The sequence below is a fragment of the Thermomonas fusca genome (assembly GCF_005862345.1).
GTDB classification, from domain to species: Bacteria; Pseudomonadota; Gammaproteobacteria; order Xanthomonadales; family Xanthomonadaceae; genus Thermomonas; species Thermomonas fusca.
In genome coordinates, this window is sequence record NZ_SROY01000001.1 from 509,142 (window position 1) to 730,921 (window position 221,780).

The 221,780-nt window shown below is 68.9% G+C and carries 214 protein-coding genes, 1 tRNA gene, 1 other RNA gene and 1 pseudogene (2 of these 217 cut by a window edge); 128 read left to right on the forward strand and 89 right to left on the reverse strand.

The annotated features are described in order from the left end of the window. On the reverse strand, positions 1-61 hold the 5' portion of the coding sequence (locus tag E5S66_RS02290) for a hypothetical protein (RefSeq protein ID WP_138347143.1). The gene continues 233 nt to the left of window position 1, outside the view; only the first 61 of its 294 coding nucleotides appear in the window; it begins with the start codon at positions 59-61; its stop codon lies off the left edge, out of view. A gap of 99 nt (positions 62-160) precedes the next feature. Further along, entirely contained in the window at positions 161-1,051 is an 891-nt protein-coding gene (locus tag E5S66_RS02295; protein ID WP_138347145.1) for an endonuclease/exonuclease/phosphatase family protein, read from the reverse strand. 208 nt (positions 1,052-1,259) lie between these two features. On the opposite strand from E5S66_RS02295, the gene E5S66_RS02300 reads away from it, so the two are divergent. Together E5S66_RS02300 and E5S66_RS02305 are read left to right on the forward strand one after the other, a co-directional pair. After that, positions 1,260-1,802 (forward strand): lipocalin family protein, encoded by a 543-nt coding sequence (locus E5S66_RS02300; RefSeq protein ID WP_138347147.1) that lies wholly within the window; start codon positions 1,260-1,262, stop codon positions 1,800-1,802. A 4-nt stretch (positions 1,803-1,806) separates the two neighbouring features. Then, positions 1,807-2,001 carry a CPXCG motif-containing cysteine-rich protein gene (locus tag E5S66_RS02305; RefSeq protein ID WP_138347148.1) on the forward strand — a complete coding sequence of 65 codons (195 nt, stop codon included), beginning with the start codon at positions 1,807-1,809 and terminating at the stop codon, positions 1,999-2,001. A gap of 92 nt (positions 2,002-2,093) precedes the next feature. Here E5S66_RS02305 and E5S66_RS02310 read toward each other — a convergent pair whose 3' ends face one another. Beyond that, the gene (locus tag E5S66_RS02310) at positions 2,094-2,651 is read right to left on the reverse strand and encodes a fasciclin domain-containing protein (protein ID WP_138347149.1); all 558 of its coding nucleotides are present in this window, start codon (positions 2,649-2,651) and stop codon (positions 2,094-2,096) included. A gap of 290 nt (positions 2,652-2,941) precedes the next feature. Here E5S66_RS02310 and E5S66_RS13615 point away from each other — a divergent pair, with 290 nt between their 5' ends. After that, positions 2,942-3,460, forward strand: a complete 519-nt coding sequence (locus tag E5S66_RS13615) for an EF-hand domain-containing protein (protein ID WP_212745308.1) — start codon at positions 2,942-2,944, stop codon at positions 3,458-3,460. A gap of 207 nt (positions 3,461-3,667) precedes the next feature. Here the strand turns inward: E5S66_RS13615 and E5S66_RS02320 are convergent, their stop codons facing one another. Then, complete coding sequence (locus tag E5S66_RS02320) at positions 3,668-4,240, reverse strand: NADPH-dependent FMN reductase (RefSeq protein WP_138347150.1); 573 nt, start codon at positions 4,238-4,240, stop codon at positions 3,668-3,670. A gap of 96 nt (positions 4,241-4,336) precedes the next feature. Beyond that, the gene (gene ltaE / locus E5S66_RS02325; RefSeq protein WP_138347151.1) at positions 4,337-5,356 is read right to left on the reverse strand and encodes a low-specificity L-threonine aldolase; all 1,020 of its coding nucleotides are present in this window, start codon (positions 5,354-5,356) and stop codon (positions 4,337-4,339) included. 237 nt (positions 5,357-5,593) lie between these two features. On the opposite strand from ltaE, the gene E5S66_RS02330 reads away from it, so the two are divergent. The 3 genes from E5S66_RS02330 to E5S66_RS02340 all read left to right on the forward strand — a co-directional run bounded on the left by E5S66_RS02330 (position 5,594) and on the right by E5S66_RS02340 (position 7,251). Then, positions 5,594-5,935 carry an EF-hand domain-containing protein gene (locus tag E5S66_RS02330; protein ID WP_138347153.1) on the forward strand — a complete coding sequence of 114 codons (342 nt, stop codon included), beginning with the start codon at positions 5,594-5,596 and terminating at the stop codon, positions 5,933-5,935. Positions 5,936-6,387: 452 nt separating this feature from the next. Continuing rightward, positions 6,388-6,726: a zinc ribbon domain-containing protein YjdM gene (locus tag E5S66_RS02335; RefSeq protein ID WP_028839082.1), complete on the forward strand. Its 339-nt coding sequence runs from the start codon at positions 6,388-6,390 to the stop codon at positions 6,724-6,726. A gap of 114 nt (positions 6,727-6,840) precedes the next feature. Continuing rightward, entirely contained in the window at positions 6,841-7,251 is a 411-nt protein-coding gene (locus tag E5S66_RS02340; RefSeq protein ID WP_138347155.1) for a hemerythrin domain-containing protein, read from the forward strand. Between the two features lie 9 nt (positions 7,252-7,260). On the opposite strand, the gene E5S66_RS02345 is transcribed toward E5S66_RS02340, so the two are convergent. Continuing rightward, positions 7,261-8,319, reverse strand: coding sequence for a GGDEF domain-containing protein (locus E5S66_RS02345; RefSeq protein WP_138347157.1), 1,059 nt, complete (start codon positions 8,317-8,319; stop codon positions 7,261-7,263). A 94-nt stretch (positions 8,320-8,413) separates the two neighbouring features. Next, positions 8,414-8,929, reverse strand: a complete 516-nt coding sequence (locus E5S66_RS02350) for an adenine phosphoribosyltransferase (RefSeq protein ID WP_138347159.1) — start codon at positions 8,927-8,929, stop codon at positions 8,414-8,416. A gap of 65 nt (positions 8,930-8,994) precedes the next feature. On the opposite strand from E5S66_RS02350, the gene E5S66_RS02355 reads away from it, so the two are divergent. The 3 genes from E5S66_RS02355 (at position 8,995) to E5S66_RS02365 (ending at position 11,344) form a co-directional block, all read left to right on the forward strand. Beyond that, positions 8,995-9,726 (forward strand): HAD family hydrolase, encoded by a 732-nt coding sequence (locus E5S66_RS02355; protein ID WP_138347160.1) that lies wholly within the window; start codon positions 8,995-8,997, stop codon positions 9,724-9,726. A gap of 22 nt (positions 9,727-9,748) precedes the next feature. Next, positions 9,749-10,624 carry an SDR family NAD(P)-dependent oxidoreductase gene (locus E5S66_RS02360; protein WP_138347162.1) on the forward strand — a complete coding sequence of 292 codons (876 nt, stop codon included), beginning with the start codon at positions 9,749-9,751 and terminating at the stop codon, positions 10,622-10,624. Positions 10,625-10,723: 99 nt separating this feature from the next. Beyond that, positions 10,724-11,344 carry a hypothetical protein gene (locus E5S66_RS02365; protein ID WP_138347164.1) on the forward strand — a complete coding sequence of 207 codons (621 nt, stop codon included), beginning with the start codon at positions 10,724-10,726 and terminating at the stop codon, positions 11,342-11,344. A gap of 155 nt (positions 11,345-11,499) precedes the next feature. On the opposite strand, the gene prpF is transcribed toward E5S66_RS02365, so the two are convergent. From prpF to acnD, 3 genes are all read right to left on the reverse strand, one after another. Further along, entirely contained in the window at positions 11,500-12,681 is a 1,182-nt protein-coding gene (gene prpF / locus E5S66_RS02370; RefSeq protein ID WP_138347166.1) for a 2-methylaconitate cis-trans isomerase PrpF, read from the reverse strand. A 60-nt stretch (positions 12,682-12,741) separates the two neighbouring features. Continuing rightward, positions 12,742-14,178, reverse strand: coding sequence for a bifunctional 2-methylcitrate dehydratase/aconitate hydratase (locus E5S66_RS02375; RefSeq protein WP_138347168.1), 1,437 nt, complete (start codon positions 14,176-14,178; stop codon positions 12,742-12,744). A 113-nt stretch (positions 14,179-14,291) separates the two neighbouring features. Further along, on the reverse strand, positions 14,292-16,907 hold the full coding sequence (acnD, locus tag E5S66_RS02380) for a Fe/S-dependent 2-methylisocitrate dehydratase AcnD (RefSeq protein WP_138347169.1): 2,616 nt from the start codon (positions 16,905-16,907) through the stop codon (positions 14,292-14,294). A 139-nt stretch (positions 16,908-17,046) separates the two neighbouring features. Between acnD and dusA the strand changes: the two genes are divergently transcribed. The 5 genes from dusA (at position 17,047) to E5S66_RS02405 (ending at position 21,544) form a co-directional block, all read left to right on the forward strand. After that, a complete protein-coding gene (gene dusA, locus E5S66_RS02385) occupies positions 17,047-17,994 on the forward strand; it encodes a tRNA dihydrouridine(20/20a) synthase DusA (protein ID WP_246037138.1) in 948 nt (315 codons plus the stop codon). Continuing rightward, on the forward strand, positions 17,991-18,902 hold the full coding sequence (locus E5S66_RS02390) for an arginine deiminase-related protein (RefSeq protein WP_138347173.1): 912 nt from the start codon (positions 17,991-17,993) through the stop codon (positions 18,900-18,902). Before dusA ends, E5S66_RS02390 begins: the two co-directional genes overlap by 4 nt. Positions 18,903-19,017: 115 nt before the next feature. Further along, complete coding sequence (locus tag E5S66_RS02395) at positions 19,018-19,359, forward strand: PepSY domain-containing protein (protein ID WP_138347175.1); 342 nt, start codon at positions 19,018-19,020, stop codon at positions 19,357-19,359. A 33-nt stretch (positions 19,360-19,392) separates the two neighbouring features. Further along, entirely contained in the window at positions 19,393-20,076 is a 684-nt protein-coding gene (locus E5S66_RS02400) for a response regulator transcription factor (protein ID WP_028839094.1), read from the forward strand. Positions 20,077-20,098: 22 nt separating this feature from the next. Next, a complete protein-coding gene (locus E5S66_RS02405) occupies positions 20,099-21,544 on the forward strand; it encodes an ATP-binding protein (protein WP_138347177.1) in 1,446 nt (481 codons plus the stop codon). Positions 21,545-21,562: 18 nt separating this feature from the next. Here the strand turns inward: E5S66_RS02405 and E5S66_RS02410 are convergent, their stop codons facing one another. Further along, positions 21,563-22,459: a phosphoribosylaminoimidazolesuccinocarboxamide synthase gene (locus tag E5S66_RS02410; protein ID WP_138347179.1), complete on the reverse strand. Its 897-nt coding sequence runs from the start codon at positions 22,457-22,459 to the stop codon at positions 21,563-21,565. 70 nt (positions 22,460-22,529) lie between these two features. Here E5S66_RS02410 and E5S66_RS02415 point away from each other — a divergent pair, with 70 nt between their 5' ends. The 8 genes from E5S66_RS02415 to E5S66_RS02450 all read left to right on the forward strand — a co-directional run bounded on the left by E5S66_RS02415 (position 22,530) and on the right by E5S66_RS02450 (position 29,631). After that, positions 22,530-22,919, forward strand: a complete 390-nt coding sequence (locus tag E5S66_RS02415; RefSeq protein WP_138347181.1) for a J domain-containing protein — start codon at positions 22,530-22,532, stop codon at positions 22,917-22,919. Further along, on the forward strand, positions 22,916-23,611 hold the full coding sequence (rpe, locus tag E5S66_RS02420; RefSeq protein WP_138347183.1) for a ribulose-phosphate 3-epimerase: 696 nt from the start codon (positions 22,916-22,918) through the stop codon (positions 23,609-23,611). The genes E5S66_RS02415 and rpe overlap by 4 nt, the downstream gene beginning before the upstream one ends. Positions 23,612-23,724: 113 nt before the next feature. Beyond that, entirely contained in the window at positions 23,725-24,570 is an 846-nt protein-coding gene (locus E5S66_RS02425) for a COG4705 family protein (protein ID WP_246037106.1), read from the forward strand. Between the two features lie 406 nt (positions 24,571-24,976). Next, positions 24,977-26,452 (forward strand): anthranilate synthase component I, encoded by a 1,476-nt coding sequence (gene trpE / locus E5S66_RS02430; RefSeq protein WP_138347185.1) that lies wholly within the window; start codon positions 24,977-24,979, stop codon positions 26,450-26,452. 1 nt (position 26,453) lies between these two features. Continuing rightward, positions 26,454-27,032: an anthranilate synthase component II gene (locus E5S66_RS02435; protein ID WP_138347187.1), complete on the forward strand. Its 579-nt coding sequence runs from the start codon at positions 26,454-26,456 to the stop codon at positions 27,030-27,032. A gap of 2 nt (positions 27,033-27,034) precedes the next feature. After that, positions 27,035-28,072, forward strand: a complete 1,038-nt coding sequence (trpD, locus tag E5S66_RS02440; RefSeq protein WP_138347189.1) for an anthranilate phosphoribosyltransferase — start codon at positions 27,035-27,037, stop codon at positions 28,070-28,072. Positions 28,073-28,108: 36 nt separating this feature from the next. After that, positions 28,109-28,912 (forward strand): indole-3-glycerol phosphate synthase TrpC, encoded by an 804-nt coding sequence (gene trpC, locus E5S66_RS02445; protein ID WP_138347190.1) that lies wholly within the window; start codon positions 28,109-28,111, stop codon positions 28,910-28,912. Beyond that, positions 28,909-29,631 carry a haloacid dehalogenase-like hydrolase gene (locus E5S66_RS02450; RefSeq protein ID WP_138347192.1) on the forward strand — a complete coding sequence of 241 codons (723 nt, stop codon included), beginning with the start codon at positions 28,909-28,911 and terminating at the stop codon, positions 29,629-29,631. The genes trpC and E5S66_RS02450 overlap by 4 nt, the downstream gene beginning before the upstream one ends. Before the next feature lie 15 nt (positions 29,632-29,646). Here the strand turns inward: E5S66_RS02450 and E5S66_RS02455 are convergent, their stop codons facing one another. Together E5S66_RS02455 and crp are read right to left on the reverse strand one after the other, a co-directional pair. After that, positions 29,647-30,117, reverse strand: coding sequence for a GNAT family N-acetyltransferase (locus tag E5S66_RS02455; RefSeq protein ID WP_051246845.1), 471 nt, complete (start codon positions 30,115-30,117; stop codon positions 29,647-29,649). A 31-nt stretch (positions 30,118-30,148) separates the two neighbouring features. Beyond that, positions 30,149-30,829, reverse strand: a complete 681-nt coding sequence (crp, locus tag E5S66_RS02460) for a cAMP-activated global transcriptional regulator CRP (protein WP_246037107.1) — start codon at positions 30,827-30,829, stop codon at positions 30,149-30,151. Positions 30,830-31,012: 183 nt separating this feature from the next. Between crp and speD the strand changes: the two genes are divergently transcribed. Then, positions 31,013-31,804 (forward strand): adenosylmethionine decarboxylase, encoded by a 792-nt coding sequence (gene speD / locus E5S66_RS02465; protein ID WP_138347809.1) that lies wholly within the window; start codon positions 31,013-31,015, stop codon positions 31,802-31,804. 54 nt (positions 31,805-31,858) lie between these two features. On the opposite strand, the gene E5S66_RS02470 is transcribed toward speD, so the two are convergent. Continuing rightward, complete coding sequence (locus tag E5S66_RS02470) at positions 31,859-32,425, reverse strand: DUF6630 family protein (RefSeq protein ID WP_246037108.1); 567 nt, start codon at positions 32,423-32,425, stop codon at positions 31,859-31,861. Positions 32,426-32,505: 80 nt separating this feature from the next. On the opposite strand from E5S66_RS02470, the gene E5S66_RS02475 reads away from it, so the two are divergent. Further along, positions 32,506-33,066, forward strand: coding sequence for a YaeQ family protein (locus tag E5S66_RS02475; RefSeq protein ID WP_138347194.1), 561 nt, complete (start codon positions 32,506-32,508; stop codon positions 33,064-33,066). A 32-nt stretch (positions 33,067-33,098) separates the two neighbouring features. Here the strand turns inward: E5S66_RS02475 and coq7 are convergent, their stop codons facing one another. Further along, positions 33,099-33,743: a 2-polyprenyl-3-methyl-6-methoxy-1,4-benzoquinone monooxygenase gene (gene coq7 / locus E5S66_RS02480; RefSeq protein ID WP_138347196.1), complete on the reverse strand. Its 645-nt coding sequence runs from the start codon at positions 33,741-33,743 to the stop codon at positions 33,099-33,101. 178 nt (positions 33,744-33,921) lie between these two features. Here coq7 and rplM point away from each other — a divergent pair, with 178 nt between their 5' ends. The 6 genes from rplM (at position 33,922) to maiA (ending at position 37,696) form a co-directional block, all read left to right on the forward strand. Continuing rightward, positions 33,922-34,350, forward strand: a complete 429-nt coding sequence (rplM, locus tag E5S66_RS02485; protein WP_028839110.1) for a 50S ribosomal protein L13 — start codon at positions 33,922-33,924, stop codon at positions 34,348-34,350. A gap of 12 nt (positions 34,351-34,362) precedes the next feature. Beyond that, the gene (gene rpsI / locus E5S66_RS02490; RefSeq protein WP_028839111.1) at positions 34,363-34,755 is read left to right on the forward strand and encodes a 30S ribosomal protein S9; all 393 of its coding nucleotides are present in this window, start codon (positions 34,363-34,365) and stop codon (positions 34,753-34,755) included. Positions 34,756-34,833: 78 nt separating this feature from the next. Continuing rightward, positions 34,834-34,908 (forward strand) — tRNA-Gln (locus E5S66_RS02495). A 102-nt stretch (positions 34,909-35,010) separates the two neighbouring features. Next, the gene (locus tag E5S66_RS02500) at positions 35,011-35,760 is read left to right on the forward strand and encodes a 2OG-Fe dioxygenase family protein (protein ID WP_138347198.1); all 750 of its coding nucleotides are present in this window, start codon (positions 35,011-35,013) and stop codon (positions 35,758-35,760) included. Positions 35,761-35,965: 205 nt separating this feature from the next. Further along, positions 35,966-36,955 carry a fumarylacetoacetate hydrolase family protein gene (locus tag E5S66_RS02505; protein WP_138347200.1) on the forward strand — a complete coding sequence of 330 codons (990 nt, stop codon included), beginning with the start codon at positions 35,966-35,968 and terminating at the stop codon, positions 36,953-36,955. Between the two features lie 75 nt (positions 36,956-37,030). Then, the gene (gene maiA / locus E5S66_RS02510) at positions 37,031-37,696 is read left to right on the forward strand and encodes a maleylacetoacetate isomerase (protein ID WP_138347202.1); all 666 of its coding nucleotides are present in this window, start codon (positions 37,031-37,033) and stop codon (positions 37,694-37,696) included. Between the two features lie 28 nt (positions 37,697-37,724). Here the strand turns inward: maiA and E5S66_RS02515 are convergent, their stop codons facing one another. Then, on the reverse strand, positions 37,725-38,831 hold the full coding sequence (locus tag E5S66_RS02515) for a PilT/PilU family type 4a pilus ATPase (protein WP_138347204.1): 1,107 nt from the start codon (positions 38,829-38,831) through the stop codon (positions 37,725-37,727). Between the two features lie 90 nt (positions 38,832-38,921). Between E5S66_RS02515 and E5S66_RS02520 the strand changes: the two genes are divergently transcribed. The 25 genes from E5S66_RS02520 (at position 38,922) to E5S66_RS02640 (ending at position 64,292) form a co-directional block, all read left to right on the forward strand. Next, positions 38,922-40,184: an OmpA family protein gene (locus tag E5S66_RS02520; RefSeq protein WP_171033446.1), complete on the forward strand. Its 1,263-nt coding sequence runs from the start codon at positions 38,922-38,924 to the stop codon at positions 40,182-40,184. A 442-nt stretch (positions 40,185-40,626) separates the two neighbouring features. Continuing rightward, positions 40,627-40,842, forward strand: coding sequence for an HP1242/YdcH family protein (locus E5S66_RS02525; protein ID WP_028839116.1), 216 nt, complete (start codon positions 40,627-40,629; stop codon positions 40,840-40,842). A gap of 194 nt (positions 40,843-41,036) precedes the next feature. After that, positions 41,037-41,624, forward strand: a complete 588-nt coding sequence (locus tag E5S66_RS02530; protein ID WP_246037109.1) for a CBS domain-containing protein — start codon at positions 41,037-41,039, stop codon at positions 41,622-41,624. A 47-nt stretch (positions 41,625-41,671) separates the two neighbouring features. After that, positions 41,672-43,393: a GspE/PulE family protein gene (locus E5S66_RS02535; RefSeq protein ID WP_212745309.1), complete on the forward strand. Its 1,722-nt coding sequence runs from the start codon at positions 41,672-41,674 to the stop codon at positions 43,391-43,393. Next, on the forward strand, positions 43,386-44,594 hold the full coding sequence (locus tag E5S66_RS02540) for a type II secretion system F family protein (RefSeq protein WP_038053158.1): 1,209 nt from the start codon (positions 43,386-43,388) through the stop codon (positions 44,592-44,594). Before E5S66_RS02535 ends, E5S66_RS02540 begins: the two co-directional genes overlap by 8 nt. Before the next feature lie 22 nt (positions 44,595-44,616). Continuing rightward, complete coding sequence (gene gspG / locus E5S66_RS02545) at positions 44,617-45,057, forward strand: type II secretion system major pseudopilin GspG (protein WP_038053160.1); 441 nt, start codon at positions 44,617-44,619, stop codon at positions 45,055-45,057. Further along, entirely contained in the window at positions 45,020-45,442 is a 423-nt protein-coding gene (locus E5S66_RS02550) for a type II secretion system protein (protein WP_281278260.1), read from the forward strand. The genes gspG and E5S66_RS02550 overlap by 38 nt, the downstream gene beginning before the upstream one ends. Beyond that, positions 45,432-45,851, forward strand: a complete 420-nt coding sequence (locus E5S66_RS02555) for a prepilin-type N-terminal cleavage/methylation domain-containing protein (protein WP_038053162.1) — start codon at positions 45,432-45,434, stop codon at positions 45,849-45,851. Before E5S66_RS02550 ends, E5S66_RS02555 begins: the two co-directional genes overlap by 11 nt. Continuing rightward, a complete protein-coding gene (locus tag E5S66_RS02560) occupies positions 45,848-46,498 on the forward strand; it encodes a PulJ/GspJ family protein (protein ID WP_028839121.1) in 651 nt (216 codons plus the stop codon). The genes E5S66_RS02555 and E5S66_RS02560 overlap by 4 nt, the downstream gene beginning before the upstream one ends. Continuing rightward, a complete protein-coding gene (locus E5S66_RS02565; RefSeq protein WP_138347215.1) occupies positions 46,485-47,528 on the forward strand; it encodes a type II secretion system protein GspK in 1,044 nt (347 codons plus the stop codon). Before E5S66_RS02560 ends, E5S66_RS02565 begins: the two co-directional genes overlap by 14 nt. After that, positions 47,479-48,534 (forward strand): hypothetical protein, encoded by a 1,056-nt coding sequence (locus E5S66_RS02570; RefSeq protein WP_138347217.1) that lies wholly within the window; start codon positions 47,479-47,481, stop codon positions 48,532-48,534. Before E5S66_RS02565 ends, E5S66_RS02570 begins: the two co-directional genes overlap by 50 nt. Further along, positions 48,531-49,139 carry a hypothetical protein gene (locus E5S66_RS02575; protein ID WP_138347219.1) on the forward strand — a complete coding sequence of 203 codons (609 nt, stop codon included), beginning with the start codon at positions 48,531-48,533 and terminating at the stop codon, positions 49,137-49,139. Before E5S66_RS02570 ends, E5S66_RS02575 begins: the two co-directional genes overlap by 4 nt. 11 nt (positions 49,140-49,150) lie before the next feature. Continuing rightward, on the forward strand, positions 49,151-49,666 hold the full coding sequence (locus E5S66_RS02580) for a hypothetical protein (RefSeq protein ID WP_171033448.1): 516 nt from the start codon (positions 49,151-49,153) through the stop codon (positions 49,664-49,666). Next, positions 49,666-52,029 (forward strand): secretin N-terminal domain-containing protein, encoded by a 2,364-nt coding sequence (locus tag E5S66_RS02585; RefSeq protein ID WP_138347222.1) that lies wholly within the window; start codon positions 49,666-49,668, stop codon positions 52,027-52,029. Before E5S66_RS02580 ends, E5S66_RS02585 begins: the two co-directional genes overlap by 1 nt. 452 nt (positions 52,030-52,481) lie before the next feature. Then, positions 52,482-53,951: a hypothetical protein gene (locus tag E5S66_RS02590; protein ID WP_138347223.1), complete on the forward strand. Its 1,470-nt coding sequence runs from the start codon at positions 52,482-52,484 to the stop codon at positions 53,949-53,951. Between the two features lie 209 nt (positions 53,952-54,160). After that, entirely contained in the window at positions 54,161-55,237 is a 1,077-nt protein-coding gene (locus E5S66_RS02595) for an acyltransferase family protein (RefSeq protein ID WP_138347224.1), read from the forward strand. Positions 55,238-55,345: 108 nt separating this feature from the next. Continuing rightward, positions 55,346-56,170, forward strand: coding sequence for an ABC transporter permease (locus tag E5S66_RS02600; protein ID WP_138347225.1), 825 nt, complete (start codon positions 55,346-55,348; stop codon positions 56,168-56,170). Continuing rightward, positions 56,160-57,512: an ABC transporter ATP-binding protein gene (locus tag E5S66_RS02605; protein WP_138347226.1), complete on the forward strand. Its 1,353-nt coding sequence runs from the start codon at positions 56,160-56,162 to the stop codon at positions 57,510-57,512. The genes E5S66_RS02600 and E5S66_RS02605 overlap by 11 nt, the downstream gene beginning before the upstream one ends. Continuing rightward, positions 57,509-58,861, forward strand: coding sequence for a sulfotransferase (locus E5S66_RS02610; RefSeq protein WP_171033449.1), 1,353 nt, complete (start codon positions 57,509-57,511; stop codon positions 58,859-58,861). The genes E5S66_RS02605 and E5S66_RS02610 overlap by 4 nt, the downstream gene beginning before the upstream one ends. Beyond that, positions 58,858-60,009: a glycosyltransferase family protein gene (locus E5S66_RS02615; protein ID WP_138347229.1), complete on the forward strand. Its 1,152-nt coding sequence runs from the start codon at positions 58,858-58,860 to the stop codon at positions 60,007-60,009. Before E5S66_RS02610 ends, E5S66_RS02615 begins: the two co-directional genes overlap by 4 nt. Before the next feature lies 1 nt (position 60,010). Continuing rightward, a complete protein-coding gene (locus tag E5S66_RS02620; RefSeq protein WP_171033450.1) occupies positions 60,011-60,883 on the forward strand; it encodes a glycosyltransferase family A protein in 873 nt (290 codons plus the stop codon). Between the two features lie 11 nt (positions 60,884-60,894). After that, on the forward strand, positions 60,895-61,452 hold the full coding sequence (locus E5S66_RS02625; protein ID WP_138347233.1) for a hypothetical protein: 558 nt from the start codon (positions 60,895-60,897) through the stop codon (positions 61,450-61,452). Between the two features lie 14 nt (positions 61,453-61,466). Then, positions 61,467-62,891 (forward strand): hypothetical protein, encoded by a 1,425-nt coding sequence (locus E5S66_RS02630; protein ID WP_138347235.1) that lies wholly within the window; start codon positions 61,467-61,469, stop codon positions 62,889-62,891. 18 nt (positions 62,892-62,909) lie between these two features. Then, positions 62,910-63,884: a glycosyltransferase family 2 protein gene (locus E5S66_RS02635; protein ID WP_138347237.1), complete on the forward strand. Its 975-nt coding sequence runs from the start codon at positions 62,910-62,912 to the stop codon at positions 63,882-63,884. Positions 63,885-63,887: 3 nt separating this feature from the next. After that, complete coding sequence (locus E5S66_RS02640) at positions 63,888-64,292, forward strand: GtrA family protein (RefSeq protein WP_246037110.1); 405 nt, start codon at positions 63,888-63,890, stop codon at positions 64,290-64,292. 55 nt (positions 64,293-64,347) lie between these two features. Here the strand turns inward: E5S66_RS02640 and E5S66_RS02645 are convergent, their stop codons facing one another. Both E5S66_RS02645 and E5S66_RS02650 read right to left on the reverse strand, forming a co-directional pair. Beyond that, positions 64,348-65,289 carry an electron transfer flavoprotein subunit alpha/FixB family protein gene (locus E5S66_RS02645; protein ID WP_138347239.1) on the reverse strand — a complete coding sequence of 314 codons (942 nt, stop codon included), beginning with the start codon at positions 65,287-65,289 and terminating at the stop codon, positions 64,348-64,350. Next, positions 65,289-66,035: an electron transfer flavoprotein subunit beta/FixA family protein gene (locus E5S66_RS02650; protein ID WP_138347241.1), complete on the reverse strand. Its 747-nt coding sequence runs from the start codon at positions 66,033-66,035 to the stop codon at positions 65,289-65,291. The genes E5S66_RS02645 and E5S66_RS02650 overlap by 1 nt, the downstream gene beginning before the upstream one ends. A gap of 168 nt (positions 66,036-66,203) precedes the next feature. On the opposite strand from E5S66_RS02650, the gene E5S66_RS02655 reads away from it, so the two are divergent. Both E5S66_RS02655 and E5S66_RS02660 read left to right on the forward strand, forming a co-directional pair. Next, on the forward strand, positions 66,204-66,923 hold the full coding sequence (locus E5S66_RS02655; protein WP_171033451.1) for a CoA transferase subunit A: 720 nt from the start codon (positions 66,204-66,206) through the stop codon (positions 66,921-66,923). Position 66,924: 1 nt separating this feature from the next. Further along, complete coding sequence (locus E5S66_RS02660) at positions 66,925-67,551, forward strand: CoA transferase subunit B (RefSeq protein ID WP_138347245.1); 627 nt, start codon at positions 66,925-66,927, stop codon at positions 67,549-67,551. Positions 67,552-67,741: 190 nt separating this feature from the next. Here E5S66_RS02660 and E5S66_RS02665 read toward each other — a convergent pair whose 3' ends face one another. The 5 genes from E5S66_RS02665 to E5S66_RS02685 all read right to left on the reverse strand — a co-directional run bounded on the left by E5S66_RS02665 (position 67,742) and on the right by E5S66_RS02685 (position 73,047). After that, complete coding sequence (locus E5S66_RS02665) at positions 67,742-69,418, reverse strand: electron transfer flavoprotein-ubiquinone oxidoreductase (RefSeq protein WP_138347247.1); 1,677 nt, start codon at positions 69,416-69,418, stop codon at positions 67,742-67,744. A gap of 84 nt (positions 69,419-69,502) precedes the next feature. After that, entirely contained in the window at positions 69,503-70,159 is a 657-nt protein-coding gene (locus E5S66_RS02670; RefSeq protein ID WP_138347249.1) for an ABC-type transport auxiliary lipoprotein family protein, read from the reverse strand. Beyond that, positions 70,156-71,082 carry an MlaD family protein gene (locus tag E5S66_RS02675; RefSeq protein ID WP_138347251.1) on the reverse strand — a complete coding sequence of 309 codons (927 nt, stop codon included), beginning with the start codon at positions 71,080-71,082 and terminating at the stop codon, positions 70,156-70,158. Before E5S66_RS02675 ends, E5S66_RS02670 begins: the two co-directional genes overlap by 4 nt. 13 nt (positions 71,083-71,095) lie before the next feature. Continuing rightward, positions 71,096-71,908: an ABC transporter ATP-binding protein gene (locus E5S66_RS02680; protein WP_138347817.1), complete on the reverse strand. Its 813-nt coding sequence runs from the start codon at positions 71,906-71,908 to the stop codon at positions 71,096-71,098. 14 nt (positions 71,909-71,922) lie between these two features. After that, a complete protein-coding gene (locus E5S66_RS02685) occupies positions 71,923-73,047 on the reverse strand; it encodes an MlaE family ABC transporter permease (RefSeq protein ID WP_138347253.1) in 1,125 nt (374 codons plus the stop codon). 56 nt (positions 73,048-73,103) lie between these two features. Here E5S66_RS02685 and E5S66_RS02690 point away from each other — a divergent pair, with 56 nt between their 5' ends. Continuing rightward, a complete protein-coding gene (locus E5S66_RS02690; RefSeq protein WP_138347255.1) occupies positions 73,104-74,366 on the forward strand; it encodes a threonine/serine exporter family protein in 1,263 nt (420 codons plus the stop codon). A gap of 77 nt (positions 74,367-74,443) precedes the next feature. On the opposite strand, the gene E5S66_RS02695 is transcribed toward E5S66_RS02690, so the two are convergent. From E5S66_RS02695 to E5S66_RS02710, 4 genes are all read right to left on the reverse strand, one after another. Then, positions 74,444-74,815, reverse strand: a complete 372-nt coding sequence (locus E5S66_RS02695) for an H-NS histone family protein (RefSeq protein WP_138347257.1) — start codon at positions 74,813-74,815, stop codon at positions 74,444-74,446. Between the two features lie 130 nt (positions 74,816-74,945). After that, positions 74,946-76,673 carry a proline--tRNA ligase gene (locus E5S66_RS02700; RefSeq protein WP_138347259.1) on the reverse strand — a complete coding sequence of 576 codons (1,728 nt, stop codon included), beginning with the start codon at positions 76,671-76,673 and terminating at the stop codon, positions 74,946-74,948. Positions 76,674-76,739: 66 nt separating this feature from the next. After that, the gene (locus E5S66_RS13535; protein WP_156880327.1) at positions 76,740-77,006 is read right to left on the reverse strand and encodes a DUF4124 domain-containing protein; all 267 of its coding nucleotides are present in this window, start codon (positions 77,004-77,006) and stop codon (positions 76,740-76,742) included. After that, positions 77,003-77,386, reverse strand: coding sequence for a DUF4124 domain-containing protein (locus E5S66_RS02710; protein ID WP_051246873.1), 384 nt, complete (start codon positions 77,384-77,386; stop codon positions 77,003-77,005). Before E5S66_RS02710 ends, E5S66_RS13535 begins: the two co-directional genes overlap by 4 nt. 74 nt (positions 77,387-77,460) lie before the next feature. Here E5S66_RS02710 and pssA point away from each other — a divergent pair, with 74 nt between their 5' ends. The 6 genes from pssA (at position 77,461) to bfr (ending at position 80,269) form a co-directional block, all read left to right on the forward strand. Beyond that, positions 77,461-78,234 (forward strand): CDP-diacylglycerol--serine O-phosphatidyltransferase, encoded by a 774-nt coding sequence (gene pssA / locus E5S66_RS02715; protein WP_028839149.1) that lies wholly within the window; start codon positions 77,461-77,463, stop codon positions 78,232-78,234. Positions 78,235-78,236: 2 nt separating this feature from the next. Continuing rightward, a complete protein-coding gene (locus E5S66_RS02720; protein ID WP_138347265.1) occupies positions 78,237-78,512 on the forward strand; it encodes a hypothetical protein in 276 nt (91 codons plus the stop codon). After that, the gene (rimI, locus tag E5S66_RS02725) at positions 78,509-78,991 is read left to right on the forward strand and encodes a ribosomal protein S18-alanine N-acetyltransferase (protein ID WP_138347267.1); all 483 of its coding nucleotides are present in this window, start codon (positions 78,509-78,511) and stop codon (positions 78,989-78,991) included. Before E5S66_RS02720 ends, rimI begins: the two co-directional genes overlap by 4 nt. Before the next feature lie 54 nt (positions 78,992-79,045). Then, positions 79,046-79,399, forward strand: a complete 354-nt coding sequence (gene queD, locus E5S66_RS02730; RefSeq protein ID WP_138347269.1) for a 6-carboxytetrahydropterin synthase QueD — start codon at positions 79,046-79,048, stop codon at positions 79,397-79,399. An 87-nt stretch (positions 79,400-79,486) separates the two neighbouring features. After that, entirely contained in the window at positions 79,487-79,690 is a 204-nt protein-coding gene (locus E5S66_RS02735) for a (2Fe-2S)-binding protein (RefSeq protein WP_138347819.1), read from the forward strand. Positions 79,691-79,795: 105 nt separating this feature from the next. Beyond that, positions 79,796-80,269 (forward strand): bacterioferritin, encoded by a 474-nt coding sequence (bfr, locus tag E5S66_RS02740; RefSeq protein ID WP_028839153.1) that lies wholly within the window; start codon positions 79,796-79,798, stop codon positions 80,267-80,269. A 47-nt stretch (positions 80,270-80,316) separates the two neighbouring features. On the opposite strand, the gene E5S66_RS02745 is transcribed toward bfr, so the two are convergent. From E5S66_RS02745 to E5S66_RS02755, 3 genes are all read right to left on the reverse strand, one after another. Then, positions 80,317-82,533, reverse strand: a complete 2,217-nt coding sequence (locus E5S66_RS02745; protein WP_171033472.1) for an ATP-binding protein — start codon at positions 82,531-82,533, stop codon at positions 80,317-80,319. Positions 82,534-82,577: 44 nt separating this feature from the next. Beyond that, a complete protein-coding gene (locus tag E5S66_RS02750; RefSeq protein WP_138347271.1) occupies positions 82,578-84,272 on the reverse strand; it encodes an EAL domain-containing protein in 1,695 nt (564 codons plus the stop codon). Between the two features lie 158 nt (positions 84,273-84,430). After that, a complete protein-coding gene (locus tag E5S66_RS02755) occupies positions 84,431-85,039 on the reverse strand; it encodes a DUF4126 domain-containing protein (protein WP_138347273.1) in 609 nt (202 codons plus the stop codon). 92 nt (positions 85,040-85,131) lie between these two features. Here E5S66_RS02755 and E5S66_RS02760 point away from each other — a divergent pair, with 92 nt between their 5' ends. The 6 genes from E5S66_RS02760 to E5S66_RS02785 are packed head-to-tail and all read left to right on the forward strand — an operon-like array spanning position 85,132 to position 89,860. Then, on the forward strand, positions 85,132-85,830 hold the full coding sequence (locus E5S66_RS02760; RefSeq protein ID WP_138347275.1) for a DUF6776 family protein: 699 nt from the start codon (positions 85,132-85,134) through the stop codon (positions 85,828-85,830). Positions 85,831-85,861: 31 nt separating this feature from the next. After that, the gene (erpA, locus tag E5S66_RS02765) at positions 85,862-86,230 is read left to right on the forward strand and encodes an iron-sulfur cluster insertion protein ErpA (protein ID WP_028839158.1); all 369 of its coding nucleotides are present in this window, start codon (positions 85,862-85,864) and stop codon (positions 86,228-86,230) included. Positions 86,231-86,241: 11 nt separating this feature from the next. Next, the gene (gene nudC / locus E5S66_RS02770; RefSeq protein WP_138347277.1) at positions 86,242-87,165 is read left to right on the forward strand and encodes an NAD(+) diphosphatase; all 924 of its coding nucleotides are present in this window, start codon (positions 86,242-86,244) and stop codon (positions 87,163-87,165) included. Between the two features lie 45 nt (positions 87,166-87,210). Further along, positions 87,211-88,113: a hypothetical protein gene (locus tag E5S66_RS02775; protein WP_138347278.1), complete on the forward strand. Its 903-nt coding sequence runs from the start codon at positions 87,211-87,213 to the stop codon at positions 88,111-88,113. Positions 88,114-88,115: 2 nt separating this feature from the next. Further along, on the forward strand, positions 88,116-89,393 hold the full coding sequence (locus E5S66_RS02780; protein WP_171033453.1) for a DoxX-like family protein: 1,278 nt from the start codon (positions 88,116-88,118) through the stop codon (positions 89,391-89,393). Further along, positions 89,390-89,860, forward strand: coding sequence for a DUF2269 family protein (locus tag E5S66_RS02785; RefSeq protein ID WP_138347282.1), 471 nt, complete (start codon positions 89,390-89,392; stop codon positions 89,858-89,860). The genes E5S66_RS02780 and E5S66_RS02785 overlap by 4 nt, the downstream gene beginning before the upstream one ends. 6 nt (positions 89,861-89,866) lie before the next feature. Here E5S66_RS02785 and E5S66_RS02790 read toward each other — a convergent pair whose 3' ends face one another. Together E5S66_RS02790 and E5S66_RS02795 are read right to left on the reverse strand one after the other, a co-directional pair. Further along, positions 89,867-91,768: an MFS transporter gene (locus E5S66_RS02790; RefSeq protein WP_138347284.1), complete on the reverse strand. Its 1,902-nt coding sequence runs from the start codon at positions 91,766-91,768 to the stop codon at positions 89,867-89,869. Between the two features lie 43 nt (positions 91,769-91,811). Further along, positions 91,812-93,194, reverse strand: coding sequence for a M28 family peptidase (locus E5S66_RS02795; RefSeq protein ID WP_138347286.1), 1,383 nt, complete (start codon positions 93,192-93,194; stop codon positions 91,812-91,814). 140 nt (positions 93,195-93,334) lie between these two features. On the opposite strand from E5S66_RS02795, the gene E5S66_RS02800 reads away from it, so the two are divergent. The 4 genes from E5S66_RS02800 (at position 93,335) to E5S66_RS02815 (ending at position 99,131) form a co-directional block, all read left to right on the forward strand. Next, positions 93,335-96,202: a class I SAM-dependent DNA methyltransferase gene (locus tag E5S66_RS02800; protein ID WP_138347288.1), complete on the forward strand. Its 2,868-nt coding sequence runs from the start codon at positions 93,335-93,337 to the stop codon at positions 96,200-96,202. Further along, positions 96,199-96,876, forward strand: coding sequence for a hypothetical protein (locus tag E5S66_RS02805; RefSeq protein ID WP_138347290.1), 678 nt, complete (start codon positions 96,199-96,201; stop codon positions 96,874-96,876). Before E5S66_RS02800 ends, E5S66_RS02805 begins: the two co-directional genes overlap by 4 nt. Before the next feature lie 142 nt (positions 96,877-97,018). Beyond that, the gene (locus E5S66_RS02810) at positions 97,019-98,212 is read left to right on the forward strand and encodes an ATP-binding protein (RefSeq protein WP_138347292.1); all 1,194 of its coding nucleotides are present in this window, start codon (positions 97,019-97,021) and stop codon (positions 98,210-98,212) included. A 58-nt stretch (positions 98,213-98,270) separates the two neighbouring features. Continuing rightward, positions 98,271-99,131, forward strand: coding sequence for an NYN domain-containing protein (locus E5S66_RS02815; protein ID WP_138347294.1), 861 nt, complete (start codon positions 98,271-98,273; stop codon positions 99,129-99,131). Between the two features lie 125 nt (positions 99,132-99,256). Here E5S66_RS02815 and E5S66_RS02820 read toward each other — a convergent pair whose 3' ends face one another. Next, complete coding sequence (locus E5S66_RS02820; protein ID WP_138347296.1) at positions 99,257-100,027, reverse strand: hypothetical protein; 771 nt, start codon at positions 100,025-100,027, stop codon at positions 99,257-99,259. A gap of 186 nt (positions 100,028-100,213) precedes the next feature. Here E5S66_RS02820 and E5S66_RS02825 point away from each other — a divergent pair, with 186 nt between their 5' ends. Further along, positions 100,214-101,332 carry an NADH:flavin oxidoreductase/NADH oxidase gene (locus E5S66_RS02825; protein WP_138347298.1) on the forward strand — a complete coding sequence of 373 codons (1,119 nt, stop codon included), beginning with the start codon at positions 100,214-100,216 and terminating at the stop codon, positions 101,330-101,332. Between the two features lie 24 nt (positions 101,333-101,356). After that, on the forward strand, positions 101,357-102,223 hold the full coding sequence (gene ygiD, locus E5S66_RS02830) for a 4,5-DOPA-extradiol-dioxygenase (protein WP_246037111.1): 867 nt from the start codon (positions 101,357-101,359) through the stop codon (positions 102,221-102,223). Here the strand turns inward: ygiD and E5S66_RS02835 are convergent. The 4 genes from E5S66_RS02835 to E5S66_RS02850 all read right to left on the reverse strand — a co-directional run bounded on the left by E5S66_RS02835 (position 102,220) and on the right by E5S66_RS02850 (position 106,191). Next, positions 102,220-102,645 carry a type II toxin-antitoxin system death-on-curing family toxin gene (locus E5S66_RS02835; protein ID WP_138347300.1) on the reverse strand — a complete coding sequence of 142 codons (426 nt, stop codon included), beginning with the start codon at positions 102,643-102,645 and terminating at the stop codon, positions 102,220-102,222. The genes ygiD and E5S66_RS02835 overlap by 4 nt on opposite strands. Before the next feature lie 11 nt (positions 102,646-102,656). Continuing rightward, positions 102,657-102,878, reverse strand: a complete 222-nt coding sequence (locus tag E5S66_RS02840) for an AbrB/MazE/SpoVT family DNA-binding domain-containing protein (RefSeq protein ID WP_138347302.1) — start codon at positions 102,876-102,878, stop codon at positions 102,657-102,659. 77 nt (positions 102,879-102,955) lie between these two features. After that, a complete protein-coding gene (locus E5S66_RS02845) occupies positions 102,956-105,442 on the reverse strand; it encodes an ABC transporter permease (RefSeq protein WP_138347304.1) in 2,487 nt (828 codons plus the stop codon). Next, positions 105,439-106,191, reverse strand: coding sequence for an ABC transporter ATP-binding protein (locus E5S66_RS02850; protein WP_138347306.1), 753 nt, complete (start codon positions 106,189-106,191; stop codon positions 105,439-105,441). Before E5S66_RS02850 ends, E5S66_RS02845 begins: the two co-directional genes overlap by 4 nt. 55 nt (positions 106,192-106,246) lie before the next feature. Between E5S66_RS02850 and E5S66_RS02855 the strand changes: the two genes are divergently transcribed. Then, positions 106,247-106,765, forward strand: a complete 519-nt coding sequence (locus tag E5S66_RS02855) for an arylesterase (RefSeq protein WP_212745310.1) — start codon at positions 106,247-106,249, stop codon at positions 106,763-106,765. 3 nt (positions 106,766-106,768) lie between these two features. On the opposite strand, the gene purD is transcribed toward E5S66_RS02855, so the two are convergent. From purD to cutA, 12 genes are all read right to left on the reverse strand, one after another. Further along, positions 106,769-108,055, reverse strand: coding sequence for a phosphoribosylamine--glycine ligase (gene purD / locus E5S66_RS02860; RefSeq protein ID WP_138347310.1), 1,287 nt, complete (start codon positions 108,053-108,055; stop codon positions 106,769-106,771). 84 nt (positions 108,056-108,139) lie between these two features. Then, entirely contained in the window at positions 108,140-109,729 is a 1,590-nt protein-coding gene (gene purH, locus E5S66_RS02865) for a bifunctional phosphoribosylaminoimidazolecarboxamide formyltransferase/IMP cyclohydrolase (protein WP_138347312.1), read from the reverse strand. Positions 109,730-109,800: 71 nt separating this feature from the next. Further along, on the reverse strand, positions 109,801-110,064 hold the full coding sequence (gene fis / locus E5S66_RS02870; protein WP_028839173.1) for a DNA-binding transcriptional regulator Fis: 264 nt from the start codon (positions 110,062-110,064) through the stop codon (positions 109,801-109,803). A gap of 136 nt (positions 110,065-110,200) precedes the next feature. Beyond that, positions 110,201-110,713: a DUF3426 domain-containing protein gene (locus tag E5S66_RS02875; RefSeq protein ID WP_138347314.1), complete on the reverse strand. Its 513-nt coding sequence runs from the start codon at positions 110,711-110,713 to the stop codon at positions 110,201-110,203. After that, positions 110,710-111,639, reverse strand: coding sequence for a 50S ribosomal protein L11 methyltransferase (prmA, locus tag E5S66_RS02880; RefSeq protein ID WP_138347316.1), 930 nt, complete (start codon positions 111,637-111,639; stop codon positions 110,710-110,712). The genes E5S66_RS02875 and prmA overlap by 4 nt, the downstream gene beginning before the upstream one ends. 63 nt (positions 111,640-111,702) lie before the next feature. Continuing rightward, entirely contained in the window at positions 111,703-113,013 is a 1,311-nt protein-coding gene (locus E5S66_RS02885) for a hypothetical protein (RefSeq protein WP_138347317.1), read from the reverse strand. 94 nt (positions 113,014-113,107) lie between these two features. Further along, on the reverse strand, positions 113,108-114,475 hold the full coding sequence (gene accC, locus E5S66_RS02890; RefSeq protein ID WP_138347319.1) for an acetyl-CoA carboxylase biotin carboxylase subunit: 1,368 nt from the start codon (positions 114,473-114,475) through the stop codon (positions 113,108-113,110). Between the two features lie 6 nt (positions 114,476-114,481). Then, positions 114,482-114,964 (reverse strand): acetyl-CoA carboxylase biotin carboxyl carrier protein, encoded by a 483-nt coding sequence (accB, locus tag E5S66_RS02895; RefSeq protein ID WP_138347321.1) that lies wholly within the window; start codon positions 114,962-114,964, stop codon positions 114,482-114,484. Between the two features lie 77 nt (positions 114,965-115,041). Continuing rightward, entirely contained in the window at positions 115,042-115,482 is a 441-nt protein-coding gene (gene aroQ, locus E5S66_RS02900) for a type II 3-dehydroquinate dehydratase (RefSeq protein ID WP_138347323.1), read from the reverse strand. 211 nt (positions 115,483-115,693) lie between these two features. Beyond that, entirely contained in the window at positions 115,694-116,347 is a 654-nt protein-coding gene (locus tag E5S66_RS02905; RefSeq protein ID WP_246037112.1) for a TlpA family protein disulfide reductase, read from the reverse strand. After that, on the reverse strand, positions 116,347-118,695 hold the full coding sequence (locus E5S66_RS02910; RefSeq protein ID WP_138347325.1) for a protein-disulfide reductase DsbD family protein: 2,349 nt from the start codon (positions 118,693-118,695) through the stop codon (positions 116,347-116,349). Before E5S66_RS02910 ends, E5S66_RS02905 begins: the two co-directional genes overlap by 1 nt. 4 nt (positions 118,696-118,699) lie before the next feature. Further along, entirely contained in the window at positions 118,700-119,023 is a 324-nt protein-coding gene (gene cutA / locus E5S66_RS02915; RefSeq protein ID WP_138347327.1) for a divalent-cation tolerance protein CutA, read from the reverse strand. Between the two features lie 177 nt (positions 119,024-119,200). Here cutA and groES point away from each other — a divergent pair, with 177 nt between their 5' ends. From groES to E5S66_RS02935, 4 genes are all read left to right on the forward strand, one after another. Then, positions 119,201-119,491 (forward strand): co-chaperone GroES, encoded by a 291-nt coding sequence (groES, locus tag E5S66_RS02920; protein WP_028839180.1) that lies wholly within the window; start codon positions 119,201-119,203, stop codon positions 119,489-119,491. 55 nt (positions 119,492-119,546) lie between these two features. Then, on the forward strand, positions 119,547-121,184 hold the full coding sequence (groL, locus tag E5S66_RS02925; protein ID WP_138347329.1) for a chaperonin GroEL: 1,638 nt from the start codon (positions 119,547-119,549) through the stop codon (positions 121,182-121,184). A 262-nt stretch (positions 121,185-121,446) separates the two neighbouring features. Beyond that, the gene (locus E5S66_RS02930) at positions 121,447-122,010 is read left to right on the forward strand and encodes a hypothetical protein (protein WP_138347331.1); all 564 of its coding nucleotides are present in this window, start codon (positions 121,447-121,449) and stop codon (positions 122,008-122,010) included. A 3-nt stretch (positions 122,011-122,013) separates the two neighbouring features. Further along, complete coding sequence (locus E5S66_RS02935; RefSeq protein ID WP_138347333.1) at positions 122,014-123,423, forward strand: XVIPCD domain-containing protein; 1,410 nt, start codon at positions 122,014-122,016, stop codon at positions 123,421-123,423. Positions 123,424-123,550: 127 nt separating this feature from the next. Here the strand turns inward: E5S66_RS02935 and E5S66_RS02940 are convergent, their stop codons facing one another. The 4 genes from E5S66_RS02940 to E5S66_RS02955 all read right to left on the reverse strand — a co-directional run bounded on the left by E5S66_RS02940 (position 123,551) and on the right by E5S66_RS02955 (position 127,023). Next, positions 123,551-124,126 carry a hypothetical protein gene (locus E5S66_RS02940; RefSeq protein WP_138347334.1) on the reverse strand — a complete coding sequence of 192 codons (576 nt, stop codon included), beginning with the start codon at positions 124,124-124,126 and terminating at the stop codon, positions 123,551-123,553. After that, entirely contained in the window at positions 124,123-125,583 is a 1,461-nt protein-coding gene (locus E5S66_RS02945; RefSeq protein WP_138347336.1) for a phospholipase effector Tle1 domain-containing protein, read from the reverse strand. The genes E5S66_RS02940 and E5S66_RS02945 overlap by 4 nt, the downstream gene beginning before the upstream one ends. A gap of 9 nt (positions 125,584-125,592) precedes the next feature. Next, positions 125,593-126,144, reverse strand: a complete 552-nt coding sequence (locus E5S66_RS02950) for a hypothetical protein (protein ID WP_138347338.1) — start codon at positions 126,142-126,144, stop codon at positions 125,593-125,595. A gap of 327 nt (positions 126,145-126,471) precedes the next feature. Further along, entirely contained in the window at positions 126,472-127,023 is a 552-nt protein-coding gene (locus tag E5S66_RS02955; RefSeq protein WP_138347340.1) for a hypothetical protein, read from the reverse strand. A 251-nt stretch (positions 127,024-127,274) separates the two neighbouring features. Here E5S66_RS02955 and E5S66_RS02960 point away from each other — a divergent pair, with 251 nt between their 5' ends. Then, the gene (locus E5S66_RS02960; protein WP_138347342.1) at positions 127,275-127,880 is read left to right on the forward strand and encodes a hypothetical protein; all 606 of its coding nucleotides are present in this window, start codon (positions 127,275-127,277) and stop codon (positions 127,878-127,880) included. Between the two features lie 202 nt (positions 127,881-128,082). Here E5S66_RS02960 and E5S66_RS02965 read toward each other — a convergent pair whose 3' ends face one another. The 3 genes from E5S66_RS02965 to trmY form a co-directional block, all read right to left on the reverse strand. After that, positions 128,083-128,841 (reverse strand): hypothetical protein, encoded by a 759-nt coding sequence (locus E5S66_RS02965; protein WP_138347344.1) that lies wholly within the window; start codon positions 128,839-128,841, stop codon positions 128,083-128,085. Between the two features lie 168 nt (positions 128,842-129,009). Then, entirely contained in the window at positions 129,010-130,545 is a 1,536-nt protein-coding gene (locus E5S66_RS02970) for an SDR family NAD(P)-dependent oxidoreductase (RefSeq protein ID WP_138347827.1), read from the reverse strand. 249 nt (positions 130,546-130,794) lie between these two features. Then, positions 130,795-131,388, reverse strand: a complete 594-nt coding sequence (gene trmY / locus E5S66_RS02975) for a tRNA (pseudouridine(54)-N(1))-methyltransferase TrmY (RefSeq protein ID WP_138347345.1) — start codon at positions 131,386-131,388, stop codon at positions 130,795-130,797. A 253-nt stretch (positions 131,389-131,641) separates the two neighbouring features. Between trmY and E5S66_RS02980 the strand changes: the two genes are divergently transcribed. Next, entirely contained in the window at positions 131,642-132,049 is a 408-nt protein-coding gene (locus tag E5S66_RS02980; protein WP_138347347.1) for a hypothetical protein, read from the forward strand. 132 nt (positions 132,050-132,181) lie between these two features. Here the strand turns inward: E5S66_RS02980 and E5S66_RS02985 are convergent, their stop codons facing one another. The 4 genes from E5S66_RS02985 to E5S66_RS03000 all read right to left on the reverse strand — a co-directional run bounded on the left by E5S66_RS02985 (position 132,182) and on the right by E5S66_RS03000 (position 139,346). Continuing rightward, positions 132,182-134,698, reverse strand: a complete 2,517-nt coding sequence (locus E5S66_RS02985; protein ID WP_138347349.1) for a hypothetical protein — start codon at positions 134,696-134,698, stop codon at positions 132,182-132,184. A gap of 14 nt (positions 134,699-134,712) precedes the next feature. Continuing rightward, positions 134,713-135,864: a hypothetical protein gene (locus tag E5S66_RS02990; RefSeq protein WP_138347350.1), complete on the reverse strand. Its 1,152-nt coding sequence runs from the start codon at positions 135,862-135,864 to the stop codon at positions 134,713-134,715. Positions 135,865-136,027: 163 nt separating this feature from the next. Further along, positions 136,028-138,790: a protein kinase domain-containing protein gene (locus E5S66_RS02995; RefSeq protein WP_138347352.1), complete on the reverse strand. Its 2,763-nt coding sequence runs from the start codon at positions 138,788-138,790 to the stop codon at positions 136,028-136,030. Continuing rightward, on the reverse strand, positions 138,780-139,346 hold the full coding sequence (locus E5S66_RS03000) for an ECF-type sigma factor (RefSeq protein WP_138347354.1): 567 nt from the start codon (positions 139,344-139,346) through the stop codon (positions 138,780-138,782). Before E5S66_RS03000 ends, E5S66_RS02995 begins: the two co-directional genes overlap by 11 nt. Before the next feature lie 106 nt (positions 139,347-139,452). On the opposite strand from E5S66_RS03000, the gene E5S66_RS03005 reads away from it, so the two are divergent. Continuing rightward, the gene (locus E5S66_RS03005; RefSeq protein ID WP_138347356.1) at positions 139,453-141,081 is read left to right on the forward strand and encodes a phytoene desaturase family protein; all 1,629 of its coding nucleotides are present in this window, start codon (positions 139,453-139,455) and stop codon (positions 141,079-141,081) included. A gap of 186 nt (positions 141,082-141,267) precedes the next feature. On the opposite strand, the gene E5S66_RS03010 is transcribed toward E5S66_RS03005, so the two are convergent. Next, entirely contained in the window at positions 141,268-142,755 is a 1,488-nt protein-coding gene (locus E5S66_RS03010; protein ID WP_138347358.1) for an AAA family ATPase, read from the reverse strand. A gap of 44 nt (positions 142,756-142,799) precedes the next feature. On the opposite strand from E5S66_RS03010, the gene glnE reads away from it, so the two are divergent. Further along, positions 142,800-145,583, forward strand: a complete 2,784-nt coding sequence (gene glnE, locus E5S66_RS03015; protein ID WP_138347360.1) for a bifunctional [glutamate--ammonia ligase]-adenylyl-L-tyrosine phosphorylase/[glutamate--ammonia-ligase] adenylyltransferase — start codon at positions 142,800-142,802, stop codon at positions 145,581-145,583. Between the two features lie 30 nt (positions 145,584-145,613). Here glnE and E5S66_RS03020 read toward each other — a convergent pair whose 3' ends face one another. Beyond that, on the reverse strand, positions 145,614-146,597 hold the full coding sequence (locus E5S66_RS03020) for a mitochondrial fission ELM1 family protein (RefSeq protein ID WP_138347362.1): 984 nt from the start codon (positions 146,595-146,597) through the stop codon (positions 145,614-145,616). An 83-nt stretch (positions 146,598-146,680) separates the two neighbouring features. On the opposite strand from E5S66_RS03020, the gene E5S66_RS03025 reads away from it, so the two are divergent. The 6 genes from E5S66_RS03025 (at position 146,681) to E5S66_RS03050 (ending at position 151,465) form a co-directional block, all read left to right on the forward strand. Beyond that, entirely contained in the window at positions 146,681-147,271 is a 591-nt protein-coding gene (locus E5S66_RS03025) for a malonic semialdehyde reductase (RefSeq protein WP_138347364.1), read from the forward strand. Between the two features lie 43 nt (positions 147,272-147,314). Further along, entirely contained in the window at positions 147,315-148,022 is a 708-nt protein-coding gene (locus E5S66_RS03030; protein ID WP_138347366.1) for a YceI family protein, read from the forward strand. A 4-nt stretch (positions 148,023-148,026) separates the two neighbouring features. Then, the gene (locus tag E5S66_RS03035; protein WP_138347368.1) at positions 148,027-148,734 is read left to right on the forward strand and encodes a pirin family protein; all 708 of its coding nucleotides are present in this window, start codon (positions 148,027-148,029) and stop codon (positions 148,732-148,734) included. An 82-nt stretch (positions 148,735-148,816) separates the two neighbouring features. After that, positions 148,817-149,020 carry a zinc-finger domain-containing protein gene (locus tag E5S66_RS03040; protein WP_138347370.1) on the forward strand — a complete coding sequence of 68 codons (204 nt, stop codon included), beginning with the start codon at positions 148,817-148,819 and terminating at the stop codon, positions 149,018-149,020. 16 nt (positions 149,021-149,036) lie between these two features. Then, positions 149,037-150,146 carry a glycosyltransferase gene (locus E5S66_RS03045; RefSeq protein WP_138347372.1) on the forward strand — a complete coding sequence of 370 codons (1,110 nt, stop codon included), beginning with the start codon at positions 149,037-149,039 and terminating at the stop codon, positions 150,144-150,146. After that, entirely contained in the window at positions 150,143-151,465 is a 1,323-nt protein-coding gene (locus E5S66_RS03050) for an O-antigen ligase family protein (protein WP_138347374.1), read from the forward strand. Before E5S66_RS03045 ends, E5S66_RS03050 begins: the two co-directional genes overlap by 4 nt. Here E5S66_RS03050 and lpxL read toward each other — a convergent pair. Continuing rightward, complete coding sequence (gene lpxL / locus E5S66_RS03055) at positions 151,456-152,364, reverse strand: LpxL/LpxP family Kdo(2)-lipid IV(A) lauroyl/palmitoleoyl acyltransferase (RefSeq protein WP_138347376.1); 909 nt, start codon at positions 152,362-152,364, stop codon at positions 151,456-151,458. The genes E5S66_RS03050 and lpxL overlap by 10 nt on opposite strands. A 178-nt stretch (positions 152,365-152,542) precedes the next feature. Here lpxL and waaA point away from each other — a divergent pair, with 178 nt between their 5' ends. Then, the gene (gene waaA / locus E5S66_RS03060) at positions 152,543-153,835 is read left to right on the forward strand and encodes a lipid IV(A) 3-deoxy-D-manno-octulosonic acid transferase (RefSeq protein WP_138347378.1); all 1,293 of its coding nucleotides are present in this window, start codon (positions 152,543-152,545) and stop codon (positions 153,833-153,835) included. 81 nt (positions 153,836-153,916) lie between these two features. Here waaA and E5S66_RS03065 read toward each other — a convergent pair whose 3' ends face one another. From E5S66_RS03065 to E5S66_RS03075, 3 genes are all read right to left on the reverse strand, one after another. Next, complete coding sequence (locus E5S66_RS03065; RefSeq protein ID WP_138347380.1) at positions 153,917-155,272, reverse strand: TolC family outer membrane protein; 1,356 nt, start codon at positions 155,270-155,272, stop codon at positions 153,917-153,919. A gap of 21 nt (positions 155,273-155,293) precedes the next feature. Beyond that, the gene (locus tag E5S66_RS03070; protein WP_138347382.1) at positions 155,294-155,947 is read right to left on the reverse strand and encodes a protein-L-isoaspartate O-methyltransferase family protein; all 654 of its coding nucleotides are present in this window, start codon (positions 155,945-155,947) and stop codon (positions 155,294-155,296) included. 147 nt (positions 155,948-156,094) lie between these two features. After that, positions 156,095-156,739: a TetR/AcrR family transcriptional regulator gene (locus E5S66_RS03075; RefSeq protein WP_138347384.1), complete on the reverse strand. Its 645-nt coding sequence runs from the start codon at positions 156,737-156,739 to the stop codon at positions 156,095-156,097. An 81-nt stretch (positions 156,740-156,820) separates the two neighbouring features. Between E5S66_RS03075 and E5S66_RS03080 the strand changes: the two genes are divergently transcribed. From E5S66_RS03080 to E5S66_RS03090, 3 genes are all read left to right on the forward strand, one after another. Beyond that, complete coding sequence (locus E5S66_RS03080; RefSeq protein ID WP_138347386.1) at positions 156,821-157,906, forward strand: efflux RND transporter periplasmic adaptor subunit; 1,086 nt, start codon at positions 156,821-156,823, stop codon at positions 157,904-157,906. 3 nt (positions 157,907-157,909) lie between these two features. Continuing rightward, a complete protein-coding gene (locus tag E5S66_RS03085) occupies positions 157,910-161,038 on the forward strand; it encodes an efflux RND transporter permease subunit (protein WP_138347387.1) in 3,129 nt (1,042 codons plus the stop codon). An 82-nt stretch (positions 161,039-161,120) separates the two neighbouring features. After that, positions 161,121-164,060 (forward strand): ligand-binding sensor domain-containing diguanylate cyclase, encoded by a 2,940-nt coding sequence (locus E5S66_RS03090; protein ID WP_246037114.1) that lies wholly within the window; start codon positions 161,121-161,123, stop codon positions 164,058-164,060. Here E5S66_RS03090 and E5S66_RS03095 read toward each other — a convergent pair. Further along, positions 164,057-164,941, reverse strand: coding sequence for a LysR family transcriptional regulator (locus tag E5S66_RS03095; RefSeq protein ID WP_138347389.1), 885 nt, complete (start codon positions 164,939-164,941; stop codon positions 164,057-164,059). The two genes, E5S66_RS03090 and E5S66_RS03095, sit on opposite strands and share 4 nt — an antisense overlap. 97 nt (positions 164,942-165,038) lie before the next feature. On the opposite strand from E5S66_RS03095, the gene leuC reads away from it, so the two are divergent. After that, on the forward strand, positions 165,039-166,460 hold the full coding sequence (gene leuC / locus E5S66_RS03100) for a 3-isopropylmalate dehydratase large subunit (RefSeq protein ID WP_138347391.1): 1,422 nt from the start codon (positions 165,039-165,041) through the stop codon (positions 166,458-166,460). Next, positions 166,457-167,101, forward strand: a complete 645-nt coding sequence (leuD, locus tag E5S66_RS03105; RefSeq protein ID WP_138347393.1) for a 3-isopropylmalate dehydratase small subunit — start codon at positions 166,457-166,459, stop codon at positions 167,099-167,101. The genes leuC and leuD overlap by 4 nt, the downstream gene beginning before the upstream one ends. A gap of 108 nt (positions 167,102-167,209) precedes the next feature. Here leuD and leuB read toward each other — a convergent pair whose 3' ends face one another. From leuB to ilvC, 6 genes are all read right to left on the reverse strand, one after another. Next, positions 167,210-168,301: a 3-isopropylmalate dehydrogenase gene (leuB, locus tag E5S66_RS03110; RefSeq protein ID WP_138347395.1), complete on the reverse strand. Its 1,092-nt coding sequence runs from the start codon at positions 168,299-168,301 to the stop codon at positions 167,210-167,212. A 27-nt stretch (positions 168,302-168,328) separates the two neighbouring features. Continuing rightward, complete coding sequence (locus E5S66_RS03115) at positions 168,329-169,897, reverse strand: 2-isopropylmalate synthase (protein ID WP_138347397.1); 1,569 nt, start codon at positions 169,895-169,897, stop codon at positions 168,329-168,331. After that, positions 169,894-170,994 (reverse strand): threonine dehydratase, encoded by a 1,101-nt coding sequence (locus E5S66_RS03120; protein ID WP_138347399.1) that lies wholly within the window; start codon positions 170,992-170,994, stop codon positions 169,894-169,896. Before E5S66_RS03120 ends, E5S66_RS03115 begins: the two co-directional genes overlap by 4 nt. A gap of 82 nt (positions 170,995-171,076) precedes the next feature. Continuing rightward, positions 171,077-171,313, reverse strand: coding sequence for an ACT domain-containing protein (locus E5S66_RS03125; protein ID WP_138347401.1), 237 nt, complete (start codon positions 171,311-171,313; stop codon positions 171,077-171,079). Then, positions 171,297-173,039: an acetolactate synthase 2 catalytic subunit gene (ilvG, locus tag E5S66_RS03130; protein ID WP_138347403.1), complete on the reverse strand. Its 1,743-nt coding sequence runs from the start codon at positions 173,037-173,039 to the stop codon at positions 171,297-171,299. The genes E5S66_RS03125 and ilvG overlap by 17 nt, the downstream gene beginning before the upstream one ends. Continuing rightward, positions 173,039-174,031: a ketol-acid reductoisomerase gene (ilvC, locus tag E5S66_RS03135; protein WP_138347405.1), complete on the reverse strand. Its 993-nt coding sequence runs from the start codon at positions 174,029-174,031 to the stop codon at positions 173,039-173,041. Before ilvC ends, ilvG begins: the two co-directional genes overlap by 1 nt. 363 nt (positions 174,032-174,394) lie before the next feature. Between ilvC and ilvD the strand changes: the two genes are divergently transcribed. Next, entirely contained in the window at positions 174,395-176,236 is a 1,842-nt protein-coding gene (gene ilvD, locus E5S66_RS03140; protein ID WP_138347407.1) for a dihydroxy-acid dehydratase, read from the forward strand. A gap of 9 nt (positions 176,237-176,245) precedes the next feature. Here ilvD and rpiA read toward each other — a convergent pair whose 3' ends face one another. The 7 genes from rpiA to E5S66_RS03175 form a co-directional block, all read right to left on the reverse strand. Further along, positions 176,246-176,893 (reverse strand): ribose-5-phosphate isomerase RpiA, encoded by a 648-nt coding sequence (rpiA, locus tag E5S66_RS03145; RefSeq protein WP_138347409.1) that lies wholly within the window; start codon positions 176,891-176,893, stop codon positions 176,246-176,248. Positions 176,894-176,941: 48 nt separating this feature from the next. Further along, complete coding sequence (locus tag E5S66_RS03150; RefSeq protein ID WP_138347411.1) at positions 176,942-177,412, reverse strand: EVE domain-containing protein; 471 nt, start codon at positions 177,410-177,412, stop codon at positions 176,942-176,944. Then, positions 177,409-178,014 (reverse strand): 5-formyltetrahydrofolate cyclo-ligase, encoded by a 606-nt coding sequence (locus tag E5S66_RS03155; protein WP_138347413.1) that lies wholly within the window; start codon positions 178,012-178,014, stop codon positions 177,409-177,411. Before E5S66_RS03155 ends, E5S66_RS03150 begins: the two co-directional genes overlap by 4 nt. Before the next feature lie 37 nt (positions 178,015-178,051). Continuing rightward, positions 178,052-178,235: non-coding RNA, 6S RNA (gene ssrS, locus E5S66_RS03160), on the reverse strand. A gap of 61 nt (positions 178,236-178,296) precedes the next feature. After that, the gene (locus tag E5S66_RS03165; RefSeq protein ID WP_138347415.1) at positions 178,297-178,593 is read right to left on the reverse strand and encodes a cell division protein ZapA; all 297 of its coding nucleotides are present in this window, start codon (positions 178,591-178,593) and stop codon (positions 178,297-178,299) included. Further along, positions 178,590-178,811 (reverse strand): TIGR02449 family protein, encoded by a 222-nt coding sequence (locus E5S66_RS03170; protein WP_028839798.1) that lies wholly within the window; start codon positions 178,809-178,811, stop codon positions 178,590-178,592. The genes E5S66_RS03165 and E5S66_RS03170 overlap by 4 nt, the downstream gene beginning before the upstream one ends. 9 nt (positions 178,812-178,820) lie before the next feature. Then, on the reverse strand, positions 178,821-181,124 hold the full coding sequence (locus E5S66_RS03175) for a putative bifunctional diguanylate cyclase/phosphodiesterase (RefSeq protein WP_138347417.1): 2,304 nt from the start codon (positions 181,122-181,124) through the stop codon (positions 178,821-178,823). Between the two features lie 87 nt (positions 181,125-181,211). Between E5S66_RS03175 and E5S66_RS03180 the strand changes: the two genes are divergently transcribed. Continuing rightward, a complete protein-coding gene (locus E5S66_RS03180) occupies positions 181,212-181,754 on the forward strand; it encodes a UPF0149 family protein (protein ID WP_051247127.1) in 543 nt (180 codons plus the stop codon). 6 nt (positions 181,755-181,760) lie between these two features. After that, positions 181,761-183,083, forward strand: a complete 1,323-nt coding sequence (locus E5S66_RS03185) for an aminopeptidase P N-terminal domain-containing protein (RefSeq protein ID WP_138347419.1) — start codon at positions 181,761-181,763, stop codon at positions 183,081-183,083. A 35-nt stretch (positions 183,084-183,118) separates the two neighbouring features. Here E5S66_RS03185 and pepQ read toward each other — a convergent pair whose 3' ends face one another. From pepQ to rph, 6 genes are all read right to left on the reverse strand, one after another. After that, positions 183,119-184,438 (reverse strand): Xaa-Pro dipeptidase, encoded by a 1,320-nt coding sequence (gene pepQ / locus E5S66_RS03190; RefSeq protein WP_138347421.1) that lies wholly within the window; start codon positions 184,436-184,438, stop codon positions 183,119-183,121. A 62-nt stretch (positions 184,439-184,500) separates the two neighbouring features. Continuing rightward, on the reverse strand, positions 184,501-184,845 hold the full coding sequence (locus tag E5S66_RS03195) for a PilZ domain-containing protein (protein WP_138347423.1): 345 nt from the start codon (positions 184,843-184,845) through the stop codon (positions 184,501-184,503). Then, complete coding sequence (locus E5S66_RS03200; RefSeq protein ID WP_171033456.1) at positions 184,835-187,078, reverse strand: DUF1631 family protein; 2,244 nt, start codon at positions 187,076-187,078, stop codon at positions 184,835-184,837. Before E5S66_RS03200 ends, E5S66_RS03195 begins: the two co-directional genes overlap by 11 nt. A gap of 118 nt (positions 187,079-187,196) precedes the next feature. Further along, a complete protein-coding gene (hemW, locus tag E5S66_RS03205; protein WP_138347427.1) occupies positions 187,197-188,348 on the reverse strand; it encodes a radical SAM family heme chaperone HemW in 1,152 nt (383 codons plus the stop codon). Then, positions 188,348-188,935 carry an RdgB/HAM1 family non-canonical purine NTP pyrophosphatase gene (gene rdgB / locus E5S66_RS03210; protein WP_138347429.1) on the reverse strand — a complete coding sequence of 196 codons (588 nt, stop codon included), beginning with the start codon at positions 188,933-188,935 and terminating at the stop codon, positions 188,348-188,350. The genes hemW and rdgB overlap by 1 nt, the downstream gene beginning before the upstream one ends. A gap of 13 nt (positions 188,936-188,948) precedes the next feature. Then, complete coding sequence (gene rph, locus E5S66_RS03215; protein ID WP_138347431.1) at positions 188,949-189,692, reverse strand: ribonuclease PH; 744 nt, start codon at positions 189,690-189,692, stop codon at positions 188,949-188,951. Between the two features lie 66 nt (positions 189,693-189,758). On the opposite strand from rph, the gene E5S66_RS03220 reads away from it, so the two are divergent. The 6 genes from E5S66_RS03220 to recG all read left to right on the forward strand — a co-directional run bounded on the left by E5S66_RS03220 (position 189,759) and on the right by recG (position 196,530). Continuing rightward, on the forward strand, positions 189,759-190,622 hold the full coding sequence (locus tag E5S66_RS03220) for a YicC/YloC family endoribonuclease (RefSeq protein WP_138347433.1): 864 nt from the start codon (positions 189,759-189,761) through the stop codon (positions 190,620-190,622). Between the two features lie 6 nt (positions 190,623-190,628). Continuing rightward, on the forward strand, positions 190,629-191,246 hold the full coding sequence (gene gmk, locus E5S66_RS03225; protein ID WP_028839807.1) for a guanylate kinase: 618 nt from the start codon (positions 190,629-190,631) through the stop codon (positions 191,244-191,246). Positions 191,247-191,398: 152 nt separating this feature from the next. Beyond that, positions 191,399-191,698: a DNA-directed RNA polymerase subunit omega gene (rpoZ, locus tag E5S66_RS03230; RefSeq protein ID WP_028839808.1), complete on the forward strand. Its 300-nt coding sequence runs from the start codon at positions 191,399-191,401 to the stop codon at positions 191,696-191,698. Between the two features lie 99 nt (positions 191,699-191,797). Then, positions 191,798-193,966 (forward strand): RelA/SpoT family protein, encoded by a 2,169-nt coding sequence (locus tag E5S66_RS03235; protein WP_138347435.1) that lies wholly within the window; start codon positions 191,798-191,800, stop codon positions 193,964-193,966. Between the two features lie 73 nt (positions 193,967-194,039). After that, positions 194,040-194,420, forward strand: a complete 381-nt coding sequence (locus E5S66_RS03240) for a RidA family protein (RefSeq protein ID WP_138347437.1) — start codon at positions 194,040-194,042, stop codon at positions 194,418-194,420. Between the two features lie 25 nt (positions 194,421-194,445). Further along, a complete protein-coding gene (gene recG / locus E5S66_RS03245) occupies positions 194,446-196,530 on the forward strand; it encodes an ATP-dependent DNA helicase RecG (RefSeq protein WP_138347439.1) in 2,085 nt (694 codons plus the stop codon). 3 nt (positions 196,531-196,533) lie between these two features. On the opposite strand, the gene E5S66_RS03250 is transcribed toward recG, so the two are convergent. Beyond that, positions 196,534-196,833 carry an ArsR/SmtB family transcription factor gene (locus tag E5S66_RS03250; protein ID WP_138347441.1) on the reverse strand — a complete coding sequence of 100 codons (300 nt, stop codon included), beginning with the start codon at positions 196,831-196,833 and terminating at the stop codon, positions 196,534-196,536. A gap of 163 nt (positions 196,834-196,996) precedes the next feature. Between E5S66_RS03250 and E5S66_RS03255 the strand changes: the two genes are divergently transcribed. The 12 genes from E5S66_RS03255 (at position 196,997) to E5S66_RS03310 (ending at position 208,641) form a co-directional block, all read left to right on the forward strand. Further along, entirely contained in the window at positions 196,997-198,286 is a 1,290-nt protein-coding gene (locus tag E5S66_RS03255; protein WP_138347443.1) for an NAD(P)/FAD-dependent oxidoreductase, read from the forward strand. A 28-nt stretch (positions 198,287-198,314) separates the two neighbouring features. Continuing rightward, positions 198,315-198,530 (forward strand): YgaP family membrane protein, encoded by a 216-nt coding sequence (locus E5S66_RS03260; protein ID WP_138347445.1) that lies wholly within the window; start codon positions 198,315-198,317, stop codon positions 198,528-198,530. A 25-nt stretch (positions 198,531-198,555) separates the two neighbouring features. Next, positions 198,556-199,647, forward strand: a complete 1,092-nt coding sequence (locus tag E5S66_RS03265; protein WP_171033457.1) for an efflux RND transporter periplasmic adaptor subunit — start codon at positions 198,556-198,558, stop codon at positions 199,645-199,647. Then, positions 199,640-202,891: an efflux RND transporter permease subunit gene (locus tag E5S66_RS03270; RefSeq protein WP_138347449.1), complete on the forward strand. Its 3,252-nt coding sequence runs from the start codon at positions 199,640-199,642 to the stop codon at positions 202,889-202,891. The genes E5S66_RS03265 and E5S66_RS03270 overlap by 8 nt, the downstream gene beginning before the upstream one ends. 20 nt (positions 202,892-202,911) lie before the next feature. Next, a complete protein-coding gene (locus E5S66_RS03275; RefSeq protein WP_138347451.1) occupies positions 202,912-203,388 on the forward strand; it encodes an OsmC family protein in 477 nt (158 codons plus the stop codon). Beyond that, positions 203,385-203,822, forward strand: a complete 438-nt coding sequence (trxC, locus tag E5S66_RS03280) for a thioredoxin TrxC (RefSeq protein ID WP_138347453.1) — start codon at positions 203,385-203,387, stop codon at positions 203,820-203,822. Before E5S66_RS03275 ends, trxC begins: the two co-directional genes overlap by 4 nt. Positions 203,823-203,838: 16 nt before the next feature. Then, the gene (locus E5S66_RS03285) at positions 203,839-204,198 is read left to right on the forward strand and encodes a carboxymuconolactone decarboxylase family protein (protein WP_138347455.1); all 360 of its coding nucleotides are present in this window, start codon (positions 203,839-203,841) and stop codon (positions 204,196-204,198) included. Beyond that, positions 204,195-204,713, forward strand: a complete 519-nt coding sequence (locus E5S66_RS03290) for a protein tyrosine phosphatase family protein (protein WP_138347457.1) — start codon at positions 204,195-204,197, stop codon at positions 204,711-204,713. Before E5S66_RS03285 ends, E5S66_RS03290 begins: the two co-directional genes overlap by 4 nt. 5 nt (positions 204,714-204,718) lie before the next feature. Then, the gene (locus E5S66_RS03295) at positions 204,719-205,849 is read left to right on the forward strand and encodes an NAD(P)/FAD-dependent oxidoreductase (protein WP_138347459.1); all 1,131 of its coding nucleotides are present in this window, start codon (positions 204,719-204,721) and stop codon (positions 205,847-205,849) included. 30 nt (positions 205,850-205,879) lie between these two features. Further along, entirely contained in the window at positions 205,880-206,818 is a 939-nt protein-coding gene (locus E5S66_RS03300) for a nucleoside hydrolase (protein ID WP_138347461.1), read from the forward strand. Between the two features lie 100 nt (positions 206,819-206,918). Continuing rightward, on the forward strand, positions 206,919-207,161 hold the full coding sequence (locus E5S66_RS03305) for a type B 50S ribosomal protein L31 (RefSeq protein ID WP_028838661.1): 243 nt from the start codon (positions 206,919-206,921) through the stop codon (positions 207,159-207,161). A gap of 190 nt (positions 207,162-207,351) precedes the next feature. Further along, a complete protein-coding gene (locus E5S66_RS03310; protein WP_028838662.1) occupies positions 207,352-208,641 on the forward strand; it encodes a citrate synthase in 1,290 nt (429 codons plus the stop codon). 108 nt (positions 208,642-208,749) lie between these two features. On the opposite strand, the gene E5S66_RS03315 is transcribed toward E5S66_RS03310, so the two are convergent. Continuing rightward, the gene (locus E5S66_RS03315; protein WP_038052721.1) at positions 208,750-209,412 is read right to left on the reverse strand and encodes a hypothetical protein; all 663 of its coding nucleotides are present in this window, start codon (positions 209,410-209,412) and stop codon (positions 208,750-208,752) included. Between the two features lie 74 nt (positions 209,413-209,486). Beyond that, positions 209,487-211,988, reverse strand: coding sequence for a penicillin-binding protein 1A (locus tag E5S66_RS03320; protein WP_138347463.1), 2,502 nt, complete (start codon positions 211,986-211,988; stop codon positions 209,487-209,489). A 240-nt stretch (positions 211,989-212,228) separates the two neighbouring features. On the opposite strand from E5S66_RS03320, the gene E5S66_RS03325 reads away from it, so the two are divergent. From E5S66_RS03325 to E5S66_RS03370, 10 genes and pseudogenes are all read left to right on the forward strand, one after another. Continuing rightward, the gene (locus E5S66_RS03325) at positions 212,229-213,287 is read left to right on the forward strand and encodes a pilus assembly protein PilM (RefSeq protein ID WP_138347465.1); all 1,059 of its coding nucleotides are present in this window, start codon (positions 212,229-212,231) and stop codon (positions 213,285-213,287) included. Further along, positions 213,287-213,910, forward strand: a pseudogene (locus E5S66_RS03330) (PilN domain-containing protein); the annotation flags it as partial. The gene E5S66_RS03325 and the pseudogene E5S66_RS03330, both read left to right, overlap by 1 nt. Continuing rightward, a complete protein-coding gene (locus E5S66_RS03335) occupies positions 213,910-214,587 on the forward strand; it encodes a type IV pilus inner membrane component PilO (protein ID WP_028838666.1) in 678 nt (225 codons plus the stop codon). The pseudogene E5S66_RS03330 and the gene E5S66_RS03335, both read left to right, overlap by 1 nt. A 2-nt stretch (positions 214,588-214,589) precedes the next feature. Further along, entirely contained in the window at positions 214,590-215,114 is a 525-nt protein-coding gene (locus E5S66_RS03340; protein WP_138347466.1) for a pilus assembly protein PilP, read from the forward strand. A 16-nt stretch (positions 215,115-215,130) separates the two neighbouring features. After that, entirely contained in the window at positions 215,131-217,095 is a 1,965-nt protein-coding gene (locus E5S66_RS03345) for a type IV pilus secretin PilQ (RefSeq protein ID WP_138347468.1), read from the forward strand. Between the two features lie 165 nt (positions 217,096-217,260). Then, positions 217,261-218,253, forward strand: a complete 993-nt coding sequence (locus tag E5S66_RS03350) for an AAA family ATPase (RefSeq protein WP_138347470.1) — start codon at positions 217,261-217,263, stop codon at positions 218,251-218,253. A 23-nt stretch (positions 218,254-218,276) separates the two neighbouring features. Continuing rightward, complete coding sequence (locus E5S66_RS03355; protein WP_138347472.1) at positions 218,277-219,221, forward strand: DUF58 domain-containing protein; 945 nt, start codon at positions 218,277-218,279, stop codon at positions 219,219-219,221. Positions 219,222-219,223: 2 nt separating this feature from the next. Continuing rightward, complete coding sequence (locus E5S66_RS03360) at positions 219,224-219,682, forward strand: DUF4381 domain-containing protein (protein WP_138347831.1); 459 nt, start codon at positions 219,224-219,226, stop codon at positions 219,680-219,682. After that, positions 219,679-220,698, forward strand: coding sequence for a VWA domain-containing protein (locus tag E5S66_RS03365; protein WP_138347474.1), 1,020 nt, complete (start codon positions 219,679-219,681; stop codon positions 220,696-220,698). The genes E5S66_RS03360 and E5S66_RS03365 overlap by 4 nt, the downstream gene beginning before the upstream one ends. Then, a protein-coding gene (locus tag E5S66_RS03370; RefSeq protein WP_138347476.1) for a VWA domain-containing protein crosses the window boundary here: on the forward strand, positions 220,695-221,780 show its 5' portion. It continues 744 nt past the right edge of the window; 1,086 of the gene's 1,830 nt are visible here — the first part of the coding sequence; it begins with the start codon at positions 220,695-220,697; its stop codon lies beyond the right edge, outside the window. Before E5S66_RS03365 ends, E5S66_RS03370 begins: the two co-directional genes overlap by 4 nt.

Here is a 221,780-nt window from a genome sequence, read left to right on the forward strand (position 1 = left end):
CCAGTGCGGCCAGGCCGGCTTCCAGGCTGGTGTCTTCGAGGCAGTTGGCGCTGCTGTCCATGCGCGGGCTCCCGGTGCGGCAATGGCTCACGTTCATGCAGCCGGCGTGCAGCCGGCGTGAGCATGGGGCGCTGCAGACAGCTGCGGTTGGGGTTGCGCCTCAGCGCCGCTGCAGCTGCGCGCTGATAGCGCAGTGGTCGCTGAGCGCGGCTCCGGCGTAGGTCTTTTCTTCGAACTGCAGCAGGTCGCCGCTGGCGCGGCGGTCCAGCACGATGTAGTCGATGAAGTCGCGATAGCGCGGGTTGCAGCGCGCGCCCTGGTCGCCGGAGGCGCGGGCCAGGTCGGCGTTGGCGGGGCTGGCGTCGTCCCAGTCGGCCCATACCGCGTCGCCGGGCTGGGCCAGGCGACGGTTGAAGTCGCCGAGTACCGCAAAGCGCAGGGATTCGCCGGCGCGCTGGTCGATCCAGCGTTCCAGCACCGGTACCTGCTGGAACAGCACCGGGCAGGCTTCGCGCTGATCGCCGTTGTTGCAGCCGGCTTTCAGGTGCACCGACAGCAGCCGGATCGGCGCGGCCTTGGCCGGCCGCACGATCAGGTCCACGCCGGAGCGCAGGTCGGCACTGCCCAGCTGCAGGTCGGTGACATCCGGCTGGCGCTCGAACGCCACGCCCTTGCGGATGGCGAAGCCGGTGCGCTGCGGGTTGATGGTCAGGCCGGGCTGGCCGCCGCACTCGCCCTTGCGGCCGCTGCCCACGCGCTGTTCGATTTCGATGGTGTAGCGCGCCGGGTCGAACACGCGTTCGGCGGCGGCGCGCGATTCCACTTCCTGGAACGCGATCACGTCGGCATCCAGCGCCTCGGCATAGGCGCGCATGGCGGCGTAGTCGGCATCGCTGCGCGGGCGGCAGCCGCTGTCGTTGCGTTCGGCCAGGTGTTCCATGTTCCAGCTCGCCAGCGTGAGCGTGGAGGCAGGAGTGGCGGGGCGCTCGCGCGGGGCGGTGCAGGCGCCGGCGAGCAGGCAGAGGGCGACGATCAAGGCTGGGCGTGTCATCCGCGTAGTAGACCATGCGCGCCGGATTCCCTCCATCGCAATGCACTTTGGCGCATCGCGTGTCGGGTGCATCCGTTCGCGCCGGATCGCGCGAAGCCCGCGTACGTCGGCCACGCACGAAGCCGCGGCTGCGGGCACGCCCTGGTGTTCATCCGGACTTGCCCCCGTGCCGCCGACAATCCCCTTCTCCCTGCCGCGAGATGTCGCCATGCCGCGTTCCCTGTTGTTGCCCCTGCTGCTGGCCACCGGCCTTGCCTGCGCGCAGGAGGCGCCGCTGCCGAATGCGGCGGTGCCGGCGCTGGACCTGCAGCGATACGCCGGCCAGTGGCACGAGATCGCGCATCTGCCGATGTTCTTCCAGCGCAACTGCACGGCTGCGATCACCGCGACCTATACGCCGCAGCCGGACGGCGGGATGGCGGTGCGCAATGCCTGCGAGCGGCGCGACGGCAGGCGGTTGGTGTCGGAGGCCATCGCGCGGCCGGTGGCCGGGCAGCCGGGGCAGCTGCAGGTGCGCTTCGCGCCCGCGTGGCTGGGCTGGCTGCCGATGGTCTGGGCCGACTACTGGGTGGTCGAGCTGGATCCCGCCTACCGCTGGGCGGTGGTGGGCGGGCCGTCGCGCAAGTACCTGTGGATCCTGTCGCGCACGCCGGTGATGCCGCGTGCGCAGTTCGACGCGATCCGCGAGCGTGCGGCGCAGCGTGGTTATCCGGTCGAGCGACTGATTCAGGCGGGACGTACGGTGGAGTGAGGTGATGGCCCTGCTGGAGTTCCAGGACATCGAATGCCCCTACTGCGGCGAGCCGATCACCCTGGCGCTGGATGCCAGCGCCGGCAGCCAGCGCTACATCGAGGACTGCGCGGTCTGCTGCCGGCCGATCACGGTGGTGCTGGAGGTGGATGACAACGGTGCCACCGCTGTCGTGGGATATGCGCAGGACGACGCTTGAGCGCCACTGGCGTCGTCACCTGGATGGTGCTGCGGAACAAGCGAAAAAAAGGGCGGCCGAAGCCGCCCGGGGATTGCCGAAGGAAGCCCGGATCACTGCGGCATCAGCACGCCGTCGATCACGTGCACGACGCCGTTGCGCTGGTGCAGGTCGGCCACGACCACGCGCGCGCTGCCGCCCTTGGCATCGGTCAGCACGATGCCGCCCTTGCCGTCGGCGCTGGCGGTGAGGGTGCCGCCCTGCACGGTGGTGAGGGTGGCGCTGCCACCGTTGACCTGGATCTGCTTCGCCAGTGCGGCGGCATCCACGCTGCCGGCCACCACGTGGTAGGTCAGCACGCCGGCCAGTGCGGACTTGGCCTCCGGCTGCAGCAGGCCCTCCACCGCACCGGCGGGCAATTTGCCGAAAGCGTCGTTGGTGGGTGCGAACACGGTGAACGGACCGGCGCCCTGCAGCGTGCCGACCAGGTCGGCGGCCTTCACCGCGGCCACTAGGGTGCTCAGGCTGGGGGTGGCAACGGCGGCGGCCACGATATCCGTGCTGGCCTTCGCATCATCGCTGGCGACGACGGGCGAGGCGGCACGGCCGGGGGTGCTGCAGAGGGCCAGCGCCAGCGCGCCGGCAACGGCAAAAGGCAGGGTCGACTTCATCGGGGTTCTCCAGGGAGTGGGGGATGCAGGCCGCAGGCCGCAGGCGCGGATGCGTTGCAGGGCCTGATACGCGCAGTGCCCACGGATGGATGCAGCAGGCGTGCAACGGCCGCAAACCAGTGTGATGGCGCGCTTAGCGCGCTTTCGGCCGGTTTGGGTTAAGCCGCTGTCGACGTTCATCTTGCATCGCCGGAGGGATTCAGCGTGCCTGTGTAGGGTTGGCATGTCCGTCGCGCCAGGCGCTTCGGCATTGATCCGTTTTGATCCCCCGCAAAACAGAGGACTGCATCATGACCAAGCACAACAAGACCAATCTGCTGTTCCCGCTCGCCGCCGCGTTCGCGCTGGCCTCGCCCGCCGTGTTCGCGCAGAGCCACGGCGCCGGTGCGCACGTCAACGCCAACGCGTCGGCACGCGTGCCCACGCAGATGCCGGCGCAGGCTTCGGCCGGCATGGAGATGCGCGCCGAGCCGCAGCAGAAGGCGACGCCGGCAGTGCCGGCCACGCCTGCTACCCCGGCGGTGCCGGCGTCGAAATCCGAGGATGGCAAGGCCACGCCTGCCGAACCGGCTACCCCGGCCACCCCCGCCGAGCCAGCGGCCAATACCGACGGCAAGCAGACCAAGAAGGATTGGAGCGCGCTGGACACCGACGGCAACGGCAGCCTCAGCGTCGCCGAAGCCGCGTCGCTGGAGAGCCTGGCCAAGGTCTTCGCGCAGGCCGACACCGACGCCAACGGCGAGCTGACCGGTGAGGAATACAAGATTTGGTGGTCGGCCAACGGCGGCGGCAAGGCCGACAAGCACTGAGTCAGGCGGCGGCCTGTCCTGTGCTGCATGGCGCAGGGAAGCGCCGGACGGCTGCCGGTAAAGCAGCGGAGTGGATCGGGATGGCCCGGTCCGCTCCGTTTTTTTTGTTCCGTGTGGACGTTCCGAGTGGGCTATCGCCCGGCGCATAACAGACGCCCCGGCCAGCACGTGACCGGGGCGCCCGCCCCCGTTCCACGCCGGGTTGTTTCAGTCCTCGCGCGGCAGCACGGTGAGCACGCGCTGCACGAAGACCGCGTATTCCTGCATGTACTTGCGCAGGAAGTCGGCGGTGCCCTGGTTGCTGATGTTGCCGTCGTCGTCGATCAAGTCGGGGGTGAACTGGATATAGGCTTCCATGGTGTTCATCAGCGGCGAGTTGCAGAAGCACAGCACGCCACGCAGGTGCTGCTGCGCCACCGCGGTGCCGATCGAGCCGGGCGAGGTGCCCACCACGCCGGAGGGCTTGCGGCTGAAGGAATTCTGGCCCCACGGGCGGCTGGCCCAGTCGATGGCGTTCTTCAGCGCGCCGGGGATCGAACGGTTGTATTCCGGAGTCACGAACAAGACCGCTTCCACCTCGGCAATCGCCTGCTTGAAGCGGCGCGCCACCTCGGGGTAATCGGCGTCGTAGTCGTAGCTGTACAACGGCAGCTCGCCGATGGCGATCTCCTGCAGCGCCAGTTCCGGCGGCGCCAGCTTGACCAGCGCCTTCGACAGCTTGCGGTTGATCGAGCCCTTGGCCAGGCTGCCGACCATGTAACCGACCTTGTACGTTTTCATCGCACGACTCCAACGGGACGGAATGCCCACGTTGGCATGCGATTGGTTACGTTCCGGTCAGGAACCGGCGTCGATGCGGCGCTGCCCCGATCGCGCTCAGTGCGCGCCGAAGAACCCCGCGAACGCCGCCACGGCGCGGTCGATGTCGTCGTCGTCCACGTCCAGGTGGGTGACCAGCCGCAGGGTCGGCAGGTAGCCGATGCTGATGCGGATGCCGGCCTCGCGCAGGTGGGCGTCGAGCGCCCGCAGGCGTTCGGCCGGCACGTCGATGAAGACCATGTTGGTGTGCTGGCCGAGCAGGCGGATGCCGTCGATGGCGCGCAGCGCTGCGGCCAGCCGCGCCGCGCGGGCATGGTCGTCGGCCAGCCGCGCGATGTTGTGGTCCAGCGCGTGCAGGCAGGCTGCCGCCAGCATGCCGGCCTGGCGCCAGCCGCCGCCGCAGACCTTGCGCCAGCGCCGCGCCCTGTCGATCAGCGCCTGCGAGCCGACCAGCACCGAGCCGACCGGCGCGCCCAGCCCTTTCGACAGGCACACCGACACGCTGTCGAAATGCCGCGCGATCTCCCGCGCCGGTACATCGCAGGCGACCGCGGCATTGAACAGGCGCGCGCCGTCGAGGTGATAACCCAGGCCATTCGCGCGCGCCAGCTCGCCGGCTTCGCGCAGGTAGTCCAGCGGCAGGGTGCGGCCGTGCCAGGTGTTTTCCAGCGCCAGCAGGCGGGTGCGGGCGAAGTGCGGATCCACCGGCTTGATCGCCGCCGCCACCTGCGCCAGCGGCAGGCTGCCGTCCTCGTCCTGCACGATGGGCTGCGGCTGGATCGAACCCAGCACCGCCGCGCCGCCGCCTTCGAACTTGTAGGTGTGCGCGTCCATGCCGACGATGTATTCGTCGCCGCGCTCGCAGTGCGCCAGCAGCGCCAGCAGGTTCGACTGGGTGCCGCTGGGCACGAACAGCCCGGCCTCGAACCCCAGCTCGTCGGCCAGCCGCCGCTGCAGGGTGTTGACCGTCGGATCTTCGCCGTACACGTCGTCGCCCACCGGCGCCGCGTACATCGCATCGCGCATCGCTTCGCCGGGTTGGGTCACCGTGTCGCTGCGCAGGTCGATCACCTTCATGTGCATTCCTTTACCGCGGTGGGTGGCGATCGCGGGATCGCATAGGTCCCCCATCGTAGAAGCAAAACCGGGGGTGTCGGCTAGACCGCTTCCGCGATGGCGTGGTTAAGCCGGCGTGGAGATTCAGGTTCCGCGCCGGAATGCGTTCAGACGGCGCTCGTAAGGTGGCGTGGCGGCTGCAGGAATGCCGCGGCAACCCGTCCGTTTTGATCCCCCGCAGAACGAGGAACACGAATGATGCACACGTCCAGGATCTCCCTGCTGTTGTCCACCGCGCTGGTCGCGGCCTTTGCCGCACCGGCGGCATTCGCCCAGGACGCCAAGGCGCAGCAGGCGCCGCCGCAGGAGCCTACCCAGGCACCGGCGCAGTCCGCGCAGGACGCCGAGCCGGCGAAGAAGGGCTGGAGCGAGCTGGATGCCGATGGCAACGGCAGCCTCAACGTCGGCGAGGCCGCTACGCTTCAGAGCCTGGCCAAGGCGTTCGCGGAGGCCGATGCCGACGGCAATGGCGAGCTGACCCAGGAGGAGTACCAGGCCTGGCTGTCCAGCAATGGCAACAAGGATGTGCCCAAGCAGTAACCCTGCTTGGCGACAGGCAACGGCGCGTCCTGATCGTCCGCCGGCACGCTTCCCCCACGGCGCTGCACGGCACACCAGGAACAACAAGAACGCACGCACGGATGCGTCGGGCAGGACGCGGTTGTGGCACGAAGGGCGGCGCAAGCCGCCCTTCGTTTTGTTGCGCTGGTGATTTGCAGCGATCGCGATGCGCGACACGCGATGGGCGTTCTTCGAAGGCCAGCCAAGCAGCGGCGACCTCGCAAGTCGCTCCCCGATACTTGCTTTGTTGCGAGGCCGCCGCTGCCCGGCTGGCCGCGTGTTGGTTTCGCTTCGGTGGGCACGAGATTCGCGGCTTGATTGCAAGCGTGATGCATCAGACATCACCGGCGCGCGGAACCATTCGCATCCGCTCGATGCGGCCTGCGCGCGGCGTAAAATCACGCGCTCTGTCCGCTATCGAACGACGCCCCATGACCACGCTGCCGCCCTGCCCGAAGTGCAACTCCGAATACAGCTACCAGGACGGTGCGCAGCTGGTGTGCCCGGAATGCGGGCATGAGTGGGTGCCGGGCGAGGCCGATGCCGGCGACGAGGCCAAGGTGATCAAGGATGCGGTGGGCAATGTGCTGGCCGATGGCGATACCGTCACCGTCATCAAGGACCTGAAGGTGAAGGGTTCGTCGTTGGTGGTGAAGGTGGGTACCAAGGTGCGCAACATCCGTCTGGTCGATGGCGACCACGACATCGACTGCAAGATCGACGGCATCGGCCAGATGGGCCTGAAGTCGGAGTTCGTGAAGAAGGCCTGAGCCGGCGCCGCCGGTTTGATCTGGGTCAGCCGCGGCGGGATTCGCCGTCCGCGTGGGTTCGCCGCGCCGGATAATCGGTACCGGAAAGGTACTGATTCAGCCGAGGCAACGCAGATGGACATCCAGCGCTACTACCACGACCACACGCAGATCTTCCGCCAGATCGACACCCTGCGCGAGCTGTCGCGCGCAGGCGTGCGCGAGAACGCGGTGCGGATCAGCGAGATCATCACCGGCACCGCAAGCCACATCAAATTCCACCTGGCGGCGGAAGACCGCGTGCTGTACCCCGCGCTGGCGCGTTCGGGCGACGCCCAGGTGGCGGCGATGAGCGCGCGCTACCGCGGCGAGATGCAGGGAATCGCCAGCGCCTTCGCGGCGTTCGTCGCGCAGTGGCGGGTACCGTCGCGGCTGGTGGCGGACCCGGACGGCTTCCGCCGCGATGCCAACACCGTGCTGCGCGCGCTGTTCGACCGCCTGCAGCGCGAAAGCGTCGAGCTGTATCCGGCCGCCGAAGCGGTCTGAGTGCGGGTTTCAGCGCGCGGCGACGCGGTTGCGCCCGGCGTGCTTGGCCGCGTACAGGGCGAGATCGGCGCGTTGCAGCAGGCTGGCCTTGTCATCGCCCGGCTGGCGCTGGGCCACGCCGATGCTGACGGTGACCGGCAGCGCCGCCGGCGCCCCGGCCACCGCGGCCCGCAGGGCGTCGCAGAGCGGCAGCGCTGCATCGAGGTCCAGGCCCGGCAGCAGCCAGGCGAACTCCTCGCCGCCGTGGCGTGCGAGCAGGCCGCGACCGCCGGCGGCCGCGCGCAGGCTTTCCGCCACCCGCGCCAGCACCTCGTCGCCGACGCCGTGGCCGTGGGTGTCGTTGATCGCCTTGAAGTGGTCGATGTCGGCCAATGCCATGCAGAACGGCGCATCGCCGGCCAGGCGCTCATCGAGCGCGGCGATCAGCGCGCGCCGGTTGGCCAGCCCGGTCAGCGCATCCAGGTGCAGCTGCTGCGCCAACTCCTCGTTGTGTGCTTCCAGCGCGTCGGCGAACGCTTGCAACTTTTTCTCGTACCAGGCGCGATCCTGCAGCTGCAGCGCAAGCTCTTCGCTGGAGCGACGCAGCTCCAGCAACTGCGAGACCTGTCGCGACAGCGCCGCCAGCGCCTCCTGCCGTCGTGGCGCGAGCTCGCGCGGATGATGGTCCATCACGCAGAGGGCGCCCAGCGGCAGGCCGGCCGGATCGAGTAGCGGCGCGCTTGCATAGAAGCGAATACCGGGCGGGGTCGTCACTACCGGATTGTCCTGGAAGCGCACATCCAGCCGCGCATCTGGCACCACCGTCAGGGACTGCGGGGCCAGGATCGCGTGCGCGCAGAACGCGGTGTCGCGGGAGGTTTCCGGCGCGTCGTCCATGCCAAGCTTGGACTTGAACCACTGGCGCTCGGCGTCGATCAGGGTGATCGCCCCCATCGGCACGTCGCAGATCGCCGCAGCGATCGCGAGCAGGTCATCGAATGCCGCTTCGCGCGGGGTATCGAGGATCCGGTAGCGCCGCAGCGCTTCCAGGCGGGCGGCTTCGTTGTCGGGTTTGGCAGGGCGGAGCATCGGGCCTCCGGAGCGTTGACGCATCGCTTGCGGGTGCCGGCGAACGGGCCGGTCAATGCTTCCAATCGTAAATTGGCTGGTCAAGCCGCGGCCTTCACACCACCAGCGCAGCCCGCAGCGGCGTGCCGTCCCAGCGTGCGCGCGCGCCCAGCGCGGCGATCTCCATCAGCACGCTGGCGCCGGTGATTTCGGCCTGCAGCTGCAGCGCCAGTTCGCGCGCCGCCAGCAGCGTGCCGCCGGTGGCCAGCACGTCGTCGACCAGCAGCACGCGCGCGCCTGGCGCCACCGCGCCGGCCTGCACCTGCAGCGTGTCCTGCCCGTATTCCAGCGCATAGCTGGCCTCCAGCACCGGGCCGGGCAATTTGCCCGGCTTGCGCAGCGGCACCAGCCCGGTGCCAAGGGCGCGCGCGAGCGGCGCGCCGAACAGGAAGCCGCGTGATTCGATCGCCATCACCACGTCGATGGGCACGTCGCGCCACGGTGCGGCCAGCGCGTCGATGACCGTGGCGAAGGCATCGGCATCGGCCAGCATCGGCATGATGTCCTTGAACAGCACGCCGGGGCGGGGGAAGTCGTGGATGTCGCGGATCAGGCGGGGCCAGTCGGTCATGGGGTGGTTGCGGAAACGGGAGGTTCGTCATTCTGCATGCCGGGGCGGGCCCGTAGAATGCGGCGATGGAAAATGCATCCCGCGGCGGCATCGCCCTGGTCGGTTTCGATGCCGACGACACCCTCTGGCGCAGCCAGGATTATTTCGACGAAGCGCAGGTGCAGTTCGAGCGGATCATCTCCCGCCACGTCGACCTGGCCGACCTCGGCCGGCGCCTGTACGAATACGAGGCGCGCAACATCGCCTTCTTCGGCTATGGCGTGAAGGGCATGGCGCTGTCGATGGTGGAGGCCGCGGTGGACATCACCGGCGGGCGCATCCCGGGCGCCGACATCAAGCGCATCGTGCTGCTGGCCAAGGAGCTGCTGCGGCATCCGGTGGAGCTGCTGGACGGCGTGCGCGAGGCGGTGGAAGCGGTGGCGGCGCGGCATCCGGTGGTACTGATCACCAAGGGCGATCTGTTCCACCAGGAAGCCAAGGTCCGGCAGTCGGGCCTGGCCGACCTGTTCCGGCGCATCGAGATCGTCAGCGAGAAGGATCCGGCCACCTATGCGCGGCTGCTGGAGGAATTCGAGGTGCCTGCGCGCCGCTTCCTGATGGTGGGCAACTCGCTGCGTTCGGACATCGCGCCGGTACTGGAGCTGGGCGGATGGGGCGTGCACGTGCCCTATCATCTGACCTGGATGCACGAAGCCGGTGCTCAGCCCCAGCAGGGGCGCGTGCGCATGCGTGAGGTCGCAGCCATCGACCAGCTGCTGCCGGCGGTGGAAGAGCTGCACGCACTGGCCTCGGCGTGAACGGAACCAACGGAGTGGATGCATGATCGATTTGAACGGCCGCACCGCCATCGTGACCGGGGCGGGGGGCGGCCTGGGCCGCGCGCACGCGCTGCTGCTGGCGCAGCGCGGGGCGAAGGTGGTGGTGAATGATCTCGGCGATGCTGCGGACGCGGTGGTGGAGGAAATCCGCGCCGCCGGCGGCCAGGCGCGCGCGGCGAAGTGTTCGGTGGTCGATGCCGAGGCGGTGCAGGCGATGGCCGATGCGGTGCTGGCCGACTGGGGCAGCATCGACATCCTGGTCAACAACGCCGGCATCCTGCGCGACAAGAGCTTCGCCAAGATGGAGTTGGCCGATTTCCGGCTGGTGCTGGAAGTGCACCTGATGGGCGCGGCCAATTGCACCAAGGCGGTGTGGAACGCGATGCGCGAACGCAACTACGGCCGCATCGTGATGACCACTTCGTGCAGCGGGTTGTACGGCAATTTCGGCCAGGCCAACTACGCCGCGGCCAAGATGGGGTTGGTGGGGATGATGCAGACGCTCGGCATCGAGGGCGCCAAGCACGACATCCGGGTCAACTGCCTGGCGCCCACCGGCGCCACCCGGATGATGGAAGGCATCCTGCCGCCGGACCAGCTGGCCCGGTTCAAGCCGGAGCTGGTCAGTCCGGCGGTGCTGGCGCTGGTGGCGGAAAACGCGCCCAACCGCGCCATCCTCAGCGCCGGTGCCGGAGGTTTCGAGTTGGCCTACGTGGCCCTGACCCAGGGCATCCATCTGGGCGAAGCGGCCAGCGCGGAGGCGATCCTGGAGCACTGGGTGGAGCTGAGCAGCCGCGATGGCGATTTCGTGCCGGCGCAGGGCTTCGACCAGGCCAGGCATGAACTGCACAAGGCCGGTTTCGGCAGCGATTCCTGAACGGCGCCGGCCTGCACAGGCGCGTTTTCATAACGCGTTCACCGCCACGGTAGACACTGGAACCACGCCGGCACGACCGGCATCGCAAAGGAGCTTCCCATGCGCCGCATTCGCCTGATGTCCTCGCTCACCCTGGCCGCCGCGCTTGCAGCAGGTGCGGGCAGCGTGAGCGCACAGACCCTCAGCCTTAACTGGAATCCGCGCAGCGGCGATGTCTGGGTGGATACCCAGCTGGCGGACATCAACCGCTACGGTTACAGCTATCGCGATCCCTTCATCGACGAGATGGTGCGCTACCACGGCGCGCCGCGTGATCTCGTGACCGATCTGCTGGTCAACCGCCGCTGGGCGCCGGGCGATGTCTACTACGCCTGCACCATCGCCCAGATCATCAACCGGCCGTGCCGCTACGTCGCCGACGAGTGGCAGGCCAATCGCGGCCAGGGTTGGGGCGTGGTGGCCAAGCGGTTGGGCATCAAACCGGGTTCGGCGGAGTTCCACCGGCTGAAGCGCGGCTTCGTGCCGACCTATGACCGCTGGTCGCGCCCGATCTCCCTGGACGACGATCTGCGCCGCGCCTATCCGAACCGTGGCAAGGGTCATGGCAACAAGCCGGGCAAGATGCACAACGGCGCGAGCAACCATGACCGCGGCAATGGTCACGGAAATGGCAAGGGCAATAGCGGCAAGGGCAACGGCAAGGGCCGCGACCACCACTAAAGCCCCCCGGCGAGCGCCGTTGCGTTAAGTCGCGTGCGCCGGCCGGTTGCCCCCGCAGCGAATGTCCCCCGGCAGCGGACTGACGCCCGCTGCCTCCTCCTTGATTTCGCTGCAGGGGCAACCGGCCGGCGCTCCGTGATGGTGTGGCGCGTCGGTCAGGCCGGCGGCACCCGCACCCAGCCTTCCATCAGCACCCGCGCGCTGCGGCTCATCACGGCGCGTGTCACCGTCCACTGGCCATCGATCCGCGCGACGGATGCGCCGACCGCCAACGTGCCGGAGGGATGGCCGAAGTTCACCGCATCGTGCGTGCCGCCGCCGGCAGCCAGGTTCACCAGCGTTCCCGGCACCGCCGCCGCGGTGGCGATGGCGACCGAGGCGGTGCCCATCATTGCGTGGTGGAGCTTGCCCATCGACATCGCACGCACGTTGAGGTCGATGCTGCCGGCGTCGATGCGCTTGCCGCTGGATGAGGTGTAGTCCTGCGCCGGCGCGACCAACGCCACCTTCGGCGTGTGCTGGCGGGTGGCCGCTTCTTCAGCCGTCCGAATCAACCCCATGCGCAGCGCGCCGGCCACGCGGATCGCTTCCAGCTTGGCCAGCGCCGCCTTGTCTTCGTTGATTGCCGGCTGCAGCTCGGTGCCGGCAAAACCGATGTCGGTGGCGTTGACGAATACGGTGGGAATGCCGGCGGTGATCATGGTTGCCTTGAGCGTGCCGACGCCCGGCACGTCCAGATCATCGACCAGATTGCCGGTGGGAAACATCGAACCGCCATCGCCCTCGTCGTCGGACGGGTCGATGAACTCCAGCACGATCTCGGCGGCGGGGAAGGTCACGCCGTCCAGCTCGAAATCGCCGGTTTCCTGCACCTGCCCGCCGCGCACCGGCACGTGCACCAGGATGGTCTTGCCGATGTTGGCCTGCCACACCCGCACGGTGACGGTGCCGTCCTGCGGGATCCGTTCGGCAGGGATGAAGCCGTTGGCGATCGCGAACGGGCCGACCGCGGTGGTGAGGTTGCCGCAGTTGCCCGACCAGTCCACGAAGGCGGTATCGATGCTGACCTGGCCGTACAGATAGTCGACGTCGTGATCGGGCACGCTGGCGGCGGCGATGATCACCGTCTTGGACGTGGACGAGGTCGCCCCGCCCATGCCGTCGGTGTGCTTGCCGTAGGGATCGGGCGAACCGATCACCCGCAGCAGCAGCGCATCGCGCGCCGCCCCCGCCACCCGCGCGGCCTCCGGCAGGTCGTCGCGCCGGAAGAACACGCCTTTGGAGGTGCCGCCGCGCATGTAGGTGGCGGGGATGCGCAGTTGCGGAAGCGATGACATGTTGGTGCCTGCAGTGGGTGCGGGCGCCCATTTTCGCGCCTTGCCGGCGCCGGTGCGAATTCAGCCCGCCAGCAGGTCCATGAACTCGCGCACCGGCATGGCTTCCAGCCGCGCCTGGTCCAGCGCCACGTCGAGGATGCGCTGCTGGCGCGCGGCATCGAAGCGCCGCGCCAGGTTGCGGCGGAACTTCTGCTCCAGCAGCGGCAGGCCTTCATCGCGGCGGCGCGGATGGCCGATGGGGTATTCCACCAGCACCTCGTCCAGCGCGCTGCCGTCCCTGAAATGCACGGTCAGGCCGTTGGCAATGCTGCGCTTGTCCGGATCGTGGTAGTCGGCGGTGAACTGCGGTTCCTCGACGCAGCGGATGCGCGCGCGCAGCGCGTCGATGCGCGGGTCGGCGGCGATGGCGTCGTCGTAGTCTTCGGCGGTCAGGCGGCCGAACAGCAGCGGCACCGCCACCATGTACTGGATGCAGTGGTCGCGGTCGGCGGGGTTATCCAGCGGGCCGTCCTTGTCGATGATGCGCATGCACGCGGCCTGGGTGCGGATGACGATTTTCTCGATGTCGTCGATGCTGCGGCCGAGTTCGCGCAGCCGCTGATGCAGCGTCATCGCCGCCTCCACCGCGCTCTGTGCATGGAACTCGGCCGGGTAGCTGATCTTGAACAGCACGTTCTCGATCACGTGGTTGCCGTACTCGCGCTCGAAGCGGAACTCGCGCCCCTGGAAGCTCACGTCGTAGAAGCCCCACGCCGGTGCGGTCAGCGCGGCGGGATAGCCCATCTCGCCGGTCTGCGCGATCAGCGCCAGCCGCACCGCGCGCGAACAGGCGTCGCCGGCGGCCCAGCTCTTGCGCGAGCCGGTGTTGGGCGCGTGCCGGTAAGTGCGCAGGCTCTGGCCGTCCACGAACACCTGCGACAGCGCCGCCAGCGCCTGTTCGCGGCTGAGCCCGAGCAGCGCCGACACCACCGCGGTGGAGGCCAGCTTCACCAGCGCGACGTGGTCCAGCCCGACCTGGTTGAACGAATTCTTCAGCGCCATCACGCCCTGGATCTCGTGCGCCTTGATCGCGCAGGCCAGCACTTCGCGCATGCTCAGCGCCGCGCCGGCGCGGCTGCGCCAGTCGGCCACCGCGAGGATGGCACCGAGGTTGTCGGACGGGTGGCCCCATTCGGCGGCCAGCCAGGTGTCGTTGAAGTCCAGCCAGCGGATCGTCGCGCCGATGTCGAACGCGGCCTTGACGGGGTCCAGTTGCAAGCCGGTGCCGGGCACGCGCGCGCCGTTTTCCAGCGTGGCGCCGGGCACCACCGGTCCGAGCAGCTTGGTGCAGGCGGAGTGCTCCAGCGCTTCCAGCGCGCAGCCCAGCGAATCGATCAGCACCAGCCGCGCACTCCGCCACGCCAGCGCGGAGGTGGGTTGGAAATCGCGGACGTAGTCGACGATGTCGACCAGCACGTCGTCCCAATCGGCCCTGGCAGACAGCACAGGCGAGGACATGGATGCACTCCCGTATCAATCAGTACCGTAATGGTACTCTTTCACGGGCAGTCGCGGCGACACATGCCCATTGCAAGGGCATGTGGCTTGGTCAGGCGCGCGCGGCCGGGGGTTCAGCCGGCGCTGTTGGCGGCGATGAAATCCTGCGCGAATCGCTGCAGCACGCCGCCGGCGGCGTAGATGTGCACGTCCTCGTCGGAATCCAGCCGGCAGGTGACCGGCACTTCGACGGTTTTGCCATCGCGGCGATGGATGCGCAGCGTCAGGATGGCGCCGGGCGCGGGCGTGCCGAAAACGTCGAAGGTCTCGCTGCCGTCGATGGCCAGCATCAGGCGGGTGGTGCCGGGCTGGAACTGCAGCGGCAGCACGCCCATGCCGACCAGGTTGGTGCGATGGATGCGCTCGAAGCCCTCGGCCACGATCGCCTCCACGCCGGCCAGGCGCACGCCCTTGGCCGCCCAGTCGCGCGAGCTGCCCTGGCCGTAATCCGCGCCGGCGATGATGATCAGCGGCTGGCGGCGCTGCATGTAGGTTTCGATCGCCTCCCACATCCGCACCACCTTGCCGTCCGGCTCGATCCGCGCCAGCGAACCCTGGCGCACGCTGCCGTCCTGGTTGCGCACCATCTCGTTGAGCAGCTTGGGATTGGCGAAGGTCGCGCGCTGCGCGGTCAGGTGGTCGCCGCGATGGGTGGCGTAGGAATTGAAGTCCTCTTCCGGCAGGCCCATCTTCGCCAGGTATTCGCCGGCGGCGCTGGAGCCCAGGATCGCGTTGGACGGCGACAGGTGGTCGGTGGTGATGTTGTCGCCCAGCACCGCCAGCGCGCGCATGCCGTGCATGGTGCGCTCGCCCGCCAGCGCGCCTTCCCAATACGGAGGGCAGCGGATGTAGGTGCTCTGCGGGCGCCAGTCGTACAGCGGCTTGGCTTGCTGGCCGCGCGCGCGCGGCGCGAACATCGGCTCGTACACCCTGCGGAACTGCTCCGGCTTGACGCTGGCTTTCACCACCGCGTCGATCTCGGCGTCGGACGGCCAGATGTCCTTGAGCCGCACTTCATTGCCGTCGCGATCGATCCCAAGCACGTCCTTCTCGATGTCGAAGCGCACCGTGCCGGCAATCGCGTAGGCGATCACCAGCGGCGGCGAGGCGAGGAACGCCTGCTTCGCATACGGATGGATGCGGCCGTCGAAATTGCGGTTGCCGGACAGCACCGCGGTCACGTACAGGTCGCGCTCGATCACTTCCTTCTGGATGGCCGGGTCCAGCGCGCCGCTCATGCCGTTGCAGGTAGTGCAGGCGAAGCCGACGATGCCGAAGCCCAGCTGTTCCAGCTCCGGCAGCAGCTTGGCGTCTTCCAGATACAGCTGTACCGCCTTCGAGCCGGGCGCCAGCGAGCTCTTCACCCACGGCTTGCGGGCCAGCCCGCGCGCGTTGGCGTTGCGCGCCAGCAGCGCGGCGGCGATCACGTTGCGCGGGTTGGAGGTGTTGGTGCAGCTGGTGATGGCGGCGATGATCACCGCGCCGTCGGGAATCAGGCCTTGCGCTTCCTCGTCGCGAGCGGCGTCGAGCTTGGTTTCATCGGCGATGCCACGCTCTGCCAGCGCCGTCACCGGCAGCCGGCGGTGGGGGTTGCTCGGCCCCGCCAACGTGCGGGTCACGCTGGACAGGTCGAAATGCAGGGTGCGCTCGTAGCGCGCGTGCAGCAGGTCGTCGGCCCAGAAGCCGGCGGTCTTCGCATAGGTTTCCACCAGCGCCACCTGCGCATCGTCGCGACCGGTCAGGCGCAGGTAGTCCAGGGTGTTGTCGTCGATGAAGAACATCGCCGCGGTGGCGCCATACTCCGGCGCCATGTTGGAAATCGTGGCACGGTCGCCGATGGTCAGCGCGGATGCGCCTTCGCCGCGGAACTCCAGATACGCACCGACCACCTTCTGCTGGCGCAGGAATTCGGTCAGCGCCAGCACCACGTCGGTGGCGGTGATGCCGGGGCCGGGCCGGCCGGCGAGTTCCACCGCCACGATGTCGGGCAGGCGCATCATCGACGCGCGGCCCAGCATCACGCTCTCCGCTTCCAAGCCGCCGACGCCGACGGCAATCACGCCCAGCGCGTCCACGTGCGGGGTATGCGAATCGGTGCCGACGCAGGTATCGGGGAAGGCCACGCCGTCGCGGGTGTAGATCACCGGCGACATCTTCTCCAGATTGATCTGATGCATGATCCCGTTGCCCGCCGGGATCACGTCGACGTTGTCGAAGGCCAAGCGGCACCACTCGATGAAGTCGAAACGGTCGGCGTTGCGGCGATCCTCGATGGCGCGGTTTTTCGCGAACGCCTGCGGGTCGAAGCCCGGCGCCTCCACCGCCAGCGAGTGGTCGACGATCAGCTGCACCGGCACCACCGGGTTGACCTGCGCCGGATCGCCGCCGGCAGCGGCGATGGCTTCGCGCAGGCCGGCCAGGTCGACCAGCGCGGTCTGGCCAAGGATGTCGTGGCAGACCACGCGTGCCGGGAACCACGGGAAGTCGAGGTCGCGGCGGCGTTCGACCAGCTGCAGCAGGTAGTCGTTGATGCGGGTCGGCTCCGCCTTGCGCACGATGTTCTCGGCGTGCACCCGCGCGGTGTACGGCAGCTCCGCCCAGGCGCCCGGTTTCAGCGCTTCCACCGCCTCCCGCGCATCGAAATAATCCAGCGCGGTGCCGGGCAGGTATTTGCGGTAGCTGGTGTTCATCATGGTGGGCAGGCAGTGCTCGAACGGACCGCCTATTCTCGCGCATCGCGGCGGGGCTTGCCCCGGCCTCCGTACAATGCGCCGCGTGAACGCCTCTCCCGCCATTCCCGCCGACCAGCTGCGCCTGTCCGTCGCCCCGATGATGGATTGGACGGATTCGCACTGCCGCGTGTTCCACCGGCTGCTGGCGCCAAGCGCACGGCTGTATTCGGAAATGGTGCATGCCAACGCGGTGGTGCTGGGCGACCGCGCGCGGCTGCTGGCGATGGACCCCTGCGAGCACCCGGTGGCGCTGCAGCTGGGCGGCAGTGAGCCGGCGCTGCTGGCGCAGGCGGCGCGGATCGGCGCCGACTGGGGCTATGACGAGATCAACCTCAACTGCGGCTGCCCGTCCGACCGCGTGCAGGCCGGGCGGTTTGGTGCGTGCCTGATGCGCGAGCCGGCGCTGGTGGCGGACAGCGTGGCGGCGATGATCGCCGCGGCGCCGGGCGTGCCGGTGACGGTGAAGTGCCGGCTGGGCGTGGACGACGACCACGAGTGGGAGCGTTTCATCGACTTCATCGACACCATTGCCGAAGCTGGCTGCCGGATGTTCGTGGTGCATGCGCGCAATGCCTGGCTGAAGGGGCTTTCGCCGAAGGAAAACCGCGAGGTGCCGCCGCTGCGCTATGACTGGGCTTACCGGCTCAAGCGCGAACGCCCGCAGCTGCAGGTGGTGGTCAACGGCGGCATCGCCGATGCCGACGAGGCCACCGCGCATCTGCAGCATCTCGAGGGCGCGATGCTCGGCCGCGCCGCCTACCACACGCCCTACCTGCTGCATCAGCTCGACGCGCGCTGGTCCGGCGCCGTGCTGCGCAGCCGCGCCGAACTGCTGCGCGAGTATCGTCCCTACGTCGAGGCGCAACTCCACAAGGGCGTGTTCCTCAAGCACATCACCCGCCACCTGCTGGGCCTGTTTGCCGGTCAGCACGGCGGCCGCGCGTTCCGGCAAATCCTCAGCGAAGGCGCGCACCGGCCCGGCGCCGACTGGGCGCTGCTGGAACAGGCCTTGTCATTGACCGAACGGGAACCCCTGCCGACATGATCACCCGCGATACCGATGCGTTCTTCGCACTTGCCCGCGCCACCGCCGCCGACTTCGGTCCGGCCACCGCGCGCGCCGCCTTCCTGGTTGCGCCGGACGGCTTCCGCCTCGCCGAACAATCGGCGCGCGACAACGCCTACATGGCCGACGCCGCGGCCTTCGACGCCGCCCGCGCCTCGGCCCAGCACCGCGACCTGCAGCGCGCGGTGTCGGCGGTGCTGCCGACGGTCTGCTTCGCCGGCAGCCCCGACACCCCCGACGCGCTGTTCCCCAACAACGTGTTCGGCACCGCCGCCGGCCGCAGCATCATCGGCCGCATGCGCCACGAAGTGCGCCAGTGCGAAGCCGCACGCAGCGACATCCGCGCGTTTTTTCGCGACGTGCTGGGTCGGCAGGAAGTCGACCTTTCCACCCAGCCGCATCCCTGCGAGCTGACCGGCGCGCTGGTGATCGACCGCGCCCGCGGGCTGGGCTTCTGCGGCCTGTCCGAGCGCTGCGACGAAGCCGGAGCGAAGCTGATGCACGAAGCGTTTGGCCTGCGCGGCACCCTGCTGTTCGATCTCGCCGCTGGCGAATACCACACCAACGTGGTGCTGGCGGTGCTGGCCGGGCGCGCCGCGGTGGTCTGCCCGGCCGGCTTCGCCGAACCGTCGGTGGCCGCTGCGATTGCGGATCTGTACGCCCCGCACGCGGTGGTCTGCGATGCCGCCGAACACGCCGCGTTCGTCGCCAACTGCATCGCGCTGTCGGCGGACACGGCATGGATGAGCGCGGCGGCGGGCAGGGCCCTGTCGCCGGCACACCGCGCAACCTTGGCCGAGGCCGGGTTCCGGGTCGAAGCGGTGGAACTGGACGCCATCGAGGCGGCCGGCGGCTCGCTGCGCTGCTGCATCGGCGAGCTGTTCTGAGCCGGGGCAGGCAAGAGGCTGAACGGCGCGCTATCCTGTTCAGGAAACTTCAGGGCCGATTCACCCCCTGCTTCCAAGAATGGCCCCGTACCTGCCATCCAAAGCCAGTCACGCCATGCCCCGCATTCCGACCTTGCTGCCCAACCTGTTCGCCGCCGTCCTGCTGACGGCGTCGTCGCTGGCGATGGCCCAGCAGGCGCAGCAGCCGCCGCGTGATCGGGAACCGGACCGCGAGCCGCAGCCGCAGTCGCAGCCTCGCGTAAGTCTGTCCGATGCGGTGCGCCGGGTCGAGCGCAACACCCGCGGCGAAGTGCTGTCGGCCGAGCGCGTCCAGTTCGATGGCCGCGACATGCACCGGGTCAAGGTGGTGGACGATCAGGGCCGGGTGCGGGTGTTCATGCAGGATCCTGCCCGTCGCGAACGCCCGTCGCCACGGCCGCCGCGCGACGACGAATAAACGGCCTTTCCGACCCATTCCCAAGGAGTGACCATGCGTATCCTGCTCGTCGAAGACGAAGCCCCGCTCCGTGAAACCCTGGCCGCGCGCCTGAAGCGCGAAGGTTATGCCGTGGATGCCGCGCAGGATGGCGAGGAAGGCCTGTACATGGGCCGCGAAGTGCCGTTCGACGTCGGCATCATCGACCTCGGCCTGCCCAAGATGAGCGGCATGGAGCTGATCCGCGCGCTGCGCGACGAAGGCAAGAAATTCCCGATGCTGATCCTGACCGCGCGCTCCAGCTGGCAGGACAAGGTCGATGGGCTCAAGCAGGGCGCCGACGACTATCTGGTCAAGCCTTTCCACGTCGAGGAACTGCTGGCGCGGGTCAACGCGCTGGTGCGCCGCGCCGCCGGCTGGAGCAAGCCCACGCTGGAGTGCGGGCCGGTGGTGCTGGATCTGGCCGCGCAGACGGTCAGTGTCAATGGCAGCAACGTCGATCTGACCAGCTACGAATACAAGGTGCTGGAATACCTGATGATGCACGCCGGCGAGCTGGTGTCGAAGGCCGACCTCACCGAGCACATCTACCAGCAGGATTTCGACCGCGATTCCAACGTGCTGGAAGTCTTCATCGGCCGCCTGCGCAAGAAGCTGGATCCGGACGGCGAACTGAAGCCGATCGAGACCGTGCGCGGCCGCGGCTACCGCTTCGCCATCGCGCGCAGCGGCGAGTGACCGCGGCCCCGCGCGCAGGCGGATGACCCCCGCACCCGTCGAGCCCGGCCCTGCCGCGCCGTCGCGCGTGCGGCGCCTGCGCATCGCCCAGCCGCGCTCGCTGCAGTCGCGGCAGCTGTGGGCGGCCAGCCTCGGCGTGATCGCCTTCCTTGCGCTGGCCGGCTACGCGCTCGACCGCGCTTTCCAGAGCACCGCCCAGAGCGGCATGCGCGAGCGCCTGCACAGCTATGCGCTGGCCTATGCCGGCAGCGACTTCGCCCGCGACGGCAGCGTGATTCCGCCGTGGGACCCGCCCGATTCGCGCTTCAAGCGCCCGGGCAGCGGGCTGTACGCACAGATCGTGTTGGCCGGCGGGCAGTGGGAGTCGGATTCCGCGCAGGGCCCGCGCCTGCCCGACGGTGCGCTGCTGGATCCGGGCCGACAGGTGTTCGAAGGGCCGCTTCCGTTCACCCGCATCAGCGGCGCGCCGGGCGAGGTCTATCGCTACGGCTACGGGCTTGCCTTCAGCGACGAGGCCGGCGAGCGCGAAATCCCCTACACCGTCTACATCCTCGAAGACACCACCGCGCTGGGGCGGCAGGTATCGGCGTTCCGCGCGGCGCTGTGGTGGTATCTGGGCGGCGCCGGCGCGGTCCTGCTGCTGCTGCAGATGCTGGTGCTGCGCTGGAGCCTGCGCCCGCTGCGCGACGTGATCGACGAACTCAAGCGGGTGCAGGCGGGCGCCGCCGCCGGCATGAGCGAGGCGCATCCGCGCGAGCTGGAGCCGTTGACCGACAGCATCAACGCCTTCATCCAGAGCGAGCGCGAGAATCTGGAGCGCCAGCGCAATACCCTGGCCGACCTGGCGCACAGCCTGAAGACGCCGCTGGCGGTGCTGCGCTCGCGGCTGGACGCCGACACCGGCGAAGCCGAGCTGCGCAGCGAGGTGGACGCGCAGCTGCGCCGCATGAGCGATCTGGTGGGCTACCAGCTGGCGCGCGCGGCGCGTTCCGGCCACCAGCTGTTCGCGGCGCCGATCGAGGTCGAGCCGCAGGCCGAGCAGATCGTGGTCGGGCTGGAAAAGGTCTATGCCAGCAAGGGCGTGCTGTGCGAATTCGAGATCGCGCCTGAGGCGCGCTTCCACGGCGAAACCGGCGACCTGCAGGAGCTGCTGGGCAACCTGCTGGAGAACGCCTTCAAGTGGGCGAAATCGCGGGTGCTCCTGACCATCGCGGAAGGTCCGCAGGTCGCCGGCCGCCGCGCCGGGCTGCTGATCGCGGTGGAGGACGATGGCCCGGGCATCGCCGACGACCGCATCGCCTACGTCCTGCAGCGCGGCGTGCGCGGCGACGAGCGCGTGCAGGGCCACGGCATCGGCCTGTCGATCGTGCAGGACATCCTCAAGAGCTATCGCGGCCAGCTGCGCGTGGGGCGCTCGCAGGAACTGGGCGGCGCGCGCTTCGAAGCCGAGCTGCCCGGCGGGTTGTAGCCGCCGGGCATCGCCGGATCAGTCGATGCTGATGCCGGCCAGCTTCTGCAGTGCTTCTGCGTACTTGGCGCGGGTTCTGTCGATGACCTCGGCGGGCAGCTTCGGCCCGGGCGCGGCCTTGTTCCAATCCAGCGTCTCCAGATAGTCGCGCACGAACTGCTTGTCGTAGCTGGGCGGGCTGGTGCCCATGGCATAGCCGTCGGCCGGCCAGTAGCGGCTGGAATCCGGGGTCAGCATTTCGTCCATCACGTACAGCTTGCCGTCCTCGTCGGTGCCGAACTCGAACTTGGTGTCGGCCAGGATGATCCCGCGCTGCGCGGCGTAGTCGCGCGCGAACGCATAGATCGCGAGGGTGGCGTCGCGCACCGCCTCGGCCTGTTCGCGGCCGACCAGATTGACCGCGGCGGCGAAATCGATGTTCTCGTCGTGGTCGCCCACCGCTGCCTTGGTGGACGGGGTGAAGATCGGCTCGGCCAGCTGCTGCGCCTGCTGCAGCCCCGCGGGCAGGGCGATGCCGCTGATGGCGCCATGGAGCTGGTAGTCCTTCCAGCCGCTGCCGATGATGTAGCCGCGGGCGATGCATTCCACCGGCACCGGCTTGAGCTTTTTCGTCACCACCGCGCGCTTGGCGTACAGCGCCGCGTCCACGCCCGCTGGCAGCACCGAGGCGACGTCGATCCCGGTCAGGTGGTTGGCGATGATGTGCCGGGTCTTGTCGAACCAGAAATTGCTGATCTGGCAGAGCATCTCGCCCTTGCCGGGGATCGGGTCGGGCAGCACCACGTCGAACGCGCTCAGGCGGTCGCTGGCGACCATCAGCAGATGGCCGTCGCCGAGGTCGAACACGTCGCGGACCTTGCCGCGGTGGATCAGGTTCAGGCCGGGCAGGTCGGACTGGAGCAGGGTGGTGGCCATGGGGATGTGGGCTGCGGTGGGGTGCCTAGTTTAAGGCCGGCGCCGCCCCGCGGCCCTGTAAACTGCGCGGATGCGACGCTGGTACGGACAATTCCTGGGCTTCATCGCCGGCTGGCTGCTGCTGCGCCACCCGGTGGGCGGCCTGCTGGGCCTGCTGGTGGGTTACGCCTTCGACCATGACTGGTTCACGCCGCCGCGGCGCGCGGAAAAGCGCCGGCCGCGCCAGGAGCAGCCGGCCGACAGCACTGGCAACGCCGATGTGGACTGGGCCTACCGGGTGTTCGAGCTGCCGGCTACCGCCAGCGACGCCGAGCTCGACCGCGCCTACCGCCGGCTGATGAGCCAATACCACCCGGACCGCGTGGCCGGCGCCGCCCCCGACCTGCAGAAGCTCGCCGAAACCAAGTCGCGCGAGATCAACGCCGCCTACGACCGCATCCAGAAGCTGAGAAAGCAATGAGCACGCAACCGACCCGGTTCCAAGAAACGGTGATCGCCCCGTCCATCCTCTCCGCCAACTTCGCCAGGCTGGGCGAGGAAGTGGACAACGTGCTGGCCGCCGGCGCCGATTGGGTGCACTTCGACGTGATGGACAACCATTACGTGCCCAACCTGACCATCGGCCCGCTGGTCTGCGAGGCGCTGCGCAAGCACGGCGTGACCGCGCCGATCGACGTGCACCTGATGGTGGAGCCGGTGGACGGCCTGATCCCGATGTTCGCTGACGCCGGCGCCTCGCATATCAGCTTCCACCCCGAGGCCAGCAAGCATGTCCACCGCAGCGTGCAGCTGATCAAGTCTAAGGGCTGCCAGGCCGGCCTGGTGTTCAACCCGGCCAGCTCGCTGGACGTGCTGGATACGATGCTGGACGAGATCGACTACGTGCTGCTGATGTCGGTGAACCCCGGCTTCGGCGGGCAGTCGTTCATCCCGTCCGCGCTCAAGCAGCTGCGCAAGGTGCGCGCGATGATCGACGCCAGCGGCCGGCCGATCCGGTTGGAAATCGACGGCGGGGTGAAGCCGGACAACATCGGCGAGATCGCGAAGGCGGGCGCCGACACCTTCGTCGCCGGCAGCGCGATCTTCGGCAAGCCGGATTACGCGGCCGTCATTGCGCAGATGAAGCAGGCGGTTTCAGCAGGGCGAGGCTAACGCCACAGTCCCGCACCTCCGTGCGACCACCGCTGACGTGACAGGCGCGCGGCGCGCGGGTTAACGCGGGGCTGAGATTCAACTGAGCAGCGCTTACTGTCTGAGACGCAGGCTTGGCCGATGCCCGTGTCGATGTCGAGAACCCCGCAATGAGCGCGTCGACGACCACCCCGGGCCGTGCCGGGCCTGCCACGACGCTGGCCAAAGTGCCGGCGGTAACGCTGGGGTTCTGGATCACCAAGATCGCAGCGACCACGCTGGGCGAGACCGGCGGCGATGCGGTAACGATGTCCTGGTTGGGCGAGACCACCGCGCTGGGGAACGGCATGGGGTATCTGATCGGCACCGCCATTTTTTCGCTGATCTTCGCCCTCGCGGTATGGTCGCAGGTTCGCGCCACGCGTTTCCGGCCAGCACTGTACTGGTTCGCCATGATCGCCAGTACCACCGTCGGCACTACCTTGGCCGACTACGTGACGCGCTCCCTGGGCATCGGCTACGCCGGCGGCTCCAGCCTGCTGTTGCTGATGGTGCTGGGTGTGCTGTGGTGGTGGAAGCGCACGCTTGGCACGGTGGCGGTCGACAGCGTCGGTGATCCGGCCTCGGAAGGCTTCTACTGGCTGGCCATCATGTGTTCGCAGACGCTGGGAACGGCACTGGGCGACTGGGTGGCGGACACCGCCGGGCTGGGCTATACCGTCGCGATGGCGATCTTCGGCGGCGCGCTGGCGCTGGTCGCACTGCTGCATTTCCGCACGCGCATGTCGCCCACGCTGTTGTTCTGGGCCGCCTTCATCCTGACCCGGCCGCTCGGCGCAGTGGTTGGCGATTTCCTCGACAAGCCGGTGGCCAGCGGTGGACTGGCACTGAGCCGAGTGGTCGCCTCGCTCATCCTGCTGGTGTTCATCGCTGGATGCGTGCTGTTTCTGCCGCAGCGAGCGGCGGCCAGGATGCACTGAGCGCTGGCTGGCATGGCTGCTGCGTCCCGGCGGGAGGCTGCGCCGTCTTCGCAAGCGCGGCTGCGATGGCGGCCAGAGAGTGGTTGCCGCGCGTTGAGCCCGGCGCGGCACGGGCGAAGCCTGGTGTTTTGTCGCCGCCTTGAAACCGGGTGGAACGGCCGCTGTCGCGTCTGCGGCAGCGGCGGAATGATTGGGCGTCCTGCCCTTCCGTCATCCCTGCGATGGCCTCCAATGCTGCCCATCCGCGGTGACAGGGGCATGACAGAACCTCGTTTGCATGGCGCGCCGGATTGCGGCTAAAGTTGCCCGATGAACCGGGCGAACCCGTCTTTCGAGCACAGCTGGCGATGGTGGCGTGGCAATGCCGCCCCGTTCGCCTGCACGCATTTTTCGAAGGACGTCCTCCGTGACCACGCACGCCCAGTTCAGCCAGTACGCATCTGACGGCTACACCCTTGTCCCGGTGGTGCGCGAGGTGCTGTCCGACCTCGACACCCCGCTGTCCGTCTACCTGAAGCTGGCCGACGGCCCCCATACCTACCTGTTCGAATCGGTGGAGGGCGGCGAGCGCTTCGGCCGCTATTCGATCATCGGCCTGCCCGCGCGCCGGGTCTACGAGTTCCGCGGCCACCAGTTGGCGGTTCGCGAACATGGCGAAGTGGTCGAAACCCGCACCGTTGCCGACCCGCTGGCGGAAGTCGAACGTTTGCGCGCCATGCACAAGGTGCCCGAGATCGCCGGCCTGCCCGGCTTCACCGGCGGGCTGGTGGGCTGGTTCGGCTTCGAGTGCATCGAATACATCGAGCCGCGGCTGGCCGCCAATCCGAAACCGGACGAGCTGGGCACGCCCGACATCCTGCTGATGCTCAGCGACGAGCTGGCGGTGTTCGACAGCCTCAAAGGCCGGCTGTACCTGATCGTCCATGCCGACCCGCGCCAGCCGCAGGCGTGGGCACGCGCCAACCGCAGGCTGGACGCGCTGACGCACCGGCTGCGCCACGGCGGCGCGCCGTACCCGGAAACCCTGCAGCCGGCCGCGCTGGACGAGGCCGACTTCGTCAGCGGCTTCACTCGCGAGGGCTTCATCGCGGCGGTTACGCAGGTGCAGGACTACATCCGCGCCGGCGACGCCTTCCAGGTGGTGCTGAGCCAGCGCATGAGCGTGCCGTTCCACGCCCGACCAGTGGATGTCTACCGCGCGCTGCGCGCTTTGAATCCTTCGCCGTACATGTATTTCCTCGATGTCGGCGGCACCCAGGTGGTGGGCTCGTCGCCGGAAATTTTGGTGCGCCAGCAGCAGGGCAAGGTGACGGTGCGCCCCATTGCCGGCACCCGCCCGCGTGGCGCCACCCCGGAGCAGGACCAGGCGCTGGAAGCCGAACTGCTGGCTGACCCGAAGGAGCGCGCCGAACACCTGATGCTGATCGACCTGGGCCGCAACGACGTCGGCCACGTCGCGCAGGCCGGCAGCGTGGAGGTCGGCGAGCGTTTCGTGATCGAGCGCTACAGCCACGTCATGCACATCGTCAGCGAAGTGACCGGTCGCCTGCAGGAGGGGCTGAGTTACGCCGACGTGCTGCGCGCCACCTTCCCCGCCGGCACCGTGTCCGGCGCGCCCAAGATCCGCGCGCTGGAAATCATCCGCGAACTGGAGCCGGTCAAGCGCAACGTCTATGCCGGCGCGATCGGCTACATCGGCTGGCACGGCGATGCCGACACCGCCATCGCCATCCGCACCGCGGTGATCCAGGACGGCCGCCTGCACGTGCAGGCCGGCGCCGGCATCGTGTTCGATTCCGACCCGCAGAAGGAATGGGACGAAACCATGAACAAGGGACGCGCGCTGTTCCGCGCGGTGGCGCAGGCGGCGAAGGGGCTCTGACATGCTGCTGATGATCGACAACTACGACAGTTTCACCTTCAATCTCGTGCAGTACCTGCAGGAGCTGGGCGCGGAGGTGCGGGTGGAGCGCAACGACGCGCTCAGCGTGGCGCAGATCGAGGCGCTTGCGCCCGAGCGGATCGTGATTTCGCCGGGGCCGTGCACGCCGAACGAGGCCGGTGTTTCGCTGGAGGTGCTGCGCGAACTGGGCCCGCGCATCCCGGTGTTCGGCGTGTGCCTGGGCTACCAGGCGCTGGGGCAGGTGTACGGCGGCAAGGTGGTGCGCGCGGGGCGGATCATGCATGGCAAGACCTCGCCCATCCACCATCAAGGAAAAGGCGTGTTCACCGGCCTGCCGACGCCGTTCGAGGCCACCCGCTACCACTCGCTGGTGGTGGAAAAAAACAGCGTGCCGGATTGCCTGGAAGTGACTGCCTGGACCGAGAACGACGACGGCAGCGTGGAAGAGCTGATGGGCCTGCGCCACCGCGAATATCCGGTGGAAGGCGTGCAGTTCCATCCCGAATCCATCCTCACCCAGCACGGCCACGCGTTGCTGAAGAATTTCCTGGAGCGTTGACCATGCCCATTACCGCGCAGGAAGCCCTGCAGCGCACCATCGAGCACCGCGAGATCTTCTTCGACGAAATGGTCGACCTGATGCGCCAGATCATGCGCGGCGAAGTGTCGCCGGCATTGACCTCGGCCATCCTCACCGGGCTGCGGGTGAAGAAGGAAACGGTCGGCGAGATCGCCGGCGCCGCCACCGTGATGCGCGAGTTCGCGCGGCCGGTGGAGGTGGCCGACAAGACCCACCTGGTCGACATCGTCGGCACCGGTGGCGACGGCTCGCACACCTTCAACATCTCCACCTGCGCGATGTTCGTGGTCGCCGCGGCCGGCGCGCGCGTGGCCAAGCACGGCAACCGCAGCGTGTCGTCGAAGTCCGGCAGCGCCGATGCGCTGGAGGCGCTGGGCGCGGTCATCGAGCTGCAGCCGGCGCAGGTGGCGCGCGCGATCGAGGAGGTCGGCATCGGCTTCATGTTCGCGCCGATCCACCACCCGGCGATGAAGGTGGTGGCGCCGGTGCGCCGCGAGATGGGCGTGCGCACGATCTTCAACATCCTCGGCCCGCTGACCAACCCGGTGGGCGCCACCCGCATCCTGATGGGCGTGTTCCATCCCGACCTGGTCGGCATCCAGGCGCGCGTGCTGCACGAGCTGGGTGCCGAGCGCGCGCTGGTGGTGTGGGGGCGCGACAACATGGACGAGATCTCGCTGGGCGCCGGCACGCTGGTGGGCGAACTGCGCGACGGCAAGGTGCGCGAGTACGAGATCCACCCGGAAGACTTCGGCATCGCCATGTCGGCCAGCCGCAACCTGAAGGTGGCCGACCCGGCCGAATCCATCGCCATGCTGCGCGCGGTGCTGGACAATCAGCCCGGCCCGGCCAACGACATCGTCGCGCTCAACGCCGGCGCGGCGCTGTACGTGGCCGGCGTGGCCGACAGCATCGCCGATGGCCTGGCCCGCGCCCGCGCGGCCATCGCCGACGGCAGCGCGCGCGCGCGCATGCAGCAATACGTCGCCACCAGCCGCGCGCTGGCCGCGGCGGGCTGACGCCCCCGAACCCCCACTTCATCCGGAAGCCCGTACTTGAGCACCATCCTCGACACCATCCTGCGCCGCAAGCACGAAGAAGTGGCCGCCCGCCGCGAACAGGTCTCGCTGTTCGAACTGAAGACCCGCGCCGCGGGCGCGTCGCCGCTGCGCGGCTTTGCCGACGCCGTCGCCGCGAAGATCGCGGCCGGCCGGGCGGCGGTGATCGCCGAGGTGAAGAAGGCCAGTCCGTCGAAGGGCGTGATCCGCGCCGATTTCGATCCGGCCGCGATCGCCCGCAGCTACGAGGCTGGCGGCGCGGCCTGCCTGTCGGTGCTGACCGACGTCGATTTCTTCCAGGGCAGCGACGCCTACCTGCAGCAGGCGCGCGCCGCCTGCACGCTGCCGGTGCTGCGCAAGGACTTCATCGTCGATGCCTGGCAGCTGTACGAGGCGCGCGTGATGGGCGCCGACTGCGTGCTGCTGATCGCCGCCGCGCTGGACGATGCGCAGCTGTCGGAGTTTGCTTTCATCGCCGCCGAGCTGGGCATGGACGTGCTGCTGGAAGTGCATGACCTGGACGAGCTGGAACGCACGCTGCCGGTGCCGGCGCGGCTGCTGGGCATCAACAACCGCAATCTCAAGACGTTCGAGGTGTCGCTGCAGACCACCTTGGATCTCAAGGCGATGGTGCCGGCGGATCGCCTGCTGGTCACCGAGAGCGGCATCCTTGCGCCCACCGACGTGGCGCTGATGCGCGACGCCGGGGTGCACGCCTTCCTGGTCGGCGAGGCGTTCATGCGCCAGCCCGATCCGGGCGTGGCGCTGCGCGGGCTGTTCGATGGCGGGGCGAGCGCATGAGCCAACGCTATCCGCTGCCGCAGGACGATGCGCCGCTGGTGGTATTCGACTTCGACCACACGCTCTACGACGGCGACTCCGGCAGCCACCTGTTCAAGTGGCTGATCGAGCGCGACTGGTGGCGGGTGCTGCTGGCGCTGCTGGTCGCGCCGGTCGCCGGGCCGCTGGTGGCGTGGCTGCCGACGCGCCGCGCCGGCATCTCGGTATTCGTCTGGGTCGGCAGCCTGGGCGTGCGCGACCGCGCCGCGCTGGATGCGCTGATCGACCGTTACGTCGTCACCCACGCCGAGGAGATCAAGGCGCGGCTGCTGCCGCTGGCGCTGGACGTGTTCCACCAGCACCGCGAGCGCGGCGACAACGTGCTGGTCGCCACCGGCGCGCCGCCGGAGTTGGCGCGGGCGATCCTGGCCTTCGTCGCGCACGAGGACGTGCCGGTGATCGGCACCCTGCTGGGGCCGAAGCTGGGCGGCATGGGCGCGCTGCGGCACTGCCACTTCGCGATGAAGATGACCATGATCCGCGCCGCCGGCTACACCCAGCCGGTGGCCCGCGCCTACTCCGACAGCAGCGCCGACCTGCCGCTGCTGCAGGCGGCGGCGAAGCCGGTGGTGGTGAATCCGAAGGCGCGGCGGGTGGCGATGTTCCGGCGCGTGCTGCCGCCCGGAACGCCGATCCTCAACTGGGGTTGCCCCGGCCGCGCCGGTGATGCTCCCGCGTGACCGCGGCGGATGGGTTCAGGCCGAACCCAATGCCTTGACGAAGCGCACCGAGCTGCCGCTGTAGCCGCAGGCCTGGTAGAACGCGTGCGCCTCGGTGCGCTGCGCGCCCGAGGTCAGCTCGATGCGCGCGGCGCCGCCGGCGCGAGCGCGGCGCTCGGCCTCCTTCAGCAGGTGCCGGCCGATGCCCATGCCCTGCGCGCTGGTGGTCACAACCAGCGCGGTGACGCGACAGGTGGTGGTGCCCAGCGGCAGGTAGTACATGAAATCCAGTGCCATCAGCCCGCACACCGCACCGTTGCGGCGCGCCAGCACCAGCGCCTGGCGATCGTTCGCAAGGATCGCGCTGACCCGCTCGGAAGCGTCGGCCAGGTCGCAGGGATAGCCCAGCTCGGCCAGCAGATGGGCAACGTCGTCGGCGTCGGCCGGCACCGCGTTGCGCAGATCCACGTCCAGGGCCTGGTGGCCGGGGGAGAATGCGTGGCTCATGCGCGGACTGCTCCTTGGTTCTAGCGAGGTGCTAGCGGGTGCCGTAGACCACCACGGTCTTGCCGCGGGCGTGCAGCTTGCCGTCGGCCTGCAGTTTCTTCAGCACGCGCCCGGCCATCTCGCGAGAGCAGCCGACCAGCCGCGCCAACTCCTGCCGCGAGACGCGCAGCTGGGTGCCCAGCGGATGGGTCATTGCATCCGGCTCGCGCGCCAGATCGAACAGGGTGCGGTAGATGCGGTCGGTGACGTCGAGGAAGGCCAGGCGGCCGGCCTTGCGGCTGGTATCCAGCAGGCGCTGGCTGATCTGCGCACCGATCGAATACAGCAGCCGGGTGGCATCGTTGGCCTGCGCCACCAGCAGCGACTGCAGGCGCTCGTAGCTGATCTCGGCCAGTTCGCAGGGGGTGCGCGTGCGCAGTGCAACGGCGCGCTGCTGGGTTTCCACGAACAGGCCCATTTCACCGACGAATTCGCCGGCGCCGACATAGCCCAACACCAGCTCGCGGTCATCATCCTCGCGGGTGGTGATGCTCACCGAGCCGGAAATGATGTAGTACAGCGTGCTCGCGGGATCGCCCGGATGGAACACTTCGCTGCGCGCCGGATACTTGCGGCGATGGCAACTGGCGATGAAACGCTCGATCGTCTCGGCGTCGGCGCCCAGTGGGGTGAATGCGCGCGGCATGGCGGGTTTGAGGGCTGGGCTGCTCATTCAGGCGAACTTTCGTGAATGCCCAAGCTTAGGCCGAACCGTGACCACGGGCAAACTATCGGGCGTGCCCGGCGCCCCACGCCCTGCCGGCAGCCTGCCCGCACGGGTGCGCCTGCACGCGCCGTGGCGCGCTTTGCCGCATAATCGCCGGCCTGTCCCCGTTCCCGCTGGATGCCAACCGCCGTGGTCAAACCGCTGCCGCGCCTGAAGCTGCAAGGCTTCAACAACCTCACCAAGTCGCTCAGCTTCAACATTTACGACGTCTGCTATGCGGCGTCGGAAGACGAGCGCAGGCGCTACATCGAGTACATCGACGAGGAATACAACGCCGACCGCCTCACCCAGATCCTCACCGACGTGGCGGAGATCATCGGCGCGAACATCCTCAACATCGCGCGCCAGGACTACGACCCGCAGGGCGCCTCGGTGACGATCCTGATCTCCGAGCAGCCGGTGATCGACAAGGCCGATGCCAAGGGCGTGATCTCCGACGCGGTGGTCGCCCACCTCGACAAGTCGCACATCACCGTGCACACCTACCCGGAAACCCATCCGGACAACGGCATCGCCACCTTCCGCGCCGACATCGACGTGTCGACCTGCGGCGTGATCTCGCCGCTGAAGGCGCTGAACTACCTGATCGAGTCGCTGGAATCCGACATCGTGGTGATGGACTACCGCGTCCGCGGCTTCACCCGCGACGTGAAGGGCCGCAAGCACTTCATCGACCACAAGATCAATTCGATCCAGGACTACCTGGCCAAGAACATCCGTTCGCGCTACGAAATGCTCGACGTGAATGTCTACCAGGAGAACATGTTCCACACCAAGTTGCACCTCAAGGACTTCGACCTCGACCAGTACCTGTTCGAGGAGAAGGCGCGCAACCTGTCGTTCAAGGAGCGGATGAAGATCGAGGCGCGGCTCAAGCGCGAGATCGAGGAGCTCTACCACGGCCGCAATCTGGTCGATTGAGCGGTGACGCAGCGATGAAAAAGCCGGCGCAAGCCGGCTTTTTCGTGGCCGGGCTCAGCCGATGCCGGGCCTCGCCGACATGCCGAGGGCACTGGCAACCAGCTGCATCGTTTCCTCGTCGCGCTCGTGGGTGATCCAGCCCGCCAGGGTCGCTTCGCCGGTTTCGACCGTCCACAGGCTGTAGTGGCGTTCGCGCAGCTGGGTAAAGGCGGCCTGTAGCAGCACGCTGGTATCCGGCGGCTCCGTGGCGTCGTCGTCAACGCCCCAGTCGATGCGCAACCGCCAGCGCGCCACCAGTTCGTCCAACGCCTCCATCAGGCCCTGTGCATCGTCTTCCTGCACATGGAAGCCCGCCTGCCAGTCGATCACCTCGCGCAGCAGCGCGCCCGGGTCGGCGCCGTCGCCCGCATCGTCCAGGGCCTGCCTGAGGGCCGCGAACTGCTGCAGGGCTGCGCCCTCGTCGTCCGGGTTGACCAGCAGCAGGAATTGCCAGGCCACCGTTTCCAGCGCGTCGTCCTCATCCACGTCGGCCAGGGCGTGGAAGGCATGGCCGAAGTTGTCGTCGGGATCGTATTCGTGGCTGACCATCGCGCCTTCCTGTGTGCGTCCGGTGCGCAGCATACGTCGCGCCGGCAGGCCCGCGGCGGGGTGCCCGTAGAATGGCGCCCTTCCACACCGGCCGAGTGGCCCGAGGACGTGCCATGGCCGCCAATGCCATCATCTACAAGGTCGAGTTGCAGGTCACCGACCTTGATCGCCATTACTACGCCAGCCATGCATTGACGCTGGCCCAGCACCCGTCGGAAACCGAAACCCGCCTGCTGGTGCGGCTGCTGGCGTTCGCGCTGCATGCCGACGAGCGCCTGGAGTTCGGTCGCGGGCTCAGTGACGAGGACGAGCCGGCACTGTGGCGGCGCGACTACACCGGCGACATCCTGCAATGGATCGAGCTCGGGCAGCCGGACGAGAGCCGCCTGCGCAAGGCCAGCGGGCGCGCGGCACAGGTGGTCGTGGTTGGCTATGGCGGGCAGGCGGCCGACGCCTGGTGGAAACGCAATGCGCCGGCGCTGGCCCGGCTGCGCAACCTGACCGTGATGGAGCTGGATGATGCGGCGGTCGCGGCGGCGACCACGTTCCTCGAGCGCGGGATGCGGGTGACCGCGATGATCCAGGACGGCGAGCTGCAGCTGATGGATGCCGAGCGCAGCATATCGATGCGTCCGCGCATGCGGATGGTGGACGGGGTCGTCCTGGCGGATTGAGGCGGCAGGGTGCGTGCCTGCGCGATGGCGGCTCAGAGCCGGTAGGCCACCGTCTTCATCACCGTCGACATCGCCGCCATCAGGGTCGGAATCGGCGACGGCAGGATGCGCGCGCCGGCCGCCAGCGCGTTGTCGGCATGGCGGGCCTCGTCGTCCTTCATCACCGACAGGATCGCGCGACTGCGCGCGTCGGCTTCCGGCAGGGTCTGCAGGTGTTCGGCAAGATGCGCTTCCACCTGGCGCTCGGTTTCGACCACGAAGCCCAGGTTCCAGCCGTCGCCGCGCAGCCCGGCCGCCGCACCGATCGCCCAGCTGCCGGCATACCAGAGCGGATTGAGCAGGCTGGGCCGGCTGTCCAGTTCGCGCAGGCGGTCGGCGCACCAGGCCAGGTGGTCGGTTTCCTCCTGCGCCGCTTCCAGCAGGTGGGCGCGGGTGGCGGGATCGCGCGCCACCGCGGCCTGGCCGATGTACAGCGCCTGCGCGCAGACCTCGCCGGTATGGTTGATCCGCATCAGGCCGGCGGAATGGCGGCTCTGACCGGCATCCAGCGGTGCGTCCGGCGTGCTGGCGCCGGGGTTGCGGCGCTCCGCCCGCGGCTCGCCCAGTACGGTGGTCAGGGCGTTCTGGGCCGAATCCAGCAGCCGATCCAGCGGGCCAAGGTGGCGTAGCGTGTCCATCCGCGCATTCTAGGCCGGGTGGGTTCGGACCGGTGGCGACTTGCCTGTGGCCGGGCCGGCGTGTATGATTCCGCTTCTTTCGCGCCCGGGCATGCCCCGCCAGCACGGAAAACAACGCGAGGCGCCGTTCCGCGATCCGGAACCAGCCCGACCAGGTACCCCTGAAAAAGAGTTCCCCATGAAGACTTTCATCGCCAAGAACGAGACCGTCCAGCGCGACTGGTACGTCGTCGACGCCGAGGGCAAGACCCTGGGCCGTCTGGCCGCAGCACTGGCCTATCGCCTGCGCGGCAAGCACAAGCCCGTTTTCACCCCGCACGTCGACACCGGCGATTACCTCGTCGTGATCAACGCCGACAAGATCGTGGTGACCGGCAACAAGCTGCGCGACAAGATGTACCACCGCTTCACCGGTTACATCGGCAACCTGAAGACGGAATCGCTGGGCCAGGCGCTGGAGCGCCACCCGGAGCGCGTCATCGAAACCGCGGTCAAGGGCATGCTGCCGAAGGGTCCGCTGGGCCGCGCCATGTACCGCAAGCTCAAGGTCTACGCCGGCGCCGAGCATCCGCACGCCGCCCAGCAGCCGCAGCCGCTCGAACTCTAAGGCACGATCATCATGGCTATCACCCAGAATTACGGCACCGGCCGCCGCAAGTCCTCCACCGCCCGCGTGTTCCTGCGCAAGGGCAGCGGCAACATCACCGTCAACGACCGTCCGCTGGACGAGTTCTTCGGCCGCGAGACCGCGCGCATGATCGTGCGCCAGCCGCTCGAGCTGACCAAGAACACCGAGAGCTTCGACATCCTGGTCACCACCACCGGCGGCGGCACCACCGGCCAGGCCGGTGCGATCCGCCTCGGCATCGCCCGCGCGCTGGTCGAGTACGACGAAACCCTGAAGACCGAGCTGCGCAAGGCCGGCTTCATGACCCGCGACGCCCGCGAGGTCGAGCGCAAGAAGGTCGGTCTGCACAAGGCCCGTCGCGCCACCCAGTTCTCCAAGCGCTGATCGTGGCGTGCATGGCGCCGGTTCGCCGGCGCCACGGCGGGTTCCACTTCACGCCGAACGCGGTACAATTTGCTCCATAGCCCCGTCGCCAAGCGGTAAGGCACCTGACTCTGACTCAGGCATTCGGTGGTTCGAATCCATCCGGGGCTGCCACATTCGAAGTCGCGATACCAGCAGAACCCGCCCGCAAGGCGGGTTTTGTTTTGTCCGTGGAAGCGCGATGCGACAATCGCGCCTCCCTTCCGGAACGCCGCCATGCCGTCTGTCTCCCACTTCGCCCCGCCGGCCATCCCGCTGTCGTCGCTGGACGCTGCCCTGGGCGAGCGTGGCCATGTGGTGCTGGGTGCGGCCGACGTGGCGACGTTGGCCGGCGTCGCGCCGGAGGCGCTGCAGGCGCTGGTGCCAAGCTGGGACGACCTGCGTCGCGATGAATACCTGAAGGACGGCGGCCGCTATCGCCGCCGCCGCCATGCCTGTTTCGTGGTGGAAGGCGAGACGCTGCGGCAGGTGCCGCACCGCATGCACTGGCAGCCGGTGGAATACAACGCGCTGCACGGCGGCATGGAGCGCTGGTTCGAACCGGTCGATCCGGCCACGATCGCACAGCCGGCATGGCCGGCGCTGGTGCTGGCGCTGGCCCGCGCCTGTTCGCGCCAGCGGCCGGGGGTGGCGCGCTGGCACGTGGAGGCGCACCAGTTCCGCATCGACACCAGCGATGGCCTCGGCCGGCCCACGCCCGAGGGCGCGCATCGCGACGGCGTGGATTTCGTGGCGGTGCTGCTGGTGGCGAGGCAGTCGATCAAGGGCGGCGAAACCCGCGTGTTCGCCGCGCACGGCCCGGATGGCCAGCGCTTCACCCTCGACCAGCCGTGGTCGCTGTTGCTGATGGACGATGCCCGCGTCATCCACGAATCCACCCCGATCCAGCCGCTCGATGCCGACGGCGGCCACCGAGACACGCTGGTGCTGACGTTCCGGGCCGGCGGTTTTCTCGGGGAGACCTGATTGATCGGATCCGCAGCGCCAGGGAATCTGGAAGGCGTTGCGGTGGGAATGGGCCGGACTCTCGGCAACACGGATGTTGCCGAGAAACCTCCATGGATGGATTCAAGGCGTGTCCGGCGCATTCTCACGGTGGCGCCCTGTCCTGAGTCCGCTTTCCGTTGCCACGGTTACAATTGCAACTAACAACACAAAGTATGGAGTCACCATGAAGCTGGGTTCTCTCAAGGAAGGCGGGCGCGACGGCACCCTGATCGTGGTGTCGCGCGACCTTGCGCGCGCCGTGCGTGCCTCCGCGATCACGCCGACGCTGCAGCTGGCGCTGGAGGACTGGGAGAACGCCGCGCCGCGCCTGAACGCGCTGTACGAGGACCTCAATGCCGGCAACGCCGCCGGTGCGTTCGATCTCGACGTGCACGCGCTGGCCGCGCCGCTGCCGCGCGCCTACGAGTTCGTCGATGGCAGCGCCTATCTGCCGCACGTCGAGCGGGTGCGCCGCGCCCGCGGCGCGCAGGTGCCGGAGAGCTTCTACGTCGATCCGTTGATGTACCAGGCGGTCAGCGCCGGCTTCCTCGGTCCGCGCGATCCGGTCAGGGTGGTCAGCGAGGATTACGGCATCGACCTCGAGGCCGAAGTGGTGATCGTCACCGACGACGTGCCGATGGCGGTCACGCCGGAACAGGCCGCCGGCCACATCCAGCTGGTCGGGATCATCAACGACGTCTCGCTGCGCAACCTGATCCCGCCGGAGCTGGCCAAGGGTTTCGGCTTCGTGCAGTCCAAACCTCGCAGCGCGCTGGGGCCGGTGTTCGTGACTCCGGACGAACTGGGCGAGGCCTGGCAGGGCAGCAAGCTGCACCTGCCGATGCTCACCCATGTCAACGGCGAGTGGTTCGGCGCGCCTGAAGCCGGTGTCGACATGCAGTTCGATTTCGCCCAGCTGGTGGCGCACGCGGCCAAGACCCGCCCGCTGTCGGCCGGCACCATCGTCGGTTCGGGCACGGTAGCCAACGAGGACACCGCGCTGGGCGCGTCCTGTTTCGCCGAGCGTCGCACCGTGGAAACCCTGCGCGACGGCAAGCCCAGCACCCCGTTCATGTCGTTCGGCGACAGCGTCCGCATCGAGGTGCTGGATCGCGAGGGCGGCAGCATCTTCGGTGCCATCGAGCAGCGCATCGAACGCCAGCCGTTGCCCTGAGCCGCGCGGGCGGACGGCCGAAGTGGCGGCACCAGCGGTCTTGCACCGGGACGCCGCCGCGCTAAGGTGGCGGGCATGAGCGAACCGCTGCAGCTGTATTCCTACTGGCGTTCCAGCGCCGCGTACCGCGTGCGCATCGGCCTGAACCTGAAGGGCCTGCCCTACGAGATCGTGCCGGTGCATCTGGTGCAGGACGGCGGCCAGCAGCATTCCGAGGGCTACCGGGCGATCAACCCGCAGGAACTTGTGCCCACCCTCGGCCACGGCCAGCGCCGGCTGGGGCAGTCGTTGGCGATCCTGGAATACCTCGATGAAGTCTGGCCGGACCGGCCGCTGCTGCCGGCCACCGCACGGGCGCGCCAGCGCGTGCGTGCGCTGGCGCTGCTGGTGGCCTGCGACGTGCACCCGCTCAACAACCTGCGCGTGCTGCAGTATTTCGAGCGCGAATGGAACGTGCCGCAGCCCGAGCGTGATGCCTGGGTGAAGCACTGGATCACCGACGGTTTCGCCGCCGCCGAGGCGCTGTTGGCGGAGCATCCGTCAACCGGCGATTTCTGCGAGGGCGAAACGGCGACGCTGGCGGACTGCTGCCTGATCCCGCAGATCTACAACGCGCGCCGTTTCGGCGTGGACATGGCGGCCTATCCCACGCTCGCCCGGATCGAGGCTTCCTGCCTGGCGCTGCCGGCGTTCGACGCGGCGCGACCGGAGAACCAGCCGGACGCACCCGCCGCAAGATAGCGGCGGGGCGGGCGGCGCGCCGCCCGGCTCAGTGCGCCGCGAACACGTCCGCGTAAGGGTCGTGCTCGCCGCTGGCGCCTTCCGACAGGCGGAACTTGAGGGCCAGGCCGTCGCGGGAATCGGCCGCCTTCAGCGCCTCCTCCAGTTCGATCCGGCCTTCCTTGTGCAGGCGGAACAGGCACTGGTCGAAGCTCTGCATGCCGTCCTGCAGCGACTCTTCCATCGCCGTCTTGATCTCGTGGACCTGGCCGCGGCGCAGCAGGTCGCGGATCATCGGGGTGTTGATCAGCACCTCGGTGGCCGGCATGCGGCGACCGTCGGTGCCCAGCACCAGGCGCTGGCTGATCACCGCCTTGAGGTTCAACGCCAGGTTCATCAGCACGTTCTTGTGCGCGCCCTCGGGGAAGAAGTTGAGGATGCGCTCGATGGTCTGGTCGGCGTTGTTGGAGTGCAACGTGGCCAGGCAGATATGGCCGGTTTCGGCGAAGGCGATCGCCGCTTCCATCGTCTGCGCGTCGCGGATTTCGCCGATCAGGATCACGTCCGGCGCCTCGCGCATCGCGTTCTTCAGCGCGGCCTGGAAGCTGTGCGTGTCGAGCCCGACCTCGCGCTGGTTGACCACCGAGAGCTTGTGCCGGTGCAGGTACTCGATCGGGTCCTCGATGGTGAGGATGTGGCCGGTGCTGGTGCTGTTGCGATGGTCGATCATCGACGCCAGCGTGGTGGACTTGCCGGACCCTGTGGAACCGACGATCAGCACCAGCCCGCGCGGGGCCATGATGATGTCCTTCAGCACGGTCGGCAGCTGCAGCTCTTCGATGCTGGGGATGATGCTGCGGATGGTGCGGATCACCATGCCCACTTCGCCGCGCTGCTGGAACACGTTGACGCGGAAGCGGCCGCTGCCGGGCACCGAGATCGCCATGTTGAGCTCTTTTTCGCGCTCGAACTCGACGATCTGGGCAGCGTCCATCAGCCCGTAGGCGATGTCGCGGCATTCGCCGGCTGTGAGCGGCGTATCGCTCATCGGCTGGACCATGCCTTCGATCTTGATGTTCACCGGCGCGCCGGTGGACAGGAACATGTCCGAGGCGTCCTTCTCCGCCATCAGTTTGAAATAATGGCTGATATCCATGAGGCTCCCTTGCTGCGCGCCCGCCGGGTTTGCATCGCCGGCGATGGCTTCCCACAATGGTCGCGACGTAACGACGAGCCGCGACCTCCCATGCGCCAAAGCTTCGCACACTTCCGCATCGCGCTGTATGCCCCGATCCTCGCCGGCGCCCTGTTGGTCAGCGGCTGCGCCAGCCTGCCGCCGCCGACGGCCGAGCTGGACGCAGCAGGCCAAGCGGTGCTGCGCGCGGAGTCGGCTGATGCCGACCAGTACGCCAGCGATGCGCTGGCGGCCGCACGCGCCAGCCTGCAGCGCGCGCAGGAGGCGATGGCGCGCGGTCGCGACGATGAAGCGCGCGCGGCGGCGCTGTCGGCTGCGGCCGAAGCCGACCAGGCGCGGGTGCGCAGCAACGCCGCGCGCACCCGTGCGGAATTGCTGCAGAAGCGCGCCGAGATCGCCGAACTGCGTGCGCGCCTGCAGATCGACGCAGCACCGCCCGCCGGTGATCCGCTGGACCTGCCAGTGACCGCCGGCAGTGCCGAGCAGCGCGCGCAGGCGCTGGATGCCGACCCGCGGCTGGCGCCGTTCGCCCAATACGAACGGCTGCAGGCGCGGCAGGCGCTGGCAGCGCTGGCCACGGTAGCGCGGCGCGACCTGCCCGCCGCGCTGGCGCAGGCGGAGCGGCGCGTGGCCGTCGCCGAACAGGCGGCGCGCATCGAAGCCGCGCGGCGCGAAATCGAGCGGCTGGAACGTGAGCGCAGCGACCTGCTGATCGAAGCCAGCCGCCGCGATGCGGAAACCGCGCGCGCCGAGGCCGAACGCATGCGCCTGCAAGCCCAGCTGCAGGCGGAGGAAGCGGCGCGCCTGCGCGCCCAGGCCGAACAGGTCGAGGCGGTGCTGGACGGTGCCCAGGCCGCGCAGCAGGACAAGCTGGGCGCCGCCCGCGAAAAGGAGGCGGCGCTGGCCCGCAAGGAAGCCGAACTTGTGGCCGGTGCCAAGCTCCCGCCGCTGCGGCGCGACGCGCGCGGCGAAGTGTTCACCCTGGCTGGCGATGCCTTCGCGTCCGGGCAGGCCAAGCTGACCAGTGCCGCGGCCGCCAGCGTCAAGGCCCTCGGGATCTATCTGGCGGCGCTGCCGGGCGGCGCGGTGCAGGTGATCGGGCATACCGACAGCCAGGGCGACGCCGCCGCCAACCGAGCGCTGTCCGAGCAGCGCGCGCAGCAGGTGCGCGCCAGCCTGGTGGCGGCCGGACTGGCGCGTGATCGGGTCAGCTCGCAGGGCCGCGGCGCCGCCGAACCGGTGGCCGATAACGGCAGCGCGGCGGGACGGGCGAAGAATCGCCGCGTCGACATCATCGTTGCCATAAAACCCTGAAAAATCATGGGCTTGTCGGGCGGGGCCGTCGCCGGATCAGCAGCCATCGGCGGCACTTGCCAAGCCCCTGCGGCAGGCGTAGGGTCGGATACCCGGACGGCTTGAAATTCATCAAAGCCGTCTGGCCGGAGACCGGCCTATGCACCACCCGATCGACAACCCGGAGATCGCCGCCGCAAGCCAGGATCGCGGCGGAGGCGGGTGGATGGTGGATGCCCGCTCCGTTCCGCTCGATTCAGTGATTCCGCAACGCCCCGTGCCTGCCGGCCGGGGCGTTTCCGTTTCCAGCACCTTCATTTCCGTCGGCATGGCGCAGGCCATGCCCGCCCGTTCCGTAACCGGCCACGCGCCGGCTGCGTCCAACCCGGTGGCGCAAGCCGCCGTTCCCCCCGCGCCGCTTGGCCATCGTGCCGGGCGGCGCATTGCCGATCAGGAGGCTTTCATGTTCGAAGCGCAACCGCAGGCTGAGATCGAAGCGATGATGAAGGCGAACAGCGAGTTCAGGCAGCTGTATTTCCGCCACCGGGAACTCGACAAGCAGGTGCTCGATGCCGAGCTCGGCGTGCTGCCGATCGACGACACCACGCTGGGCCAGATGAAGCGCGAGAAGCTGGCCGCCAAGCAGCGCCTGCTGCAGATGTACGAGCGCGCCAACTGAGGGCACGCGAACGACCCAACAGCGGGCGTTCGTGACGTGGGATGGCGGCGGTCGTGATCCGCTGCCGCCGTCCCGCCGCAGGCCACCGCAATGGCCGACGCGCCAATGGCCGCAGCCCGCTCGCGGCGCGGCGTGCCGGGCTCAACCCGTCGCCCCGGATGCTACCCTTTGCGCGTAGCTTTCCGGGCGCAGCAATGAACGAAGCAGATTCCCACTGGACCGCGCAGCGCAAGACCGCGCTGGTGCTGGACCTCCTGCAGGGCGAGACCACCATGGCGATGGCCGCGGCGCAGTTCCAGCTGACGCCGGAACGCATCCAGGGCTGGCTCGATGCCGGCAGGCAAGGCATCACCCAGGCGATGCAGGCCGAAACGGAGCCCGCCGGCCCTGCGCGCGGCGACCTGCGCGACCTCATCCCACGCCCGTTCGCCGACCATGGCACCGTCACCGTTACCCCGGAGGAACTGCTGAACACCGCCTGGCAGCGGATGCGCGCGCACGACGTCAGCCAGCTGCCGGTGATGGAGGGCGAACGAATCGTCGGCATGCTGGATGAATCCGACGTGCTGCTGCACGTCTACGGCGACGAAGCCCGCTTCACCGAGCCGGTGTCGGCGGCCATGGTCAGCCGGCTCGACAAGGTCGACGTGCACGCACCGGTGGAAGCGCTGCTGCCGGTGTTCGACCGCGGCCACGTCGCCATCGTGATGGACGCCGGCAACTTCCTCGGCCTGATCACCCGTATCGACCTGCTGAACCACCTGCGGCGGCGGGTGGGGTGAAGCGATCTGTCGTCACGGATTCCCCGTTGCATACCCAGGCTCCTCCGATGCAGACCATCACCCCGTCCGGCTCCCGGCCAATGCCCAGCGCTCGTCTTCTGGGAGAACTGCTGGTTGAATCCGGCGCGGTTTCGGCAGCGGACGTGCAGAAGGCACTGGCCTTCCAGGAGCAGTTCGGCGGCCGCATCGGCAGCATCCTCGTGAGGCTCGGCGCGTTGTCGGAGGAATCGCTGTTGCCGGTACTGGCCGGACAGCTGGCGATGCCCGTTCTGGGCGCCGACGAATGGCCGGAACAGCCGGCCGCGATCCGGGACCTGCTGGCGGACAGCGGGTTCAGCCTGGATTGGTGGACCGACAACGGCGTGGCAGCTTGGCGCGCCGGTTCAGGCGTGGTGGTGGCCGTTGCGAGGGATCCACTGGACCCCCTCGCCAACGAGGCGCTGGGCAAGAGCCTTGGGGGTGTGGATTGGCAGTGGCGACTGGTTCGCAGCCAGGACCTGGATCGCCTGCTGGACATGGCGGGGCGCAGTCGGGCTGCGGGCGACGGCGATCTGGATGACGATGTCAGTCACCTGCGGGAACTTGCCGAAGAGGCGCCGGTCATTGAACTGGTCAACAACATCCTCGCGCAGGCCATGGATCAGCGCGCGTCCGACATCCACATCGAGCCGGAAGAGCAGGTGTTCCACGTCCGCATGCGGACCGACGGCATTCTGCACACCCGGATGACCTTGCCAGCAAGCCGCTATCCGGCAGTAGCCTCGCGGGTGAAGCTGATATCCGGCATGGACATCGCAGAACGTCGCCTGCCGCAGGACGGTCGTCTCAGTGCGAGGGTCAGCGGACAGGAAATCGACGTGCGCGCCTCGGCCGTGCCTGCGGTCCACGGCGAATCCATCGTGCTGCGCCTGCTACCCAAGGAGCGCCAGGACCTGAGCCTGGCGCGCCTGGGTTTTTCCGGGCGCGACCTGCAGATGTTCCGCGCCTGGGCGCGTGAGCCGCATGGCATCGTGCTGGTGACGGGGCCTACCGGTTCCGGCAAGTCGACCACCCTGTACGCGACGCTGGAAGAGATGAACCAGCGCGACCGCAAGATGATCACGGTGGAGGATCCGGTCGAATACGAGGTCGATGGCGTCACCCAGATCCAGGCCAATGCGGAGATCGGATATACCTTCGCGCGGGCACTGCGTGCAATCCTCCGGCAGGATCCGGACGTCATCATGATCGGTGAGATCCGCGACCTGGAGACTGCGGAGATCGCGGTGCAATCGGCGCTGACCGGACATCTGGTGCTGTCGACGCTGCATACCAACGATGCGGTCAGCGCATTCACCCGTCTCATCGACATGGGCGTGGAGCCGTTCCTGGTGGCGACCAGCGTGCGCGCAGTGCAGGCCCAGCGACTGGTGCGCCGGTTGTGCCCGCAATGCAGCCGCCCGAATGCGGATGTCCTGCCTGCGATCCGGCGGCTGGTGGAGCCGCTGGCGGAAGCCGGCGTCGCGCCGGACTGGCGATCGGCCGCGGGCTGCCCGCACTGCCAGGGCACCGGCTATCGGGGGCGCTTGGGTATCTACGAGCTGGTGGACGTCACGCCGGAAATGCAGGAGCTCATCATCGCCTCGGCCACCGCGGAGAAGATGCGGGCGCTCGCCACCCAGCAGGGCGGCAGGACGCTGCGCGAGGATGGTCTGCTCAAGGCAATGGCGGGGCTCACTACCGTCGAAGAGGTGGTGCGGGTGAGCGGCGGGGCCGGTGTCGATGGTTGAGCGCACGCTGTTCAGTTACGAGGCAGTGGACCGCTCGGGCGCTAAGACCACGGGATCGTTGGAGGCCGCGTCCGAAGGTGAGGCTGCGCGCCAGCTCGCCCAGCAGGGTTTGACGCCCTATGCCCTCAAGCGTGTCGGGCAAGGGTGGCGCGCACCGCGGCGCCGGCGCGCATCGGCGCGCGAACTGCAGCTGGTGCTGCAGGAGTTCACGACGCTGCTGGAATCCGGCGTGGGATTGGTGACCGCGTTGTCCTCGCTGGCCAAGTCCAGCCATCACCCCAGCCTGACCGGGGCGTTCGCGGAGATGGAGCGCTCGGTGAGGCGGGGCGAGAGCTTCAGCGCTGCGTTGCGGGAATCGAAACTGCCGGTCCCGGAGTACGTGCACCAGCTGGCGCATGCGGGCGAAGCGACGGGGCGTCTTGCCGAGTCGATCCGCGGTGGCGTGGACCAGTACGAATACGACCAGCGCGTCCGCCAGGAAATGACCGGCGCGATGATCTACCCGATAGTGCTCGTCTCCTCGGGCATCGCCGCGGTCGGCATCATCTTCCTTTGGGTGGTTCCGCGCTTCGGCGGGTTGCTGACGCAGCACAAGGACACCATGCCGGCGATTTCCCGCTGGACCATCGCAAGCGGCGTCTGGCTCAGCAATCACGTGTGGCTGGTGTTGCTCGCGTTGGCGGCGGCAGCGGTGGGCCTGCGCGCGCTGTGGAAGGCGCCGGGGGTCGTTGATGCCCTGGTCGAACGCGCGGCGCGGCTGCCGGTGGTGGGGGATTGGCTGGTGGAGGCCGAAGTGGGGCGTTGGGCCAGCACGCTGTCGGCGCTGCTGACCGGTCGCGTCGAACTGATCCGGGCACTGAACCTGTCGGCGACGTCGGTGCGCATGAAGTTCCTGCGTGCCCGCCTGCTGGCGGTGGCGAAGTCGGTCAAGACCGGCTCCACGCTGTCGGCGGCACTGCGTGAACACCGCTCGCTCAATCCCACCGGTTACGATCTGGTGGCGGTAGGCGAGGCCAGCGGAGAGCTGCCCAAGCTGCTTGACGCGCTGGCGCGCCTGTACGAGACCACCGGGCGGGACCGCATGAAGCGGGCGTTACAATTGATCGAGCCGTTGGCCATCATCATCATCGGCGTGGTGGTCGGCACCATCATGACCGCCATCATCCTGGCCATTACCAGCGTCAACGATGTTCCCCTTTGAGTCCCCGAAACACGGAGTCCCCATGCGAGTGCCTCGCTTCGCCGCCGGCTTCACCCTGCTGGAAATGCTGGTGGTCCTGGTGATCATCGGCCTGATCGCAAGCCTGGTCGGCCCGCGCCTGTTCAGTCGCGTGGACAGCTCCAAAGTGCAGGTCGCGGACACCCAGACGCGCTTGCTGCGTGGGGCCGTGGAAACGTTCCGGCTCGAGGTCGGCCGCATCCCCACCGCGGATGAGGGCTTGGGCGTGTTGAACACGGCGCCCGCCGATGAGCGGGCCAAGGCGCGCTGGCGCGGTCCCTATCTGGATGAACCGGTGCCCGAGGATCCGTGGGGTCGACCGTACAAGTATTCCATCCCCGGCCGCGATGGACTGCCGTTCGCGATCTACTCCCTCGGCGCGGATGGCCAGCCGGGAGGCGAGGGCAATGACGCCGACGTCGGCTTCCTGCCACCCAAGGGGTGAGCCCCGGGCGGCGGTCGGCTTCTCCCTGTTGGAGATGCTGGTCGTGCTGGCGTTGATTTCGGTGATGACCGCGTTGGCGGCGCCACGCCTGGCCAGCACGGTCAGGGCGATCGGGACCAGTGGTGATCGTGCCGAGGTCCAGCGCCAGATCGAGGATCTCCCGCTGCGCGCCCGCCTGCAGTCGGGAGAGATCCGCTTGGGCGCCGAGGCCGCGCTGTCCCCGCTGCTGGAACTGCCACAGGGCTGGGCTGTCTCCACCCTGACGCCGCTGCTGGTCCGCGACAACGGCGTATGTGATGCAGCGCGCCTGCGCGTGCGCAGCCCCGATGCTGAAGAGGAATGGGTCGTGGCAATGCCCGATTGCCAGGTGCGCAATGCGCAGTAGCCGCGCTTCGGGGTTTTCGCTGCTGGAAGCCATCGTCGCGCTGGCGATCCTTGCGGCGGCGGGGATGGCGCTGTTCGCAGCCATGAGCCAGTCGGTGCGGATGGTGGAACGCGCCGAGGCGGCGCGCGAGCGCGAATCCGCACAGCGCAACGCACTGGCGTGGCTGCAGACCATCAATCCCGCGCAGGAACCCGACGGCCAGGTGCAGTTGGGCGACGTGCTGCTGCGCTGGCACGCGGAGCCGTTGGAAGCGCCGCGTGATGCAATGACCGGATACCTGCAGGCCGGCCTGTTCCAGGTCGGCCTGTATCGCGTGCGCCTGGCGCTGGAGCGCGATCAGCGCCCCTTGGCCGAACTGGAAGTCAGGCGGGTCGGCTACAAGCAGGTCAGAAAGCCGGAGGTGTTGTGAGCCTGCGGAACGCCAGGGTGCAGGGGGGGTTCACCCTGCTGGAGGCGATCGTGACGCTGGTCATCGTGTCCATGCTAGTCACGGTGCTGATGAGCGCATTGTCGCAATCCCTTTCGTTGCGGACCCGGATGCTGCGAATGCAGGGCGAGTCCCGCCAGATGCTGCTGCAGGAGGCTTGGTTCCGCGACAGCCTTGCCGGTGCGCAGCCCCCGACGCAACGCCTGGAGGCGGACGCGTTCTCCGGGGGCATCGAGGAGGTGTCGTTCGTCAGCGCTGCGCCGCTGATGGCTAGCGGCAGCGCGCGGATAGCCTGGCGCCTGGTCCGTGATGCCGACGGCGATGCCGCACTGCATTACCTGGACCCGGTCGCCGGTGATCTCGTCGTGGTTCCCGGGCCCCTGCGTGAGGCCGGCTTCGCCTACATGGCCGAAGGCGACGGCGCGCAATGGGAGACCGCATGGCAGAGCACCGCCCCGGAAAACGCGAGCCGCCTGGCCGAGAAGGGCCGCGGAGTACTGCCGCGGCTGGTGAAGTTCCAGGCGACCACGGAGGCCGGACGACACCTGCAATGGCTCGTCTACCTGCCGGCGAACCTGCGTGCCTCCGACCGCATCAACATCGAGGAGGGTGGCGATGCGGGGATCTGAACGGTCTCAGCGGGGCTTTGTTCTGGCGGTGACGCTGTGGCTCCTGGCGGGCATAGGCGTCGCGGTGGGACTGATGATGCTGTGGGCGCGCTCCCAGGTGGAGCATGCGCGTCTCGACAGCGAGCGGCTGCAGGATGACATCGCCGCACTGGAAACGCGCGACACCCTCCTGTACATCGCCGCCACCCGTGAGTTCACCCTCGCGGGGCTGCCGGTGGAGCCGCTTGCAGCGGACGCGTTGGCCATGCGCAAGCTCGACGAGATGGGCGGGGTGAGGCGCGACCCCGTTGGCGGCGAACTGCGTCTCGACGGTACCCGCTATCGCGGTCGCGGTGCGTCTTTCTTTGCGATCCAGGACGAGGCGGGTTTGCTTTCACTGCGTCGCCCCACCGCCGAAAGACTGGATCGATTCCTGCGGATGGAGGGTGTGGGGAAGGACAGGATCCCGCGCCTGCGGGACACGCTGCTGGACTACATCGATGGCGATGACCTCAATCACCTGCAGGGCGCCGAACGCAACGACTACGAGCGTGAGCGCCGGCCGCCGCCGCCCAACAGGGGTCTATTGCTGCCTTCCGAGCTCGGCAGCGTCATGGATTGGGACCGGCTTCCCCCGGCGCAGTTGGGCCGCATCATCGAGCACTCATCCGCGTTCTATGTCGGTGCTGTCAACCTCAACACCACGCCCCCCGAACTGCTGCCGCTGTGGATCCCCAACTGCCCGGAAGCCTGCGAGCTGATTCTCAAGCGGCGGCAGGAACGTCCCTTGCGCAACGGCTACGAAGCGGAAGCGCTGACGCTCGGGAAACTGCCCGGCGACAGTGCCATCGACTACCGCAGCGTGGCCGAGGGCATCCTGCGGATCGACATCTGGGGGCGTACAGGAAGGGGCCAGCGTTATCATGTTAGATTGACTCCATTAGCCGACCAACGCGGGCCTTGGACCATTTTGGCCGCCTATCCCGTCCAACGCCCCGCCGATGACCGCGATGCAGAAACGACCCAGAGCCCTCTTCTCGCCGGGCCGTAGCCTGCCGGGCGAAACACCGGGCCTGCGTCAGGCCAAGGGCCTGTTTGGCGCGCAGGAATGGGTGATTCCGCGCCGCGACTGCCAGTACCGCAAGCAGGATTTTCGCGCCCTTCCGCCGCGCAAGCGGTCCATGGCAGCGCGTCTGGCGGCGGCCCGCTTCCTGCCGTCCGCCGATGCCCGCACCCATCTGGCCTGGCAAGAGGGCATTGCCCATTACTGGATCTGGACGCCTCCCCAGGACAGTCCGTCGGTGTACCGGCGATGGCTGCCGGAATCGTTGCTGTATTCGCCGCCCACCCAGGATGGGGTAAGGCTTCTGTCCTTGTGCGAGGGTGTGGAAGGGCAGTACTGGAGCAACGGTGTGTTGGCAGCCAGCCAATGGTGGGCGCGGCGGCCGTCGGAGGCCGAGTGGCTGACCTTCCTCCGGGCAGCGGGCGCCACCACCGGGGCTGCTGACGTGCCGGAGCCCTTCGCACTGGCGTGGCTAGATCGCCCCTGGGCCCACGCTGGCGGCGGCCTGTCCATGGATGCGGATACCGCCGAACGGGTCGCGTGGATTGCCTCGACCGGTCTGCTGCTGGCGGTGGCTGGGTGGCAGTTGGCCAGCCTGATGCGCTGGGATGCCGAAGCCGCGAAAGAAGCCGTCAGGCTTGAAGCGGCGCGCTCCCGGGCAGCGCCGTTGCAGGCGGCACGCGAGCGTGCCGAGGCGGCGGCGGCGCAGATCGCGGAGTTGCGCGAGCTGGAGCCGGACCACACCGATTTCGACTGGATGGCGCGCATCGGCGCGAAGTTGCCGAATGGCGCGTTGTTGGGGGGATGGTCGCGCGAACCCGGGAAGCTGCGCGTACTGGTTCGTGGCGGTGATGCCGATCCGCGCCGCTACATCGAGGCCTTCGTGCAGACCCCCCCGTTCGATGACCTGACCGCGACCTCTTCCGGCAACGGGGACATCCTGCTGGAGTTCACCCTGCCGCAGCCTCGTGTCACCGAGGGCGGCGAAGAATGAGCGCGCCCATGCTGGAAAACGCAGCCATGCAATGGCGCGAAAATCGGCGGCTGCGCATGGCCGTGCTGGTCGCGATGGTGGCCTTGGCCCTGCACTTGCTGGACGGGCTGGATCGCCACCGCGAGTCCGCGATGCGGCAGCATGCCGCCGACATCGGCCTGCGACAGCGCCTGGAGCGCGTGGCAGGGCAGCCGGAATGGGTCGAGCGCGCCAAGCAGGCCGAGGCCGAGCTGGACGGCATGCGGCGTGAGATGCGGGTTACCGCCAATGCCGGTCAGGCGCAGGCCGAAATCGAGGCTTGGCTCACCGAGTTCGCGGCCGCGCAGAAACTTTCCGGGCCCGTGGTCAAGGTGCAGGACGTGCTGGAGGTGCCTGGTCATCCGGAACTGGTGCAGGTCCTGGCCAGGCTGGATGGCACGCTGCCGGCCTTTGCCCAGCATTCGTTGGTGCAGGCGTTGGAGCGCGGCCTGCCCTGGATGCAGGTCGAGCGCCTGGATATCGGCGAGCAGAGCGAACCCAAGATAAGTCTGGTGATGCGCGCCTACTACCGGCGTGCTGGACAGGGCGTGGTCGCCGGGACGGTGGTTTCGGAGGCCGCACCATGAGCGCTCTGTCGATGTGGCGCCTGCTGTTGGGCGCACTGCTGGCGCTGGCTCTTGGTGCAATGGCGAACTTCGCCTTCGTCGACGTGCCGGGTCAGCCGGTGGCCCCGCGGGCGACTGCAGAGGACTGGACGTTGCCGCCGCCGCCACGTCCGGCGCCTGCCACGATCGAAGCCGCTTGGGAGAAGAATCCGCCTTGGCCGCCGCCGCCGCCCCCGCAGGAAGTTGCAGCCAGCGCGGCTGCGGCACCGGAGGTTCCGGCCCCTGTCCCGGTGGGTGTGGCCCGCAGCCGGCACGGCGCCCGCGCGGTATTCAGCGTGGCGGGCGCGGGCACGGTGCTGCTGCGTGCGGGCGATCCGCTGCCGGGTGGCGGGCGTGTGTTGCGGGTGTCCGGGCTGAGCGTCGAGTGGCGCGACGCCAAGGGTGAGCGCCAGCAGCGCGAAATGTTCAACAGCTACCAGATTCAGGAAGAAGCGGCGCCCGCGCCTGCGCCCGCGTCGAAGCCGCCCACCAGGAAGGGGCGGCGCTGATGCGTTGTCAGCAAGCTGCCCCCGCCCGAGCAACCGGAACACGCATGATGGATCGGACACACCTTCAACCTGTGGCGCGTCGATGGCTGAGCCGCGTGCGCGTCATTGCGCTCGCGACGGTGGTCGGCGTGCTGGCCGCCTGTGCCGCGCGCCCGCCCGAGTTGCCGCGCCCGCTGCGCGCGCCGAAAGCGGACGCTCCGACGGGGGAAGTCCTGGGTGATGCCGCTTCAGGGCGCACCCATCCGCAGATCGAACGTGGCCCCGAGCCGGTGCGGCGCGAACAGGCTGCGCAGCAGCCGGAGCGCGCGCAGAGCCGCATCCCGCCGATGCGGCGCACCGAGCCGGTGGCGATCGCGCTAGACGGCGTGCCGCTGGAAAGCTTCATCAATATCGTCTTCGGGATGGAGCTGGGCCTGCCGGTGCAGATCGACCAGTCCCTACGCGGCCGTCCGGAATTGCTCAGCCTGAGCCTGGCCAAGTCGATGCCGCCGGAACAGGCGTTCCGGGTGGCCGAGGAAGTCCTCCGCAGCTACAACGTGCGGATCGACGAGCTGGGCGGCGTGCTGCGCTTCATGCCGGTGGATCAACGCACCAGCGACATCAGTCCCCTGCTGCAGACTCGCTCACTCCCTGACGTTCCCGCCGGCCAGCGCACCGTGTTCGTGTCCATGCCTCTGCAGTACCGGCGGCCGGCGTCCGTAATCCCACAGGTGAAGGACTTGTTCAACGGCAAGTCCGTCAACTTCAATCCGCTGATCGAATCCAACGCCGTGCTGATCAGCGGGCCCGGCACCGATGTTCGCGCGGCGATGCAAGCCGTGGACGCGCTGGACCAGGCGGTGCTGCGCGACAAATACTCGCTCCGCATCAATCCCCTCTACCTTCCGGCCGACCTGCTGGCAAAAGAGCTGCGCGACGTCCTGACGGGACAGGGCATTGCCGTGCAGAGCGGCGTCGGGGAACCCGGGGCACTGACCTTCGTACCTGTCAATTCCGCCAATGCCCTGATCGTGTTCGCCAACAGCCAGCAGGCCCTGGATACGGTGGCCGAATGGGTGGCGCGCCTAGACCAGCCCAGTGATGCGGCCGGCAGCGGCGGCATGTACGTGTATGCCGCGCGGCACACCACGGTGGACACGATGTTGCCGGTATTGCAGGCCTTGGCAGGCGGTGTTGGCGGCAACGCCGGCAATACGGCCGTGACTGCGACCGCAAACACCGGAGGTAGTCCAGCAGCGATCGGCAATGCCGCGCGCGGAACGCGCCAGGGTAATGCAGTGACCGCGGTTTCCGGCTTCGGCGGGCAGCTGGCCGCCGATACGGTGCGCAACATGATCGTGTTCCAGGGCGATGCCCAGAGCTGGCGTGCATTGCAGGGCGTGCTGGCGCGGTTGGACCAACCGGCGCGGCAGGTGCTGATTGAGGTCACAGTCGCCGAAGTGACGCTCACCGACGAGTTGACTCACGGCGTCGAATGGGCGCTGCGCAACATCAGCGTGGAAGGCATGTCCGGGCCGCTGACGGCGCTGGCGGGTGACGCCACCGCCGGCGGCCTGCGTTGGGCAGCCCTGTCTTCGTCCGGCCAGGTGCGCGCCACGCTCAACATGTTCGCCAAGGACAGCCGCGTCACCATCCTGTCCACGCCGCGCATCCTGGTGAAGAGTGGCGAGGCGGCCAGCATCGATGTCGGTACCGAGGTGCCGATCATCACCAGCCAGGCCACGGCGCCAGACCTGCCCAACAACGGCAACCAGAGTTCGATCCTGCAGTCCGTGCAATACCGCAAGACCGGCACCCTATTGGACATTGAGGCGGTGGTGCATTCCGGCCAGCGGGTCGACCTGAAAGTGTCGCAGGAGGTCAGCGAGGCGGTCAAGACCGATACCAGCGAGATCTCCTCGCCCAGCATCCTCAGCCGCAGCCTGCGCACCGTGTTGAGCCTGGCCGATGGCCAGAGCACCCTGCTGGGGGGGCTGATCTCCAGCAGCCGCGCCGACGGCAAGTCTAAGGTCCCGCTGTTGGGAGACATCCCCCTGCTTGGGCGCGCCTTCCAGAACCGGACCAAGTCCAGCGTGCGGACCGAGTTGCTGCTGCTGATCACGCCGTACGTGCTGGAGGATTCGACCCAGGTCGAAGAAGTTACCCGAGCGGTGCGCGAGCGGTTTGGCCGCGTTGAGCGCAGTTGGCCGGGCCGCCCAGATGGCGCTCCGGCGCCGCTGCAACCGCGCGAGCCGCTTCCCGTGCCGCCTGCCAAGCTGAGCCCCGATCCGCAGCCATCCACGGAAGCGCCCATCAATCCGCCTGTCGAGGCGCAGTCGCCTGCAGCGGAAAGCCAGCAGCCGGGCGCGACCAGGCCGGCCTGAGCGCCTGCTCTTGGGCGATCTACGGGTGGGGCTGCAGCCTGTCGCCGGGCGGCCGTTTCCTGTGGCAGCGGGCTCATGCCTCATGGGGCCGGCGACAATCCGGCAAGCGCCCGGTTTCATTGTGTATGGGCGGCAAGTGATGTGTGAAAAAGGCGCGGTCGATGAGCCGGGGGGAACGTTCGTGGATGGATTCGCAAACCCGGTGGCACAAGGGCATTCCAGCGGTTGACACTTTCTTAATCCCGCCTATATGCTGCCGGCACATCTGGGATGCTGCGCTGGCTTTGGTATCTGTATGCGCAGATGAACCGGACTCAGGGGGAATGGGGTTGCGGGGTTCGGGCCTTTGTTCTTCTCCGGTTCTGTATCGGCGCCGATACGCGCATGCGGGCGGCGAGTGGTGCCCATGGTGTGACCAAGATTTACAAACCTAAGCTTAGGAGCCAACAAGAATGAAGTTCTTCAACAAGAAAGTCCTGGCGTTCGCCGTTGTCGGCGCACTCGCGTCCGGCAGCGCGCTGGCCGGTGCCCAGATCAACACCGCCAACACCGTGTACGCGAAGGAAATCGCGATGCCGGCCACGTTGACCGTCAACGTGAACTGGAATCTGGGTTACAACTTCAACGACAGCGAGCTCCGCTACGCCTGCGTGAAGCTGACCGGCGCGACCCCGGTGGCCAGCACCGTCACCCCGACCGTCGATGAGTACAACAGCGCTAACGTCGCTGGCGCCTCCCCGGCCACCGACATGACCGTGGGCGCCGTGAACGTGAACGGCAACGTGGCGTTCTTCACCCTGACCTCGGGCATCCTGAGCGGCAAGGCGGACCCGACCACCAGCAACTACAAGATCAACCTGAACGCCCTGCAGTTCAACGTTCCGAACCAGAACACCACCGTCACCGCCACCGTCGGCCTGTACGACAACCCGGCCGCGGCTGGTTCGTGCGATCCGGCCAGCTCGCAGCTGATCCCGGGCTCGGGTGACACCAAGCAGATCATCTCGTTCAAGCCGAGCTATGCGTTCACCATCGACCCGAACAAGGCCACCGCCTCGGTCGACAACATGCCGACCTCGTTCGCCGGCTTCAAGAATCCGGTTGCCGGCGTCAGCGGTGGTCCCGACGACGCCCGTCTGGCCTATGCCGAGCTGGTGCAGATCAACCCGACCAACCGCAAGGCTGACGGCACTCTGATTACTCTGGCTGACATCTTCCCGACCACCGCCGCTCTGGCCGTGGAAGGCGACTTCAGCGATTGGGCGACCGACGCCCAGTTCGATGGCGTGTCGGGCACCGTGGCTGCCACCGAAGATTCGGCTGAGTGGACCGTCGATCCGACCGCTCTGGGCGCCGATTTCTTCGTTTACGCCGACTCAACCTCGGAGAACGAAATCCCGGCGGGCTCCTACACCGCCAGCCTGACCGTGACCCCGAACGCGGGCTACGACCTGGGCGCCGGTGACGAAGAAGAAGTCGTGCTGGTTCCGTCGGTCGACGAAAGCCTGAATGCCACCGACAACTCCGTTGATGACAACAGCGCCATCGCTGGCCAGATCGTCCAGGACGGCGTGCGCCTGCAGGCCCCGCTGACCCAGGTGCCGTCGGGCTGGATCAGCCGCATGGTCATCACCAACACCGGTAACAAGGACCGCACGTTCTTCCTGACCGTGTACGGCGAAAATGGCAACACCATCACCCAGGGCAACCTGACCGGTTACACCGTGAAGGCGAAGAGCACCAAGGTGATCGACGACCTGAACACCGTGCTGCAGGGCTTCACCGGTGCGCCGCGTGCCGCCATCGTGGCCACCGTTGCCGGCCCGGAGAAGGAAATCAAGGGTCTGTACCAGATCGTCAACACCACCAGCATGTCGCTCAGCAACTACGTGATGGTGAACCAGGACACCGGCAGCCACTAATCGGCCTCCGCTCCTGTGCAATACCGGGAGGGCCCGCTTCGGCGGGCCTTTCCTTTTTTGTGGCCGTGCTTCCGCGATGGTGGTCCGCGGTCAGGCGTCGGACGAAGCGCCGTGGGTCCGTTGAGCGGCGTCGCAGCGCGTGCCGGGACGGTCTCCAGCGGATATCCTTCGTGCTGGCATGGGTTGCGGTGGGGCACAACGGGGGAAGGATGCTGAAGCTGTTCCTTGGTCGGCCGCGCACCCGAGACGAGCATGTGCAGGCCCTGGACGGGTTGCGTGGTCTGGCCGTGTTGATCGTGATCGCCTCGCACCTGTCCAATGCGGGCTGGCTGCCGCAGCCCGGAATGTCGGGCACGGGCAAGAGCGGCGTCTACCTGTTCTTCGTACTCAGCGCCTACCTGCTGGCCCATGCCATGCTGGCGCGTCCGCTGGCAGGACTGGCTGACCCGGCTTACTGGATCGACTACGCGTTGCGCCGGGTGCTGCGCATCTGGCCGCTTTATCTGGTGGTTCTGCTGCTGAGCTGGGGGCTGACGAGCCTTGGCGTTGTTCACTGGCATTACCAGCTGGATGCAGCCGGGTTCTGGCGGCACCTGACGCTGCGCGAAGGCCAGAGCGTGCTTTGGTCAATACCGGTCGAGTTCACCTTCTATCTGTGGCTGCCGATCGTCTGCCTGGCGCTGTTGGCCTTGCGCAGGATGCCTGGCGGGCGGTGGTGGGGCGTGGCGCTGCTGGCAGCCCTGCTGGTACTCGCGCGACGGCAGTGGCCTGCCGCGCAAGCACCCGTCAACGGCGTACAGCTGGGGTTCTACCTGCCGGTATTCCTGGCGGGCGTGGTCGCGGCGTGGGTCTCGCAGGAATGGCCGTCACTGTGGCGCCTGGCGCGCGCCTGGCGCGCCGCGGGCTGGCTGCTGCTGGCGGCACTGGCGCTGGTGACGCCGGCGCTGTGGGCGGCCATCTCGGGGGAGGGCTACAACCCGGAACTCGGCCATCGATGGTTCACTGCGTTCGGATTCGGCTGGGCGCTGCTGCTGTTGTCGGTGCTGTGGGGGGCTGGAGTACTGTCCCGTCTGTTTGCTAGTGCACCGATGCGGTTGGTGGGCGTGGTCAGTTTCAGCGCCTATCTCTGGCACATGCCGGTACTGCAGGCCGCAGACGCGCTGGGATTGCGCAGCCACGGGCTGCCCGCCCTGCTGGTGGTGCTGGCGGCGATGCTGGCGGTGGCCATGGGTTCGTTCCTGCTGTTCGAACGGCCCTGGCGCGATGTGCGCTTCAGGCGGCACTGACGCCAGCGCCCGCGGGGGGCGTTCCGGTATCATGGCGGGCCTGCTGCCGGACCCACGGATGCAGCCCAACGCGGGGGGCGCCGCGGCGCCTCTCCGGATGAAGGACGGATGCGCGCACTGAAATCTCGCCTCAAGCCCCTCGCGCCGTTCAAGCTCCTCATCACCCAGCGCGCGCTGGTCGGCGAACTGACGCGCAGGGAGGTGGATGGCCGTTATCGCGGCGCCAGCCTGGGGATCCTGTGGTCGCTGGTCAGCCCGTTCCTGCTGTTGTGCATCTACGCGATCGCCTTCGGCACGGTGATGGGAGGGCGCTGGCCTGAGGCACGCGCGACCGATACGCCGTTCTCCATCGTGTTGTTCGCAGGGATGATCCCTTACTTCGTCCTGTCGGAGTGCCTCGTCCGGTCGCCGGACTTGGTGGTGGCCAACCCGTCCTATGTCAAGCGGGTGGTGTTCCCACTGGAAATCCTGCCTTGGCCAATGCTGTTCTCGGCGTTGTTCCATTGCCTGATGAACGTGCTGGTGTTCGTGGCAATGCGCCTGGTGATGGAAGGTGATTTCGAGTGGACCATCGTCTATCTGCCACTGGTGATCCTGCCGATCGCAGTGCTTGGACTGGGGGTGGCATGGTTCCTGGCGTCCATCTCGGTCTATTTCCGTGACGTCAGGCAGGTGGTCGGCCTGGCCAGCATGGCGATTCTTTTCCTGTCGTCGGTGATGATCCCGGTGGCCGCGGTACCGAACGAGTACCGTGCGATCTTCATGCTCAACCCGGTGTCCTTCATCGCCGACCAAGCCCGTTCCGTGCTGATCTGGGGCGTGGCGCCGGACTGGACGGGGCTGGCCGCCTACCTGCTTGGGGCGCTGGCCTTCATGTATGCAGGCCATGCGTGGTTCGTGTCCACCAAGCGCGGGTTTGCAGATGTCCTCTGACCTTGCCATCCGGGTGCACGGCGTCGGCAAGGTGTATCCCGTCTATGCGAGGCCGCACCATCGGCTGCTGGAGATGTTCGCGCGTGGCGACGGGCGCTACCGGAGCGATTTCCACGCGCTGAAGAACATCAACCTGGAGATCCGCAAGGGTCACACGGTCGGCATCGTTGGCCGCAATGGCTCCGGGAAGTCGACCCTGCTGCAGATCATCTGCGGGACGCTTGCGCCAAGCAGCGGCAGCGTGGAGGTCGCGGGCCGGTTGGCCGCGCTGCTGGAACTCGGGGCCGGGTTCAACCCGGAATTCACCGGGCTGGAAAACGTCTACCTAAACGCCACCATCCTGGGCCTTGCGCGGCGCGAGATCGACGAGCGCCTGGACGACATCCTTTCCTTCGCGGACATCGGCGACTTCGTCCATCAGCCGGTCAAGAACTATTCCAGCGGCATGTACGTCCGGCTGGCGTTCGCGGTGGCGATCAACGTCACGCCCGAGATCCTGGTGGTCGACGAGGCGCTTTCCGTGGGCGACGAGGCATTCCAGCGCAAGTGCTTTGCGCGCATCGAAAAGATCCGGGAGGCCGGCGCAACCGTCCTGTTCGTGTCCCATTCCGCGGGCACGGTGGTGGATCTGTGCGACCAGGCGGTGTTGCTGGATGGCGGTGAGCTGCTCGCGCATGGCACCCCCAAGCGGGTGGTGTCGCTCTACCAGAAGCTGATCTACGCGCCGGCCGAGCAACAGCCGGCGATCCGTCAGGCCATCCGCGACGACCAGCTGCCGTCGCATGGCCCGGCTGGCAGCGGCAGTCCGGGCGACGCCGGCGATGCGATGGCGGAGGTGCGTACGGATCGGATCGAAGCGTGGTTCGACCCCCACCTCCTGCCGGCCTCGACGATTGCCTACGAGGACCGTGGCGCAACCATCGTCGACCCGCACCTGCGGACGCTGGATGGCAGTCGCGTGAACACGCTGGTGCACGGGGAGGAATACGTGTACGCCTACCGGGTGGAAACGCGCAGGACACTCTCGCGCGTGCGCTGCGGCATGATGGTCAGGACCACGACCGGCATCGAGGTCGCCGGCGCCGCCACCGATCCGTCACTGCCCCGCATGCAGCTGGTGCCCGCCGGGGCGACCGTCGAAGTCGGCTTCCGTTTCCGTTGCCGGTTCAATCCCGGCACTTATTTCCTCAACGCGGGTTGCCTTGCGGACACCGGGACGATGGAGGAATACATCGACCGCAGGGTGGACGTGGCGATGTTCCGGGTCATGCCCGACCAGCGGATCCGGGCCACCGCGCTGGTGAACCTGATCGAAGCCGACGACATAGGATGGCGCCAGTGAACAACCCCTCCCGGATCTGCCTGCTGATCGTCGGCATGCACCGCAGCGGTACCTCGGCGGTGGCCGGCAGCCTGGCGCGCCTTGGCCTGCCCATGGGCGAGCACCTGCTTGCAGCCGGCGAGGACAATCCGAAGGGTTACTTCGAACACGAAGAGGCGGTGCGCATCGACGATGCGCTGTTGGATGCCCTTGGCCGCCGCTGGGACGACCCGCGCGAGTTGCCGGAAGGATGGTTGCGGACGCCGGCGGCGGATGATGCGCGTGTTGCAATCGCCGGCCTGCTCGAGCGCGAGTTTTCCGCCGCGGGCCTGTTCGCACTGAAGGACCCGCGCCTGTGCCGGTTGCTGCCGCTGTGGCTCGAGACCCTGCGCGCCACGGGGATAGAGCCGCGCGTTCTGCTGGTGGTGCGCCACCCGGCCGAGGTCGCGGCGTCGCTGGCGAAGCGTAACGGGTTTTCACCCGCGTTGTCGCAGCTGCTCTGGCTGGAGCACATGTTCGCGGCAGAGCGCGACTCGCGTGGCTGCACGCGCGCGGTGGTCACTTACGACGACCTCGTCGCCGCGCCCGAGGCCACGCTTGCCCGGCTGATGACCGCGCTGGGTCTCGACCATCTCGTCGCTACGCCCGATGGAGCGACATTGTCGGGCTTCGTGTCCGCCGGGGATCGGCATTTTTCCGGGGGAACCGCGCTGGCCACAAGCGTCGGGACCCATGATGGCCTCGTCGCGGATGCGATGTCGCTGTTTGCGCAATCGTCGATCGATGCGGCTCGATTCGATGGCCTTCGGCAGCGCCTGCGCGAAAGCCTGTCGCCGTTTCGTGCGCTTCTGGAGGGCGTGGCTTCGCAGTCGCAGGAGGCAAGGCGGGAATCCGTGGCGGCGGCAGTCGCCGTGGCACGGGTGCAATCCGAATTGAATGCGCAGGTCGAATGGTCGCGCGCGGCGGTGGCGGAGCGGGAAGCGCTGCAGGCCGCTCTGGCGGAAGCGCGCTCCGCGCTTGCGGCTCAGGTCGAATGGTCGCAAGCCGCCGTGGCGGAGCGCGAAGCGCTTCAGGGCGCGCTTGCGGAAGCGCGTTCCGCGCTTGCGGCTCAGGTCGAATGGTCGCAAGCAGCAGTGGTGGAGCGTGAGGCGCTGCAGGCGGAGCTGGCCGGGACGCGCTCGGCGCTTACGGCCCAGATCGCCTGGTCTGAAGAAGCGGTGGTGGCGCGCACGGCGCTGAATCAAAGAATCCATGACCTACAATTGGCGCTTTTGCGCTACGAGGCGACCCTGATCGGCCGCCTGCAGCGTCGGTGGATGGCGTGGCGCGATGGACGCGCGCAACTGCGGAAGGACACAACAACCCCATGATTTACTTCACCTCGATCTGCGCGAACTACCTGCCGAAGGCGATGGCTCTGGCCGAATCGGTCAAGGCGCACTGCCGCGATGCGACCTTTGTGTTGTGCCTGGTGGAACGAGAGATCCCCCAGGCCGCCAGCGGGTTTCCGCATTTCGATCAGATCATCCTGGCGAAGGACGCCGGCTGGGAGGACTTCGACCAGTTCATCTTCCGCCATTCGATCGTGGAGGCGTCCACCGCGGTCAAGCCGCAGTTCCTTCGCCACCTGATCGAACGGTTCCCCAAGCGCGACAGGTTCGTCTATCTGGATCCGGACGTGCTGGTGTACAGCGACTTCAGCGAACTGGAGGAGGTGCTGGACCGCGCGTCGGTGGTGGTCTGCCCGCACCTGTTGCGGCCGGGCAACATCGACATGGAGATCAGCTCGCTGGCCCATGGCACCTACAACCTCGGCTTCGTCGCGGTTGCCCGCAGCGACAACTCGAACCGGTTCCTCGACTGGTGGGCGGAACGCCTGTTCCTGTTCTGTTACGACGACAAGAGCCGTGGCATCTTCACCGATCAGAAGTGGATCGACCTGGCGCCAAGCTTCTTCGACGTGCACATCCTGAAGCACCACGGCTATGACTTCGCCACCTGGTCGCTGCTGGGAAGCGATATGCGCAAGGCCGAAGCGGGTGGGTATGTGGTCAATGGCGATCCGCTCCGTTTCATCCACTTCTCGGGGCTGGATTCCGGGATGATCGAGCGAGCCATGGGCTGGTGGTTGACCGAGGAAAATCGCCCGGAGTTCGAGACACTGTACCGCGACTATCTGCGCAAGCTGGATGCACATGGGCAGGCGACGCTGGGCAAGACGCCCTGGTCCTATTCGAACTACGCGGACGGAGCATCTGTTTCCCGCGAAGCGCGCGTCCGGTACCGCGACCCGGCGCTGTGGCAGGCGGTACCGCGGCCGTTCGCCAGCTGCGATGACGAGATCCTGCAGCAGGGGGGCGGGGCCGTGACCACCGCCGGCACCACGGGCGAAGTTCCCACGCTGCGGATGTCGCCAAACCCGGGACTGCTGGACAAGTTCGCCTGGTCGACCCTGGAGATCGGGTTCGGGCCGACCCTGGCCAAGGCGCTCAGGAAGCTGGCTGGCGCGAGGCGCTGAAGTGGCGGTATCCGGGCATCTGGTCTCGATCGTCATCCCCTGCTTCAACGCGGGGGCGACGCTCGACGAAACCATGCGGTCTGCGCTGGCGCAGACCCATCCCGACATCGAGGTGGTGATCGTCGACGACGGATCGACCGATGCGGACACGCTGGAACTGCTGCGCCGTTGCCCGTGGCCCCGCACCCGCGTCCTGTACCAGGAGAATGCCGGGCCGGCGGCCGCGCGCAATCATGGCATCACTGCATCGAGCGGCCGCTACATCCTGCCGCTCGATGCCGATGACCTGATTGATCCCAGCTACGTCGCCAAGGCGGCCGCGGTGCTGGATAGCGCCGGGGAGGTCGGCATCGTCTACTGCAAAGCCAACAGGTTCGGCGTGGAGAACGGGCCTTGGCAGCTGCCGCCTTACACGCTGCGGGAGCTGGTGATCGACAACGTGATTTTCGTCACCAGCCTGTTCCGTCGCGAGGATTGGGAGCGTGTCGGCGGGTTCAGCGAGTCGTTGAGGCGGGGTGTCGAGGACTACGATTTCTGGGTGAAGCTCGTCGCCTTGGGCCGGGAAGTCCGCCAGCTGGACGAATATCTGTTCCACTACCGCGTCGGCCATGTTTCCCGTACCACCGGGTTCAACGCCGACCGGGCCGCGGTCGTCGGCACGTATGCAGAGATTTTCCGGAACAACCTGGAATTCTTCGGTCGCAATGCCGAGATACTGTTCGAGCACCGGTTCGGCCTGTACGACGAGTTGGCCCGCTATCGCGCGCGCTATGGCTGGCTGGAGCGGGTACTGGCCCGCAGGTCGTGGTTGTTGAGGTTGGCGAAGCGGTTGCATCGGCTGCTGCCGGGCGCTTCCGGTGGTCATCGAGGCTGAGGAGGATGTCGATGCGCCATGTCCCGGTCTTGATCCCCAGACTACTCGCCATCGCCACGGTGGCAGGGCTGCTATTGTCCACGAGTTGCCGCGAGCGTGCCGTTCCCGGCGGGAGTGGGCATTACTGGAATGGATCGGCTGCCGGTCCAGAGGTGGTTCGTGCGGAGAAAGTCGACGCGGCAGCGGCGCAGCGACTGGCATCGGCGCACTGGACCAGGCAGGCCTGCAGTCTGGACATGGTGGACCAGGGCCCGCCGGATGCGGAAATCAGCCGGGAAGACGTACACCGGTTGGACGGTTTCCTGCTCGGGCAGGATGGACTGGCCGCAGGCGGGTTCCATGTGGTGCTCAAGGGAGCAGACCAATTCCGGGCGCCCGCCCGGACTGGCAAGGCCCGGCCGGATGTCGCTGCTTATTTCAGGCGCCCCGAACTGGCGGCCGCCGGATTCGAGATCGGCCTTTCGCTGGCGGCGGTGCCGCCGGGCGCCTATGAAGTCGTATTCCTGATCGACCACCCGCAGGGCGATTACTTCTGTGAGAGTGGCAAGCGCATCCGCGTAGTTGAATGAGGCGTGCCAGGAGGATGAAGGCCGATGATCCACAACCGCTAGCCATGGGCACCTACCGAACCTCCCTGTTGATCGTCGCTTCGATCCTGGCGACGATTCTGGTGGCAATCCATGCGCCTGGGCAGATGTCCGTGGACAGCGTGACGGCGCTCTACGAGAGCCTGACTGGCCAAGCCGTCGGCTGGGGGCCGCCGTTCTTTGCAGCAGTGCTGGCCTGGCTTGGCGGCAGCAGCATGGGGGCTGCGATATTCGTCGCGCTGAATACCCTGGCAACCTATGGCGTGTTCGTGGCGCTCCTGCTGGCTGGGGTGGAGCCCGGACGGTTCATGCGATGGCGGGTGCTGGCTGCGCTGGTGCTGGCCGTCAATCCGCTCTTCATGTTCTATGTCGGGATTCTCTGGAAAGACGTCTTACTGGCCACCTGTGCGGCTTCGGCAATCGTCCTGTTGCTACTGCAGCCACGCTGGCGGGGCGTGCCCTTCTTGCTGTCAATGTTGTGCGCCACGATCTGCATCGCCGCGTTGCCGCTGATCCGGCAGCAGGGCGTCCTGTTGTCGGTTCCGTTGGCGCTGGCGAGCGCCTGGAGCGTGGCGAGCCGTGCCGCCCTCACCCGCCCCTTCCGCCTCGCCACTGCGGCGGGCGTACTGGTGCTCACGGGCATGATCGGTGGCTTGTTGGCGAAGGCAGCGGCAAGCCGGGTGGCGCCCCTGCCTGCCAGTCCGGTGTCGGTGGGGATCGCGACGATCCAGGTCTACGACATCATCGGTATGGTCGCCTACGCCCGGCCGGACGATGCTGCGGCATGGACGGAAGCGGGCAAGGAGGCCATTCGTCGCATGCAGGTTGGCTACAGTCCCGAGCGCATCGATACGCTGTGGCGCGATGAGGCCGTGCGTGGTTATTCCGACAACTTGGCGAGCGGGCGGCTGCAGACCATCTGGTGGTCGGGGATCAAGCACGATCCTGTGGCATACCTGACCCACAGGGTCCAGGCGTTCGCGACATTGATGGGGGTTGGTGACGTGATCGGCTGCGTGCCGGCCTACTGGGGTGTCGCCGGCGACAGCCGGCAACTCGCGGCCGTGGGCTTGACCGAGGAAATGGATCCGAGGGATCGCATGCTGGGCAGGCTGGCAGGATGGCTGGCGCCGTCCCCGGTTTTCCGCCACTGGTGGTATACGGGACTGTTGCTGGTCGCGGGCGTCTTCCTGTTGCGCAAGCATGAGGAGGGTGGAGCATTCGCGGCCAGAGCCGCGGCAGTGGGAGCGGGCGCCTATCTGCTGTCGTTCCTGCCGACCACGATCGCCTGCGATGTTCGCTACCTGTATCCGGTTGCGATGGTCGCGACGCTACTCTGCATTCATCTGTTGCTGCGTCCGCGCGGGCTGGCGGGGGCGGTGTCATCGGCCCGGGCGTACACGCGGGGCGGGAATGGTTGATCGAAGGAGAATGCGGGCATGACCGGAGCGCAGGCGCCTTGCAGGATCGGCGTGGTCATCCCCTGCTTCAAGGTGACCGGGCAGATCCTGGCCGTGCTGGCGGCGGTGCCTGGCATTGTCGAGCGCATCTACTGCGTGGACGATGCCTGTCCCGAGGGGAGCGGTGATTTCATCCGGTCGAATTGCTTCGATCCCAGAGTGCAGGTCCTTCGCCACGCCCGCAACGAGGGGGTGGGTGCCGCGGTGATGACCGGGTACCGGGAGGCGATCAGCGCAGGCGTCGATGTGATCGTCAAGATCGATGGTGATGGACAGATGGACCCGGTGCTGTTGCCGCGGTTCGTTGCCCCGATCATGGCGGGCGATGCCGACTACACCAAGGGCAACCGCTTTTACGATCTTCGCTACATCGCCCGAATGCCTGCGATGCGGCTGGCCGGCAACGCGGTGCTGTCTTTCATGAACAAGTTCTCGACCGGCTACTGGGACATTTTCGATCCCACCAACGGATATACCGCGATCTCGGCGCGCGTGGCGTCGTTGCTGCCGATGGACAGGATCAGCAGGCGCTATTTCTTCGAGTCGGACATGTTGTTCCGGCTGGGCACGTTCAGGGCCGTGGTACGGGATGTTCCGATGGACGCGCGTTATGGCGACGAGGTCAGCAATCTTCGGATAGGCAAGGTGTTGCCGGAGTTCCTTCGCAAGCATTCGACGAATTTTTTCAAGCGGATCTTCTACAACTATTTCCTGCGGGACGTTTCCATTGCATCGCTGGAGTTGCTGGTGGGAATCGGCCTCTGCGTGTTCGGCACAATTTATGGGGGCTGGCATTGGTGGCAATCGCTGGTCACGCAGCAGGTGGCGGCGACTGGAGTGATCATGCTCGCGGCGATGCCGGTGCTGGTAGGCCTGCAACTGCTGCTTGCGTTCCTTGCCTATGACATCGCAGGGGTGCCGCGTAATACGCTCACGCCCGGGCTACGGGGCTGAGGTGTGAGCACACCTTCCACGATATCCGGCTTGCCTCGCCAGGCAATTGCCTATTTCATCGTGGGGGGGGTTGCGCTGTGCGTGGACTGGGCAGCGTTCGTTTGGATGACCTGGCTGGAGCTGGGCACTGCGCCAGCCAACCTGGGGGCGCGTTTGCTGGGCGCGTTGGTGGCCTACAGCCTCAACGGCCTGTTCACCTTCCGCGAGGAAGGAGCAAGCAAGCTCGGTTGGCAACGCATGCTGCGCTATGGAGTGCTCTGGTGCGGCATGACCGTTGCCAGCACCGCGGCCCTGGTGATGGTCAACCGCGTGCTTGGGGTGCAAGTGGCATGGTTGGCCAAACCGCTGGTTGAGCTGGTGCTGGCAGCTTGTTCTTTTCTCGCATGCAAGTACTGGGTCTACAAATGAAGAAGGAGCCGATAGGCTCCTTCTTCACCTCAATCATTCGATGATCTGTCGCGAGTCAGCCCAGCGCCGCTTCCAACTCCGGCAGCACCGCGAACAAATCCCCCACCAATCCGATATCCGCGATCTCGAAGATCGGCGCGTCGCCGTCCTTGTTGATGGCGACGATCGTGCCGGCGTCCTTGATGCCGGTCAGGTGCTGGATGGCGCCGCTGATGCCGACGGCGACGTACAGCTCCGGGGCGATGATCTTGCCGGTCTGGCCGACCTGCAGCTCGTTCGGCACGTAGCCGGCGTCGACCGCCGCGCGCGAGGCACCCACCGCCGCGCCCAGCTTGTCGGCCAGCGCGTAGATGACCTTGAAGTTCTCCTCGCTGCCGACGCCGCGGCCGCCGGAGACCACGCGCTTGGCGCTTTGCAGGTCGGGGCGGTCGGACTTGCCGGCGGCAAGGTTCACGTAGCGGGTATGCGCGGGCAGCGCGGCATCGACGTTGGCGGCCTCGACCGCGGCGCTGCCGCCATGCGCGGCTTCCGGCCAGGAGGCGGTGCGCACGGTGGCGACCACGACCTGGTCGGCCGGTGCTTCGACGGTGATGATGGCGTTGCCGGCGTAGATCGGGCGCTTGAAGGTGTGGCTGGCCTCCACCGCCATCAGGTCGGAGACCTGGTTCACGCCCAGCAGCGCGGCGACGCAGGGCATCAGGTCCTTGCCGAAGGTGGTGGACGGGCCGAACACGTGGCTGTAACCGTTGGCAAGGGCGGCAACCTGCGGGGCCAGCACCTGCGCGATTGCATCGGCATTGGCGGGGTTGGCCACCGTCAGCACCTTGCGCACGCCGGCGATCTGCGCGGCCTGCGCGGCCACCGCGGCCGGGTCGGCGGCCAGCACCACGACGTCGATGGCCGCGGGCGAGAGCGCCTGCGCGGCGGCCACGGTCTTGGCGGTGGCGGCGTTGAGCTTGCCGCCCAGGTGTTCGGCGACGATCAGGACGTTGGACATTACAGGAGCCCCTTCTGCTTGAGCGCGGCGACCAGTTCGGCCGCATCCTTCACCATCACCCCGCGGCTGCGCTTGGCCGGCGCGGCGTAGTGGGTGGTTTTCAGCGAGTCATTGGCATCGACGCCAAGGTCGGCGAAGGCGATGGTCTCCAGTGGCTTGCTCTTGGCCTTCATGATGTCGGGCAGCTTGATGAAGCGCGGCTCGTTGAGGCGCAGGTCGGTGGTGACCACCGCCGGCAGGTCGACTTCCAGCGTTTCCAGGCCGGCATCGACTTCGCGCACCACCGTGGCCTTGCCATCGGCAACATCCAGCTTGGACGCGAAGGTCGCCTGCGGGCGGCCCCACAGCGTGGCCAGCATCTGCCCGGTCTGGTTGGCGTCGTCATCGATGGCCTGCTTGCCGAGGATGACCAGGTCCGGCTGTTCCTTCTCGATCAGCTTGAGCAGGGCGCGGGCGGCGGTCAGCGGCTGCACCGGCTGGTCTGCGACCACGTGGATGGCGCGGTTGGCGCCCATCGCCAGGCCGTTGCGCAGGTGCGGCTGGGCATCGGCGGGGGCGATGGTGGCGACCACCACCTCGGTGGCGATGCCCTTGTCGCGCAGGCGCAGGGCTTCTTCCAGCGCGATGTCGTCGAACGGGTTGGGCGACAGCTTGACGCCGTCGGTGACCACGCCGGAACCGTCCGGCTTGACCTGGATGCGGACGTTGTAGTCCACCACGCGCTTGTAGCCGACGAGGATCTTCATCGTGCGGATGTCCTTGCTGGAGCGAGAAAGGGGCCTTTCGGGCCGACCGCCTATTTTAGCGGACGCCCGACCACGCTGCCTGCGCGGCCGGGGATTGCCCGAAAGTACGCTGGGTGTTCTCGCACGAATCGCTAGAATGGCTGCTCTACCCGCATTGGAGAACGGCCCGTGGCGTCCGCCAAGAGCAAGCTGTACGACAGTGCCGCCGCCGCCCTGGATGGGCTGGTGGCGGATGGCCAGACCCTCGCCGTTGGCGGCTTCGGTCTGTGCGGCATCCCCGAGGCGCTGATCGCGGCGCTGCGCGATTCCGGGGTGAAGAACCTGACCGCGATTTCCAACAACGCGGGTGTGGACGGGTTCGGCCTGGGCCAGCTGCTGGGCACGCGGCAGATCCGCAAGATGATTTCTTCCTACGTCGGCGAGAACAAGGAGTTCGAGCGCCAGTTCCTGGCCGGCGAACTGGAACTGGAGTTCAACCCGCAGGGCACGCTGGCCGAACGCCTGCGCGCGGGCGGTGCGGGCATCCCGGCTTTCTTCACCGCCACCGGTTACGGCACGGTGGTGGCCGAAGGCAAGGAGACCCGCGAATTCGACGGTCGCATGTACGTGATGGAAACCGCCCTGAAGGCGGACGTGTCGCTGGTCAAGGCGTGGAAGGCCGACAAGGCCGGCAACCTCGTCTTCCGCAAGACCGCGCGCAACTTCAACCCGGCCTGCGCGATGGCCGGCAAGGTCTGCGTGGCCGAGGTGGAGCAGCTGGTGGAGATCGGCGACATCGATCCCGACCACGTGCACCTGCCCGGCATCTACGTGCAGCGCATCGTCGTCAACCCGACGCCGGAGAAGCGCATCGAGCAGCGCACCATTCGCCAGCCGGAGGGCAACTGAGATGGCCTGGACCCGCGAACAGATGGCGCAGCGCGCCGCCCGCGAACTCACCGACGGCGCCTACGTCAACCTTGGCATCGGTCTGCCGACGCTGGTGGCCAACTACCTCCCCGATGGGGTGAACGTTTGGCTGCAAAGCGAGAACGGCCTGCTCGGCATCGGGCCGTTCCCGACCGAGGCCGAACTCGATGCCGACCTGATCAACGCCGGCAAGCAGACCGTCACCGCGCAGGCGGGCGCCAGTTTCTTCGGCAGCCATGACTCCTTCGCGATGATCCGCGGCGGCCACATCAACCTGGCGATCCTCGGCGCGATGGAAGTGACCGACAAGGGCGATCTGGCCAACTGGATGGTGCCCGGCAAGATGGTCAAGGGCATGGGCGGAGCGATGGACCTGGTGGCCGGCGTGCAGCGGGTGGTGGTACTGATGGAGCACGTCACCAAGGCCGGCACCCCGAAGATCATCCCCGAATGCACCCTGCCGCTGACCGGCGTGGGCGTGGTCAACCGCATCATCACCGAGCTGGGCGTGTTCGACGTCACGCCGGACGGGCTGAAGCTGGTCGAGCTGGCCGAGGGCGTCAGCCGCGAGGAAGCTGTCGAAAAGACGGGCGTGCCGCTGCGCTGAGAGGCGGGGGGGGGGGGGCGCTGGCGGGCTATCGCCTGCAGCGAAATCAAGGAGGAGGCAGCGGCCATGAGGCCGATGCCGGGGGACATTCGCTGCAGGCGATAGCCCGTCGGCGGCCCCAGCGGAGTTGCCCGCCAGGTCCGAAACCTCCTCAATGACGAAGCCGCCCATCGGGCGGCTTCTTTTTTAATCACATGTTCTGGTAATTCGGCCCGCCGCCGCCCTGCGGCGCCACCCAGACGATGTTCTGGGTCGGATCCTTGATGTCGCAGGTCTTGCAGTGCACGCAGTTGGCGGCGTTGATCTGCAGGCGTTCGTTGCCGGCCTCGCCGACGAATTCGTACACGCCGGCCGGGCAGTAGCGCGCCTCGGGGCCGGCGTATTCCTTGAGGTTCACGGTCACCGGGATGGCCGGGTTCTTCAGGGTCAGGTGCGCCGGCTGGTTCTCGTCGTGGTGGGTGCTGGACAGGAACACCGAGCTGAGGCGGTCGAAGGTCAGCACGCCATCGGGCTTCGGATATTCGATCTTCGGCTGGCTCGCCGCCGGCTGCAGGCAGGCGTGGTCGGGCTGTTGGCGGTGGATCGTCCACGGCGGGTTGCGGATGCCCAGCTTCGGCAGCAGCCACTGCTCGATGCCGGTCATCAGGGTGGCGAAGCCGCGGCCCTTCTTGAACCACTGTTTGAAGTTCTTCGATTGCTGCAGCTCGGCGTGCAGCCAGCTCTTTTCAAAGGCCTCCGGATAGGCGCTCAGTTCGTCGCGCTGGCGGCCTTCGCCCAATGCGGCGAAGGCTGCGTCGGCGGCCAGCATGCCGGTCTTGATCGCGGCGTGGCTGCCCTTGATCCGGCTGGCGTTGAGGAAGCCGGCCTCGCAGCCGACCAGTGCGCCGCCGGGGAAGATCGTCTTCGGCAGGCTGAGCAGGCCGCCGGCGGTCAGCGCGCGCGCGCCGTAGCCAATGCGCTTGCCGCCCTCCAGATGCTTGCGGATCGACGGGTGGGTCTTGAAGCGCTGGAATTCGCCGAACGGGCTCAGCCACGGGTTCTTGTAGTCCAGCCCGATGACGAAGCCGACCGCGATCTTGCCGTCCTCGGCGTGGTACAGGAACGAGCCGCCATAGGTATCGCTTGCCAGCGGCCAGCCGGCGGTGTGCACGACCAGGCCGGGCTGGTGCTTCGCCGGATCGGCCTGCCACAGTTCCTTGATGCCGATCGCGTAGCTTTGCGGGTCCTTGCCTTCGTCCAGCTTGTATTTGGCGATCAGTTCGCGGCCGAGCTGGCCGCGCGCGCCTTCGGCGAAGATCGTGTACCTGGCGTGCAGTTCCATGCCCGGCTGGTACTGGTCGGTGGGTTGGCCGTCCTTGCCGATGCCCATGTCGCCGGTGGCCACGCCCTTGACCGCTCCGGCCTCGTCGAACAGCAGCTCGGCGGCGGCGAAGCCGGGGAAGATTTCCACCCCCAGTGCTTCGGCCTGCTGCGCCAGCCAGCGCACCAGCGCGCCAAGGCTGACCACGTAGTTGCCGTGGTTGTGGAAGCATTCCGGCAGCAGCCAGTGCGGGGTGGCGCGGGCGGAGGTTTCATCGAGGAACAGGAATTCGTCGCGCGTCACCGCCTGCTTCAGCGGTGCGCCGCGCTCGGCCCAGTCGGGGAACAGTTCGGTCAGCGCCTTCGGGTCGACGATGGCGCCGGACAGGATGTGCGCGCCCGGCTCGGAGCCCTTTTCCAGCACGCAGACCGAGACCTCGCTGCCGGCCGCGCTGGCCAGCTGCTTGAGCCGGATCGCGGTGGCGAGGCCAGCCGGGCCGGCGCCCACCACCACGATGTCGTATTCCATCGACTCGCGTTCGACGGCGTCCTGGGCGGCTGGATTCATGCGGCTCTCCTCTGGCAGACCGTCGATTGTCCGGGCTTTGTCTGGAGCCGGCAATCTAGGACGCTGGAATGCCGCGTCCGCAGGTCAGCGCGCGGGCGTAGAAGGATGCGGCTGGCCGGTGTGCGCCTGTCCGGTCTGCAGGCTCCAGCCGGCAACATCATGGCCCAACGCGGACAGCGCCTGCGCGAAGGCATCGGCGACCTGCGCCACCTCCACCCCGGCGGCAGGCTGCGAGTGGCGGAAGTTGCGGCTGCCGGCGACGCTCTGGTCGCGCAGGTGCAGCAGCTGGGCGTTGACCTCGACCACCGCCGCCGGCACGGCGTTGCCCGCGTACTCGGCGCGGAATGCGCGGACCTCGAGCAGCAGCCGGTAATCGGTGCTGACGCCGCTGCCCTGGCGGGTCACCAGGGGCAGTTTGCCGCTGTCCTCCAGCGTGCGCAGCACCGCGTCCTGCACCATTTCGGCCGGCGTGCGCGCCCACAGCGCGGCGCGATAGACCTGCAGTTCGCCCGGCACCGGGCTGACCACGATGCGCGGGCCGTCGTCCATCTGCGCCTCGCCGGGGTGGGCGACGGCCAGCGACCAGTCGGCGGCCGGCCACGAAGGCTCGACCCGCGGCGCGGGTTCCGGCGCATAGATCGTCGGGGTTTCGCGCGGCCCGCCGATCAGGCTGCTGCAGCCGGCCAGCAGCAGGCTGGCGGCGAGCAGGGCGGGGTGGAGGCATCGCTGCAGGGGGCTCATTCGGGGTCGAACTCCTTGGGTGCGTCGCGGCCGAGGATGTAGCGCGCGGGGTTGCCTTCCAGCCGTCCGCTGAGCGCACGCAGGTCGCGCATCAATGCGCGCAGTTCCACCAGTGTCGGGCCCAGCTGGGCAAGGCCGTCGCTGGTGAAGCTCTGCAGCGCCGGGCGGTTCTCGGCAATCATCGCGTTGGCATTGCCGGCGGTCGCGTCCAGTTTCGTCACCACCGCGTCGAGCTTGTCCAGCAGCGCCGGCAGGCGTTGCACGAAGTCCTGGTCGATGCCCTGGATCGCGCCGTCGGCATGCGCCAGGGTGGTCTTCAGTGTCGCGGTGGCATCGCGCGCGTTGACGATCAGCTCGCCGATCTCCTCGCGGCGCCCGGCGATGCTGCCGCTGGCCTGTTCGAGGTGTTCCAGGGTGGCGGAGATGCGGCGGATGTTGTCCTCGCTCAGCACCTGGTCCAGCCGCGCCACCAGCCGGTTGGCAGTGTCGGCGATGTTCTGCAGCGCCGACGGCTCGGTGCGGATGACCGGCAGCTGGCCCTCGGCCGGTGGTTGCAGCGCCGGCGCTTTCGGGCTGCCGCCGGTGAGCTGGATGAACGGCACGCCCGTGATGCCCTGCTGCGAGAGCTTGGCGCGGGTGTCGGTTTTCACCGGCGTGTTGGCTTTCACCTTCAGCCGTGCGATGACCCGGCGCGCATCGTTGTCGTCCAGGCTCAGGTTTTCCACCGTGCCCACCGCCAGGCCGTTGTACTGCACGCTGCCGCCTTCGGTCAGGCCGGTCACCGGCTCGGTGAACACCACCATGTATTCACGCCAGTTGCGCGCGGCGGAGAAGTTGCTGGCCCACAGTGCGAACAGCAGCAGCAGCACCGTGGTGATCAGGGTAAAGGTGCCGATCAGCACATAGTTGGCGCGCGTCTCCATCAGCTGTGCTCCATCAGTCGTTTGCTCCCGCCGTTGCGCGCGCGGCGCGCGCACGCGGGCCGTTGAAATATTCCTGCACCCACGGATGGTCGAGCCGCTCCAGCTCGGCCACCGGCGCGGTTGCCAGCACCTTTCGGTCGGCCAGCACCGCCACCCGGTCACAGATAGCGTATAGCGTGTCCAGATCGTGGGTGATGAGGAACACGGTGAGGCCCAGCGCGCGGCGCAGGGTCAGGATCAATGCGTCGAACGCGGCGGCGCCGATCGGGTCGAGGCCGGCGGTGGGTTCGTCGAGGAACAGCAGCGGCGGGTCCAGCGCCAGCGCGCGCGCCAGCGCGGCGCGCTTGCGCATGCCGCCGGACAGCTGCGAGGGCAGCTTGTCGATGGCGTCGGCCGGCAGCCCGGCCAGCTTGATCTTCAGCAGCGCCAGCTCATAGCGCAGCGACTCGGGCAGCTCCGGGTAGTACTCCTTCAGCGGCACCTGCACGTTCTCGCCGACGGTCAGCGACGAGAACAGCGCGCCGTCCTGGAACAGCACCCCGCTGCTGCGCTCGATATGCCGGCGCACTACCGGGTCGGTAGAGGTCGCGTCCATGCCCAGCACTTCGATGCGGCCGGCATCGGCCCTGCGCAGCCCCAGCACCGAGCGCATCAGCACCGACTTGCCCGAGCCCGAACCGCCGACCACGCCGAGGATCTCGCCGCGCCGCACGTCCAGGTCGACACCGTCGTGCACCACCTGTTCGCCGAAGCGGTTCACCACGCCGCGCACGCGCACCACCGGCGCCGTGCCGGCAGCGTTGCCATCGTTTGCCTGCAGTGCCATGGGATCGGCCATGCTCAGTAATCCATCTGCATGAACCACAGCGCGGCGAACGCGTCGATCACGATCACCAGCGAGATCGCCTGCACCACGCTGGACGTGGTGCGTTCGCCCAGCGACTGCGCGGTGCCCTTCACCTGCAGCCCCTCCAGGCAGCCGATCAAGGCGATCACCAGCGCGAACAAGGGCGCCTTGGCCATGCCGACCACGAAATGCCGCAGCTCCAGGGTTTCGTGGGTGCGTGCGATGTAGGCGGCAACCGGAATGTCGAGGTTGGCCGCGCCCACCGCCATGCCGCCCAGCATGCCCGCCAGCATCGCGATGAAGGTCAGCAGCGGCAGCATCGCCAGCAGCGCCAGCACGCGCGGGATCACCAGCAGGTCGACCGGGTCGAGGCCGAGCACGCGGATCGCATCGACCTCCTCGCGGTTCACCATCATGCCGATCTGCGCGGTGAACGCGCTGGCAGTGCGGCCGGCCAGCAGGATCGCGGTAAGCAGAACTCCAAATTCGCGCAGGAACGCGGCGTTGACCAACTCGACCACGAAGATGGTGGCGCCGAAGTCGGCCAGCACCATCGCGCCGAGGAAGGCGATCACCGCGCCCACCATGAACGACAGCAGCGCCACCAGCGGCACCGCGTCGAGGCCGATCTGTTCCATGTGATGGACGGTGGCGGTCAGCCGCAGCCGCGCCGGCTGTTTCAACAGGCGCAGCAGCTTGGCCTGCACCTCGCCGAAGAAGCCAACCAGCAGCACCACCTCGCGGGTGTTCTCCACCACCGCGCGACCGAGGCGTTCCATTGCCGCATGCACGCCGAGTTCGCGCTTGCGCGCGGGACGGTCGTCGTGGACGTTCTCGATCGCATCCACCAGCGGCTGCTGGTCGGCGCGAAAACGCAGCATCGAATAGTCCAGCCCGCGGCGGTCGGCGAAGCGCAGCAGCTGCAGCACGCCTAGCGTGTCCAGCCGCTCGCAGCCGCGCGCGTCCACGCCGCCCACCTGTTCCGGCGCGCCACCAAGCGCGGTTGCGATCGCGCCGGCATGGCGCAACGTCCAGCGGCCGCGCAGGCGCAGGATGCCCGGATCGAGATCCGGGTCGATGCCGGCGGCAGGCGTTTCGCTGTCGTTGACCGGGTCCATGCCGGGCAAGCTTACGCAATGCCGTGTGGACGTGGGAATGCGCCACCGCCCATGCGATGCTTGTGCGCCTTCTTCACCCGCCCGCCATGACCGAAGCGACCTACACCGAGCGCATTGCATTCGTGGTGGACCTGGCCCGGCACCTGCACGCCTATGGCACCACCTCGCAGCGCATGGAGGCGGCGATCGAGTCGGTGGCGCGCAAGCTGGCGCTGGAATGCCAGCCGTGGTGCAACCCGACCGGGATCATCCTGTCGTTCAGCGATCCGGCGCGGCCGGCCGGCGAGTCCGACACCACCCGCATCATCCGGCCGGGATTGGGCGATACCAACCTGCGCAAGCTGTGCGAGGCCGATCGCATCGCCGAGGACGTGATCAACGGCCGCATGGGGATCGGCGCCGGCCGCGCTGCGCTGCGTGAGCTGGATCGTCCCGGTGGTTGGCGCGGCCAAGTGATGGTGGCGCTGGGCTTCGCGCTGGCCTCGGCCGCGGTGGCCGGGCTGCTGCGGCTGCCGTGGTTGGATATCGCTACGGCTGGCGTGATCGGGCTGCTGATCGGCGGCCTGGCGCTGGCGGCGCAGTCGCGGCCGCGCCTGCACGAGAGTTTCGAGGCGCTGGCCGGCCTGCTGGCTGGGGCGGTGGCGATCCTGGTCAGCAGCTTCATTGGGCCGCTCAATCTCAATACCGTCATCATCGCGGCGGTCATCGTGCTCCTGCCCGGCATGATGCTGGCGCTGTCCACCAATGAACTGACCAGTCGGCACCTGGTGTCGGGCACAGCGCGCTTCGCCGGCGCGCTGATGATCATCGTCAGCTTGACCATTGGCATTGCGATCGCGTTTGGACTGGCCGGGGTGGCCGGGATCGAACCGCAGGTGCGGGCGTCGCGCCCGCAGCCCGAGTGGGTGGTCTGGTCCGCGGTGGCGCTGGCCGCGTATGCATTCGCGGTGCTGTTCCAGGCCGGGCGCCGCGATTATCCGCTGGTGATGGGGTCGGTGATCGCAGGCTATCTGATCTCGCGCTTTTCCGGCGAGTGGCTGGGGCCGATTGCCGGGGTATTCCTGGCCGCGCTGGCGGCGACCGCGGCGGGCAACGCCTATGCGCGCTGGTTCAACCGGCCTGGCGCGTTGGTGCGCCTGCCCGGCATCATCATCCTCGTGCCGGGCAGCATTTCCTTGCGTGGAGTGATTTCGCTGGTGCAGTCGCAGGATATCGGCGCGGGCGAGGCCGCGGCGATGGCCGCACTCAATACTCTGATGGCGCTGCTGGCGGGGCTGGTATTCGGCAACCTGCTGATGCCCACGCGGCGCAGCCTGTAAACGCCGCGTTGATTCTGCGTGATGCAAAAAAAACGCCGGCTCGAAGCCGGCGTCTTCGTTCCTGCCGTGCTGCGCGCTTACTTGATCAGCAGGTCTTCCAGCTTGCGGCCGTTGGCGATTTCCGCCGCCACCCAGCGCGGCTGGCGGCCACGGCCGGTCCAGGTGTCTTTCTCGTTGGCCGGGTTGCGATACTTCGGCGCCACCTTGCCGGTGCTGCGGCCCTTGGCGGCCTTGCGCGCCTTCTTGGCTGCCGGCGCGGCGGTGGCGCTGCCACCGGTCTTGCCGTACAGCTCCTCGAACGTCCAGCCGGAGGCCTTCAGCACCTTGGCGACGGCCGCCTTGGTCTGCGCGGCCGGCTTGCGCTTGGCCAGCACCTTGCGGCGGCTGTTGGCGCGCTTGATCAGCGCGGCGAGTTCCTGCGGGTTCAGCGTTTCGATATTCAGGCTCATGGGCTCTTCTTTTATTTGATGGCGGGATATTTGATGGGAGGATCATCCGGTCCGTGGATGGACGGATAATAACCACGGAGACCTTTGTCGCCAATATCCCCGCAATAACGGGTTTGCTCGGCTGGCGGCCTCAGCCGTTGGCGATCCGTGCCAGCAGGGCGGCCCGGTCCAGGTTTTCAGCCTCGGCCGAACTGCGCGCGCGATATTCGAAAGTGCCGGCTTCCAGCCCGCGCCCGGACACCACTACCCGGTGCGGGATGCCGATCAGTTCAATATCCGCAAACATCGCGCCGGGGCGCAGTCCGCGGTCGTCCAGCGCGGTGTCGATGCCGGCGGCATTCAATTCCGCGTGCAGGGTTTCGGCGGCTTCCGCCACCGCCGGGTCGCTCTTCGGATTGATCACGCAGACCGCCACCTGCCACGGCGCCATCGCCTGCGGCCAGCGGATGCCGGCGTCGTCGTGGTTCTGCTCGATCGCCGCGGCGACGATGCGCGACACGCCGATGCCGTAGCAGCCCATCGCCGGATGCACCGCCTTGCCGTTGCCATCCAGAACCGTGCATTTCATCGCTTCGGAATATTTGCGGCCGAGCGCGAACACGTGCCCGACCTCGATCCCGCGCGCCATCCGCAGGCTGCCGTTGCCGTCCGGCGACGGGTCGCCTTCGACCACGTTGCGGATATCGGCGGTTTCCGGCTCCGGCAGATCCCGGCCCCAGTTGACGCCGGCGATATGGAAGCCGGGTTTGTTGGCGCCGACCACGAAATCGGCCAGCGCGGCCACGCTGCGGTCGGCGATGACGCGGATCGGCTTTTGCGCATGCAGCGGGCCAAGAAAGCCGGGTTCGCTGCCAAGATATTCGAGGATTTCCGCTTCGGTGGCCAGCCGGTAATCCGCCAGCCCCGGCAGTTTCGCCAGCTTGATTTCATTGACCGAATGGTCGCCGCGCACCAGCGCCAGCACGAATTGCCCGCCCTTTTCGGGCAGGTTGCCGTCGCCATCGCCGGCCATGATCGCCACCGATTTCACCGTGCGCGCCAGCGAAATGCCCATCAGCGCGGCCACGTCCTCGCAGGTTTTCTGGGCTGGCGTTTCGATATCGCGCAGCGCTTCCGATGCCGCCGGGCGCGCACCCGGCGAAACCGCTTCGGCCAGCTCGACGTTGGCCGCGTAATCGGAGGTTTCCGAGAACGCCAGCGCGTCCTCGCCGGAATCGGCCAGCACGTGGAATTCGTGCGAGGCGCTGCCGCCGATCGCGCCGGTATCCGCCGCCACCGCGCGGAACTTCAGTCCCAGCCGGGTGAAGATGCGCGTGTAGGTGTCGTACATGGTGCGGTACTGGGCGTGCAGCGATTCATCGTCGGCATGGAAGGAATAGGCGTCCTTCATGATGAATTCGCGCGCGCGCATCACCCCGAAGCGCGGGCGGATTTCGTCGCGGAACTTGCTGGTGATCTGGTAGAAATTGACCGGCAGCTGCTTGTAGCTGGCGACTTCCTGGCGGAAGAAGTCGGTGACCGCCTCTTCGGCGGTGGGGGTGAAGCAGTATTCCTGCTCCTTGCGATCGCGGATCTTCAGCAGCTGCGGGCCGAACTTCGCCCAGCGCCCGGTTTCCTCCCACAGCTCGCGCGGCTGCACCGAGGGCATCGCCATTTCGATCGCGCCGGCGCGGTTCATTTCCTCGCGCACAACGGCTTCCACCTTGCGCAGCACCCGCAGCCCCAGCGGCGACCAGGTGTACAGGCCGGCGGCAAGCTTGCGGATCATGCCGGCCTTGAGCATCAGCTTGTGGCTGACGATCTCGGCGTCGGCGGGCGTTTCTTTTTCGGTGCGGAGGTGGAATTGCGACAGGCGCATGGCGTTCGGGCGTGGGGAAAACCCGCATTCTGCCACGCGCCGCCGACGCCCCCGCGGCGCGGAGCGCTATTTCGCGCCGTCCACCGCCATGCCGTCCTGCGGGTTGCGGTTGATCCGCTCGTAGCGGCGGCCTTTTGGCGGTTCTTCGGTGACCTGCAGGTTGCCGGCATCGTCGCGCCAGCGGTACAGCGCATTGGCGCGCTCGGCCTGGATCGTCGCCACCTCTGCGGCGGCCTGGCGCTCGCGCTCGCGGCGCGGCATCTCGGTGGTGAACCACCACCACGCCGCGGCCGCCAGTGCCACCGCGACCAGCAGCATGCCCAGCTGCCTCACGGCTTGGCCTGCATGCAGAACGCCTTGACCGCCGCCTGGTTGAGCTCGAGCTGGGCCTTGTGCTCGTTGGCGCTCATGTTGCGGTCGGGCTTGCCGTCGCCGTTGGTGTCGATGCCGATCGGCCCGCCGGCCTGCAGGCGGGTGACGTTGCCGCGGGCCTTGGTGCATTGTTCGCTTTCCGGCTGCTTGGCCGCGGTTTCCGCCGGTTTGCCGTCCTTGACCTCGATGTCGCGGGTCTGGTGGCCCTGCTTGGGCGCGACGTCGGTGTAGTGGGTCACGCCGTTGGCGTCCTTCCACTGATAGACGCGCTGCTGGGCCAATGCCGGTGCGGCGACCAGGGTCAGCGCCAGCGCGACGGCAAGAGTGCGGATGTTGGTCATGCGGGCGGCTCCGGGGGAATGTATGCCGATTGCAGCACCGCGCCGCCGCCGCCGCAAGCCCGTAAACTGATGGGATGGACGAAAACGGAACCCCCGCCCCGCGCCCGCGCGCCCGCGGCATCTACCTGCTGCCCAACCTGTTCACCACCGGCGGGCTGTTCGGCGGCTTCTTCGCCATCATCGCGGCCTCGCAGGGGCGCTTCGAGGCGGCCTGCATCGCCATCTTCGTGGCGGCCGTGCTGGACGGGCTGGATGGCCGGGTGGCCCGGCTCACCAACACCCAGAGCGAGTTCGGGGTGCAGTACGACTCGCTGGCCGACCTGATCAGCTTCGGCATGGCCCCGGCCATGCTGATGTACCACTGGGCATTGGTGTCGATGAAGCTGGACAGCCTGACCCTCGGCAAGATCGGCTGGCTGGCGGCGTTCCTGTACGCCGCCTGCGCGGCGCTGCGGCTGGCCCGCTTCAACAGCCAGGTCGGCACCGTGGACAAGCGCTGGTTCGTCGGTCTGGCCAGCCCGGCGGCGGCGGGACTGATGGCCAGCTTCGTCTGGGTCTGCCAGGAATTCGGCTGGTCGGGCGAGGAGCTGCGCTATGCGGCGCTGGCGCTGTCCGTGGCGGCAGGCCTGCTGATGGTCAGCCGGATCCGCTACAGCAGCTTCAAGGGCAGCGGCAGCGGGCCGAAGGCCGACCGGGTGCCGTTCTTCGTGCTGGTGGTGGCGCTGGCGATCCTGATTGCGCTGTGGGTCGCGCCGGCGGTGACGCTGCTGACCGCCAGCACGCTGTACGCGCTGTCGGGGCCGCTGATGTGGCTGCGCCGTCGTCACCCGTCGGGGCAGGACGCCTGAGCGTGAGCTGGGACGGCTTCCAGCGCGCGGTGCTGGCCGAGTTCGGCCACGTGCTGTATCGCCTGCCTGATGCGCCGTCCGCGCCTGTCGCCGGCGGCGGGATGGCGCTGGACGCGTCGATGCTGGCGCGGCTGGCGCGCGCGGCCGGAATGTCGCCGGAAGCGTTGCTGGCCTGCGCCGACATCGCTGCACAGAGTGCCCGCCTGCGCGGCAATGCCGCGGCCAAGCGCGCGCTGTGGCCGCGCCTGCGCGCGTTGCGGCGCGACGCTTCGGCATGAGCGCCGTGCAGCAGGCCTACCAGGCGGACACCGCGCCCGGCCTGCGGCCGATGCGCGAGGCCGACCTCGACGCGGTGATGCTGATCGAACAGCGCGCCTATCCGTATCCGTGGACCCGCGGCATCTTCCGCGACTGCCTGCACGCCGGTTATCCGATGTGGCTGCTGGAACGGCAGGGCGTGATCGTCGGCTACGGCGTGCTCAGCATCGCCGCCGGCGAAGCGCACGTGCTCAACCTGTGCACCGCGCCCGGCAACGAAGGCCACGGCCTGGGCGCGCGGATGCTGCAGACGCTGCTGAAGATCGCCCGTGGCAATGGCGCGCAGCGGGTGTTCCTGGAAGTGCGGCCGTCCAACCCGCGCGGGATCGCGCTGTACGAGCGCAGCGGCTTCAACGAGATCGGCCGGCGTCCGCGCTACTACCCGGCGCGCGACGGCCGCGAGGACGCCATCGTGATGGCAATGGAACTGCTGGACTGAGCGCCCCCCAGCGCGGCCGCGGTGGCGCGGCCGGCGAATCAATAGAATGGCGGCATGGACATCTTCAAGAGCTTTACCCTCGAGGCCGCGCACCGGCTGCCCAACGTCCCGGACGAGCACAAGTGCGCACGCCTGCACGGGCATTCGTTCCGGATCGAGCTGCATGTCTCCGGCGAGCCCGACCCGCATGCCGGCTGGGTGATGGATTTCGCCGAGCTGAAGGCGGCGTTCGCGCCGCTGTACGAACAGCTGGACCACCACTACCTCAATGACATCGAAGGTCTGGAAAACCCCACCAGCGAGCGGCTGGCGCAGTGGATCTGGGCGCGGATGAAGCCGCGGGTGCCGCTGCTGTCGGAAGTGGTGGTGCACGAGACCTGCACTTCCGGCTGCCGCTACCGCGGCTGAACGCCGGCGCCTGCGGGCGAGGCGTCAATTGACAATCATTCGCAAATGATATTGAATCGCGTCATTGGTTCCAGTCGGTGGCACGCGATGTACGTCTGTATCTGCAACGGGGTGACGGATCGGCAGATCCGCGAAGCAGCCGATGCCGGCTGCGACAGCGTTTCCGAAATGACCATGCGCACCGGCGCCGGTGCCAGCTGCGGATCCTGCCTGGGCCTGGTGGCGGAGTTGATCGACGAGGCCCGCGCCCGCCGCGCGCTGCCGCTGCCGATGCTGGCGCACGCGGCCTGAGTCCCGGCCGCGGCTGCGCAGCGGCATCGCAAGCAGGACTCTTCGCGTTTCGCCCAGGGCGATGCGGCAGGCGGTACATTGGCGCTTTCCCCGCAGGAGGACGCCATGAAGGGCGACGCCAAGGTCATCGGCTATCTGAACAAGGCGCTCTACAACGAGCTGACAGCGATCAACCAGTATTTCCTGCACGCCAAGATGCTGAAGAACTGGGGCCTGAAGGCGCTGGCCGACCACGAGCACCACGAGTCCATCGACGAGATGAAGCATGCCGATGCGCTGTCCGAGCGCATCCTGTTCCTCGATGGCCTGCCCAACTTCCAGGCGCTGGGCAAGATCCGCATCGGCGAGACGCCGCTGGAGATCCTGCGCTGCGACCTGGCGCTGGAGCTGGAGGCGGTGCCGCTGCTGCGCGAGGCGATCGCCTATTGCGAAACCGTGGCCGACTACGTCAGCCGCAAGCTGTTCGCCGACATCCTGGATTCCGAGGAAGAGCACATCGACTGGATCGAGACCCAGCTTTCGCTGGTCGAGCGTCTGGGCGAGGCGAACTACCTGGCGCAGCAGCTCGACCGCAGCTGAGCGCAGGCCCGGTCGCCGCGCTGGCGGCGAACCGGAGCCGCCGCCGCTCAGCGCGGCAGCGTGGCCTGCAGCGCTGCGCGCACCTGCGCGAACTCGCCGACGATCCGCGCCACCGCGCTGCCCGGGTTGGCCAAAGTGCCGTCGCGGGCGCCGTGTTCAAGGTCGCGCGCGGCTTCCGACAGGGTGGTGGCGCCGACATTGGCGCTGGAAGACTTCAGCGTGTGCGCGGCCACCCGCAGCGCGATCGGATCATTGCTGGCGGCCGCCCGTTCCAGCTGGGCAATCAGCCGCGGCGCGTCTTCCAGGTAAACGGTGACGATGCGGTCCACTTCCGGGCCCAGCACCTCGCGCAGCTCGCCCAGCACGCTGCTGTCCAGCACCGGCGGTGAACGCTCGGCCATCTGCGCTGCCGGCGGCAGGCTTTCCGGTACCGCCAGGTTGGAGCTCTTCCAGCGCGTCACGCACTGCTCCAGCTCGGCGCGGGTGACCGGCTTGGCCAGGTAATCGTCCATGCCGGCGTCCAGGCACTTCTGGCGGTCGCCGGCCATCGCGTTGGCGGTCATCGCCACGATCGGCAGGCGCCGCTCGAGGCTGCGCTCCTGTTCGATCTCGCGCCAGCGGCGGGTGGCGGCATAGCCGTCCAGCACCGGCATCTGGCAGTCCATCAGCACCAGGTCGTAGTCGCCGTCGTCGAGCTTCTCCAGCGCGGCCTGGCCGTTGCCGGCGGCGTCGCAGTCCACGCCCAGCACCTGCAGCAGGCGTTGCGCCACCATCAGGTTGACCGGGTTGTCCTCCACCAGCAGCACCCGGGTCTTGCGTTCCGGCATGGTGCGCGGGGTGCGCGGCGTCGGCTCCGGATGCGGGTCGTGGTGCGACCACGACACCCCGGAGGCGGATAGCGCGGCACGCAGGTCGACGTCCTCGACGTTGCGCGGAATGATCGTCGCCGACAGCGGCAGGTCGAGCGAGGTGACTTCATCGCCACGCAGGTAGACCAGGCGGGCATCGCCGAACTGCGAGCGGCGCTCCATGTTGCGCGCCAGCGACAGCGCGGTGCTGCGGATGCTGGACAGGTCGGCCAACACCACCGAGTAGGACCACGGTTCGCCCTGGGCGCGCGCCTGGCGCAGGCGCTCCAGCGCGTCGTGGGTGTTTTCCACCGTGGTCACGCGCAGCCCCCAGTTGGGCAGCAGCATGGTCAGGCGCATGCGCAGCCGCTGGTCGGTGGTGATCAGCAGCACCCGCCCGCCGTGCAGGTCTTCCTGCTGGGTGGGCATGTCGCCCTGCACCTTCAGCAGCGGGACCTCGAACCAGAAGGTCGAGCCCATGCCCGGCTGCGATTCCACCCCGATCCTGCCGCCCATCAGCGCCACGATCCGCTGCGAGATCACCAGCCCCAGGCCGGTGCCGCCGTAGATGCGGGTGGTCGAGGCATCGGCCTGGCTGAACGGCTGGAACAGGCGCTCGCGGGTGGCCGCGTCGATGCCGATGCCGGTGTCCTGCACCTCGAAGCGCAGCTGGTGCTGGGCCGGCGTTTCGCCGGTGCGGCGCACGTTGACGGTGACGCTGCCGCGCTCGGTGAACTTGATCGCGTTGCTGATCAGGTTGCTGAGGATCTGCCGCAGCCGCACCGGGTCGCCGCGCACCGGCAGCCGCACCGAGGGGTCGATGAACAGGGTCAGGTGCAGGCTCTTGGCTTCGGCCGGCCGCTCCATCAGGGTGATGACGCTGTGCAGCAGCTCGCGCAGGTTGAAGCCGGTGGTTTCCAGTTCCAGCCGGTCCGCTTCGAGCTTGGAGTAGTCCAGGATGTCGTCGACGATCCGCAGCAGCTGCTGCGCCGAGGCGGTGGCGGTCCTGAGGATTTCCTGCTGGTCCAGCGCCAGCCGCGAAGTGGAAAGCAGGTCCAGCATCGGGATGATGCCGTTGAGCGGGGTGCGGATCTCGTGGCTCATGGTGGCGAGGAATTCGCCCTTGGCCATCACCGCCGATTCGGCCGCCTGCTTGGCGCGGGTCAGCTCGGATTCGAGCTGGGTGTGGCGGTCGATCTCGCGCTGCAACGCGTTGATTTCTTCTTCGCTGTGGCGACCCTGCCGTTCCTGCTGCTGGATCTCCTGCTCGCGCCTGCGCACCGCGAAGGCGAGGGTGATGCTGGCGAACAGCGCCAGCAGGGCCAGTACCAGCGCGATCATCTGCCACGGGCCTTCCACGCCGAACTGCTCGACCAGCAGCGCCAACGATGCGCCGCCGGCTGCGCCCAGCGCCAGCCAACGGGTGGTCAACAGGCTGAGGCCGCGGGCATCGTCGCCGTTCACAGGGTCGCGCTCCTGAAGTCGAAGTCCAGCGCCTGTTCGGGGCGCTGCACCAGGTTGCCCTGGATGAAGTCGATGCCGCCCACCCACAGCGCGGCGGCCGCCTGCGGGTCCTCGACGGCCTGGCCGATCACCTGCAGGCCGAGCCGGTGCGCGCGTTCGATCACTTCGCGCATCTCGTCGTGCAGTTCCGCCGGCAGCGGCTGCTGGGCGAAATCGGCGGACAGCCGCAGGTAGCCCAGCGGCAGTTCTTGCAGCAGCTGGTTGGCGTCTTCGCCGCGGCGGAACTGGCTGAGGCAGAACTGCACCCCCGCCGGCACCAGCTGCTCGCAGAACTGGTGCAGCAGCACCACGTGCACCACCGCATCGTCCAGGCGCAGGTCGATGACCAGCGAGGCCGGATCGACGTTGTGCCGCTCCAGCGCCTGCAGCAGCCAGCCGACGTAGCTGTCCTGCGCCAGCGTGCCGGGCGACTGCGAGACGAACAGCCGCATCGGCCGGCTTTCCGCGCGGCGCTTCTGCAGCAGCACCAGCGCCTGCTCCATCACCCAGCGGTCCAGCTGCGGCATCAGTCCGGCGGAGTGCGCCACCGACAGGAACTCGCCGGCGCGGCGCACGCTGCCGTCGGGACCATGCATGCGCACCAGCACCTGGAACTGGGCGTCGTCGCCGCCGGCCACCGCCACCACCGGCTGGAACGCGAGGTAGAGCGCTTCGCTGCCGGCGGCCAGCGCGGCGCGCAGCTCGTCGGCGATGTCGCTGGACACCGCGGTATCCGGCGGCACGTAGGTGGCCAGCCCGATCGGCGAGCCCTGCGCTTCGCGCGCGGCTTCCTCGCAGGCCGCCAGCACCGCGCCGGCGTCGGTGAAGCCGTGTTCGAACGTGGTATAGCCGATGGTGCAGCGCAGCCGGATGGTTTCGCTGTCGGTCTGGAAGTCGTGATAGCCGACGCCATCGCGCAGGCTGCGCGCGTAGGCGTCGAGCGCGCCGCGGTCGCTGCCGGCCACCACCATCAGGAAGGCGTTGTCGCTCAGGCGCGCGGTGATGTGGTCCTGGGCCAGGCTGCCGAGGTAGCGGCCGGCGTCGTTGATGAGGTTTTCGAACGCCGCGTAGCCGTAGTGCTTGCGCAGCGCCGCGGCGTTGCCCATTTCCACCAGCAGGGCACCGCCGGGGGTGCGCTGGGCCAGCTGCGCGGCCAGCGCCTTCATCAGCGCCGGGCGGGTGTACAGGCCGGTCACCGGGTGGCGGTCGCTGTCCATCTTGGCCATGCGGCTGCCGGCCAGCGCGCGGGCGCGCTTGACCCGGCTCTGCACCGCCGCGATCAGATGGCGCGGGCGCACCGGCTTGAGGATGAAATCGTCGCCGCCGTGTTCCAGCACCTCGACCTGGCGCTCGGGGTCCTGGTCGCCGGTCAGGAACACCACCGGGGTGTGCTCGAAGCGCGGGTGTTCGCGGATCTGCGCGGTCAGCGCGGTGCCGCTGGAACCGGGAATATGCAGATCCATCAGCACCAGGTCGGGGTCGAAGCGCTCCATCGCCTCCATCATCCGTTCCGGCATCGCCACCACTTCCGCCTGCATGCCGGCGCCGCGCAGGATCGCCTCGGCGAAGATCGCCTGGCTGCGGTCGTCCTCGACGATCAACACGCGGAACGGGGCCGCGGCTGCACCGGCCTCGCCGTGCGCGCTGTTCATGCCCGGGTCCCGGCGGCTGCGGCGCGGTCTGGCAGCAGGGCGCGCGAACCCGGAAGTGCCGGCGCGGCGTCCGTGGCGAACAACTTCATGGATCTCCTCATGATCATGAAAGGGTGACGTGGAACACGTCTCAGTGTGACATCTGACGCAAAACGGTACTACGGCCGGCCGGAGCGCGGCGCGAACGCGGCGTCGCGCAGCCGCGCCATGCCGCGCAGCACCTTCCGGCACAGCCACCAGACCAGCAGCGCCAGCGCGATGCTCACCGACACGGCCAGGCCCAGCGCCAGCCACGGATAGCTGAAGGCCAGCGCCAGCGCGCCGATCACCAGCGCGTCTTCTGTCACCGAGGCGATCCAGTTGCTGAAGGGCTCCGGCGAGCCGTTCAACACCGCGCGCGTGCCCGACTTCAGCACGTGGCTGGCCAGCGCAACGCCGGCGCCGGTGGCCAGCATGCCGGTCCCGAGCTCGCCATCCGGCGACAGCGTGGCCGCCGCCAGGAACGCGCCGGCGGGAATCCGCAGCAGGGTCTGCAGCAGATCCCAGGTGGAATCCACGCCGGGAATCTTGTCGGCCAGGAATTCGGCGACGGCCAGAGTGCCGGCGGTGCCCAGCACCCACGGCGACTGCGCGACTTCCAGCCCCGGCGGCAGCTCCAGCCAGCCGAACAGGCCGGCGATGCCGACCCCGAACACGGTCAGGTACGCGCGGATGCCGGCCAGCCAGGCCAGCAACACCCCGATCGCGAATACGTGGGCCGTCTCCATGCGTGCGGATATCCGGTGCAGGCTGCGATGCCGGCAGTCTATAACGTGGCGCCGGCTTGACGCAGGCGTGGCGTGGGTGCGATATCACCGCGATGCCGACGCCCACGCCTTTGCAGCGCAGGTCCCGTGCCGGCCATCCGCGCACGGCGCTGGTGGTGCTGGTGGTGGCGGCGCTGCTGCTGGGCGGGTGGGGGGCGTGGCGCGCGTTCGCGCCCAGCCCGGCCAACGCGGGCGAACAGCTGCGCCAGCAGGCCCGCCGCATCGAGGCGCTGGAACAGCGCAGCGCCACCCTGGCACGCTCCGACCAGATCAGCCGCCAGGCCAATGCCGACCTGCAGGCCACCCTGGCCGAGCGCGACGAGGAAATCGCCGGCCTGCGCGCCGACGTCGCCTTCTACGAGCGTTTCGTCGGCGCCACCGGGCAGCGCCGCGGGCTGTCGGTGCACGAGCTGAAGCTGGCGCCGCAGCGCGACCCGCAGCTATGGCATTTCGTCGCCACCCTGACCCAGAACCTCAACCGCGGCGCGGTCAGCAGCGGCCGCCTGCAGCTGGCGCTGGAAGCCACCGACGGCGGCAGCATGCGGCGGCTGGACTGGAGCGTGCTGCGCCAGCAGGCCGACGCGCCTGGCATCGAGTATTCGTTCCGCTATTTCCAGCAGGTAGAGGGTGACATCGTGCTGCCGCGCGGAATCCGCCCGGTGCGGGTGGTGGTGCGGCTGCTGCCGGCTACGGGGCCGGCGGTGGAGCAGTCGTTCACCTGGAGCGCCGCCAGCGCGCCTGCCGGAGGTTGAATCGGCGGCCCTCGGCCCCCATGCTGGGCGCATGGAATTCGCCGTACTCGACCAGACCGCGCCGGCCACGCCGTCGCCGCTGCGCTTCACCACCGCCGCCGCCGCCAAGGTGCGCGAGCTGGTGGCCGAAGAGGGCAATGCTTCGCTCAGCCTGCGCGCCTTCATCCAGGGCGGCGGTTGTTCCGGCTTCCAGTACGGCTTCGAGTTCGACGAGGGCCGCAACGAGGACGACATCGCCATCGTCACCGACGGCGCCACCCTGCTGGTCGATCCGCTCAGCCTGCAGTACCTCGCCGGCGCCGAAGTCGACTACAGCGAATCCCTCGCCGGCGCCCAGTTCGTGATCCGCAACCCCAACGCCAAGACCACCTGCGGCTGCGGCAGCAGCTTCACCGTGTGAGCGCCGCGGGGATGCGGCCCGCATCGCCGTTCGCATTCGTCGATGGCGCGCTGGATCGCGCCGACCATCTGCGTGACGACCCAGCTGCACTTGCCGCGGCCTGGTCGCGGGCGGGCGTGATTGCGCTGGACGAGGCCGGCCATGCGCTGGCCGATGCGGACACGCGGCTGCTGGCGCTGGACGGCGCGGCGCTGGCCGATGGGCCCGGCGATGCGGTGTTCCTTGGCCAACGCGACGGGCGGGCATGGTTTTCGGTGGCCGCCGCCGCGCGCGGCATCGACGCCCCGGCGCGCGTCGACCTGCGCCGTGCCGCCGCGCAGTGGCCGGCTTGGCAGGCCACCCTGTTCGCGCAGGCGCGCGCGGTGCAGCACTGGCACCAGCGCCATCGCTACTGCGCGGCCTGCGGCGGCGCGCTGCGCTTCGTGCGCGCCGGCTGGCTCGGGCGATGCGACGGCTGTGGCAGCGAGCACTACCCGCGTACCGACCAGGCGGTGATCGCCGCCATCACCGACGGCGAGCGCCTGCTGCTGGGCCGCCAGGCCGGCTGGCCGGCGCGGCGCTGGTCGGTGGTGGCCGGCTTCGTCGAGCCCGGCGAGACGCTGGAGCAGACGGTGGCGCGCGAGGTGATGGAGGAAACCGGCGTGCGGGTGCGGGTGGACAGCGCGCGCTATCTGGCTTCGCAGCCGTGGCCGTTCCCCGGCTCGCTGATGCTGGGCTTCATCGCCGATGCCGAACCCGATCCGCCGCGCGCCGACGAGGAGCTGGAGGACGCGCGCTGGTTCAGCGCCGAGGAGGTGCGCGCCGGGCTGGAATGCGACTGGCGCGATGCCGACGGCGAAGGCGAAGGCATCGTGCTGTCCTCGCCGGTGTCCATCGCCCGCCACGTGATCCGCTGCTGGCTGGACCAACACGACGCGGCGCGCGCCGGGCGCTGACGCGACGCGCGCTCGGGCAGTCGCCGCACGCTCTACACTGCCGACATGACCGCCACCCTGCTTGCCGTCATCGTCGCGCTTGCCGTCGGCCACCTGGCGCCCGCGTTCGCGGCCGGGTTGCGCCGGTTCGGCTGGTTCCGCAGCTGGCTGCAGTGGCTGAACGCGCAGTTCCCGGCCGGAAGCTTCTGGCGCGGGCCTTACGGCATCGCGCTGGCGCTGCTGGTGCCGCTGCTGCCGATGGCGCTGCTGCAGTTCGGATTGCGCAGCCCGCTGTGGGGCCTGCCGGGGCTGCTGCTGGGCATCGCGGTGCTGTTCTGGTGCTGGGGCCCGCGTGATCTCGACGTGGATGTGCAGGCGATCCTGGATGCCCCGAACCCCGCCGGCCGCCGCGCCGCCGCCGCGCCGCTGTGGCCGGCCGGCGTATCGCCGCGGCTGGACGGCGGTTCGCTGGTCGAGGCGGTGTTCACCAACGCGCTGCGGCGCTGGTTCGCGGTGCTGTTCTGGTTCTGCCTGCTCGGCCCGTTCGGCGCGCTGGTTTACCGGCTGAGCGCGCAGGCCGCCACCCAGGATGCCGACGCGATGCCGCCCGACACGCTGGACGGTGCGCGCGTCTGGCTGGCGCTGCTGGAATGGCCGGCGGTGCAGCTGATGACGCTGGCGCTTGCGCTGGTGGCCAACTTCGACAGCGTGGCCGCTGCCTGGCGCGAGCCGGGCGCGTTCGGCCTGCAGGGCAGGCTGCTGGCCGGCGCGGCGCGCGCCAGCGTGCGCTGCGAGATCGCCGAGGAAGTGGCCGATTTCACCGACGCCGGCATTCCCGCCTCCACCGCGCTGGCAGAAGCCTTCGGCGAACTGCCGGAACTGCGCGATGCGATGAGCCTGGTCTGGCGCGTGCTGGTGCTGTGGCTGGCGGTGCTGGCGCTGGTGGTGGTGGCGGGCTGGGCGGGCTGACCTTGGCAACCGTACTGGTGGTGGGTGGTCGTGGTTTTCTCGGCGGTTTCATCGTGGCTGCGTTGCGGCGGCAGGGCTGGCGCGTGCGCACCCTGGCACGGCCGCAGGGCCGCACGCTGGGCGATGACGAAGTCGCGGGCGATCTGACCAGGATGCTGTCGGAGGCAGATTGGGTGCAGGCGCTGGATGGTGTGACGGCGGTGGTCAACGCCGCCGGCATCCTGCGTGAAGAAGGGCGGCAAACGTTTGAAGACGTGCACTATCGCGCGCCGCTTGCATTGGCCAATGGCTGCGCCAAGCGCGGCATCCGCTTCGTGCAGGTCTCGGCACTGGGGCATCCCGATGACGGCGGTTTCATCGCGTCCAAGCACCGCTTCGATGCGGCGCTGCTGGCGCTGCCGCTTGTGGCGGTGGTGCTGCGGCCGTCGGTGGTGTATTCGCATCGCGGCTCGTATGGCGGCACTTCGCTGCTGCGCGCGTTGGCCGCCTTTCCGGGGCGCTCGCTGTTGCCTGGTGACGGCCGTTGGAAGTTCCAGCCGCTCAGTACCGAGGACTTGGCTGAAGTGGTCGCGGCGGCCTGCACGCGCGGCGCGCCCGGCGTGCATGACCTCGGCTGCGAACATCCCATCGCCCTGCATCACTATCAGGCGTTGTGGCGGCAGTGGCTGCAGATTGCCGGGCGCGGCGCGTGGCAGGTGCCGTTGCCGCTGGTGAAGTGCCAGGTGTGGCTGGGGCAGGCGCTGGGGCGCGGTCCGGTCAATCGCGCGATCTGGAACATGTTGCTGCGTGGAAATCTCGCCGCACCGGGTTCGCATCAGCGGGTGATGGAGGCATTCGGCGTGCGCGTGCGCGCGCTGGACGAGGTGCTGTCTGCGGAGCCCAGCCAGATGCAGGACCGTTGGGCGGCGCAGCTGTATTTTCTCGCGCCGTGGTTGAAATGGAGCGTGATCGCCCTGTGGCTGTGGTCGGGCGTGGTGGGGCTGCTCACGCCCGCCAGCCGGATCGAAACCCTGACCCACGGCAGCGTGCTGGCAGAGATGGCGCCAGTGATGTTGGCTCGCGCGGCGGCGCTGCTGGACCTGGCGCTGGGGTTGGCATTGGCCCTGGTCGTGCGCCCGCGTCCGGTGGTGTTGGCGATGCTGGCATCGGTGGCGGCCTATCTGTTCGCGTTTGGTGTCGGCCTGCCGGCGCTGTTCATGGATTCGCTGGGCGGGCTGGTGAAAAACGTGGCCCTGCTGCCTGCGCTGGCGGTGCTGTGGGTGCTGGTGGATCGGCGATGACGCTGGACTACCCCACCCTGAAATGGATTCACATCCTGTCGTCCACACTGCTGATGGGCACTGGGTTGGGCATCGCGTTTTTCATGTGGATGGCGCATCTGAGCCGTGATCCGCGCACCGTTGCCGCCACCGCGCGGGTGGTGGTGATTGCCGATGGCCTGTTCACCGCGCCGGCGGTGGTCGTTCAGTTCGCCACGGGACTCTGGCTGACGCAACTGCTGCATCTGCCGCTCACCACGTTCTGGGTGAAAACCGCGCTGGTCCTGTTTTTTGCCACCGGCGCCTGCTGGCTGCCGGTGGTCTGGCTGCAGATCCGCGCCCGCAACCTTGCGCGGCAGGCCGCCGCCGCGCAAACGCCGCTGCCTCAGGCGTACGCGCGGGTGATGCGCTGGTGGTTCTGGCTGGGCTGGCCGGCGTTCATCAGCGTGATCGCGATCTTCTGGATGATGGTGCACAAGCCTCTTTAGCCGCGCTTACGCCGCGTCGCCGCGCAGCGCGCGCACCTGCGCTTCCAGCAGCTCCGCGGTGGCGCTGCCGCCGTCCACCGGGGCACCCGCCATCACTTCGACATGGGCGCGCAGCCGCCGCGGGATGCGCATGCGGTGCATGCCGCCGTCGCGCCGGCTCCACATGCTGCCCCACATGTTCTTCAGCGCCATCGGCACCACCGGCACGCTCTGCCCGCGCGCGCCGGCGCGTTCGAGAATCTTCTCCACGCCGGACTTGAACGGCGCGATGTTGCCGTCTTTCGTCAATGCGCCTTCCGGGAAGATGCAGACCAGTTCGCCCTCGGCCAGCGCCGCGTCCACCGCGTCGAACGCGCGCTGCATGATCTCCGGGTTTTCGCGCGCGCCGGCAATCGGGATCGCCTTGGCGGTGCGGAATATCCAGCGCATCACCGGGATGTTGAAGATCCGGTAATACATCACGAAGCGCGCCGGCCGCGGGATGCAGGCCGACAGGATCAGCGCGTCCATGTAGCTGACGTGGTTGCACACCAGCAGCGCCGCGCCCTCGTCCGGCACCTGCTTTTCGATGCCGTGCAGCTTCAGCCGGTACAGCGTGCGCACCATCGCCCAGCTGAGGAAGCGCATGAAGAACTCGGGGACGATGCTGAAGATCCAGATCGCCACCAGCGTGTTGGCGATCGCCAGCGCCAGGAACACCTGCGGGATGTTCCAGCCGAGGTAACGCTGCAGCGCAAGGCCGATCAACGCAGCGGCGACGATGAACAGCGCGTTCTGGATGTTCATCCCGGAGATCACCCGCGCCAGTTCGTTGCGCGGCGTGCGGCTCTGGATCAGCGCGAACAGCGGCACCACGAAGAAGCCGGTGAACAGGCCGATGCCGGTCAGGTCCAGCATGATCCGCCAGCTGCCGGGCGCCTCGATGAACTGCATCAGCGACAGCCCGTGCGCCAGCGCCTGGCCGGGCCGGGCGAAATACAGGTCGAGCAGGAAGGCGCTGACGCCGAACGCGCCCAGCGGCACCAGGCCGATTTCCACCGTTCGCCCGGAAAGTTTTTCACACGACATCGAGCCCACGCCCACGCCCACCGAGAACAGCGCCAGCGCGAAGATGTAGAGGTTCTGGGTGCCGCCGAGGTTCGCCTGCGCATACACCGGCAGCTGCGCGGTCAGCACCGTGCCCACGAACCAGAACCAGCTCACCCCCAGTACCGCGTTGCGCACCGCCAGCTGCCGGCGGGTCAGCTGCCAGATGCGCCAGGATTCGCGCAGCAGGTTCCAGTCCACCTTCAGCGTCGGGTCGCCCGCGTCCACCTTCGGAATGCGCCGCGCCACCAGGTTGCCGGCGATCGCCATCAGGATCACCGACACCGCCGCCACCTGCGGCCCGTGCGCGCCGGCCAGCTGGAAGATCAGGCCGCCGAAGATCATCCCGATCAGGATCGACAGCGAAGTGCCCATCTCCACCAGCCCGTTGCCGCCGGTGAGTTCCTCGGGTTTCAGCACCGACGGCAGGATCGAATACTTCACCGGCCCGAACAGGGTGGACTGCATGCCGGTGCCGAACAGCGCCAGCAGCAGGATCGGCATGCTCTGCAGCAGGAAGCCCACCGCCGCCAGCGACATCACCACGATCTCGATCGTCGTGGTGATGACGATCAGCTTCTGCTTCTCCAGCCGCTCCGCGATCTGCCCGGCGCTGGCCGAGAACAGGAAGTAGGGCAGGATGAAGATGGCCGGCGCGAGGTTGGCGTACAGCCCCATCTGCGCGCTGCCCACCGCCATGTACGCCAGCAGGCCGATGATCGCCTGCCGGTACACGTTGTCGTTGAACGCGCCCAGCGACTGGACGACGAAATACGGCAGGAAGCGGCGCTGCCGCAGCAGGTCGAATTGCGAGTGGGCCATCGGCATCCCCCGGACGATTGCCGGAGGATAACGGAAGCCCGTGTCAGTACCCGCCGAAGCTGCCCGCTGCGCCTGGGAACACCACCGGGCTTTCGCTGCCATCCTTCGCCACCGCCGCCACGCCGAAGAAACAGTTGTCGATGACGATGTTCCGCAGCGTGGTGGCTTCCACGTCGCCCACCCAGCGGCTGCGCGTCCACTGCGGCTCGGTGGTCAGGCGCCAGTAGACGCGATAGCCGGCCAGGTTGGTGGCCTGCGCGGGCGCGGGGCGCTTCCACTTCAGGGTGGTGTCGGCGCTGACTGCGCCTTCGATGCGTACCTCCGCGGGCGGCGGCGGTGCGGCGGCCATGCCGGCCAGCGCCACCACGTTCAACGCGGTGAGCTTGGCGGCATAGGCGAAGTCCACGCCGTCGATGGTGTCGCCGTACACGCGGCGCTGCCCTTGCGGGTCCGTCTCGGTGCGCAGGTCCTGGTGCTGGCGGTCGTAGTGTTCGTGGGTTTCCATCACCCGCACCGCCGGATAGCCCAGGTCGTTGAACGGCCGGTGGTGGCCGCCGCGGCCGAAGCGGTCCAGCCGGTTGACCATCATCACTTCCAGGTTGGGCACGTGCGCCGCCATCCGCGCGATGTAGCGGGCCAGGTTGCGGCTGGGCGAATCCAGCTCGCCGCCGGTGAAGCGGCGCGCGCGCGCTTCCTCCGCGGTTTCTGTGACCCGCGTGCCTTCGGAGAACACCCGCGCGGTGACGTTGTCGTGCACGCCGTCGATGCCGCGGGTGTTGCCGATCATGTCGTTGTTGAGCACCGCCTCCACCCGCCAGCCCCGGCGCTTGGCCTCCTCGGCCAGGAACTTGCCGCCGAACAGGCCCTGTTCCTCCCCGGCCAGCGCCGCGTACACGATGGAGCCCGCGAAGCGTTGCCTGCTCAGCACCCGCGCCGCTTCCAGCGTCCCCGCCACGCCGCTGGCGTTGTCGTTGGCGCCGGGCGAATCGGAGGTGGCGTCCATCACGTCGCTGACCCGCGAATCGATGTCGCCGCTCATGATCACGTAGCGGTTCGGATCCACGCTGCCGCGCTGGATCGCGATCACGCTGACCACTTCCACCGGGCCGGGAATGCGCGGCTCGCCCTGCACCGTGCCGCTGACGTAGCGCACTTCCAGGCAGCCGCCGCAGGCCTTGGAGATGCGGGTGAATTCATCGAATACCCAGCGCCGCGCCGCGCCGATCCCGCGCGTGGCCGACACCGTGTCCGACAGCGTGTGGCGGGTGCCGAAGCCCACCAGCGTGCGCACGTCGCGCTCGATGTTGGCGGCCGACGGCGCGCGGCCCAGCGCATCCAGCAGCGGCATGTCGGCCGGCGGCAGCGCGTCCTGCGCGAACGCGCTGGCGGTGGTCAGGCAGAACAGCAGCGGGACGAGCTTGCGCATGGCGAGCCTGAGGAATGGCGATGCCGGCAGCGTAGCCTTTCGCCTGCCGGGGTGGATCGGTCATTTGTCACTCTTTCAACAACCCGCTGGGTCCTCCCCTGCGGGCGGGGCTGGCTTATGCTGCCCGGCGGAGGGAACCAATGCCGCTGAGTCTCAATGAAATCCGCGAGCGCGCGCGCGCGTTTGCCAAGGAATGGGCCGGGGAATCCAGCGAACGCGCCGAGGCGCAGAGCTTCTGGAACGACTTCTTCAGCGTGTTCGGCGTCAACCGCCGGCGCGTGGCAGTGTTCGAACAGAAGGCGGCGCGCTTCACCGGCAGCACCCACGGCCGCATCGACGTGTTCTGGCCCGGCGTGATGCTGGCCGAACACAAGAGCCAAGGCCGCGACCTCGATGCCGCGTTCGAGCAGGCCACCGATTATTTCGCCGGCATCAAGGACGCGGAGCTGCCGCGCTTCGTGCTGGTGTCCGACTTCCAGCGCTTCCGCCTGCACGACCTGGAAACCGGCGAGCGCAGTGACTTCGCGCTGGCCGAGCTGCACAAACAGATTGGCCGCTTCGGCTTCATCAGCGGCTACCAGACCCGCAGCTACAAGGAAGAAGACCCCGTCAACGTGCAAGCCGCCGAGCGCATGGGCCGGCTGCACGATGCGTTGAAGGCCGCCGGTTACGATGGCCACGCGCTGGAGCTGCTGCTGGTGCGGCTGCTGTTCTGCCTGTTCGCCGACGACACCGGCATCTTCCCGCGGCAGAGCTTCCACGACCTGATCGCCCAGCGCACCAGCGAAGACGGTGCCGACCTGGGCATGTGGATCGGGCGCGCGTTCCAGGTGCTCAACACCGCGCCGGAAAAGCGCCAGACCACGCTGGACGAGCAGCTGGCGGAACTGCCTTACGTCAACGGCAAACTGTTCGAGGAAATCCTGCCGCTGGCGGATTTCAACGCGCAGATGCGTGCCCTGCTGCTGGACGCCAGCACGCTGGACTGGAGCCGCATCAGCCCGGCCATCTTCGGCTCGATGTTCCAGTCGGTGATGGATGCCAAGGCGCGCCGCAACCTGGGCGCGCACTACACCAGCGAGAAGAACATCCTCAAGCTGATCGGCCCGCTGTTCCTGGACGGGCTGAAGGCCGAGCTGGACAAGGCCGGCCACGACGAGAGGAAGCTGGCGCAGTTGCACCGCAAGCTGGCCACGCTGACCTTCCTGGACCCGGCCTGCGGCTGCGGCAACTTCCTGGTGATCGCCTACCGCGAGCTGCGCGCGCTGGAGCTGGAAATCCTGCGCCGCCAGTTCGCCACCCAGCAGTCGGTGCTGGCGCATGTGCAGGACCACGTGTTGGTGGACGTGGATCAGTTCCACGGCATCGAGATCGAGGAGTTCCCGGCGCAGATCGCGCAGGTGGCTATGTGGTTGATGGACCACCAGATGAACCTGCGCGTGTCCGAGCAGTTCGGCGAGAACGTGGTGCGCCTGCCGCTGAAGAAGTCAGCCACGATTGTCCACGGCAATGCGTTGCGGATGGACTGGAACGAGGTGGTGCCGGCGGAGCGGTTGAGTTTTATTCTGGGAAATCCGCCGTTCATCGGCCATCACCTGCAAACCGAGGAGCAGAAAGCCGACATGCTTGCTGCCATAGGTGACGCAAAGGCAGCGGGCGTCTTGGACTTCGTTACCGCTTGGTATGTGAAAGCGGCGGACATGATGCGGAACAATCCTGCCATCCTGACGGCGTTTGTTTCGACTAACTCCATCACGCAAGGGGAGCAAGTCGGGATTCTTTGGCGCGCGATGGCGCGCTATCCAGATTTGCGCATCAACTTCGCCCACCGCACCTTCAAGTGGAGCAACGAGGCGCGCGGCAAGGCGGCGGTGTACTGCGTGATTGTCGGGTTCTCGAATCGACAGGATGCCAATCCGACCATCTACGACTACGAAAAAATAGATGGCGAGCCGCACGCGATCAGCGCGGCGAACATCAATCCCTACCTAGTTGACGCCCCTTGGGTGGCGCTGGAAAACCGCGCCACCAATCTCTGCGGGATGCCGGAGATGATGTACGGGAGCAAGCCCACGGACGGCGGCAACTTCCTGTTCACGGACGAGGAAAAAATCGCATTCCTGCAGGATGAGCCGGGCGCGGAGCAGTTCATCCAGCCCTTCATCAGTGCGCACGAATTCCTGCATGGCGAGAAGCGCTGGGTGCTGTGGCTGGTGGATGCGGACCCCGCCGCGCTCAAGGGGCTTCCGAAAGTCATGGCACGCGTGGATGCGGTGGACCGCTTCCGCAAAGCCAGCAAGGCGGCAAGCACACGGGGCTATCCGTACCCGACGCTGTTCCGGCAGGTGACGCAGCCGAAATCGGAGTACATCCTCGTGCCCGGCCATACGTCGGAGAACCGAAAATACATTCCGTTCGGGTTTTTCACAAAAGATGACATCGTAGGAAACAGCTCCTTCGCGATACCGGCCGCTACGCTGTTTCATTTCGGCGTTCTCAATTCCACGATGCACATGGCATGGGTGCGTGCGGTTTGCGGACGCCTCGAAAGCCGTTACCGTTACTCCAAGGACATCGTCTACAACAATTTCCCGTGGCCGGAGCTGCTGGAACCCGCTGTAGGGGGGGCTTCAGTCCCGACCCAGACCACGGTCGCGGCTGAAGCCGCTCCTACAGAAACGGCGGCAAAGGGCGATGCCCGCCGCGGCGCCATCGAAGCCGCCGCCCAAGCCGTGCTCGACGCCCGCGCGCAGTTCCCCGGCTCGACCCTGGCCGACCTCTACGACCCGCTGACCATGCCACCCGCACTGGTGAAAGCCCACGCTGCGCTGGACAAGGCGGTAGACGCCGCCTACCTGGCCGCCGAAAAAGCCGCCGGCCGCAAACCGCCGAAGCTGGGCACCGACGCCGAGCGCGTGGCCTTCCTGTTCGAGCGCTACCAGGCCCTCACCAGCCTGCTGCCGGTGGGCAAGCCGAAGCGCGCGCGCAAGTCGCAGGTGCCGGCATGACGGTGTTGCGCGCATGCGCGCTGGCGGTTGCGCTGCTGCTGACAGCGTGCGCGGATCGCCACGCGCCGGCCGCTGCGGAGGCTGCGCCACGGCCGCAGCAGGCCGGCCAGCCGCTGGACCCGCTGACCACCGCCGCGCGCATGGTGGCCATCCGCGGTGCCGCGGTGATGGGCGACCAGGACGCGGTGCGCCAGCAGATGGACGCGATGAGCCATGACCTGCAACGCGCGATGCGGTTGCCCGATCCGGCCCGGCGCATTGCCGCCGAACCGGCGCGGCAGCTGGCGGCGGCGGTGGACGGCGTCAGCTCGGCGGCGTGGGTGGACCCTGCCAACCTGCTGGCGATGGTGGACGGCGCGCAGTACCGCGACCACGCCACCATCGACCGCATCTGCGTGGCGCTGGAGCCGTTGGGCGATACCCTGTGGGTCAACGTCCATCTGCAGGATCGGCAGGCCGGTGACGGCGAAGGCTTGGACATCCTCAGCCGCAACTGCCAGCTGCCGCCGGGCGAGAGCGCGTTCGGGCAGCACCAGCGGCGCATGAACGTGGTGGAGCCGGCGGTGCGCATGGCCCATCAGACCACCACGGCGAAGATGCGCGATGCGCAGGCGCGCAAGGCGGAGGATGATCGCGCCAATGCCGCGGCGCTGCGCAATATTCCCGAGATGTAGGCTGTCGCCGTGAGGGCGTAGCGGCGGACGCACCGCGGCTTCGACCCGACACGGTGGCCGCGTGCCGGCTGCGCGGCGAACCGATGCATAGAGAAATTACGCTGAATTTGTAAACTTCGTAACATCGCTATAGATTGCATCCATGAACCCCATCACCAATCCCTACGCGCCCGGTGCCGGCACGCCGCCGCCGGAGCTGGCGGGACGCGACGAGCTGCTGCGCGCGGTGGATATCGCCGCCCAGCGCATCCGTGCCGGCCGGCCGGCCAAGAGCGTGCTGATGATCGGCCTGCGCGGGGTGGGCAAGACGGTGCTGCTGGACCGGATGCGCGATGCCGCCGAGGCGGCCGGCATCCACACCCTGCGGATGGAGGCGCCGGAAGGGCGCTCGCTGCCGGCGATCCTGGCGCCGCAGCTGCGGCAGGCGCTGCTGCGGCTGTCGCGCTCGGAACAGGCGCAGGCGCTGGGGCGGCGCGCGCTGCGGGCACTGGCGGGGTTCGCCAGGTCGCTGAAGGTGAAGTACGCCGACATCGAGGTGGGCATCGATTTCGATCCCGAGCCGGGCCTGGCCGACAACGGCGACCTGGAGCACGACCTGCAGGCGCTGCTGGAAGCGGCCGGGCGGGCCGCGCAGGCCGGCGGCACCGCGCTGCTGCTGTTCATCGACGAACTGCAGTACGTGGAGGAGGAACAGCTGGCGTCGCTGATCACCGCGCTGCATCGCTGCGCGCAGCAGCAGGTGCCCGTGATGCTGGTGGGCGCGGGGCTGCCGCAGCTGCCGGGGCAGATGGGGCGGGCCAAGTCCTACGCCGAGCGGCTGTTCGATTTCCCCTTCATCGGGCCGCTGGACGCGCAGGCCGCGCATCGCGCGCTGGAAGTGCCGGCGGCGGAACAGGGCGTGGTGTTTTCCGATGGCGCCATCGCGCAGATCGTCGACGCCACCGAGGGCTATCCCTACTTCCTGCAGGAATGGGGCAAGCACGCCTGGGACGTGGCGGACGCTTCGCCGATCACCCTGGCCGACGTGCAGGCGGCGTCCGTCACCGCCACCGCGGCGCTGGACGAAAGCTTCTTCCGGGTCCGTTTCGACCGGCTCACCCCCAACGAAAAGCGCTATCTGCGCGCGATGGCCGAGCTGGGGCCGGGCCCGCACCGCTCCGGCGACATCGCCGCGCTGCTGGCGCGCAAGGTCACCTCGCTGGCGCCCACCCGCAACCAGCTCATCGCCAAGGGCATGATCTGGAGCCCCAGCCACGGCGACACCGCGTTCACCGTGCCGATGTTCGACCGCTTCATGCGCCGGATCATGCCGGCCGACGACTGGCGCGACGCCTGATCAGCAACGCGCGCGGCCACCGCCGCGGCGCGGATGCCAACCTTCTCGGAGAGATGCCATGAAAACCCGCACCCACGTGGCCCACGACGACGGCCAGCACCGGCTGGCGGTGCTGATCGACGCCGACAACGCGCAGGCCTCGGTGATCGAGGGCCTGCTGGCGGAGGTGGCCAAGTTCGGGCTGGCCAGCGTCAAGCGCATCTACGGCGACTTCACCACCCAGCAGCAGGGGCAGTGGAAGAAGGTGCTGCTGAAGCATTCGATCAGCCCGGTGCAGCAGTTCGCCTACACCAGCGGCAAGAACGCCACCGACAGCGCGCTGATCATCGACGCGATGGACCTGATGTACACCGGCCGCTTCGACGGCATGTGCCTGGTCTCCAGCGACAGCGACTTCACCCGCCTGGCCCAGCGCCTGCGCGAGGAGGGGCTGACCGTGTACGGGTTTGGCGAGCACAAGACGCCGGACCCGTTCGTGCAGGCCTGCGACAAGTTCATCTACACCGAGGTGCTGCGCGCCGAGGCGCCGGAGCCGGCAACGCCCGCCGCGGCGCCGGCCAAGCCCGCGCGCAAGCAGCCGGCGAAGAAGCAGGCGGTGGCCAAGGCACCCGCGCCGGTGCCGGAAATGCCGGCGCCGGTCGCGCCGCCGGCATCGGTGCCGGCGAAGGCCGCGCCGCTGCCGCTGCCGCTGAGCCTGCTGCGGCAGGCCATCGAGGAAGCTTCCGACGAGGAAGGCTGGGCGCACCTGGGCGCGATGGGCGCCTACCTCAACAAGATCAAGCCGAACTTCGACCCGCGCCTGTACGGGCAGAAGAAACTCAGCGACCTGCTGCGCAAGCAACCGCGCCACTTCAGCGTGGTGGAGCGGGAAACCCCGGCCGGGGTGAAGGCGCTTTTCGTGAAGGCGCTGGCGGGCTGAACTGACCGGCGTACAAAAAACACCGGGACAGCGCGCCAGCCGAATGCGCGCCGTCCCGGTGCCGGGGAGGAAAAAACGCGCGCCGCCGCAGGCAGGGAAAGGGACAGCAGCAGCGCGCAGGAAGCTTAGAAGCGCACCTGCAGGCGCAGGTTCACCGGGTACGAGGTGCGCTTGCCGGTGTCGTTGATCGAGGCCAGGCCCAAGCCGGACAGCGCGCTGTCGTCGTCGGAAATATCGCCGTGGTAGCGGGCGCCCACTTCCAGGCCCAGCGAGGCTTTTTCGGACATCGACCACAGCAGGCCGAGGTCGGCGCCGCCGCTGAGCTGCCAGCCGCCATCGAAGAACGGCACGTCGTCGAGGGCGATGCCGGCATCGGGAATGGTGAAGGTGGCGTTGATGCCATCCACCTTGGTGCTGCCGATGCGCCCGGCCACGTACGGACGGACCTTGCCGGTGCCGAAGAAGTGGCGGTAGCCGCCTTCCAGCGACATCGCCTTGTAACCCTCGAAGCGGCCGTATACCGGCAGGGTGGTAGCGAGCGCGGGCACGAATGCGCCACCAACCTCGGTGCTGCCGGCGCTGGTGCGGGTGGATAGCAGTTGCCCGAACACTTCGCCGCTGGCCATCGGCCACGCCATCTCCACGCCGAAGTTGGTGGCCTTGCCGTAGATCCTGTCGTAGGAGCGCGCGCCGATGCGCAGCTCGGCGGACACGCCGGCCAGCGCCGGGTTCAGCGGGCCGAGGTCGGCGATCGGGGCGATGGCGCCCTTGTGCACGTCGCCGCTGACGGAGACGTCGCCGCCGCCGATCAGGGTGAAGCTGGGGCCGCTCTGGGCCAGGGCAGTGGCGGGCAGGCCGAGGGCGACAGCGAGGAGGGCAACAGGCAGGCGGTTCATTCGGGGGACTCCTGTGGGTGAAAGGCCAGCGGTGGCCAGTGCGACCCGATACGCGGCGTTGGCCGGTCTGGATGCAGCCGCGCGCGCGCGCCGACGGGTGGCTGCTGCAAGGCAGCGTTCCGCGGATGTGCTTGATGGGCTGCGCACGTGGCGCGGATAGTGGGCGATTGCCTGCCGGAGATCTCCATGTCGCGACTGTTTGCGCCTATCTCGTTCGGTCCGCTCACCCTGGCCAACCGCATCGTGGTGGCGCCGATGTGCCAGTACGCCAGCATCGACGGCCAGGCCAACGACTGGCACGTGCAGCACTGGGGCACGCTGGCGCAGTCGGGCGCGGGCCTGCTGCTGACCGAAGCCACCGCGGTGCTGCCCGAGGGCCGCATCAGCTGGGCCGACCTGGGCCTGTACGACGACGCCTGCGAGGCCGCGTTCGCGCACGCGCTGGCGGGCGTGCGGCGCTGGTCGCCAATGCCGGTGGGCGTGCAGCTGGCGCATGCGGGGCGCAAGGCCTCCACCCATCGCCCGTGGGAACAAGGCGGTGCCGCTATCGCGCCGGCGGTGGCGCACGGATGGCAGACCGTTGCGCCCTCCGCGCTGGCCTATGCGGACACGGATCCGTTGCCCGAGGCGCTGGACGCCGCCGGCATCGCCCGCGTGGTGCAGGCGTTCGCGCAGGCGGCGCGCCGGGCGGCGCGGCTGGGGCTGGATGCGATCGAAATCCATGCCGCGCACGGTTACCTGCTGCATCAGTTCCTGTCGCCGCTCAGCAACCATCGCGACGATGCCTACGGCGGCCCGCTCGAACACCGCATGCGGCTGGTGCTGGAGGTGTTCGACGCGATCCGCGCCGAGGTGCCGGCGACGATGGCGGTGGGCGTGCGCATTTCCGCCACCGACTGGGTGGACGGTGGCTGGGACCTGGCCCAGAGCATTGCGCTGGCGCGGGCGCTGGATGCGCGCGGTTGCCACTACCTGCATGTGTCCAGCGGCGGCCTGGATCCGTCCCAGCGCATCGCAGCCGGGCCGGGCTACCAGCTGCCGTTCGCGGAGGCGCTCCGTTGCGAGGTCGCCATGCCGGTGATCGGCGTGGGCCTGGTCACCAGCGCGGAGCAGGCCGAGGCTGCGCTGGTGCAGGGCCGCGCCGACGCCATCGCCATCGGGCGGGCGCTACTCTACGACCCGCGCTGGCCGTGGCACGCGGCCGCCGCGCTGGGCGCGACCGTTGCCACTTCGCCGCGCTTCCTGCGCGCCTTGCCCCACGGCCTGCCGCCGCTGCTGGTGCCTGCCACCGGCACGGCCGACTGATTTCCCGGACCCGGAGGTCCCGCCATGCCCACGCCCCCGCTGATGCCCGCCGCGTTCCTTGGCCACGGCAGCCCCATGAACGCGCTGGAGCGCAACCGCTTCAGCGAGGCGTGGCGCGCGTTCGGCGCCGCGGTGCCGCGCCCGCGCGCGATCCTGGCGATCTCCGCGCACTGGCACGTGGATGCGCTGGCGGTGACCGCGATGCCGCATCCGCGCACCATCCATGACTTCTACGGCTTCCCGCAGGCGCTGTTCGACGTGCAGTACCCGGCGCCCGGTTTGCCGGCGCTGGCGGAGGAAATCGCCGACGTGGTGTCGCCGGACTACGTGGTCGGCGCCGACCGCGAAGCCTGGGGCATCGACCACGGCACCTGGTCGGTACTGGTGCATGCCTTCCCCGACGCGGACGTGCCGGTGGTGCAGCTATCCCTCGACGCGCGCAAGCCGCTGGACTGGCACTTGGCGTTGGGCGCCAAGCTGGCGGCGCTGCGCCGGCACGGCGTGCTGATCGTGGGCAGCGGCAACGTGGTGCACAACCTGCGCGCGATCGACTGGAAACAGCCGGACGCAGGGTTCGACTGGGCGCAGCGCTTCGACAGCGATGCCAGGCAGCTGATGGCCGAGCGCCCGCACGACATCGCCACCCTGGCCTCGCATCCCGACTACCGGCTGGCGGTGCCCACCGACGAACACTTCCTGCCGCTGCTGTACCTGGCCGGGCTGTCGGCCGCCGCCGGCCGCCCCGCCGACGTGCTGGTGGACGGCTACAGCTACGGCTCGCTGTCGATGACCGCGTTCACCCTGGATGCGGACTGCCCGCAGGGCACCGGCGACGCCGGTGGCGCGGCGCCGCTGGACACCAGCGTCGCGCCCGAAAACGCCAACGTCTAGCGATAGCGCCGCTTCGGCTCGTGCACCGCGTCGCGCGGGCGCAGCTGCACGCGCGGGCGCAGCCAGTCGGCGAATTCGGCTTCGTCGAGGCTGCCTTCGGCGAGGGCGAGGTAGACCGGGTACAACTCGACGTTGGTGGCTTCGAGGATGGCGTCGTTGAGGGCCAGGAACAATTCGCAGGCCACTGCGGCGGTACGCTTGTTGCCATCCACGAAGGGGTGGTTGCGAGCGAGTCCGAACGCGAGGCTTGCGGCGAGTGCGGCGAGATCCGGGGGCGGGTCGCCGTAGGAAAACAGCTGCTGCGGACGCGCCAGCGCCGACTCCAGCAAGGCCTCATCGCGCACGCCCGCACTGCCGCCATGCTCCGCCAACTGGCGGTCATGCAGCGCGAGCGCGGTGACGCGCCGGATCCAGCGGATCATGGTGCGCGACGTCACTGCGCGAGCTTGCGCAGCAGCTCACGGCGATTGCGCATGATCTTTTCCGCGGCTTCCATCTCTTCCGCCAGCTCCGGGTCGTAGGTAGTCAGGCGGATGCCGTCCGGCGTTTCCAGCGCGTACAGCTCGTCGCCCTTGTCCAGGCGCAGGCGCGCCAGCAGCTCCTTGGGCAGGATGACGCCGGCGGAATTGCCGATGGAGGTGATCTTGAGCTTCATGGCGGCGCGGCCTGATGTTGTTATAACGAATGTTATATCGTGGTCGGCGCGTGCGCAACGCCGGCCGCGCGGGCGGCTCAGCCCGCCGCCGCGCCCAGCGTCTCGCGCACGGTGGCGTGGAACTGTCGGCGCATGCTCAGCCAGCCGGCCAGCATCGCCGCCGCGGTGCCGGCCAGCGCGCCGATCGCCAGCGTGCTGGCATTCCAGGTGGGCGGCAGGTCCAGCACGCGCTGCGCGAACAGGCTGCCGATGCCGGCCGCAGCGACTGCCGCAATACCGCCGGCAATCGCGCCGATCGCGCCGAACTCCACCAGTTGCGCGGTGCGCAGCTGCGCGCTGCTGGCACCCAGGGTGCGCAGCACGCCCAGTTCGACGATGCGCTCGCGGCGGGTCGCCGCCACCGCCGCCACGAACACCAGGCAGCCGGACAGGAAGGCGAACCAGAACACCACCTGGATGACCAGCGCGGCCTGGTCGCCGATGCGCCGGATCTCGCCGGTGATGGCGTCGATATCGATCACGTTGGCGTTCGGGATCTCGCGCGACAGGGCCGTTGCCAGCGTCGTGTCGCCGGCCGGCACCCGCACCGAGGTGATCCAGGTGGCGGGCAGATCGCGGGCCAGGTCCGGCGAGGCCAGCACGAAGAAGTTGGGGGTGAAGCTCTCCCAGCGCACGTCGCGCAGGCTGGTGATCCGGCCTTCGATGCGCTGGCCGGCGACGTCGAACGCCAGCGTGTCGCCCAGCTGCCAGCGCAACTGCTGGGCGAACTTGGTTTCCACGGAGAATTCGTTGCGCGCGCTGGCCGGGTCCCAGAACCTGCCGGCGTTGAGCTTGTTGCCGGCCGGCAGCGCACTGGCGGTGGACAGGTTGAACTCGCGGTCCATCAACCGCTCGCCTCGGCCCTGCGGCGCGGGCCGGCCGCGCTCGCTGGCGCTGGGCCCGACGTAGCGGGCGCGGATCATCGGCGACAGCCCCACCGAGGGATAGTCCAGCCGCGCCAGCACGGCATTGAAGGTCGCGCGCTGGTCGGGCTGCACGTTGATGACGAAGCGGTTGGGCGCATCGCCGCGCACCGTGGCCTGCCATTGTTCCCACACGTCGGTGCGCACCAGCATCAGCAGCAGCAGCGCCATCAGGCTGGTGCCCAGTGCCACCACCTGGGCGATGGTCAGCCGGCGCCGCCGTGACAGATTCAACAGGGCGTAGCGGACGATCCCGCTGCCGGCGCGCCCGGCGCGCGCCACCAGCGCCGCCAGTGCCCAGCCGGCGACGCCCAGCACCGCGGCGGTGACCAGCAGCCCGCCCAGCAGGATGGCGCCGGTAGTGGCGTTGCCGGCGGCCTGCCAGAACAGCGCCAGCAGGCCGCCCAGCGCCAGCGCGAACAGCAGCAGTGCCGGCGGCGAGGGCGTGCGCAGGTCGCTGCGCAGCACCGCCAGCGCGCTGACCCGGCGCAGCGCCAGCAGAGGAGGCAGGGCGAAGGTGGCGAGGATCCACAGCCCCACCAGCGCGCCTTTGAGTAGCGGCCAGGCGGTGGCCGGCGGCAGCGCGGTGCCCAGCTCGCGCGCGATCCACACGCCCGCCAGCTGTTGCAGCAGCGCCGCCGCCAGCAGCGCCAGCGCGATGGCGACCGCGCCGAGGATCGCCAGCTGGCCGATGTAGAGCCCGACGATGGCGCGCTGGCCGGCGCCGAGCGCGCGCAGGGTAGCGGCGATCGCGCGATGGCGTTCGGCGTGCTGGCGCGCGGCCATGCCGATGGCCACCGCCGCCAGCGCCGCGGTCAGCAGCAGCGATACCGACAGGAAGCGCTGCGCCCTTTCCAGCGCGTTGCGCAGCTGCGGGCTGAGGTCGTCGCCGGTTTCCACCCGCGCGCCGGGGCTGCGGTCGGCCTCGCGCGCTTTCACCCAGGGCGCGATCGCCGCCGGCGGGCCGGCCACCGCCACCCGCCACGAGGCGCGCGCGCCGGGGCCGAGCAGGCCGGCGGCTTCCACCTCGGCCAGCGGCAGGATCGCGCGCGGGCCCAGCTCCACGCCGGCAATCGGACGATCCGGTTCTTCCACCACGATGCCGGTCAGCCGCAGCGGCCGCCCGCCCACTTCGACCAGCGCGCCCGGCTTTGCCTGCAGCCGCGATGCGCCGCTCTCGCTCAGCCACAGCGTGCCGGCTGCCGGTCGCGGCAGCCGCTGCAGGCCGCGTTCGGTGCGCACGCTGTACGGCCCCAGCAGCGGCGCATCGCCGGCCAGCGCCTTCAGCGTGCCCAGCTGCGGCGCGCCGCCGCGCAGGCCGACCATGCTGGCCAATTCCACCGTGCGATAGCTGCGCAGGCCCAGCCGCTGCGCGTCGCGCAGGGCGGCGTCCACCGCGCGGTTGTCGCTGCTGAAGGCGGCATCGCCACCGACCAGGCGGCGGCTCTGCGCGCCGAGCGCGTCGGTGGTGCGCTGGGCGATGCTGCCCACGCCCGCCAGCGCCAGTACCGCCACGAACAGCGCCGCCAGCAGCACCCCGAATTCGCCGTTGCGCCAGCCCGACCAGGCCTGCCGCGCGGCCATCCGCGCCAGCCGGCTCACGGCAGCAGCCGCCCGGCGTCCAGCCGCAGCAGGCGGTCGCAGCGCGCGGCCAGGCGCTCGTCATGGGTGACCACGACCACCGTGGTGGCACGCGCATCGTCCATGCCGAACAGCAGGTCCTCGATCGCCAGCCCGGTCTTGCGGTCCAGGTTGCCGGTGGGTTCGTCCGCGAACAGGATCCGCGGCCGGGTGGCGAAGGCGCGCGCGATCGCCACCCGCTGCTGCTCGCCGCCGGACAGCTGGCGCGGCAGGTGGTGCAGGCGCTGGCCCAGGCCCACTTTTTCCAGCAGCGCGCGCGCCGCCGCGCCGCCGCTCTCGCCGCGCAGTTCCAGCGGCAGCGCCACGTTGTCCAGCGCGCTCATCGCCGGCATCAGCTGGAAGTTCTGGAACACGAAGCCGACCGCGCGCGCGCGCAGCGCGGCGCGGGTGTCCTCGCTGGTGGCGTGGATGGGCGCACCGTCCAGCCACACCTCGCCGCGGCTGGGCAGGTCCAGCCCGGCCAGCAGCGACAGCAGGGTGGTCTTGCCGGAGCCGGACTCGCCGACGATGGCGACGCGCTCGCCGGCGGCGATGTCCAGGTTGATCGCATCGAGGATGGTCAGCGCGCTGTCCGGCAGCGCCACGGTCTTGCCGACGTCGCGCGCACGCAGGCTGCCCGGTCCCGGCGTGCTAGCGTTTGCGGCAACCGGAACGGGAGTGGGCGCGATGGTGTCGGCGGTGCGGGCGTGGGTGCTGGGCGTGTGCGTCATGCTGGCGATGCTAGCCGCATCCGAGGCCGATGCACGTGAGCGGAAAGTACTGGTCATGGGCGACTCATTGTCGGCCGCCTACGGGCTGCGCCCGGAGCAGGGCTGGGTGGCGCTGGCCGATGCGAAGTCGACGCGCTATGCCTTCCGCAACGCCAGCATTTCCGGCGAAACCAGCGCCGGCGGGCGCAGCCGCATCGACGCCGAGCTGGCCCGCGTGCAGCCGGACATCGTCATCATCGAGCTGGGTGCCAATGACGGCCTGCGCGGGCTGCCGCTGGTGCAGATGGGCGCCAATCTCGGCTGGATGATCGGTGCTTCGCGCAAGGCCGGCGCGCAGGTGCTGCTGGTCGGGCTGCAGCTGCCGCCCAACTTCGGTCGCTATGCGGTCGATTTCCAGCGCAGCTACCTGCTGATCAGCCAGCGCCTGGGCACCGGGCTGATCCCGCATTTCCTCGCCCCGCTGGGCACGGAGCGCAAATGGTTCCAGGGCGACAACCTGCACCCGGTGGCCGCCGCGCAGCCGCTGCTGGCGGACCAGGTGCTGGCCGCGCTGGACGAACTGCCGGCGCGCTGAACCTCAGCCCTGCTCGCGCGCGATCGCGCGCCAGCCGATGTCGCTACGGTGGAACTCGTGCACCCAGCGGATCGCATCGACGCCCGCATAGGCATTGCGCTGCGCCTCCGACACGCTCGCGCCCAGCGCGGTCACGCACAGCACCCGGCCCCCGGCGCTGAGCACGTTGCCGTCGGCGTCCAGCGCGGTGCCGGCGTGGAAGACCTTGGCGCTGGCGGGCACGGCCTCCAGCCCTGAAATCACCTCGCCGCTGACCGGGGTGTCCGGGTACGGCTTCGAGGCCATCACCACGCCCAGCGACGGGCGCGGATCCCATTGCGCTTCGATGCCATCGAGCCTGCCGTCGATGGCGGCCTCCACCAGTTCGACCAGGTCCGACTGCAGGCGCAGCATCACCGGCTGGGTTTCGGGGTCGCCGAAGCGGACGTTGAACTCGATGACCTTGGGCGCGCCGCTGGCGTCGATCATCAGCCCGGCATAGAGGAAACCGGTGAAGGGAATGCCGTCCTTGATCATGCCCTGCACGGTGGGATGCACCACCTCGCGCATCACCCGCGCATGCACCTCGGGCGTGACCACCGGTGCGGGCGAGTACGCGCCCATGCCGCCGGTATTGGGGCCGATGTCGCCATCGCCCACGCGTTTGTGGTCCTGCGAGGTCGCCATCGGCAGCGCAGTCGCGCCGTCCACCATCGAGATGAAGCTGGCCTCCTCGCCATCAAGGAACTCCTCGATGACCACGCGCGCGCCGGCGTCGCCGAAGGCGTTGCCGCTGAGCATGTCGCGCACCGCGGCTTCGGCCTCGTCCAGCGACATCGCCACGATCACGCCCTTGCCGGCGGCCAGGCCATCGGCCTTGATGACGATGGGCGCGCCCTTGGCACGCACGTAGGCCAGCGCGGCATCGACCTCGGCGTGCACTTCGTAGAACGCGGTGGGGATGCCGTGGCGGGCGAGGAAGTCCTTGGCGAAAGCCTTGCTGCCCTCCAGCTGCGCGGCGGCGGCGGTGGGTCCGAAAATGCGCAGGGATGCGGCGCGGAAGCGATCCACCACGCCCGCCACCAGCGGCACTTCCGGCCCGACCACGGTCAGCGCCACGGCTTCGTCCTGCGCCAGCGCCAGCAACCCGTCGAGGTCGGTGACCTTGATCGCGACGTTGCGGCACTTCGCCTCGGTCGCGGTGCCGGCGTTGCCCGGCGCGACGATGACTTCGGTGACGCGCGCGGACTGCGCCAGCTTCCACGCCAACGCGTGCTCACGACCGCCGGAGCCGATGACGAGGATCTTCATGCGTATTTACCTGTCAGATGTCGGAGGAACACGGGCACCGGGTTTGCGCAGCAGGCTTCGGGATTGATGCCTGCACCGCAGGCATCAATGCCTGAAATGGCGAACGCCGGTGAACACCATCGCGATGCCGTGCTCATCGGCCGCCGCGATCACTTCCGCGTCGCGCATCGAACCGCCCGGCTGGATCACCGCCTTGATGCCGGCTTCGGCGGCGGCGTCGATGCCGTCGCGGAACGGGAAGAAGGCATCCGACGCCATCACCGAGCCGGGCACGACCAGGCCCGCGTCGGTCGCCTTGATGCCGGCGATGCGCGCCGAATACACGCGGCTCATCTGGCCGGCGCCGACGCCAATCGTGCGGCTGTCCTTCGCGTAGACGATCGCGTTGGACTTGACGAACTTCGCCACCTTCCACGCGAACAGCAGATCATTGAACTGCGCGTCGGTCGGCGCCAGTTGCGACACCACCTTCAGCTCGTCGCGGTTGACCACGCGGTCGTCGGCGGTCTGCATCAGCAGGCCCGAGTTGACCCGCTTGGTGTCGATGAAGTGCTTGGACGGCGGCGCCAGCGGAATGCGCAGCACGCGCACGTTGGCCTTCCTCGATGCATAGGCCAGCGCCTCTTCGTCGTAATCGGGTGCGATCAGCACTTCGACGAACTGGCGATCGAGGATGGTCTTGCAGGTGGCGCCATCGAGCCTGGTATTGAAGGCGAGGATGCCGCCGAAAGCGGACGTCGGGTCGGTGGCGTAGGCGGCTTCATATGCGTCGCCGCAGCCCGCGCCGACGGCCACGCCGCAGGGGTTGGCGTGCTTGACGATCACGCAGGCCGGCGCGTCGAACTGGCGCACGCATTCCCACGCGGCATCGCTGTCGGCGATGTTGTTGTAGCTGAGCTCCTTGCCCTGCAGCTGGGTGAAGGTGGCCAGCGACCCGGGGGCCGGCCACAGGTCGCGGTAGAACGCGGCCTGCTGGTGCGGGTTCTCGCCGTAGCGCAGGTCCATCACCTTGACGAAGTTGCCGTTGGCCTGCGCCGGGAACTGCATCGGTGCACCGTCCTCGCCGAGCGACGACAGGTAGCTGCTGATGCAGGCGTCGTAGATGGCGACGTCGTTGAATGCCGTCACCGCCAGCTGCCAGCGGGTCTTCGCCGAGAGGGCGCCGGCGTTGGCGGCGAGTTCTTCGACCAGGCCGGCGTACTGCGCCGGCGCGGTGGCCACGGCGACGCGGGCGAAATTCTTGGCCGCGCTGCGCAGCATCGCCGGCCCGCCGATGTCGATGTTCTCGATGATGTCTTCGAAGCGGCTGTCCGGATTGGCCGACACCCGCGCGAACGGGTACAGGTTCAGCACCAGCAGGTCGATGGCGCCGATGCCGTGCTGCGCCATCACCGCATCGTCCACCCCGGCGCGCCCCAGCAGGCCGCCGTGCACCTTCGGGTGCAGGGTCTTGACGCGGCCGTCCATCATTTCCGGAAAGCCGGTCACCTCGCTGACGTCCTTCACCGCCAGGCCGGCCTCGCGCAGCGCCCTGGCGGTGCCACCGGTGGACAGCAGTTCGACGCCGTGGGCGGAAAGCGCCGTGGCGAATTCGATCAGGCCGGTCTTGTCGGAAACGGAGAGCAGGGCGCGGCGGACGGTCACCGGCGCGCCGGAAAGGAAGTCGGCGGACATGCGTGGAAGGGGGGCGGTGGGGAAGCGCCGATTATACGGTGCCGGCCCGCCGCGCCCGGCCTGCGCCGGCCTCAGCCCATGCCGTAGTCGCGCAGCTTCTTGCGCAGGGTGGCGCGGTGGATGCCCAGCATCGCCGCGGCGCGGCTCTGGTTGCCGTCGCAGTGGCGCAGCACTTCGGCGAACAGCGGTATCTCCAGCTCCCGCAGGGCGATGCTGTACAGATCGTCCGTGTCGCTGCCGTCAAGGTCGCGCAGGTAGCGGCGCACGGCGTCGGCGACATGCTCACGCAACGGCGCGCGCGGCGCGGCGTCCTGACGGTGTTCGGAAGGCGTCAACTGAGATCCCTTGGGCAGGCCGCCGGCATCGAGCGCGTGGGACGGCGCAGCGAGTCTAGCGCGGCGATTGCGGCGGTGTCAGTGCCCGCGCGCATTCATCGCAGCATTGTTGACCGCCTTCTCGCTTCGCGCGGACTTACTCGAAGCGGAAGTCGAAACCGACCACGCCCGGTGCCGGTTCGACGATGTCGAAGGCGATCTGGCTGGCTTGGCCCGGCGCGATCCGCGCGCTGCGTGCGGTGCCGGCGGGCAGGTAGTCGGCCGGCTGGAAGCGGCGCGTGCCGAGGGTGCGGCCGTTGAGGTCGGACAAGGTCAGCAGCAGTGCCGGCCAAGGCTGCGGCCAGTGCGCATCATTGCGGAAGCTGGCCTGCACGCGCAGTACGCCCGGACGCTCGGGGGGGGCGATCACGTCGCGCGAGAGCAGGGCGAACGCGGCAGGCTCGCGCCATGCCGGCAGCGTGCAGCCCAGCGCGCCGCAGCCGGCTTCCAGCAGTGGCCGCAGCGGTGGGCTGGCGGCCAGGCGTTCGCGCTGCAGCCAGCCGATCTGCGCCAGCAGCAGCAGTGCCAGCGTCGCCAACCCCAGCCATTCGCCGCGCCGGCGGCTGGGCGCGGCGGGATTGGCGAGGACGAAGCTGGGTGCGCGGCTCATCCGGCCACCGCGTGGGCGTTGCGCACGCCGTCGATGCGCACCCAGTCCTCCTCGCGCGCCACCTGCAGGGCATCGAACCACGGCGCGAAGCGCAGCAGCAGTTCGTCTTCCTGCCCGGCCAGGATGCCGGACATGGCGATGCGGCCGCCGGCAGCGGTGCGCGTGGCCAGCGCCTCGGCCAGCGCGTCCAGCGCCGAGGCGAGGATGTTGGCCACCACCACCGGATAGGTCGCGACCGGCTCTTCCGCAGGCAGGAACACGTCGATGGTCACGCCGTTGCGCTGCGCGTTGTCGGTGGTGGCGGTGATCGCCTGCGGGTCGTTGTCCACCCCGACCGCGCGCGCCGCGCCCAGCTTCAGCGCCGCCAGCGCAAGGATGCCGCTGCCGCAGCCGAAGTCGAGCACGGCCTTGCCCTGCAGTTCGCCGGCGGCGGCGAGGCTGTCCAGCCAGCGCAGGCACAGCGCGGTGGTGGGATGGGTGCCGGAGCCGAACGCCAGGCCCGGATCGAGGCGGACGATGGCGGCGTCCGGCGCCTGCGCGTCCTCGGGCAGCGGGTGGTCCCAGGGCACGATCCAGCAGCGTTCGCCGAATCGCATCGGTTGGAACATGTCCAGCCAGGCGCGCTCCCAGTCCTGATCCTCGACCTTCTCGAAGCGTGCGCGGCTCCAGTCCAGCCCCGGATCGAACGCGTCCAGCGCGGCCAGCAGCACCAGCGCGTCGGTTTCATCCGGGAACAGTGCGGTCAGGGTCATCTCGTCCCACAGCGGGATCTCGCCGACGCCGGGCTCGAAGATCGCCTGTTCGTCGGCGGCGTCCAGATGCGCGTCCTGCAGGGTGACTGCCAGCGCCCCCACGTCGTCCAGCGCGCGCTCGACGCGCGGCTGCTGGGCTTCGGTGCAGGGAAGGGTCAGTTGCAGATAAGGCATGGCAAGGATGGCGCGTGGCGGTCGCGCCATTCTCGCAGGTTCATCGTGGGCTGCGCGGGCGCCTCAACCACCCAGCAGGCCTTTCAGCAGGCCCTTCATGTTGGGGCGTTTCTGTGGCGGCGCCTTGCCGCCGTCGCCTTCGTCCTGCTCCTGCGGCATGCCCATCTCGCCGAAGTCCAGGCCCAGCATCGCGGTGGCGGTGGACTTGGCGCGCAGCCGCACGCTCCACTCCGGGTTCCACGGCTGCTTCGGATCGGCCGGCTTGGGCGGGTAGGTGATCCAGTGTTCGGGCCCGTAGGCGGTCATCATCAGCATCGCCGGCACCATCCCGGGTTCGCCGCCGGCGGCGCTGGCGAAGATGCCCTTGGGCACCACGCAGCTGGTGGCCGAGGGCGGCAGCAGGATCTTCTGCTTCAGCCATTTGTCGATGCTGCCGCCGGTCAGGTAGGCGTGCAGCTCGCTGCCGGCGCCGGGCACCTCGGCGCTGCTCCACACGGTCAGGGTGTAGGACCGTTCGCTGGCCATTTCCATGCGCATGCCGGTGATGAAGTAGGCGCGTGCGCGCGCCACCGACGGCCATGCCAGCGCGACCGCGTCGGCCGCCTCGCCCTGCGCGCGCAGCCCCAGTTTCGGCATGAAGTCGGCGGCTTCGTCCACGTTGAACGACATCGACGCCGGGATGCCGCTGCCGGTGATCTGATGGCCGCCGGCCAGCCTTGCACCTGCCGGCACCTGCCGGCCATGCTGCGGATTCGGCCAGTAGACGAAGCCGGGCTTGAGGTCGATGTCGCGGTCCGGGACGTACAGGCCCTTCGAGAAGCTGCCGCTGGACTCCACGCTGACTCCGGTCATGCCTGCGGCGCCCTTCTTCGGATTGATCAGGCCGCCCTTGACCTTGATGCTGGCCAGCTTTGGCTGGCCAGCCCGCACCGCCGCGCCGCAGCCCCAGTATTCGCGGATCTGCAGCTCGACGTCGGGCACCGTGCCGGTTTCGGGTGTGGTTTTGCCATGGCCGTTCGGCTGGAAAGGCAACAGGGTCAGTGATCTGCCCAGGTTCAGCCCGGCTGGCACCAGCTCCTGCGCCTCTACGCCGGGCTTCAGCGTGTTGTGCAGGGCGACATCCAGGTACTGGCCGGTCATGCCGGCGGCGCGGGTGGAAGGGTAGGCCGGTTTGAACGCCTCGCCGCCGCCCATGCGCTTGGCCATGAAGCCGCCAAGTCCGCCCATCATCGCGCCCATGTCCGGCATCCCCGCCATGTTGTGGGTGGCGACGTCGATGTAAAGATTGGTGGGCGGCGTCTTGCCCTGCTGGCTCGCAGCGGGCAACGCCAGCAGCGTGGTGGCGAGGGCGATCAGCGGGGCGGTGCGGCGCATGGTGGACTCCGGAAGCAGCGGTGGCTTCCGGATACAGCGCAAAAAGCCGGCGCAAGCGGACATCGGCCGCCCCGCGCCGGCGCCGTGCGCCCGCTCAGAGCAGCGAGAGCGCCTTTTCCTTGCGCTCGGCCAGGCGCTTTTCCAGGTAATGGATGTTCTGGCCGCCCTGGGTGAAACCGCCGTCGGCGAGGATGCGCTGCTGCAGCGGGATGTTGGTCTTGATCCCGTCCACCACCATTTCGCTCAGCGCCACCCGCATGCGGGCGATCGCCTGCGCGCGGTCGGCGCCGTGGACGATCAGCTTGCCGATCATCGAGTCGTAGTTCGGCGGGACGCGGTAGCCCTCGTAGATGTGCGAATCCACCCGCACGCCGGGGCCGCCCGGGGCATGGAAGTGCTGGATCAGGCCGGGGCAGGGAAAGAAGTTGTCCGGGTCTTCGGCGTTGATGCGGCACTCGATGGCGTGGCCGTTCAGCACCACGTCGCTCTGCTTGATCGACAGCCGGTGGCCGGCGGCGATCAGCAGCTGCTCGCGCACCAGGTCGATGCCGGTGACCAGCTCGGTCACCGGGTGCTCCACCTGGATGCGGGTGTTCATCTCGATGAAGTAGAAGCGGCCGTTCTCGTACAGGAACTCGAAGGTGCCGGCGCCGCGGTAGCCGATGCGCAGGCAGGCTTCCACGCAGACCTTGCCGATCTCCGCGCGCTGCGCGTCGGTGATGCCGGGTGCGGGCGCTTCCTCCACCACTTTCTGGTGGCGGCGCTGCATCGAACAGTCGCGTTCGCCCAGGTGGATGGCGCTGCCCTGGCCGTCGGCCAGCACCTGGATCTCCACGTGGCGCGGGTTCTCGAGGAACTTCTCCATGTAGACCATGTCGTTGCCGAACGCGGCCTTGGCTTCCTGCTTGGTGGTGGCGATGGCATTCACCAGCGCGGCCTCGGTGTGGACCACGCGCATGCCCCGCCCGCCGCCGCCGCCGGCCGCCTTGACGATGACCGGGTAGCCGATCTCCGCTGCGATCTTGACGTTGGTGGCCGCATCGTCGCCCAGTGGGCCGCCGCTGCCGGGCACGCAGGGCACGCCGGCGGCCTTCATCGCGCGGATCGCCTCGACCTTGTCGCCCATCAGGCGGATGGTGTCGGCCTTCGGGCCGATGAAGATGAAGCCGGACTGCTCCACCCGCTCGGCGAAGTCGGCATTCTCGGACAGGAAGCCGTAACCGGGATGGATGGCCTGCGCGTCGGTGACCTCGGCCGCGGCGATGATCGCCGGCATGTTGAGGTAGCTCTCCGCCGACGGCGCCGGGCCGATGCACACGGACTCATCGGCCATGGCCACGTGCTTGAGGTTGCGGTCGACGGTGGAGTGCACCGCGACCGTGCGGATGCCCAGCGCGTGGCAGGCGCGCAGGATGCGCAGCGCGATTTCGCCGCGGTTGGCGATGACGACTTTTTCGAGCATGGTGGCTTATCCGATCACGAACAGCGGCTGGTCGAATTCGACCGGCTGACCGCTCTCGCACTTGATCGCCAGCACGGTGCCGGAAACATCGGCCTCGATCGGGTTGAACATCTTCATCGCCTCGATGATGCCGAGGGTGTCGCCGGCCTTGACCGTCTGGCCGATCGACACGAAGGCCGGCTTGTCCGGCGCCGGGCTGGCGTAGAAGGTGCCCACCATCGGTGCGCGCATCACGTGGCCGGCCGGCAGTTCCGGGTCGGCGGGCTTGGGGCTGCCGCCGGTGGCGGCCTGCACCGGCGAGTTCATCGGCATCGCCGGGGCGGCGGCTGCCATCATCTGGTGCATGACCGGCGCCGGCGCGGCGGCGGCCAACCCGCCCTTCGGCATCCGCGCCAGGCGCACGGACTCCTCGCCTTCCTTGATCTCGATTTCGGCGAGGTTCGATTCTTCCAGCAGGTCGATCAGCTTCTTGATCTTGCGCAGATCCATGACGGGTCCTCTTGCTTGGGTCCGGCGGCGTTGATGCGCGGCGCGGGGGTGGAATGGGGAAAGACGGTGCGCCCGGCTCAGCGGGCCAGCCGCTGCAGCGCGGCGTCCAGGGCATAGCGGTACGAGTCCGCGCCGAAGCCGCAGACCACGCCCACCGCCTTGTCGCTGAAATAGCTGTGCTGGCGGAACGGCTCGCGGGCGTGCGGGTTGGACAGGTGGATCTCGATGAAGGGGATGGCCACCGCGGCCAGCGCATCGCGCAGGGCGACCGAGGTGTGGGTGAAGGCGGCGGGGTTGAGCAGGATGAAGGCGGTGCCATCCAGGCGGGCGGCCTGCACGCGCTCCACCAGCGCGTGCTCGGCATTGGACTGGAATGCCTCCAGGACGTGGCCAGCGGCCTGCGCGCGGGCGCTCAGGTCGGCGTCGATGTCGGCCAGCGTGGTGTGGCCATACACTTCCGGCTCGCGGCTGCCGAGCAGGTTGAGGTTGGGGCCGTGCAGCAGCAGCAGGGTTGCCATCGGTTGGGTCGGGTGCCACGAAAAACAGGCGCGCAGTGTCCCGCGAAAGGTGGATGCTGTCCAGTTCGGCGAACTTTTGCCGGATAACCGGGTTTTAATCGGATGTTGGAGCGGCGACTCTAAATGGCTGAGGCCCGCTTTGCGCCAGCGGCTGCGCCGCGGGCGACGAATGAGGGTCGTCGCCGCGGGAACCTTGCCACGCAGGCCGTGACTACCGGGTGGACGCAGCGCTCGCCCAGTCGGCGATGTCGGCGGCATCCGTGAACGGCCCGATCCGGGTCTTCAGCAGCCGCCCGTCGGCCGACACCAGTATCGAATAGGGCAGCACGCCGGCCGGATTGCCCAGCCGCACGCCGGCATCGGCCGGGCCGGCGGCATCCAGCAGCACCGGGTAGGTGATGCCGTGCTGGCGCAGGAACGCCGCCACTGCGGCGGCATCGTCCAGGGCAATGCCCACCACCTGCACGCCGGCCGCGCCCTGGGCGGTGGCGAATGCCTTTTCAGCATTGGCCGACTGTTGGTCGGCGAATGCCTGCAGGTCCGGCATTTCCTTCAGGCAGGGCGCGCACCAGGTGGCCCACAGGTTGACCAGCACCGGGCGGCCGGCCCAGGCGGCGGGGATGGCGACCGGTTTGCCGTCGAGGTCCGGCAGGGTCATGGCCGGCACGATGCCGCCTTTTTCGGCGATGGCGATGCCGGCGGGCGGCGCCGGCGCGCGCGCCTTCAGCGAGGCATCCAGCATCTGCTGGCCGACCTCGGTGCCGGCCAGCCGGTAGGCGATGGTGGGCTCGAACAGCAGGCTGGCGCCGGCGCCGGCGATCGCCGCCAGCAGCGCCACCACCAGCACCGCGCGGTTGGAAGGCATCAGCGCGCGGCCTCGCGCAGCGCGTCTTCCACCATCCCGGCGGTCAGCAGGGTGGGCAGGATGCGGCCTTCGCCGCCGCCGCGCGGGTAGATCACGTACAGCGGCACGCCCACCGCGCGGTGACGCTGCAGATAGGCGGTGATGGCGGGATCCACGTCGGTGTAGTCGCCAACCATGTAGACCGCGTTGGCGGCTTCCAGCGCGACGCGGAAGCGTTCGCGGGCGAATACGGTCTTCTCGTTGGCCTTGCAGGTCACGCACCAATCGGCGGTCATGTTGACGAACACCGGCCGGTCCTGCGCGCGCAGGTCGGCCAGCGCCTGTTCCGACCAGGCCACGCTGGCGATGCCGGCCGGCGCGGAGACGGCATTCGCCTGCGGGCGCGGCAGCGCGTGCAGCCGGGCCAGCGGCCAGCCGACCGCAAGCAGCGCAAGCAGCGCCAGCGCCTGCCAGCCGCGTGCACCACCGTTGCGCGCGCGCATCCATGCCCAGGCGGCCAGCGCCAGCAGGATGGCGGCGGCCAGCCACAGGCCGGCGGCATCGGCCCCGCGCAGCTTGGCCAGCACCCACACCAGCCAAGCCGCGGTGGCGTACAGCGGGAACGCCAGCAGCTGCTTGAGGGTCTCCATCCACGCGCCCGGCTTCGGCAGCAGGCGGGCGAAGGCCGGCACGAAGCCGATCAGCAGGAACGGCAGCGCCAGCCCCAGTCCCAGCATCAGGAACACCAGCAGCGCGCCGGCGGTCGGGCCGGTGAAGGCATAGGCCAGCGCCGCACCCATGAACGGCGCGGTGCAGGGGGTGGCCAGCACCACCGCCAGCACGCCGGTGAAGAAGTCGGCGCGCACGCCGTTGCCCTGCAGCAGTGCGCCGGTGCGCTGGCCCAGGCCGACATTGGCCTGCCACAGCCCGGAAAGCGACAGCCCCAGCGCGAACATCACCAGTGCCAGCCCGGCCAGCACCAGCGGCTGCTGCAGCTGGAAGCCCCAGCCCAGCGCCAGCCCGGCGTGGCGCAGCGCCAGCACCAGCGCGCCCAGCGCCAGCATCGAGGCCAGCACGCCGGCGGTATAGGCCAGCGCATGCCGACGCGCCTCGCCCCGGCCGGCGCCGCTCTGCGCCAGCGACAGCGCCTTCAGCGACAGCACCGGCAGCACGCAGGGCATCAGGTTGAGGATCAGTCCGCCGCCCAGCGCCAGCAGCAGCGCCGCCAGCAGGCCCGGGGTCCTGCGCTGCGGCGGGGGTTCGCGCGCGGGCTGGGGTGTGCCGTCGACGACGGTGGTGCCGCTGGTTGCTTCCACGGCAGCCGTGGTGGCAAGGGCAGTGCCGGCCGTGGTCGCTGCCGACAGCGGTGCGTCGGCCGGTGCCGCGCCCTGCACAGGCAACGGCCCGGCAGGGCCGCTGCTGCCGGATACAGTGTTGTCGGTGACGGTCGCCAGCGTCCCCGCCGGCAGCGAGAACGCCAGCCGCCGCGTCATCGGCGGATAGCAGATGCCGTTGTCCTGGCAACCCTGCAGGCCCAGCACCAGGGTGCCGCCGGCGGCGCGGGTGGTGCTGCGCGCCACCGGCAGGGCGATCTCGACCTGGTCGAAATACACCGCCACATCGCCGAAGTGCTCGTCGCGATAGGGTGTGGCGGCGGGCAGCTTCGCCGGTGGCGGCAGCTTCACCGACAGGCCGCTGGCGCCTTCCAGCTGCACCGACAGCTTGTCGCGGTACAGGTAATAGCCGCGCGCCGGGGTCAGCCGCAGCAGCAGGGTGTCGCCGTCCAGCGCGATCAATTCGCTGCCGAAGGCCTGCGCGGCGGGCAGCGGCGCGGCGTCCACCGCGGCGCCGCGGTTGCCGAGGCCGAACAGCCCGCCGCCGGATTTGCGGCCGGGCAGGAAGTCATCGCCCGCATCGGCCTGCGGCAGCGCCACGGTCAGGGTGCGGGTCTGCGGCGGATAGCAGATGCCGGCATCGGCGCAGCCCTGGTACTTCACCGTCAGCGCGACGCCGGTCGCGGAGGCCGCCGGAACCCCGGTCACGACCCCCACCAGCTGTGTGCGGTAGGTTTCGACGTCGCCGAAGAACTCGTCGCGATGCTTGTTGCCGTCGGGCAGGGCCAGCCGCGGCTCGGCGAAGCCGGCGCCGGCCTTGACCGAGGTGCGGTGCCGATACAGGTAATAGCCGTCGGCAATCTTCCAGCGCACCTCGATGCGGTTGCGCGCGGTGGCCTGCGCCGACAGCACGAACACTTCGTCCACCGGCGGCAGTTCGAAGTCGGCGGCGATGGCCGGGGTGGCGGCCAGCAGGCTCGCGATCAGGGCCGGCGCGGCCAGCCAGCGGCGCAGGCGAAGGGTGAATCCGGTCATCGGGTCATTCTACTGGACGGGTCGATTCGACCACCCACTGCAGGTACGCGGGCAGGCCGGCGGCGGATTCGACCGCCAGCAGCTCCGGCAGTTCATACGGGTGCAGCTGCGGCAGTCGCGCCTGCAAGGCCGGGTAGCGCGCCCGCGTCGTCTTGATCAGCAGCAGCACTTCGGCATCGCGCTGCAGCTTTCCCCGCCAGCGGTACACCGACTGCAGCCCCGGCAGCAGGTTCACGCAGGCGGCCAGCCGCTCCTCCACCAGCGCCTCGGCGATGCGCCCGGCGGTGGTGGTATCGGGACAGCTGCAGAAGCAGATCAGGACGTCCATGCCGACAGGGTAGCCGGCGACGGTTGGCCACGGGCCCTTGAAACCCGTCCGCAGCGCCCCATCTCCCTGCCATCCCGGTCCCGGGATGTTTTCGTCCCAGGCGTTGGCAGTCGCCGAGTGCGACTGCTAAAATTTCCGGGTTTTCCCCGTTCAATCAATCATTTGCAGAGGTTGCACATGTCCAGCATCAAGCCGCTGTACGACCGCGTGGTCATCAAGCGCATGGAAGAAGAGAAGCTGTCCGCGGGCGGTATCGTGATCCCCGACAGCGCCACCGAGAAGCCCATCAAGGGCGAAGTGGTCGCCGTGGGCACCGGCAAGGTGCTGGACAACGGCCAGGTCCGCGCCCCGCAGGTGAAGGTGGGCGACAAGGTCCTGTTCGGCAAGTACAGCGGCACCGAGGTGAAGCTGGACGGCGCCGAGCTGCTGGTGGTGAAGGAAGACGACCTGTTCGCGATCCTCGGCTGATCGCGCTTCGCTTTCCTCTTCAATTCCAATCGAATAATTACTGAGGTAACTCGCAATGGCTGCCAAAGACATCCGTTTCGGCGAAGACGCGCGCGTGCGCATGGTGCGCGGCGTCAACGTGCTCGCCAATGCCGTGAAGGCCACCCTCGGCCCGAAGGGCCGCAACGTCGTGCTGCAGAAGAGCTTCGGCGCGCCCACCATCACCAAGGACGGCGTCTCCGTCGCCAAGGAAATCGAACTGGCCGACGCGTTCGAGAACATGGGCGCGCAGATGGTGAAGGAAGTCGCGTCCAAGACTTCCGACAACGCCGGTGACGGCACCACCACCGCCACCGTGCTGGCGCAGGCGTTCATCCGCGAGGGCATGAAGGCGGTCGCCGCCGGCATGAACCCGATGGATCTCAAGCGCGGCATCGACAAGGCGGTGACCGCCGCCGTGGCCGAGCTGAAGACCATCAGCAAGCCGTCCTCGACCAACAAGGAAATCGCCCAGGTCGGCACGATCTCCGCGAACAGCGACGCCAACATCGGCGACCTGATCGCGCAGGCGATGGACAAGGTCGGCAAGGAAGGCGTGATCACCGTCGAAGACGGCTCGGGCCTGGAGAACGAACTCGACGTGGTCGAGGGCATGCAGTTCGACCGCGGCTACCTGTCGCCCTACTTCGTCAACAACCAGCAGTCGATGCAGGCCGAGCTGGACGACCCGTTCATCCTGCTGCACGACAAGAAGATCGCCAACGTGCGCGACCTGCTGCCGGTGCTGGAAGGCGTGGCGAAAGCCGGCAAGCCGCTGCTGATCGTGGCGGAAGAAGTCGAAGGCGAAGCGCTGGCGACGCTGGTGGTCAACACCATCCGCGGCATCGTCAAGGTCTGCGCGGTCAAGGCGCCGGGCTTCGGTGATCGTCGCAAGGCGATGCTGGAAGACATGGCCATCCTGACCGGCGGCACCGTGATCTCCGAGGAAGTGGGCCTGTCGCTGGAGAAGGCCACCATCAAGGATCTGGGTCGCGCCAAGAAGATCCAGGTGTCGAAGGAAAACACCACCATCATCGACGGCGCCGGCGAAGCCGACGGCATCCAGGCCCGCATCAAGCAGATCAAGGCGCAGATCGAGGAAACCTCCTCGGACTACGACCGCGAGAAGCTGCAGGAGCGCGTGGCCAAGCTGGCCGGCGGCGTGGCCGTCATCAAGGTTGGTGCCGCCACCGAAGTCGAGATGAAGGAAAAGAAGGCGCGCGTCGAAGACGCCCTGCACGCCACCCGCGCTGCGGTCGAGGAAGGCATCGTCCCCGGCGGCGGCGTCGCCCTGATCCGTGCCAAGGCCGCGATTGCCGGCCTGAAGGGCATCAACGAAGACCAGGACCACGGCATCCAGATCGCCCTGCGCGCGATGGAAGCGCCGCTGCGCGAGATCGTCACCAATGCCGGCGACGAGCCGAGCGTGGTGCTGAACCGCGTCGCCGAAGGCAAGGGCGCGTTCGGCTACAACGCCGCCAACGGCGAGTTCGGCGACATGATCGAGTTCGGCATCCTGGACCCGACCAAGGTCACCCGCACCGCGCTGCAGAACGCGGCCTCCATCGCCGGCCTGATGATCACCACCGAGGCGATGGTGGCGGAGCTGCCGAAGAAGGACGAGCCGGCGATGCCGGGCGGCGGCATGGGCGGCATGGGCGGCATGGATTTCTAAATCCTGCGCGCATCGCGTCACGCTTGACCATGGAGCCCGGCCTTGTGCCGGGCTTCGTGTTTGTGGGGGCGCGACGTGGCAATTGCCTGTCTTCGTCGCCGCGATTGCCGCGCCGCCTATCGGTGGCTTGCCTGAAAGGGCGATTTGATTTCCTATACTCGGACGCGTGCCCCCGCACGAAGGATCCGAAATGCCCCGATACCTTGTTGCCGCCGGCGGCCTTGCGCTGCTTCTGGCTGCCTGCACCCCCTCAGGACTGTCCATGAACCACACATCCGAAGCTACCCCGGTTGCGAAGAAGTTCAAGCACAACCCGGCGCCACGACAGGCCTACCGCATCACCATGACCATCGAGAATGCGCCGGGGCCGTTCGCGCAAATGGTGGGCCTGGCGCAATACGACGTGGTCAACACCGAATGCCTGCGTCCGCCCAAGGACAACCCCGGCGGTTACAGCTCCCCGGTGCCAACCGAAGACGTGGAGCTTCCCTTGCTCAAGGTGGGCGAAAACCGGTTCGAAACCATGGTCTACGCGGACCAGATGCTGGACGAGGACTACGCCGGTCGCGGCCTTTGTCGCTGGGAGCTGATCCAGATGCGGGTGCGGATGAAAGTGACCGGCGCTGCGGATGAAACTATTTTCACGCCATCCATCCCCGCGCAAAAGATTCTGGAACAGTCTTCGGAGGTCGTGCATTTCCGGAAATCAGCGTATGGCGACAAAGACGGTTTCCCATACTTCGGCCAGCCCGATCGTTCCAGGTTCGGCCCATCGGTCCAAGACATCGACCTCTTCACTATCACCTTCAATCCGGTGAAGGGTTGACCTATGCCGATCAGCAGCCAACAACATGCCAATCTGGCTGATCACACGTACGGTCGCAACCTCGATGGTTCGCCCGTTGCCCTCAACAGCCTGATTGATAAGAAGGTCGACATCGAGGGCACGCGTTTCAAGATCGTCGCGCATGCCGATAGACCTTCCGGATATCAAGGCACCATCTATCAGCGTGTGGATACCGGTGAGCTGGTCGTCTCGCATCGCGGTACGGAATTTGGTCGCGAACCATTGAGGGACGGATTATTGGCCGATGGTGGGATGGTGGTGGGGCGTACAAACAGCCAGGCACAGGACGCCATACAGTTCACGCGTGAGGCCCTGCAGATCGCGAAGCGGTACGGTGCACGCGAAGGAGTGCCGGCGCCCGAAGTAACCGTCACCGGCCATTCCCTCGGCGGCACGCTGGCGCAGATCAGTGCCCATCATTTTGGACTGAAGGGCGAAGCCTTCAATCCCTACGGCGCAGCCAGCCTCAACTACCGTATCCCGGAAGGCCCGCAGACTCCACCCTTTGTCAACCATGTGATGGCTGCGGACGTGGTCAGCGCCGCGGCGCCGCACTACGGCGAAGTCCGCGTGTATGCCGCACGCGGTGAAGTGCATCAGTTACGGGGTTCGGGCTACAACAACATTCCGGTCATCGGCGGCCTGCAGCCCAACACGGTGATTGGTGCGTCGGTCAATGGCTCGCACATGATGCACAACTTCACCAACAGGAACGGCGATGGTCTCCAGGACGTTTCCATCCTGTCCCAGCCCGAAGCACGTACGCTGGCGCGGGACAACCACCTGATGATCTCGCGATACCGTGACGACGTAGGGACGCTACGGAACACAGTCACCGTCGGCGGACAGGTACTGGACGTGCTGAGCGGCGGTCCGTTCCTCGGTCCTGCACGCGCCTTGGACAAGATCCGCAACAGCATGCAGCCTGATCTTCCCCCTGGGGAGCCCGCGCGACTGGAAGAGCAGCGGCGCAAGACCTCGCAGTTGGACGACATGCGGGATCCTGCGCATCCGGCGAACGGACGCTACCAACAGGCCTATGCCGGCGTATGCGACGTGGACCGCGCGTTGGGCCGCACGCCGGATGCCCACAGCGAGCGCACCGCCGCGGCGCTGGCGGCTTCGTGCGCCCATCTGCGGTCGCTGGATCAGGTATTGCTCAGCGATGACGGCAGCCGCATTTTCGGGCGCGAGGCAGCGCGCGGCAACGGGCTGCAGCAGATGGGGTACGTGGACACCGCTGTAGCCGTGCAGCAGCCAGTGGAGGCGAGTACGCGGCAATGGGCGGAGAACACCCAGCAAGTGCAGGCCTATCAGACGGTGGTGGCGCAGCAGCAACAACAGGCCCAGCGCGAGCAGACGGTGCAGCAGGAAGCGATGGTGCGCGCCTGACAACCGCCGTGCGCCTGTAGCACGGGCCCGGACGCCGGCAAACGCCTCTAAGAGGCGCCGCCATAGCGCGTTCGCCGGCGTTCTTGGCTCCACTGCCTGGATCGACGCCGCGCGCAGCGTGCCGTGCTTACTCGACGAGCACGTATTCCCCGTTTTTGCCGGCCTTGCGCGGGGTGGCGCCGATGCGGGCGCACAGCCCTTCCCCGCAGGGCACCAGCGCACCGGCGGTCGTGGCGGCGTGGATCTGCTTTGCGAATTCCATTTGCGCGAGCTCTTTGCGTTTCATCGCCACCCAGGCGGCGCTGGCGCCAACCACCATCAGCGCGCCCAGCACCAAAGCGCCGGCGCCGATCCACAATGCCCGACGCTGTTGGCGCCCGAAAGCTTCCCGCTCGAGCGCAAGCTGACGCGTGCTGTCCTGCAGGCTGCGCAGCACGGCCGCCACCTGGGTCTTGAGCGTTGCTGCAGCCGGTCCCAAGGCTTCCTCCGCGGCGGCACGCGTGGCCGACTGCACGCCTGTGGCGACTTCCTGCAGGAGCATCGCGCTCCGCTGGCCAAGCCGCTGGACGGCATCGTCAAGGTGCGCGCGCGCTCCGGACATACCGGCTGCGGACTCGTGGCTGCGGCTTTCCAGGACATCGACCACCGCCGCCATGCGCAGGGCCAGGGACTTGAGTTCGTGCGCCGTATCGGTCCCGGTCATCGACGCATCACCGGGTTTGCGACTTCAGGGGTCTCTGGCGCGGGTGCAAGTGCCGGTTGGGGCTGTGGCGCCAGCTCTGCAGCGCGTTCCGCCGCAACCGTCGCGTTGTGTTCGCGACCGGATTGCAGCCAGTCGCGTCCGGATTCGAGCCGGAGATATTCCTGCGAGGCCTTGCGCATGCCCGCGGCATCCCGGTTCTCAGCGGAGGAGGCGATGCGTTCGAACAGCGCGTCGACCTCTTCCTTGGGTGAACGCAGTGGCGGCGCCTGCCCGGTGATCGCAGGTGGCGTGAGCGCCGCTTCGGGCAAGGGTGTCTCGATCTGTGGATTGGGCGTGGTCCGCACTGCGCGCCATTCAACCGTGGCAGCCAGACGCTCGTCGGTCGGTTCGCGTTCCAGGCAAGCGCGGGGCTCCGGGCGGCAGACCGCAGCAGGCGCCAGGCGTTCGACGACATCGCGCACCCCGTCGCGATAGCCGCGTTGCGTGTAGACCCACTGGTGCTCATAAGAGCGGTGGATCACGTTGAGCGCCGGGTCCATCGACTCCGCCCGCTTGGTGAACACCGGGGGATCCACGACGCTGTTCAGGTAGTCGGCAATGAGGTTGAAGCTGCGATCCGAGAGGCCGTTCGCCTTGTAGCTGCCGCCGATATTGCTGTGCGCCCCGGCCACCCAGACCTGCAGGAAACGGCCATCCCTGCTCAGGCCCGGCTCCAGCGCCTCGGTCGATTTGAACTGGTCGCGCTGCTCGTGCAGCGCCGAAAGCTGCAGCCCGCCAAGTACGGAAGGCGGCGTGCGGCGGTCGTGCTTCATCGGTTCGCCGGTGCCGACGGGGTCGAGCAGCACTGCGGCCTGCTTGACCACGCCGGGAGCAACGAGCGGCGGGCGCGTATATATGACGCCGGTGATCTCGCCGGCGGCGTTGCGTTCGTACTTGGCGCCGTCCGGGTTCTGGATGCCGCGCTCGTGGACAAGACGCGTGAAGGCCGCGGCCTGCTCCGCGCCGCGACTGAAACCGACGGCGGCGAGGGAGATGTCGGCGCTGGGATTGTCCGCCAACCATTTTTTTGCCTGCCCTATGAACTGGTCGTACCCGGCCTCGACCCGCGATTCGAACGTGCGCCCGGTGATACCGTCGATCAGGGCCGGAATCTTGTGATCCTGGGTTCCCGGACCGGCGACGTATCCGGTGCCGATGGTCGGATTCGTCTTCTGGAGTTCTCGCGCCTGCTCGTAAATCAGCGCGACATTGGTCCAGTTTTCACGCGGCTGCGCATCCATGTCATTGCCGGTCCCGTCGAAAGCCATCACAAACAGGCGGCTGTCCACCTTGTCCTGGCGATGCAGTAGCGGGGCCTGCATGCGGCCGATCTGGCGGCTGGCCTCGGCATAGGTCTCTAGATCGGCGGGCGTCGCGGGGTCAACCCGGACGCCATCAGGGTGGCGGTCACGTCCCATGGCGGGTCCTCAATAGGTCCGGGTGAAGACGCGGACAAGATCGTCGTTGAAGTCCGAGTAGCGGTTCCCCGGGATCTGCTCTTCCTTCATTGGAATGTGTGTGGACGTGTACACGTTCACGGTCCGGTCCACGACCTCCACGACAATGGTGGGCTCGCTGATGTTGATGAGCTCCGGGATGTCCTCGCGCTTCACCGTAGGCGGGATAGGCACCAATCGATCCTTGAACAGCTTGTCGAAATCGATCTCCGCGTGGAGTGCGGTGCCGTCCTTGGAGTTCCAGTCGATCACCACCGGTCCGGCGAAGTTGTCGATGCCGATCCGCTTGGCTTGGGTGAGGATCGCGGGGTAGTGGCGACCGACCGACTCGATCGATCCGGTCGGCTTGCGATCTTCCGCCGGCACGCTGCCGTACTTCACCCGGCAGTACTGGGTGTCGAAGCACTGCGTCGAGAAGTGGTGCCTGATGAAGAACAGCGGCCAATCGGCCACGGTGCCGGTGTAGCGGCGGTCGATGTTGGGCGCGCCGGGATACGGCCCGAAGTTGCGTTCGTTGCTCATGGGGGTCTGGCACGCGCAGAGGAGAGTGGATGCGAGCAGGGTCGCGGCGGTCCGCAGCGGCTTCATCGCGGCGCTCGCGGAGACGGGGACTTAAAGCGCAGTGTTTCTGCGGTCGGTTGCATGCGGTGCTCCGAAGCGGGGGAGATGCGAGCGTACTTTCAGTGCGGTCGGACGGGTAGTCGGTCCGCGTGATTACATGCAGAACGGAAAGCGGGCCTGCATGCCGCCGATCTGACGGCTGGCCTCGGCGTAGGTCTCTAGGTCGGCGGGCGTTGCGGGGTCAACCCGGACGCCATCAGGGTGGCGGTCACGTCCCATGGCGTGTCCTCAATAGGTCCGGGTGAAGACGCGGACGAGATCGTCGTTGAAGTTCGAGTGGCGGTTCCCCGGAATCTGCTCCTTCTTCATAGGGATGAAGGTCGAGGTATAGACGTTCACTGTCCGATTCACGACTTCCACGACAATAGTGGGCTCGCTGATGTTGCTGCGCTCCGGGATGTCCTCGCGCTTCACCGCCGGCGGGATAGGCACCAATCGATCCTTGAACAGTTCGTCGAAATCGATCTCCGCGTGGAGCGCGGTGCCGTCCTTGGACTTCCAGTCGATCACCACCGGTCCGGCGAAGTTGTCGATGCCGATTCGCGTGGCGCCGGTGAGGATTCCGGGATAATTGCGACCGACCGACTCGATCGATCCGGTCGGCTCGCGGTGTTCCGCTGGCACGCTGCCGTACTTCACCCGGCAGTACTGGGTGTCGAAGCATTGCGTCGAGAAGTGGTGCCTGATGAAGAACAGCGGCCAATCGGCCACGGTGCCGGTATAGCGGCGGTCGATGTTGGGCGCGCCGGGATACGGCCCGAAGTTGCGTTCATTGCTCATGGAGGTCTGGCACGCGCAGAGTAGGGTGGTTGCGAGCAGGGTCGCGGCGGTCCGCAGCGGCCTCATCGCGGCGCTCGCGGAGACGGGGACTTAAAGCGCAGTGTTTCTGCGGTCGGTTGCATGCGGTGCTCCGAAGCGGGGGAGATGCGAGCGTACTTTCAACGCGACCGGACGGCGAGTCTGTCCGTCCGCTTCGCGCATTGATTCATCCAGGGAATAAGGGGAAGGGAATGGGATTTCGGATTGTGGTAGTGGTCGCCGCATTGTTGATGACGGGGTGCGCAAAAAAGGACAGTGGATGTGCGTCGCCTGCTACGCAAGCGAGCTTGTCCGCCTTTGTCGATAGTTATGTGCACGAGCGTCTGCGGCCAAGCGGATACGACCCGGTCGACAGCGGTCTGCTGAAAATAAGCCGTTTCGAGGCTTTTGAAGCCATTCGGCAAGACGAAGAGCATGAGCGCAGAACTTGCAGGGCGATCGTCCAATTCGATGTTGAAGGTATGGCGATGCCAACACCCATCGAATATGACCTGCTGCCCTCCGGTGGCGTTGAGTCTGATGGCGCATATGACACGGTCGTCCGGATCGACCTTCCATTGGGTGCGATCGGTTCGCGGTTGAAAAACGGCATCCTGGGGGAACTGAAAGAAAAGGAAAACGCTATCTCCATGTTGGAGGATTTGGAGGGGAGAATTGAGAAAGTTGTTGCCGCCAATGCGTCCGGCGCATGGGCCCCCAGCCCGTTCGCGGAACAGAGCAAAGCTGACTTGGCTGCCAATCAGGTCGAGTTGGAGCAGGCAAAAAAAGATGTTGCTCGCATGATTGAGTCGTTGCGCGCAGGACGTGGCGGTCGGTAGGGGCGCCTTCTCTCCAGGTGCGGTTGATTGGCGCCTGCGCCGGTTGCTGGACCCACGGACTGTCAGGAGGGGCGCGTATCTGGCCGCGTTGGAAACCGGCGCGCCCCCCTGTTTCGTAGGCAACCCCAGGCTGGACTATCCATCACGCCGTGCAGCCGCGCGGCACGCTGGTTGGGTATCACGAACGTTGCTGGATGCCGGCTCAGTTGAAAACCCGGTCCTTGCCCATGTTGAACAAATCCCTTGCCACCCGCCCTTTGCTGGCTTGCAGGTCGTCTTGCTCAGCTTTGGTCAGGTCGCGCTCGCGGTAGGCGATTTCCAACAATCTATCCCCGTCCTTCCGGGTCAAGCAGTCCTTGAAGAAATGCCCGGACACCAGTTTTCGGCACGGCAGGATATTGAGGGTCAGCCGGGAGTTGTGGTGGGTGATTTCCAGGTGGTCCGAAGCTGGCACCGCGTAAACCGTGAATGCCTTGTCCGCCCATACCTGTCTTGCGGGCGCGCCAGGTTGCTTGGCCTGCATCGCTCCCCGGTGCTCACTTTCCACCATGAACTCATCCCGGAACAGGCCAGCGTAGAACTCGCGTGATGGTTGGTTTTCTTCTTGGGGAATGCTGCGCCAGACGGCTTGCAACTCCCGATTGAACTCGCGCGCGCGAGTAGGTCGCATGGCGTCGTCATAGTCCTGCTTGGCGGCTTCAACACGGGCTTGCTTCAGATCAGTGATGAACTGCGACTTCTGGTCATCGTTCATTGGGCCCTGTGACGACTCCGCGTCGGCTTCGGAGATGGCAGCGCCATAACTCCCGCTGGGGCCGGGATCCGTTTCGTTTTTCTGTACGGCATAGGTGGTGGCGCCAACGGCATAGATCACATACAGCACGCCGACAATGGCCAGGCACAACGCGATGCGTGGCGCGCCGAACTTGCTCTTCGATGGATCCTCTTCCTTGTCCAACATGCCTGCTCCCCGTTTAGCGGTTCTGGAACTCTAGCAGCCGCATGGGGCGGCTCAATCAGAGGTCGGCGATTTCCTAAAGCGAAGCTTCAAGCTTCCACCGTGACGTGCTCGCCGCCGATTCAACACCGCTCGAAAAGAAGCGCATCGTACTCGACGGGAACACCAGCATCACCAATCCGTCGGCCGGTAATCCTTGAGGAACTGACCCCACACGTGCTCGCCGGTGTTGAGGCCGGCGATGATGGGATCGACGATCCGCGCCGCGCCGTCGACGATGTCCAGTGGGGGATGGAAGCGCTCCTCCAGCACCTTGCGCGCCGCCAGTGCCGCCGGATCCTCGTCGGTCACCCAGCCGGTGTCGACGCTGTTCATGTGGATGCCGTCGGCGTGGTAATCGGCGGCCGCGGTGCGCGTCATCATGTTCAGCGCGGCTTTGGCCATGTTGGTATGCGGGTGGCGGGTGGTCTTGAAGTTGCGGTAGAACTGGCCCTCCACCGCCGACACGTTGACGATGTGCTTGTCGCGCCCGGGTGTCTTCAGCATCAGCGGCTTGAGCCGCGCGTTGATCAGGAACGGTGCGATGGCGTTGACCAGCTGCACCTCCAGCAATTCCACCGACGGCACCTCGGCCATCCGCAGCCGCCACGAATTGGTTTCGCGCAGGTCGACCTGCTGCAGGTCCTGGTCGAGCCGGCCATCGGGGAACAGGTGCTGCTGGGCGAGCAGTTCTTCCGGCAGCAGGGGCAGCTGCGACAGTTCGGCGGCGCGGGTCAGCCCGGGGGCCTCGCCGTGCATGTCGGTGGACAGCTGTGGCGCCAGTGCGGCGCTGTCCTGCGGCAGCATGCGCGCGCTGCGCAGGCCCTCGTAGCTGCCCAGCACGCGGCGCACCGCGTCGGGCGCATCGGCCAGCGCGGCGGTTTCGCCGGCCATCATGTGGGCGTAGAAATCCGGCGGGCGGCGCACCGTCTGGCAGGCGTTGTTGATGATGAAGTCCAGCCGCGAGCGGGTTGCCAGCAGCTGGCTGCAGAACGCCTCGACGCTGGGCGTGTGGCGCAGGTCGAGCCCGAACACTTCCAGCCGGTGGCCCCACTCGGCGAAGTCCGGCTCGCGGGCGTAACGCGCGGCCGAGTCGCGCGGGAAACGGGTGGTCACGATCAGCTCGGCGCCGGCGCGCAGCAGCTTCAGCCCGGCCTGGTAGCCGATCTTGACCCGACCGCCGGTGAGCAGCGCAACCCGCCCGCGCAGATCGGCCAGCTCGGTGCGCTTGGCGAAGTTGAACGCGGCGCAAGGCGGGCACAACTGGTCGTAGAAGTGGTGGATCGCGGTGTACTTCTGCTTGCACACGTAGCAGTGCCGCGGCTCGCCAGCTTCGCCGATGGTCTCGTCGTGGGTGGGTTCGTGGTCGCGGTCGTGCGGCTGAAAACCCTGCGGCGGAAAATAGTTCGGGGTGGTGAACACCGGCTTGCGGCGCAGCGCGCGGATCCCGGTGGCATTGAGCACCGCCTCCTCGCGCTGGATCTTCGCCGCGTTGCGCTCACGCTCGGCCACCTTGAGCCGCAACCGGCGCGCGGCCGGGTCGGGGTGGTAGACCTGCGCCACCGCGCGCTGCAGCCGGTCGCGGTCGGCGCTCGGCAGCGCATCGAGCAGAGAGTGGTCGGCACCGACCTGCTCCAGCAGCGCGGCGGCGTCACGCAGGCGCTGCAGGAGGGCGGCGCCTGCGGTGCCGTCGGGCTGGGTTGTGCTGTCCGCGCCAAGCGCGGCGTTGGCGGCGTTGGCCGGACGGTCGGCCGGGGGAATCGTGGTCGTCAAAACGGTATCCGGGTGTTTCGGGGAGGCGCTACGGTAGTCGTTTCGGCCGCGCCGCGCCTGAAGCGCGATGTGGCAGCGCCTGCTTCGCTCAACCAGGGCGATCACTGATCGCGGTGGAAAAGCGAATCCGCCCCTCGCCCGCCGCTAGCGCTGATCGAGTTCGTGATGGATCAGTACCACGCACTGCGATGCGAACAGCATGGTCTTGCCCAGGGTGATCCGGGTCGCCCCCAGCCGGTCGAGGGTGTGGAACGTGTTCTTCGGCATCGGGATGTGGTCGGTCAGCAGGAAGCAGGGGTTGCCGTGGAACGCCTGTTCGCGGATCGGCGCGCCTTTGCGGTCCATCACGAACAATTGGTGGTGCTCGGCCAGCTGCTGCACCAGCCGCTCGAAGCTGAGCGTGCGTACGCTGACGCCCGGCTCCACCGGGCGCATCTCTTCCTTGCCCATTCCCCTGGACGCATCCAGCGCCCTGGCCACCTTGCCCAGCAGCGCCTGCTCGTTGAAGCCGCCGATGTCCTGCATCGCGTTGGCGTCGAAGCGGATCGTGCGGGAGAAGTCCTCGGTGCATTCCAGCACCAGGTAGACGACGACATCGGGACGATGCGACTGCGCCACGAAGATGGCATTCATCAACGTGTGCGCGAGGATTTCCGCATGCGCCCCGCCGCCCACCGAGGCCAGCAGCTTGGCGCTGTCGGTGGGGGCCGCCCGTGCCCTGAGTACAAAGGTTCGCATGCGTCTGGCTGCCTTCTTGTCCAATGCGGCAACTTGCGCGCCGCCTGCACATTGTCCACCAACCAGTCGCTTCGGTTGCATATTCAACCTCACCGCGGCCAAGGAAAATCCATGCGTCATGGCGGGCAGTATCTGCCGGGCCGACGCTCTGACCGGGAGATGCCTTGACGGTTAATCGGGTAGCGTGTGGGGGAGGCCGCGCAACAGACCGGCGGCCCGCGCCAGCGATGAGATCACCGGAGAACTCCACCGCATGTTCGCGCAACTGCGCCTCCCCGCTCGGGGCGCCAGGGAATGCACGCTGCGGGTGGAGGCGTTCGCGCGCCGCACCGCGGCCAGGCTGCGCGCGAGCGGGCCGTCGCACCGTCCCGGCGTCGAACTGGACGGCGATTTCGGCGTCCAGCGTGGCCGGGTGCGGGTGACGCTGTGTGGCCGCGGCGAGCCGGCCGTGTTCACGATGGCGCCGGGGCAGCCCTGGCAGGGCCGGATCGTCGCGATGATGCGCAGGAAGCCCAGTGAGGAGCCGGCCTTCACGGTCACCCTGGAGCCGGAAGGCGAGGCCTCCGGCTTCCACTCCGCGTTCCGCTACCGCAGCGTGCCGCGCGCGATCCATGTTCCCACCAGCATCGTCCCCCGCGAACCCGCGTTGGCGGGGCAGTGAGCGGCGCGCGCGGCGACCGGCGTGCGTGATCGCTTGCGGTCGGCCTCAATCGCCGATGACGATCGACGCCGAATTGCCACGCCGCAGCGTCGCAACTGCACAGGCCCAGCAGCAGGCCGATCAGGCTGATCCTCATCGGCCAGTTCCGTTCGCGGCCGGTTCCTGCCGGAAAGGTCCGGTCCGGCGGAAGTTCCAGCGCCACTGCGTGGTGGAACCATCGCCGTTCTTGACCGATCTGGTGCCGGAGATGGTCTTCGGAAAAGGCGCGTCGATGGCGTAATCCTCGACCAACCCGGGGAACCCCATGCTGGCACTGCCCGTTTCGGTTTTCGTATGTTCATGGCCGCCGGCGAATTCGCAGCCCTCGCCTTTCATGCTGTGGTGGGTGCTGGCTGTATCGAAGGTGATGCCTGCACCGGTGAGGTAGACCTGCATCCGGTATCCCTGCTCGCGCGAACCGGTCTGCTCGATCCTCATGGCGTAGTCGATCGCCTCCGACGAGGAGCCGTTGCTGCGGACGCCGAAGTTGCGTTCCACCTTGGCGGCCTTGATACCCGCGATGCAGAGTTCCTCCCCGCTGTTGATGCTCGACACGGCGAGGGAGCCGGAAACGCTTGCCTGCCCTTCCATCTCCCATACCGCGGTGTCCCGGCGCTCCTGGAAGCGGGTGTAGCGCATGCGTGTGGGGCGGATGCCGCTGGCCTGCAGCGAGGCCTGGCCCTGCCGCTTCTCCGTGTGCGTCATCGTGGCGGTGGCACGACGGCTGCGGTGCTGTGTGCTTCGGCTGCTCGAGTGCTGCCTCGAGGTGGTGGCCTGCACGGTTCCCTCGTAACCGTAGCCGGCATGGCCGGGCTGGTGGAAGACGATTTCGACCGGCGCGTCCACTTCCGGATCCAGCAGGCGCTGGGCCCAGTTCACCGCAAGTTCGGTCGCCAGCGACCCGACCAGGCCGATCGTGTTGGCAATCAATGCCAGCGCGCCGGTCCTCACGTCGCCGGCCATGAGGGTCTTCGCCGCATCCTCGTAGGACTGGGCGGCCTCGGTGCCGGGCATGGTGTCGGTGTGCAGGGTGGCAGTGCCGCGGACGTAGCGGCTGGTGACTTCTCCTTCGTGCGGGGTGTCCTCGCGATGGATGTCGATGATGAAGCGCGAGGTGCCGCGGGTCTCGCCTTGCATCTCCAGCCGCTTGCGCCGCAGGTTGCGGCTCTCGAACGCATTCTTCTCCGTCGACCAGCTCGCATGCGCGCCTCCCTTCGCGTGCGAGCCTCCCCACAGGTCCCAGGACACTTCCCAGTTCTCCATGTCCTTGACGAGATCGTCCTCGTTGGAGGGAGCCGGAAGCCCAAGCGATTTCAGGCACGCCTTGAGCGTCCGGTAGTGCGGCGATTGCTCGCTGGCGCGCTTGTATTCCCTGTATTTCTCCTCGTCGATCTCCACCGTGGCGGTGAACACCACTTCGCGCCCGGGCTCCTCCCTGGACGGCTTGTGCACCGACGGCTGGTCGGCGACAACGCGCACCTCCAGCGAGCTGTACAGCATCATCAGTTTCTGCAGCTTGGCCACGAGGTTGAGGGCCTTCGCCGCTTTTGCCGCCGCGGCCATCCGCTTGGCCGCGACGCGGGCGTCGGCGACATTGCCCGCATCGATGGCCAGGTCGAGCAGGTAGCCGCTCACCGCTTCCATGGTCTTCTCGCCGGGTTGCACGGCCCCGCTGCGTTCGTAGGCATCCTTGGCGATGGCGCAGGAATCGCCCGCGGCACCGCTCGCGTATGCCTTCGGCACGAGGAGATCCAGGGGATCGAAGGCGATGCGACGGGCGGGCGTCGGTTGCCGTGGCGTGTCCTGCAGCAGCGCGGCGGTCAGCACGAACAGCTCCAGGTGCGTCATCCGGTACTGCTCGGCACTCCATCCGCTGGAGGCGAGGTCGATGGCGGGCTGCTGCCGGGCCGCCATCGCGTGCAGGAACCGCGCGGCTTGCGCACCGGGCGTCGAGGCATCATCCAGCGCCTTGCCCACCCAGTCGCGCACGGCCTCCTGCATGGCGAGGCTGGCCACCCGGTCCTCGGCGAACGGAAAGCCGAAGTCCTGGAGCATGAAGCCGTACTCGGCCAGGCTCAGCCGGGACGTGGTGGCCTTGCGCGCCCCATCCATCGCGAGGATCAACAGCTCCTCCTGCCTGACGAAGAACCCGGGCTCCGCGGGCACCGCCGCGCCCGTCTCCAGGACGGTGGCGCCAATCGATTCCAGCAGGGCCCGGGTGCCGTCCTTCTGCGCCTGCCAGTCGTCGGACAGGATGCGATCGACCCACCGCGCCTGCTGCCGGGACACCTCCACCGGTTCGGCTTGCGGCGGGCCGCCGTCGCGCAGCGGCGCCAGCCATGACGGCTGCAACCACAACAGCGCACCCGTTGCAGAAACCGCCAGCAGTGCGCCGGCCACCACCTTGCGCCGATGCGGAAGCCATCTATAGAACCGCTGCAGCGCGGGAAACGCGCTGCCACGCAGCCAACGCCACGACGCAGGCATCACCCGCAACGCGAGGAAGCGCGTCAGCGCGCGCAGGCCGGCAAACAGCTGCCTCGCCAGCACCAGGAGTCCTTTCCCGGTGGCGGCGGCAAGACGGCGCCAGATCGAATGCCCGGTGGTCATCGCAAGGCCTGCCGTCAGCGCCCGAGCAGGCCGCGCAGCATGCTCTTGCCCACGTCCCTGGCGGCGGGCTTCGCGGCGTCCTGCATGGAGGCGCCGGCGCCTGGCATCAGCATCGCGGTGGACTTGCTGCGCACGTGCACGGTCCAGCCATCACGGCTGATGCTGCGATCGTTGCCGTAGGCGATCATCTGCACCATCGGCGCGGCGCCCTTGTGGGCGAACACGGCGTCAGGGATGCGGCACTCGCGTGCCTCCGGGCCAAGCAGGGTGCGCGCCTTGACCCATTTCGCGACCAGCGCTTCCGGCAGGTAGGCGAGCAGTTCCGGTCCAGCATAGCCGTCCTCGGAGCTGCTCCACATCACGATGGTGTCGCCGTCGGACACGGTGGCGTGGGCGAAGTGGCCGCGCGCGCCTTCCACGGCGTTCCAGCGCAGGATCATGCCGCCGCCGCTGGCGTCGCCCTGCAGCTTGAGCTCGGGCAGGAAGTCGTGTTCTTCGCCCAGCGCGAACTGCATCGACGCCGGCACATCGTCGCCGGTGACGTGATGCTGGCCCACCAGCGATGCCTTCATCGGTACCGTCTTGCGGGTGGACGGGTTCGGCCACAGCGCGAAGGCGTGGCCGGGCGTCACCGCGGTGCCGGGAACCTGGCGCGGCTTCACGCCGCGGCCGGTCTCCATCACCTTGCCGTTGCGCACGGTCACCGAGTACTCGCGCGGCTGGCCCGCGCCGGCCTTGTCGCCGCAGCCCCAGTAGTAGCGGATCCTGAAGGTGCCGTTGCCATCGGCAAGACCGACGCCGGTGCCGCCTTCGTCGCCGTGCTGCGAATTCTTCTGCGTCGGCGGCAACAGGTCGATGCTGCTGCCCAGTCCTAGCCCGCGCGGCACCGCCTGCGCGGCCGGCCTGCCCGGCAGGCGGGCGTTGTGCAGCGCCACGTCGATGTACTTGCCGGGCATGCCCGGATGCCGGGTCATGCCATAGCTGGCGCTGCCGCCGGACATCGCGCCCGGCAACCGGCCGAACACGCCCATCCCAGGCATGCCGGGCATGCTGTGGGTGGCGACGTCGATATAGAGGTTGGCCCGCTGTTCCCGCGCGCTTGCGGGCAGGGCGACAGCAATGGCGAGCGCCAGCGCCGACGAGGCGGGAATGAAGCGAATCTGCATGATCGTGACCCGTGGAAGGCGGGCCGAAAACGGCGGCCCGACCGGACCCGGTGCATCCGGGCACTCCATCCACGAGATCCGGGGCGGCGGACTGACAGGGGCGCGATCGCCGGGCAGGAGGGGCGCAGCCGGAGCTGGATTCCCGTGTCGGCGAGCGCCGGGGTCAGCGCAGGCGGGCCGCCAGCTCCAGCATCCGGCGGGTACCCGGATGCCGCAGGCCATAGATCTGTCGATGCGCCTGGACGGCCTCGTCCACGGGGCCGGTGGCCTGTTCCGGCAGGTGGCGCGCGAACAGCTCGGCGCGTGCCGCCATGACCCGCGGCCATTCCACGCCATTGTCGATGCCTGCGGCGCGCGCATCGGCGATGGCCTGATCGAACAGCGCGACCGCCTCGCCAACCCTGCCGAGCGCCGCCATCGCGATGGCGCGGACTTCTTCGGTCGATGCGAGCCGCCGCGGATCCTTGTATTGCGTCCGCGTGTAGATCGCACGGGCTTGTTGTGCCAGCTCCAGCGCCTCTGCCGCGCGCGCCTGACGCAGCCTCAGCCGCGCCACCTGGATCAGGCCGTGGCCCACGAAGGGATGGTCGGCGCCCAGCAGCGCGCGGCGCATCTGCAATGCCTCGTCGAGCAGTGCCTCGGATTCGGCGAGGCGGCCGGATTGCCGGTAGAGGTTGCCCAGGTTCGCGGTCGCAATCGCGTAGCGGGGATCCTGCACGCCGAAGACCTGGCCGGCGATCTCGCGCGCACGGAGCATGGCGATCTCGGCCTCGCCATCACGTTCGGCGTTGTCCAGCGCGAGCGCGAGGTTGTTGTAGGCCGCCGCGATGGAGGCGGTACGTCCCGCCGGATTCGTCGCTTCCTGCAGCGCGATCGATTCACGGATTGCTTCCACCGCATCGTCGAAGCGAGCCATGTGGGTCAGCACGATGCCGTGGAAATCCAGCAGCGTGGCACGGGTGGGATTGTCGGGCAGGTAGAGCCGCCCGGCCAACTCCAGCGCCGCCGATGACTTCTCCAGCGCGGCCTCGAGTTCGCCCCGCGCCAGCGCAAAGTTGGCCAGTCCGTTGTACACCTCCAGCCGCACGCTGGGCGACAGGGTTTCGACGCCCCGCAGCGCCAGAGCCTCGCTCAACAGCGCTTCCGCGCGCTGTTGTTGGCCTTGGCTATCAAGCGCCCCGCTCAGCGCGCGCAGATAGGGAAACAGGGTCGTGGGCGCAAGCCCGGATGAGGCACGTGCCCGGGCCAGCGCCGTTTCCGCACGCTCCACCGCTTCCGCCACCTTGCCGATGCGCGCCAGCGCCTGGCTGCGGTGCATGACCAGTTGCCCATGCAGCTGGCCGGGGATCCGTCCGCTGGACTCCAGCAAGCGCTCCACCGCGTCGAATTCCGCCAGGGCTTGGGCCTCGCGCTGCGCACTGGCGTCCAGCAGGCCCTTCGCAAGCCTGGCTTCGAGGATGAGCCCCGCATCGCCGGTGCGCTCGGCAAGCGTCTTGCCTTGGTCCAGCAGCCGCTTTGCCGCATCCAGTTCGTTGATCCTGCGATAGAGGTCGCCGAGCAACACCAGCATCTCCGCGCGCAGTGCGGGCGTCTCGCGGAATTCCTCGCCGATGCGGTGCGCACCCTGGTCCAGCAGGTCGCGCGCGGTGAGCGGTCCATCGATCGCGATGTTCGGGTCATTCGCTTCGAACAGCTGCACCATGAAGTCGCGTACGGCCGTCGCCCGCAGTTCCTGGGTGCGCGCCACTTCGGCTTCCTGCCTTGCCTTGGCTGCCTGCCACAACGTCGCCCCGATCCCGCCGGCCAGCGTGGCCGCCAGCAGCAGCGTTGCCGCCACGCCCAGCCTGTTGCGCGCCACGAACTTGCGCAGGCGATAGCCCGGCCGCGGTTTCTGCGCCAGCACCGGGCGGCCGTCGAGCCAGCGGCGCAGGTCGTCGGCCAGCGCCTCGGCGGTGGGGTAGCGCCGGCCGGGCTCCTCGGCCAAGGCTTTCAGCAGCACCCGGTCGAGGTCGTTGCGCAGCGGGACGTAGTGGCGGTGGTAGGCGTCGCCGGCATCGCGCACCAGCAGCGAGGGGCGGGTGGTTTCGCTGCCTTCGGTCACCGGCTGCGGGGTGCGCCCGGTCAGCAGCCGGTGCAGCAGCGCGCCCAGGCCGTAGACGTCGACGGCGGTGCTGGGCGGCGCGCCCAGCAGCTGTTCGGGGGCGGCATAGCCGGGCGTGAGCGCGCGCCACAGCGTCTGCGTGCGTTCGTCCTCGCTGTCGGCGAACTGGCCAATGCCGAAGTCGAGCAGGCGCACGTGGCCGTTGTGGTCGACCAGCACGTTGGAGGGCTTGAGGTCGCGGTGGATCACCAGGTTGCTGTGGGCGTAGGCGACCGCGCCGCAGACCTGCAGGTACAGGCGCACGATCGCGCGCGCATCAAGCGAATGGGTGTCGCACCAGCGGTCGATGCGTTCGCCTTCGACCAGCGGCATCGCCAGCCAGCAGGTGCCGTCGTCGGCCACGCCGGAATCGACCAATGCGGTGACGTTGGGATGGTTGAGGCGGGCCAGGATCGCGGCCTCGCGGCGGAAGCGTTCCTGCCCGCCGGCGCCGAGCGCGCCCAGGGTCAGGATCTTGATCGCCGCCTGCTGCCGCGCCATGCCCTGTTCGCGCCAGCCGCGATAGACCACGGCCATGCCGCCGCGGCCCAGTTCGGCCTCCAGCTGCCATTGGCCCAGGCGGGTGCCGGCGAGGGCATCGCCGGCGGCGGCTGCCGCGATGCGCGGGTTGTGGTGCGCCGCCAGCAGCCGGTCCAGCCGTCGCCGCACCGGCGCGTCCATCGCCTGCGCCGCCAGCCAGGCGTCGCGCTGGTCTTCGGGCAGGTCGAGCCAGTGGTCGAACAGGCTGTCGGCGGCGCGCCAGTGCGCCAGCGTTTCAGCGTCCATCGTCGCCGTCGAGCATCGCCTGCAGGAAGGCGCGGGCGCGCTGCCATTCGCGGTGCACGGTGCGTTCGGATATCCCGAGCAGGGCGGCGATTTCAGCAAGCTCCATGCCCGCGAAATAGCGCAGCTCAACGATCTGCCGCCGCTGCGGGCTGATCGTCTCCAGCGCCTGCAGTCCCTTGTCCAGCGCCAGCGCGGTGGTCATCGCCGCCGCCGCGCTGTCCGGGATGCGATCGTCCAGGCTGACCATGACCTGGTCGCCGCCGCGCTTCTCGGTGGCGCGGCGGCGCGCGTGCTCGACCAGGATCCAGCGCATCGCCTTGGCCGAGGCGGCGAAGAAATGGTTGCGGTCGGCCAGCGCCAGCGGGCTGCCCTGGCTGATGCGCAGGAACAGCTCGTGCACCAGCACGGTCGGGGTAACGGTGGACTCGCCGGCGAACATGCGCGAATTGGCCAGCCGCAGCAGCTGCGGGTACAGCGCCTCGAACACGGCGCCCATCTTCGCCGGCTCGCCGTCGCGCGCCAGCGCGAGCAGCCGCGTGATCTCGGCATCGGACACAGCGGTGCATTCCCGGTCAGGGTGGTGGGCGGACGCTAGCAGCCGGCGCCCGGCTGACGCAAGCGCGGCAGCCCGCCGCGGGCTATGCTCGGAACCGGAGGACACAATGCAGACAGCGCGACGCGACGACGTCCTGATCATCGGCGGCGGCCATAACGGCCTGGTCTGCGCGGCTTATCTTGCCGCGGCGGGCCTGCAGGTGCGCGTGCTCGAACGCCGCCACCTGGTGGGCGGCGCTGCGGTCACCGAGGAGTTCCATCCCGGCTTCCGCAATTCGGTGGCCAGCTACACGGTCAGCCTGCTGAACCCGGCGGTGATCCGCGACCTGCGCCTGCACGAGCACGGCCTGCGCGTGGTCGAACGGCCCTACGCCAACTTCCTGCCGCGGCCGGACGGGCGCAGTTTCCGCCTCGGCGGCGAGCACACACATGCCGAGGTGGCGATGTGGTCGGCGCGCGATGCGCAGCGGCTGCCCGAGTACTACGCGATGCTCGATCGCATCGTGGTGGTGCTGCGCGAGCTGATGCGGCGCACGCCGCCGAACGTGAGTGACCGTTTCGTGCTGGCGGACTGGCTGAACTCCGTCGCCGTCGGTAAGCAGCTGAAATCGCTGGACATGCGCGGCCGCCGCGACCTGCTGGACCTGTTCACCAAGTCCGCCGGCGAGCTGCTGGACGACTGGTTCGAGGGCGAGCCGCTGAAGGCCGCGCTGGGCTGGGATTCGGTGGTCGGCAATTTCGCCAGCCCGTACACGCCGGGCAGCGCCTACGTGCTGCTGCACCATGTGTTCGGCGAAGTGAACGGCAAGGCCGGCGCGTGGGGCCACGCCATCGGCGGCATGGGCGCCATCACCCAGGCGATGCGCAGGGAGTGCGAGGCGCGCGGCGTTGCCATCGAAACCGATGCCGAGGTGGCGCAGCTGCTGGTGGAAGGAGGCAAGGCGATCGGCGTCGCGTTGACGGACGGCCGCGAACTGCGCGCCGCGATCGTCGCCAGCAACCTCAATCCGAAGCTGCTCTACACCAGGCTGGTCGAGCCCGGCCAGCTCGACGACGACACCGCCCAGCGCATCCGCCGCTACCGCTGCGGGTCCGGCACCTTCCGCATGAACGTCGCGCTGTCGGAATTGCCGGACTTCACCGCGATGCCGGGCACGCAGCTGCAGCCGCACCACCAGAGCGGCATCCTGATCGGACCGTCGCTGCGGTATTTCGAGCAGGCGTATTTCGATGCCAAGTCGCGCGCTTACAACCCCGGCTGGGCGCGCAAGCCCATCGTCGAGGTGGTGATCTCCTCGACCCTGGACGACACCCTGGCGCCCCCGGGTGCGCACGTGGCCAGCCTGTTCTGCCAGCAGGTGAACCCGGCCATCGCGGAGGAAGATGGCGGATGGGACGCGCACCGCGACACGGTGGCGAAGCTGATGATCGACACCGTCAACGACTATGCGCCGAACTTCGCCCGCAGCGTGCTGGGCTATGAGGCGCTGAGCCCGCTCGACCTGGAGCGGCGCATCGGCCTGGTCGGCGGCGACATCTTCCACGGTGCGCTGGGGCTGGACCAGATGTTCAGCGCGCGCCCGCTGCTGGGGCAGGGCAATTACCGCGGCGCCTTCGGCAACCTCTATCTCTGCGGCTCGGGCACTCATCCGGGCGGCGGCGTCACCGGCCTGCCGGGGCGCAACGCCGCGCGTGAAATCCTCAAGGACCTGGGCCGGTCGCCGCGTCCCGATTGACCGGTATTTCGTGAACCGACGGGTGCTCTTTTGCAGTGCAGCGTGCAAACACCCTCACGAATCCTTCACGATCGCCCCGCGTCCCGACGTGGGGGAGGGAGCAGGCCCGCTGAGACTTCGGTCTAAGCGGGCTTTTTTATGCCTGCAGTTTTTGCGCGGCACACATGCGTGCGCCAAGCGGGGCCTTCAGTCGGCTGGCACGGTCCGCGGCAGCGCCCACTCGCGCAGCGCCTGCACCTGTTCGGCCATCAGCACCGACAGCGGGCGGGTGTCGTGGATCGCCTGCATCAGCGCGTGCGTGTCCAGCCCGGCTTCGGCGGCGTGCGCCGCATACAGCGCGCTGACGATGACCTGTTCGATTTCGGCACCGGAATAACCATCCGCCGCCGCGGCCAGCGCCGACAGGTCGATGTGCTCGCGGGCCAGCTGGCGCCGGTCCAGGTGGAGGGCGAAGATCTCGGCGCGGGTGGCGGCATCCGGCAGGTCGACGAAGAAGATTTCGTCGAAGCGGCCCTTGCGCAGCAGTTCCGCCGGCAGCTGCTGCACCTGGTTGGCGGTGGCGACCAGGAACACCCGTGCCTTGCGCTCGGCCATCCAGGTCAGCAGATAGCCCAGCACGCGCCGCGACAGCCCGTCGTCGCCGTCACCGCCATCGGTGGCCAAAGCCTTCTCGATCTCGTCGATCCACAGCACGCAGGGTGCAAGCTGCTCGGTGAAGGCCAGCGCGGTGCGCAGGTTCTTCTCGGTTTCGCCGTGGAACTTGTCGTACAGGGTGCCGAAGTCCAACCGCACCAGCGGCACGCCGAAGCCGCCGGCCACGGCCTTGGCCAGCAGCGACTTGCCGCAGCCCTGCACGCCCAGCAGCAGCATGCCGCGCGGCGGCGGCAGCCCGGCCGGCGGCGGGTCCTGCACGAAGGCGGCGCGGCGCTGCTCCACCCAGCGCTTCAGCCGCGCTGCGCCGCCCACATCGGAAAAGCGCGCGGTGTCGTACTCGTAATGCAGATGGCCGCTCTTGTTGAGCAGCTCGAACTTCAGCCGGGCCAGCTCCGGCAGGTCGTCCGCGCCCAGCGCGCCGTCGCGCCAGATCAGGTGGCGGGCGATCCGGCGCGCGTCGGTCAGGGTCATGCCGTGCAGGTTGCGCACGATCTGCCGCACCGCGTCGGCGTCGGCCTCCACCCGGCGGCCGCCGTTCTGCGCGGCGTAGTCGCGGGCTTCGTCCTTGACCAGCTTGAGCAGCGCGTTGGCGTCCGGCAGGCGCAGCGAGAACCGCGCGGCGAACGGTTCCAGCGCCTCCGGCAGCTCGATCTTCGTGCCCACCAGCACGATCACGTGCGGCTGGCAGCCGCGGCGCTGGATCAGGTCGCGCAGCGCGCGCTGGTAGCTGGCGTAGCCAAGGTACGGGGTGGCGTCCAGCAGCAGGTAGATGCCGCGCTGGCTGGCCGCGCGCATCGCGTTGAGGGTGGCGCTGAGGTCGGGCGCCAGCCCGCTTTCGTCCTCGCCGTCCATGTCCACCCGGCGCAGGCCCTCGGTCACGCTCCAGCGGTACAGCGCGCGCCAGACGTGCATCAGCGACTGCCGGAACAGTTCCAGCACCCGCGCTTCGTCGGGCGTCTCGATCACCAGCAGGGGTGTCTCCGCGCGGATCAGCGCGGCCAGGTCCAGCAGTTCGCTCATGGGCGGGCACGATAGCGGCGCGCTGGCGATGCCACAATCGGCGCATGGACGATGTGCTTTCCGCCGAGATGCAGGCCCTGTCCGCGCGCGCCCTGCAGCGCCTGCGCGCGGCGGGCTGCGCGATTGCCGACGAAGCGGCGCTGGCGCGGCTGGCGCTGGCCAGCGACTTCGCCATCGATGCGCTCATCCGCCAGCCGGAACTGTTGCCGCAGTTGCAGGCCGATGCGTCGGCGCCGCTGCCCGCGCCGATGCTGGAGGCGGACAACCAGGGCGAATGGGCGCGCCTGCTGCGCCGCTACCGGCAGGCGGAATCGACCCGGCTGGTGTGGCGCGACGTGGTCGAGGGCGCCGATGTCGAGGAGATCCTCGCCGGCAGCAGCGCGCTGGCGGAAACCTGCCTGCGGCTGGCGCTGGACGCGCTGGAAGCCGACTTCGCGCGCCGCTTCGGCAGCGTGCGCGATGCCGACGGCGCGCCGCAGCGGCTGGTGGTGTTCGGCCTCGGCAAGCTCGGCGGGCGCGAGCTGAACTTCAGTTCCGACATCGACCTGGTCTACGCCTACGAGCACGACGGCGAATCCGATGGCGCGCGCAGCCTGCATGCGCAGGACTATTTCGCGCGGCTGGGCCAGCAGCTGGCGAAGCTGCTGGACGAGGTGACCGCGGACGGCTTCTGCCACCGCGTCGACCTGCGCTTGCGCCCGTTCGGCAACGCCGGGCGGGTGGCGCTGTCGTTCGCGGCGATGGAGCTGTACTTCCAGCGCGAGGGCCGCGACTGGGAGCGCTACGCCTGGCAGAAGGCGCGCTGCGTGGCTGGCGACATCGCCGCCGGAGAACGCTTCCTGGAGGCGCTGCGGCCGTTCGTCTATCGGCGCTATCTGGATTACGGCGCGCTGGACGGGCTGCGCGCGATGAAGGCGATGATCGCCGCCGAAGTGGCGCGCAAGGACATGGCCGGCGACATCAAGCGCGGGCCGGGCGGCATCCGCGAGATCGAGTTCCTGGCGCAGGCGCTGCAGCTGATCCGCGGTGGCCGCGAGCCGGCGCTGCGCCGTCGTCATCTGCTGGCGACGCTGCAGGCGCTGGCGCAGGCCGGGCACATGGAAGCCGAGGCGGCAGCGGCGCTGGCGGCGGCCTACCGCTTCCTGCGCCGGCTCGAGAATCGCTTGCAGATGCTGGCCGATGCGCAGACTTATGCGCTGCCCGAGGACGGGCTGGCGCGCGCGCGCCTTGCCGCCGCGTTGGGGCATGCGGACTGGCAGGCATTGGATGGCGTGTTGGCGTCGCAGCGGGCGAAGGTGGCGGAGGAGTTCGACGCATTGCTGGCCCCGCGCCGCCGCCGCACGTCCGCTGGCGACGAGCTCGCCACTTACTGGCGCGCGCTGCCCGACCACGGCGAGGCCGCGCAGCTGGAAGCCGCGGGCTTCGAGCATGCCACCGAGCTGCACGCCAGCCTCTGCGATTTCGCCCGCGCGCCCGGCGTGCGCGACCTGTCCGACGCCGCGCGCGCGCGCCTGGACCGGGTGCTGCCGGCGCTGCTGCAGCAGGCCGCCGCGTCCGATACGCCCGATGCGGTGCTGCGGCGGGTGCTGCCGCTGCTGCACACGATCCTGCGCCGGGCCAGCTATCTGGCATTGCTGGACGAACAGCCGGCGGCGCTGGCGCGGCTGGCCAGCGCGCTGGCGCGCAGCGCCCTGCTGGGCGAGCGCCTGGCCGCCTATCCGCTGCTGCTGGACGAGCTGCTGGACGTGCGCGTGGGCGGTGAACTGCCGGACCGCGCCGCCATGCAGGCGCAATGCGCGGCCACGCTGCGCGATGGCGACATCGAAGCTTCGCTGGATGCGCTCAACGAAGTGCGGCAGGCGCTGAGCTTCCGCTTCGCGCTGGCGCTGCTGGACGGCCGCATCGATGCGCAGGCCTGCGCCCGTCATCTGGCCTGGCTGGCCGATGCGGTGGTCGCCTGCGTGCTGCGGCTGGCCGACGGCGAGCTGCGCGGTGCGCACGGCGCCATCGACGGCGGCCGCTTCGCCGTGCTCGGCTACGGCACCCTGGGCGGAGAAGAGCTGGGCTTCGGCTCCGACCTCGACCTGGTGTTCCTGTTCGACGCGCCGGCGGATGCCAGCTCCGACGGCGCGCGGCCGCTGGACGCACCGCGTTGGTATGCGCGGCTGGGGCAGAAGATCGTCTCGCTGCTGGGCGTGCGCACCGGTGCCGGGCGGCTGTTCGACGTCGACGTGCGGCTGCGCCCGGATGGCGCCAAGGGACTGCTGGTGTCCAGCCTGTCCAGCTTCAGCGACTACCAGCGCAATCGCGCGTGGACGTGGGAGCACCTGGCGCTGGTGCGCGCCCGCGCGATCGCCGGCGACGCCTCGCTGGCCGAAGCGTTCGAGGCGCTGCGCGCGCAGGTGCTGGCGCAGCCGCGCGATGGCGGCAAGCTGGTCGAGGACGTGTCCGCGATGCGGCGCAAGATGCGCGCCGAGCTGGACCGCAGCGACGCCGCCATGATCGATCTCAAGCAGGGCGAGGGCGCGCTGGTCGACCTGGAATTCCTGCTGCAGTTCCTGGTGCTGCGCGATGCCGGCGGCCAGCGCGCACTGCTGGCATCGCGCGCCACCGGCGCACTGCTGGATGCCGCGCAGCTGGCCGGCGATTTCGATGCGGTGGTTCACCTCGCGCTGCGCGAGGCGCACGCCGCGCTGCTGGACACCGGCCTGCGCTGCACCCTGGACCGACGCCCGCGCCGCGCCCCGCGCGATGCACGCATCGAACTCGCCTGCGCGACGATCCGCGCGGCAACGCGGGCGCAGGGGCTGGGCTTCGACCAAGCGTAGGCCGCGTCCAACCCAGCCGCGATGCCCCTCCTACAACGGCAGCGCCAAGCGCCGACGGACTTCCTGCGCGATGCGCGCGGTCTCGCGCAGCGGCTCGACGGCGAACGGCGCCAGCGTGTCGTCCAGCGCCCGCGCGCGCCGGCTTTCGATGAGCGCATCGAGGAAGGCGCGTGGTCGTCCCTGCAGCGCCTGCGGCGACCACAGGTACAGCGGCGCGCGGGTGGCCGCGGCTTCGCTGAGCATGTTCACCGAATCGGGCGTGCAGACGATGCGGTCGGCGCAGGCCAGCAGCCCGGCGTAGGGATTGGCGCCATCGCCGGTATCGCGCCAGCGCAGCCCGGGCAGGTGCGGATCCACGCCCGCCATCGCGTCGCGCCAGGCCGCGGGCGTGCGCCGCGAGGCGATGGCGCTGAAGCTGCCACCTTCGGCCCGTGCCTGCGCGGCCAGCCGCTGCAGCAGCGCCGCGAAGCCGGCATCGTCCAGCGGCGCGTGGCGGGTCGGGCCGCCCACCAGCAGCACGCTGTGCGGCGCGGGCAGGGCGGCCAAGGACGGGAACGCGGCGATCGCGCACAGCAGGTAGTCGTCATCGACCGGATGCAGGCTGCCGAGGCTGGCGATGACGTTGTCGCCGCGCAGGCCGTCGTGCGCCGGCGCTACCACGATGTCCCAGTGCCGGCTGGCGATGCGCGGATCGAGGATCTGCACCGCCTTCGTGCCGCGTGCGCGCAGCAGGCGGGTGGCCAGCGCCGCCTGCCGGCCGCAGCCGATGACGAGTGTGGGTGGCGCATTGCAGGCCGCCTGGAACGCGCCGCCGAACGCCGCGCCGGCACCGGGCAGCTGCCGCGGTGCCAGCCAGCGCCACGGTGCCCGCGCTTCCAGCGTGATCTCGACGGGACGGATGTCCAGCGCGTGTGCCAGCGCCAAGGCCTGGCGCGCGTTGCCGGCGCGCCCGTCGTGGAGCGCCAGCGTTGCCGATGGGGGGCGCGCAGCGGAGCGTCGTTGCATGGGTGGCATCTATTCGTTCCGAATATGCTGCATTACATGCGCCCGTGGAACCATACACTGTGCGCCATCGCCCTCACGATACAGAGATTGCCATGTCCCAGCCGCTTCCCGGTACCGCGCTCGACCAGCTGTTCCGCACCGCCCGCACCTACAACGCCTTCACCGGCGAGGTGTCGGACGAGACCCTGCACCAGCTCTACGAACTGCTGAAGTTCGGCCCCACCGAGGCCAACACCACGCCGGCGCGGATCGTGTTCGTGAAGTCGGCCGAGGCCAAGGCCAAGCTGGGCCCGGCGCTGTCCGAAGGCAATTTCAAGAAGACCATGGGGGCGCCGGTGGTGGCCATCGTCGGCTACGACATGCGCTTCTTCGACAAGCTGCCGGTGCTGTTCCCGCACACCGATGCCAAGCCGTGGTTCGAGCACCGCGACGAAGCCAACCTGGCGTGGGTGGCGATGCGCAGCAGCGCGCTGCAGACCGCCTACCTGATCCTGGCGGCGCGCTCGCTGGGCCTGGACTGCGGCCCGATGACCGGCTTCGACAACGCCAAGGTCGACGAGGCCTTCTTCGCCGGCACCCCGATCCGCTCCAACATCCTGGTCAACCTCGGCCACGGCGACCCCGCCAGCATCTTCCCGCGTTCCCCGCGCCTGGGCTTCGACGAAGCCTGCCGCATCGCCTGATCCGTTTCCCGCCTCTTCATTCCGCCATTTCCGGAGCCACCGCATGAACACCACCGTCCGCAACCTGTTGTTGCCGATCGCCATCGCCGCCGCCGTCGCCGCCTGCAGCAAGCCGGCCGAGCCCGCCGCCAGCGCCGCTGCAACGGCCGAAGCCGCGGTCGCCGCGCCGGTCGAAGCCGCGCCCGCCGCCGAGGCGATCACCGCGGTGTCCGGCACCTACCAGCTCGACCCCACCCACACCGACGTGCTGGCGCAGTGGACCCACTTCGGCTTCTCCCAGCCCAGCGCGCATTTCGGCATCAGCGAAGGCACGCTGGTCTATGACGCCGCCGACGTGACCAAGTCCAGCGTGCAGGTCAGCATGCCGATCACCGGCATCGACACCTTCGTCGACAAGCTCGACGAGCACCTGCAGAGCGCGGAGTTCTTCGACGCCGGCAAGTTCCCGAACGCCACCTACAAGAGCACCAGCGTGGCCGCGGCCGGCACCAACAAGCTGACCGTCAGCGGCGAGCTGACCATCAAGGACATCACCAAGCCGGTGACCCTGGAGGTGACCCTGAACGGCGCCGGCGAACACGCGATGCTGAAGAAGCAGGCGATCGGCTTTTCCGCCACCGCCACCATCAAGCGCAGCGACTTCGGCGTGGGCGCCTATGCGCCGAACGTCAGCGACGAGGTGCAGCTGCGCATCACCACCGAAGGCACGGTGGCCGACGCGGCTGCCGACGCCGTGCCTGCGCAGGGCTGATGCGATGATCGTCGAACGCCCATCCGCCGCCCGCGGCACAGTGGACATGGGGTGGCTGCACAGCCACCACACGTTCTCGTTCGGTCACTACTACGATCCGGCATGGATGGGCTTCGGCGTGCTGCGCGTCATCAACGACGACACCGTCGCCGCCGGCGGCGGCTTCGCCCCGCACCGCCACGCCAACATGGAAATCATCAGCGTGGTGCTGGACGGCGCGCTGGCGCACAAGGACAGCGCCGGCAACGAAGGCGTGATCCGCGCCGGCGACGTGCAGTGGATGAGCGCCGGCCACGGCATCGAGCACAGCGAATACAACGGCTCGGACGCCGCGCCGGTGCACTTCCTGCAGATCTGGATCCAGCCGGCCCGTCTCAACCATGCGCCGGCCTACGACCAGAAGCATTTCGCACCGGACGCACGCCGCGCACGCTGGGTGCTGCTGGCATCACCGGATGGCGCCGACGGCAGTATTTCCATTCGCCAGGACGCCAGCCTGCGTGCCACCCGCTTGCTGCCGGGCGACGCGCTGGCAGCGGCGCTGGACCCGGCCCGCCGCTACTGGCTGCACGTGGCCACCGGCGAGGTCGCGGTGGGCGAGCGCGTGCTGGCCGCCGGCGATGCGCTGGGACTGTCCGGGGAAGGCGGTGCGTTGGCGCTGCGCGGCATCGGCGCGAGCAGCGACGTGCTGCTGTTCGATCTCCCTGCATGACCGTGTCCGCCCTTCCCGCGACAGCGGGAATGGCGGATGCGCGGTAAACTGGCCGCGTTCCCGCAACCGCGCCGCATTCGCCATGGCACAGCCCGTTTCGCCCGCCCCGTCGTCCGCCCGTGCCCAGCAGACCTACGAGGTGCATCGCGCCGACCTGCCGCTGAGCTGCCCGCTGCCGTCGATGGCGGTGTGGAACGAACATCCGCGGGTGTATCTGTCGATCGTCGAAGATGGCGGGCGCAGCCAGTGCCCGTACTGCGGCAGCATCTACGTCCTGGTCGACTGAGCCCGCGGCGCCGGCGATGCGCCGCCTGACCGTGGTGCAGCTGCTGCCGGCGCTGGAGGCGGGCGGCGTCGAACGTTCCACCCTGGAAATCGCCGACGCGCTGGTGCGCGCCGGTCATCGCGCCGTGGTCGTCTCCGCCGGCGGCCGGCTGCTGCCGCAGTTGCAGGCGCTGGGCGGCCAGCACGTCGCGCTCGCCATCGGCCGCAAATCCCCGTTGAGCTTCCGTCACCTGCCGGCGCTGCGCCGCGTGTTCGCGGGCGCCGATATCGTGCACGCACGTTCGCGGCTGCCGGCGTGGCTGGGCTGGCTGGCACTGCGCGCAATGCCGGCTGCGGCGCGCCCGCATTTCATCACCACCGCGCATGGCCTGAATTCGCCGTCGCGCTACAGCGCGATCATGGCCCGCGGCGAGCGCGTGGTCTGCGTGTCGGAGACGGTGCGCGGGCATCTGTTGCGGCATTACCCGCAGGTCGATCCCGCGCGGCTGGCGGTGATTCCGCGCGGCATCGACCCGGCCGCCTTTCCGCGCGCAGCGATGCCGGACCGCGCCGCGCGCGCGCAGGTCGCGGCGCTGCACCCGCAGCTGGGCGGCGACGGCCCGCTGCTGCTGCTGCCGGGGCGCGGCACGCGGCTGAAGGGCCATGCCGACGCCATCGCCCTGCTGGCGGCGCTGCGCGCCGATGGCGCGGACGCACGGCTGTGGATGCCCGGTGCGCTGCAGGCCGGGCGCGAGGATTACATCGCCGAGCTGATCGCGCTGGCGCGCGCCGCGGGCGTGGAGGCGGCGCTGGCGATGACCGCGCCGACCGCAGGGATCGCCCAGGCCTACGCGGCCTGCGATCTGGTGCTGCAGCTGTCGCGCAAGCCGGAAGCATTCGGACGCACGGTGGTGGAGGCGCTGGCGGTGGGCCGGCCGGTGCTGGGCTGGGCGCATGGCGGGGTTGGCGAGCTGCTGGCCGAGCTGCAGCCGGCAGGTGCGGTCGCGCCGTTCGACGCCGGCCAGTTGGCCGCCGGCGCTCGCGCGCTGCTGGCCGCGCCGCCGTCGCCGCCGGCAGCGATGCCCTATACCCTGCAGGCGATGCAGGAGGCGACCTTGACGCTGTACCGGACGATGGTGGACGCATGAACGCACGAACGATGCAGCCCGGCGGCGTGGCCGACTGGCGCTGGGCGCCTGCCTGGGTACTGACTTTCGTCGCCCTGTGGCCGGTACGCGGGATCGCCGAGGCAGTGCTGGTGCTGGGCGCGCTGGCCGGGCTGGTGCGGCTGGTCGGCAGCCGCTTCCGCGGCGGCGGTGCGCTGCTCAGCGGGCCGGCGTGGGCGCTGACCTCGGTGCTGTTCGCCGCCTACTGGCTGCCCGAGCTCATTGCCGCGATCGACGCGCGCGATCGCCTGCACGCCTTCGGTGAGGTGCTGATCGACCTGCGCTATCTGCCGTTCCTGTGGGTGGCCGCCGCGGCCGTGGCCAGCGAGGCCGGCCGTCGCCGCACCTTCGGCGGGCTGGCGGTCATCGCGCTGGTGTGGACGCTGGATGCGCTGGTGGAGGCGGTCTGCGGTACCAGCCCGCTGTTCTGGCTGCTGGACCAGGCCAAGCATGCGCTCAGCGGCCACGGCATGTGCACCGCCAGCGAGGTGGAGGCGGCCGACCGTCTGGCCGGCGTGCTGGGCCCGTGCAACCTCAAGCTGGGGATCGTGCTTGCCAGCCTGTCGCCGTTCGCGCTGGCGGCGGCGAGGCAGCGGTTGGGCCAGCTGGGCTGGCTGGCGGCGGCGTCGGCGATCGGGCTGGTGGTGATCCTGGCCGGTTCCCGCGCGTCATGGCTGACCTATGCGCTGGTGCTGCTGTGGACCGGCTGGCGCGCGCTGGGTGGGCGCAAGTTGATGGCGGTGTTCGCGGCCGGCGCGCTGATGCTGGTGGTGGCCAACGTGCTGTCGCCACAGGTGCACGAACGCGTGCAGCGCACCACCCTGGCGCTGACCGCGCAGCCGGGCGGGATGGACGCGGCACTGTCCGGGCGCGGCCGGATCTGGTCGGCGGCGCTGTGCATGGTGCGCCAGCATCCGCTCAATGGCGTCGGCCCGCGCGCTTTCCGCGACGAGTTCGCGGCTTGCGACCCGCAGCCGGGCAGACCGGCTGCCTGGGGCAGCGGCGTCGCCTTCCATGCCCACCAGATCGTGCTGGAGGTGCTCAGCGAAACCGGCGTCATCGGCCTGCTGCTGTGGCTGGCCGGCGCCGCGCTGGGCTGGCGGGCCTGGCGCTATGCCGACGCGGACGCGCGTGAACGCGCACGCCCGGCGATGCTGGCGCTGGCGGTCAGCGTGTTCCCGCTCAACACCCACCTCGCGGCGTATTCGACTTTCTGGGGCAGCGTGCTGCTGCTGCTGGCGGCCCTGTACGCCGGCAGCCTGTGGGGCCGTGAGGCGCAGGGCGCGCCGCCTCAGTCGTAGCGCGAACGTCCGTCCGGCTGGCGCTTGAAGCGCCGGTGCAGCCACAGGTACTGGCTGGGCGCCTGCCGCACCATCGCCTCGATCGCCGCGTTGACCGCGGCGGAATCGGCCACCGCGTCGTCGGTGGGAAACGGCGCCAGCGGCTGGCCCACCTGCAGCACGTAATCCGCGCCCTCGCGACGGTGGAAGAACGGCACCACCGCGCAGCCGGTCATGCGGGCGAACTGGTGGGTGGCGGTAATGGTGGCGGAGGGAATGCCGAAGAACGGCGCGAACACCGTGTCCTTGCCGCGCATGTCCTGGTCCGGCGCGTACCAGAGCACGCCGCCGCGCTTGAGGTGACGGATCGCCGCGCGGGTATCGCCGTTGCCGAACATCGCGCTGGCATAGCGCAGGCGGCCGCGCAGCACCGCCCATTCCATCACCGGACTGCGGTGCTTGCGGTACATGCCGGCCAGCGGCACGTGGTCGCACAGCAGGCGGCCGCACAGTTCCAGGGTCATGAAGTGCCCGGATACCAGCAGCACGCCGCGGCCTTCGGCCTGCAGGCGCTGGAGGATCTCCAAGCCCTCGATGCGGGCGCTGGCGCGCATCGGCGCGACCTCGCCCCACCAGGCGCGGGCGAATTCGAACAGGCCGATGCCGACGTCACGGAAGTTGGCGCGCAGCAGCGCCTCGCGCGCGGGCCCATCCAGTTCCGGCAGGCACAGCGCGAGGTTGGTGCGCGCGGCCTCGCGCCGATCCGGCAGCAGGCGCAGTGCCAGCCAGCCGACCGCGGCGCCCATGGTGCGCTGCAGTCCCCAGGGCAGGCGCGCCAGCGCCATGCACAGGCCGACGCCCAGCCACACCGGCCAGTGGCGCGGGGCGAACGACGGGCGGTCGGGTGGGGTCGAAGTCATGCAGGGATTCTACCGGGCGCCGCCGTCTCAGCCTGGATTGCCGGGGCCGTGTTGCCGCGTTCGCGTCCGTCAAATCAAGGAGGAGATGCCGGCCGCAGGGCGGCATCGGGGGACATTCGCGGACGCGGACGCGGAAACACGGCGCGCGCGGAATCGCCGTCATGGCTATCCTGTGCGGATGCAGGCCGATCTCACCGAACGCGTGCTGCGCGGCCTGTATTCGGCCGCGCTGTACCTGCTTGTGCCGGTCACGCTGTACCACCTGGTCTGGCGCGGCTTCCGCCAGCGCGCCTATCTGCAGCGCTGGGACGAGCGCTACGCCAGTTATCCGGAAACCGTGCCCGCGGCGCCGCTGTGGCTGCACGCGGTGTCGGTGGGCGAGGTCAACGCCGCGGCGCCGCTGGTGAACCGGCTGCGCGCGCTGCGCCCCGACCTGCAGCTGGTGGTCACCACCATCACCCCCACCGGCTCCGAGCGGGTGCGCGCGCTGTGGGGCGATGCGGTCACCCACGTCTACCTGCCCTACGACCTGCCCGGCGCGGTCGGCCGCTTCCTCGACCGCTTCCGCCCGGCGCTGGCGCTGATCGTGGAAACCGAGCTGTGGCCGAACCTGCTGTTCGGCTGCCGCGACCGCGGCATTCCCACCTACATCCTCAACGCGCGGCTGTCGGCGCGCTCGCTGCGCGGCTACCGCGTGCTGGGGCCGTTGATCCGGCGCGCGCTGGGCAGCGTGCACCGGGTGGCGGCGCAGTCCGAGGACGATGCGCGCCGCTTCCTCGAACTGGGCGCGCTACCCGAGCGCATGCAGGTCACCGGCAACCTGAAGTTCGACATGGCGGCGGTGGATACCGGCGCCTTCGTTGCCGAATGCCGCGCGGGGCTCGGTGCGGAGCGACCGGCGTGGATTGCCGCCAGCACCCACGAAGACGAAGAGGCGGCGGTGCTGGCCGCCCATCGCAGCCTGCGCGAGAGCCATCCCGATGCACTGCTGCTGTGGGCGCCGCGGCATCCGGAGCGCTTCCGCGCCGCCGTGCAGGGCGCGCGCGAGGCCGGCTTCGCGGTGGCTTCGCGCAGCGAGGACGGCTGGCCGCGCCGCGACTGCGCGGTGTTCGTGGTCGACACCCTCGGCGAGCTGCTGCGCTTCTATGCCTGCGCCCAGGTGGCTTTCGTCGGCGGCAGCCTGCAGGCGATCGGCGGGCACAACCTGCTGGAGCCGGCCGCCACCGGCACCGCCATCCTCAGCGGTCCGCACCTGCACAATTTCGCCGACATCGCCCGGCGCCTGCGCGAGGCCGGCGCGATGCGGATCGTGACCGACGCGGCCAGCCTGGCCGCAGCGCTGCGCGGCCTGTTCGACGATGCCGGCGCGCGCCGGCAGCTGACCGACAGCGCGGCGCAGCTGCTGGAAGATGGCCGTGGCGCGCTGGCGCGCACGCTGGCGCTGATCGAGCCGGCGCTGCCGGCGGCATAGCCGGCGATCGTCGCGCGCAAACGGAAAGAGCGGGGCAAGCCCCGCTCTTCGATCCGCAACCGTGTGACCGCCGCCCGGACCTCAGCGCGCCGCCAGACCCTGGTCGATGGGCTTGTCGGTGGTCAGCAGGCGGTTCACGTCCTCCAGATCCGAGATTTGCAGGGTGCCCGCCGCCTGTTCCAGCAGCAGGCGGTTCTGCAGGAAGTTGTACTTGGCCTGCGCGAAGGCCTGCTGCGCCGAGAACAGCGTGCGCTGGTTGTTCAGCACGTCGAGCACGGTCCGGGTGCCGACTTCCAGGCCGACCTGCGAGGCATCGTAGGCGCTCTGCGCGGACACCAGTGCCAGCCGGCGCGCCTCGACTTCGCTGATGCCGGCCACCAGCGCCTGGTAGGCGTTGCGCGTGCTGCGCTCGAGCGCGCGCTTCTGCTGTTCCAACTGGTCGCGCGCGACGTCGCGCTGGGCCAGCGAGCTGCGCACGTTGGACTGGGTGGCGAAGCCGGAGAAAATCGGGATGCTCAGGGTGATGCCGACGCTGGTGTTGGCGTCGTTGTTGCCGAAGAACGAAGGGTTGTCGTACAGGCCGGGAATGGCCTTGCCGTACGAGGCCTGCAGGCCCAGCGTCGGGTAGTGGCCCGAACGCGCGGTGGCGACGTTGGCTTCGGCCGCTTCCACGTCCGCGCTCTGCGCCTTGAGCGAGGGGTTTTCGGCAAGCGCGGTGGTCACCCAGCCCTCGGCATCGCGCGACTCGGGCAGCGCCGGCTTGAAGTCGTCCGGCAGGCCCTTGAGGTTGGCGACCGGGGTGCCGGTGATTTCGACCAGCGCCTGGTAGGCGTCCTGCACCGCGTTGCGGGCGAGGATGGAGTTCGCGCGCGCCGCGTCGTACTGCGCGCGCGCCTCGTGCACGTCGGTGATCGGCGCCAGGCCCACTTCCAGACGCTTGCTGGCGAAATCGAACTGCTTCTTCAGCGCCGCTTCCGCGGCCTCGGCGGCGGTCAGTGTTTCCAGCTGCACCAGCACGTTGAAATAGACGGCGGAGGTGCGGGTGATGAGGTTGTGGCCGGCGGCTTCCAGGTCGAAGGCGCCGGCGCGGTCCTGCGCCTTGGCGGCGCGCAGCGCGGTGTAGTTGCCGTAGTCGAAGATCGACTGCTGCGCGCCGACCCGCCACGAGGCGCTGCGCGAGGTGCCGTCACCCTGGCCGTCGTTGTCGATGTCGCCACGGTTGGCGAGGTCATATCCGACCGTGCCGTTCACCTGCGGCAACAGCGAAGCGCGCGCGAGCACCGGGCGCTCCGCAGCCACCGCACGGATGGATTCGGCGGCGGCGAACTGCGGGTCGCTGCTGCGCGCGTTCTGGTAGCTCTGGAGCAGGTCGTCGGCCTGGGCCGCGGCGGGCAGCAGGGCGAGGGCAAGGGCAAGGGCGAGCGGGCGACGCAGCATGGGTGGGGGTCCTTGGCGGCTTTACAGGGTGAAGGCGGGCACCGGCTCGGCGCCCGCGAGATAGGGAAGATCGGTTTCAAACAACGATTCGACGCGACTGCCGTTGACCGTGCGATGCACCAACGCCGCGTCCATTGCCGGCGAATGGCCGTGCACCACGAACATCCGGCCGCCCGGGTTGAGCCATTCGACGAAGCGCGCCGGGATGCTGGCCACCGCGGCGCCGACGCAGATCACGTCGAAACTGCGGCCGGGATTCCAGTCGAGGGCGTCGGCCGCGCGCACGCTGGCGTTGCCGAAGCCCTGCGCCGCCAGCCGCGCCTGCGCGGCCTCGGCGAGGTCGGCATGGCGTTCGATGGCGACCACTTCGCGCGCCAGCCGGGCCAGGCAGGCGGTCAGGTAGCCGCTGCCGGCGCCGATCTCCAGCACGCTTTCGGTCGCGGTGGGCAGCAGCGCCTGCAGGATCCGGCCTTCCAGCACCGGCTTCAGCATGGTCTCGCCGTGCCCCAGCGGCAGCGCGGTGTCGGCATAGGCCAGCCCGCGCAGCGATTCGGCGACGAAGGCCTCGCGCGGCATCCGCGCCAGCGTGTCGAGCACGCGGACATCCAGCACGTCCCAGGGACGGATCTGCTGTTCCACCATGTTTTCACGGGCGCGGGCGAAGTCGATGCTCATGCGGGGATAAATCCGTTGCGGGGAACCGGGCATTGTAGTACCGCCAGCCCCGGTCTGGCGGGCAGTCTGGCCGTACCGGTACACCAGCACGCAGTGCCGGAAGTCACCGCCACCAAGGGCAGGGCGGGGCTTGGTTCAGCCTGCCGGTCAGCGTTTCGCATAGGCGCGCAGGAACAGTTCCACCACGCTGGCGACATGCTCCTGCGCGGTGTCGTGACGCGCGCTGCAGCAGTAGCCGAACACCGCCCGCGCATGCAGTTCGCCCTTGAGCAGGGTGAAGAACTGGCCGGCGGCACGGACGGGGTCGTCGATCTCCAGTTCGCCGGCGGCGATGCGCCGCTCCAGCAGCGCGGTGAAGCCGTTCTGCACGCGCTGCGGGCCGGCTTCCCAGAACGTCGCCGGCATCTGGCTGCCGGTGACCTGCGGCGAGCACAGGATGCGGTGCCCGGCGATCGCCTCCGGGGTCATGATCATCGCGAAAAACGCCTCGCCGATGTCGGTCAGGCGCTCGCGCAGCGGCACCGCGGGGTCGGGCTCGAACAGGCGCGTGGGCATGCCCAGTTCGCAGTGCGCGCGCACCGCCTCGGCGAACAGGCCGTCCTTGTCGCCGAAGTGGCTGTAGACGGTGAGCTTGGACACCCCGGCTTCGGCCGCGATCTGGTCCATGCTGACGCCGGCGAAGCCCTGCAGCACGAACAGCCGCTTGGCGGCGTCCAGGATCGCCGCGCGCTTGGCCAGGTCTTTCGGCCGGCCGGGGCCTGCGGGCTTGCATTCGGGGGTGTTGCGGATCATGCCTTGGATAGTGGACTGCGGAGTTTGACAACTATACCATACCCGTCAGTTCAATATAGAGCGCAAGCCGACGGAGCGGGCATGAAGCTGGAAGGAAACAAGCTGCGCAAGCCGCGGGCGCGTTCGCTGGCCGCCTGCGCGCTGGTGCTGCTGACCCTGGGCGCCTGCGGGCGCGACCCGCAACCCGCCGAGGCGGTGCGCACGGTGCTGGTGGTGCAGCCGGGGGCCGCTGCCGGGATGGCGACGGAAGCCTTCGCCGGCGAGGTGCATGCGCATCAGGAAAGCGCGCTGGCGTTCCGCGTCGGCGGCAACCTGGTGCGGCGGTTGGTCGATGCCGGCGAGGAAGTGAAGCGCGGCCAGCTGCTGGCGGAACTGGACCCGGGCGATGCGCGTCTGCAGGCCAGCGCCGCGCAGGCCGACATGGCCCGCCTGGGCGGCGACCTGGAGCGTTACCGCAAGCTGGTGGCGCAGAAGCTGATCAGCCAGTCGGCCTTCGATGCGCAGCAGGCGGCCTGGCGCGCGGCCCGCGCCAAGTACGAGCTGATGCGCAACCAGGACGACTACACCCGCCTGCGGGCACCCCGTGATGGCGTGATCGCCAGCCGCCAGGCCGAGGCCGGACAGGTGGTGGCAGCCGGCCAGCCGATCTTCCTGCTGGCCGGCGACGGTGGCCGCGAGGTCGCGATCGGCCTGCCGGAAGCGCGCATCCGCGATTTCCACACCGGCCAGCCCGCGGTCGTGGAGCTGTGGAGCGCGCCAGGCAAGCGATTGCCGGGGCATATCCGCGAGATCGCCGCCGCCGCCGACCCGCAGACCCGCACCTACGCCGCGCGCGTCGCCCTGGATGGGGCGATGGCGGCGGACGCCGGGCTCGGCCAGAGCGCCCGCGTGTTCATCGCCGGTGCCGCGGGCGGCGGCCTGCGCCTGCCGCTGGCGGCGGTGCAGCGCGGCGACGGCGGCGCCACCGCGGTGTGGGTGGTGCAGGACGGCAAGGCCCGTCAGCGCGCGGTGCGGCTGGGCGGCTACGGCGAGGACAGCGTGCCGGTGCTGGAGGGCGTTGGCGTGGGTGACTGGGTGGTGGCCGCAGGCGGCCATCTGCTGCGAGAGGGCGAGTCGGTGAAACCGGTCGACCGGCGCAATCGCCCGGTCGCGGCCGGGACGCGCTGAGCCATGGGCGGCTTCAACCTGTCGGCATGGGCGCTGCGCAACCGCGCGCTGGTGCTGTTCCTGATGATCGTGCTGGGCCTGGTCGGGGCCTGGTCGTACCGCCAGCTGGGCCAGTCGGAGGACCCGCCGTTCACCTTCAAGGCGATGGTGGTGCGCACGCTGTGGCCGGGCGCCACCGCCGAGCAGGTGTCGAAGCAGGTCACCGAGCGCGTCGAGAAAGCGGTGATGGGCACCGGCAAGTACGAGTTCGTGCGTTCGTACTCGCGGCCGGGCGAATCGCAGGTCATCGTGATGGCGCGCGACTCGATGAAGTCGAAGGACGTGCCCGAGCTCTGGTACCAGGTGCGCAAGAAGGTCGGTGATATCCGCGCCACCCTGCCGGCCGAGGCGATCGGCCCGTTCTTCAACGACGAGTTCGGCGACACCTTCGGCAACATCTACGCGCTCACCGCGCCGGGCTTCGACTACGCGCTGATGAAGGACTACGCCGACCGCATCCAGCTGGAGCTGCAGCGGGTGCCGGACGTCGGCAAGGTCGAGCTGATCGGGTTGCAGGACGAAAGGATCTGGATCGAGCTGTCCAATACCAAACTGGCCACGCTGGGGATCCCGCTGGCGGCGGTGAAGCAGGCGCTGGACGAACAGAACGCGATGGCGCAGGCCGGCTTCTTCGAGACCGGCAGCGACCGCATCCGCCTGCGCGTGGACGGGCAGTTCGATTCGGTGGAACAGATCCGCGCATTCCCGATCCGCGCCGGCGACCGCACCCTGCGGCTGGGCGACATCGCCAGCGTCAAGCGCGGCTTCGCCGATCCGGCGGCGCCGAAGATGCGCTTCATGGGGCAGGACGCGCTGGGCATCGCGGTGGCGATGCGCGACGGTGGCGACATCATCCGCCTGGGCCGCACCCTGGAGGCCGAGTTCCAGCGCCTGCAGAAGACCCTGCCGGTGGGCATGCAGCTGGGCAAGGTGTCGGACCAGCCGCAGAGTGTGCACGAGGCGATCGGCGAGTTCGTGCGCGTGCTGGCGGAAGCAGTGGCGATCGTGCTGCTGGTCAGTTTCTTCTCGCTGGGCCTGCGCACCGGCATGGTGGTGGCGGTCAGCATCCCGCTGGTGCTGGCGATGACCTTCGCCGCCATGCACGTGTTCGGCATCGGCCTGCACAAGATCTCGCTGGGCGCGCTGGTGCTGGCGCTGGGCCTGCTGGTGGACGACGCGATCATCGCGGTGGAGATGATGGCGATCAAGATGGAGCAGGGCTACTCGCGGCTGAAGGCGGCGAGCTTCGCGTGGGAATCGACGGCGTTCCCGATGTTGACCGGCACGCTGGTGACCGCGGCCGGCTTCCTGCCGATCGCCACCGCGGCGTCGAGCACGGGCGAATACACCCGCTCGCTTTTCCAGGTGGTGGCGATCGCGCTGTGCGTTTCGTGGGTGGCGGCGGTGCTGTTCATTCCGTGGCTGGGCGACAAGATGCTGCCGGACCTGCACGATGCGCATCTGCGTCCGACCTTGATGCAGCGCCTGCGCCAGCGTTTCGGGGGGGCGCCATTCGAACCCGCCACTGCCGCGCACGCGCACGATCCTTACAACAGCGCTTTCTACCGGCGCCTGCGCGGCTGGCTGGGGTTCTGCCTGCGCCATCGCTGGCTGGTGATCGGCGTCACCGTGGCCGCGTTCGTGGCCTCGATCGCGCTGTTCCGCTTCGTCCCGCAGCAATTCTTCCCGGATTCGGTGCGGCCGGAGCTCATGGTGGACCTTGAGCTGGCGGAAGGCAGCTCGCTGCGGTCCACCGATTCGCAGGCACGCAAGCTCGAAGGGCTGCTGAAATCGCGCGAAGGCATCGAGAACTACGTCGCCTACGTCGGCACCGGTTCGCCGCGCTTCTACCTGCCGCTGGACCAGCAGCTGCCGGCCGCCAACTTCAGCCAGTTCGTGGTGCTGGCCAAGGATCTGGAGGCGCGCGAGGCGACCCGCCGCTGGCTGATTGAGAAAGTCGCGCCGCAGTTCCCCGAGCTGCAGCTGCGCGTCACCCGGCTGGAGAACGGCCCGCCGGTGGGCTACCCGGTGCAGTTCCGCGTCTCCGGCGAGGACATCGGCCAGGTGCAGGCCATCGCCCGCCAGGTGGCTGGCAAGGTGCGCGCCGATCCCGACGTGGCCAACGTCAACCTCGACTGGGGCGAACCCAGCAAGGTGGTGCGGCTGCGCATCGACCAGGACCGCGCCCGCGCGCTGGGCGTGAGCAGCGCGCAGCTGGCGCACTTCCTGTCCGGCTCGCTGTCGGGGCTGTCGGTCAGCACCTACCGCGAGGACAACGAGCTGATCGAAATCCTGTTGCGCGGCACTGGCGAAGAACGCACGCGGCCCGACCTGCTGGGCAGCCTGGCGGTGCCCACGCCCGGCGGCAGCGTGCCGCTGGCGCAGATCGCCACGCTGGAGTACGGCTTCGAGGACGGCATCATCTGGCATCGCAACCGCCTGCCGACGGTGACCGTGCGCGCCGACATCCGCACCGACGCGCTGACCCCGCCGACGGTGGTGGCGCGGCTGCTGCCTACGCTCGACGGCATCCGCGCCGCGCTGCCGGAAGGCTATCTGCTGGAGACCGGCGGCACGGTGGAGGATTCGGCGCGCGGGCAGAACTCGATCAAGGCCGGACTGCCGCTGTTCCTGCTGGTGGTCACCGCGCTGCTGATGCTCCAGCTGCGCAGCTTCCCGCGCACCGCGCTGGTGCTGCTGACCGCGCCGCTGGGGCTGATCGGGGTGGTGCTGGCGCTGCTGCTGTTCCGGGTGCCGTTCGGGTTCGTGGCGATGCTGGGCACGATCGCGCTGGCCGGCATGATCATGCGCAACTCGGTCATCCTGGTGGACCAGATCCAGCAGGACATCGATGCCGGCCACGATCGCTGGCACGCGATCATCGACGCCACCGTGCGCCGCTTTCGCCCGATCGTGCTGACCGCGCTGGCGGCGATCCTGGCGATGATCCCGCTCTCGCGCAGCGCCTTCTACGGTTCGATGGCGGTGGCGATCATGGGCGGGCTGACGGTGGCGACCCTGCTGACCCTGTTCTTCCTGCCAGCGCTGTACGCGGCCTGGTTCAAGGTACGCAGGGACGAAGCCGGCGCCTGACACCGGCTGCCGAGGCGGCAGCGCGATGCTAGATTGGCGGCGGGCAGGCGCAAGCCTGCCCGCGCAGTATCAGGGGGCGGTCTTGCACAGCGGAAACACCGGAATCGACGGCGGCAACATGCCGCGCCTGCGCAGGCCCTGGCTGCTGCTGGCGCTGCTGTGGCTGCTGGCCGTGCCGGTGGCCTGGGCGGCGCCGGCCACGCGCCATTACACGCTCAGCGGCTGGACCATGGAGGACGGCCTGCCGCATCCGCTGGTGCACGTGGTGGCGCAGGATCGCGACGGCTTCCTGTGGGCCGGCACCTGGGAAGGCGTGGTGCGCTTCAATGGGCGCGGCTTCAGCCTGTTCGATCGCCAGAACGTGCGCGGCATGGAGCTCGCCGGCGTCTACAGCATCCTGCCCGAAGCCGATGGCGGCGTGCTGTTCGGTACCGCCCGCAACGGCATTTTCCGCTATTACCAGGGCGACTGGCAGCGCGTGGGTGGCGAAGCCGCGCGCACGCTGGCGGCGTCAGCCCTGTGGCGCGGACGCGACGGCGCGCTGTGGTTCGCATCCGGCAGGCGACTGCTGCGGCTGGACGGCCATGGCCTGCAGGACGCCGGCAGGATGGCGGGCCTGCCGGCCGGCGAAGTGCTTGCGCTGGCGGAAGACAAGGACGGTGCGCTGCTGGTGGCGGGCGAAGCCGGGCTGCATCGCATCACGCAGGGCCGCGCACAGCGCTGGGGCTTGGACTGGGTGGCGCCCGGTGCGGCAACCGCATTGCTCGCCGATGGCCGCGGCGGCTGGCTGGCCGCGCATGATGGCGGCGTGCGCTGGCGGCATGCCGATGGTCGCATCGAGCGCATCGATGTTGGCAGGCGGGTCAGCGCGATGGTGCTGGACGAGCGCGGGGTGCTGTGGATGAACCTGTCCGACGGCCAGCTGCTGCGCCGAGATGCCGACGGCAGCCAGTGGCCGATGGGGATTCCCGGCACGGTCAACAAGGCATTGCTGCTCGACCGTGAGGGGCTGGTCTGGGTCGGCAGCAGCGATGGCCTGTACCGGGTCGCCGATGGCCAGGCCAGCGGCCTGACCCGGCGGGATGGGCTGGCCAGCGATTACGTCCGCAGCGTGCTGCAGGATGAGCAGGGTGCCTACTGGATCGGCCATGCCGATGGCCTGTCGCGCTGGTCGCAGGGGCGCATGCAGACCATCCGGCTGGGCCCGGGCCGCGACGCGCACGACACCTCGGTGCTGTCTCTGGCCCAGCGCGACGGCAAGCTGTGGGTGGGCACCTACGACCTCGGCGTGCTGCAGCTGGATGCGCAGGGGCGGGTGCTGCAGCGCCTGCGTCTGGGTAGCGGCACCCAGCCGGTGGTCCGCGCACTGCTGCCGGAACCCGACGGCAGCCTCTGGATCGGCGGCAACCACGGGCTGGTCCACTGGCGCGACGGCCGGGCGCATCCCTATCTGGGTGGCGCGGGCCAGCCGGACCTCGTCGTGCAGGCGCTGTACCGTGACCCCAACGGCCCGCTCTGGATCGGTACCAACAACGGCATGGCCATGCTCGATGCAGGCGGCCGGTTGCGCCGCTGGGAGCCGGAGTACGACGTGCCCGCGCAGTACTTCTTCGACTTCCTGCGCGATGGCCGCGGCGATCTGTGGATCGCCAGCGACCGCGGTCTGCTGCGCATGCGCGATGGCCGCTTCACGGTCTACGACCATGCGCGCGGATTGCCGCGCGACAAGCTGTTCCGGATCATCGATGACGGCGCCGGCAGCCTGTGGCTGTCCAGTAACACGGGCGTGTTCCGGATAGCGCGGCGCGAGCTGGATGAAATCGATGCCGGCACCCGCACCCAGCTGGCCGTGCACGTGCTGGACCGCAGCGACGGCATGCCCGGCAGCCAGAGCAATGGCGCCAGCCAGCCCGCCGGCTGGTTGACGCGGGAGGGCCGGCTGCTGTTCCCCACCTCGGCCGGGCTGGCGGTGATCGAGCCGCGCGCGGTGGTGACCGGACGCGTCGGCGCGCCGCCGGTGGCATTCGAGCGGATCATCGTGGACGGGCAGGCGCAACCGCTGCGGCCGCTGCTCACCCTGCAGCCGCGCGTCAACCGGCTGGCAATCGGCTATGCCGGGATGAGTTTCCGCGCGCTCGACAAGCTGCGTTACCGCTATCGCCTGCACGGCTATGACCAGGATTGGGTGAGCGCGAGCGCCGACAGCGAGGCTGTGTATACCCGGCTGCCGCCGGGCAGCTACCAGCTGGAAGTGCAGGCGATGGCGATGCCGGTGGATTGGTCCCGCAGCGAACGCATCGGCAGCGCGCGCATGGACATCACCGTGGTGCCCGCGCTGTGGCAGCGGCCGTGGGTGCGTGCACTGCTGGCGCTGGGAGTGGTGGCCGTGGTCGCGTTGCTGGGCTGGTGGCGCACCGCCAGTCTGCGTCGGCGCCAGCGGCAGCTGAACCGGGTGATCGCCGAGCGCACCGAGGAGCTCAGCGAGAAGAACCGCCAGCTGGAAGTAGCCGGCTATCGGCTGCAGCACTTGGCCACCCATGACGGCTTGACCGGGCTGCCCAATCGCCGCGCCGGCGACGCCCAGCTGGTCGGCGCGGTGGCACAGGCACGGGCAGAAGCCAGGCCGCTCAGCGTCGCCCTGATCGACATCGACCACTTCAAACAGATCAACGACCGGTATGGCCATGCAGCAGGTGATGCGGTGCTGCAGGCGGTCGGTGGCGTGCTGGCGGAATTCGTCGCGGAGTGGGGCCTGTTCGCGGCGCGCTTCGGCGGCGAGGAGTTCATGGTCTGTATGGAAGAGCTGCCGCTGGTGGACGGCGCAACGCGTATGCGCGAGCTGCTGGAGCGTATCCGGATGCTGTCGGTGACCACCGAGGAGGGCGCGGAGCTGCACTGCACGTTCAGCGCCGGCGTGGCCGAACTGGTGCCCGGACAGACCCCGCATGCGCTGCTGGCGCTGGCCGATGACCGCCTGCTGCAGGCCAAGCAGCAGGGTCGTAACCGCATCGTCGCCGGCTAGGAGTTCGCCGCCCGGTCGCGGCCGCCATCCAGCAGGGCGATGAAGGCCTGCGTGGCGCGCGATGGCGTGCGCCCGGCGTGGGTGACGCAGCCCAGCTGGCGCGACAGCTTCAGGCCGCTGACCGGCAGGACGCGCAGGCTGCGGTCCAGCATGGTCCGCGGCAGCACGCCCCAGGCCAACCCCACCGAGGCGAGCATCTTCAGTGTCTCCATGTAGTTGCTGGTCATCCGCAGCCGCAGCGGCAGGCCGCGGCGGCCGAAGGCGTCCGCGACGATGCGGTGGGTGAAGGTGTGTGGTTCCGGCAGCACCGCCGGATGCTCCGACAGTTCAGCGAGTGTGGGGCGGGCACGGCGCGCCAGCGGGTGGTTGGGCGCCGCGACGAAAGACAGCGGATCCTCCCACAGCGGTGTAGCCCGCAGCGGCGGCGTGGCGGGCCCGAGGGTGGTCAGCGCCAGGTCGATCCGGCCCTGCAGCACCTCGTTCCAGGCCTGCTCGGAATCCAGGAAGCGGATGTCCAGCTCCACCTGCGGGTATTTCGCTACGAACCGGCGCAGCAGCGGCGGCAGCCGATGCAGGCCGATGTGGTGGCTGGTGGCGAAACGCAGCACGCCGCCGACGCCTTCGCCCACCTCGCGCAGCGCCCGCCGCGCGTCGCCGGCGTCGTCCAGCAGCCGCCGCGCGCGCGGCAGCAGGGTGCGCCCGGCCTCGGTCAGTACCACCTGCCGCCCCAGGCGGTCGAACAGGCGGGCCTGCAGCGACGTTTCCAGCTGGGCGATGCGCTTGCTCACCGCCGGCTGGGTGAGGTGCAGCTGGTCGGCCGCGCTGGAAAAACCGCCGTGCTCGGCCACGGCGACAAAGGCGGCAAGGTTGGCGAGATCCATTGCATTCCGTTCAGGAATCGAATGGATGAAAAATATCCATTTGAGTCATGGAAGGAAAGCCGGCAGTCTGGCCATAGATACGCCGCGAGACGCGCCGATGCCCGGCAAGACCCTGTACGACAAGCTGTGGGAGATGCACGAGGTCAGCCGCCGCGACGACGGCTCCTCGCTGCTCTACATCGACCGCCACATCCTGCACGAGGTGACCTCGCCGCAGGCGTTCGAAGGGCTGCGGCTGGCCGGGCGGAAACCTTGGCGGGTGGACGCCAACCTCGCCACGCCCGACCACAACGTGCCGACCACCAAGGCCGAGCGCGTCGGCGGATTGGCCGCCATCGCCGACGAAATCTCGCGCACGCAGGTGCGCACGCTGGGCGAGAACTGCGCGGACTTCGGCATCCTGGAGTTCCCGATGGACGACCCCCGCCAGGGCATCGTCCACGTGGTCGGCCCCGAGCAGGGCGCCACGCTGCCGGGCATGACCGTGGTCTGCGGCGATTCGCACACCTCCACGCACGGCGCGTTCGGCGCGCTGGCGCATGGCATCGGCACCTCGGAGGTCGAGCACGTGCTGGCCACCCAGTGCCTGGTGGCGCAGAAGATGAAGAACATGCGGGTGACGGTCGATGGCGAGCTGGCGCCGGGCGTGACCGCCAAGGACATGGTACTGGCGATCATCGGCCGCATCGGCACAGCCGGCGGCAACGGCCATGCGCTGGAGTTCGCCGGCAGCGCGATCCGCGCGCTGTCGATGGAAGGCCGCATGACCGTCTGCAACATGGCCATCGAGGCCGGTGCGCGGGTCGGCATGGTGGCGGTGGACGAGGCCACCATCGCCTACGTGCGCGGCCGACCGTTCGCGCCGCAGGGCGAAACGTTCGAACAGGCGGCGGCGCTGTGGCGCACGCTGGTCTCGGATGCCGATGCGGTGTTCGACCGGGACGTGCTGCTGCGCGCCGAAGACATCCGCCCGCAGGTCAGCTGGGGCACCTCGCCGGAGATGGTGCTGCCGGTCGACGCGCAGGTGCCCGATCCGGCGCGCGAAGCGGACCCGGTGAGGCGCGATTCGATCGAGCGCGCGCTGAAGTACATGGGCCTGCGGGCCAACCAGCCGATCACCGACATCCGCCTGGATCGCGTGTTCATCGGTTCCTGCACCAATGCGCGGATCGAGGACCTGCGCGCCGCCGCCGCGGTGGCGCGCGGCCGCCGGGTGGCGGCGACGGTGAAGCAGGCGCTGGTGGTGCCCGGCTCCGGGCTGGTCAAGGCGCAGGCCGAGCGCGAGGGGCTGGATCGCGTCTTCCTCGACGCCGGCTTCGAATGGCGCGAGCCCGGCTGCTCGATGTGCCTGGCCATGAACCCGGACCGGCTGGAAAGCGGCGAGCACTGCGCCTCCACCTCCAACCGCAATTTCGAAGGCCGGCAGGGCACGGGCGGGCGCACCCACCTGGTCAGCCCGGCGATGGCCGCCGCCGCCGCGATTGCCGGCCACTTCATCGACGTGCGGGAGCTGCAATGAATCCGTTCACCAAGCACACGGGCGTGGCGGTGCCGCTGGACCGCGCCAACGTCGACACCGACCAGATCATCCCCAAGCAGTTCCTGAAGTCCATCCGCCGCAGCGGCTTCGGCCCCAACCTGTTCGACCAATGGCGCTACCTCGACGTCGGCCAGCCGGGGCAGGACTGCGCGACGCGTCCGTTGAATCCCGATTTCGTGCTCAACCAGCCGCGCTATGCCGCCGCCAGCGTGCTGCTGGCACGTGCCAATTTCGGCTGCGGCTCCTCGCGCGAACACGCGCCGTGGGCGCTGGCCGAGTACGGCATCCGCGCGATCATCGCGCCCAGCTTCGCCGACATCTTCTTCAACAACAGCTTCAAGAACGGACTGCTGCCGATCGTGCTGGCGGGTGACGTGGTGGATGCGCTGTTCGCGCAGTGCGCGGCGACGGAAGGTTATGCGCTGGCCATCGACCTGCAGGCGCAAACGGTGACGCGCCCGGATGGGGCGCAGCACCATTTCGAGGTCGACGCCTTCCGCAAGCACTGCCTGCTGCACGGGCTGGACGATATCGGCCTGACCCTGCGGCATGTCGATGCCATCCGCGCGTTCGAAGCGAAGCATCGCGCGGCGCAGCCGTGGGTATTCGCGTCGCCGTAATCGCGCGAAGCGGGGCAATGCCCCGCTCTGCAAGTGCTGTGTTCGATGTTCCGCCCGACGTGTAGAGCCCGGCACTGCCGGGCATTGCCCGGCTTGCGCCGCAGTCTGTCAGTCGCGCAGTTCCATCACATGGCAGGGCAGCTCCAGTTGCTCCAGCACCGCCTCGGTCACGGCGCGGGTGCCGACGGCGCGCGCGCGGTCGGAGGTCAGGTCGGCGGTAAGGACGCCGGCGTCGAGTGCCTGCGACACCGCCAGCTCCACGCACTGCGCCTCGCCCTCCAGCTCCAGCGCGTGGCGCAGCAGCATCGCCGCGCTGAGGATCGCGGCATAGGGATTGGCGATGCCCTTGCCGGCAATGTCCGGCGCGCTGCCGTGGATCGGTTCGAAGATGCCGCCGCGACCCTCACCCAGCGAGGCGCTGGGCAGCAGGCCCAGCGACCCGGCCAGCATCGCGGCTTCGTCGGTGAGGATGTCGCCGAACATGTTCTCGGTGACGATCACGTCGAACGAGCGCGGCCGCGCCAGCAGGTGCATCGCCATCGAATCGACCAGCTGGTGCTCCAGCTGCACGTCGGGAAACTCCTCGCCCACGATGCGCGTCGTGACGTCGCGCCACAACCGCGAGGTTTCCAGCACGTTGGCCTTGTCCACCGAGGTCAGCCTGCCGCTGCGCGCGCGTGCCAGCGCGGCGGCATGGCGCACCACCCGTTCGATCTCGGCGACGCTGTAGCGGCACAGATCGGACGCATCGCCGTCGCCGCGGGTCTTGTCGCCGAAGTAGATGCCGCCGGTCAGTTCGCGCACCACGATCAGGTCCACGCCCTGCAGCAGGTGGGGCTTGATCGGCGAGGCGCCCAGCGTGGCCGCGTGCGGCTTGACCGGGCGCAGGTTGGCGAACAGGCCCAACGCCTTGCGGATCGCCAGCAGCCCTTGTTCCGGGCGCACCCTGGTGCTCGGGTCGGACCACTTCGGGCCGCCGACCGCGCCCAGCAGGATCGCGTCGGCGGAGCGCGCCGCGGCCAGCGTTTCCGCAGGCAGCGCGCTGCCGGTGGCGTCGATGGCGGCGCCGCCGATCAGGTGTTCGCGGAAGTGGAAGTCGTGGCCGTATCGCGAGGCCACCGCGCGCAGCACGTCCACGGCGGCGGCGGTGACTTCGGGGCCGATGCCGTCACCCGGCAGTACGACGATGTTGGCGTGCATGTGTGCGGTTCCTTGGGGGGAGTAGGGTCAGGCGGGGATCGCCACGGGTTGCGTGGCCTGCGTGCGCAGCACGCGATTGGCGACGTCGAGCCAGGCGATCGCACTGGCTTCCAGCACGTCGCGGCTGGTGCCCTGGCCGCTGAGCGTCTCGCCGTCGATGCGCGTGCTCAGGTTGGCTTCGCCGCGGGCGTCGCGGCCGATGCCCATGCTGTGCACTTCGTAGCTCTCCAGTGCGAAATCGACGCCCGTGGCCTGCGCCAGCGCGGCGAACAGCGCGGCGATGGGGCCGTCGCCATGGGCGTCCTGGCGTACCTGGCTGCCGTCGGGATCGGACAGTTCCACCCGCGCGCGGGTGTGCTGGCCTTCGTCGGTCAGGTGCATCGCGGCGATGCGCCAACCGGGGCCGAAGCGTTCGCCTTCGACCAGCTGCAGCAGGTCGGCATCGCCGATCACGTGCTGGGTCTGGGTCAGCGCCTTGGCATCGGCGATGACGCGATCCAGCTGCGCATCGTCCAGCACGTGGCCCAGCGCGCGCAGGCGGTCGGCCACCGCCGCGCGCCCGCTGTGGCGGCCGAGCACCAGCTGCGAATCCGGCCAGCCCACGTCCTGTGGGCGCATGATCTCGTAGGTGTCGCGGTTCTTCAGCATGCCGTGCTGGTGGATGCCGGACTCGTGCGCGAACGCGTTCAGACCGACGATGGCCTTGTTGCGCTGCACCTGGATGCCGGTGATGCGCGACAGCAGGCGCGAGGTGTCCAGCAGCTTGGGGGTGTCGATGCGGGTGTCCGCGGCGTACCAGCCGCGGCGCACCTTCATTGCCATCACCAGTTCTTCCAGCGCGGCATTGCCGGCGCGTTCGCCGATGCCGTTGATGGTGCATTCCACCTGCCGCGCGCCGCCCTCGATGGCGGCCAGCGAGTTGGCCACGGCCAGGCCCAGGTCGTTGTGGCAGTGCGCGCTGAACACCACGGCGTCGGCGCCCTTGACGTTGCTGCGCAGGAAGCGGAACAGCTCGCGGATTTCCTCCGGCGTGGCGTAGCCCACGGTGTCCGGCACGTTGACGGTGCGCGCGCCGGCGGCGATCGCCGCTTCGAACACCTCGACCAGGAACTCGCGCTCGGTGCGGAAGGCGTCCTCGGCGGAGAACTCCACGTCGTCCACGTGCCGACGCGCCAGCTCGACGCCCATCACCGCGCGTTCGATCACCTGCTGCTTCGACATCGACAGCTTGTGCTCGCGGTGCAGCGGGCTGGTGGAAATGAACACGTGGATGCGCGGGTTGGCGGCATCGTGCAGCGACCGTGCGCAGGCTTCGATGTCGCCGGCATGGCAGCGCGCCAGCCCGGCGATGGCGGCGCCGCGAACTTCGCGGGCGATGGCCTGCACCGCGCCGAAGTCGGCCGGCGAGCTGTTGGGGAAGCCGGCTTCGATCACGTCCACGCCAAGCTCGGCCAAGGCGTGCGCGAAGGCGATCTTCTGCGCGCTGCTCATGGTGAAGCCGGGCGACTGTTCGCCGTCGCGCAGGGTGGTGTCGAAGATGACGACACGATCGGGGGGTGCGTGTTCCGCGGCGGCGGCGTTGGCGCTTGCGTTCATGCGTAGCTGGTCTCGTGTGCGGGTGTTGTGCGCGCGGCGCGCGGCACTGGAATGGCGATGGACGGGAGCGGGCCGGCAGCACGCGGGGGCGTGGAGGCTGCCGGCGGCGTAAGTCGCTCCTGCCTGCGTTGCCGCGGTTTGCGCGGCGGGCGCGGACGCACGTCCTGCAGCAGCCCCGCCAGCACCGATGCATCGAGATTGCCGCCTGAGACCACCGCGCACTTGCGCCTGGCGGCGACGCGCTTGCCCGCGGCCAGCGCCAGCGCGCCCGCGCCCTCGGCGATCAGGTGTTCCTCCAGTGCCAGCCGCACCAGCGTCTCGCGCAGCTCGGCCTCGCGCACGATGACCACGTCGTCCAGCAGCTCCGCCAGCACGCGGCGGGTCAGCGCGCCCGGGATCTTCACCTTCACCCCGTCGGCGAGCGTTGCCACCGGTTCGATGATCCGGTCGTCGCCGCGCAGCGCGCGCGCCATCGCATCGACGCCTTCCACCTGCGCGCCGATCACCCGCACGCCCTGCGCCTTCAGCGCCAGCGCCACGCCCGAGGCCAGCCCGCCGCCGCCGATCGGCACGATCACAACGTCAGGGGAAAGCGCGCTGGCGATTTCCAGCCCCACCGTTCCCTGGCCGGCGATCACGTCGGGATCGTCGAACGCGGACAGCAAGCGGTAGCCGTGTTGCGCAGCCAGTTCGGCAGCGAACGCCTTTGCTTCGTCGTAGCTGTCGCCGTGCAGGCGCACTGTGGCGCCCCAGTGGGAGACGCCGGCGATCTTGGTGGCCGGCGCGCTCTTCGGCATCACCGTGATCGCCTGCATGCCCAGCCGGTAGGCGGCCCAGGCCAGGCCCTGCGCGTGGTTGCCGGCGGAGGCGGCGATGGTGGGACGCAGATCGCCGCGTTCGCGCGCCGCCAGCAGCGCGTTCATCGCGCCGCGCACCTTGTACGAGCCGGTGCGCTGCAGGTTCTCGAGTTTCAACCAGCAGCCGGAGCGCTCGGCGTAGTGCAGCGGCGTCGGCCCGAGGTAGCGGCGCAGCCGCGCCTGCGCGGCCAGCACGTCGCTGGCGGTCACGGCGGCGGCGCTGGTTACGTCGGAGTCCATCAGGTCGCCGCCGGTCGAGAGGGGCGGGTGGCGCCGCGGGCATCCGTCGCGCGCGCACGCGGCAGCGCCGGCCCCTGCGCGTTCACCGGCACGGCTGCACTTCCACGGCCAGGCAGTCGTACAGTTTTGCCAGCTGCTGCTGCAGGCCTTCCGGCTCGCGCGCGCCTTCGACGGTCATGCGCAGGTGCCAGCGATCGCCGTCGTCCTGGGTTTCGCCATCGACGCTGACGGGCTGGAAGCCTCGGCGCTCGGCGGTGCCCAGCACGCGGGCCAGCGCGCCTTCGGCACGGCGCAGGGTGAGATCAAGCTGGTAGCGCATGGGGCGTCTCCGTGACGGTTCGGGCGGGCGCGACGACCGCGTCGTCGACGGCGGGATCGAGCATCTGCCCGTTGTTGCGGTTGGGCGGCACCAGCGGCCAGACGTTGGCGGCGGTGTCGATGGCCACGTGCAGCAAGGCCGGGCCGTCGGCATCCAGCAGCGCCTGCAGCGCGGCATCGACGCCGTCGGCGCGGTCCACGTGCAGGGCGGTGATGCCGAAGGCGGCGGCGACCGCGGCGAAGTCCGGGTTGTCGGACAGGTCGATCTCGGAATAGCGCTGCTCGAAGAACAGTTCCTGCCACTGCCGGACCATGCCCAGCGCCTGGTTGTCCAGCAGCACGATCTTCACCGGCGAGCGGTAGCGCCGCAGCGTCGCCAGCTCCTGGATGTTCATCATGATCGAGCCGTCGCCGCTCACGCAGACCACCCGCGTCTCGGGCTTGGCTTCCTGCGCGCCCAGCGCTGCCGGCAGGCCGAAACCCATCGCGCCGAGGCCGCCGGAGGTCAGGTGCTTGCGCGGATGGTCCATCCGCCAGTGCTGCGCCACCCACATCTGGTGTTGGCCGACGTCGCAGGCGACCGTCGCATCCGGCGCCAGCTCCGACAGCCGCTTCAGCAGCGCCGGCGCATACACGCCGCTGCCCGGCGCGTCGTAGCGCGCGGCGAACTGCTGTGCGCGCTGTTTGCACTGCGCACGCCAGGCCTTGCGCGCCGCGCCGTGGCGGCCATGCAGGTGGGCAGCGCAGGCGAGGGTCAACCGGGTCAGGGTGGTGGCGATGTCGCCGCGCACGCCGGCATCGGCATGACGCAGCTTGCCGATTTCGCAGGCGTCGATGTCCATGTGGACGACGCGCGCGTGCGGCGCGAACTCGGCCAGCTTGCCGGTGGCGCGGTCGTCGAAGCGTGCGCCAACCACGATCAGCAGATCGGCCTCCTGCACGGCCAGGTTGGCGGCGCGGCTGCCGTGCATGCCCAGCATGCCGAGGTTGAGCGGGTGCTGCGTGGGCAGTGCCCCGAGGCCCTTCAGGGTCAGCACGGCCGGGATCTGGGTTGCATCGACGAAGGTGCGGAACGCCTGCACGGCATCGCCCAGCGCAATCCCGCCGCCGGCGTACAGCACCGGCCGCTGCGCTTGCGCGATCAGCGCCAGCGCGGCGTGCAGCGAGGCGTCGGTTGGCGCTTCCGGTGCATCGGTGCCCGACGACACATGCGCCGGCAGGTGCGCGGCGTCGGCGACCTGCACGTCCTTCGGCAGGTCGATCAGCACCGGGCCGGGGCGACCGCTGCGCGCCAGCCGGAACGCTTCGCCCACCATCGTCGGCAGGTCCTCGACGCGGCGGGCGATGAAGCTGTGCTTCACCATCGGCATCGTCATCCCGAACACGTCCAGCTCCTGGAACGCATCGGTGCCCATCAGCTGGGTGGGCACCTGTCCGGTGATGACCACCATCGGCACCGAGTCCAGCATCGCGTCGGCAATCCCGGTGACCAGGTTGGACGCGCCGGGGCCGGAGGTGGCCACGCATACGCCCACGCGCCCGCTGGCCCGCGCGTACCCGTTCGCCGCGAACGCCGCGCCCTGCTCGTGGCGGGGCAGCACGTGGCGCAACTGCGGGGTGTCGTGCAGGGCGTCGTAGAACGGCATGATCGCGCCGCCCGGATAGCCGAACAGCGTGTCCACGCCTTCGGCCACCAGCGCGCGGGCCAGCCAGCGGGCGCCGTTCATCACGCGGCCTCGGCTTGCTTGGCGGCCGGCTGCGGCGGGTTGGCCAGCCACTGCATGTTGGCCCGCAGCTTCCTGCCGGTGGCCTCGATCGGATGCTCCAGGTCGGCCTGCTTCAGCGCCTTGTAGTTGGCATTGCCGGCGGCGTATTCGGCGATCCACTGGCGGGCGAAGGTGCCGTCCTGGATTTCCGCCAGCACCTTCTTCATCTGTGCGCGGGTATTGGCGTCCACCACGTAATCGCCGCGGGTCAGCGCGCCGTACTGCGCGGTCTCGCTGATGAACTCGTGCATGCGGGTGATGCCGCCTTCGTAGAACAGGTCGACGATCAGCTTCAGTTCGTGCAGGCATTCGTAGTAGGCGACCTCGGGCTGGTAGCCGGCTTCGACCAGCGTTTCCCAACCCGCCTGCACCAGCCGCGTGGCGCCGCCGCACAGCACCGCCTGCTCGCCGAACAGGTCGGTTTCGGTTTCCTCCTTGAAGGTGGTCTTGATCGCGTTCTGGCGCGCGCCGCCGATGCCGGCGCAGTAGGTCATCGCCAGTTGCTCCGCTTGGCCGCTGCGGTCCTGGTGCACCGCGTACACCGACGGCACGCCGCGGCCGATCTCGTATTCGCGGCGCACCAGTGCGCCCGGACCCTTGGGTGCGACCAGCACCACGTCGAGGTCGTCGCGCGGCGCGATCTGGCTGTAGTGGACGTTGAAGCCGTGGGCGAACAGCAGGCAGGCGCCCGGGTCCATGTTCGGCTCGATGACTTCGCCATAGAGCTGCGGCTGCACCATGTCGGGGGTGAGCACGGCGACGATCTGCGCGCCCTTCACCGCCTCGGCGGGGGTCTTGACGGTGAAGCCGTCGGCCTTCGCCTTGAATTCGGTCGGGCCGCCGGGGCGCAGGCCGATGGTCACGTCGAAGCCGGAGTCGCGCAGGTTGAGCGCATGCGCGCGGCCCTGGCTGCCGTAGCCGACGATGGCGATGCGGGGTTTGCTGCTGGTCATTGCGGTGGTTCCTGTTGGGAAGGTTTTGCGCGGGCCAAAACGAAAAACCCCGCACCTTGCGATGCGGGGTTCTGCGATTCGGGCGTTGGTTTGCTGCTTTTCTTACACGCCGGATCGTCCCGCACCTGTGGGCGAGGTAATAAGTACGAGGACGAGGAGGGACGCCGCCTTCGAGGCGGTCATCGGGGTCGGCGGTGGTATGTGGCGCTGCAACATGTTTTCAGATAAACATGCTTTCGACGCTGCTGTCAACCGTCGTGCACATGCCGTTTTCGCATGAGCGAAAGTTGCAGCCGAAACCGCGCAAATGCAGCAGGATCAAGGCCTGCAGCGATGCCCGCACCCCGCCACGGATCCCCCACGATGCCCGACTATCGTTCCAGGACTTCCACCCACGGTCGCAACATGGCCGGCGCCCGCGCGCTATGGCGCGCCACCGGCATGGTCGATGCCGACTTCCACAAGCCGATCATCGCGATCGCCAATTCCTTCACCCAGTTCGTGCCGGGCCACGTGCACCTGAAGGATCTCGGCCAACTGGTCGCGCGCGAAGTCGAGCTCGCCGGCGGCGTCGCCAAGGAGTTCAACACGATTGCAGTCGACGACGGCATCGCGATGGGACACGACGGCATGCTGTATTCGCTGCCCTCGCGCGAGGTCATCGCCGATTCGGTGGAATACATGGTCAACGCGCACTGCGCCGACGCGCTGGTGTGCATCTCCAACTGCGACAAGATCACCCCCGGCATGCTGATGGCCGCGCTGCGCTTGAACATCCCCACGGTGTTCGTGTCCGGCGGGCCGATGGAAGCCGGCAAGACCGCGCTGGCCGACCGCAAGCTGGACCTGGTGGACGCGATGGTGATGGCCGCCGATGCGGCGGTGAGCGACGAGCAGGTCGCCGCGGTGGAGCGCAACGCCTGCCCGACCTGCGGTTCGTGCAGCGGCATGTTCACCGCCAATTCGATGAACTGCCTGACCGAAGCGCTGGGCCTGTCGCTGCCCGGCAACGGCACCACGCTGGCCACCCACGCCGATCGCGAAGCACTGTTCAAGCGCGCCGGCCGCCTCATCGTCGAACTCTGCCATCGCTGGTACGGCGGCGAGGATGCCAGCGCGCTGCCGCGCGGGATCGCGACGTTCGAGGCGTTCGAGAACGCGATGGCGCTGGACGTCGCGATGGGCGGCTCCACCAACACCATCCTGCACCTGCTCGCCGCGGCGCAGGAAGCGGAGGTCGCCTTCGATCTGCGCGACATCGACCGGCTCTCGCGGCGCATTCCGCAGCTGTGCAAGGTGGCGCCGAACTCACCGAAGTACCACGTCGAAGACGTGCATCGCGCCGGCGGGATCATGGCGATCCTCGGCGAACTGGGCCGCGGCGGGCTGCTGCATGTCGACGTGCCGACCGTGCATGCGAAAACGCTGGGCGAGGCGATCGCGCAATGGGACATCGCCACGGTCGATGACGAGGCGGTGCGCACGTTCTATCGCGCCGGCCCGGCCGGCATCCCGACCCAGGTCGCCTTCAGCCAGGCCACCCGCTGGCCGACGCTGGATGCGGAGCGCAGCGAAGGCTGCATCCGCGACGTGGCGCATGCGTATTCGCAGGAAGGTGGCCTCGCCGTGCTGTACGGCAACCTCGCGGCCGATGGCTGCGTGGTGAAGACCGCCGGCGTGGACGAGTCCATCCACGTGTTCGAGGGCCGCGCGCGCGTCTATGAGAGCCAGGACGCGGCGGTGGCCGCCATCCTCGGTGACGAGGTGCAGGCCGGCGACGTGGTGGTGATCCGCTACGAGGGCCCGAAGGGCGGGCCGGGCATGCAGGAAATGCTGTACCCGACCAGCTACCTCAAATCGAAAGGCCTCGGAAAAGCCTGCGCGCTGCTCACCGACGGGCGTTTCTCCGGCGGCACCTCGGGCCTTTCGATCGGCCACGTCTCGCCGGAAGCGGCGGCGGGCGGGGTGATCGCGCTGGTGCAAGATGGCGACCGCATCCGCATCGATATTCCCGCCCGCGGCATCGAACTGCTTGTTGCGGACGAGGAGCTCGCCGGCCGCCGCGCCGCGCAGGCCGCGCAGGGCTGGAAACCCGCGCTGCCGCGGGCGCGCAAGGTCAGCGTGGCGCTGAAGGCCTACGCCCTGCTGGCGACCAGCGCCGACAAGGGCGCGGTGCGCGACAGGACGCTGCTGGAAGGCGTCTGACGCGCGGCGTCAGAGCACCTGCGGCGGCTGCCCGCCGACGATCACCACGTCGGCCGGGCGGCGCGCGAACAGGCCCACGGCGACCACGCCGGGGATCTGGTTGAGTTCGCGCTCCATCGCCACCGGATCGACGATGGACAGGTTGTGCACGTCGAGGATGACGTTGCCGTTGTCGGTGGTGACGCCGTCGCGCCACACCGGCTGGCCGCCGGTCAGGCGCACGATCTCGCGGGCGACCAGGCTGCGCGCCATCGGGATCACTTCCACCGGCAGCGGGAACCGGCCCAGCACATCCACGCGCTTGCTGGGATCGACGATGCAGACGAATTTCGCGCTGGCCTCGGCGATGATCTTCTCGCGGGTCAGCGCGGCGCCGCCGCCCTTGATGAGGTGCTTGCGCGGGTCGCATTCGTCGGCGCCGTCGACGTACAGCGACAAGGGCCCCGCGGCGTTGAGGTCGATCACCTCGATGCCGTGCGCCTTCAGCCGCGCGGTGCTCTGTTCGGAGCTCGACACCGTGCCCTTGATGCGGTCTTTCCACGCCGCCAGCGCGTCGATGAAATAAGCGACGGTGGAGCCGGTGCCGACGCCGACGATCATGCCGTCCTCGACGTATTCGATGGCTTTTTCGGCGGCGAGCTTCTTGGCTTCGGACATGGCGGTTCCTGCGGAAAGAGGGGTATGCGGTGGGCGCGGGGGATGGCGCTATTCGAGGGAAAGCAGCAGCTTCCACTGCGCGGCGGTCACCGGGAACACCGACAGCCGGCTGCCCTTGGCGGTCAGCGCGAAGCCTTCGCCAAGTTCGTCGGTGTGCTGCTTGATTTCCTCCAGCGGGATCAGCCGCTTGAGCTTGCGCTCGAAGGCGACATCGACCAGGAACCAGCGCGGCGTTTCCGGGGTGGCCTTGGGGTCGTGGTAGTGCGACTTGGGATCGAACTGGGTGCTGTCCGGATAGGCGGCGCTGGCGACGGTGGCGAGGCCGGCGATGCCCGGCACCTTGCAGTTGCTGTGGTAGAGCATCACCCCGTCACCCACCCGCATGCCGTCACGCATGAAGTTGCGCGCCTGGTAGTTGCGCACGCCGTTCCACGGTTCGGTGCCGACCCGCTCGAGATCGTCGATGGAGAACGCATCGGGCTCCGACTTCATCATCCAGTAGCGCTTGCGCGTGCTCATGCGGGCTCCTGTCCGGCAGGGTGGGCGAGCAGGGTGTCGTCTTCGCAGCAGACCGCATCCAGGCGCACGTCCCAGGCCTCGCGCGGCAGCGCGTCCACGCGCTGTGCCGCGAACGCCGCGCCAACCAGCCACGGCGGGGCAGGGCGGTCGTGGCGGAAGGCCAGGCTGCGGTCGTACCAGCCGCCGCCCATGCCCAGCCGGTGGCAGTCGGCATCGAAACCGACCAGCGGCATGACCAGCACCGCCATGTCCTGCGCGCGCAGCGCGCCGGCAGGGGTGACATCCGGTTCGGGGATGCCGTAGCGGTTGGTGACCAGCGCATCGCCCGCGCGCCAGGGCGCGAAACGCAGGCTGCCGTCCTCGTGCAGCAGCGGCAGGCAGTAGATCAGCGACGCCGGCAGGCGCAGTTGCAGCGCGTGCAGGCCGATCTCGCCATCCATCGCCCAATAGCCGGCGAGGTAGCCGGCAGCGGGCAGGAACGGCAGGCCGAGTACGCGCTCCGCCAGTGACTCCGCGGCGGCGATGCGCTGCTGTGGGGAGAGGCTGCGGCGACGTTCGCGCAGTGTCTTGCGCAGTGCGGCGCGGTCGATGGGCGGGCTCACGCGGGGACGGCCGGCTGCGGAAGGGAGACGTGGGGAAAATGTCTCCGCTGTGGCGATGCATGCGAAACGACCTTGAACCCGGGGTTCAAGTGGGAACGCTCGGCGGCCATCGGGCTTCCCGCTCGGGGCGGACTTGCACTCCCGGTTACCGTTGCGCCCCCGTGGTCGTCATTAAGGGACAAGGCGAATGTTGCGCACGCCGTCGCTCACAGCAGAGGACGCGGCCAGTATAGCGGTTCGGCGTGGCGATGAAGCGGTTCGCGGCGGCGCGGCGCGGCTGGTTCAGTTTTGCGCCAGCAGCGCGTCCAGCTTGCGGTTGGCCTCGTCGATCAGGCCCAGCGCATCGCCGCCGGACGCGGCGGGCGTGGCCTTGCTCGCGTGCTGCTGCAGCTCGTGGGCGAGGTTCAGCGCGGTCAGCACCGCCAGCCGTTCAGGCGCGACCATCCGGTTGCCGCCGCGCAGCTCGCGCATGCGCGCATCCAGCATGCGCGCGGCCGAGGCCAGCCCGGCGCGTTCGTCGTCGCTGACGCCGACGGTGTATTCGCGGTCGAGGATGCGGACGCTGACCGGCTCGTTCATGTGTGCTGCTCCAGCGACTTCAGCCGCCCGATCATCGCTTCCACCCGGCTGCGCGCCTGCTCCTGCTTGGACAGCAGCTGGGCGCGTTCGCCCGCCATCTGTTCCACCTGCTGGCGCAGGCTGCGGTTTTCCTCCTGCAGGCGCTGCATGCGGGCGCCGATCAGGTCGATCCGCGCCAGCAGTTTGTGCAGTTCGGCTTGCGGGTCGCGTTCGCTCATTCGCGCACCTTAGGCAGGCGCCGTGCCGGGGTCAAGCCGCGTGCCGGCGCGCGCCTGCGCGCGCAGCAGGAAGTCCAGGCAGGCGTCTTCGGGCAGCGGGCGGGAAATCCAGTAGCCCTGCGCGATATCGCATGCGCTCTGTTCCAGGAACGCCAGCTGGCCTTCGGTTTCCACGCCTTCCGCCACCACCTGCAGGCCCAGCGTGCGGGCCATCGCGATGATGGTGGCGGTGATGGTGGCATCCTCGTGGTCGTCGGGCGTCGCCAGTCCGTCGATGAACGCCTTGTCGATCTTCAGGGTGTTGATCGGCAGGCGGTGCAGGTAGGCCAGCGAAGAGTAGCCGGTGCCGAAGTCGTCCACCGCGATGGACACGCCGAGGCGTCGGAAGGCGTGCAGGCGCTCGCTGGCGACCTCGGCATTGCCCATCAACACGCTTTCGGTGAGTTCCAGCTCCAGCGCGGAGGCGGCCAGGCCGCTGTCGCGCAGGGCCGCTTCGACCGCGCCCGGCAGGTCGCTGCGCAACAGCTGCAACGCGGAAACGTTGACCGATACCTTCAGCCGCCGGTCGACCCCGGCACGCTGCCAGGCCGCCAGCGTGCGGCAGGCTTCGTGCAGCACCCATTCGCCGATCTGCACGATGGTGCCGCTCTCCTCCGCCAGCGGAATGAACTCGTCGGGCGTGACGTTGCCGTATTCGGGACTGTTCCAGCGCAGCAGCGCCTCGACCGCGCCGAAGCGGCCATCGGCCAGCAGCAACTCCGGCTGGTAGACCAGCGACAATTCGCCGCGTTCGATCGCCCTGCGCAAGGCGCCGATCAGGTTGGCGCGGCGGCGGATGTCGCCGTCCATCGCGTCCGCGTAGCGCAGGAACGCGCGCTTGCCGATGCCCTTGGCCTTGTACATGGCGGTATCGGCGTGTTTCAGCAGGTCGGTGGGCACCTGCGCGTGGTCGGGAAACAGGCTGATCCCGATCGACGGCGAGATGGTGAACTCGTAGCGGTCGTCGAGCCGCAGCGGCGCGTCGAACGCGGTGATGATGCGCTGCGCGCAGTGGTCGGCCTCGGAAGGATGGGCGAGGCTCTCCAGCACCACCGCGAATTCGTCGCCGCTGATGCGGGCGACGGTGCGCTCCGCGCCCGCCACTTCCTGCAGGCGCTGGGCGGCGGCGCGCAGCACCCGGTCGCCGGTGGCATGGCCCAGCGAATCGTTGACGTCCTTGAAGTTGTCCAGATCGAGGAACAGCAGCGCCAGCCGATTGCCCTGGCGCCGCGCCTGCACGATCGCGCGCGACAGGCGTTCGGCCAGCAGGATGCGATTGGGCAGGTTGGTCAGCGGGTCGTAGTTGGCCAGGTAGCGCAGTTCCTGCTCGATCCGGCGGCGCTCGCTGATGTCGCTCGCCACCAGCACGTACAGCTGTCGCTGGGTGATGGGCTCATGCAGCGGGCTGCACTGCATCGCGCACAGGAAATCGCTGCCGTCCTTGCGCCGCTGCCACATCTCGCCGTTCCAGCCATCCTGCGTGCGGATGGTGCGACGCGCGTCCTGGTAGAACGCCGGTTCGTGGCGGTCACCGTCGAGCAGGCTGGTGTCGCGGCCCAGCACTTCCGCTTCCTCGTAACCGGTCATGCGGCTGAAAGCGGGGTTGACCGCAACGAAACGGAAGTCGGCATCCAGCACCGCCACCGACTCGGCCATGCAGCGCATCACCTCGGCGGCGACCTGGCGCTGGTTCTCCATCTCGCGCAGCGAATCGATATTGCGCGCGGTGCCGGCGATGCGCGAGGCCCGGCCATCGGCGGCGTGGGCGACCGCGCGGCCGCGCACTCGCATCCATTGCCAGCGTCCGTCCTCGCCCAGCATCCGGTGTTCCGACAGGAACACCGGCGCTTCCCCGCGCAGGTAGGCACGCAGCTGGCGCAGCACGCCCTTGCGGTCGTCGTCGTGAAATTTCGGGCTGCGCTCGATGCTGGCCTGCATGGCCAGGCGGTGGTCGCCGTCCGGGGTGACGCGGGTGACCTCCAATTCGCGGCTGCGCAGGTCGTACTGCCAGAACACCTCGTTCGAGGCCCACAGCGACAGCCGCCACTGCTGCGCGCGCTCCTCCTGTTCGCGCTGGTGGGCGCGCTGTTCGCGTTCGCGGCGGCGGTGGCTGGCCAGCGCCAGCCATGCCAACAGCAGCACCAGCAGCGCCAGCAACAACGCCAACGACGCGCCCGCCGGCAAGCCCGGGTCGCCGCCCGCGACCGCAGGCAACGGCAACAGCAGCGCGCCGCGGACAAGGCCTGATTTTGCCGAAACGACGCGGTCCCCCATCGGCGAAGTGTAGGCATGCCCGTGCAGCGGCAACAAGCGGCGTGCGGTTGCTAAACTGCCGGAATCCCCCGAATTCGAGAATCCCGCGTGAGCGAAACCGAGTTGCCGGTCTGGGCCGAAGTGGCAGCCGCAGCCGACCGCCTTGAGCTGGCCAGCAGTCCGGCTGAACTGCACGGCGCCCTGTGCGGCTGGCTGTCGGCCGGTGGCGCGGATGCCGCGGGCTGGCTCGCGCTGGTGATGGCCGATCCGGCCCTGCCGGCGCCGCAGCCGGGCGATGCGCTGGACCGCTTGCGTGGCACCAGCGCGGCGCAGCTGGGTGATCCGGAATTCGGGTTCCAGCTGCTGCTGCCCGAGGACGGCAAGCCGATCGACCGCGCCGCGGCGCTGTTCGCCTGGTGCCGCGCCTTCCTTGGCGGGTTCGGGCTGGCCCTGGACGGCAAGCCGATGTCGGAAGAGGGGCAGGAAGCGCTGCGCGACCTCGCCAACCTCGGCGCTGCACAGATCGACGAGGCCGACGACGGCAGCGACGAGGAGGCGCTGGCCGAGATCGAGGAATACCTGCGCATGGCGGTATTGCTGCTGCATGCGGACTGCGCGCTGGGGATGCAGCACCGCCAGCGCCTGCACTGACCACCCATGCAGCCGCTGACCGCCCACTGGCGCAAGGCGCTGGCGCGCCGCCGCCGGCAGCTGATGCAGGCGGCCGGCGATGGCGCGATCCTGGTGCTGCCGGCCGCGCCGGAGCGCATCCGCAGCCGTGATACCCACTATCCCTACCGGCAGGATTCCGACTTCTGGTACCTGACCGGCTGCGACGAGCCTGACGCGGTGCTGGTGCTGGTGCCCGGCCGCAAACACGGCGAGGCGATCCTGTTCTGCCGCGAGCGCGATCCCGAGCGCGAAGGCTGGGACGGCCCGCGGTTGGGCCCGGATGGTGCGGTGGACGTGCTGGGAATGGACGACGCCTATCCGGTGTCGGACATCGACGAGATCCTGCCGGGCCTGCTGGAAGGCCGACGCCGCGTGCACTACCACCTTGGCCGCGATGCCGACTTCGACCTCAAGCTGATCGGCTGGATCAACCGCGTGCGCGCGCAGGCCCGGCAGGGCGCGCAGCCGCCGCAGGAATTCCTCGAGCTCGGCCACCTGCTGGACGAGATGCGGCTGTTCAAGTCCGCCGACGAAATCGCGCTGATGCAGCGCGCCGCCGACATCAGCGTGGAAGCGCACCGCGCGGCGATGCGCGCCGCCCGCGCCGGCATCCACGAATACGAACTGCAGGCGGAGCTGGAGTGCGTGTTCCGCCGGCACGGCGCGCAGCCCGCCTACGCCAGCATTGTCGGTGCCGGTGCCAACGGTTGCGTGCTGCACTACCGCGCCAACACTGCGAAGGCGCGTGCCGGCGAGCTGGTGCTGGTGGATGCCGGCGCCGAATACCGCGGCTACGCGGCCGACATCACCCGCAGCTTCCCGGTGGACGGGCGCTTCAACCGCCAGCAGCGCGCGCTGCACGATCTGGTCTGCCGCGCGCAGGCCGCGGCGCTGGCGCAGGCGCGCCCCGGCGTGCCCTACGAGGCGGGGCACGACGCCGCGGTGGCAACGCTGGCGGAAGGTCTGCTGTCGCTGGGATTGCTGCAGGGCAGCCTGGAGGCAGTGCTGGCCAACGGCGACTACAAGCGCTTTTACCGCCACAAGACCGGGCACTGGCTGGGTCTGGACGTGCACGATGTCGGCGAATACCGCCTGGATGGCGCCTCGCGGCTGCTGGAGCCGGGGATGGTGTTCACCATCGAACCGGGGCTCTACATCCCGCCGGACGATGCGGCCGTGGCGCCGAAGTGGCGCGGCATCGGCATCCGCATCGAGGACGATGTGCTGATCACCCGCGACGGCCACCGCGTGCTGACCGGCGCGCTGGAGCGCAGCGCGGACGAGGTGGAAGCGTTGATGGCGAAGTAGTTTCGTGGCAGCGCCGAACTGTCCGTGGTGAAACTTCAGCCTTGCGCAAACGCCTCGCGGGTCAGGTTGATCGGCTCGCCGTCGGTGCAGACCACGTCATCCTCGATGCGGATGCCGCCATAGGGTTTGAACATTTCCACCCGCTGCCAGTCCACCGCATCGCCCAGGCCCTTCTGCTTCAGCTCGTCCAGCAGCATGTCGATGAAGTAGATGCCGGGCTCGATGGTCACCACCATGCCCGGTTCCAGGGTGCGGGTCAGGCGCAGGTAGGGATGGCCTTCCGGCTTGGCGATGCTGCCGCCGGCGTCGGAGGCGGCGAAGCCGGCCACGTCGTGCACCTGCAGGCCGATGCCGTGGCCGATGCCGTGCGGGAAGAACGCGCTGCTCACGCCGCTGGCGAGGGCGTCTTCCGGGGTGGTGCGGAGCACGCCGAACTCGCGCAGCACGCCGGCCAGGCGCAGGTGGGCATCGAGATGGATGCGCGCGTAGTTGGTGCCGGCGCGAACCTGGTCGCACAGCGCCAGCTGCGCGGCGTCGACGGCGCGGATCATCGCCGCGAACTCGTCGTCGGCCGCGGAATAGGTGCGGGTGATGTCGCTGGCGTAGCCGCCGAAGCTGGCGCCGGCATCGATCAGGAAGCTGCGCACCGGGGTCGGCGGCAGGCGGTCGCGATGCGTGTAGTGCAGCACCGCGCCATGTTCATTGAGCGCGACGATGTTGCCGTAGGGCAGGTCGTTGGCGTCCTGTCCGGCGATCTGGCAGTAGGCAAGGTGGATGCCGAATTCGCTGCTGCCGGCGCGGAACGCGCGTTCGGCGGCGCGGTGCGCGCGGGCCCCTATCCGGCTGGCGCGGCGCATCATCTCGATCTCGTAGGGCGTCTTGAACGCGCGGTGGTATTCCAGGTACTGCAGCACCGGTTCCGGGTTGTTCGGCACGTAGCTGCCCAGCGCGCTTTGCGCCTCGCCGAGGATCGCGCAGCGGAACACGCTCGGCAGCAATCGCGTGACTTCGTCGGCGTTGCGGATCACCTCGATGTCGAAGTGTTCCACCCAATAGCCGCTGGGCATCTCCGGCACCACGTGCCAATAATCGTGCGGCTGCAGGAACACCAGCTTCGGCCGCTGTCCCGGCGTGATCAGCAGCCAGCTGCCCGGCGCCTGCGTCAACGGCAGCCAGGCCTTGAACTGCGGGTTCACCGCATAGGGGTAATCGCGGTCGTCGAAGGCCTGGTAGTGCAGCGTGCCGCTGGGGATGAGCAGATGGTCGAAGCCGCCCCGGCGCAGCGCCTCGGCGGCGCGTGCCTGCAGGGTGGCGAGGTGCTGCGGATACAGGGACGAAAGGAGTGCGTTCGACATGGCGGATGCGCGGCGGTGGGGGGTTGCCCCGATTGTCGCGCATCCGCGCACGCTTCGCAGGCTCAGTCCTCCGCCTGCGCCGCCCATGCGCGCAGGCGGACGGTGGCGTCCGGCGACAGCCCGAGGAAACGCAGGCCGATCCACGACTGCCCCGGCGCACCGGCCTTGTCCTGCCAGAGGACATGCGCGCCGACTTCGATGGGTTGCGCCGCGCCGACCCCGTCGGGCAGGTTGAAGCGGAGCTGGAACAGCGCGTCGTCCGGCAGGCTGCGGTTGGCCATCATCAGCATGCCGCCCACCGAGAGATTGCCGAGGTGGCCGACCGGCTCTTCGAGGATGGTGTCGATGACTTCCACCCGGCCCGGTACCGCCCTGCGTGGCTGGCGGCGGCGCGGATCATGGCTCATGGCCGGCTCCCTTGCTAAGCGCGTCTGCGCCCGGCGCGATCCGCTGCAGGGTGCTCAGGGTGGCGTCCCAGGCCGCGGTGGCGGGCGCCGCATGCCGTTCCAGCAGGCGCAGCCGGCCGGCCGCCAGCTTGCGGGCCAGGCTGTCGAGGTTGTCATTGCCGGCCCGCAGCCCGCGCCGGTTGACCAGCAGCGCCTGGTCGGTGTGTTCGCTGATCCAGGCCAGCCGGCGCCGCTGCGGGCCGTCCTGGCCTTCGTCGTCGATCTCCACCCACACCGGCAGCGATAGCGACCGCAGGCGCGCGTAGGCGGCTTGCTCTTCCGGGGTTCGCGGAGTGGAGGGCGCAATGGTGTCCGCGCCGGCACTGTCCTCTCCCAGGCGACCGCGCGCGCGCAGCTGTACCAGCAGTTCGGTGCGGGAGGCCTGGTCGTTGTCGCTGCCCTGGCCGTTGGCCAGCTGCGTAGCGATCGTGGTGGCGTCGTCGGGGTGGTAGCCGACCTGTTCCAGGGCAGCGCGGATCTGCTCCACGAACGTCGTGTCGCCGGGCGGCGCGGCCGCCCCGGCGCCGGCGCCGGCGTCGACGATGCGCGCGGTGATATCGAGCAGCTGCCGCCAGGCATCCGATTGCTCGCCGCTGCGCAGGTGGGTCAGCGACAGGACGTCGGTCCAGGTCTTTTCCAGCAGCGTCGCGTGGAAGCGCGGCAGGCTGCGGCCGTCGAGCAGGCGGGTGATTTCCTGGTTGGCGCGCTGTCGCGCCACTTCCAGCTTCTCGCGCCCGCGCGCGGCTTCCACCTGCCGGCGTTCGGCCATCTCCGCCTTGCGATCCAGCGCCTGCAATCCCGATTGCAGGGTGCGGTTGGCCTCGGCGAACGCTTCGCTGGTGCCGCCGGCATCCTGCTGCACATGCGAGGCCGCACGCTGCAGCAGACCCAGCCACTGCGCGTCGAGGTCGTCGTCCGCCAGCCACTGCGCGCCGGCCAGCGAAATGGCGTCGACCAGCTGGCGGGCGGGGTGGGCGGCGTCGGTGAAGAACCCCTGGTCACGCAGTGCCAGCTGGGTCAGCGGCAGCCGCAGCCGGTTCAGCATCGCTTCGCCGGGGCTGGTCTTGCGCAGCTCGCGCTGCAGCTGGCCCATGAACAGGCCCAGCAGGTCGAAGGCGTCGTTGTCGACATCGGACAGCGCGACGCCGTGGCCATGCGCTTGCCGTGCCTGCGCCAGCAGGATGCGGCGGTAGTCGGCCAGCGTGTCCGCCTTCTCGGTGCTGGCGCGCATGCGCTGCAGGGTGGCCAGCAGTTCGTCGTTGGGCAACGCGTCCAGCGTGCGCTCGTCGCGCTTGCCGGGGCGCAGCTTGCTGAGCAGCCCACGCCGCTGCTGCAGCAGCGACTGCAGCGCGGCGAAGCCGGCGGCGAAGGTAGTCGGTGCGGCGTCCTCGGGCGTGGACCATCCACCCGGCTGGGGGCCGCCGGGCGCTGCATGGCCGGCCTCGGCGCTGGCCGCATCGTAGGCGGCGCTTGTCGATCCGGCGCGCACCCGCATCGGCACGAAGCTCAGGAACGGCAGGATGCCATCGTCGACCAGGCGCTGGTTGAATCCATCAAGCAGGTCCGGATAGGCATCCATCAACGCTTTTTCGAACTGCTGGAACAACTGCATGCGCGCGTAGCGCGAGAGCTTGAGCTGATCGGCGGACTGCGCCAGTGCGGCGCACAGGGCGCGCGGTGCCAGCGGCAGGGTTTCGCCGTCGAACGCCGGCGCGGCGGCCAGCACGCCGAAGCGTTGGCCCAGCAGCTGCAGCCCCAGGCTGTTGCGCGCCTCGATCCGGCTGGCCATGGTGTCGAGCACGAATTCGTCGCTGATCCCGTCCTCTTCCAGCAGGCTCAGGGTCAGGATCGGCGGCGCACCCGCGTCGTGGCTGTCGTCGCCGTAGTCGCGACGCACGTCCTGCAGGCTGGCCAGCGAGGCCTCGACGCTGGCAAGAAAGCCGCGGACAAGGAAGGCAGCGCCGCCGCCGAGGCTGCGCATGGAAGCCAGCTTCGCCTGCTCCAGCGCGGGATCGCTGCCGGCGGTGGTGCGCGCCAGCGCAAGCTCGGTTTCGTGCAGGACCCGCGGCAGCAGCTGGGCGAACACCGGGCGCAGCTCCGCCAGCAGGTGTTCCAGCGCCTGACGGGTACGTCGCGGCAGGCGGGCGCTGGCCAGCGAGGGCGGCGCATTGCTTGTGGGTGCGGTCGAGGACACGGCGCGTCGGCGCCCCCCTTGGCGCTTTGGCAATCGGGCCATGGTATGCGGCAACCGTCGCCGCCTCAATCACGCGGGCCAAAGCGCGCGCGGCCGGCCGTGCAGGTTTTGCCTCGGTTCAGTCCAGGAACAGCCCGATCACGTCGTTGGCGAAGCGCCGCCCCAGCTCGGTCGGACGCAGCCAGTCGGCGTCCGGTTCCAGCCATCCGCGCGCGCGCGCCAGCGCCACCCGCTCGGCGATGGCGGCGGCGGGCAGCCCCGTGCGCGCTTCGAACATCGTCATCGGCACGCCTTCGTTCAGGCGCAGCGCGTTGAGCATGAAGTCGAACGGCAGCCGCTGCGCGGTCAGGTATTCGTCGCCACCGATCGCCGCGGCAGTGCCGGCCTTGGCCAGGTAGTCGGTGGGATGCTTGAGCTTCCAGCGCCGCAGCACCTGCTGGGTGGCGCCGAGGGTCAGCTTGCCGTGGGCGCCGGCGCCGATGCCGAGGTAGTCGCCGAAGCGCCAGTAGTTGAGGTTGTGCCGGCACTGGCGACCTTCGCGCGCATAGGCGCTGATCTCGTACTGGGCGAAACCGGCATCGGCCAGGCGCGCCTGGCAGGCCTCCTGCATGTCCCAGGCGGAATCCTCGTCGGGGATGCCGGCCGGCACCCGCGCGGCGAACACGGTGTTCGGCTCCAGGGTCAGCTGGTAATGGCTGATATGGGCCGGCGCCAGTGCGACGGCGCGGTCGACGTCGTCCAGCGCCATCGCCAGCGTCTGCTGCGGCAGCGCGTACATCAGGTCGAGGTTGAGGTTGTCGAAGCCCGCATCCTGCGCCGACTTCACCGCGCGCTCGGCGTCGCCGCTGCTGTGGATGCGGCCGAGTCGCTGCAGGCAGCCGTCGTCGAAGCTCTGCACGCCGAAGCTCAGGCGGTTGACCCCGGCGGCGCGGTAGCCGGCGAACGGGCCGTGCTCCACCGTGCCCGGATTGGTCTCGAGGGTGATTTCCACGTCCGGCGCGAAGCGCAGCCGCGCGCTGGCCTGCTGCAGGAAGCGGTCGATCGCCTCCGGCGGGAACAGCGAGGGCGTGCCGCCGCCGAAGAACACGCTGTGGACGATGCGGCCCCAGGCCAGCGGCAGGTCGAAGTCGAGATCGGCCACCAGCGCGTCGATGTAGGCATCCAGCGGCAGCGCGCCTTTCGCCGCATGCGAATTGAAGTCGCAGTACGGACATTTGCGCACGCACCAGGGCAGGTGCACGTAAAGAGCAAGAGGCGGGGGCGTGAGCATCAGGTGCGTCGCAACTTCGTGCGCAGCTGCGCCAGCGCCACGCCGCGATGGCTGTCGCGGTTCTTCACCTCGGCCGGCAGCTCGGCCGCGCTGCAGCCGTGCGCCGGCGAGAAGAACACCGGGTCGTAGCCAAAGCCGCCGCGGCCGCTGCGCGCCTGCAGGATGCGGCCTTCCCAGCTGCCTTCGGCGACCAGCGGCATCGGGTCGTCGGCGTGGCGCACCAGCGCCAGCACGCAGACGAAGCGCGCGCCGCGATCAGCGCCGGCTACGCTGTCGAGTTCGCGCAGCAGCTTGTCGATGTTCGCTTCGCTGTCGCCGTGGCGACCGGCGTAGCGCGCCGAATATAGTCCGGGCGCGCCGTGCAGCGCATCGACGCACAGCCCGGAGTCGTCGCCCAGCGCCGGCAAGCCGGTGGCGCGAGCGGCGTGGCGGGCCTTGAGAATGGCGTTCTCGATGAAACTCAGGCCGGTTTCATCGGCGTCGCCCACACCGAATTCGGACTGCGCGTGCAGCTCGAAACCTTCACCGAGCAGCTCGCGCAGTTCGGCCAGCTTGCCGGCGTTGCCGCTGGCGAGAACAAGCTTCATCGGACGACCGGCTTCACGCCAGCCCCAGCGCCGCCCGCTGCGCGGCGAACAGTTCGGCGCAGCCCTTTTCGGCCAACGCCAGCAGCGCGTCCAGTTCGTCGCGGCGGAACGCATGGCCTTCGGCGGTACCCTGCAGCTCGATGAAGCCGCCGCCATCGTTCATCACCACATTCATGTCGGTATCACAGCCGCTGTCCTCGGTGTAGTCGAGGTCGAGCACCGGCACGCCCTGGTAGATGCCCGCCGAGACCGCAGCCACGGCGCCGACGATCGGCCTGCGGCCACTGGCCGGCAGCTTGATTTCGCGTCGGTCGATCAGCCCCTGCACCGCATCCGCCAACGCCACATAGGCGCCGGTGATGGCGGCGGTGCGGGTGCCGCCGTCTGCCTGCAGCACATCGCAGTCCAGCGTGATGGTGCGCTCGCCCAAGAGTGCGCGGTCCACGCAGGCGCGCAGGCTGCGGCCGATCAGGCGCTGGATCTCCAGCGTGCGACCGCCCTGCTTGCCGCGCGCGGCCTCTCGGTCGCTGCGGGTGTGGGTGGCGCGCGGCAGCATGCCGTATTCGGCGGTGACCCAGCCTTCGCCCTTGCCGCGCAGGAACCCCGGCACCTTGTTTTCCACGCTGGCCGTGCACAGCACGCGGGTGTCGCCGAAGCTCACCAGCACCGAGCCTTCGGCATGGCGGGTGAAGCCGCGCTGGATGGAAACGACGCGCAGCTGGTCCGCGCTGCGGCCGCTGGGACGGGCAAAGGCCATGGTGAAAACCGGAAATCGATGGGGCGCTAGATTACCATTCGCACTTTGCAGGCCCTGGAATTCCGCATGATCCGCAGCATGACCGCTTTCGCCGCCGGCGAGCGCAGCACCGAATGGGGCGTGCTTTCCGGCGAACTGCGCGCGGTGAACCACCGATTCCTCGAGCTTGCCCTGCGCCTGCCGGACGAGCTGCGCGCGTACGAATCACTGCTGCGCGAACGCGTCGCCGCGCGGGTCTCGCGAGGCAAGCTCGACCTGGTCATGCGCCTGCGCGCGCCGCAGTCCGATGCCGGCATGCATATCGATGACGCGATGGTCGAGGAATTGGCGCGGCTCAATCTCGGTCTGGCCTCGAAGTTTCCCGGATTGCGGACCAGCCTGACCGAGCTGCTGCAATACCCCGGCGTGCTGCGCGGCCGTGACGCCGACGCCGAGGCGATGCAGCGCGAAGCATTGGCGCTGCTCGATGCGGTACTGGATGATTTCACCGATGCGCGCGAACGCGAGGGCGGCAAGCTGGCGCAGGTGATCGGCGAGCGTGCCGAGGCGATCGCGAAGATCGCCGCCGAAGTGCGCACGCTGGTGCCGCAGATCCGCGCCGGCCAGCGCAGCAAGCTGGAAGCGCGGCTGGCCGATCTCTCGCAGCCGGCCGACCCGGGCCGGCTGGAGCAGGAGCTGGTGATCTGGCTGCAGAAGCTCGACGTGGATGAAGAACTGGACCGCCTCGACAGCCATCTGGTCGAACTGCGCCGCATCCTCAAGGGCGGCAGGGAACCGGTGGGCCGGCGCCTGGATTTCCTGCTGCAGGAATTCAACCGCGAGGCGAACACGCTCGGCAGCAAGTCTGTCGATGCGCGCACCAGCAACGCCGCGGTCGAGCTGAAGGTGCTGATCGACCAGATCCGCGAGCAGATCCAGAACATCGAGTAACGGCCCATGCGCGGAACCCTCTACATCGTCGCCGCGCCCTCCGGCGCCGGCAAATCCAGCATCGTCAACGCGGTGCTGAAGCGCGACCCGAACCTGCGGCTGTCGATCTCGTTCACCTCGCGCGCGCCGCGGCCGGGCGAGCGCCACGCCGAGCACTACAACTTCGTCACCGCGGCGGAGTTCGAGGCCATGGTCGACGCCGGCGATTTCTTCGAGCACGCGCGCGTCCATGGCGACTGGAAGGGCACCGCGCGGCAGTCGGTGGAGCCGCAGCTGGCGTCAGGCCACGACGTGCTGCTGGAAATCGACTGGCAGGGTGCGCGCCAGGTCCGGTCCCAGTTGCCGGACGCGGTCAGCGTGTTCATCCTGCCGCCCTCGCGCGCCGCGCTGGAAGAGCGCATGCGCAAGCGCGGGCAGGACAGCGAGGAGGTCATCCAGCGCCGGCTGGCTGCCGCCCGCGAGGAGATGAGCCATTACGGCGAATTCGACTACGTGATCGTCAACGAGGTGTTCGAGGTCGCGGTGGCGGAGATGTGCAGCGTCTTCACCGCCAGCCGGCTGCGCAAGGACGCGCAGGTGGCGCGGCACGCGCGCCTGATCACCTCGCTGCTGGTGGACCCGTAGGTCGTTGCGATTCGCTCGATTCGGTTGCGGATGCGGGCCGGAATCGGCCTATGTGATTGATTTTCAAGACCGTGACTTGCGGTGAGGGGCCCGCGGGTCTACACTCCCCGGTTCTTTCGATCCCTTGCGCGGCCCATCGCCGCAGGACAGACATGGCCCGTATTACCGTCGAAGACTGCCTGCAGGTGGTCGACAACCGCTTCGAACTCGTGATGATGGCCTCCAAGCGCGCGCGCCAGCTGGCTGGCGGCGTGGAGTCCAAGCTGGACAACAGCGAAGCCAACGACAAGCCCACCGTGCTGGCGCTGCGCGAGATCGCCGCCCGTGCCATCGATACCGACTTCATCGATGCGGTGGAAAAGGCCGAGCGCGAGCGCAAGGAGCGCGAGGCGCTGGAGTGGGCCGCCGCCGAAGTGGTGGCCGGCGACGACGACATGAAGGGCGACGACTGAGCGCGGCGCGCGCCTTCGCCCTCGAAGCGGCCCTGCGGGGCCGCTTTTGCGTTGTGGAAACCGTTTGCGGGCACCGCGTGGCAAGGTTAGGCTCGACGCATGACGCCCGGCGATCCCGCGCTTGCCCTGCACGACACCGCGCCCGACGCGGCGGCGGTGCCGGACTATGTGCAGGCGCTGGAGCACGCCGCCTACTATCTTGATGGCGCCCAGCGTGCGCAGCTGCGCCGCGCCTGGGCGATCGGTGCGGCCGCCCACGCCGGGCAGACCCGCAAGTCCGGCGAGCCCTACATCACCCACCCGGTGGCGGTGGCGCAGGTGCTGGCCGAGCTGGGGCTGGATCTGGAGACGCTGGTCGCGGCGATCCTGCACGACACCATCGAAGACACCCCGCTGACCCGCACCGACGTTGCAGCGCAGTTCGGCGAAACCGTGGCCGAACTGGTCGATGGCGTCACCAAGCTGGAGAAGGTGCGCTTCGCCGACAAGCAGGAAGCGGCGGCGGAAAGCTTCCGCAAGATGCTGCTGGCGATGTCGCGCGACCTGCGCGTCATCATGATCAAGCTGGCCGACCGCCTGCACAACATGCGCACGCTGGGGGCGAAGTCCCCGCATGCGCGCCGCCGCATCGCGGTGGAGACGCTGGAGATCTACGCGCCGATCGCGCAGCGGCTGGGCATGAACCTGGTCAAGGCGGAGTTGCAGGACCTCGGTTTCAAGGCGCTGCATCCGTGGCGGCACGCGGTGATCGCCAAGCGCATCCGCAGCCAGCCGCTGGTGCGGCGCGAGGCGCTGGGGCAGATCGAGGCGCGGCTGGCGCAGCGGCTGGCGCTGGAGAAACTCGAGCATCGGCTGGTGGGCCGGGTGAAAACGCCGTGGAGCGTCTATACCAAGATGCGCGCGCAGAGCCGCAGTTTCGCCCAGGTGATGGACGTGTTCGGCTTCCGGGTGGTGGTGGACACGGTGGCCGACTGCTACCACGCGCTGGGCGTGGTGCATGCGGTGTACAAGCCGCTGGACGGGCGCTTCCGCGACTTCATCGCCATCCCCAAGGCGAACGGCTACCAGTCGCTGCATACGGTGCTGTTCGGGCCCTACGGCTCGCCGATCGAAGTGCAGATCCGCACCCGCGAGATGGACCTGATCGCCGAACGCGGCGTGGCCGCGCACTGGGCCTACAAGATCGGCGTGGACGGCGGCGGCAACAGCGCGCAAAGCCGGGCGGCGGCGTGGATCGCCAACCTGGTGGAAACCCAGCGCGGCACCGGCTCGTCGCTGGAATTCCTGGAAAACGTCAAGGTCGACCTGTTCCCCGACGAGGTCTACCTGTTCACGCCGAAGGGCGACATCCTCTCGCTGCCGCGCAATTCCACCGCGCTGGACTTCGCCTACGCGGTGCATACCGACGTCGGCAACCATGCGGTGACCGCGCGGGTGGACAAGCGGTTGGCGCCGCTGCGCACCAAGCTGGTCAGCGGCCAGTCCGTGGAGATCATCACCGCGAAGTCGGCGGTGCCGACCACCCAGTGGCTGGAGTTCGTGGCCACCAGCAAGGCGCGCACCGCGATCCGCCAGCAGCTCAAGCAGCTGGAGCACGAAGACGCGGTGCAGCTGGGGCATTACATGCTGGATCGCGCGCTGGGCGCCCAGGGCACCGCGCTGGACCGGATCCCGATGCCGCGGCTGGAGACCTATCTGTCCGACAACCGCTATTCGCGGCTGGAAGCGATGCTGGCCGACATCGCGCTGGGCAACCGCATGCCCTCGCAGGTGGCGCTGGCGCTGGCGCAGCAGGAGAGCGGCGGGCAGCCGGGCACGCCGGCGCTGCAGGAGCGCATCCTCATCACCGGCGGCGAGCGCGGGGTGATCAGCTTCGCCCAGTGCTGCCTGCCCATCCCGCGCGACGAGATCATGGGCTACCACAGCGCCGGCAAGGGCATCGTCGTCCACCGCATGGAATGCCCCAACCTGGCCGAACTGCGCAAGTCGCCGGAGCGCTGGGTGGCGATCGGCTGGGATCGCGAGGTGTCCGGCGATTTCAGCTCCGCGATCCGCATCGAGGTGGAGAACCGGCCGGGCGTGCTGGCGCAGGTGGCGGCGGCGATCGCCAATGCCGCTTCCAACATCGACCGGGTGGAATATCTGGAGCGCGACAGCAACATCGCGGTGCTGCGCTTCGGCATCGACGTGACCGACGGCCGCCATCTGGCCGAAGTGATTCGCGGCGTGCGCCGGTTGCAGGTGGTGCAGGACGTGCAGCGCTGCTGAGGCGGCGGCACGGGCGGTCGCGCGGCTGGCTGCGCCCTACAATGGCGGAACTCATTCCTTCCACGGAGTCCCCATGTCCCGCACCCCGATCCATTCCGCCGCCGCGCCCGCCGCTATCGGCCCGTACTCGCAGGCGATCCGCGCCGGCAACACCGTTTACCTGTCCGGGCAGACGCCGCTGGTGCCGGCCACCGGGCAGATGGCCGAAGGCGACATCGAGGCGCAGGCGCGGCAGGCGTTCGACAACCTGAAGGCGGTCTGCGAAGCGGCCGGTGGCTCGTTCGACAACATCGTGCGGCTGGGCCTGTACCTCACCGACCTGGGCGATTTCGCCCGCGTCAACGCGGTGATGGCGGAATACTTCAGCGAGCCCTATCCGGCGCGTTCCACCATCCAGGCGTCCGCGCTGCCGCGCGGTGCGGCATTCGAAGTCGATGGCGTGATGGTGATCTGAAGCCGGGAGCGTTCCGGCCGACACCATGCCCGCCGCAGCATCGCCCGCCCGCGCCGACACCCGGCTTTCCGTCCTGACCGGCGTCGGCCCGGCGCTGCGGGAGAAGCTGGCCGCGCGCGGGCTTTCCACCCTGCAGGACCTGTGGCTGCACCTGCCGCGCAGCTATGAGGACCGCACCGCAGTGACCCCGATCCGGCTGCTGCAGCCGGGCGTGGCGGCACAGGTGGAAGGGCGGGTGGAGGCGGTCGAACGCGGCTTCCGCTACCGGCCGATGCTGCGGGTGGCGCTGTCGGATGAAGGCCGCGGCACGCTGGTGCTGCGGTTCTTCCATTTCCGCGCCGCCCAGGTGGCGCAGTTCGCGGTCGGCGCGCGCGTACGTGCCTACGGCACCCCGCGGCCCGGCCAGTTCGGGCTGGAGATCGTGCATCCCAGCTATCAGGTGCTGGGCGGCGAAGTGGCGCTGGGCGAGACGCTGGATCCGGTCTATCCGGCCATCGAGGGCATCGGCCCGGCCAGCCTGCGCAAGCTGGTGCTGCAGGCCCTGCAGCGGTTGCCGGACGAGGCCACGCTGGAACTGCTGCCGCAGGCGCTGCGGCGTGCGCTGCACCTGCCCTCGCTGCGCGAGGCCATCCTCACCCTGCACATGCCGCCGCGCGATGCCGACGTCGCCGCGCTGCAAAGCGGCCTGCATCCGGCGCAGCGGCGGCTGGCGCTGGAGGAACTGCTGGCCCACCAATTGGGCCTGCGCCGGCAGCGGCTGGCGCTGCAGGCCGAGGGCACGCGTGCGCTGCGAGGCGATGAAAAGCTGGTGGCGAAATTGAAGAAGTCGCTGCCGTTCGCGCTGACCAAGGCGCAGGCGCGGGTCTACGCGCAGCTGCGCGAGGACCTGCGCCAGCCGCGCCCGATGCTGCGGCTGGTGCAGGGCGACGTGGGCAGCGGCAAGACCGTGGTCGCGGCGATGGCGGCGCTGCTCGCCGTCGCCGATGGGCGGCAGGCCGCGCTGATGGCGCCGACCGAACTGCTGGCCGAGCAGCACCTCAACAACCTGCGCGGCTGGCTGGAACCGCTGGGCCTGCGCGTGTGCTGGCTGGCCGGCAAGGTCACCGGCAAGGCGCGGGCGCAGGCGCTGCAGGACGTTGCCTCGGGCGCGGCGCAGGTCGTGGTCGGCACCCATGCGCTGATGCAGGAAGGCGTGGACTTCCATGACCTCGCGCTGGCCATCGTCGATGAGCAGCATCGCTTCGGCGTGCACCAGCGGCTGGCCCTGCGTGACAAGGGCAAGGGCAGCGTGCCCCACCAGCTGGTGATGACCGCCACGCCGATCCCCCGCACGCTGGCGATGAGCGCCTACGCCGACCTCGACGTGTCCGCCATTGACGAGCTGCCGCCCGGCCGGACCCCGGTCACCACCATCGCGCTGGCCGCGGAACGCCGGCCGGAACTGGTCGAACGCATCCGCGCAGCCTGCGCCGAGGGCCGCCAGGCCTACTGGGTGTGCACGATCATCGACGAGTCCGAGGAAGTGGTGGCGCAGGCCGCGCAGTCCACCTTCGAGGCGCTGCAAGCGGCGCTGCCCGGTGTTCGGGTGGCGCTGGTGCACGGGCGCATGAAGGCGGCGGAGAAGCAGGCCACGATGCGCGCGTTCAAGCAGGGCGAGGTGGGCCTGCTGGTGGCGACCACGGTGATCGAAGTGGGCGTGGACGTGCCCAACGCCTCGCTGATGGTGATCGAGAACGCCGAGCGTCTGGGCCTGGCCCAGCTGCACCAGCTGCGTGGGCGGGTCGGTCGCGGCAGCGCGGCATCGAGCTGCGTGCTGCTGTACCAGTCGCCGCTGTCGGCGATGGCGCGCGAGCGCCTCGATACGCTGCGCCAGACCAATGACGGCTTCGCCATCGCCGAGAAGGACCTGCAGCTGCGCGGCCCCGGCGAGCTGCTGGGCACCCGCCAGACCGGGCTCGCCGCGTTCCGCATGGCCGACCTGACGCGCGATGCCGACCTGCTGCCGCAGGTGCATGCACTCGCAGACCGGCTGCTGGCGGAGGCGCCGCAGCTGGCGGATCGCATCGTCGATCGCTGGATCGGTGGCGCCGCGCGCTTCGCGGCGGCGTAGCGGTCAGGCCTCGCAGGCGGGATCGGCGCCGCAATAGATGCCGTGCAGGGTTTCGATGACGCGCTGGGCCGGGCCATCGGCCAGCGCGTAGAGGATCGTCTGCCCTTCGCGCCGCGTGGTGACCAGTCCGTCATTGCGCAGCACTGCCAGATGCTGCGACAGCGCCGACTGGCTGAGGTCGACCTTCGCATTGAGTTCGCCCACCGAACGCTCGCCGCCAAACAGCAGGCACAGCAGCATCAGCCGCTTGTCGTTGGCCAGCGCGCGCAGCAGCCGCGCGGCGTCGCCGGCGTGTGCGCGCATGGCTTCAGGGTCCATGCCGATGGCGAGTGGTGGGGAGTGGCGGGTCGTGGGCATGCAGCGGGACGGCAGCGGGCTGGATCTGTGGCTTGAATTTATATCAGTTGACACTAATATAAGCAACAGCTAATTTATCCGGGCCGATGTGGCTGACCGGAGGTGCGAGATGGCCAGGATTGTGGTGATGGGCGCCGGGCTTGGTGGCATGAGCGCGGCCTACGAGCTTCGCGAAACGCTGGGCAAGGGGCACGAAATCGTGCTGGTGGGCAACGGCGACAGCTTCGGCTTCACGCCGTCCAACCCGTGGCTGGCGGTGGGCTGGCGCAAGCGCGACGAGATCAGCCTGGACGTGGCCGAACACGTCGGCCGCCACGGCATCCGCTTCGACGGCAGTGGCGTGGCGCAGATCGATGCCGCCGGCGATGCCGTGGTCACCGGCAAGGGCGAGCGCATCGGCTACGACTACCTGCTGGTGTGCACCGGTCCGAAGCTGGCCTTCGAGGAAGTGCCCGGCACCGGCCCGCACGGCGGCTATACCCAGTCGGTGTGCACCACCCCGCACGCGGCGCAGGCGTGGGAGGCGTATCAGGAATTCGTGAAGAATCCCGGCCCGGTCGTGATCGGCGCGGTGCAGGGCGCCAGCTGCTTCGGCCCGGCCTACGAGTTCGCGATGATCGTCGATGCCGACCTGCGCAAGCGCAAGCTGCGCGACAAGGTGCCGATGACCTTCGTCAGCAGCGAGCCCTACATCGGCCACATGGGCCTTGGCGGCGTCGGCGATTCCAAGGGGTTGATGGAATCGGAGATGCGCCAGCGCCACATCAAGTGGGTCGTCAACAGCAAGGTGACCGAGGTGCGCGACGGCGAGATGACCGTGGTGCCGCACGACGAGAAAGGCCAGCCGCTGGAGCCGCAGCAGCTGTCGTTCGCCTTCGCCATGCTGCTGCCGGCGTTCAAGGGCGTCGAGGCGGTGGCCGCGGTCGAGGGCCTGTGCAACCCGCGCGGCTTCGTGATCGTGGACAAGCACCAGCGCAGCCCGAAGTACCCGAAGATCTTCTCGGCCGGCGTGTGCGTGGCGATCCCGCCGGTGGAAGCGACCCCGATCCCCACCGGTGCGCCCAAGACCGGCTTCATGATCGAGTCGATGGTCACCACCATCGTGCGCAACATCCAGGCCGAGCTGAAGGGCGAGACGGCGGACTTCGAAGGCACCTGGAACGCGGTCTGCCTGGCCGACATGGGCGATACCGGCGCGGCCTTCGTGGCCCTGCCGCAGATCCCGCCGCGCAACGTCACCTGGACCAGGATCGGCAAGTGGGTGCACCTGGCCAAGATCGGTTTCGAGAAGTACTTCCTCTACAAGATGCGCAACGGCACCAGCGAGCCGATCTACGAGAAATACATCCTCGGCCTGCTCGGCATCGAGCGGCTGAAGGACGTCAAGCGTTCCAACTGAATCCAGACCCCCCCCAAGGAGAAATGACATGACCCTCGATCGAGCCGTACAGGCGTTTGCCGGCGTGATGGTGCTGGTCAGCGTGCTGCTGACCCAGTTCGTCCACCCCAACTTCTTCTGGCTGACCGTGTTCATCGGCGCCAACTTGGTCCAGTCCGCGTTCACCGGTTTCTGCCCCGCAGGCATGGTGATGAAGAAGCTCGGCATCGGCCGCGGCGACGGCGCATCCTGCAACCGCTGCTGACGCCGTCGCCTTGAAGGAGAACATGATGCGCAAGCTGCGGCCCCTGTTGTTGCCCACCCTGCTGGCCCTGGCGGCCTGCGGCGGCGATGCTCCCGTCGCCACGCCGGCCCTGCCCAAGGACCTGGCCACGTTCACCGTGGCCCGAGGCGATGCCTTGCCCGGGCAGGGCTGGGATGGCGTGGTCGAGGCGGTGCGCCGCGCCGATCTTGCCGCGCAGACGGCGGGCCGGGTCTCGACGGTGGCGGTGGACGTGAATGATCGCGTCCGCGCCGGTGAGGTGCTGCTGCGCATCACCGCGGTGGAACAAGATGCCGCGGCCAACGCCGCGCGCGCCCAGCTGCGCGCCGCGGAAGCATCCGCTGCCGAAGCGGAGCAGAACTACCGGCGCTTTGCCGCGCTGGCCGATGCGCAGTACGTGTCGAAGGCGCAGATCGACCAGGCGCGGGCGGCGCGCGATTCGGCGGTGGCCGCGCGCAACGCCGCCGCGGCGATGCTGGCGCAGGCCGCGCAGCAGTCGCAGTACACGGTGGTGCGTGCGCCGTTCGATGGGGTGGTGGCGCGGCGTGACGTCGAGCCCGGCGAAACCCTTGCGCCCGGCATGCCGCTGCTGGCGGTGTATGCACCGGACGCGCTGCGCATCGAGGTCGCGATCCCGCAGACCCGCGCCGAAGCGATCCGCAGGGATCCGCGCGCGCAGGTGCTGCTGGGTGACGGTCGCAGGGTCGCGCCTTCGGAAGTGGTCGTGTTCCCGGCGGCCGATCCGGCCAGCCACAGCGTCAACGTGCGGTTGAACCTGCCGGCGCTGGAACCGCAGCCGGCGCCGGGCACCACGGCGAAGGTGATCTTCGCCGCCGATGCGCAGGGCAAGGCCGGCTCGGCGGCGGCAGGCGTGCGTATTCCCGCCGCCAGCATTGCCCAGCGCGGCGAACTGTCGGGCGTGTACGTGCTGCAGGGCGGTCGCCTGCTGCTGCGCCAGCTGCGGCTGGGCGCGCGCAGCGGCGATGCGGTGGAGGTGATCGCCGGGTTGAAGGCCGGCGAGGTGGTGGCCAGCGATCCGGTGGCCGCCACCCGGGCGATTGCCGCGCAGCGCAAGGCGGCGGAGGCGAGCCGTGACTGACGGTCAGCGTTTCGGCATTTCCGGGCGGCTGGCGGCGACGTTCCAGCGCAATCCGCTGACCCCCATCCTGGCGATCATGGGCCTGCTGCTGGGAATGCTGGCGGTGGCGATCACGCCGCGCGAGGAAGAGCCGCAGATCGACGTGACCATGGCCAACGTCATCGTCCCGTTCGATGGCGCAGGCGCGCGCGACGTCGAGCAATGGGTGGCCACGCCGCTGGAACAGAAGCTTTCGGAGATCGAGGGCGTCAAGCACGTGTATTCGATCAGCCGCCCCGGCATGGCGGTGCTGACGGTCGAATTCGAAGTCGGCGTGCAGCGCCAGCCGGCGCTGGTGCGCCTGTACAACCAGGTGTTCTCGAACGCCGATTTCCTGCCGCAGCGCGCCGGCGTCGGCCAGCCCATCGTCAAGCCCAAGGGCATCGACGACGTGCCGGTGATGGCGCTGACCCTGTGGAGCGACGATCCGCACATGGACGCCACCGCGCTGGGCGAAGTGGCGCATACGCTGGAAGCCGAACTCAAGCGCGTGCCCGGCACCCGCGACGTTTACACCATCGGTGCGCCCGACCGCAGCGTGCTGGTCACGCTGGATGCGGCCAAGCTGGCCACCTACGGGATGGCCGGCAACGATCTGGCGCAGGCGCTGCAGGCAGCCAACGTGGTGCATCAGGCGGGCGAGCGCGTAGACGCGGTGCAGGGCGCGGTGCCGGTGACCGCCGGCAGCTATCTGGCCTCGGCGTCCGATGTGGCGAGTCTGGTGATCGGAAGTCAGGGCGGCAAGCCGCTGCTTCTGTCCGACGTGGCCACCATCGAGGCGCGCGGCGATCTCGCCCGCCAGTACGTCTGGCACGGCGCACCCACGGGCCGGGCCGGGCCGAAGGCCGGCAGCGCGCCGGCAGTGACGATTGCCATTGCGAAAAAACCCGGCAGCAATGCCAGCGATATCACCACCGCGATTGCCCAGCGCATCGAACAACTCAAGGGCGAGCTGATCCCGCAGGGCGTGCAGGTCAGCGTGACCCGCGACTACGGCGCCAGCGCCAGCGACAAGGCGCAGAAGCTGATCCAGAAACTGGTGTTCGCCACCGGCAGCGTGGTGCTGCTGGTGCTGTTCGCGCTCGGCTGGCGCGAGGCCATCGTGGTCGGCGCGGCGGTGGTGCTGACGCTGGCGGTGACCCTGTTCGCCTCCAAGGTGATGGGCTTCACCCTCAACCGCGTCTCGCTGTTCGCGCTGATCTTCTCGATCGGCATCCTCGTCGACGACGCCATCGTGGTGGTGGAGAACATCCACCGGCACATGGCGCGCGGCGGCAAGACCCTGGTCGAGGCGATCCCGCCCGCCGTGGACGAAGTGGGCGGGCCGACCATCCTGGCCACCTTCACCGTGATCGCCGCGCTGATGCCGATGGCCTTCGTCTCCGGGCTGATGGGCCCGTACATGCGGCCGATCCCGATCAACGCCTCGGTGGGCATGCTGCTGTCGCTGGCGATTGCGCTGATCGTCACGCCGTGGCTGTCGCTGAAGCTGCTGTCCCGCCACGGACATGCGGCCGAAGGCGACCATCCGCACGAAGGCGCTCCCGACAAGAGCGCGCAGGCCAGTTGGCTGCACCGGTTGTTCGAAAAAGTGATGAGCCCGTTCCTGCGCGGCGACGGTGCTGCGCGCAAGCGCGGCCTGCTGTTCGCCGGGATGGCGGGAATGGTGCTGCTGTCCGCCTCGCTGGCGGTGTTCAAGCTGGTGGTGCTGAAGATGCTGCCGCTGGACAACAAGTCGGAAGTGCAGGTGGTGGTGGACATGCCGGAGGGCAGCACGCTGGAGCAGACCAATGCGCTGCTGGCCGAGCTTGCGGCCAGGCTCGATACGGTGCCGGAAGTGCTGGACTACCAAGCCTACGCCGGCACCGCCGCGCCGATCAATTTCAACGGCCTGGTGCGGCAGTATTTCCTGCGCAGCGGCAGCAATGTCGGCGACCTGCAGGTCAACCTGCTGGACAAGCACGCGCGCGATCTCCAGAGCCACGAGATCGCGCTGGCGATGCGGCCGATGCTGGCGGAGGCCGGGGCGGAATACGGCGCCTCGGTGAAGGTGGTGGAAGTGCCGCCGGGCCCGCCGGTGCTCTCGCCGCTGGTGGCCGAAGTGTATGGCCCGGATTACGCCGGCCAGCGCAAGGTGGCGCTGGCACTGGCGCAGGAACGCTTCGCCACGACCCAAGGCATCGTCGATATCGACACCACCGTGGAAGCCGCCGCGCCGCGCGAGCAGGTCGTGGTCGACCGTGCGCGCGCCGCGCGCCTAGGCGTGCCGCAGTCGGCCATCGCCGACGCCATCGCGATGGGTGTGTCCGGGCTGGACGCCACCTATGTGCACGACGGCGCTTCGAAGTATCCGCGCCCGGTGCGCCTGCGCCTGCCGGCGCAAGACCAGGCGTCGCTGGCCTCGCTGCTGGCGCTGAAGGTGCGCGGCGGGCAGGGCCAGCTGGTGCCGCTGTCCGAGCTGGTGCGAGTGGAGAAGGCGACGTGGGACGGCGCCATCCACCACAAGGACGGGCTGCCGGTGGTCTACGTGACCGCGGACGAGGCCGGCACGCTGGACAGCCCGCTGTACGGCATGTTCGGCATCGTCGGCCAGCTGGATGACCACGAGGTGGCGGGGCAGCAGCTTGCGCAGACCTTCATCACCCAGCCGGCGGACACCAGCGGCTATGCGTTGAAGTGGGACGGCGAGTGGCAGATCACCTACGAAACCTTCCGTGACATGGGCATCGCCTACGCCGCCGGCATGGTGCTGATCTACCTGCTGGTGGTGGCGCAGTTCCGCAGCTACCTGGTGCCCTTGGTCATCATGGCGCCGATCCCGCTGACCGTGATCGGGGTGATGCCCGGCCATGCGCTGCTGGGCAAGCAGTTCACCGCCACCAGCATGATCGGCATGATCGCGCTGGCCGGCATCATCGTCCGCAACTCGATCCTGCTGGTGGACTTCATCAATCAGGAAACCGAGCGTGGCGTGCCGCTGGTGGACGCGGTGATCGACGCCTGCGCGGTGCGCGCCAAGCCGATCGTGCTCACCGGCGTGGCGGCGATGCTGGGCGCGTTCTTCATCCTCGACGACCCGATCTTCAACGGCCTGGCGATCTCGCTGATCTTCGGCATCCTGGTCAGCACCGTGCTCACGCTGGTGGTGATCCCGTTGCTGTATTACGTGCTGAAGCGCAGGACGGCGGGTGCCGGCCATGCCTGAACAATGAATGGAGGAATACGGTGAGCGAAGACGACGGCATCCGGCTGCTGCTGGAACAGGAAGGGCCCTACGCGTTCCGGATCAGCTTCGAGGGAACGGATCTGGACGCCCTGCACACCGATGAAGGCGCGCCGCTGGGTGAAGGCGCGGGCCCGAATCCGTCCCACCTGCTGCTGGCGGGCGTGGCCAACTGCCTGTCGGCCAGCCTGCTGTTCGCGCTGCGCAAGTTCAAGAACGCGCCCGGCCCGATCCGCACCGAAATCGTGGCGCACAAGGCGCGCAACGAAAACGGCCGCTGGCGCATCCCGCGCGCCGAGGTGGCGATTCATCTGTCCAACGCCGCCGCGGAGCTGGAGCGCTTCGACCGCGTGCTGGCGCAGTTCGAGGAGTTCTGCATCGTCACCCAGAGCGTGCGCGAAGGCATGCAGGTGGACGTGCGCATCATCGATGCCGATGGCGCCGAATATGTGCCCGGGGGCGCGGGGGAGGCCGCATGAGCGCGCCCTCCACCATCGTCGCCTGCCCGGCCTGCAACGGCCTCAACCGCGTGCCCGATGCGCGGCTGGCGGAAGCGCCGAAATGCGGGAAGTGCGGCGCTGCGCTGTTCGCGGCGCACCCGCTGGCGCTGGGTCTGGACAACTTCCGGGCGCATGTCGAGCGCGCCAGCCTGCCGATACTGGTGGACTTCTGGGCGCCGTGGTGCGGTCCGTGCCGGATGATGGCGCCGCAGTTCGAGGCGGCCGCCGCCCAGCTGGAACCCCAGTTGCGCCTGGGCAAGATCGATACCCAGTCCGAAACCGTGCTGGGCCAGCGCTTCGGCATCCGCAGCATTCCCACCCTGGTGCTGTTCCGCGAGGGGCGGGAGCTTGCGCGTCAGGCCGGTGCGATGGGCACGGCTGATATCGTGCGCTGGACGCGTCAGTACCTTTGATTGCAGGAGTGTTTCCGTGAGTCAGTCCTATCCCGAGCTGATCGATGACCTCAATGCCGCCATCGGCAAACTGCGCGAGGGTGCGCCGGATCCGATGCGGGGCTTCTCCGCCTTGGCCCGCGAAGCGCTCAAGCCCGGCGCGCTGGACGTGAAGACCAAGGAGCTGATCGCGATCGGGATCGCCATCGCCACCCGCTGCGACGGCTGCATCGGCTTCCACGCCAAGGCCGCGATCAAAGCCGGCGCGACCCGCGAGGAAATTCTCGAGACCCTGTCGATGGCGATCTACATGGGCGCCGGCCCGTCGATGATCTACGCGGCGGAAGCGCTGCGCGCCTTCGACGAGCTGTCGCCTTCGCAGGAGACACAGGCATGAGCGCGCAGCGGCGAACGGTGTTGCCTGCGCTGCTGCTGGCGCTCGCGCTGGCAACCGGCTGCGCGCATGCGCCGCCGGCGGCGACCTCGGTGGCGCTGCTGCAGCCGTTGCCGGGGCTGTACACCGCGGGCCAGCCGGCGGCCAGCGACTGGCAGGCGATCAAGGCGCGTGGCGTGCGCACCGTGGTCAACCTGCGCCCACAGGGCGAGCTGAAGGATCGCGACGAGGCCGCCGAAGTTCGCGCGGCCGGCCTGCACTACATCGAAATCCCGGTCGGCGGCGCCGAAGGCATCAATCCTGCCAATGCGCGCGCGCTGCATGCGGCGCTTGCGCCGGCGCACGGCGGCGGGGTGCTGGTGCACTGCGCCAGCGGCAACCGCGCCGGCGCGCTGCTGGCGCTGGAACAGCACGAATTCGACGGCGTGGCTGCTGCGCGTGCGCTGGAGATCGGCAAGTCGGCCGGCGTCACCGGGCTGGAAGGCAAGGTCCGGCAGGCGCTGGGGATCGTGGAGTAGGCGACATGGGCGAACGCATCACCGTTGTCGGCGCGGGTTTTGCCGGCCTGACCGCACTGCGCACGCTGCGCAAGCACGCGCCCGACGCGTCGCTGACCCTGGCTGCGCCGCGTGCCGAGTTGCATTACCTGCCGGGCACGATCTGGATTCCCTCGGGCCTGCGCAGCCGCGCCGACCTGGTGGTGCCGCTGGACGACTTCCTGCGTCGCGAGCGCATCAGCTTCCATCGCGCGCGCGCCACCGGGCTGTCGGCGGACGGGCGCGTGCTGCACACCGACGCCGGCGACGTCGCCAACGACGGCCTCATCATCGCAACCGGCGCGCGCTTCCTGCGCAAGCTTCCCGGCATCGAGCACGCGATCATTCCCTGCGAGGGCGTGGATGCCGGCGAGGCGATCCGCGATCGCCTCATCGCCCTCGACGGCGGCACCCTCTGTTTCGGTTTCGGCAGCAACCCGAACGAACCCATCGCCATGCGCGGCGGCCCGATGTTCGAGTTCACGTTCGGTATCGACACCCTGCTGCGTCGGCAGCGACGGCGCGACCGCTTCAGGCTGGTCTTCTTCAGCCCGTCGGAAAAGCCGGGCCAGCGGATGGGCGACAAGGCGGTCGGCCTGATCCTCCGCGAGATGCGCAAGCGCGGCATCGACACCGTGCTGGGCGAGAAGCCGCAGCGTTTCGAGGCCGATGCGGTGCAGCTGGAACGCACCCGCATCGCCAGCGCCATGACCCTGTTCATGCCCGGCCTGACCGGGCAGGCGTGGCTGGACGAAACGCCGCTGCCGCGTTCGCCCGGTGGCTTCGTGCAGGGCGACGCGCAGTGCCGCGTGCCCGGGTTAGAGCACATCTTCGTCGCCGGCGACGGCGGCAGTTTCCCCGGCCCGGACTGGCTGCCCAAGCAGGCGCACCAGGCCGACCTGCAGGCCGAGGTGGCCGCGCGCAACCTGCTGCGCACCCTGCGCGGCGAGCCGGCGGAGGAGGCGTTCACCGCCGAGTTGGTGTGCATCGTCGATACGCTGGATCGCGGTTTGCTGGTGACCCGCAAGACCGGCGGCTCACGTGCGCTGCCACCGCTGCGGGCGATGCACTGGGCCAAGTCCGCGTTCGAGAAGCGCTACCTGCGCCGCTATCGCTGAGCACCCGCAGCTTGCGGTCATAATGCGGCGATGAGCCATGACCGCATTCCCCTGTTGATTGATACCGACCCCGGCGTGGACGACGCGCTGGCCCTGCTGATGGCCTTCGACGACCCTCGCCATGAGGTGGTCGGCCTGACCATCGCCGCCGGCAACGTCGGCCTGGGCCATACCGTCGCCAACGCGCTGAAGCTGTGCGAGGTCTGCGGGGTGGACGTGCCGGTATTCGCCGGTGCCGATGCGCCGCTGGTGTTCCCGGCCCGCGACGCCGCCTACGTGCACGGCCGCGACGGCTTCGGCGACACCGGCTACGCGCCGGCCGCCCGCGCCGCCGAAGCCGAGCACGCCGCGCTGGCCATCCTGCGGCTGTCGCACGAACACGCCGGCAGGCTGCTGCTGGTGGCGTTGGGGCCGCTGACCAACCTCGCGCTGGCGCTGAAACTGGATCCGACCCTGCCGCAGCGGATCAAGCGATGCGTGGTGATGGGCGCGGCGGTCAGCGCCCACGGCAATATCAGCGCGGCTGCCGAATTCAACATCGCCTTCGACCCGGAGGCGGCGCATATCGTGTTCTCGGCCTTCCCGATGGTCGAGCTGGCCGACTGGGAAGCCGTGCTGGCACACGGGTTCCGCCATGACGACGCCGAGCGCTGGCTGGCCGCGGCGTCCCCGCGGGCGCGCTTCTACGCCGGGATTTCCGCGCATACCCGCGCTTGGGCCAAGGCCGGGCGCGGCGAGCGCTGGCACGCCGCCGACGCGCTGGCGATGGCGCTTGCGCTGCAGCCGGAGGGCGCGCAGGAGCTGCTGGAGCGCCCGCTGGCGGTGGAAACCGCCGGCCAGCACGCGCGCGGCGCCACCATCGTGGACTGGAACCGGCAGACCGGCGCGGCCGACAACGTGGCCATCCTCATGCGCTACGACCAGGCGCGGTTCGAGGCGACGATCGAGCGCGCGCTGGCTGCTTGCTGAGCCGGGTCGCGGCGCCGGATCCGGGCCGGTTGCACGGGGAGGGCGGGCGTCGCTATAATGCGCGGCTCTTTCTCCCGTTCCACTTCCCAGAGTTTCCATCATGAAAGCCGGCATCCATCCCGAATACCGCGACGTCGTCTTCCAGGACGTGACCTCGGACTTCAAGATCCTGACCCGCTCGACCCTCTCCAGCAAGGAGACGGTGAAGTGGGAAGACGGCAACGAGTACCCGCTGATCAAGGTGGAAGTCTCGTCGTCCTCGCACCCCTTCTACACCGGCCAGAACAAGGTGATGGACACCAGCGGCCGCGTCGACAGGTTCCGCAAGCGCTACCAGAAGTAAGCGCCCGCGACAGCGTGTGCATGAGCGGCCGCCCTTGGGCGGCCGTTTCGTTTTGGTTGATCCGGGTCAGGCGCCTGCGACTTTCGTCCGGGGTGCCGGACTGGCCGCATATGCGATAATTCCGCTTTCCCATGCGCTGGCGCATGGCCCCGAGCGGCCGCGTGCCGGGCACCCCCAATGGAGTTGCGCCGTGTCCGAACTTGACCAGATCACCATGACCGCAGGCGACAAATCGGTCGTCATGCCCGTGCTGAAGCCCACCTTGGGCCAGCCATGCGTGGACATCGCCAAGCTGCCCAAGGAAACCGGCTGCTTCACCTACGATCCGGGCTTCGGCGCCACCGCCAGCTGCAAGTCGGCGATCACCTACATCGACGGCGACGCAGGCGTGCTGCTGTACCGCGGCTATCCGATCGAGCAGCTGGCCGAGAACTCCACCTTCACCGAGGTGGCCTACCTGCTCATGCACGGCGAGCTGCCGAACGCGCAGCAGCTGGATGGCTTCGAGCATGAAGTCACCCACCACACGATGATGCACGAGGCGTTCCGCACCTTCCTGTACGGCTTCCGCCACGATGCGCATCCGATGGCGATGCTGACCGGCATGCTGGGCTCGCTGGCCAGCTTCTACCACAACGACCTCGACCTCGAGGACCCGGAGCAGCGCCGCCTGGCCGCGATCCGCCTGATCGCCAAGGTGCCGACCATCGCGGCGGCCTGCTACCGCTATTCGATCGGCTGGCCGATCCGCTACCCGCGCAACAACCTCGACTTCACCACCCGCTTCCTGCACATGATGAAGGAAGTGCCGAGCGAGCCGCTGGAGCTGAATCCGGTGGCTGCCAAGGCGATGGATCTGCTGTTCATCCTGCACGCCGACCACGAGCAGAACGCCTCCACCTCGACCGTGCGCCTGGTCGGTTCGACCGGCGCCAACCCGTACGTCAGCGTGGCCGCCGGCGTGGCCGCGCTGTGGGGCCCGGCGCACGGCGGCGCCAACGAGGCGGTGCTGAAGATGCTGGCCGAGATCGGCCGGCCGGAGAACGTGAAGTCGGCGATCGACAAGGCCAAGGACAAGGAATCCGGCTTCCGCCTGATGGGCTTCGGCCATCGCGTCTACAAGAACTACGACCCGCGCGCGGCGCTGGTGCGCAAGATGACCCACGACGTGCTGGGCGCGCTCAACGTCAACGACCCGCTGCTGGAAGTGGCGGTGCGGCTGGAAGAGGCGGCGCTGAAGGACGATTACTTCGTGCAGCGCAAGCTCTACCCGAACGTCGATTTCTACAGCGGCCTCATCTACAAGGCGCTGGGCATCCCGGTGGAGATGTTCACGGTGATGTTCGCCATCGCCCGCACCGCCGGCTGGGTCAGCCACTGGCTGGAGCAGCAGGAAGATCCGGAAAACCGCATCGGCCGCCCGCGCCAGATCTACACCGGCTCGGCCCAGCGCGACTACCTGGCGATGGCCAAGCGCTGAGCCAGCGCCACAGCGTCGCAACGAAAACGCCCCGCAAGGGGCGTTTTCTTTTGTGCGATGCGACCCGCGGCATGGCCGGGCAGCGGGGTTTCGCTGGCCGCGGGCTTGTCAGGGGTGCTGGTGCGCGCGGATTTCCTCCTCGGCCAGCAGTGCGCGCAGCTGCGCCGCCGAAGCGCGCTGCATCGGCCGTTCGTCGATGCCGGACAGTGGTGCCTGGCGCAGGCCGTCCAGCGGCAGCACGGTGGCGTCGAAGGCAAGCTCTTCGGCGCTGAACAGCCAGCCTGGCGCGTCCAGCGCGCGCTCCCGATCCAGCCGCAGGTGGCGGCTGCGCGGCTGTGCAGGGATGCCGTGTTCGTCCAGCCAGCGCGGCACCGCGTCGGGATCGTCGCTGTGCAGGTGCAGGTCGACCGCTGAACGGGCGTCGGCGGTGCCTTCCAGCACCGGCCCGACCAGGCGCGGCCGGAAGCCGGCGAAGAACTCCAGCGCGCGCAGTGCGGCCTCGCGACGGCGGCGCAACTCCAGCGGCTGGCGGTCGCCCAGGAACAGCCGCTGGTATTCGCGCAGTGCGTCCTCGATCTCGCGGTTGCGCGGCAGCGAGGCGTCGTCGAGGATGCCCAGCCGCTGTGCGGCCTTGCGCTTGGCCATGTGGAAATCGCGGATGCCGCCTTCGGCCATCAGCCGGGCGGCTTCATGCGCCAGCCGCTGGCGGCGCTCGCGGGTGCGGGTCTGCGCGTGCAGGTGCGCATGGGCGTGCTGACGGCTGTCCGGCATCGACGGAACCTCATGGCGACCTGCGCCGACTGTACCCGAGCGGGCAGCGGGCTGCGCGTGACGAAGGTTGGCCGTCAGAAGATGTCGAAGGATTCCTCGGTCGGCTGTTCATCGAGTTCCGGCTCGACCAGCGATTCCTCTTCCATCCGCTGCAGGTCTTCGGCCTTGACCCATTCGACGATGCCGCCTTCGCCGCCCGGCAGCAGCCTGCCGTTGGCGCTGACGCCGACCTTGACCATGCCGGCGGGCGGTTCGGGCAGCCGCTCGGGCTGGCCCTTCAGCGCCACCTGCATGTAGCTGATCCAGATCGGCAGCGCCGCCTTGCCGCCGTATTCGCGATAGCCCAGCGAGCGGAAGTCGTCGCGGCCCACCCAGACGGTGGTGACGTACGGGCCGCCGAAGCCGGAGAACCAGGCGTCGCGGTGGTCGTTGGTGGAACCGGTCTTGCCGCCCACGTCCTCGCGGTTCAGCACCCGCGCGGCGGTGGCGGTGCCGCGCTTGACCACGTCGCGCATCATCGAGGCCAGCTGCCAGGCCACGCGCGGATCGATCGCACGCGGGGCGACCAGGATGTCCGGATCGACCGGCGGCGGCGTGGCGGCGGGTTGCGCGGCCGGCTTGCCGGCGGTTGCCGCGGATGCGGTTGCGCCAGCCGGACCGAGGTCGAAGCCGTCCACCTGCGTGGTGGCCGGTGCGGCGACTGCCCGGCCGGGAGCGGTGGCAACCGCGCAGGATGGGCAGGCGACCGGCGCGGCCTCCTTGAAGACCTCCTTGCCGTCGCGATCGCGCACGCTGTCGATCACCCACGGGGTGACCAGGAAGCCGCCGTTGGCGAACGCGCCGTAGCCGCGGGCCACCGACAGCGGCGTCAGCGAGGCGGTGCCCAGCGACATCGACAGGTTGGGCGGCAGGCTGGCTTCATCGAAGCCGAAATGGCTGATGTAGCGACGTGCGTACTCCACCCCGATGGTGTCCAGCAGGCGCACCGACACCAGGTTGCGCGACTGCACCAGCGCCTCGCGCACGCGCATCGGGCCGGCGAAGTTGCCGCTGTCGTTCTGCGGCCGCCATTCCTTGCCGCGGCGGTCCTTGAACACCACCGGCGCGTCCAGCACGATCGAGGCCGGGTTGAAACCGCGCTCGAAGGCCGCGGCGTAGAGGAAGGGCTTGAAGCTGGAGCCGGGCTGGCGGCGTGCCTGGGTGGCGCGGTTGAACTTGTTGCCGGCGAAGCTGTAACCGCCCACCAGCGCGCGCAGGGCGCCGTTGTCGGCGTCCAGCGACACCAGCGCCACCTGTGCCCGCGGGATCTGGTCGATTTCCCAGCGCGGTGGCGCCTCGGGCTTGTCGGCGGGGGCGGGCAGCCGGCGCACGCGCACCACGTCGCCGCGCTTGGCCAGCGCCGCAGCCGGTTTGCCGGTCCAGGCGATGGCGCTGCCGCTCAACGCCAGTTCGCTGCCGTCGCGCAGCACCACCGCCAGGCGGCCACCGGCGGTGTCGACCACCACCGCCGGAAGCAGATCGTTCTGCGTCGGGATCGCGCGCAGCAGCTGGCCGATGGTGGTGGCGTCGGCGCCTTCCGGGATCTGCACGGTTTGCTCTGGCTTGCGCCAGCCGTGGCGGCGGTCGTACACGCGCAGCCCATCCATCACCGCGCGGTCTGCGGCCGCCTGCAGCACCGGGTCGATGGTGGTGGTGACGTGGTAACCCTTGTTCAGCACGTCGCCGCCGAAGCGTTCCACCATCTGCTGGCGCACCATCTCCGCCACGTAGGGCGCGTACACCTCGATCTCCCGCTCGTGCGGCTTGGCGTGCATGGGCGCGCGGCGCGCGGCCTCGGCCTCGGCGCGGCTGACGAAGCCCAGCTCCGCCATCCGCGGCAGGATGTAGTTGTCGCGGCGGATGCGGGCGCGCTCGGGGTTGCTGAGCGGGTTGCCGCTGGACGGGAACTTGGGGATGCCGGCCAGGGTGGCGGCTTCGTCCAGGCTGAGCTGGTCCAGGCTCTTGCCGTAGTAGAACTCGGCCGCCGCCGCCACGCCGTAGGCGCGGTTGCCGAAGAAACTCTTGTTGAGGTACAGCTCGAAGATCTCGTCCTTGGCAAGCTCCCGCTCCATCTTCATCGCCAGCAGCATTTCGGCGAATTTGCGCCGGAAGCTGTACTCGGAGCTGAGGAAGAACTGCTTGGCCACCTGCTGGGTGATGGTGGAGCCGCCCGCCACCCGTTCCTGGCCGCCGGTCTTGGCCAGCAGCCAGACCGCACGCAGCACGCCCTTCACGTCGATGCCGTGGTGTTCGTAGAAATTGGCATCCTCGGCGGCCAGGAAGGCCTGCTTGACCCGCAGCGGGACCTTGCCGATCTCGACCGGATAGCGCCGCATTTCACCGAACAGGCCGATCAGGCGGCCGTCGCGGGCGTACACGTACATCGGCTCCTGCAGTTCGATTGAACGCAGGCTCTGCACGTCCGGCAGGCGGGCGCTGACCGCGTAGACCATGATGCCGAGCGCCACGCCGCCGGCCAGGCAGACGGCGGCCGCGCCGAGCAGGGTCCAGCGCAACAGGCGGGGAATGCGGGGCATGGGCGCAGATTCCGATTGCAGCAAACGGGGCTGCGGAGTATAGAGTAGGCGCCGGTAACGACCGGCCCACGGGGGTGGCCGGTTTCCCTTCGCGCATGCGTAAATGGAAACCGGACAGGGCGAAATGGGGCATGTCAGACTTGCGCATCGGTGGAAACCGGTTGCCTTGACGTGAAAAGTCCGTTATTCATGTAGTACAGCACCTGTTGCGCGTAAGCGCATGTGGCAAGGGGAGATACCGTGGGTCTGGGGACGAAGACGCAACCGCCGTTGATCGGCGTGGACATCAGTTCGACCGCGGTCAAGCTGCTGCAGCTTGCGCGTACCGGCGACCGTTACCGCGTGGAGCACTACGCGGTGGAGCCGCTGCCGCCGAATGCCGTGGTCGAGAAGAACCTGGTCGAGGTCGAGGCCGTGGGCGAAGCGATCCGCCGCGCGGTGGCGCGTTCGGGAACGCGGATCAAGAACGCCGCCGCTGCGGTGTCCGGCTCCTCGGTGATCACCAAGGTGATCCCGATGCCCGCCGCCCTCAGCGAGGACGAGCTGGAATCGCAGATCGAGCTGGAAGCGGTCAACTACATCCCGTACCCGGTCGAGGAAGTGAACCTCGACTTCGAGGTGCTGGGACCGATGCCCGGCAACAGCGAGATGGTGCAGGTGCTGCTGGCGGCCTCGCGCTCCGAGAACGTCGAGATCCGCGCCTCCGCGCTCGAGCTCGGCGGCTTGACCGCCAAGGTCATCGACGTCGAGGCCTTCTGCATCGAGAACGCCTTCGCGCTGATGGCGCCGACGCTGAACGTGCCGCGCGACGGCCTGGTGGCGCTGGTCGACGTCGGTGCCACCATGACCACGCTCAACGTCCTGCGCGGTGGCCGCAGCATCTACACCCGCGAGAACGTGTTCGGCGGCAAGCAGCTGACCGACGAGGTCATGCGCCGCTACAGCCTGAGCTATGAGGAAGCCGGCCTGGCCAAGCGCCAGGGCGGGCTGCCGGAAAGCTACGAGATCGAGGTGCTCGATCCGTTCAAGGAAGCCATGGTCCAGCAGGTCAGCCGCCTGCTGCAGTTCTTCTACGCCGGCAGCGAGTTCAATCGCGTCGACCAGGTGGTGCTGGCGGGTGGCTGCGCCTCCATCCCCGGCATCGCCGCGATGGTGGAGGAGCAGCTCGGTATCCCGAGCGTGATGGCCAACCCCCTGGCGCAGATGACGCTGGGCCCGCGCGTGCAGGCGCACGCCCTGGCGCAGGACGCCCCGGCGTTGATGATCGCCTGCGGGCTGGCACTGAGGAGCTTCGACTGATGGCACGGATCAATCTCCTCCCGTGGCGCGAGGAGCGCCGCAAGGCCCGGCAGAAGGAATTCGCCGGCATGGTCGGGCTGGCGGTCGTCGCCGGCCTGCTGTTGTCGTTCCTGATCTACAGCTTCTACAGCGGCCGCGTTTCCACCCAGACCGCCCGCAACGAATACCTGCGCGGCGAGATCGCCAAGGTCGATGGCCAGATCAAGGAGATCGAGGCGCTCGACAAGAAGAAGTCGAAGCTGCTGGCGCGCAAGGAAGTGATCGAGCAGCTGCAGGCCAACCGCGCGCAGATGGTGCACCTGTTCGATTCGCTGGTCCGCACCATCCCCGACGGGGTGGCGCTGACTGCGATCAAGCAGGAGGGCGATATCCTCACCCTGAGCGGTCGCTCGCAGTCCAATGCGCGGGTCTCGACCTACATGCGCAATCTGGAAAGCTCGGGCTGGATGACCAACCCCGATCTGAACGTGATCGAGGCCAAGGAAGGCAATACCGGCCTGCCCTACGAATTCACCCTGAAGGTCAAGCTGGCCAATCCGAACGCGCCCAAGGACGGCGAGGCCGCGACGAAGGCGCCGGTCGCGCCGAAGGCGTCCGCGCCTGCTGCTGGAGGAGCCGCCTCGTGAACAACAAAAAGAAGGTCAACCTTCGCGAACTGGAACTCAACAACATCGGCGGCTGGCCGCGCCAGGCGCAGCTGGGTTTCTGCGGCCTGATCGTGCTGTTGCTGGTCGTGCTGGCTTGGTTCCTGGTGGTCAGTGGCAAGCGTGACGAGCTCAAGGGGCTCGAGGCGCAGGAAACCGAGCTGCGTACCGAGTTCGAGACCAAGCAGGGTCGCGCCGCCAACCTGGAACCGCTCAAGCAGCAGCTGGCGCAGATGGAGCAGCAGTTGCAGCAGATGCTGCGGCAGCTGCCCAGCAAGACCGAAATGCCAGACCTGATCGTGGACATCTCGCAGACCGCGCTTGCCACCGGCATCCAGAACGACCTGTTCCAGCCGGGTCCGGAGGCGAAGCAGGAGTTCTACGCCGAGAAGCCGATCATGCTGCGGATGGTAGGCAGCTACCACCAGTTCGGTGCCTTTGTCAGCGGCGTGGCGTCGCTGCCGCGCGTGGTCATCATGACCATGCACGACATCTCGCTGCAGCCGAAAAAGACCAAAGACAACCCCAACGCCCGCATCGGTGCCAACAGTGCGCTGGAACTGGCCGGTACGGTCAAGACCTACCGCTACCTGGACGAGGAAGAGGCGGCGCAATCCGAGGCGGCCGTTGACGCCGCCAAGAAGGAGGGCAAGTGACCATGCGCCTGACATCGCTTAGTCGCGTCTTCCGCCTGGCGTCCGTGTTGCTCCTGTGCGGCCTGCTGGCCGCCTGCGGCAGCGGCCGCGGCGATCTGGAGAAATGGGTGGCCGAGGTCAAGGCCAAACCCGCCCCGCCGCTGGATCCGCTTCCGGTCATGCAGCAGTTCGAAACGTTCGAATACACCGCGCAGAACATGCGCGACCCGTTCGACCAGGCCTTCAGCGGGGAAGGTTCCAGCAGCGGCCCGCGGCCCGACCCGGGCCGGCGCAAGCAGACGCTGGAGATGTTTTCGCTGGACAGCCTGAAAATGGTGGGCTCGCTGGGGGGCGGCAAGAACCTGGTGGCGCTGGTGATGGCCCCGGACAAGGTGACCTACCGGGTAATGCCGGGGGTTTACCTGGGGCAAAGCGACGGCCGGGTGACCGGCGTCTACGAAGACCGGATCGAACTGGTCGAACTGGTTCCGGATGGCGCAGGCGGCTGGCTGGAACGTCCCGCCAAGCTGGCGCTCGAAGACAATTGATTTGGGGAATAGACCGATGACCGTCAACAACGCCAAGCAAACGCAGTCCGTCCGGCGTCCCTTGCACCTAGGGGCGCTCGCGGCAGGACTCGCGGCAGGTCTCTATGCGGCTGGTGCGGCTGCACTGCCCGCCACCACCGTGGTCCTGGGCATGGGCCAATCCGCTACCGGAGCCCTGGCCGATCCCGCCAAGCGCATGCCGGACGCGGTCACCGTGTCCGCGATCGATTTCAAGCGCGGTGACGACGGGGCGGGCAAGCTGATCCTGCGCTTCTCCGGCGAGGGCGCTGCCCCCGACCTGCGCAACATGGGCTCCAGCGTAGTGGTGGACATCGGCAACGCGCAGTTGCCGGCGGCGCTGCAGCGGCCGATCAACGTCACCGACTTCGCCACCCCCGTGCAACGGATCGACGCGCGCGCAACCAGCAGCGGCGCGCAGCTGGTGCTGGGGACCAAGGGCCTGTTCGAATCCATGGCCTACCAGCGCGGCAACGAATACATCGTGGAAATCCTGCCGCGCGCCGCTGCGCCCGTGGTAGCGCAGGTCCAGGGCCGTACCCCCGCCGTCGGCGCCACCGCCAGCGGCGGTGCCGGCAGCGAAGCGGTCACGCGTTACGGCGGCAAGCCGGTGACCTTCAACTTCCAGGACGTGCCGGTGCGCACCGTCCTGCAGCTGATCGCCGACGAATCCAACCTCAACATCGTTGCTGCCGACACCGTGCAGGGCAACGTCACCCTGCGTCTGGTCAACGTGCCGTGGGACCAGGCGCTGGATCTGGTGCTGCAGGCCAAGTCGCTGGACAAGCGCCGCAGCGGCAACGTGGTGTGGGTGGCCCCGCAGAAGGAAATCGCCGATTTCGAGCAGGCCAAGGAAGACGCCCGCATCAACCTCGAGGAGCGCGCCGAGAAGGTGACCGAATACATCCCGGTCAACTACGCCAATGCCGAGGACATCGCCCGCCTGTTGACCGAAGAGAGCAAGGGCAACCAGCAGGGCGGTGGCCAGAGTGGCGGCCAGAACGCGCAGGACCGTGGCTTCCTGTCCGGACGCGGCAGCATCAGCTTCGACAAGCGCACCAACACGCTGCTGGTGATCGACATCCCGCAGCGCGTAGCCAACATCAAGAATCTGGTCCAGCAGCTCGACAAGCCGGTGGATCAGGTGGTGATCGAAGCCCGCATCGTGATCGCCAACGAGAACGTGGCGCGCGAGCTGGGTGCGAAGTTCGGCATCACCGGCGTCAAGGACAACGTGCTTTACAGCAACAGCATTGGCAACAACATTGCCAATCAGAATGCGATCGTCAACGCGAACAACCAGAACAACAGTACCAACCCGCCGACGCCGCCAGCCGTGCCGACGATCACGCGTGGGCTGATGAGCAACCTGCCCGCCACCCTGACGGGTGCCACCGCTGGGTCGCTGGCGCTGTCGATCCTCAACGCCGGCTATGCGCTGGACGTGGAGCTCTCTGCGATCCAGACCCAGGGGCGCGGCGAAGTGCTCTCCAACCCGCGCATCGTCACCAGCAACCAGAAGGAAGCGGTGATCCGGCAGGGCAAGGAAATCGGCTACCTGACCGTCTCCGGCGGCCAGGGCGGCAACGTGCCTACCGTGCAGTTCAAGGAAGCGCTGCTGGAACTCAAGGTGACGCCGACCATCACCAACGATGGCCGCGTCTTCCTGAACATGAGCGTGAAGAAGGACGAGCTGGATGGCTTCATCAGCCTGGGCAGCTTCGGCGAGGTGCCGCAGATCGCCAAGCGCGAGGTCACCACGGCGGTGCTGGTCGAGGATGGCCAGACCGTTGTGATCGGCGGCGTCTACGAATTCAGCGACACTTCCGAGATATCGAAGGTGCCGTTCCTCGGCGACATTCCGCTGCTCGGCAACCTGTTCCGCAACAAGAACCGGACCAAGAGCAAGGCCGAGCTGCTGGTATTCGTGACGCCGAAGGTCATGCGCGTCGCACAGCACTGATCGCTTGCCGTCTGCGACGACTGGAACGGGAGCCGAAGGGCTCCCGTTCCGTTTTTGCCGTCGGTCATCACGGTCGATGGGGCCGGATTGTTCGCCGCCGTGCGCCGCGCGTGCGAACCTTTGACGACAAGACAGGTCGAAGCTGTCTGCATTCGAGGGACAGAGATGGACAACCCCGCACCCGAAATTTCCCGCCTGCATGCGGTTTTCCGCGATCTGCGCGACGTGCTGGCGGAGGAGATCGTCGGCCAGGCTGCGCTGATCGAACGCCTGCTCATCGCCCTGCTGGCGGATGGCCACCTGCTGGTGGAAGGCGCGCCGGGGCTGGCCAAGACCACCGCGATCCGCGCGTTGGCGGCGCGGCTGGAAGCGGACTTCGCGCGCGTGCAGTTCACTCCCGACCTGCTGCCCGCCGACCTGACCGGCACCGAGGTGTGGCGGCCGCAGGATGGCCGCTTCGAATTCCAGCCCGGGCCGATCTTCCATTCCATCCTGCTGGCCGATGAGATCAACCGCGCGCCGGCCAAGGTGCAGTCGGCACTGCTGGAGGCGATGGGCGAGCGCCAGGTGACGGTAGGGCGGGCGACCTATCCGCTGCCGTCGCTGTTCCTGGTGATGGCGACGCAGAACCCGATCGAGCAGGAGGGCACGTTCCCGCTGCCGGAAGCGCAGCTGGACCGGTTCCTGATGCATGTGCGGATCGGCTATCCGCAGGCGGATGCCGAAACCGAGATCCTGCGGCTGGCGCGCGAGCGCGCCCGCGATGCGCTGCGACCGGCCACCACGCCTGCATCGCGGATCGCGCAGGCCGATGTGTTCGCCGCCCGTCGCGCCGTGCTCGACCTGCACATGGCGGCGCCGCTGGAGCGTTATCTGGTCGAGCTGGTGCTGGCCTCGCGCGACGCCGCCCGTTACGACGCCGCGCTGGGCCGGCGCATCGCCTGGGGCGCCAGCCCGCGCGGCTCGATCGCGCTGGAGCGCTGCGCGCGCGCGCGCGCGTGGCTGGACGGGCGCGACTACGTCACCCCCGACGACGTGCGCGCGGTCGCGCCCGACGTGCTGCGCCACCGCGTGCTGCCCAGCTTCGAGGCCACCGCCGAGGGCTGGGACGGCGAGCGGCTGGTCGGCGAACTGCTGCGGCTGGTACCGCTGCCGTAATCGCGGCTAGGAATCCGCAGGCAATGGCCCAGACTCCGCGATCCAGTACGCAGGCAACCACCGAGGCGATCACGGGTGATGGCATCGTGCCCAGCCTGGCCGAATTGGTGGCGCTGCGCGCGCTGGCGCAGGGGCGGCGGCCACCGCGGCGCGGCCAGCACGGAGTGCAGGGGCATGCGTTGTCCAACCTGCGCGGGCGCGGGATGGAATATGCGGAGTCGCGCGAATACGCGGCTGGCGACGACGCCCGTCACATCGACTGGCGGCTGACCGCGCGCAGCGGCAAGGCGCATACCAAGCTGTTCCAGGCCGAACGCGAGCGACTCACGCTGGTGGTGGCCGATACCGCGCCAGCGCTGTATTTCGGCACCCGGGTGCGGTTCAAGTCGGTGCAGGCGGCGCGCGCGGGTGCGCTGGCTGCTTGGCTGGCCGCGCGTGATGGCGACCGCATCGCCGCCCTGCGCGGTGCTTTGCAGGAAGCGCCGGTGGCGCCCGCCTCCGGCCAGCGCGGCGCGCTGCGCGTGCTGGATGCGCTGGTGCGCTGGTACGCGCAGCCGCCGAAAGACGACGCCGGGCTGGCAAAAGCGCTTGAACATGCGCGCCGGCTGCTGCGGCCGGGCTCGCGGGTGATCGTGCTGGCCGATCCGGCCAGCGTGCTGGCGGTGCCGGCGCCGCTGTGGGCCGGCATCGGCCAGCACCATGATGCCGTCGTCCTGCTGCTGACCGATCCGCTGGAACGGCGGCCGCCGGCCGCGCGCCTGCCGTTCTCGCTGGACGGCGAACGGTTGGAGCTGGCGCTGGATGCGGCCGCGGTGCGGCAGCGCTGGTTGCAGGCGTTCGATGCGCCGATGCAGGGTGCGCTGGCGCTGCTGCAGCGTCAGCGCATCCGCGCCCAGCCGCTGTCCAGCGATGATCCCGCCGATGCGTGGCTGGCGCTGCTGGATGGCCCGGCGAGGAGGACGGGGTGAAGCTGCAGCCCGCGCCGACGTTGCAGCTGAAAGACGTGCATCCGGGCGTCGCGCCGGACTGGTGGCCGCCGGCGCCTGGCTGGTGGCTGCTGCTCGGCATCGTGCTGTTGCTCGCGCTCTGGCTGGGACGCTGGTGGTCACGACGGCGACGACGCCAGCGCGAACTGGCCCGCTATTTCGATGAAGCGCTGGCGCGGGCGGCATCGCCCCCGGCGCAGGTCGCGGCGATGTCCGAGCTGCTGCGGCGCGCGGCGAGGCGCATCGATCCACAGGCAGATCGCCTGCAGGGTGAAGCATGGCTGGCCTTTCTCGACGCCGGACTCAAGCCGCCTGCATTCCTGCATGGGCCGGGCGCGCTGCTGGTGGATGGTGCGTTCCGGCCCGCCGTCGATCCGGCTGCGGTGGAAGCGCTGCGCGTGGTCGCGCGTCGGCGTTACCTGCAGTGGATGCAGCACGCATGACGGCGCTGCGCGAACTGGCAGGGATCGACGGCTTCGCCTGGCCGTGGCTGTTGCTGGCAGTGGTAGTGCCGTGGCTGCTGCAGCTGCTGCCGCCATTGCGCGGCGGAGAGGGCGAGGCCGCGCTGCGGGTGCCGTGGCGGCGCCTGCGTGAAGTGGCCGAGGGTGGCAGTGGCCGGCCGCAGGCGCGCGGGTTCCCATGGCTGCGGTGGTTGGCCTGGTGCCTGCTGTGCGTGGCGGCCGCGCGGCCGCAGCAGCTGGGCCCGCCGGTGGCGCCGCCGCAGGCGGGACGCGAACTGATGCTGGCGGTCGACCTGTCCGCCAGCATGGGCGAGGAGGACATGGAGCTGGGCGGCCGCATCGTCGACCGCCTCACCGCCGCCAAGGCGGTGCTGGCCGACTTCCTCGACCGTCGTGCCGGTGACCGCGTCGGCCTGATCGTGTTCGGCGACCGCGCCTACGCACTGACGCCGCTGACGCCGGATCGCGCGAGCGTGCGCCAGCAGCTGGATGGCACCGTGGTCGGATTGGCCGGCCGCGCCACCGCGCTGGGCGATGCCATCGCGTTGGCCACCAAGCGGTTGCAGCAGCGCGATGCCGGTGCGCCGGCGCGTGATCGCGTGCTGATCCTGCTGACCGACGGGGTCAACACCGCCGGCATGCTGGAGCCGGAACGGGCCGCGCAGATCGCCCGCGACGCCGGCGTGCGCATTCACGCCATCGCCTTCGGTGGCGCCGGGGCCGCGGTGTCGGTGTTCGGTTTCCAGCTGCCGCTGGGTGGTGGCGACGAAGTCGACGAAGCCGGCCTCGCCAAGATCGCCGAACTGACCGGCGGCCGGTTCTTCCGCGCCCGCGCGGTGGACGAGCTGGCCGGCATCTATGCCGAGATCGACCGGCTGGAGCCGGTCCAGCGGGCCGGGCAGGTGGTGCGTCCGCGGATCGAGCGCTACCCGCTGCCGCTGGGGCTGGCGCTGGCCCTGGGCGGGGTGGTGCTGCTAGCACGGAGGCGCGCGGCATGAGCGCGCTCTGGGCCGCACTGGCGCAACTGCATTTCCTGCGGCCGTGGTGGCTGCTGGCGCTGCTGCTGGTGCCGCTGCTGGCGTGGCGGCTGCGCGCGCGCGCGCGCCGGCGCTCCGGCTGGCGCGAGGCGGTGGATGCACATCTGCTGCCACATCTGCTGGAGCCGGGCGGTTCAGCGACGGGCGGTGCATGGACGCAGCGGCTGGCCTTGCTGGGGCTGCTGCTGGCGCTGCTGGCGCTGGCCGGGCCGAGCTTGCGCAAGCAGCCGCAGCCGCTGTGGCAGAGCCGGCAGCCGCTGGTGGTAGCGCTGGATCTCTCTCGCGCTGCGCTGGCCCGCGACCTGCCGCCAACCCGACTGGCGCAGGCGCGCGCCAAGCTGGCCAGCCTGCTGCGCGAACGCGCCGGCGGGCAGGTGGCGTTGGTGGCATTCGCCGAAGACGCCTACACCGTGGCCCCGCTGACCGACGATGCCGGCAACGTCGCCCTGTTCCTCGACGCGCTGGCGCCGGACGTGATGCCGGCCGACGGCCAGCGCATCGATCGCGCCATCGCCTGGTCGCAGCGCCTGCTGCAGCAGGCCGGTTTCCCGCGCGGCGACATCCTGCTGCTGACCGATCACGCCGATGCTGCCGCCATCGCGATGGCGGCCAAGGCTGCTGCCGCCGGCTATCGGGTGTCGGCGCTTGGACTGGGCACGGCGCAGGGCGGCGTGTTCGAAACGCCAACCGGCCTGGTGCAGGCGCGGCTGGATGCGCCGTCGCTGCGCGCGCTGGCGACCAGCGGTGGCGGCGGCTACCGCGCGCTGGCGGCGGACGCTGCGGACCTGCACGCGCTGGGCGTGTTGGAGCCGCGGCAGGCGGATGGCGCCGCGGCGCGCGGCGCTGCCGTGGCGCAATGGCAGGACGATGGCGCATGGCTGCTGCCGTTGGTGCTGGCCTGCTTCCTGCCGCTGTTCCGTCGCGGCAATGCACTGGTGCTGCTGCTGGCCGGTGCGCTGTGGCTGCAGCCGCCACCGGCACGCGCGCAGGACGCAGGCAGCCGCGGCGGCACGCTCTGGCAACGCGCCGACCAGCTTGCCCAC

What these genes read in the sequence shown, in the direction of transcription:
- E5S66_RS02840 (WP_138347302.1), bottom strand. Translation starts at nt 102,878, where the DNA reads ATGAAGCTCAAGATCACCTCCATCGGCAATTCCGCCGGCGTCATCCTG.
- E5S66_RS02775 (WP_138347278.1), top strand. Translation starts at nt 87,211, where the DNA reads ATGACCGCCACCCTGCTTGCCGTCATCGTCGCGCTTGCCGTCGGCCAC.
- prmA (WP_138347316.1), bottom strand. Translation starts at nt 111,639, where the DNA reads ATGCCTTATCTGCAACTGACCCTTCCCTGCACCGAAGCCCAGCAGCCG.
- E5S66_RS02345 (WP_138347157.1), bottom strand. Translation starts at nt 8,319, where the DNA reads ATGCTCCGCCCTGCCAAACCCGACAACGAAGCCGCCCGCCTGGAAGCG.
- groES (WP_028839180.1), top strand. Translation starts at nt 119,201, where the DNA reads ATGTCCAGCATCAAGCCGCTGTACGACCGCGTGGTCATCAAGCGCATG.
- E5S66_RS02795 (WP_138347286.1), bottom strand. Translation starts at nt 93,194, where the DNA reads ATGCGCAAGCTCGTCCCGCTGCTGTTCTGCCTGACCACCGCCAGCGCG.
- E5S66_RS02470 (WP_246037108.1), bottom strand. Translation starts at nt 32,425, where the DNA reads ATGCTGCGCACCGGACGCACACAGGAAGGCGCGATGGTCAGCCACGAA.
- E5S66_RS03340 (WP_138347466.1), top strand. Translation starts at nt 214,590, where the DNA reads ATGCGCCTGACATCGCTTAGTCGCGTCTTCCGCCTGGCGTCCGTGTTG.
- rdgB (WP_138347429.1), bottom strand. Translation starts at nt 188,935, where the DNA reads ATGAAGCTTGTTCTCGCCAGCGGCAACGCCGGCAAGCTGGCCGAACTG.
- E5S66_RS03005 (WP_138347356.1), top strand. Translation starts at nt 139,453, where the DNA reads ATGCAGACAGCGCGACGCGACGACGTCCTGATCATCGGCGGCGGCCAT.
- E5S66_RS03010 (WP_138347358.1), bottom strand. Translation starts at nt 142,755, where the DNA reads ATGAGCGAACTGCTGGACCTGGCCGCGCTGATCCGCGCGGAGACACCC.
- E5S66_RS03240 (WP_138347437.1), top strand. Translation starts at nt 194,040, where the DNA reads ATGTCCCGCACCCCGATCCATTCCGCCGCCGCGCCCGCCGCTATCGGC.
- purD (WP_138347310.1), bottom strand. Translation starts at nt 108,055, where the DNA reads ATGAAGATCCTCGTCATCGGCTCCGGCGGTCGTGAGCACGCGTTGGCG.
- E5S66_RS02540 (WP_038053158.1), top strand. Translation starts at nt 43,386, where the DNA reads ATGGTTGAGCGCACGCTGTTCAGTTACGAGGCAGTGGACCGCTCGGGC.
- E5S66_RS03070 (WP_138347382.1), bottom strand. Translation starts at nt 155,947, where the DNA reads ATGAGCATCGACTTCGCCCGCGCCCGTGAAAACATGGTGGAACAGCAG.
- E5S66_RS02815 (WP_138347294.1), top strand. Translation starts at nt 98,271, where the DNA reads ATGAAAACCCGCACCCACGTGGCCCACGACGACGGCCAGCACCGGCTG.
- E5S66_RS02650 (WP_138347241.1), bottom strand. Translation starts at nt 66,035, where the DNA reads ATGAAGATCCTCGTCGGCTACAAGCGCGTGGTGGACTACAACGTCCGC.
- prpF (WP_138347166.1), bottom strand. Translation starts at nt 12,681, where the DNA reads ATGTCATCGCTTCCGCAACTGCGCATCCCCGCCACCTACATGCGCGGC.
- E5S66_RS02935 (WP_138347333.1), top strand. Translation starts at nt 122,014, where the DNA reads ATGCCGATCAGCAGCCAACAACATGCCAATCTGGCTGATCACACGTAC.
- E5S66_RS02350 (WP_138347159.1), bottom strand. Translation starts at nt 8,929, where the DNA reads ATGACCGACTGGCCCCGCCTGATCCGCGACATCCACGACTTCCCCCGC.
- E5S66_RS03260 (WP_138347445.1), top strand. Translation starts at nt 198,315, where the DNA reads ATGACCCTCGATCGAGCCGTACAGGCGTTTGCCGGCGTGATGGTGCTG.
- E5S66_RS03170 (WP_028839798.1), bottom strand. Translation starts at nt 178,811, where the DNA reads ATGAGCGAACGCGACCCGCAAGCCGAACTGCACAAACTGCTGGCGCGG.
- E5S66_RS02710 (WP_051246873.1), bottom strand. Translation starts at nt 77,386, where the DNA reads ATGACCAACATCCGCACTCTTGCCGTCGCGCTGGCGCTGACCCTGGTC.
- E5S66_RS02390 (WP_138347173.1), top strand. Translation starts at nt 17,991, where the DNA reads ATGATCACCCGCGATACCGATGCGTTCTTCGCACTTGCCCGCGCCACC.
- E5S66_RS02910 (WP_138347325.1), bottom strand. Translation starts at nt 118,695, where the DNA reads ATGACCGGATTCACCCTTCGCCTGCGCCGCTGGCTGGCCGCGCCGGCC.
- E5S66_RS02340 (WP_138347155.1), top strand. Translation starts at nt 6,841, where the DNA reads ATGGACATCCAGCGCTACTACCACGACCACACGCAGATCTTCCGCCAG.
- trpD (WP_138347189.1), top strand. Translation starts at nt 27,035, where the DNA reads ATGCCCATTACCGCGCAGGAAGCCCTGCAGCGCACCATCGAGCACCGC.
- E5S66_RS03030 (WP_138347366.1), top strand. Translation starts at nt 147,315, where the DNA reads ATGAACACCACCGTCCGCAACCTGTTGTTGCCGATCGCCATCGCCGCC.
- E5S66_RS02550 (WP_281278260.1), top strand. Translation starts at nt 45,020, where the DNA reads ATGACGCCGACGTCGGCTTCCTGCCACCCAAGGGGTGAGCCCCGGGCG.
- ilvC (WP_138347405.1), bottom strand. Translation starts at nt 174,031, where the DNA reads ATGACCAGCAGCAAACCCCGCATCGCCATCGTCGGCTACGGCAGCCAG.
- E5S66_RS02455 (WP_051246845.1), bottom strand. Translation starts at nt 30,117, where the DNA reads ATGAGCCACGCATTCTCCCCCGGCCACCAGGCCCTGGACGTGGATCTG.
- E5S66_RS03120 (WP_138347399.1), bottom strand. Translation starts at nt 170,994, where the DNA reads ATGGACTCCGACGTAACCAGCGCCGCCGCCGTGACCGCCAGCGACGTG.
- E5S66_RS03350 (WP_138347470.1), top strand. Translation starts at nt 217,261, where the DNA reads ATGGACAACCCCGCACCCGAAATTTCCCGCCTGCATGCGGTTTTCCGC.
- E5S66_RS02760 (WP_138347275.1), top strand. Translation starts at nt 85,132, where the DNA reads ATGCCGACGCCCACGCCTTTGCAGCGCAGGTCCCGTGCCGGCCATCCG.
- ilvG (WP_138347403.1), bottom strand. Translation starts at nt 173,039, where the DNA reads ATGAACGGCGCCCGCTGGCTGGCCCGCGCGCTGGTGGCCGAAGGCGTG.
- trxC (WP_138347453.1), top strand. Translation starts at nt 203,385, where the DNA reads ATGAGCGCGCCCTCCACCATCGTCGCCTGCCCGGCCTGCAACGGCCTC.
- rph (WP_138347431.1), bottom strand. Translation starts at nt 189,692, where the DNA reads ATGGCCTTTGCCCGTCCCAGCGGCCGCAGCGCGGACCAGCTGCGCGTC.
- E5S66_RS03345 (WP_138347468.1), top strand. Translation starts at nt 215,131, where the DNA reads ATGACCGTCAACAACGCCAAGCAAACGCAGTCCGTCCGGCGTCCCTTG.
- E5S66_RS02360 (WP_138347162.1), top strand. Translation starts at nt 9,749, where the DNA reads ATGATCGATTTGAACGGCCGCACCGCCATCGTGACCGGGGCGGGGGGC.
- E5S66_RS02685 (WP_138347253.1), bottom strand. Translation starts at nt 73,047, where the DNA reads ATGGACCCGGTCAACGACAGCGAAACGCCTGCCGCCGGCATCGACCCG.
- E5S66_RS02410 (WP_138347179.1), bottom strand. Translation starts at nt 22,459, where the DNA reads ATGGCCACCACCCTGCTCCAGTCCGACCTGCCCGGCCTGAACCTGATC.
- E5S66_RS03305 (WP_028838661.1), top strand. Translation starts at nt 206,919, where the DNA reads ATGAAAGCCGGCATCCATCCCGAATACCGCGACGTCGTCTTCCAGGAC.
- E5S66_RS02335 (WP_028839082.1), top strand. Translation starts at nt 6,388, where the DNA reads ATGACCACGCTGCCGCCCTGCCCGAAGTGCAACTCCGAATACAGCTAC.
- E5S66_RS02600 (WP_138347225.1), top strand. Translation starts at nt 55,346, where the DNA reads ATGCGCGCACTGAAATCTCGCCTCAAGCCCCTCGCGCCGTTCAAGCTC.
- E5S66_RS02295 (WP_138347145.1), bottom strand. Translation starts at nt 1,051, where the DNA reads ATGACACGCCCAGCCTTGATCGTCGCCCTCTGCCTGCTCGCCGGCGCC.
- E5S66_RS02595 (WP_138347224.1), top strand. Translation starts at nt 54,161, where the DNA reads ATGCTGAAGCTGTTCCTTGGTCGGCCGCGCACCCGAGACGAGCATGTG.
- E5S66_RS02810 (WP_138347292.1), top strand. Translation starts at nt 97,019, where the DNA reads ATGAACCCCATCACCAATCCCTACGCGCCCGGTGCCGGCACGCCGCCG.
- rimI (WP_138347267.1), top strand. Translation starts at nt 78,509, where the DNA reads ATGAGCGCCGTGCAGCAGGCCTACCAGGCGGACACCGCGCCCGGCCTG.
- E5S66_RS02850 (WP_138347306.1), bottom strand. Translation starts at nt 106,191, where the DNA reads ATGACGCACACGCCCAGCACCCACGCCCGCACCGCCGACACCATCGCG.
- E5S66_RS02320 (WP_138347150.1), bottom strand. Translation starts at nt 4,240, where the DNA reads ATGAAAACGTACAAGGTCGGTTACATGGTCGGCAGCCTGGCCAAGGGC.
- E5S66_RS03355 (WP_138347472.1), top strand. Translation starts at nt 218,277, where the DNA reads ATGGCCCAGACTCCGCGATCCAGTACGCAGGCAACCACCGAGGCGATC.
- E5S66_RS02515 (WP_138347204.1), bottom strand. Translation starts at nt 38,831, where the DNA reads ATGGATATCAGCCATTATTTCAAACTGATGGCGGAGAAGGACGCCTCG.
- pssA (WP_028839149.1), top strand. Translation starts at nt 77,461, where the DNA reads ATGGACGAAAACGGAACCCCCGCCCCGCGCCCGCGCGCCCGCGGCATC.
- E5S66_RS02605 (WP_138347226.1), top strand. Translation starts at nt 56,160, where the DNA reads ATGTCCTCTGACCTTGCCATCCGGGTGCACGGCGTCGGCAAGGTGTAT.
- E5S66_RS03025 (WP_138347364.1), top strand. Translation starts at nt 146,681, where the DNA reads ATGTCCCAGCCGCTTCCCGGTACCGCGCTCGACCAGCTGTTCCGCACC.
- E5S66_RS02855 (WP_212745310.1), top strand. Translation starts at nt 106,247, where the DNA reads ATGGGCGACTCATTGTCGGCCGCCTACGGGCTGCGCCCGGAGCAGGGC.
- rpiA (WP_138347409.1), bottom strand. Translation starts at nt 176,893, where the DNA reads ATGTCCGAAGCCAAGAAGCTCGCCGCCGAAAAAGCCATCGAATACGTC.
- E5S66_RS03075 (WP_138347384.1), bottom strand. Translation starts at nt 156,739, where the DNA reads ATGATCCGCAACACCCCCGAATGCAAGCCCGCAGGCCCCGGCCGGCCG.
- E5S66_RS02570 (WP_138347217.1), top strand. Translation starts at nt 47,479, where the DNA reads ATGACCGCGATGCAGAAACGACCCAGAGCCCTCTTCTCGCCGGGCCGT.
- E5S66_RS02450 (WP_138347192.1), top strand. Translation starts at nt 28,909, where the DNA reads ATGAGCCAACGCTATCCGCTGCCGCAGGACGATGCGCCGCTGGTGGTA.
- E5S66_RS02785 (WP_138347282.1), top strand. Translation starts at nt 89,390, where the DNA reads ATGACGCTGGACTACCCCACCCTGAAATGGATTCACATCCTGTCGTCC.
- E5S66_RS03040 (WP_138347370.1), top strand. Translation starts at nt 148,817, where the DNA reads ATGGCACAGCCCGTTTCGCCCGCCCCGTCGTCCGCCCGTGCCCAGCAG.
- E5S66_RS03265 (WP_171033457.1), top strand. Translation starts at nt 198,556, where the DNA reads ATGCGCAAGCTGCGGCCCCTGTTGTTGCCCACCCTGCTGGCCCTGGCG.
- E5S66_RS02330 (WP_138347153.1), top strand. Translation starts at nt 5,594, where the DNA reads ATGCACACGTCCAGGATCTCCCTGCTGTTGTCCACCGCGCTGGTCGCG.
- ilvD (WP_138347407.1), top strand. Translation starts at nt 174,395, where the DNA reads ATGCCCGACTATCGTTCCAGGACTTCCACCCACGGTCGCAACATGGCC.
- accC (WP_138347319.1), bottom strand. Translation starts at nt 114,475, where the DNA reads ATGCTCGAAAAAGTCGTCATCGCCAACCGCGGCGAAATCGCGCTGCGC.
- erpA (WP_028839158.1), top strand. Translation starts at nt 85,862, where the DNA reads ATGGAATTCGCCGTACTCGACCAGACCGCGCCGGCCACGCCGTCGCCG.
- E5S66_RS02930 (WP_138347331.1), top strand. Translation starts at nt 121,447, where the DNA reads ATGAACCACACATCCGAAGCTACCCCGGTTGCGAAGAAGTTCAAGCAC.
- E5S66_RS02615 (WP_138347229.1), top strand. Translation starts at nt 58,858, where the DNA reads ATGATTTACTTCACCTCGATCTGCGCGAACTACCTGCCGAAGGCGATG.
- coq7 (WP_138347196.1), bottom strand. Translation starts at nt 33,743, where the DNA reads ATGGACACGCTACGCCACCTTGGCCCGCTGGATCGGCTGCTGGATTCG.
- E5S66_RS02995 (WP_138347352.1), bottom strand. Translation starts at nt 138,790, where the DNA reads ATGGACGCTGAAACGCTGGCGCACTGGCGCGCCGCCGACAGCCTGTTC.
- E5S66_RS03185 (WP_138347419.1), top strand. Translation starts at nt 181,761, where the DNA reads ATGCAGCCGCTGACCGCCCACTGGCGCAAGGCGCTGGCGCGCCGCCGC.
- queD (WP_138347269.1), top strand. Translation starts at nt 79,046, where the DNA reads ATGGACATCTTCAAGAGCTTTACCCTCGAGGCCGCGCACCGGCTGCCC.
- E5S66_RS02990 (WP_138347350.1), bottom strand. Translation starts at nt 135,864, where the DNA reads ATGCAGATTCGCTTCATTCCCGCCTCGTCGGCGCTGGCGCTCGCCATT.
- dusA (WP_246037138.1), top strand. Translation starts at nt 17,047, where the DNA reads ATGATGGATTGGACGGATTCGCACTGCCGCGTGTTCCACCGGCTGCTG.
- E5S66_RS02805 (WP_138347290.1), top strand. Translation starts at nt 96,199, where the DNA reads ATGACGGTGTTGCGCGCATGCGCGCTGGCGGTTGCGCTGCTGCTGACA.
- E5S66_RS03250 (WP_138347441.1), bottom strand. Translation starts at nt 196,833, where the DNA reads ATGCGCGCACACGCCGGCGACGCCGCGCGGCTGCTGCGCGCGCTGGCC.
- E5S66_RS02945 (WP_138347336.1), bottom strand. Translation starts at nt 125,583, where the DNA reads ATGGGACGTGACCGCCACCCTGATGGCGTCCGGGTTGACCCCGCGACG.
- E5S66_RS03290 (WP_138347457.1), top strand. Translation starts at nt 204,195, where the DNA reads ATGAGCGCGCAGCGGCGAACGGTGTTGCCTGCGCTGCTGCTGGCGCTC.
- E5S66_RS03295 (WP_138347459.1), top strand. Translation starts at nt 204,719, where the DNA reads ATGGGCGAACGCATCACCGTTGTCGGCGCGGGTTTTGCCGGCCTGACC.
- E5S66_RS02400 (WP_028839094.1), top strand. Translation starts at nt 19,393, where the DNA reads ATGCGTATCCTGCTCGTCGAAGACGAAGCCCCGCTCCGTGAAACCCTG.
- bfr (WP_028839153.1), top strand. Translation starts at nt 79,796, where the DNA reads ATGAAGGGCGACGCCAAGGTCATCGGCTATCTGAACAAGGCGCTCTAC.
- E5S66_RS02580 (WP_171033448.1), top strand. Translation starts at nt 49,151, where the DNA reads ATGTGGCGCCTGCTGTTGGGCGCACTGCTGGCGCTGGCTCTTGGTGCA.
- rpe (WP_138347183.1), top strand. Translation starts at nt 22,916, where the DNA reads ATGAGCACGCAACCGACCCGGTTCCAAGAAACGGTGATCGCCCCGTCC.
- E5S66_RS02735 (WP_138347819.1), top strand. Translation starts at nt 79,487, where the DNA reads ATGTACGTCTGTATCTGCAACGGGGTGACGGATCGGCAGATCCGCGAA.
- E5S66_RS03315 (WP_038052721.1), bottom strand. Translation starts at nt 209,412, where the DNA reads ATGCCGGACAGCCGTCAGCACGCCCATGCGCACCTGCACGCGCAGACC.
- recG (WP_138347439.1), top strand. Translation starts at nt 194,446, where the DNA reads ATGCCCGCCGCAGCATCGCCCGCCCGCGCCGACACCCGGCTTTCCGTC.
- E5S66_RS02365 (WP_138347164.1), top strand. Translation starts at nt 10,724, where the DNA reads ATGCGCCGCATTCGCCTGATGTCCTCGCTCACCCTGGCCGCCGCGCTT.
- E5S66_RS02750 (WP_138347271.1), bottom strand. Translation starts at nt 84,272, where the DNA reads ATGAACAGCGCGCACGGCGAGGCCGGTGCAGCCGCGGCCCCGTTCCGC.
- E5S66_RS03320 (WP_138347463.1), bottom strand. Translation starts at nt 211,988, where the DNA reads ATGCCCCGCATTCCCCGCCTGTTGCGCTGGACCCTGCTCGGCGCGGCC.
- E5S66_RS02875 (WP_138347314.1), bottom strand. Translation starts at nt 110,713, where the DNA reads ATGAGCCGCGCACCCAGCTTCGTCCTCGCCAATCCCGCCGCGCCCAGC.
- E5S66_RS03115 (WP_138347397.1), bottom strand. Translation starts at nt 169,897, where the DNA reads ATGAACGCAAGCGCCAACGCCGCCGCCGCGGAACACGCACCCCCCGAT.
- E5S66_RS02660 (WP_138347245.1), top strand. Translation starts at nt 66,925, where the DNA reads ATGGCCTGGACCCGCGAACAGATGGCGCAGCGCGCCGCCCGCGAACTC.
- E5S66_RS02395 (WP_138347175.1), top strand. Translation starts at nt 19,018, where the DNA reads ATGCCCCGCATTCCGACCTTGCTGCCCAACCTGTTCGCCGCCGTCCTG.
- ygiD (WP_246037111.1), top strand. Translation starts at nt 101,357, where the DNA reads ATGCCCACGCCCCCGCTGATGCCCGCCGCGTTCCTTGGCCACGGCAGC.
- E5S66_RS02625 (WP_138347233.1), top strand. Translation starts at nt 60,895, where the DNA reads ATGCGCCATGTCCCGGTCTTGATCCCCAGACTACTCGCCATCGCCACG.
- hemW (WP_138347427.1), bottom strand. Translation starts at nt 188,348, where the DNA reads ATGCTCACGCCCCCGCCTCTTGCTCTTTACGTGCACCTGCCCTGGTGC.
- E5S66_RS02310 (WP_138347149.1), bottom strand. Translation starts at nt 2,651, where the DNA reads ATGAAGTCGACCCTGCCTTTTGCCGTTGCCGGCGCGCTGGCGCTGGCC.
- lpxL (WP_138347376.1), bottom strand. Translation starts at nt 152,364, where the DNA reads ATGACTTCGACCCCACCCGACCGCCCGTCGTTCGCCCCGCGCCACTGG.
- E5S66_RS02300 (WP_138347147.1), top strand. Translation starts at nt 1,260, where the DNA reads ATGCCGCGTTCCCTGTTGTTGCCCCTGCTGCTGGCCACCGGCCTTGCC.
- E5S66_RS02535 (WP_212745309.1), top strand. Translation starts at nt 41,672, where the DNA reads ATGCAGACCATCACCCCGTCCGGCTCCCGGCCAATGCCCAGCGCTCGT.
- glnE (WP_138347360.1), top strand. Translation starts at nt 142,800, where the DNA reads ATGGACGATGTGCTTTCCGCCGAGATGCAGGCCCTGTCCGCGCGCGCC.
- E5S66_RS02680 (WP_138347817.1), bottom strand. Translation starts at nt 71,908, where the DNA reads ATGGCACTGCAGGCAAACGATGGCAACGCTGCCGGCACGGCGCCGGTG.
- E5S66_RS02950 (WP_138347338.1), bottom strand. Translation starts at nt 126,144, where the DNA reads ATGAGCAACGAACGCAACTTCGGGCCGTATCCCGGCGCGCCCAACATC.
- E5S66_RS02835 (WP_138347300.1), bottom strand. Translation starts at nt 102,645, where the DNA reads ATGATCCGCTGGATCCGGCGCGTCACCGCGCTCGCGCTGCATGACCGC.
- ltaE (WP_138347151.1), bottom strand. Translation starts at nt 5,356, where the DNA reads ATGAAGGTGATCGACCTGCGCAGCGACACGGTGACCCAACCCGGCGAA.
- E5S66_RS02885 (WP_138347317.1), bottom strand. Translation starts at nt 113,013, where the DNA reads ATGCGCCGCACCGCCCCGCTGATCGCCCTCGCCACCACGCTGCTGGCG.
- E5S66_RS03050 (WP_138347374.1), top strand. Translation starts at nt 150,143, where the DNA reads ATGAACGCACGAACGATGCAGCCCGGCGGCGTGGCCGACTGGCGCTGG.
- E5S66_RS02520 (WP_171033446.1), top strand. Translation starts at nt 38,922, where the DNA reads ATGCGCCAAAGCTTCGCACACTTCCGCATCGCGCTGTATGCCCCGATC.
- E5S66_RS02670 (WP_138347249.1), bottom strand. Translation starts at nt 70,159, where the DNA reads ATGAGCCCCCTGCAGCGATGCCTCCACCCCGCCCTGCTCGCCGCCAGC.
- E5S66_RS03065 (WP_138347380.1), bottom strand. Translation starts at nt 155,272, where the DNA reads ATGCTGCGTCGCCCGCTCGCCCTTGCCCTTGCCCTCGCCCTGCTGCCC.
- maiA (WP_138347202.1), top strand. Translation starts at nt 37,031, where the DNA reads ATGAGCGAACCGCTGCAGCTGTATTCCTACTGGCGTTCCAGCGCCGCG.
- groL (WP_138347329.1), top strand. Translation starts at nt 119,547, where the DNA reads ATGGCTGCCAAAGACATCCGTTTCGGCGAAGACGCGCGCGTGCGCATG.
- E5S66_RS03195 (WP_138347423.1), bottom strand. Translation starts at nt 184,845, where the DNA reads ATGAGCCATGATCCGCGCCGCCGCCAGCCACGCAGGGCGGTACCGGGC.
- E5S66_RS03165 (WP_138347415.1), bottom strand. Translation starts at nt 178,593, where the DNA reads ATGAACGAGCCGGTCAGCGTCCGCATCCTCGACCGCGAATACACCGTC.
- trmY (WP_138347345.1), bottom strand. Translation starts at nt 131,388, where the DNA reads ATGCGAACCTTTGTACTCAGGGCACGGGCGGCCCCCACCGACAGCGCC.
- E5S66_RS02985 (WP_138347349.1), bottom strand. Translation starts at nt 134,698, where the DNA reads ATGACCACCGGGCATTCGATCTGGCGCCGTCTTGCCGCCGCCACCGGG.
- leuC (WP_138347391.1), top strand. Translation starts at nt 165,039, where the DNA reads ATGCCCGGCAAGACCCTGTACGACAAGCTGTGGGAGATGCACGAGGTC.
- E5S66_RS03300 (WP_138347461.1), top strand. Translation starts at nt 205,880, where the DNA reads ATGAGCCATGACCGCATTCCCCTGTTGATTGATACCGACCCCGGCGTG.
- E5S66_RS02965 (WP_138347344.1), bottom strand. Translation starts at nt 128,841, where the DNA reads ATGTTGGACAAGGAAGAGGATCCATCGAAGAGCAAGTTCGGCGCGCCA.
- E5S66_RS02355 (WP_138347160.1), top strand. Translation starts at nt 8,995, where the DNA reads ATGGAAAATGCATCCCGCGGCGGCATCGCCCTGGTCGGTTTCGATGCC.
- acnD (WP_138347169.1), bottom strand. Translation starts at nt 16,907, where the DNA reads ATGAACACCAGCTACCGCAAATACCTGCCCGGCACCGCGCTGGATTAT.
- E5S66_RS02590 (WP_138347223.1), top strand. Translation starts at nt 52,482, where the DNA reads ATGAAGTTCTTCAACAAGAAAGTCCTGGCGTTCGCCGTTGTCGGCGCA.
- E5S66_RS03365 (WP_138347474.1), top strand. Translation starts at nt 219,679, where the DNA reads ATGACGGCGCTGCGCGAACTGGCAGGGATCGACGGCTTCGCCTGGCCG.
- E5S66_RS02905 (WP_246037112.1), bottom strand. Translation starts at nt 116,347, where the DNA reads ATGCCTTCCAACCGCGCGGTGCTGGTGGTGGCGCTGCTGGCGGCGATC.
- pepQ (WP_138347421.1), bottom strand. Translation starts at nt 184,438, where the DNA reads ATGTCGAACGCACTCCTTTCGTCCCTGTATCCGCAGCACCTCGCCACC.
- E5S66_RS02575 (WP_138347219.1), top strand. Translation starts at nt 48,531, where the DNA reads ATGAGCGCGCCCATGCTGGAAAACGCAGCCATGCAATGGCGCGAAAAT.
- crp (WP_246037107.1), bottom strand. Translation starts at nt 30,829, where the DNA reads ATGAGCAGCCCAGCCCTCAAACCCGCCATGCCGCGCGCATTCACCCCA.
- waaA (WP_138347378.1), top strand. Translation starts at nt 152,543, where the DNA reads ATGCAGGCCGATCTCACCGAACGCGTGCTGCGCGGCCTGTATTCGGCC.
- purH (WP_138347312.1), bottom strand. Translation starts at nt 109,729, where the DNA reads ATGTCCGCCGACTTCCTTTCCGGCGCGCCGGTGACCGTCCGCCGCGCC.
- rpsI (WP_028839111.1), top strand. Translation starts at nt 34,363, where the DNA reads ATGGCTATCACCCAGAATTACGGCACCGGCCGCCGCAAGTCCTCCACC.
- E5S66_RS02305 (WP_138347148.1), top strand. Translation starts at nt 1,807, where the DNA reads ATGGCCCTGCTGGAGTTCCAGGACATCGAATGCCCCTACTGCGGCGAG.
- aroQ (WP_138347323.1), bottom strand. Translation starts at nt 115,482, where the DNA reads ATGGCAACCCTGCTGCTGCTGCACGGCCCCAACCTCAACCTGCTCGGC.
- E5S66_RS03175 (WP_138347417.1), bottom strand. Translation starts at nt 181,124, where the DNA reads ATGGGGGACCGCGTCGTTTCGGCAAAATCAGGCCTTGTCCGCGGCGCG.
- E5S66_RS02825 (WP_138347298.1), top strand. Translation starts at nt 100,214, where the DNA reads ATGTCGCGACTGTTTGCGCCTATCTCGTTCGGTCCGCTCACCCTGGCC.
- leuD (WP_138347393.1), top strand. Translation starts at nt 166,457, where the DNA reads ATGAATCCGTTCACCAAGCACACGGGCGTGGCGGTGCCGCTGGACCGC.
- E5S66_RS02415 (WP_138347181.1), top strand. Translation starts at nt 22,530, where the DNA reads ATGCGACGCTGGTACGGACAATTCCTGGGCTTCATCGCCGGCTGGCTG.
- E5S66_RS02405 (WP_138347177.1), top strand. Translation starts at nt 20,099, where the DNA reads ATGACCCCCGCACCCGTCGAGCCCGGCCCTGCCGCGCCGTCGCGCGTG.
- E5S66_RS02475 (WP_138347194.1), top strand. Translation starts at nt 32,506, where the DNA reads ATGGCCGCCAATGCCATCATCTACAAGGTCGAGTTGCAGGTCACCGAC.
- E5S66_RS03045 (WP_138347372.1), top strand. Translation starts at nt 149,037, where the DNA reads ATGCGCCGCCTGACCGTGGTGCAGCTGCTGCCGGCGCTGGAGGCGGGC.
- E5S66_RS02635 (WP_138347237.1), top strand. Translation starts at nt 62,910, where the DNA reads ATGACCGGAGCGCAGGCGCCTTGCAGGATCGGCGTGGTCATCCCCTGC.
- rplM (WP_028839110.1), top strand. Translation starts at nt 33,922, where the DNA reads ATGAAGACTTTCATCGCCAAGAACGAGACCGTCCAGCGCGACTGGTAC.
- nudC (WP_138347277.1), top strand. Translation starts at nt 86,242, where the DNA reads ATGCGGCCCGCATCGCCGTTCGCATTCGTCGATGGCGCGCTGGATCGC.
- E5S66_RS03235 (WP_138347435.1), top strand. Translation starts at nt 191,798, where the DNA reads ATGACGCCCGGCGATCCCGCGCTTGCCCTGCACGACACCGCGCCCGAC.
- E5S66_RS02955 (WP_138347340.1), bottom strand. Translation starts at nt 127,023, where the DNA reads ATGAGCAATGAACGCAACTTCGGGCCGTATCCCGGCGCGCCCAACATC.
- E5S66_RS02500 (WP_138347198.1), top strand. Translation starts at nt 35,011, where the DNA reads ATGCCGTCTGTCTCCCACTTCGCCCCGCCGGCCATCCCGCTGTCGTCG.
- E5S66_RS03020 (WP_138347362.1), bottom strand. Translation starts at nt 146,597, where the DNA reads ATGCCACCCATGCAACGACGCTCCGCTGCGCGCCCCCCATCGGCAACG.
- gspG (WP_038053160.1), top strand. Translation starts at nt 44,617, where the DNA reads ATGCGAGTGCCTCGCTTCGCCGCCGGCTTCACCCTGCTGGAAATGCTG.
- E5S66_RS02555 (WP_038053162.1), top strand. Translation starts at nt 45,432, where the DNA reads ATGCGCAGTAGCCGCGCTTCGGGGTTTTCGCTGCTGGAAGCCATCGTC.
- E5S66_RS02525 (WP_028839116.1), top strand. Translation starts at nt 40,627, where the DNA reads ATGTTCGAAGCGCAACCGCAGGCTGAGATCGAAGCGATGATGAAGGCG.
- E5S66_RS02690 (WP_138347255.1), top strand. Translation starts at nt 73,104, where the DNA reads ATGCTTGTGCGCCTTCTTCACCCGCCCGCCATGACCGAAGCGACCTAC.
- cutA (WP_138347327.1), bottom strand. Translation starts at nt 119,023, where the DNA reads ATGGACGTCCTGATCTGCTTCTGCAGCTGTCCCGATACCACCACCGCC.
- E5S66_RS02530 (WP_246037109.1), top strand. Translation starts at nt 41,037, where the DNA reads ATGAACGAAGCAGATTCCCACTGGACCGCGCAGCGCAAGACCGCGCTG.
- E5S66_RS03085 (WP_138347387.1), top strand. Translation starts at nt 157,910, where the DNA reads ATGGGCGGCTTCAACCTGTCGGCATGGGCGCTGCGCAACCGCGCGCTG.
- gmk (WP_028839807.1), top strand. Translation starts at nt 190,629, where the DNA reads ATGCGCGGAACCCTCTACATCGTCGCCGCGCCCTCCGGCGCCGGCAAA.
- E5S66_RS02675 (WP_138347251.1), bottom strand. Translation starts at nt 71,082, where the DNA reads ATGGAGACGCGCGCCAACTATGTGCTGATCGGCACCTTTACCCTGATC.
- E5S66_RS02755 (WP_138347273.1), bottom strand. Translation starts at nt 85,039, where the DNA reads ATGGAGACGGCCCACGTATTCGCGATCGGGGTGTTGCTGGCCTGGCTG.
- E5S66_RS03035 (WP_138347368.1), top strand. Translation starts at nt 148,027, where the DNA reads ATGATCGTCGAACGCCCATCCGCCGCCCGCGGCACAGTGGACATGGGG.
- E5S66_RS03080 (WP_138347386.1), top strand. Translation starts at nt 156,821, where the DNA reads ATGAAGCTGGAAGGAAACAAGCTGCGCAAGCCGCGGGCGCGTTCGCTG.
- E5S66_RS02565 (WP_138347215.1), top strand. Translation starts at nt 46,485, where the DNA reads ATGCGGGGATCTGAACGGTCTCAGCGGGGCTTTGTTCTGGCGGTGACG.
- E5S66_RS02435 (WP_138347187.1), top strand. Translation starts at nt 26,454, where the DNA reads ATGCTGCTGATGATCGACAACTACGACAGTTTCACCTTCAATCTCGTG.
- E5S66_RS02695 (WP_138347257.1), bottom strand. Translation starts at nt 74,815, where the DNA reads ATGAGCCTGAATATCGAAACGCTGAACCCGCAGGAACTCGCCGCGCTG.
- E5S66_RS02980 (WP_138347347.1), top strand. Translation starts at nt 131,642, where the DNA reads ATGTTCGCGCAACTGCGCCTCCCCGCTCGGGGCGCCAGGGAATGCACG.
- E5S66_RS02820 (WP_138347296.1), bottom strand. Translation starts at nt 100,027, where the DNA reads ATGAACCGCCTGCCTGTTGCCCTCCTCGCTGTCGCCCTCGGCCTGCCC.
- E5S66_RS02665 (WP_138347247.1), bottom strand. Translation starts at nt 69,418, where the DNA reads ATGAATCCAGCCGCCCAGGACGCCGTCGAACGCGAGTCGATGGAATAC.
- E5S66_RS03125 (WP_138347401.1), bottom strand. Translation starts at nt 171,313, where the DNA reads ATGCGCTACCAGCTTGATCTCACCCTGCGCCGTGCCGAAGGCGCGCTG.
- E5S66_RS02645 (WP_138347239.1), bottom strand. Translation starts at nt 65,289, where the DNA reads ATGTCCAACGTCCTGATCGTCGCCGAACACCTGGGCGGCAAGCTCAAC.
- E5S66_RS03095 (WP_138347389.1), bottom strand. Translation starts at nt 164,941, where the DNA reads ATGGATCTCGCCAACCTTGCCGCCTTTGTCGCCGTGGCCGAGCACGGC.
- rpoZ (WP_028839808.1), top strand. Translation starts at nt 191,399, where the DNA reads ATGGCCCGTATTACCGTCGAAGACTGCCTGCAGGTGGTCGACAACCGC.
- E5S66_RS02940 (WP_138347334.1), bottom strand. Translation starts at nt 124,126, where the DNA reads ATGACCGGGACCGATACGGCGCACGAACTCAAGTCCCTGGCCCTGCGC.
- E5S66_RS02790 (WP_138347284.1), bottom strand. Translation starts at nt 91,768, where the DNA reads ATGGCCCACTCGCAATTCGACCTGCTGCGGCAGCGCCGCTTCCTGCCG.
- accB (WP_138347321.1), bottom strand. Translation starts at nt 114,964, where the DNA reads ATGGATCTGCGCAAGATCAAGAAGCTGATCGACCTGCTGGAAGAATCG.
- E5S66_RS02800 (WP_138347288.1), top strand. Translation starts at nt 93,335, where the DNA reads ATGCCGCTGAGTCTCAATGAAATCCGCGAGCGCGCGCGCGCGTTTGCC.
- E5S66_RS13615 (WP_212745308.1), top strand. Translation starts at nt 2,942, where the DNA reads ATGACCAAGCACAACAAGACCAATCTGCTGTTCCCGCTCGCCGCCGCG.
- E5S66_RS03150 (WP_138347411.1), bottom strand. Translation starts at nt 177,412, where the DNA reads ATGAGCACGCGCAAGCGCTACTGGATGATGAAGTCGGAGCCCGATGCG.
- E5S66_RS03220 (WP_138347433.1), top strand. Translation starts at nt 189,759, where the DNA reads ATGATCCGCAGCATGACCGCTTTCGCCGCCGGCGAGCGCAGCACCGAA.
- E5S66_RS02505 (WP_138347200.1), top strand. Translation starts at nt 35,966, where the DNA reads ATGAAGCTGGGTTCTCTCAAGGAAGGCGGGCGCGACGGCACCCTGATC.
- E5S66_RS02375 (WP_138347168.1), bottom strand. Translation starts at nt 14,178, where the DNA reads ATGTCCTCGCCTGTGCTGTCTGCCAGGGCCGATTGGGACGACGTGCTG.
- leuB (WP_138347395.1), bottom strand. Translation starts at nt 168,301, where the DNA reads ATGCACGCCAACATCGTCGTACTGCCGGGTGACGGCATCGGCCCCGAA.
- E5S66_RS02630 (WP_138347235.1), top strand. Translation starts at nt 61,467, where the DNA reads ATGAAGGCCGATGATCCACAACCGCTAGCCATGGGCACCTACCGAACC.
- E5S66_RS02585 (WP_138347222.1), top strand. Translation starts at nt 49,666, where the DNA reads ATGCGTTGTCAGCAAGCTGCCCCCGCCCGAGCAACCGGAACACGCATG.
- E5S66_RS02700 (WP_138347259.1), bottom strand. Translation starts at nt 76,673, where the DNA reads ATGCGCCTGTCGCAATTCCACCTCCGCACCGAAAAAGAAACGCCCGCC.
- E5S66_RS03255 (WP_138347443.1), top strand. Translation starts at nt 196,997, where the DNA reads ATGGCCAGGATTGTGGTGATGGGCGCCGGGCTTGGTGGCATGAGCGCG.